This is a genomic window from Streptomyces sp. NPDC015171 (assembly GCF_043079545.1).
Taxonomy (GTDB): Bacteria; Actinomycetota; Actinomycetes; order Streptomycetales; family Streptomycetaceae; genus Streptomyces.
Window position 1 is genome coordinate 619,888 of the sequence record NZ_JBIBUO010000001.1, and the last position, 228,556, is coordinate 848,443.

Genomic DNA, 228,556 nt, shown 5'->3' on the forward strand with positions numbered 1-228,556 from the left:
GCGAGGGCCGCCTGGAGCACCATGAACGGGCTGACGTTCCAGTCGGCGGCACGCCGCCGCAGCCCGGCGGCGACCGGCTCGGGGAAGGCGGCGCGCAGGGTGTGGCCGCGGTGGCTGGTGCGGGCGCCGCGCGGAGCGTCGCGGGGCAGCGGGAGTTCCGCGGGCAGCCCGGCGAGGGCGGTCGTCCAGTACGCCAGCTGCCGGGCGAGTTCGCTGCCGGGCCGGTTCTCGTCGCCGAGCAGCTCGCGCTGCCACAGCGTGAAGTCGGTGTACGTCACCGGCAGCGGCGCCGGCTCGGGCGCCCGGCCCGCGGCGCGCGCCGCGTAGGCGGCGGTCAGGTCCCGGACCAGCGGGGTGAGCGACCAGCGGTCGCCGGCGATGTGGTGCAGGACGAGCAGCAGGACGTGCTCGTCGGGGCCGAGCGCGAACAGCCGGGCGCGCAGCGGGATCTCGGTCTCCAGGTCGAAGCCGCGGGCCGCCTCGGCGGCGAGCGCGGCGGGCAGCCCGGCCTCGTCGACGGTGCCGGCGGGCAGCGGCACGGGAGCGTCGGCCGGCGCGAGCACCCGCTGCTCGGCCGGGCCGACGCCCACCGCTTCACCGGTGCCGGGTACGGGGGGCGCCCCGGCACCGGGGTCGGCGGCGGCACCGGGACCGGTGCGCGCCGGGAAGACGGTCCGCAGCGCCTCGTGGCGGGCGACCAGGTCGCGCAGCGCCGCGTGGAGCGCGGGGACGTCCAGCGGGCCGGTGAGCCGGACCGCGAGGGGGATGGCGTAGAGCCCGCCGGGTGCGCCGAGCCGTTCGATGAACCACAGCCGCTGCTGGGCGTACGACAGGGGGACCGTCTCGGGGCGCGGCCGGGCGGTCAGCGCGGGCCGGGCGGGGGCGGCGGCGCGCAGCCGGTCCGCGAGCGCGGCCGGGCTCGGCGCCTCGAACAGGTCGCGGACCTCCAGCTCCGCGTCCAGTTCGGCGCGGACCCGGTTGACGATGCGGGCGGCGAGCAGCGAGTGGCCGCCGAGGGCGAAGAAGTCGTCGTCCGCACCGACGCGTTCGAGCCCGAGGACCGCGGCGAAGGCCGCGCACAGGGCGGTCTCCTCGGGGGTGCGCGGGGCACGGCCCGCAGCGGTGTACTCGGGTGCGGGCAGGGCCCGCCGGTCCAGTTTGCCGTTGGGGGTGAGGGGCAGCGCGGGCAGCGGCACCACGGCCGCGGGCACCATGTGGTCGGGCAGCCGACCGGCGGCGAACGACCGCAGTTCGGAGGCGAGCGCACGGTCGTCGAGCCGTTCGCCGCCCGCGCGCGGCACGACGTAGGCGACCAGGCGCTGGTCGCCCGGCCGGTCCTCGCGGGCCACGACGGCCGCCTCGGCGAGCCGGGGGTGGCCGCCGAGCACGGTGGCGATCTCGCCGGGTTCGACGCGGAAGCCGCGCAGCTGGACCTGTTCGTCGGCGCGGCCCAGGTAGACGAGGGTGCCGTCGCTGCGCCAGCGGCCGAGGTCGCCGGTGCGGTACATGCGCTCGCCCGGCTCCCCGTACGGGCAGGCCACGAACCGTCCTGCGGTCAGCGCGGGCCGGCCCAGATAGCCGCGGGCCAGGCCGGGCCCCGCCACGTACAGCTCGCCCGGCACCCCGGCCGGCACCGGCCGCAGCGCGCTGTCCAGGACGTACACCCGCAGGTCCGGGATGCCCCGCCCGATGACGCTGCCGCGTCCGGCCGCCGCGAGGTCCCGGTCCAGCTCCTGGTACGACACGTGCACGGTGGTCTCGGTGATGCCGTACATGTTGACCAGGCGCGGGGCGTCCGGGCGCCGGGTGTACCAGTCGGCGAGCCGGCCGAGGTCGAGCGCCTCGCCGCCGAACACCACGTACCGCAGGGCGAGTTCGCGCGGCCGGTCGGCGTCGGCGCGCATCAGCTGGTAGAAGGCGGACGGCGTCTGGTTGAGGACGGTGACCCGCTCGGCCGCGAGCAGGTCGAGGAAGGCGTCGGGCGAGCGGGAGACGTCGTACGGGACGACGACCAGGCGTCCGCCGTACAGCAGCGCGCCCCACAGTTCCCAGACGGTGAAGTCGAAGGCGATGGAGTGGAAGAGGGTCCACACGTCGTCCGGTCCGAAGCCGAACCAGCGGTCGGTGGAGGCCAGCAGCCGCACCACGTTCCGGTGCGGGACCACCACGCCCTTGGGCCGGCCGGTGGAGCCGGAGGTGTAGATGACGTAGGCGGGGTCGCCGGGGGTGAGGGCGGTCTCGGGCGCGGTGTCCTGGCAGGCGGCCAGTTCGGCGGCGGCGCCGTCCGTGTCGAGGTCGACGCGGAGCGGCCCCGGGACGTCCGCGGCGCGGGGCAGCCGGGTGTCCGTGGTGGTCAGCAGCAGCAGGGGGCGGGCGTCCCGCAGGGTGCGGGCGATGCGTTCGGCCGGGTGGGAGGGTTCGAGCGGCAGATAGGCGGCGCCCGCCTTCAGCACGGCGAGGACCGCGACGATCAGCTCGGCGCCGCGCGGCAGCGCGACGGCCACCAGGTCCTCCGGACCGGCCCCGCGCGCGACGATCAGCCGCGCCAGCCGGTTGGACCGCTCGTCCAGCTCCCGGTACGTGAGCCGGTCACCACCCGGCACGAGGACGGCCACCGCGTCGGGCGTACGGGCGGCCTGGCCGGCGAAGAGGGCGGGGACGGTCGTGGCGCTGGGCCCGGGGGCGTGGGGCTCGGCGGAGCCGCCGGGGGCGGGCGTGACGGGTGCGGTCGGGGCGGATGCGGTCGGGGCGGGTTCGGTCGGGGTGGTGCTCCACTCGGTGAGGATGTGGTGCTCCTCCGCCGGGTCGAGGGCGCCGAGGCGGGCGAGCGGCGCGTTCGGGGCGTCGGCCACCTCGCCGAGGACGCGGACCAGCCGGTCCAGCAGCCGCCGTGCCGCGCCGGCGCCCTCCCCCAGCGCCGACGCCCGGTACGACAGCCGCAGGCCGAGGCGCTCGCCGGGCTGCACGGTCAGGTGGAGCGGGTAGTGCGTGGCCGAGTGGACGCGGGCGGCAAAGACGGTGCCGCCGGAGTGCCGGTGCAGCTCCGCCTCGTCGAGCGGGTAGTTCTGGAAGGCGAGGACGGCGTCGAACAGCTCCCCCTGGATGCCGCAGGCCGCCTGCGCCTCGGCCAGCGGCAGATGCTCGTACGGCATCATCGCGACCTGCTGCCGTGCCAGGTCCCGGAACAGCTCGCAGGCAGGCCGCTCGGGCCGTACGTCCGCCCGTACCGGCAGGGTGTTGGCGAACAGCCCGATCATCGACTCCACGTCCGGGACCTCGGCGGGCCGCCCGGAGGTGACGGCGCCGAAGACGACGTCCTCGCGCCCGGTGAGCCGGCCGAGCAGCAGCGCCCAGCAGCCCTGCACCACGGAGTTGAGGGTGAGCCCCTGCGCCCGGGTCCACGCCCGCAGCGCGGCGGTGTGCTCGCGCGACAGCGCGGCCTCGGCCTCGACGGGCTGTTCCCCGGTGCCGACGGCGTCCGGGGCGACCCGTACGGGTCCGTCGAGTCCGCGCAGCAGCTCGGCCCAGGCGGCCCGCGCGGCGGGCTTGTCGCGGGTGCCGAGCCAGGCCAGGTAGGAGCCGAAGGGGGCGGGCGCCGGCAGTGGGTCGCGGCCCGGTGCGTCCGGGCCCGCGAGCACGGTGAGTTCGCGCACCGCCAGCGGCAGTGACCAGCCGTCGACCAGGATGTGGTGCACGGACCACACCAGTCGGTGGCTGCGCTCGCCGAGCCGGATGAGGCTGAACCGCATGAGCGGCGGGCGGGCCGGGTCGATCCGGCGCCGCAGGTCCTGCCGGGCCAGCCGGTCCGCCGCCGCCGTGCGTTCCCCGGCCGGCCGCCGGGTGAGGTCGTGCACGGTCCACTCGGGCGTCACGTCGTCCTCGCGGAGGACGATCTGCACCGGCTCGCCGTTCTTGCGGTGCCGGAAGCAGGCCCGCAGGTTCGGGTGCCGGCGCAGCAGCGCGGCCGAGGCGGAGCGCAGCCTGCGTTCCAGGTCCGTGCCGTCGCCCTCGATGTCCGCGGTGAACTGGAGGAGGTAGTGGTCCGGCGCCGCCCGGTCGTACGAGGACAGGAAGAGCAGCCCCTGCTGCAGCGGCGAGAGCGGAAGGACGGCGCTGATCTTCGAACCGGTGCTGGTCTCGGTCACGACAGGTCCTCACTGAACTCTAGTTCCAGGTCGGCGAGTTCTTCGGCGGACAGGGCGATGAGCGCGTCGGCGGGCTCCGGCGTGGCGGCGGCGTCCCCGGCGGGTGCCTCGGTCGCGGTCCGGGCGAGGTCCGTGACCGTGCGCTGTTCGAAGACGTCGCGGGTGGTCAGGGCGAGTCCGGCGGCGCGGGCCCGGCTGACCAGCTGGATGGAGCGGATGCTGTCGCCGCCGAGCGCGAAGAAGTCCTCGTCCACGCCGACCTCGGCGACCCCGAGGACCTCGGCGAAGATCCCGCACAGGACCCGTTCGCGGTCGTCGCCCGGCCCGCGCTTGGCCTCCTCGCCGGCCGGCTCCGGCTGCGGGAGCGCCTTGCGGTCCAGCTTGCCGTTGGGCGTCAGCGGCAGCGCCTCGAGCACCAGCCAGGACGCCGGGATCATGTACGACGGGAGCAGCCGGACGAGTTCGGAACGGACCTGGTCGGCGGCGACACCGGGGCCGGTGAGGTAGCCGACCAGACGGGGATTGCCGGAAGCGTCCGGGAGCACGGCGACCGCCGCGTCCGTCACCCCCTCCAGCCCCCGGACGACCGCCTCGATCTCCCCCGTCTCGACCCGGCGCCCACGGATCTTGACCTGGTGATCACGCCGCTCGATGAACTCCAGCTCACCGTCCGCCCGCTGCACCACCCGGTCACCCGTGCGATACATCCGCGTCCCAGCCGGACCGAACGGATCCGCCACGAACGTCCCCGACGTACGCACGGAGTCATGCAGATAACCCCGCCCGACACCCGCCCCGCCGACATACAACTCGCCCGGCACACCCGCCGGGACCGGCTGCAACTCGTCCGACAGGACATACAGACACGTGTTACGGACGGCGGAACCGATCGGCACCCGGGCGCCCAGCACATCACCCTCACGGATCACCGCGTGCGTGACATCGTCCGAACACTCCGTCGGACCGTACGCGTTCATCAACGGAACATGCGCATAGCGCTCGTGCCAGCGCCGGCACAGATCCGCCGGCAACGCCTCACCCGTCACCATCAGCCACCGCAGATCCGGCAGCTGCGGCGCGGACCCCTCGACGTCCCACGCGTCCAACGCCGCCCGCAACAACGACGGCACCACTTCCAGCACGGCCACCCGCTCGGCGGCCACCATCGCGAACAACCCCGACGCATCCGCCGCCAACTCCACACCAGCGACCCGGACCGTGCCGCCCACCAGCAGCGGAGCCAGCATCTGCCACACCGACACGTCGAACGTCAGCGGCGCGTTCTGCACCACCGACTCACCCGCCACCAGCTCCAGGTCACCGACCTTCGCCCACAGATGGTTCACCATCCCCGACCGCTGGACCATCGCCCCCTTCGGACGACCCGTCGACCCCGACGTGAACATCACGTACGCCAGGTCCAGACCCCCGCCGACGGCGGTCGGCAGGGCGTGGTCGGTGAGGGTGTCCTCCAGGACCAGCACGGTGCTGTCACCGGCGATCTCGCGGGCCTGTGCCGCCTGCGCGCGCCCGGCCAGCACATGGCGGGCGCCGCTGTCGGCGAGCAGGGACGCGTTGCGGGCGGCCGGAGCCGCCGGGTCCAGCGGGAGATAGGCGGCGCCCGCGCCCAGCACGCCCAGGACGCCCGTCACGAACGGCACCCCGGGGTCGGCGAGCATCGCCACCACCGAGCCGGTGTCCGCTCCGGCGGCGGTGAGGAGGGCCGAGAGGCCCCCGGCACGCGCCACGAGTTCGCCGTAGCCCACGCTCTCGGTGCCGTCGGCGACGGCGACGGCGTCGGGGACGCGGTCGGCGACGGCCCGCACCCGCTCCACCACGCCGAGGCTCTCCTCGGACAGGCCGGGGTCCCAGGCGCCGAGCAGGCCGCCGAGTTCGCCGGGCCGCCCGGGGCCGCCGAGGGTGGCCGGGGCGGTGACGTCGATCCGGGCGAGCGCCGGATCGCCGCCGTCGGCGACGGTCCGCAGGAGGTGCCTGACCATGACCGCGATCCGCTCGACGTCGGCGCCGGTGAACAGGTCGGGTGCGTAGTCGAAGCGCAGGGTCAGGGTGTCGCCGGGGAACACCGCCATGCTGAGCGGGTGGTGGCGGGCGTCCAGGGCCTCGGTGCGCAGCACGCGGGGGCCGTCGGTGCCGGCGGCCGGGTCGGCGGCGTCGAGCGGGAAGTTCTCGAAGAGGACGACGGTGTCGAAGACCTCGCCGGACAGGCCCGCCGCCTTGTGGATCTCGGCGAGGCCCAGGTGCTCGTGCGGCAGCAGCGCCGTCTGCTGGTGCTGGACCGTGCGCAGCAGTTCGGCGAGGCGGGTGCCGGGGTGCAGCCGGGCCCGCACGGGCACGGTGGTGAGGAACATGCCGATCATCGACTCGACGTCGGGGACCTCGGCGGGCCGGCCGGAGGTGACGGCGCCGAAGACGACGTCCTGGCGGCCGGTGAGCCGGCCGAGCAGCAGCGCCCAGCAGCTCTGGAGCACGGTGTTCAGGGTCAGCCCGCGGGCGCGGGCCCAGCCGGTGAGGGCCTGGGTGAGGTCGCGGGGCAGGTCGAGCCGCAGGGATTCGGGGAGCACCGGGGCCCGGTCGGGTCCCGCGTCCACGAGGAGGGTCGGCCCGTCCAGGCCGTCGAGCGCCGCGCGCCAGGCGGCCCGGGCGGACGCGCGGTCCTGCCGGGTCAGCCAGGCGAGGTAGGAGCGGTAGGGGACGGGGGCGGGCAGGGCGCCGGTGTCGCCGCCGGCCCTGCCGAGCGTGAACAGCTCGCGGACCAGCAGCGGCATCGACCAGCCGTCGACCAGGATGTGGTGGCTGGTCCAGATGAAGCGGTGCCGGCCCTCGCCGTGGGTGACGAGCGTGAACCGCAGCAGCGGCGGGCGCTCCAGGTCGAAGCGGTGGGCGCGTTCGGCCGCGGTGATCCGCTCCAGTTCGCCGGTCCGCTCCGGCTCCGGCAGGTCGCGCAGATCGATCTCCTGCCAGGGCAGTCCGGCCCGGGCCGGGATCAGCTGCACGGGGGCGCCGGCGGGCCGGGCCCGGAAGGAGGCGCGCAGATTGGGGTGCCGGTCCAGGAGCGCCTGGCCCGCGGCGCGCAGGGCGGCCGGGTCGAGGTCGCCCTCCACCTCGGCGACGATCTGCAGGGTGTAGACGTCGGTGCCGTCCTCGGCCGCCGTGTCGTAATCGGCGTGGAAGAGCATGCCCTGCTGCAGCGGGGTGACGGGCAGGACGTCGGCCAGGGTGGTGCCGGTTGCGGCGAGCTCCGCCTCGTACGCCTCGATCTCGTCCTGGGCCAGGTCGACCAGCGGCAGGTCGGAGGGGGTGAGGCCGCCGGCGGTCCGCGCGTGGCCGCCGAGCAGCTCCAGCGCCCGGAACCAGGTGCCGGCCAGGTCCTGTACGTCCTCCTCGGCCACCGCGTTCCCGGCCCACGCCCAGTTGGCGATGAGGTGCGGTCCGTCCTGGCGGTCCTCGGTCGCCGGGGTGACGTCGATCAGGTGCGGCAGCGGCATGCCCGGGTGGGCGCCGGTGCCGACGACGCCGTCACCGCCGACGGGCTCCCACGGCCGGTCCGCGCGGGCGTCGAAGCGGCCCATGTAGTTGAAGCCGATCTGGGGCCGCGGGTGGCGGGCGAGGACGCGGGCGGCGTGCGGGTTGAGATAGCGCAGCAGCCCGAAGCCGACGCCCCGGTCGGGCAGGGCGTGCAGCTGCTCCTTGATCCGCTTCAGGGCGGCGCCCAGCGCGGGGCCGCCCGCCCACAACTCGGTCCAGTCGACGGCGCCGATGTCGAGGCGGACCGGGAAGGCGCTGGTGAACCAGCCGACGGTACGGGACAGGTCCAGTTCGTCGCCGAGCTGCTCCCGGCCGTGTCCCTCCAGCTCGATCAGGGTCTGCGCGTGGTGGGTGTGGCCGTGCCTGCGGCGCCAGTCCGCCACGGCGAGGGCGAGCCCGGTGAGCAGGACGTCGTTGATCTCGGCGTGGAAGGCGGCGGGCACCTCGGTCAGCAGGGGCGCGGTGGCCTCGGGACCCAGTTCGAGACGGAGGGTGCGCAGGGTGCCGTACACGTCCCGGGCGGGGTCCGGGCGCCGGGTACCCACCAGCGGGTCGGGTCCCTCCAATTGCCGCTGCCATACGGCGAGTTCGGCGCCGCGCACCTGGGTGCGGGCCTGCTCGGCGAGGAGCGCGGACCAGCCGCGGTACGACGTGCCGACCGGGTCCAGCGCCGGGGTGCGGCCCTCGGCGAGGGCGCGGTAGGCGGCTTCGAGGTCGGGCAGCAGTACGCGCCAGGACACGCCGTCCACGACGAGGTGGTGGGCGCAGAGCACGAGGCGGGCGGTGTCCGCTCCGGGCGGGGCGGGCAGCAGCACCGCCTGGATCATGACGGCGCGGGCCGGGTCGAGCCGGGCGCGGGCGGCGGCGGCCTGCCGTTCGGCGCGGGCCGGGTCGTCCTTGTCGTCGGCTTCGGCGGTGCCGAGCAGCGGCACCGAGGCCAGCGCGCCGGGGGCGAGGACCTCCAGGTGCCACAGGCCGGGGGCCGGTTCGGTGGCCCGGGTGCGCAGGGCGTCGTGGTGGTCGGCCACGGCGTGCAGGGCGGCGTCGAGGATCCCGGGGTCGAGGCCGGCGGGTACGGCGGCGACGAGGTGCTGGCTGTACTTGACCACCGGCCCGGTCAGCGTGCCGGTCTCCTCGTGCAGCTGGGCCATGATCGGGGTGAGTTCGTACGGTCCGACCCCGTCGTCCCCGGGGGTCGCGGTGTGCGTGTCGAGGCGGCCGGCCGCCCGCGCGAGGGCGGTGACCGACTTGTGCTCGAAGACGTCGCGGGTGGTCAGGGCGAGTCCGGCGGCGCGGGCCCGGCTGACCAGCTGGATGGAGCGGATGCTGTCGCCGCCGAGCGCGAAGAAGTCCTCGTCCACGCCGACCTCGGCGACCCCGAGGACCTCGGCGAAGATCTCGCTCAGGACGCGCTCGCGGTCGCTGCCGGGTGCCCGTTTGGCCTCCTGCCCGGAGAGGGCGGGCCGGGGCAGCGCCTTGCGGTCCAGCTTGCCGTTGGGCGTCAGCGGCAGCGCCTCCAGCACCAGCCAGGACGCCGGGATCATGTAGGCGGGCAGCAACTGGGCCAGCTCGGCGCGTACCCGGACCGCGTCCACGCCGGGGCCGGTGAGGTAGCCGACCAGACGGGGGTTGCCGGAGGCGTCGGGGAGCACGGCGACCGCCGCGTCCGTCACCCCCTCCAGCCCCCGGACGACCGCCTCGATCTCCCCCGTCTCGACGCGGCGGCCCCGGATCTTGACCTGGTGATCACGCCGCTCGATGAACTCCAGCTCACCGTCCGCCCGCTGCACCACCCGGTCACCCGTGCGATACATCCGCGTCCCAGCCGGACCGAACGGGTCGGCCACGAACGTCCCCGACGTGCGTACGGAGTCGTGCAGGTAGCCGCGGCCGACACCGGCGCCGCCGACATACAGCTCGCCCGGCACACCCGCCGGGACCGGCTGCAACTCGTCCGACAGGACGTACAGACGCGTGTTACGCACCGCCGAACCGATCGGCACCCGGGCGCCCAGCACATCACCCTCACGGATCACCGCGTGCGTGACATCGTCCGAACACTCCGTCGGACCGTACGCGTTCATCAACGGAACATGCGCATAGCGCTCGTGCCAGCGCCGGCACAGATCCGCCGGCAACGCCTCACCCGTCACCATCAGCCACCGCAGATCCGGCAGCTGCGGCGCGGACCCCTCGACGTCCCACGCGTCCAACGCCGCCCGCAACAACGACGGCACGACCTCCAGCACGGCCACCCGCTCGGCGGCCACCATCGCGAACAACCCCGACGCATCCGCCGCCAACTCCACACCGGCGACCCGGACCGTGCCGCCCACCAGCAGCGGAGCCAGCATCTGCCACACCGACACGTCGAACGTCAGCGGCGCGTTCTGCACCACCGACTCACCGGCGGCAAGCTCCAGGTCACCGACCTTCGCCCACAGATGGTTCACCATCCCCGACCGCTGGACCATCGCCCCCTTCGGACGACCCGTCGACCCCGACGTGAACATCACGTACGCCAGGTCCAGACCCCCGCCGACGCAGGGGAGTTCGGCGGTGGGGGCGGTGTCGGCCGGGGCGGTGAGCGGCAGGGCGGTCAGGTCCTCGCCGGCCGGGGGCTCGTATCCGCGTCCGACGAGTACGTGGCGGGCCGCGCTGTCGGCGAGCAGGGACGCGTTGCGGGCGGCCGGGGCCGCCGGGTCCAGCGGGAGGTACGCCCCGCCGGCGGCGAGTGCGGCGAGCACGCCGGTCACGAACGGCACCCCGGGGTCGGCGAGCATCGCCGCCACCGAGCCGGGCCGGAAGCCGGCGGCGGTCAGGCGGGCGGCGACACCGGCGGCCCGGGCCAGCAGCTCCCGGTAGGTGACGCGGTCGGTGCCGTCGGCCACGGCGACGGCGTCGGGGGTGCGGGCGGCCACCGCGCGCACCCGCTCCACCAGGCCCTCGTAGCCGGCGCGCTCGGCCTGCGGGTCCCAGGCGCCCAGCAGGCCGACCGGCTCGCCGGGTGCGCGCAGGCCGATACGGGCCAGGGGCGCGTCGGCGGGCAGCGCGGCGAGGTCGGCGAGGAACGCCTCGAACCGGGCGAGGTGAGAGGCGAGTTCGGCGTCGGAGTACAGCTCGGGGTTGCCGTCGAGGTGGATCTCCATCGTGCCGTCGGGGGTGTTGAGGACGGTCATGATGAGGTCGTTGACGATGCCGGTGGAGATGTTGACCACCGTGCCCCGGCAGTCGGCGAAGGCCAGCGCCGGGTCCTGGTCGAGGACGTTGATGAAGGGGCCGAACACACGGCGGTCGTCGGTGCGCAGGCCGATGTCGCGGCGGATGCGGTCGCCGCGGTACCGCTGGTGCTTGAGGGCGCCGGAGACCTCGATCCAGGCCTGCCGCAGCAGCTGCGGGGCGGTCAGCTCGGGGCGGACGCGCACGGCGAGCGGCAGGTAGTTGGCGAGCATGGCGGGGACCGCGCGGGCGAGCGCGCCGGTGCGGCCGGTCACCGGGAGGGTGAGCAGCGGCTGGGCGACACCGGTGGCGCGCTGGGTGTAGGCGGCCATGGCGCCGACCATGAGGACCGGCAGGGTGACCTTGCCGGCCCGCGCCAGGTCGCGCAGGGCCTCGGTGGCCTGCCCGGTGAGCCGGGTGGTGTGGCGCAGGGCGCTGCGGCCGGGGGCCGGGTCGCGGTCGGAGAGCGAGACGAGTTCGGGTGCCGGGCCGTCGCCGGTGAGCCGGCCGGTCCAGTACGCGCGGTCGCGTTCGACGTGCTTCGACTCCAGGTAGCGGTGCTCGCCGTCCAGCAGCCTGTGGAAGGCCGGGATGGCGTCGGCGTCCAGGTCGGTGTCGTCCTGGCCGGCGGCCAGCCGGGTGTAGAGGGTGGCGAGCTTGGGGTAGAGCAGGGCGCGGCTGTAGCCGTCGGCCAGGATGTGGTGCATGCACAGGTAGAGCAGGTGGTGCTCGGGGCCCAGGGTGAGCAGCGCCCCGCGGAACAGCGGGAAGTCGGTGATCTCCAGGGGCTCGGCGTGGTCGGCGCGCATCCACCGCTCGGCGGCGGCGAGCGGGTCGGACTCCGCGGCGAAGTCGAGCCTGCGGAGCGGGAGCTGGGCGAGTGGCCGGATGATCTGGCCCGGGGTGCCCGCCTCCTCCACGAACTGCACGCGCAGCCCCTCGGCCTCGTGCCCCAGGCGGTGCAGCGCCCGCTCCAGCAGCCCGGTGTCGAGCGGGCCGCGCAGGTCGATGTAGTCCGCCATGTTGTAGCCGAGCGGGCCGGTGGCGAACTGCTCGTCGAACCAGATCTCGGCCTGCGCCGCGGTGAGCGGGAGGACGGCGCCTCGGTTTGTCGTCATCGCTTTGCTCTCCGTCATTGTCGAATTCCGCCCGCCCTGCCCGTTCAGTCCGCCACGGCGGTCGCGGCGGCCGGCGCGGTGGCGCCCGCGCTCCCCTGACCGGCCAGGTCCGCCACGTCAGCCAGGTCCGCCACGTCAGCCGGCTCCGCGAGGCCCGCACGACCGGTCGCCGGCTCCGCCAGCGCGCCGGGGCCGAAGGCGTCGCGCACCCACTCGTCGTGGTAGACGGTCTCCATGTACCGGTCGCCCAGGTCCGGGGAGACGGTCACCGCGGTGATCTGTTCGCGGACCCCGCCGGCGCCGTCGCCGTAGTGCTCCTCCAGCCAGCGCAGGGCGCCGGTCACCGCGGTGCCGGTGGAGCCGCCGACCGGGAAGCCGTGCCGCATCAGCGCCCGGCAGGTCCGCACGGTGGCCGCCTCGGGTACGTGCACCACGGCGTCGACCAGGCCCTCGTCGAGCAGCGCGGGACGCACACTGGTGCCGAGCCCGGGGATGTGCCGGGTGCCGGCCGGGCCGCCGAAGGTGACGGAGCCGACGCTGTCGACGGCCACCACCCGCACCGAGGGCCGCCGCTCCCGGAACCAGCGGGCGCAGCCCATCAGGGTGCCGGTGGTGCCGGCGCCGACGAACAGCACGTTCAGGTCGGGGAACTGGCGCGCGATGGCGGGGGCGGTGGTGCGGTAGTGGGCCATCCAGTTGCCGGGGCTGAGGTACTGGTTCAGCCACACCCGGCTGTCGTCGGCGGCGAGCAGCGCCTCGACGTGCCGGATCCGCGCGCCGAGGAAGCCCTCGGTCTCGTGCGGTTCGGTGACCACGTGCACCTCGGCGCCGAGCGACTCCATGGTGCGCCGGGTCACCGCGTTGCAGCGGGTGTCGGTCACGCACACGAACCGGTAGCCGCGGCCCGCCGCGAGCAGGGCCAGCGCCACACCCATGTTGCCGGACGAGGACTCCACCAGGGTCGAACCCGGGCGGAGCAGGCCGGCGGCCTCCGCCTGGGCGACCATCTCGCGGGCGGCCTTGAGTTTGATCGATCCGGCGAAGTTGAATCCCTCGACCTTCAGGAACAGCCGGCGCCCGAACAGCGGCTGAAGATTCACGAAGAGGTCGCTGACATCGAATTCATGCGACGCGGTGATAACCGGCACTGGCACTCCTGGCCTACGGCGGCGAATGGGCCTCGCCGGCAAGCCTGTCGACGTGCGCTGACCGTGGACTGACGGTTTGCTGACGGCTCCCGGCCGGATCGGCGGGGCCGTCAGGCGTCAGCTGACGGTCAGTTGTTCGTCAGCGTGCTCATGAAATCGTCGTCCGGTTGGAATCGTGCGGGCCGGAAATGCTGCCGCGCCCCTCCCCCGCTCTTCCGTGAGGAGCATGGCTTGAACCGGCAATCCGCCATCAGTGAAGTCCTCCCGCTGTCACCGCTGCAACAGGGTCTGCTGTTCCTCGCCGCCTACGACCGGGAGGCCACGGACGTCTACGCGCTGCAACTGGTGCTCGACCTCGCGGACGTGACCGACGCGGATGCGCGGGCGCTGCGGGACGCGGCGGGCGCGCTGCTCGACCGGTACCCGAACCTGGCCGCCTGCTTCCGGCACCGCAAGAGCGGCGAGGCCGTACAGGTGCTGCCCCGCTCGGTCGAGCTGCCCTGGCGGGAACGGCGGCTGCCGGCCGGCGAGTTCGACCGGGTGACCGGCGAGGAGCGGCTGGCCCGCTTCGACCTGGCCCGGCCGCCGCTGCACCGCTTCACCCTGCTGCGGGCAGCGGACGGGCGGGCCCGGCTGCTGTGGACGGTGCACCACATCCTGGTGGACGGCTGGTCGATGGCCACGCTCACCCGTGAACTGGCCGAGACCTTCGTGGCATCGCGCGGCGGCGGCGCGCTGCCCGGACGGCCGGCGGTGCCGCCGTACCAGGCGTATCTCGCCTGGCTGGGCGCGCAGGACGCGGAGGCGGCGCGGGAGGCGTGGCGGCGGGCCCTTGACGGGGTGGCGGAGCCGACCCGGCTGGTGCCGGGCGGCGGGGACACGGAAGGCGAGCGGGGCGGCGCGGCCGGGGGTGCGGCGCTGCCGCACCGGGTCGCGATCGAGGTGCCGGCCGGTGTCGCCGGTGCGCTGGCCGGCTTCGCCCGCTCCCGGGGGCTGACCGCGGGCGCGGTGGTGCAGGGCTGCTGGGCGCTGCTGCTGGCCCGGCTCACGGGGCAGGAGACGGTGGTGTTCGGGACCGTCGCCTCCGGCCGGCCGGCCCAGCTGCCGGAGGTCGAGCGGATGGTGGGCCTGTTCGCGAACACACTGCCGGTACGCGTCGACGTGAGCGCGGGGCTGACCCCGGCGGAGCTGTTCGCGCAGGTGCGGCGGGCCCGCACGGAGCTGCTGGCGCACGAGCACCTGCCGCTGGCGGAGATCCAGCAGCGGACCGCGGTGCGCGGTGAGCTGTTCGACACGGTGCTGCTGTTCCAGAACTATCCGATGGGCGGCCCCGACGCGGCACCGGCCGCGGCGGGTCCCCGGGTGACCGGCGTGGACATCCGGTCCGCCACGCACTACCCGCTGACCGTGACGGTCTTCCCCGGGGAGCCGTTCGAACTGGCCGTCGACCATGTGCCGGGGCTCGTCCCGGAGGCCGAGGCGCGGCGCGTCGGACGGTGGCTCGTACGGCTGCTGGAGGAGACCGTCCGGCGGCCGGACGAACCGTGCGGCCGGCTCGATCTGCTGGACGCCGAGGAGCGCGCCCGGATCCTGACCGGCCGCAACCACACCGAGGCCCCGGTACCGGGTGGGTGGCTGGCGCCGCTGCTGGAGCAGTGGGCCGTGCGCACGCCCGACGCCCCGGCGCTCGGCTGCGGCACCGAACGGCTGACGTACCGGGAGCTGCACGAGCGGGCGGACCGGCTGGCGGCGGAGCTGCGGGCCGCGGGCGCCGGCCCGGAGCGGCTGGTCGGGCTCGCCCTCGACCGGTCGGTCGACCTGGTGGTCGCGGCGCTCGCCGTCCTGAAGTCGGGCGCGGCCTATCTGCCGCTCGACCCCGACCATCCGGCGGAGCGGCTGCGGCACATGCTGGAGGACGCGCCCTGCGTGGTCACCCTCACCCACCGCCGTATCCGCCCCCTGCTCGACACGATGGGCACGGCGCTCACGGGCACCCTGCGGCTCCTGGACGACCCCGCCCGGCCGGACGCCGTACCGGCACCGCCGGCCGCGCCGACGTCCCGGGCCCCCGCGGCACCGGCCGGCCCGCCGGAGGCCGCCCACCCCGCCTACGTCCTCCACACCTCCGGCTCGACCGGGCGGCCGAAGGGCGTCGTCGTGCCGCACGGGGCGCTGGTGAACCTGGTCGCGGACATGGTGCGGCGCTGCGCGGTGACGCCGGCCGACCGGTTCCTCGCGGTGACCACGTTCGGCTTCGACATCGCCAACCTGGAGCTGTTCGTGCCGCTCGCGGCGGGCGCCGAGCTGGTCGTCGCCGACCGGGAGACGGTCCGCGACCCCGCCGCCCTCGCCGCGCTGATCACGGCGTGCGGTGCGACGCTGCTCCAGGCCACGCCCAGCCTGTGGCAGTCCCTGGCCGGCGGCCACGCCGAGGCCCTCGCCGGGCTGCGCGCCCTGGTGGGCGGCGAGGCGCTGCCCGGGCAGCTGGCCCGGGCACTGGCCGCGCACTGCGCCTCGGTCACCAACGTCTACGGCCCGACGGAGACGACCATCTGGTCGACGGCGGCGCCGCTGCCCCCGGAGCCGGCCGGCCCGGTGCCCATCGGCCGCCCCATCGCCAACACCCGGGTCTACGTCCTGGACCCGGCGCTGCGCCCGGTGCCCGACGGCCGCTTCGGCGAGCTGTACCTCGCCGGCACCGGACTCGCCCGCGGCTACCTGGGCCGGCCGGGCCTGACCGCCGAGCGGTTCGTGGCCGACCCGCTGGGGCCGCCCGGCACCCGGATGTACCGCACCGGCGACGTGGTGCGCTGGGCACCGGACGGCACGGCCCTGGAGTACGGGGGCCGCACCGACCACCAGGTGAAGATCCGCGGGCACCGGATCGAGCTGGGGGAGATCGAATCCGTGCTGGGCGCACAGCCCGGCGTCGAGCGGGCGGTGGTCACCGCCCGTACCGACCCGAGCGGGGACACCCGCCTGGTCGCCCATGTCGTACCGGCAGGGACCGACCGCGACCGGCTGCGGGAGCGCGCGTCCGCGGTGTTGCCCACGCACATGGTCCCTGCCGTGTACGTCTTCCTCGACGAACTGCCGCTGACGCCCAACGGCAAGGTCGACCGGAAGGCGCTGCCCGAGCCCGCCGAGCGGCGGGCGGGCACCGGCCGGCCGCCGTCCGGGCCGCGCGAGGAACTGCTGTGCGCGGTGTTCGCCGAGATCCTCGGTCTCGACCGGGTCGGGGCCGACGACGACTTCTTCGCGCTCGGCGGCCACTCGCTGTCCGCGATCCGGGTCGTCAACCGGCTGCGGGCCGAGCTGGGCGCGGAAGTGCCGCTGCGCACGCTGTTCGACGCCCGCTCGGCCCAGGCGCTGGCGCGCGCCCTGCCCGGCTCCGGCGACGAGCCGGCGCCGGGAGGCGAGCGGGGCCGGGCCCGGCCCGCGCTGCGTGCGGCGGCGCACCCGGAGGCGCCCGTGGTGCTGTCGTACGCGCAGGAGCGGCTGTGGTTCCTCGACCGCGTGGGCGCGGCGGCCAGCTACCACATCCCGCTGGCGGTACGGCTGTCCGGCCCGCTGGACACCGGGGCGCTGGGCGCGGCGGTGGCGGATGTGGTCGCCCGGCACGACACGCTGCGGACGGTGTTCGTGGCGGCCGAGGCCGGGGCGGTGCCGCTGGTGCTCGCCCCGCAGGAGGCGGACGCCGCTCTCGCGGTGGTGCCGGTCGCGGACGAGGACGAGCTGGCCGCCGCGCTGGCCGCCGAGGCCGCCGAGCCGTTCGACCTGGCCGCCCGGATCCCGGTGCGGGCGCGGCTGTTCGCACTCGCGGACGACCTGCACGTGCTGCTGCTGACGGTGCATCACATAGCGGCCGACGGCTGGTCCTTCGGCCCGCTCGCCGCCGACCTCACCGCCGCCTACGCGGCTCGCCGGGCGGGCCGCGCGCCCGACTGGCCGCCGCTGCCCGTGCGGTACGCCGACTACGCGCGCTGGCAGCGCGAGCTGCTCGGCGCCAAGGACGACCCGGACAGCCTGCTGGCGGCCGAACTCGCCCACTGGGCCAAGGCGCTGGCCGGCATGGAGCAGGAGCTGGAGCTGCCCGCCGACTTCCCCCGCCCCGCCCGGTCCTCGCAGCGCGGCGCCACGGTCACCCGGGTGCTGCCCGCCGCCGCCCACGCCCGGCTCGCGGAGCTGGCCCGGGGCGCCGGTGCCAGCCTGTTCATGGCGCTCCAGGCCGGTCTCGCGGCCGTACTGACCCGGCTCGGCGCGGGCACCGACATCCCGCTGGGCAGCCCGGTCGCCGGGCGGGCCGACGAGGCGGTGCGCGATCTGGTCGGCTGCTTCGTCAACACGCTGGTGCTGCGCACCGACACCTCGGGCGACCCGTCGTTCGCCGAGCTGCTCGACCGGGTGCGGGAGACGGACCTGACCGCGTACGCGCACGCCGAGCTGCCGTTCGAGCATCTCGTCGACGAGCTGCGGCCGGAGCGGTCCCTCGCCCGGCATCCGCTGGTGCAGGTGGTGCTCTCGGTGACCCCGGGCGGCGACCCGCTGCCCGCGCTGCCGGAGCTGACGGCCGCCGTGGAGCCGGTGCCGTCCCGCACGGCCAAGTTCGACCTGGCCTTCGAGGTGACCGAACGCCTCGGTGCCGGGGGCCGGCCGGAGGGGCTCGACATCCGCCTCGAGTACAGCGCGGACCTGTTCACCGAGGCGACCGCCGGCCGGCTCGCCGGTGCCCTGGCCGTGCTGCTCGACGACGCGGCCCGCACCCCCGGCGCCCGGCTCAGCGCGCTCGCCCTGCTCCCCGCGGACGAGCGCCGCGCCCTGCTGGGCGGGCGGCACGGACCGGTGCGGCCCCGCCCGGCCCGTACCCTGCCGGCGCTGTTCGAGGCGCACGCCGCCGCGGCACCCGACCGTGCGGCACTGGTCGTGCCCGGAGCCGCGGAGGTGTCGTACGGGCGGCTGAACGCGGACGCCAACCGGCTCGCCCGGCTGCTGCTCGGCCACGGGGCCGGCCCCGGCACCGTGGTCGCCCTCGTGCTGCCCCGCTCGGCGCACACGGTCACGGCGCTGCTCGCGGTGCTGAAGACGGGCGCGGCCTATCTGCCCGTGGACCCGGACTACCCGGCCGAGCGCATCGCCTACATGCTCGGCGACGCGGCCCCCGCCGCCGTCCTCGCCGTCCGGGAGAGCGCCGGCCGGGTGCCGCACGGCACCTCCCCGCTGGTGCTGGACGACCCGGCCACCGCCGATCTCGCCGCCCCGCTGTCCGGCGCCGACCTCACCGACGCCGAGCGGGCCCGTCCGCTGTCGGCGCGGGACACCGCGTACGTCATCTACACGTCCGGCTCGACCGGGCGGCCCAAGGGGGTCGCCGTGCCGCACGCGGGCGCGGCCCACCTGGTCGCCCACCACCAGGAGGAACTGGGGACCGGGCCGGGCACCCGGGCGCTGCAGTTCGCCTCGTTCAGCTTCGACGCGACCGTGTGGGAGCTGGCCGCGTCGCTGTTCTCCGGCGGCACCCTGGTCATGGCGAGCGCCGAGAGCCGGCTGTCCGCCCCGCTGCTCGCCGCGTTCCTCGCCGAGCAGCGCATCGACCACGCGATCCTGCCGCCGACCGTCGTCGGCCGCTTCCCGGACCCGGCCGCCCTGCCGCGCGGCCTGTGCCTGATGGTCGGCGGGGAGGCCTGCCCGCCCGCCGTGGTCGAGCGCGTCGCGGGCCGGGTGACACTGCGCAACGCCTACGGCCCCACCGAGATCTCGGTGGCCGCGACGCTCAGCGCCCCGCTCGCCCCGGACAGCGGAAGGCCGCCGATCGGCCGCCCCCTGGCCAATGTCCGGGTGTACGCGCTGGACGCGGCCCTCGCGCCGGTGCCGGACGGGGTCACCGGGGAGCTGTACGTCGCCGGCGCCGGCCTGGCCCAGGGCTACCGGGGCCGGCCGGCCACCACGGCGGAGCGGTTCGTCGCCGACCCCTACGGGCCGCCCGGCACCCGGATGTACCGCACCGGTGACCTGGTGCGCTGGCGGGCGGACGGCGAGCTGGACTACGTCGGCCGCGCCGACCAGCAGATCAAGCTGCGCGGCTTCCGCATCGAGCCGGGCGAGATCGAGTCGGCGCTCACCCGCCATCCGGTGATCGCGCAGGCCGCCGTGGTGCTGACCCCGGCGGACGGCGGCGGCCGGCTGACCGGGTACGTGGTGCCCGTACCGGGTGTGGCCGCCGTCGACGTACCGGTGCTGACCGCGTATCTGGCCGAGTCGCTGCCCGCCCACATGGTCCCGGCCGCGCTGGTGTCGCTGCCCGCGCTGCCGCTGACCGCGAACGGCAAGCTCGACGTACGGGCCCTGCCCGCGCCCGGCGCCGCGGCGCCCGCGGCGGCCGGCCGGGCCCCGCGCACCCCGTCGGAGCAGGCGCTGGCCGGGGTCTTCTGCGAGGTCCTCGGTCTCGACGGGGTCGACGCGGACGGGGACTTCTTCGCGCTGGGCGGGGACAGCCTGCGTTCGGTGGACGTGGTGAGCCGGGCCGCCAAGGCCGGGCTGACGCTGGCCCTGTCCGACGTCTTCGCGCACCGGACGGTGGCGGCGCTCGCCGCCGCGGCGGCCCCGGCCACGGCGCGGGAGGCGGCGGCCGTGCCGCTGCTGGAGATCCGGCCGCACGGCGGCGCCGCCCCGCTGTTCTGCGTGCACGGCGGCGTCGGGTTCGGGCTGCCGTTCGCCGAGCTGGCCGCGCATCTGGACCCGGACCGGCCGGTGTACGCGCTCCAGTCCGACGGTGTCGCGGCCGGACCCGGGGCCTGGGACCGGCCGGCGGACGTGGGCTCGCTGGCCGCCGCGTACGTGGAGCGGGTGCGGCGGGTGCGCCCGCACGGCCCCTACCACCTGCTGGGCTGGTCGTTCGGCGGGCTGGTCGCGCACGAGATGGCCGTACGGCTGCAGGCGGCCGGCGAGCGGGTGGCGTTCCTCGGGGCCCTGGACGCCTTCCCGGTGGCGCCCGGCGACCGCAACCCCGGTGACGAGGAGATCCGGTCGGCGTTCCTCGCCCACCACGCCCGCGGGACGGCGATCGGGGAGCGGGACCTGGACCGGCTGATGACGGTGATGCGCCATCACACGGACATCGCGCGGGAGTTCACCCCCGGGCGGTTCGCCGGACCGCTGACCCTGTTCGTCGCGACGCGCGGGCAGGCGGCCCCCACCGGTGAACTCGCCGGGCGCTGGCTGCCGTACGTGGACGGGGCGCCGGCCGTGCACGAGATCGCCTGCGATCACGAGGAGATGCTCGGCGGGGACGCGGTACGGCGGATCGGGGCGCTCGTCGAGGGCGCCCTGCGCGCGGTCTGAGCGTACGCACGGCGAAGCGCCGGCGGCAGTGGGACGCCGTCGGCGCTTCGCCGTACTCTGTCGCTGGTCCCGGCCGTCGAGCGGGTCACGACCGGTCAGCGGTCAGGGCTGTTCAGCTGTGCAGCCGTCACGGCTGTTCAGCGGGTCAGCTGGTCAGCTGGTCACAGCAGCGAGGGGTCCTGCATCAGGATCGCCTGGTAGAGCGTGTGCAGCCGCTGGCTCGGCTTGAGACCCAGTTCCTCGTCGAGCCACTTGCGGGTGCGGTGGAAGATGTCGACCGCCTCGGACTGGCGGCCGCACCGGTAGAGCGCGATCATCAACTGCTCACTGAACCGTTCGCGCTCGGGATACTGAGCCAGCAGCTGCTTCAGCTCGGCAACGACGACCCCCGCCTCGCCGGCCTGCAGTTGCGCCTGGATCAGATCCTCTCGCGCGCTCTTGCGCTGTTCATCGAGACGCAGGGCGACGGCACGGCAGCGCGGTCCGTCGCTCACGTCCAGCAGGGCGGGCCCGCGCCACATGGCGAGGGACTCGCGCAGCAGCCGGATGGCCTCGAGCGGTTCCCGGCCGACCAGACCCGCGCCCTGTTCGGCCAGGCGAAGGAAGCGGTAGGCGTCGAGGGAGCCCTCCGACACGTCGAGCATGTAGCCGTTGTCGACGGTGCGGATCACCCCCTCCTCCCCGTCCGCGAAGCCCAGTTCGGCCAGGGACTTCCGCATGCGCCGCACATTCGCCTGCAAGGCGTTCCGGGTGTTCTTCAGCGGCGCCTCGCCCCAGAGTTCGTCGATCAGTTCGTCGAAGGCGACCACTTGACCAGGATTCAACGCCAGCATGGTCAACATCACGCGAATCTTCTTCGCCCGTATGCCGATGGTCTTTTGACCGTCCCCGATCAGCAACGGACCCAATATGGAAATGTGCACCAAATTCCCGTCCCTACTCATAAAAACCGGTCACAAGCCCCCACCTCGCGACCTACGGGGCAGTCACGGAACCGTGGGTTTCGCTTTGCGGCACTCGACAGAGTGAAAACGCCAGAGAGTCAGAACTGATCAAGTATCAGTCAAGTCTGGCCGGTTTGACACTGTACCTTCGTACATGAGCAGGTGAGCCTGGGCGACGAGGCCCACCTGAAGACGGGATTCCACTTTCAGCTTCGCCAGGATATTCGCGACATGCGCCTTCACCGTACGTTCCGTCACCCGCAACCTCGATGCGATGGCGCGATTCGATAACCCTGCTCCCAGCAGCGAGAAGACCTGCCTCTCGCGCTCCGACAGCGACTCGACCTGGGCGAGCTGATACTGCCACCGAGTCGACGGCAGGCCGTCGTCACCGTGCATAGGGCCTCTCCCCCGTGATCGCCCCACTTCCCCCGTCAACGTACGCCGGAAACCTATGTCGGCTTGTTTCCGTCGAACGCGGGACCGAGTGTAGCGCTCTCCCATCCGCCACCGCAGACAAAGAAGTTCTCCGGAGAAATTCACAGCGCGGCAGGGCACGCCATGTGAAACGGCCGGGGAGACGGGATCACCCGTCTCCCCGGCCGTCGCGGACCGGAGCATTCAATTCCGCACGGCGTTCCTCAGGACACCGTGGCCCGCCCCGCCACCGCGGACGGCACGCGCACCGTCCGTGTCTCGTCCTGGTGGGCCAGGCGCGAGGGCCACCAGGTCTTCCAGCCCAGCAGCATCACCACCGAGGGCAGGACGACGATCCGGATGAGCGTGGCGTCCAGCAGCACCGCGCAGGCCATGCCCACCCCCAGCTGCTTCATCTCGATGAAGTTGAGCGAGGCCAGCAGGCCGAAGACGCAGACCATCACCACCGCCGCGCTCGTCACCACGCCGGCGGTGCGGGTGATGCCCTGCTCCACCGCCTCCCGGATGCCGAGCCCGCCGCGCGCCGCCTCCCGGATCCGGCTGATCACGAACACGTGGTAGTCCATCGAAAGGCCCAGCAGGATCACGAACAGCAGCAGCGGCAGCCAGGCCACCACCCGCCCGGTCGACTCGAAGCCCAGCAGGCCCTCCGCCCAGGTCCGCTGGAAGATCAGCGCGAGCACCCCGAAGGAGGCCACGGCGGACAGCACGTTCAGCACCACCGTGATCGCCGCCAGCACCAGCGACCGGAACGCCGCCGCCATCACCAGGAAGGTGAACACCAGGGCCACCAGCAGCACCCAGGGCATCTTCTGCACGACGTTCGCCCGGTAGTCCACGTCGTAGGCGACGTCGCTGCCGCCCACCGCCCACCGCGCGCCCTCGATCCGGCCGACGGTGGCCGGGGCTATGTCCTGGCGCAGCCGGGACAGGGACTCCTGGGCCTGCCGCGAGCTGCTGTTGAAGCGCGTGCCGACCGCGATCGTCGCCACCCGGCCGTCCCGCGAGGTCCGCACCTCCGGCGCCGGGGTGTGCACGAAGAGCCCGTCGTGCCGCACGCGGGTGACGAGCGCCCCGACGCCCTTCGCCAGCTCCGCGTCATGGCCCGCCGGCACCCGGACGGCGACCGTGTGGGTGTCCGCCTGGCTCGGGAAGGAGCGCGTCAGCCGCTCGTTGGACTGCATCGCGGGGATCGACCGGGGCAGGTCGTCGATGCCGGTGGCCTTCAGCCGCAGGTCGAGTGCGGGCACGGCGAGGGCCAGCAGCGCGCCCACGGACAGGATCAGCGCCAGCGCCGGGTGCCGCAGGGCCGGCTTCAGCATCGCCGACCACAGCCGCGGCTTGACGCCGCCCTTCTGCGTCAGCCGCCACACCAGCGGCACCCGCGGCTTGTCCAGGTAGCGGCCGAACTTGGAGAGCATGGCGGGCAGCACGGTCAGCGAGGCGAGCATCGCGATCGCGACCACCAGCACCGCACCCGTGGCCATCGACTCGAAGGCGATGTGCCCGGCGAGGTAGAGCGCGCCCATGGACGCCATCACGACCAGGCCCGAGATCATCACGGAGTGCCCGGAGGTGGCGGCGGCGATCTCGATGGCGTCGATGTTGTCGGCGCCCAGCGCCCGTTCCTCGCGCTGCCGTTTGAGATAGAAGAGCGAGTAGTCGACGCCGATGGCCATGCCCATCAGGACGATGATGTGGGTCACCGGACCGGGGTCGGGCACCAGCTGCGAGGCCACCCCCCACAGGCCGAGCCCGGCGAGCACCGAGGAGATGCCGAGCAGCACCGGGACGCTCGCGGCGACGATCGCCCCGAACACGAAGACCATCACGACCAGCGTCACCGGCAGGCTCAGCACGGTGGCCTTGCCCAGGTCCCGGTCGAGCAGGTCGTTCAGGCCCGCCTTGATGGAGCCGGCGCCGACGAGTTCGACACGTACGTCGCTGTGCGCGTCCCGGACCTTCGCCACCTTCTCCAGCAGCGGCCCGACCCGGTCGGCAGCGGTCTCGGGGTCCCCGGCGAGCGTCACGGGCACGAGCAGCGCCGAACCGTCCGGGGCGGAGACGGTCCTGCCGACGGAGGCGACCCCCTCGGCACCCTTCAGCGCGCCGACGGTCTCGCCCAGCGCCCGCTCGGCGGCGGCCCGGTCCAGGGTGCCCCGGTAGGGAGTGACCAGGATGTTCTCCACCGCGCGGTTCTCCAGGCCGCCGCTGCGCGCCAGGGCCGCCTCCCGCCCGGACTGCCCGATGGCCAGGTCCGAGTCGGTGGCGGACCTGGTGCCCGTCATGCCGCCGACCGCCAGGGCGCCCATCACGAACACCACCCAGAGCGTCATCGCCCACCACGGATGAACGGCGCTCCACCGGGCGGTCCTGGTGATCAGGTTCCTGCCTGCCACGTCTGCTCTCCCCTCCTCGAAAGAAATACCCGGATCACGGGAAACGGACCGGAGTTTCGGCATCCGGCCGGTACATTGGCGCGCTCCTCGCGACCATAAAACTAGTGAAGGGCCGAAGCGCGATCACGGGTACAAGTACTCCGATGTGGGGGGAGTTTTCTCTACTTGACACCCAATGCGTGCCACACGGAGTCAGGTTGTTCTGGCGGGATGTGATACCACACACGGCACGACACGGAAAAGGGGCCGTCGCCGAGCAGGGCGACGGCCCCCGCGTACGCACCGGGAAGCGGTACGTCCTGCACGCGCCAGGGCCCGGGCAGCGAGCCCGTGGGATCCCGGACGACGGCCTGTCCCGAGCACCGGCCCACGGGCAGCGCCATTCCCTGCGCGAGCCGGCCGCCGGCCGCTTTGACACACGCCTCTTTCCTGGTCCACAGCCGGCCGAAGGCCAGATGGCCGTCGCGGGCCACCCAGGAACTCTCCTCGGCCGGGAAGAACCGCTCGGCCAGGCGCACCGGGTCCAGTCCCGCACGCGGCTTCTCCACGTCGACGCCGACCGGGCGCGGGGCGAGCGCGAGCAGGGCCAGTTCACCGGAGTGCGACAGGCTGAAATGCGGTCCGTCCTCGTGCGCGAGCCGGGGCTTTCCCCAGCGGCCCCGGGTGAGACGCACCGATTCCGGGGCGCGGCCGAGCCGTGCCCCGAGGATGATCCGCACGGCGGCGTGCGCGACGACGAAACGCCGCCGCATTCCGCTTTCCGTACCCAGGCGTGCCCGTTCCTTCTCCTGTTCGTCCAGGATGTCTTCGAGTTCTCGCGGATATCCTTCCGGATCCGTCCCGGACTCCAGCGGAATCCGCCAGATCTCCACTTCGTCGACATCGGTCGGGCATATCGCGGGGCGGGGTGTCGGGTGCGGCGGCATCGTCAGTTCCGGCCCACTTTTCCGGTGTGGAGGCCCTGGAACAGGTTGAGTCTCTGGATGTTCCGGGCGCCTTCCATGAACTCCACGCCGCGGGCGTCCCTGGCCCACTTGTCGAGCAGCGGATGGTCGAGCCGGGCACCGGGGCCGAAGAAGCCGAGGGCGCGCAGCGTCACCTCCTCGGCGACCTCGCAGGCCCTGGCCTTCGCCGCCGACGCCAGATGGCCGGCGGAGGGCCTGCGGTCCACCGCGAGGGCCGCACGGTAGGTCAGCGAGCGGGCCGCGTCGATGCGCCGGCCCAGCTCCTCGTACGCCTCCCGCTCCGGGCCGCGCAGGAGCCGCCGGTGCTCGCCGACGTAGTCGTGGGCGGCCCGGGCGATGCCCAGGGCGATGGCGGCGACACTGGGCCTGAGCTGGTTGAAGACGCTGACGATGCTCCACATGCCGCGGCGGGTCGGCGGCAGGTGCGCGCCCAGCACCCGCTCGGCCGGCACCCGCACCCCGTCGAGCCGGATCCGGGTGAGCTGGGCGCCGCGCAGCCCGAGCGTGGGCAGCGGCTCGGCGTGGAAACCGGGGTCGGCGGTGTCGACGAGCACCGCGAGCACCCCGAGCCGGTCGGTGCCCGCGACCCGGGCGAAGACGGCACCCAGATCGGCGCGCGCGGCGTTGCCGACGTAGCGCTTCTCGCCGTCCAGCACGTAGGAGCCGTCGCCCACCGGGGTGAGGGTGCTCGTCATCTCGCCGATGGCCGAGCCGCGGTCGGGCTCGGTCAGGGCGAAGCAGGTCCAGCGGGGCCGCTCGGCGAGCCGGCCGTGGAACCACGCGCGCTGCCCGGGATCGCCGAGGACGCCGAGCAGCACCCCGCACATCGACGGGCCGGGCGAGGCCAGCATCATCCCGGCGTCGCCGCGCGCCAGTTCCTCGCTGACCAGCACCCGTTCCAGGGTGGCGAGGCCGTGCGCGGGTCCGCTGCCGGGTGCCGGGCCCGCCCGCTCCCAGTCGGGCGGCACCTGATGGCCGGCGAGGAACCGCACGGCGGGCAGGTCCAGATAGCGGTGGACGGCGTCCGGGTCCCGGTCCAGCTCCAGGGCGCACTGCCGGAGGTCGTCGGCCCAGCGGCGCACCTCACGGTGTGCCGTGGCCAGCGAGGCGGGCAGGCTGATCACGCGTCCTCCCGTCCGGTGCCGGGGCCGGCCGCGCCGTAGGCGTCGGCGAGCAGTTCGGAGGCGTGGGCGCCGGCGCCCGGTCCCTCCGCGGTGAAGCCGTACGCGCCCAGCAGCCGCAGCAGCGCCCGGTCGGTCCGGGTGATCTGCTCCTGCAGACCGGCCAGGTGCCGGTCGTCCGCCGCGGGCCGCAGCGGGCCGAGGGGGCCGGTCCGGCCGGTGCCGAGGTCGTCGAGGACGCCCTCGATCTCCAGGTGCTCCAGCAGGACGTCGGCCAGCGTGCCCTTGACCATCTGCTGCATCAGCAGGGAGGTGCCCTCGCTCTGCCGGGCGGCCAGATGGGCCAGACAGGCGTCCCGGAGCCGCTCGGACATCCCGAGCCGCAGCCAGGCCAGCGCCCATCCCCACGCGGGCGGCGCGGCGTCGGCCGCGCCCCGGGCGCCACCGTCCTCCGGCCGCAGTACGGCGAGCCCGGCCAGCGGACCGCCGTCATCGGCCGCGGCGGCGGGACGGGACGCCTCCGGAGCGCTCGGCGCCGACGGCGTCCCCGTCGTCGGCGTCGCCGGTATCTCCGTCACCGGCACGTGCTCCGAGGCCGCCTCCCTCGCCGCCGCCTCCGCCGCTTCCTTCGCCTCCTCCGCCGCGAACTCCTCCAGGAGTTCCCTCGGCAGGACCGCGTGGCCGCGCGGGCCGCGCGGCGGTGCCTCGGGAGACAGGGCGCGCACCAGCAGGGTCAGCGCGGGGACCAGGCCGTCCGTGCGCGCGCTCGCGCGGGCCCGCAGGCAGTGCTCCCGTATCTCGGGCGGTACCGTCATCGTCCGCTCACTCCCCCGTCTTCCCCGTCGTCGTCCGGCACGCGAGATCCAGCGTGCAGTGGGCCAGCACCTCGCGTTCCGGGTCGTGGTCGGCGACGACGACCCGGGCCGGGCCGCCGCCCGCGAGGTCGGCGAGGGCCGACCACACCGCCGTGGCCGGCTGCCCGGTCCCGGCCCAGGCGGCCCAGGGCCACACCCCGGGCACGGCGGAGCGCACCCCGGCGCCCGCCACCAGCGGCAGCTCCGGGTCCCACGGCACCGCGGGCCCCGGCACCCGCCAGGGCTGCTGTGCCATGCCGTGCACCGGGGTCCCCGCGCCGCGCCACTCGAACAGCAGCGCCACGGCCACGTCGGCCGTCACGGCGCCCGGATGGCCCTCCGGTACGGCGAAGGGCTGACTGCTCTGGTCGACGGCCAGCACCAGCAGCCGGCGGTAGGCGCAGCGCCGGGCGTACTCCAGCGCCACCCGCAGCGCGCTGAACGGTGCCAGCACGCCCTGGTCGGACAGGCCGAACGCCAGCGGCTCGCCCGGCAGCAGGCCCCGCACACAGGACGCGACCAGCTCGGCGTGCTCGAAGTCCGGGGCGGCACAGGCCACCACGACCACCTCGGGCCCCTCCTCGGCGGACAGCGGACCCAGCCCGGCGAGCGCGCCCCGGGCCAGCTCCACGGAGGTCCGCCGGGGCGCCGCCGCGAACCCGGCCCGGTCGAAGGGCACCCCGTGCGGGGCACCGAGCTGCCGGAAGAACTCCTCCCGGTCCGCGGCCGGCACATACGGCGTGCCGGGCCCGTCCGGCGCGTACCGGCCGGCCCGCACCAGCCGCGGCACACCCGTCCCGCCCGGCCCGCCGTCCACGGCGCCGGCCGGGGACGCGGGCCGTACGGCCGCAGTCGCGCGGAACATGCTCAGGCGCCCGCTTCCGCCGCCACGAAGTCGGCGAGCGAACCGACCGTCTCGAAGTGCGTCATCTCCAGCTCGTCGGCGTCGAACTGCACGTCGACGATCTCCTCGATGGTGATGAGCAGCTCCAGCGCGCTGCTGGAGTCGAGGCCCAGCTCGTCGAAGAGCCGGACGCCCTCCTCGGCGCCGGAGACGTCCTTGTCCAGCACCTCGGTCAGGCCCTGGCGGACGGCGTCCACGTAGCGGGCGCGGTCGGTGAGGGTGGCTGCGGTGTTCTCGGTCATGTCGTTCTCCTTGTCGGGGTCGGGAGTTCAGTGCGCGCCGGGACCGGCGTCGTACAGCCGCTGGCGGCCGAGCATCGACTCGGTGTCGTCGCGCTCCCGGATCAGATGGGCCTCGCCGTCCAGGACGAGGACCTCGGCCGGGTAGCCGTGGCTGAGGAAGTGCACCGGCGACGCGGTCGGCCCGTAGGCGCCGGAGCGCTGCACGCCGACGAGGTCGCCGGCGCGCAGCGGCGGCATGGGCACCTTCTTGCCGATGACGTCGTTCGGGGTGCACAGCGGCCCGGTGATGTTCCAGGGCTCGGTGGGCGGTTCGCCGAGGCGCTCCAGCGCGGCCATCGGGAAGTTGCGCTTGACGTACGAGCCGATGCCGACCGCCGCCATGTGGTGGTTGGTGCCGCCGTCGGTGACCGCGAAGTTCTCGCCCATGGAGGTCTTCGTGTAGCGCACCCGGGTGACGTAGGTGCCGGACGCGGCCACCAGGAACCGGCCCAGCTCCATGATCATGCGGGTGTCGGGGTGCCGGGTGCGGAAGGCCTCGACGACCGGGTTGAGCCGGGTCGTCAGCTCGGCGAGGTCCAGGTCCTTCTCGTTGTCGAAGTAGGCGATGCCGAGACCGCCGCCGATGTCGACCGTCTCCAGCGGGAAGCCGATCCGCTCCGCGACCCGCTCGGCCAGGTCCAGGATGCGCCGGGTGTTGTCCACGACGGTGTCCTCGCCGAGGATCCGGGTGCCGAGGTACACCTGGACGCCCATGAGGCGTACGCCCTCGTACCGGTCGGCGAGTCCGGGACCCTCGGCGAGCAGCTGCTCCTCGTCCATGCCGAACTGGCGGGGCTTGCCGCCCATGGTCAGGCCCGAGCCCTTCACCGAGAAGGCCGGGTTGACCCGCAGCGCCACCCGCGCGGTGACGCCCCGCTCCCGGGCGGCCCGGTCGATGAGGGCGAGTTCGTCGAGGTTCTCGCAGACGATGGCGTGGATGTCCGCGTCCAGGCAGGCGGCCAGCTCGGCGGCGCTCTTGCCGGGGCCGAGGAAGATGATGTCGTGCGGGGGGACCCCGGCACGCAGGGCCGTGACCAGCTCGGTGAGCGAGGACACCTCGGCGCGGGCGCCGCTGCGGTGCAGCAGGGCGCACACGGAGATGTTGGGGTTGGCCTTGAGGGAGTAGAAGACCTCAAGGGCCGGGTGCAGACGTTCGCGCAGGTCACGGAAGCGGCTGGTGAGTTCCGCGCCGTCGTACACGTACAGCGGGGTGCCGAACTCCTCGGCGAGCCGGCCGATGCCGAGGCCCTGCACCTCGAAGGCGTCGCTCATCTTCAGCTCCGTTCCGTCAGGGCCGCCAGGCGGCCGGTGATGTCCGTGTCCAGGGCCTCGATCCCGGCGTCGTCGGCCGCGAGGAGCACCCCGTACAGCCGGCCCTCGAAGCCGTTCTCGCCGGCGTCGGCGGCGGCGGCGTTGACCGTGGCGTAGTTGTTGACGAACAGGCCGTGCGGGCGGGCGCCGGGCTGGGTGAGCAGCAGCGGGCCGAGCAGTTCGCGCAGTTCGGCGAAGGGCAGCGGGCGGTGCGGGCGGACGGTGAAGTGGCGGGCGACGGCGACGTCGTCCGGGCCGGCCAGCACCTCGTGCACCACGGCCTGGTAGGTGGACATGTTGTTGCGGGCGTTGATCTCCACCACGGGGTAGAGGCCCTCGTCCGGGTCGACCATCGCGTCGACGCCGACGACGCCGAAGTAGCCGTCCGCCGCCAGCCGTCCGCCGAGCCGGTGCGCGGTGTCGCGGACCTCGGCCACCTGGCGCTCGGTGAGCCGCGCGGGCATGCGGTGGCCCTTGTGGACCCCGTTCTCGGTGAGCAGCTCCTTGACGAAGTCGAAGTGCACGTCGCCGTCGCGGCCGACGGTGAACTGGTAGTTGAGGTCGGCCCGTTTGGCGACCCACTCCTCGATGACCAGCGCGGTGCGGACGGCGGTGCCCGCGGCCTCGGCGGCGCGTGCGGCCTGGGCGGCGGCCATGCGGTGCAGCCGGGCGAGCGTGCGCTCGTTGTCGACGACGACGATGCCCTTGCCGGACACCCCGAAGGCGTCCTTGACGACGACCTTCCTGCCCGCGGCGAGCAGCTCGCCGGCCGCGCTGACCGCCGCCGCCAGCTCCTCCAGCGTCTCGCAGGCCCAGCCGCGCGCCTGCCGGATGCCCAGCTCGTCGGCGAGCCGGCGGCTGTAGACCTTGCTGTTGACGTGCTTGCACCGGTCGGCCGGCGGGGCGGCGAGCCGCAGCCCGGTCCGCCCGGCCAGCTCCTCCTCGACGGTGGAGATGCCGTGCGCGGTCAGCCGGGCGCCGTCGGCGGCCAGCGCGGACAGCGTGCGCAGCAGCCCGTCGTCGGCGAGGGCGTCCTCGCTGACGGTGCGCCGGGGTTCCTGCCCCGCGACCACGTGCACGGTGGGCAGGGCGAGGCCGAGCCCCTCCAGATAGGCGCGGTAGCCCTCGTCCAGGGCGGTCTTCAGGACGACGTGGTCGTCCTTTCCGCCGAGCAGCAGCGCGAACTCGTCCATCCGGTTGACGACGGCGCTGCCCGCGTGCGCGGCGACCCGGGGCAGGGCGGGCTCGCCGAGGGCCCACTGGTTCTCCACCTCGAAGTTGCCGAGGAACACCAGCGGCGTGCCCGCGTCACCGGTGACGGCGCGCTTGAGGCGGCCGGTGAAGCCGGGGGGCGGTGATTGCATATCGACCTCGTGATCTCTCGGGTGCGCGGGCTCAGTGCTCGAAGACCATGGCGGCGAAGGTCGCGCCCAGGCCGACGCTGGTCATCAGATAGCGGTCGCCGGGGCGCAGCCGGCCCAGTTCGCCCGCCCGCTGCAGGTTGATGAAGGGATCGGCGCAGAAGCAGTGCCCGGTGTGCGGCACCAGGTCGAGGAAGACCCGCTCCAGGGGCAGGCCGAGGGTGCGGCACACACCGATCCAGGACAGCCGGTTGACGTTGTGCGGCAGGACGAGGGCCACCTCGTCGAGGGTGCAGCCGGCCTCGTCGAGGGCAGCGGTGATCACCTCGCACAGGCCGGGCCCGTACCGGTCCTGGAAGTCGGCGGCGGCCTCGGCGCCCATGATGAACTCGGCGCCGAACCGGCTGTGGGTGCGGGCGGCGTAGCCGAGCATCCGGTTGCGGCCGGTGCGGTCGGCGCTGACGAGCAGCGCGGCGGTGCCCTCGCCCATGACGGTGACGTCCGGGATGGACTGGTTGTGCCCGGTGCCGGCCTTCTCGCCGGTCAGGACGAGGGCGAGGGCGTCGGGATCGGGGTCGGCGGCGAGCAGGGTGCCGGCCATGTCGACGGCGAGCAGGCCCGAGGCGCAGGCGTGCTGGGAGACGACGAATCCGGTGGCGTGGCGCAGCCCCAGCTCGTCCTGGAGCGGGCCGAGCGAGGTCATCGGGTACGGCAGCGGTGCGGGCATGGTGCGTGCCTGGAGCACGTACTTGACCCGCTCCTCCTGCCCGTACAGCTCCGCGAGTTTGGCCACGGCGCGCAGCAGCAGCCGCGTCTCGTCGGCCTCCGGGTCGCGGCACACGTCCGACAGCCCGTAGAAGCGCTGGTAGCGCCGCAACTGGACGTCCGTGAGCCCGAGTTCACGGTGGAACCGGGCGATCGGGATGGTGTCGGGAAGGCAGCTGGAGACTGCCACGATCGACGTCATGCCCACAACCCTCGCGTCCACCGCTGACGATGGACTGAAACATTGCTGACCGTTGCGCCGGGGGGCCGTTCCGGACGGACGCGGTCCGGACAGCCGTATGCCCGGACAGCCGCGGCGGACGTCCGGGCATACGGGGGTCCCGCCCGTCGGAGGACGGGCGGGACCGTAGGCGCGGCTCGGTCCGGTCCGCTCGCGCCGGCCGGCGGGAGCGGACCGGGACGGCTCAGTGGAAGAAGTGGCGCGTTCCCGTGAAGTACATGGTCACGCCCGCCTTCTGGGCGGCCTCCACGACCTGCTCGTCACGGATCGAGCCGCCCGGCTGGACGATCGCGCGGACACCGGCGGCGATGAGGATCTCCGGGCCGTCGGGGAAGGGGAAGAAGGCGTCGGAGGCCGCGTAGGCGCCGCGGGCCCGCTCCTCGCCGGCCCGTTCGACGGCCAGCTTGCAGGAGTCGACGCGGTTGACCTGGCCCATGCCGACGCCGACCGAGGCGCCGTCCTTGGCGAGCAGGATCGCGTTGGACTTCACCGCGCGGCACGCCTTCCAGGCGAAGGCCAGCTCCCGCAGCTCCTCGGCGGAGAGCGCCTCGCCGCTGGCGAGCGTCCAGTGCGCCGGGTCGTCGCCCTCGGCCTGGAGCCGGTCGGCGGCCTGGAGCAGCGCGCCGCCGTCGATCGGCTTGACCTCGACCAGCTGGGCCGGGGCGTCGGGGCAGCGCAGCACGCGGATGTTCTTCTTCTTAGTGAGGGCCTCCAGCGCGCCCTCCTCGTAGCCGGGCGCCACGATGACCTCGGTGAAGATGTCCGCGACCTGCTCGGCCATCTCCTTGGTGACCGGACGGTTCACGGCGATGACACCGCCGTACGCCGAGACCGGGTCGCAGGCGTGCGCCTTGCGGTGCGCCTCGGCGACGTCCGCGCCGGTCGCGATGCCGCACGGGTTGGCGTGCTTGATGATCGCGACGCAGGGCTCGGCGTGGTCGTACGCGGCACGGCGGGCGGCGTCCGTGTCCGTGTAGTTGTTGTACGACATCTCCTTGCCGTGCAGCTGCTCGGCCGCCGCGAGCCCGCCCTCACCGGAGGTGTAGAGGGCGGCGGGCTGGTGCGGGTTCTCGCCGTAGCGCAGGGTGTGCGCGCGCTCCAGGGTGGTGCCGAAGAACTCGGGGAAGGCCGAGTCGTCCACGGGCGCGTAGGCGGAGGCGAACCAGCCGGCCACCGCGATGTCGTACTCCGCGGTGTGCCGGAATGCCTCGGCGGCCAGCCGCTTGCGGGCGGCGAGGTCGAAGCCGCCGCCCTTGACCGCGGCGAGCACGTCGGCGTACCGCTCCGGGCTGGTCACCACGGCCACGGACGGGTGGTTCTTGGCGGCGGCGCGCACCATCGAGGGGCCGCCGATGTCGATCTGCTCCACGCACTCGTCGGGCGAGGCACCGGAGGCGACCGTCTCCCGGAACGGGTAGAGGTTGACGACGACCAGGTCGAACGGCTCCACGCCCAGCTCGGCGAGCTGCTCGCGGTGGCTGTCGAGGCGCAGGTCGGCGAGGATGCCGGCGTGCACCTTCGGGTGCAGGGTCTTCACCCGGCCGTCCAGGCACTCGGGGAAGCCGGTCAGCTCCTCGACCTTGGTGACGGGAACGCCGGCGGCGGCGATCCGGCCTGTCGTGGACCCGGTGGAGACCAGCTCGACACCGGCCGCGTGCAGCCCGCGCGCGAGGTCTTCAAGGCCGGTCTTGTCGTAGACGCTGACGAGCGCCCGGCGAATGGGCCGCTTGGTGCTCTCGGCGGTGGCGGTCACTGGATAACTACCTTTCGTCCCTCAATGCGATAGCCGTTGCGGGCGAGCCGCCCCACGACCTCGACGAGCAGCCTTCGCTCGACTTCCTTGATGCGCTCGTGCAGCGCGCTCTCGTCGTCCTCGTCCCGGACCTCGACCACGCCCTGGGCGATGATCGGGCCGGTGTCGACGCCGTCGTCGACGAAGTGGACGGTGCAGCCGGTGACCTTGACGCCGTACGCGAGCGCGTCCCGCGCGCCGTGGGCCCCCGGAAAACTGGGCAGCAGGGCCGGGTGGGTGTTGACGAACCGCCCGCCGAACCGCGCGAGGAACTCCTTCCCCACGATCTTCATGAAACCGGCGGAGACCACGAGGTCGGGCTCGTGGGCGGCCACGGCGGCGGCGAGGGCGGCGTCCCACTCGTCCCGGCCGTCGTGGTCCTTGACCCGGCACACGAACGTCGGCAGCCCGGCCCGCTCGGCGCGGGCGAGCCCCTCGATGCCGGTGCGGTCGGCCCCGACGGCGACGATCCGCGCGCCGTACGACTCGGCTCCGGTGCGCTCGATCTCGTCCAGAAGCGCCTGCAGGTTGGTGCCGGATCCGGAGACCAGCACGACGAGGCGCTTGACCGCTGGGCCGGAGGGGGTGGCGGCCACGGTGGGGCCCTTTCTCGGGTGGCGATCCATGCAAGGTCGGTTTGTACAGTCGTACGAATGCTTCGCGCCCCGGTATACGGGGAAGTCTACGAAGCGGCCGACCGCCAGCAACGATACCGGCACTCCGGAAGGGCCCCTCGGGACGGGTGCCCGCCCGGAAGGTAGCGTTCGCAAGGAATCACGAAAGAGCAGCCTCGGGAACGTGGTCGCCGTGCGGCACGTTGACGGGGTGGAAGCTCATGTCGGACTGCCGTAGTCACCTAGGGGAAGACGCTCTTTTGATGCCCGATCGCAGCCTGCGACTCCTCACGTTCCCGCCGCGCCCGGCCCAGGGGGGCGAGCGTGGCGCGGCACTGCTGCGGGAACGGCCGACCCCGCCGCCGGCACGGACCCCGCACGGCGGCGGCCCCGTCGGCTCGGCAGGTCCGGGCGGCGGCTCCGGGCAGGACGGTTCGGGGCATGGCGGCGGTGCCGGGCACGACGGTTCCGGGCACGGTGGACCGGGGCACGGTGACGGCTCCGGGCAGGGCGGGCCGGGGCGCGGTGACGGCTCCGGGCAGGGTGGGCAGCGGCAGGACGACAATCCGTTCGCGCCGCCGCCGGAGGGGACTCCGGACCGGCCGTGGCAGCCGCGGCATCCCGGGGGACCGGCCGGACCCGGGTACGGCGCGGGTCCCGGCTACGGGCCGGGCCAGGGGCACGGCCAGGGGCACGGCCAGGGCCACGGATACGGCCCGGGTCAGGGTCCCGGCACGGGGCAGGGGCAGGGGCAGGGGCACGGTCCCGGGGGCGGCTCGCCCTGGGGCAACCAGTGGAGCGACCGGCAGCCCGGCCGCTCCCCCGACGGTTTCGGCGAGCGGCCCGGCGGCGGCCCGCAGGGCCCCGGCGGCCCGCAGGGCCCGGGCATGCGCTGGGACCCGACGGACCCGGCCCAGCGCCGCGCACGGTACGCCCTGCTCTGCGGCATGTGGGCGGTCTTCTTCGCCCTCTTCAGCTGGCCGTACGTGTCCCTGCTGCTGGGCGCCCTCGCCCTGTACTGGGGCAGCAGCGCGCTGCGCGCCAAGCCGCGCCGCCCGTCCCCGGACGCCCCGGCGGCCCCCGCGGTCCCGGCCGGCCGGCCGGCGACGACGGCTGCCGTCGGCGGCCTGATCACGGCCTCCCTCGCCCTGGTCCTGGTGGCGTCGACGTTCACCGTCCAGCTGGTCTACCGCGACTACTACACGTGCGTGACCGACGCCCTCACCCACGAGGCCAAGCAGTCCTGCGACACCCTGCTGCCGAAGGAGCTGCGGGGCGTACTGGGCGCGGACGACAGCTGAGGCCGCTCACCCCCGCTCACCCGGCGGAGCCGTCCGAGCGGGAGTCCCGGGGCGGCTCCGGACGAGGTCCGGGACGGCCACCGGCGCCGGGGTCCTGGCGGGGCTCCGGCCGCGGCTCGGCCCCGGGGGTGTCCGGGGACGTCGCCGCATCCTTCAGCGCCGCCCAGCGCGAGGCGCGGGCCATGTCGTCGTGCCAGTTCTCGGGGAACTCGGTGAACGGGGTGGGGAAGGGGTCCTCGGCGGGGACGAAGTCGTACAGGTCCGCCTCGGCGGCCTCGGCCGCCCCGGCCGCCGCCTCCGGCTGAGCGGACGCTCTCCCCTTGCCGGCGCCCTTGGGCCGGCCCCTGCCCCACCCCTTGTTCCGGGCCGCCCCGCCCTCCGTGTCCCCGCCGGCGGTGTCCGCACCGGCTCCGCCCCCGCCTGCCGTGCCCCCACCGGCGCTCTTCCCTCCGGCCGTGCTCCCGTCAGCCTTGCCGCCGCCGGTCTTGCCGCCGCCGCCCTCCCCGCTGTCCGGGCCGCCGCCGTCCGTATCGCTCCCGCCGGTGCCGTCACGCTCGGCCCTGTTCCCGTCGGCCCTGTTCCCGCCGGTGCCGTCCTGGTCGGCCCTGTTCCCGTCCGTCCCGTTCGCGTCGGCTCTGTTCTCGTCGGCGGACGCGGTCACGGCCGGTACGCCGTCGGTGCGCACCGAGTCGCCGGCCGTGACCGCGTCCGCCATCGGCGCCGCCGCCTTCCCCGTCTCGCCCCGCGCTCCCGCCACCCCCGCCCTCGCCTTCGCCGCAGCCGCCTGCGGGGCCGTGCCCCCCGCCTCCGCGCCCTGCGCCGGAATCGTGCCCTGGCGCGTGCGGGCGCCGCGCAGCCGCCAGGCCCGCGCGCCCAGCGCCACCGGCAGAGCGAAGACCAGCGTCCAGACCCCGGCCGCTCCCCCGGTCTGCCACCACAGCGGGCCGAGGCGGGACAGCGCGGCCACGCCCAGGGGGCCGCCCGCCAGCGCGGCGAGCAGGGCGAGGAACACCGCGCAGACCGCCGCCGTCAGCAGCACCGCCCCGGCGGTCCGGCCGGCCGACCAGCGGGCCCGCGCCGGTTCGCCGGACTCCGCCCGCCGCACGGCCGCCCGCGCCACGAACCACCCCGCCGTCATCCCGGCCACCGCGGGCACCAGCCCCGCCGCCCAGTTCTGCGGCGTGCCGATACCCGGCTCCGGCACCGCGGCCAGCAGCGGGAACGGCGGCAGCAGGGGCGCCGGGTCGGACGCGAACGGATGGACCGCGTGTCCGGCGCCGAGGGCGAAGCCGGGGCCGAGCGCGTAGGACGCCGCCCAGACCGCCGCGTTGGGGATCAGCGCGACACCGAGCAGCAGCACGGCGCACCGCCCCGTCCAGCCCGCCGTCAGCTGCAGGAAGGACGCCCGCGCGGACTCGCCGTGCCACACCAGGGAGACCCCGACCAGCAGGGCGCCGCCGCCGAGGAGCACCGTCGTCGCCGCACCGGCGGCCCGTACGGCCGCGCCCAGCCGGGCCCGTTCGTCGGTGCCGAACACCAGCCTCCGCACCGCTGCCGGCACCACCGCCAGCGCGCTCAGCAGCGGCTCGCGCGGGCGGCCGGACGCCGCCCACACCCCGGCGCCCGCCGCGCCCGCCGCGACGAGCGGCAGACACACCGTCACCCACGGCCACTCCGGCCGCAGTTCCCCACTGGAGCAGTACAGCGCGGCGGCGCCGCCGACACCCAGATAGCCGAGGACCACGCCCGTCCACGCGGTCCGCGCCGGCACCGGCGGCGGCCCGTCCGGCTCGGCGGACGCGTCGACGGCGTCCCGCGCCGCCCGGTACACCAGCCACACCGGCACGGCGAGCAGCAGCAGCGGGGCGATCCCGAGCGGCATGGGTGTGCCGGTGAGCGTGCCGGTGCGGGTCAGTTCCACGCCGTGCGCCAGCAGCCAGAGCGCGGCGGCGACGTGCAGCGCCCCGCCCGGTCCGCTGTCCGGGTACGGCGAGCTGACCCACAGCACCATCACGAGCACCGCGAACGAGCCGAGGCCCAGGCCGGCCGCGACGGCTCCGCCCAGCAGGCTCGCGGCGAGTCCGGGGGAACGATCGCGCAGCCGGGAGAGCAGAGGCGACAACGAGGAGCGGCGGGCGGTCATCTGCATCACGCACGCCATGCTCCCAACGACACGCGCTTTCCCGGCGTAACAGGCGAACCCCCGATGTGTCGCTCAATATATGTTTATGTTCTTTTTCGTACGAAAGGGTGCATGGTGACGACACAGAACCCCGCCGGCTCGCCGCCACCGCGGAGCGAACGCCGACAGCCGGGCCGCTCCTCCTCGCTGACGTCGCCTCAGAACGCGTCCGGGCGACCGGGCTCGGACACCGCGTCCGACGGCCCCCTCCCGCTGACGCCCGCTCAGGCCTTCGACGCGCTCTACGCCTTCTGCGCACCCGCCCTCGTGCGCCAGACCTATCTGCTCAGCGGGCGCCGGGAGCTGGCCCGCGAGTCGGTGGAGCGCGCCTTCCAGCTCGCCTGGCAGCGCTGGCCGGAGGTGGCCCGGGACCGGGATCCGGCGGGCTGGGTGCGGGCGGTGGCGTACGACTGCGCGCTCTCCCCCTGGCACCGCTTCCGCCCCCGCTACCGCTCGGCGGAACCCCCGCCCGCCGACCCCGCCGACCGGGAGCTGCTGCGCGCGCTGCTCAAGCTGCCGCCGTCGTACCGGCGCACGCTCGTCCTCTACGACGGTGTGGGTCTCGACCTGCCGGAGACGGCGGCGGAGACGGAGGCGAGCACACCGGCCGCGGCGAGCCGGCTGACCCACGCGCGCGAGGCGGTGGCCGCGCGGCTGCCGGAGCTGGCCGATCCCGCCCGGCTCCATCGCCGGCTGCTCGAACTGGCCTCCGCCGAGCGGCTGAGTTCCGCCCGGCCGACGACCGTACGGACCGGCAGCGAACGCCAGAACGTCTTCTGGACCCGGGCGGCCATCGCCTTCACGGTGACGATCATCGGCGCGACGACGCTCACGCTGCGGACGGCACCGACGCGGTACGAGGCACCGGTGGCGCCCGCGCAGGCGGTGCAGGGCGTTCCGCCGGCCGGGGTCATGGGCCCGCTGTCCCCGGCGGAACAGGAGCTGCGGGCCAAGCTCCACCACGCGGAGGCGCGCGGACCGGAAAGGCTGGCACCGGAGCCACGGTGAACGCGCGGCGAGCGAGAACGCGGCAGGCCCGCCCCGGACAACGGGGCGGGCCTGCCGACGCTCAGCCGCGAGAAGCTCAGGCGCTGAGGATCTCGCGGGCGAGCTTGGCCGTCTCGGTCGGGGTCTTGCCGACCTTGACGCCCGCGGCCTCCAGGGCCTCCTTCTTGGCCTGCGCCGTACCGGAGGAGCCGGAGACGATGGCGCCGGCGTGGCCCATGGTCTTGCCCTCGGGCGCGGTGAAGCCCGCGACGTAGCCGACGACCGGCTTCGTCACGTTCTCCTTGATGAAGGCCGCGGCCCGCTCCTCGGCGTCGCCGCCGATCTCGCCGATCATCACGATCAGGTCGGTGTCGGGGTCGTCCTGGAACGCGGCGAGCGCGTCGATGTGCGTGGTGCCGATGATCGGGTCACCGCCGATGCCGACAGCGGTGGAGAAGCCGATGTCCCGCAGCTCGTACATCATCTGGTACGTCAGCGTGCCGGACTTCGACACCAGGCCGATGCGGCCCGGCTTGGTGATGTCGCCCGGGATGATGCCGACGTTCGACTGGCCCGGGGTGATGATGCCGGGGCAGTTCGGGCCGATGATCCGAGTCTTGTTGCCCTTCTTGCCGGCGTACGCCCAGAAGGACGCCGTGTCGTGCACGGCGATGCCCTCGGTGATCACGACGGCCAGCGGGATCTCGGCGTCGATGGCCTCGACGACCGCGTCCTTGGTGAACTTCTCCGGCACGAAGATGACGGAGACGTCGGCGCCGGTGGCCTCGATGGCCTCCTTGACGGTGCCGAAGACGGGTACCTCGGTGCCGTCGAAGTCCACGGTCTGACCCGCCTTGCGCGGGTTCACGCCGCCCACGACGTTGGTGCCGTCACCGAGCATGAGCTTCGTGTGCTTCATGCCGGTGGCGCCGGTCATGCCCTGGACGATGACCTTGCTGTCCTTGTTGAGCCAGATAGCCATGGTGTGTTCTGTCCTCGTCCTGAGTGCTTACTTGGCGGCGTGGGCCAGCTCGGCGGCCTTCGCGGCCGCGCCGTCCATGGTGTCGACGCGCTGCACCAGCGGGTGGTTGGCGTCCGTGAGGATCTTCCGGCCCAGCTCGGCGTTGTTGCCGTCGAGGCGGACGACGAGCGGCTTCTCGACCTTCTCGCCGCGGTCCTCCAGGAGCTTCAGGGCCTGCACGATGCCGTTGGCGACCTCGTCGCAGGCGGTGATGCCACCGAAGACGTTGACGAAGACGGACTTGACGTCCGGGTCGCCGAGGATGATCTCCAGGCCGTTCGCCATCACCTGGGCGGAGGCACCGCCACCGATGTCCAGGAAGTTGGCGGGCTTGACGCCACCGTGGTCCTCACCGGCGTACGCGACGACGTCCAGGGTGCTCATGACGAGACCGGCGCCGTTGCCGATGATGCCGACCTCGCCGTCGAGCTTGACGTAGTTGAGGCCCTTCTCCTTGGCAGCCGCCTCGAGCGGGTTGGCGGCGGCCTTGTCGTGCAGCTCGTCCCAGTCGTGACGGAACTCGGCGTTGTCGTCCAGCGACACCTTGCCGTCGAGCGCGATGACCTCACCGGAGGCGACCTTCGCGAGCGGGTTGACCTCGACCAGGAGGGCGTCCGACTTGATGAAGGTGTCCCACAGCGTGACCAGGACGTTCGCCACCTGGTCCGCGACCTCGGCCGGGAACTTGGCGGCCGCGACGATCTCGCGGGCCTTCTCGGGGGTCACACCGTCGATCGGGTTGATCGGCGTCTGGGCGACGGCGTCCGGACGGGTGGCCGCCACCTCCTCGATCTCCATGCCGCCCTCGACCGAGGCGATGGAGAGGAAGGTGCGGTTGGCACGGTCGAGGAGGAAGGAGACGTAGTACTCCTCGACGATCTCCGGCGCGGTCTCGGCGATCATGACCTTGTGGACCGTGTGGCCCTTGATGTCCATGCCGAGGATGTCCGTCGCGCGGGCGACGGCCTCGTCCGCGGAGGCGGCCAGCTTGACGCCACCGGCCTTGCCACGACCACCGACCTTCACCTGGGCCTTGACGACGGACTTGCCGCCCAGCCGCTCGGTGATCTCGCGCGCCGCCTCAGGCGTGTCGATGACTTCACCGGCCAGCACCGGTACATCGTGCTTGGCGAAGAGGTCCCTCGCCTGGTACTCGAACAGGTCCACGCGCTTCCGTCCCTATCAGTGATCTCGCGGTTCGTTGGATGCGTGGGCGTGCCGCGAAGGGCAACGTGACGTCCGCTGTCACTAGGGAGGCGCACACGGTGTCCGAGCGCGCGGCATGTCCGTCTCGCAGGTTATCGCTGCTTGCAGGGGGCCTCTAAATCGCGGGTCACACCTGAGCGGTGATACCTGTCACATGATGCCGAATTCCCTGGCACGGCGTGCCGCCCTATGAGTGTGTCGCGTGCCCCACAGGCGTTTGTACGAGGCCTCACCGGGCTGGGGTTGACCCGGTGAGACCCCCTCGACGGCCCCGGGCCTCCCCGGGACCGGGGCGCTTGATCCCCACCCCAATGGGGACCACCCGCCCCATCCGCGCGGCACCGCCCGAACGCGCCGACGGTGTTCGGCGACCCGGGTACGGCCACCGCACGGAGCTGTCCGCACCACTCACTCCCGCTACCGGGTGCCCCGCACGCCCCCCTCTCACGCGCCCCGGCACCAGGGATACGGAGACAGCCCCGACTCCCCACCCGGGCCCGAACCCGCCCCGAGCGGGCGGCCCCCCGGCTGGCCACACGCCCGGGCCGGGCTCGGGACCGGGCCCCGGGCCCGGCGTGGGGCCGGGCTCGGCGTGGGGCCGGGCTCGGCGTGGGGCCGGGCTCGGCGTGGGGCCGGGCTCGGACCGGGGCGTCGGGCCAGGCGTGGAGCCGGGCTCGGGGCCGGGCGCGGGCTCGGGGCCAGGCGCGGGCGCAGGGCCGGGCACGGGCCCGGGGTGGGGCGCGGGCTCGGGGCCAGGCGCGGGCGCAGGGCCGGGCACGGGCCCGGGGTGGGGCCGGGCTCGGGGCCGGGCCGATCGTCGGGCAGGGCTGGTCCCCCGTTCAGGCCGGACCGGTCAGGGCTCAGGCTGGGGCCGACCTCCGATCCGGTCCGATGCGGCCCTGGGCTCGGCCGGGGCTCGGGCCCGGGCCTGGCCGGGCCGTGCGGGGCTGGCTGGCCACACGCCCGGGCCGGGCTCAGGGCCGAGCCGGGCCGGGCCGGCCTCAGGGCCGGGCTGGTCCCCGGTCAGGCCGGACCGGTCAGGACTCAGGCTGGGTCCGACCTCCGATCCGGTCCGATGCGGCCCTGGGCTCGGCCGGGGCACGGGCCCGGGCCTGGCCGGGCCGGGCCATGCGGGACCGAGCCGGGCGGGCCATGCGGGGCCGTGCCGTGCGGGGCCATGCCGGGCCTAAGGGCCTGGCCGCACCGGACCGGCCGGGGCTCGGGCTCGGTCGGGGCTCAGGCTCGGTCGGGTATCGGCAGCGGTCGTTTCTCCAGCGCCGCGGCCATCACCTCGGGGAACAGGTCGGGGGTGCAGGCGAAGGCCGGTGCGCCGAGCGCGGCGAGCGCCGCCGCGTGGTCGCTGTCGTACGCCGGCGCCCCCTCGTCCGACAGCGCGAGCAGGGTCACGAACTGCACCCCGGACGCCTTCATCGCCGCGACCCGCTTGAGCATCTCGTCACGGATGCCGCCCTCGTAGAGGTCGCTGATCAGCACGACGACGGTCTCGGCCGGCCGGGTGATCTGCGCCTGGCAGTAGGCGAGCGCCCGGTTGATGTCCGTGCCGCCGCCGAGCTGAGTGCCGAAGAGCACGTCGACGGGGTCGTCCAGCTGGTCGGTGAGGTCGACGACCGCCGTGTCGAAGACGACCAGCCGGGTGCTGATCGACCGCATGGAGGCGAGGACCGCGCCGAACACCGACGCGTACACCACGGACGCCGCCATCGAGCCGGACTGGTCGATGCAGAGCACGACCTCCTTCTTCACCGACCGCGCGGCCCGCCCGTAACCGACGAGCCGTTCCGGTACGACCGTGCGGTACTCCGGCAGGTAGTGCTTGAGGTTGGCCGCGATGGTGCGGTTCCAGTCGATGTCCTGGTGGCGCGGGCGGTGGATCCGCGCGCTGCGGTCCAGGGCGCCGGTGAGGGTGGCCCGGGTGCGGGTGGCGAGCCGCTTCTCCAGGTCCTCGACCACCTTGCGCACCACCGCGCGGGCCGTCTCCCGGGTCGTCTCCGGCATCGCCTTGTGCAGTGAGAGCAGCGTGCCGACCAGGTGCACGTCGGCCTCCACCGCCTCCAGCATCTCCGGCTCCAGCAGCAGGGAGGCGAGGCCGAGCCGGTCGATGGCGTCGCGCTGCATGACCTGGACGACGGAGGACGGGAAGTAGGCGCGGACGTCCCCGAGCCAGCGCGCCATGGACGGCGCCGAGGCCCCGAGCCCCGCCGAACGGTCCCCCCGGCCCGTCTGCGGCCGGTCGCTCCTGCCGTAGAGGGCGGCCAGCGTGCCGTCCATCGCCGCGTCCCGGCCGGACAGCGCGTGCCCGGTGCCGTCGGCCTGGCCCCCGCCGAGCACCAGCCGCCAGCGCCGCAGCCGCTCCCGCGCCGGGTCGGCCGTCTCAGCAATTCCGGCCGGCCTCGACCCGGCGGCCGGCCCCGACCCGGCCGTCGTAGCCGCTGGGTGTGCCCCGTGTGCCCCGGTTGCTGTGTGTGCCGTGTGTGCCGTGTGCGTCATGTGCCCACCCCCGCGAGGCTGTCGCGCGCCGCCGTGCCGTGCGTCGTGCCGTCCGTCCTGACGTACGCCGTGTCGTACGCCGTGCTGTCGTCGTCCACGTCCGGGCCGAGCAGCAGCCGCAGCACCGGCAGCACGGCGTCGGCCCGCCCGGTGTCCGGCTCGGCGGCGAAGCCGGGCAGCGCGGTCCCCTGGGCGGCGGCACGGCCCGCCCGGTCACCGGGGCCGCGCCTGACCAGCTCACCGAGGGTTCTGCGCACCCCGGGCTCGTACGCCGCGAAAGTGCGCCGCAGCAGCGGCAGCACATCGGTGAAGGCATCCGCCGGTACCCCGGTCAGCCAGGCGTCGAGCAGGCCGAGCAACCGCTCGTCGTGCACCAGGAGCAGCCCGCCCCCGCCGCCCGCGAAGCCCTCGACCCAGGCGGCGGCAGCGGCGGGCGGCGTACCCGGCGACAGCGCGAGCCCCATCAGCCGCGCCGCCTCCTCGGGCCGCAGCGCGCCGTCGTCCAGCAACAGCCGCACGGCCCGCCCCCGGACGACCCCGTGCGCGGTGTCCCGCAGAGACAGCACCCGCAGCACGTCCCGCCACCGCGCCCGCAACCCGCCGCCCGGCCTCCCGCGGCCGGGGTGCCCCACATGGTCGCGCTGCCCTTCGTCACCGGCACGACCTGCGTCCGCTTCCCCGTCGCCGCCCGCCGCCGTACCGGCCAGGCTCTCCGTCAGCAGGCCCACCGCCGTGTGCACGGCGTCCACATGGCCGCGCATCTCCCCCGCCGCGTCCGCGTCGAGGGCGGAGCAGGCCGGGGGGAGGCCGACGAAGACGCGTTCGGCGAGGCCCGCCGCGACCTCGGCCAGCGCGCCGGTGTCGGTGCCGCGCACATCGCCGTAGCGCAGCGAGCGGACCAGGGCGGGCAGCGCCTGGGCCAGGTGGCCGACATCGGCGTCGAGGGCCGCCCGGTCGGCGAGCACCCGCATGACCAGCGGCAGCGCGTCCGACAGCCCGGCCAGCAGGCACCGCTCGGCGACCGCGGTGACCTCGCCGAGCGCGGTCGCCGCCGTCGCGTCCGCCTCGGCCTTGGCCCGCGCCGCCGCCCCTACGGTCGTCCCCCACACCCCCGCCTCGGCGACCCGCACCGACAGCTCGGGCTCCCAGCGCAGCCGCCAGGTCTCCCGGAAGGTCCCCGTGCTCCCCCGGGACCGGGCCGGCTCGCCCCAGTCGACGCCGAGCAGCCGCAGCCGGTGCAGCAGCCTGCTGCGGCCGGCGTCGGTGTCCCCGCGCAGGTCCAGCTCCAGCTCGCGCTCCAGTGCCTCGGGCTTGAGCCGCAGCGAACGCTGCTGCCGGGCCAGGTCGCGCTGGAGCGGCACGGCGGGCGCGGACTCGGGGACCTCGCCCAGGACGTCCCCGACCACCAGCCGGTCGTGCACCAGCGCCAGGGGCACGTCCGAGCCCTCGCACAGCACCGCGCGCACCGCGTCGGTGGTCTCGCCCAGCCCGGGCAGCGGGCGGCCACGCAGCACGGCCAGGGTCTCCGCGAGCCGCACGGCCTCGATGACGTGCGCCGAGGAGACGATCAGGTCCTCCTCGCGCAGCAGCCGGGCGACCTCGGTCAGCCAGCGCTCGACCGGCCGGTCGGGGGCGTGGAACAGGTGCCGGTACCAGCCGGGCGAGTCGATGCCCGCCCCGTATCCCCCGGCCCTGGCCAGCCTGCGGTGCGTCCACGGCACCCAGGTCAGGTCGGACCTGGTCCTGGGCAGGCCCCTGAGCAGCGCGCGGTCTGCGGTGACGGTGGTCCTCGCGCGCAGAGCGGGCACGTGCCAGGCCCCGCACACCACGGCCACGGCGTCCCCGAACTCCTTGCGCGCCTCCCGCAGCCGGAGCCGCATGTGCGCCTCGCGGACCAGGTCCCGCGGGCGCCCGCCGGCGCCGTACCGCTCGCGCAGCGCGCCCATGGCCTCCGCGACCGCCGCGAACGGCGCGAAGGGGTCGCGGGCGCCCGGCCCCCGGTGCTCGACGACGTCCTCCCACCAGCGCTCGGGATCGTCGTATCCGGCCGCCTCGGCGAGCACGGCGAGGGGGTCGACACGGGCCTGGTCACCCTCGGAGGCGGGCCGGGCCGCACGACCGCCGCCCTCGTCGTCCGGAGCGGCCCCGGGAACACCGGCCCCCTTCTCCCCGCCCCCGTCCCCGCCTTCCTCCCCGTCCCCGTCCCCGTCCTCGTCCTCGGCAGCGGGCCCGCCCGTCTCCTCCTCCCACGCGAGCGTGTGCGCGGCCGGCAGGTCGATGAAGCGTGCCGGAACGTCCTGTTCCACGGCCCACCGGATGGCCACCCACTCGGGACTGAACTCGGCGAACGGCCAGAACACCGAGCGGCCGGGTTCGTCCACGGCGTGGGCGAGCAGTGCGACCGGCGGTCGCAGGCCCGGGTCGGCGGCCAGCGGGATCAACGCGTCGGCCTCGGGCGGGCCCTCGATCAGCACGGCGGCCGGGCGGGCGGCGTCCAGGGCGGCCCGCACCGCGCGCGCGGAGCCGGGCCCGTGGTGCCGTACGCCGAGCAGCAGCGGCCCGGAGCCGTACGCCGCGCCCCGGTCGGCGCCGGTCATGCGCTCACCTCCCGGCACGCGCGGTAGAAGTCGGTCCAGCCCTCGCGCTCGCGGACGACCGTCTCCAGGTACTCCTGCCAGACGACCCGGTCGGCCGCCGGGTCGCGGACGACGGCGCCGAGGATGCCGGCGGCGACGTCGCCGGGGCGCAGCACGCCGTCGCCGAAGTGGGCGGCGAGCGCGAGGCCGTTGGTGACGACGGAGATCGCCTCCGCCGTGGACAGCGTGCCGCTGGGCGACTTCACCTTCGTACGGCCGTCGGCGGTGACGCCGTCGCGCAGCTCGCGGAAGACGGTGACCACCCGGCGGATCTCCTCGATGCCGTCGGGCGCGGCGGGCAGGTCGAGGGAGCGGCCGAGCTGGTCGACGCGGCGGGTGACGATGTCGACCTCGGCGTCGGCGCTCTCCGGCAGCGGCAGCACCACCGTGTTGAAGCGGCGGCGCAGGGCGCTGGAGAGGTCGTTGACCCCGCGGTCGCGGTCGTTGGCCGTGGCGATGAGGTTGAACCCGCGGACCGCCTGGACCTCCTCGCCCAGCTCGGGGACGGGGAGGGTCTTCTCGGACAGGATCGTGATCAGCGTGTCCTGCACATCGGCCGGGATACGGGTCAGCTCCTCCACCCGGGCCGTCATGCCCTCGGCCATGGCTCGCATGACGGGACTGGGCACGAGGGCGTCGCGGCTCGGGCCGTGGGCGAGGAGCTGCGCGTAGTTCCAGCCGTACCGGATCGCCTCCTCCGGGGTGCCGGCCGTGCCCTGCACGAGCAGGGTCGAGTCTCCGCTGACGGCCGCGGCCAGATGTTCCGACACCCAGGTCTTGGCGGTCCCCGGCACTCCGAGCAGGAGCAGGGCGCGGTCGGTGGCGAGCGTGGTGACGGCGACCTCGACGATACGGCGCGGCCCCACGTATTTGGGTGTGATCACCGTGCCGTCCGGCAGGGTGCCGCCGAGCAGGTACGTCGCCACCGCCCACGGCGACATCTTCCATCGGGCCGGGCGCGGGCGGTCGTCCTGCGCGGCGAGCGCCGCGAGTTCGGCCGCGAAGGCGTGCTCGGCATGCGGTCGCAACACCTCCGCGTTCGCCTCGCGGTCGGATTCGGCGGTCGTCGGTCGCACGGACACAGTCATGGCTGAGGCCCCCTCCAGCTCGGCCGGTTCGGATCTGGCACCCACCGTGCACCACGCCACTGACAATCGCTCTGACCTGCACGAACACGCTCGCCAGGCCGATTGTCAGTGGCGGGACCTACCGTCGTTGGCATGACTGAGCAGGGGGTGCGCCGGACCGTGGAGCAGGTGCTGGCGCTGGCGCCTGACGCCGCGTCACGCAAGGCGGGGAGCAGGCTCGGCGCCGCCGGGCCGTGGTCCGGGACGGGGAGCGGAGAGGGGACGGTGTGGGGACTGTGCAAGGGCAGCGGCAGCAGGCCGTACCAGACGGTGGTGGACCTGGCCGGGGCGGCGGGTCCGGCGTACAAGTGCAGTTGTCCGAGCCGTAAGTTCCCGTGCAAGCACGCGCTCGGGCTGCTTCTGCTCTGGGCGGGCGACGACGGTTCGGTGCCGGCCGCCGTTCAGCCGCCGGACTGGGCCGGGCAGTGGCTCGCGGACCGGCGCGGACGCGCCGAGACCAAGAGAGCCCGGGCCGAGGAGCGTTCGGCCGCCGGGCCCGCCGACCCGGAGGCGGCCCGGCAGCGGGCCGAGCGCCGGGCCGAGCGGGTCACGGCGGGCGCGACCGAGCTGGAGCAGCGCCTGGCCGACCTGCTGCGCGGCGGCCTGGCCTCGGCCGAACAGGCGGGGTACGGCCTGTGGGACGAGACGGCGGCCCGCATGGTCGACGCCCAGGCACCCGGCCTCGCCGCGCGCGTGCGGGAGCTGGGCGCCGTCCCGGCCTCCGGTGCGGGCTGGCCGGCGCGGCTGCTGGAGGAGTGCGCACTGCTGCATCTGCTCGACCAGGGCTGGCTGCGCCGCGACCGGCTGCCGGACGCCCTCGCGGCCACGGTCCGCTCCCGGCTCGGCCTGCCCGCGACGCCGGACGGCCCGCCGGTGCGCGACCACTGGCTGGTCCTGGCCCAGTACGACGCGGTGGACCCGAAACTGACGACACGCCGGATATGGCTGCACGGCGCCGGCTCCGGCCTGACCCGGCTGCTGCTCTCCTACGGCGCGGCGGGCCGGGCGCCGGAGCTGTCCCTGCCGGTCGGCCTGGCCGTGGAGGCGGAGCTGACGGCGTATCCGGGCGCGGGTCAGTCCCGGGCCGCCCTGGGCGAGCGGTTCGCCCCGCCCGCCCCGGCCGCGTTCCGGCCGCCGGGCGTGACCACCGCCGAGGCCGCGGCCCGGTACGGCGAGGCCCTGCGCGAGGACCCTTGGCTGGAGTCGGTACCGGTCGCCCTGGACCGGGTGATACCGGTCCCGGACGGCGACGGGTGGCAGCTGGCCGACGCCGACACGGACACAGCGCTGCCGGTGACCCGGGCCGCCCGCTCCCGGTCCGGCCTGTGGCGGCTGGTCGCCCTGTCGGGCGGGGCCCCCGTCACGGTGTTCGGCGAGTGCGGACACCGCGGTGTCACCCCGCTCACGGCCTGGCCGGAGGGGGCGGGCGAGGCGGTGCCCCTGTGCTGACCGGCGGGCGGGACACACACGCGCGTGCACGTGAAGGGAAGGGAACGTGATGAACGGGGTACCGACCGCCGGGACCGGCACGACACCGGAAGGCTCCTGGGAAGAGCTGGTCACCACCGCGCTCCTCGGCACCGACCGACGCGCCCCGGCGCACTCCGCGCCCGGCCGCCCGGCACCGGTGGCGCTGCTCGACGCGGCCGCCGTGGCGACCGTACGGCGACGGGCCGGGCTGCGCCCCGCGCGGGCGGCACCGCGGCCCGGGCGGGCACCGGCCGATCCGCGCCCGGCTCTGCCCGCACCGGCGGCGCGCAGACTCACCGCGCTGCTGGCCGACCGCTCGGGCGGCACCTCAGGCGGCCGGCGGGGCAGCTCCCCCGACCTCATGGAGCTGCTCCCGCAGTGGCTCGCGGCGGCCAACGCGGAAGGGTACGCGGCGCCCCCGCAGGCGCTGCCCGCACTGCTGGACGCGGCCCGGGGCCGTACGGACCTGCGGCCGGCGGCGCTGGCGTTCGCGGGCCCGCGCGCGCTGTGGCTGGCCAAGCTGAACCCGGACTGGCGGTTCGCCCTGCGCGCGGCCCCCGGCGGCGGCGCGGCGCTGCCCGACCCGGAGGACGCCGAGGCGGTGCACCGGCTCTGGCAGGAGGGGCTGTTCGCCGAGCGGGCGGCGCTGCTCGGCGGACTGCGCGCCCGTACGCCCGCGCTGGGCCGCGAGCTGCTGGCGTCGACGTGGGCGGCGGAGCGGGCCGAGGACCGGCTGATGTTCCTCGACTCGCTGCGCACGGGCCTGTCGGACGCGGACGAGCCCTTCCTCGAACAGGCGTTGGGCGACCGCAGCCGCAATGTCCGGGCGACGGCGGCCGAACTGCTGTCGGCGCTGCCGGACTCGGCGCTCGCCGCACGGATGGCGGTACGGGCCACGGCGTGCGTGGCCCTGGACCGGACGGGAGACCCCGAGGCGATCGTGGTGGAGGCGCCGCTCGAATGCGACCCCGGCATGGAGCGGGACGGTGTCGTGGCCGCACCGCCCGCGGGCCGGGGCGAACGGTCCTGGTGGCTGGCGCAGTTGGTGGAGGCCGCCCCGCTCGGCGCCTGGTCGGTGCGGATCGGCGGGCGGACGCCCGAGGAGATCGTGGCACTGCCGGTGGCGGACGGCTGGCAGGGCGAACTGCACGCGGCCTGGTGCCGGGCGGCGGTGCGGCAGCGGGACGCCGCGTGGTCGCGGGCCCTGCTCGGGCCGCCCTCGGCGCCGGAGGCGGGCGGCCCCGGCGCGGTGTCGCTGGCGGAGCGGGCGAAGCTGCTGGCCGCGCTCGAACCGGCCGAACGGGCGGCGTGGGTGGCCGGCTTCATCGCCGTGCACGGCCTGTCGGAGGCGTTCCAGCTGCTCGGGGTGTGCGCGGTGCCCTGGTCGGCACCGTTGGGCCAGGCGGTCGTGGACGCCCTCAACATCGCCCGGGACGCGGGCAGTTACCCCTGGAGCTTCAGCGGGGTGATGGGGCTGGCGGAACGCTGCCTGGACCCGGCGGAGGCCGTACGCCTCGAGGCGCTGCTGGCGATACCCGACGAGCGGGAGGACGCGGCGCCGGGCGCCGGCGGGTACTGGGCGGAGGCGTTCCAGCGGCTGGTCACCACGCTGCGGCTGCGGGCGGCGATGACGCGGGAACTGGCGCCGCCCGCGCAGCCCGCGGCGGCGGGGGCTCAGCCCCCGGACGCGGCCGGCTGACGCACGTTCGCCCGGACCCACTCCACGATCGACGTGGTCGTCGCCCCCGGGGTGAAGATCTCCGCGACACCCTTCTCCTTCAGCGGCGGGATGTCCTCCTCCGGGACGATCCCGCCGCCGAAGACGACGATGTCCGCGGCGTCGCGCTCCTTGAGCAGGTCGATCACCGCGGCGAACAGCGTGTTGTGCGCGCCGGACAGGATGGACAGGCCGATCGCGTCGGCGTCCTCCTGGATGGCGGTGTCGACGATCTGTTCCGGTGTCTGGTGAAGGCCGGTGTAGATGACCTCCATACCGGCGTCGCGCAGAGCGCGCGCGATGACCTTGGCCCCGCGATCGTGGCCGTCGAGCCCTGGCTTGGCGACCACCACGCGGATCGGACCGGCTGCCACACCCATCACTGCCTCCATCAAGCGACCACGGAAGCGATCGCTTCCGTCCGTACCGACAAGTACCGCACCTTCGGCGCGTTCCGCCACCGCCGTGAAGTGAACGAACGTTATCTCCAGCATCCCGCAACCGGCAGTTTTACGGTGCGCGGCGAGGGGGAAATCACATGGTGGGACATGAGGGCACACGGGGGATCGAGCCGTCCCCCGGGTGCCGACGGGAGGTCGGCCAATGAAGGTCACCTGGGTATCGCCACTCTTTCTCCCGCTCTGCCGCCGTTTCTGGCCGGGCAGACTCGCCGGACTGTCCATGACGCTGCTCAGGGCGACCGCCCTGGAGGCCGCGATCCTGGCGGGGCATGTACTGCTGTATCCGACCGGCCTGATCCAGGAGCGCCGCTCCGCCGCCCTGCCGGACACGGACGGCGCCTCCCGGCTGCCGGTCCACCCCGGTCCGCCGGTCGTGCTGCTGCACGGCTTCATCGACAACCGTTCGGTGTTCGTGCTGCTCCGCCGCGCCCTCGCCCAGCACGGCCGCCAGCGCGTCGAGTCACTCAATTACTCTCCGCTGACCTGTGACATACGCACCGCCGCCGAACTGCTCGGCCGGCACATCGAGGAGATCTGCGAGCGCACGGGGAGCGCGCAGGTCGACATCGTGGGGCACAGCCTCGGCGGCCTGATAGCGCGCTACTACGCCCAGTGCCTCGGCGGTGACCTGCGGGTACGCACACTGGTCACGCTCGGCACCCCGCACTCCGGGACCCGGGTGGCGCCGCTCGCGGACGCGCATCCGATCGTCCGGCAGATGCGGCCCGGCTCGGCGGTGATCGAGGAGCTCGCCGGGCCCGCGCCCGGCTGCCGGACCCGCTTCGTGACTTTCTGGAGCGATCTGGACTCGCTGATGGACCCGCTGGAGACGGCCTGCCTGGAACACGCCGACCTCGACACGCAGAACGTCCGGGTGACCGGCATCGGCCATCTCGCGCTGCCCGTGCACCCCGCCGTGGCGGCCGGGATACGCGACGCCCTCGACGCCCCGCGCCCCGGGGACCGCGCCACCGGCGGTCTGACGGTGGCCTGACCGCGGGCCTGACCGCGGGCCTGTCGGTGGCCTGACCGCGCGAAGGGGGCGCACAGGCCGGGCACAGCCCGCACATCGCCACTCGACATCGAACATCCTTCGAACGCAAGGCCAAAGGCGCGTCCAGGCTCCCCCGAAACACGGCCGAATGCCCGTTTCCGGCCCACGCGAAACCAGCTGAAGATTGTCGCGCCCAGGTACCGCCGGGTACAGTCGCCGCACTGCTCTGGCAGCCCCTGTTGTCGAGGCGAAAGAGAAGTTGGTGAACGACCGTCACCCGTCGGGGATCATGACCACCCCGGCCCCGGCTTCCGACGCCTCCACCGCGCCCTACGCGCCGTACGGGACACAGGAAGTCCCCTACGACGACCTCACCACGTACGGCACTTACGACGCCACCGGTTTCACCGGTGCCGCCGAAGGCACCGCGGCCTTCCACACCGACCCGCTCTTCGGCAGCCTCCCGGGCGACGAGCAGTCCACCGGTGCGTACGACACCACGCAGTGGCAGACCGGCACCGGCCAGATCCCGGCCTACGACCCGTACGCGGCCCAGCACCACGCCGCCTACGACTCCGGCGTCTACGACAGCACCGCCTGGACCGTCCCCGCGCAGGCCGCCGGCAGCGACACCAGCGGCCAGTGGGACACGGGTGCCTGGCTGCAGCCCGAGCAGGCGGCCGGCGCCGACGCCACCCAGCAGTGGGATTGGGGCACCCAGACCTTCGACACCGGCGCGTACGACGCCACGCAGTGGAACTCCGCCGGGCAGGCCGTGCCGGGGCAGCGCGAGCAGGCTGGCGAACCGTTCGATCAGCAGCCCACCGCGACGTTCGAGGCGGTCGGCGCCCCGGAGACCACGTTCGAGCAGGCGGGCGACCCGCAGGCGACCGCGGCCTTCGAGCAGGTGTCGTACGAGGAGGGCGCCTTCGACGAGCAGCCCCTCGGCGAGGGCGAGCCGGACGCCACCGGTGAACTGCCCGCCGTGACCGGCCTGCTGGACGACCAGGAAGAGATCACCCCGGCGCCGGCGACCCGCGCGGGCTCGCGGGGGGCGGCCCGCTCCCGGCGCCGTCCGCCCGCCAAGCGCTCCGCACTGCTGACCGTCGCCGTGCCGTCGGCCTGCGTGATGGGGGTCGCGGGTATCGCCGCCGCCTCGGTCGGCGCCCTCGGCGACGACTCCACGGACACCACCGCCACCGCCTCGGACGTACCGGTGTCGGTCAAGCCGTCGATCGCCAACAGCAAGCTGGACACACAGCTCAAGACCCTCTCCGCCGATGCGCATGACTTCGCCGACCGGGCGAGCCGCACCCAGGAGCGGATCGACCTCAAGGCACAGCAGGCGCTGGAGAAGAAGAAGGCTGCTGCCGCCGCCGCGCTCAAGGAGCGACTGCGCCCGAAGTTCGCGCTGCCGGTCGCACAGCACGGCCTCAGCGCCTACTTCGGCCAGGCGGGCATCAACTGGATGTCGGTGCACACCGGCATCGACTTCCCCGTCTCCTACGGCACCTCGGTCATGGCCGCCACCGACGGCACCGTCACCACCAAGTGGAACAGCGCCTACGGCAACATGCTGATCCTGACGGCGAAGGACGGCACGGAGACCTGGTACTGCCATCTGTCCAGCTACCGCGTCGCCTCCGGTACGACCGTCAAGGCCGGCGACGCGATCGCCTTCTCGGGCAACTCCGGCAACTCCACCGGCCCGCACCTGCATTTCGAGGTACGGCCGGCCGGCGGGGCGGCGATAGACCCGCTGCCGTGGCTGCGCAGCCACGGACTGGATCCGACCTAGCCCCCCGGGCCCCGCTCTTCAGCGGGGCCCTTCCCGTGGCGGGACTACAGCTTCTCCACCGGCGCGTACCGCAGCAGCAGCCGCTTCGGCTTGGCCTCACCGAAGTCGATCGTCGCCTCCGCGTTGGCGCCCGTGCCCTTCACTCCGACGACCGTGCCGAGCCCGAACTGGTCGTGGGTGACCCGGTCCCCGACGGCCAGCGCGACCACCGGCTTCTCCGCCGTACGCCGCGTCGCGAACCCGGAGGCGCCCGACGCCGAGGAGCGGGAGCGGGTCGAGGACAGCGAGGCGGCGATCCCGGACGCCGGTCCGGAGGACACCGGCGACGTGGCTCCCGTCCGCTTCCACTCCACGTGGGTGGCCGGGATCTCCTCCAGGAAGCGGGAGGGCGGGTTGTACGAGGGCTGGCCCCAGGCGCTGCGCATCGCCGACCGCGTGAGGTACAGCCGCTCCCGCGCGCGCGTGATGCCCACGTACGCCAGGCGCCGCTCCTCCTCCAGCTCCTTGGTCTGGCCGAGGGCGCGCATGTGCGGGAAGACGCCGTCCTCCATGCCGGTCAGGAACACGACCGGGAACTCCAGGCCCTTGGCGGTGTGCAGGGTCATCAGCGTGATGACGCCGTCGCCGTCCTCCTCGTCCGGGATCTGGTCGGAGTCGGCGACCAGGGCGACCTGCTCCAGGAAGTCGGCGAGCGTGCCCTGCTCGCCTTCCCCGCGTTCCTGCTCGAACTCCAGCGCCACGGCCGCGAGTTCCTGGAGGTTCTCGATCCGGGTCTCGTCCTGCGGGTCGGTGGAGGCCTGCAGCTCGGCCAGGTAGCCGGTGCGTTCGAGGACCGCCTCCAGGACGGTGGCCGGCCCGGCGCCGGACTCGACGATCGTGCGCAGCTCTTCCATCAGCGTGTTGAACCGCTTGACCGCGTTGGTGGAGCGCGCGGCCATGCCGTACGCCTCGTCCACGCGCTTCAGGGCCTGCGGGAAGCTGATCTTCTCGCGCTGGGAGAGGGCGTCGATCATCGCTTCCGCGCGCTCGCCGATGCCCCGCTTGGGCACGTTGAGGATGCGGCGCAGCGGCACCGAGTCCTCGGGGTTGGCGAGGACCCGCAGGTAGGCCAGGACGTCCCGGACCTCTTTGCGCTCGTAGAAGCGGACTCCGCCGACGACCTTGTAGGGCAGGCCGACGCGGATGAAGATCTCTTCGAAGACTCGGGACTGGGCGTTGGTGCGGTAGAAAACGGCCACATCGCCCGCCTTGGCGTCGCCGGCGTCCGTGAGACGGTCTATCTCGTCGGCGACGAACTGGGCCTCGTCGTGCTCGGTGTCGGCGACGTAGCCGGTGATCCGCGCACCCTGGCCGGCGTTGGTCCAGAGGTTCTTCGGGCGCCGGGACTCATTGCGCTCGATGACCGCGTTGGCGGCGGACAGGATGGTCTGCGTGGAGCGGTAGTTCTGCTCCAGCAGGATCGTCGTCGCGTTCGGGTAGTCCTCCTCGAACTGGAGGATGTTGCGGATCGTCGCGCCCCGGAAGGCGTAGATCGACTGGTCCGCGTCACCGACCACGCACAGCTCGGCGGGCGGGAGGTCCTGCTCGCCGGGCGGTACGCCGAGGTCCTCGGCGGCCCGTCCGCCAGTGCCGACCAGCTCGCGCACCAGCGCGTACTGGGCGTGGTTGGTGTCCTGGTACTCGTCGACCATGACGTGCCGGAAGCGGCGGCGGTAGTGCTCGGCGACGTCCGGGAAGGCGCGCAGCAGGTTGACCGTCGTCATGATCAGGTCGTCGAAGTCCAGCGCGTTCGCCTCGCGCAGCCGCGACTGGTACAGGGCGTAGGCCTGGGCGAGGGTCTTCTCGAAGCCGTCGGTGGCCTGGGCGGCGAAGTCCTCCTCGTCGATCAGCTCGTTCTTCAGGTTGCTGATCTTGGCGCTGAAGGACTTGGGCGGGAAGCGCTTGGGGTCGAGGTCCAGATCGCGGCAGACCAGGGCCATCAGGCGCTTGCTGTCGGCGGCGTCGTAGATCGAGAACGACGAGGTGAAGCCGAGCTTCTTCGACTCGCGACGCAGGATCCGCACGCACGCGCTGTGGAAGGTCATCACCCACATCGCGTTCGCGCGCGGGCCGACGAGCTGCTCGACACGTTCCTTCATCTCGCCGGCGGCCTTGTTGGTGAAGGTGATCGCGAGGATCTGGCCCGGGTGCACATGCCGCTCGGCGAGCAGGTGGGCGATGCGGTGGGTGAGCACGCGGGTCTTGCCGGAGCCGGCACCGGCGACGATGAGCAGCGGGGAGCCGGCGTGCACGACGGCGGCGCGCTGGTTCTCGTTCAGCCCCTCCAGGAGCGCCGCCGGGTCGAGCGCGGGGCGCGGGGCGCCATCGCGGTAGTAGCCGTCCCGGTCCGGCGGCACGTCGAACTTCCCGCCGAACAGATCGTCCGGAAGCGGCTCCGGAGCGTGATCGTCCTCGGGCGGCGGCGGAAGCTCCTCCTCGCGCCCGCGAGGGGCCTGGAGGTCCGCCAGGAAGCTGTCGTCAAAGAGGCTGCTCATCGCTCTCCGAGTCTAGGGTGCCCCACCGACAACCGGTCGCCGTCCCCGGAACATGGCCCGATTCCCGGACAGTCGGCCGTCGCCCCGACAGCGCCCGCGGGCCGCTCACCCAGTGGAAGCACCTGGTCACGCGCGCGTGAAACCTGCCTCAGGTCACAGAAATGTATCGGACATACCTCGCACCAACCTTCACAGAAGACACACGAGTTGGCTAGGTTTCCGTCAGGCCGCACGACCCCACTCCGGCGAACCTCGCCGGGCCGCGCGGCCTCCGCCGAGTCCGGCGCACCCCGCACGGTGCGCGGAGCCGGGGACCCACCGATCCTGGGGTGAATCGGCCGACTCCCGCCCGGGACGACGCCGTAGGGCAACCCTTCCAAGCACCCGCCCGAACCCGACAGCTAACCCGGTAGGCGGAGCACGGAAGGAGTCGCCACCCTTGGCGTCGCACCGCAAGCCGCGCCCCGGCGGAACCCACGGGGCGGGCATCCGCACCCCCGCCCTCGCCACCGCCGCCCTCACCTCCGTGGCCGTGTTCTCCCAGACCGCCGAGGCCGCGCCCGCGGCCACGGGCGGTCAGGGCAGGCCGAGCCGGGAGGAGATCGAGCGGAAGATCGACGACCTGTACCGCCGGGCGGAGTCGGCGGCCGAGACGTCCGCCACCGACAGGGAGCGGGCCGAGCGGGGCGAGCGGAACGCGCGCACCGAGCGGGCAGCCCGTACCGACCGCACCGACCGCGCCGACCGCACCGACGAGGCCGAGGCCCCGCGGCGACGCGCGGACAGCCTCCAGCGCCTGCGCGACGAGGTCGCCCGACGCGCCCGGCACCGCGCCCTGCCCACCCAGCGCGGCGCGGTCCCGGCCCAGCGGGGCACCCTGTCCGCCCCGGACACCGCCGCCGGGTCGCCCCTGCGGGACACGGGCGGGATACCGCTCGTAGGGGACACGGGCGGAATACCGCTCGCACGGGAGACAGGCGGCATCCCGTCGGTCCGGGACACGGCCGGTGTCCCGACGCTCCAGGACGCGGCGCTCGCTCCGTCGTTCCAGGGCGCCGCCGGCATCCCCTCGGCCCGGCACGCCGCCGGCATCCCGTCGGTCCAGGACGCGGCCGTCGCGCCGCCGGTCCACGGCCGGGGCGGCATCTCTACGTCCCCCCGGGGCACCGCCGTGGCCCCGCCCGCCGTGGACGCCGCCCCCGCCACCGCCGCCGGAGCGCCCGCGGACAGCCTGCCGGGGGACGCCGCGAGCGGCCCGAAGACGGCCAAGGCCAGCGTGCAGAAAAAGCTCGCCCACGCGCGCGTGCTGCTGTCGCGGCAGACCTCCCAGGCCCCCGGCACGCCTTCCGGCGCGTACGCGACCAAGGCCAGGAAGGCCATCGCCTTCGCCCGCGCCCAGCTCGGCAAGCCGTGCGTGTGGGGCGCCGCCGGTCCCGGCTCCTACGACTGCTCGGGCCTCACCCAGGCCGCCTGGAAGTCCGCCGGCGTCACCCTCCCGCGCACCGCACGCGAGCAGGCCGCCGCCGGCACCCCGGTCCCGGCCGCGCAGGCCCGCCCCGGCGACCTCGTCTTCTTCCACGACGACGTCAGCCACGTCGGGCTGTGCACGGGCGACGGCATGATGATCCACGCACCCAGACCGGGCGCGTACGTGCGGGAGGAGCCGGTCACCGCCGCCGGTGAGGCGGCCGTCCACAGCGTGGTGCGGCCGGACTGACCCCGGGGCGCGTCGAAGGACGGGGCCGGATCAGGTCCAGAGGACGGCGATGAAGATGTTGGCCGTGGTCAGCAGGCCGACCAGCCCGAAGAGGCCCTTGTCGACCCGCTCCTCGTCGCGCTTCACGTAGACCAGGCCGAGGATCACGATCAGCAGAGCCAGCTTCACGCCGATCTTGATGTTGTTGACGTGGTGGTCGTCGGCCTGGTTGAGGCCGACCAGGGCCACGCCGGTCACCAGCATGGTCAGCGCTCCGTGCAGCATCCCGGGCACGAACCGGGCCGTGCCCCGGCCCATCGCCTTCATCTGGGTGAGGAAACCGCCGAGCAGCGCGGCGATACCGATGATGTGCAGGCCGACGAAGAGATGGATGAGTACGTCCATGGGGCCGGAGCCTATTCGTGGGCAGCGGCCCCAGGGACGGCAGGGTGCCGTTCCGGGGTGTTCGAGCGATGCGGGCCGTCCCGCCCTGCCGGAGCCGGGCTCGCGAGGGCTGCGGTCGGACCGTGCGGGCGGATCCGGGCCCCGTCGCGGGCGCGCGACCCCTCCCACAGGCAGTCGGGAAAGCACTTCCACCCGGCAGGGGTGACGGGTGGTGGTGACAGGCGGTGACGGCGCCTTCGCGACGACTCCGGAGAACGTGCATATATCCGCCCCATAGCAGCCCACGGCCCTCGCCTGTCCCCCTTTCCGCGCTTCGGTCACCACGCTGCGTGAACATGTCGACTCCAGTCCGGCGACGCGATCACATCCGGTCACTTCCCGGTCCGTCGGAACCAGTTCCGTACACCGCGTTACCTTCTCGTCACCGTCCGGCCTAGCGTCCTCCCCCAGGTGACCGGCTCCCCCAGCCGCCCGGACCGGGGGCGGCAGTCGGCCGCCAGCGCCGAGAAAGCCCGGCGGCGGCCCACTCCCCCTGTGCGGGCCGCCGCGGGGCCCACTGACCGCCCGGTCGCACGGCCATCCGGCCGTGCCGACCTCCTGGTCATACGGACACTCGGTCGTACTGACACTCGGTCGTACGAGTCGCACGGAAGGACGTGACGGTCCAGGTGGCAGCGCACCGCAAGCCCTCGCAACGCCCGCTCAGCGGTCATACGGCCCGGACGGCGGCCACGCTCGCCCTGGCGGGCGCGGCCACCGCGACCGGCTTCGACGGGACGGCACACGCCGAGCCGCAGCTGACGCCGGGGCAGGTGAAGGCCAAGGTGGACACGTTGTACCGGGAGGCCGAGGCCGCCACCGAGAAGTACAACGGGGCGAAGGAGAAGGCGGACACGGCGCAGCGGCGGGTGAGCACGCTCCAGGGCGAGGCCGCCCGCAGGCAGCAGAGGCTCAACTCGGCCCGGGACGCGCTGGGTTCGTTCGCCGCGGCGCAGTACCGGGACGGCGCCATCGCCCCGGCCTGGCAGCTGGCCCTCTCCAGCGACCCCGACCGCTATCTGGACGGCGCCGCGTTCGCGGAGCGTGCCGGCGACCGGCAGGCCGCCGCCGTCTCCCGGGTGCGCCAACAGCTGCGGGAGATCGAGCGGCTGCGCGGTGCCGCGCGCGTCGAGCTGCGGTCGCTGCGGTCACGACAGGCCGAGCTGAGACGACGGAAGACGACCGTCACGGGCAAGCTGGACGAGGCCCGGCGGCTGCTGGCGCAGCTGCCCCCGCGGCAGCGCACCGAGGTCACCGGCGCCGAGGGCACGGCCGGACGCGGTTCCCGGTCGGCCGCCGGCCCGCGGGAGCCGCTGGACCCGGCCGGCTCCGTCCCGGCCCCCACCGGGCGTGCCGCGGCGGCCGTCGCCTACGCCTACGGCAAGCTCGGCAGCCCCTATGTATGGGGCGCCACAGGCCCGAACGCCTTCGACTGCTCGGGCCTGGCCCAGGCCGCCTACCGCTCCGCCGGCATCTCCCTGCCCCGCACCACCTACGCCCAGATCAACGCGGGCCGGCGGGTCTCCCGCTCCGAACTCCAGCCCGGGGACCTGGTGTTCTTCTACTCCGGAATCAGCCACGTCGGCATCTACGTGGGCAACGGCCAGATGATCCACGCCCCGAACCCCTCGGCGCCGGTCCGCCTGGCCCCGGTCGACGAGATGCCGTTCGCGGGGGCGACCCGGGTGGCCTGAGAGCCGGGGTACCGGGGGTCGGGGTGCCTGAGGGCCGGGGTGCCCGGTGTGTCAGGGTGCCCGGTGGGGCTCGGTGGCGGGTCAGACCAGTCGGCGGGCCGTCGCCCAGCGGGTCAGCTCGTGCCGGTTGGACAGCTGGAGCTTGCGCAGGACGGCGGAGACATGGGACTCGACCGTCTTCACCGAGATGAACAGCTGCTTGGCGATCTCCTTGTAGGCGTAGCCACGGGCGATCAGACGCAGCACCTCGCGCTCCCGCTGGGTCAGGCGGTCCAGGTCCTCGTCCACCGGCGGGGCGTCGGTGGAGGCGAAGGCGTCAAGGACGAACCCGGCCAGCCGCGGGGAGAAGACGGCGTCGCCCTCCTGGACCCGGAAGATCGAGTCGACCAGGTCGGTGCCGGTGATGGTCTTGGTGACATAGCCGCGGGCGCCGCCCCGGATCACCCCGATCACGTCCTCCGCCGCGTCCGACACGGACAGCGCGAGGAACCGGACGGGCCGCGCGGCGTCCGCCGTCAACGCCGCGCACCGGCGCAGCACTTCGACACCGCCGCCGCCCGGCAGGTGGACGTCGAGGAGGACCACCTCGGGCCGGGTGGTGGTGATGACCGTGACCGCCTGGTCTACGTCGGCCGCCTCGCCGACCACCTCGACCCCGGTCTCGGCGGTCTGGCCGATCTCGGCCTGGACGCCGGTGCGGAACATCCGGTGGTCGTCCACGAGCACCACGCGTACGTGCCGCCCGCCCGCACCGCCGTCGGACCGGCCGGGCCCGGCCGCTCCCGCCGTGCCGTTCGCCTCGGTCGCCTCGCTCATGACGTCTTCTCCGCCCTCTCCATCTCCAACTCGACCTCGGTGCCGCCGTCCGGCACCGACCGCAGCCGGGCCGTACCGCCGTTGCGCTCCATACGGCCGATGATCGATTCTCTGACGCCCATGCGGTCGGCGGGTATCGCGTCCAGGTCGAACCCGGGACCGCGGTCCCGCACGGACACGAAGACAGTCTTCCCCTCGACCTCGGCGTAGACCTGCACGGCACCGCCCTCGCCACCGTACTTGGCGGCGTTCACCATCGCCTCACGCGCGGCCTGCATCTGCGCCGCCGTCCTCTCGTCCAGCGGGCAGTCGCCGACGATCACGACCTCGATGGGCACGCCGTGCTTGTCCTCCACCTCGGCGGCGTTGCGCCGGACCGCCTCGGCGACCGTGTCCGGCTCGTCGGCCTCGTCCTTGCCGGTGCCCTCCGGCTTGTACAGCCAGGTGCGCAGGTCGCGCTCCTGGGCGCGGGCGAGGCGGCGCACCTCGCCCGCGTTGTCGGCGTTGCGCTGGATCAGGGTGAGGGTGTGCAGCACGGAGTCGTGGACATGGGCGGCGACCTCGGCGCGCTCCTGGGCGCGGATGCGCATCAGGCGCTCCTCGGACAGGTCCTGGGTCATGCGGACCAGGTAGGGGCCGGCGAGCAGGGTGATGCCGACGAGGACAACGAGCGCGGCCTGGAGGACCGCCCCGAGGTGGGCCGCCGAACCCTGGAGGACGAAGATCGCGGAGACACCGGCCGTGACGAGCAGGACTCCGCCGGCCGTGCGCAGCAGGGTGAGGGTGCGGCGCCGGCGGCCCGCCTCCACCCAGCGGGCCCGGCGGGCGTTGTCCGCCTGGCGCCAGACGAGGGCGACACCGGCCGCGACGAGCACGATGGGCACCAGATACGCCTTGGCCGCGCTGCCCAGGTTGACGCTGCCCACGAAGACCATGGACACGATGACCATGAGGAGCAGCGCGACGATCTGGCCGCGGTCCGGTCTGCGGGCGATCAGCCGGCGGCGGCCGTCCGGTGAGGTCTCCGTGCCCACCAGCGACGGCTTCTGGTCGCCGACGCCGCCGATGCCGAGCGGGACGAAGAACCAGAACGCGGCGTACAGCAGCGCTCCGAGTCCGTCCGCCATGAACAGGCCGACGAAGACGAGCCGCACCCAGATGACGGGCAGCCCGAGATGCCCGGCGAGGCCCCGCGCTACTCCGCCGAGCCAGCGTCCGTCGCTGCTGCGGTAGAGCTTGCGCGGCGGCCGCGGGTCGTCGAGGGGCAGGCTTGCGGCTTCCGGCATGCCAACGATGGTCACACGGCAGGCGGGGCAGAGCATCAGGGTCGGTCCCCGAGACGCCCCTGATCTTCCCTCGGGGGCGGTCCGGGCGGGCGGCCCGGCCGCCGATCCGGGCCGCCCGCACGCTCCCCCGCCCCGTCTCAGGGCCGATTTCAGGGTTGGCCCAGGGTCGTCCCGACTGCCGCCGTGACAGCCGGGCCGTCACCATGGACGCATGACGGATCACGAGCACGCCGCGACGGGTCCGGGACCCGGCCCCGGCCCGAGCCCGGCCCCGGGCACCGGACCGACGGATGCCGCGCCCGCCGCGACGGGAGAGACGGGAGCGGCCGGCACCGGCACTCCCGCCGACACCCGCCTCCCCGCCGACGCCGGCACCGGCAGCCCCGCCGGCACCGGTGCCGGCGCGGAAAACAGCGTCGGCGGCACCGGCCCCGGCGCCGGCGCCGGAGAAGCCGACGCCCCCGCCGGCCCGCGTCCCCGTTCCCGGACCGGCGGCCGCTTCCCCGCGGACGAGCCGGAGCCGCAGGATGCCTCCGGGCTCGCCGAGGTACCCGACCGGCTCCGGCGAGACCGCCGGCACAAGATGATCGGGGGCGTGTGCGCGGGGCTCGGGCGCCGTACCGACATGGATCCGGTGATCTTCCGGATCACGCTGGCCGTGCTCTCCGCGACGGGCGGTCTTGGCCTCATCTTCTACGGCTTCGTCTGGCTCCTGGTGCCGTACGAGGACGAGGAGGAGAACGAGCTGCGCAAGCTCTTCACCGGCCGGGTCGACGGCCAGGCGCTGGCCGCCGTGCTGTTCGCGCTGGTCGGCTGCGGGATCTTCCTGACGATGCTGAGAAACGGCGGGGTGCTGGCGTTCGCCACGGTGCTCTCGCTGCTGCTCGCGGGCGCGGGGTACTGGTCGCAGCGCCGTGGTGCCCCCGACCCCGACCCGCTGGCCGCGCAGGCCGCCGCCGACGCCCCGCCGGAAGCCCAGGCGCCGCCGGTGGTCATCACCTACCCCTCCTGGTGGCGGGACCCGATCGTCAAGGACGGCACCCATGTCGGCGGCACCGGCTATCTGTGGGGGCCCGGCGACGCCCGCGAGCGGGACCTCACCTCGGTCCTGGACGTCGGCGTCCCCACCCCCTGGGCGCACCCCGGGGCGGTACAGCCGCCGCGGGCCGCGCCCCCGGTACCGCGCGGCCCGCGCTGGATCGGCGGCTGGGTGTTCCTGCTCGCCCTGCTGGCGGGCGGACTGGGCACCGGGGCCAGCTGGGACACGCACCCGCTGGGCACCAGCCTGCAGACCGGTCTGGCGTGCGCGCTCGCGGTGTTCGGGCTGGGCATCGCGGTCAGCGCGTTCCTGGGCCGGACCGGCGCGGGGACGGTGTTCCTGGCGCTGGTCACGGCGGCCCTGCTCGCCGGGGCGGCGGCCCTGCCCGGGGACATCACCACCCACTGGCGGGAGGCGTCCTGGAAGCCGGGGGCGGCCACCCAGGTCCGGTCCGGGTACGACCTCGGCACCGGCCGGGGCACCCTGGATCTGACCCGGGTGCACCCGGGGCAGGGGCAGACGGTGGCCACGGACGCCCGGGTGGGGGCGGGACAGCTGAAGGTGCTCGTGCCGGCGGACGCGACCGTGCGGATGAGCATCGATGTGGGCGTGGGCGACATCCGGTTGCCCGGGGACAGCGGAAAGGACGTGGATGTGCAGCCCGGCAGGCATCAGGAGGTGACGTTGAGACCGGCCAGGGGTGCCGGGAAGTCCGGCACGCTGAAGCTGACACTCGGCGTCGGAGTGGGACAGGTGGAGGTCAGCCGTGCTGCGTCATGAGTTCCAGCCGGGGAGGCTGGTCGCCGGGCTCTTCCTCGGTGCCACCGGGGTGGTCTTCGCGGGGGACGCGGGGGGTCTGTGGGACACACCGTGGTTCGCGGTCGTCCCGCTGGTCGTCGGCGGGCTCTTCCTGGCCGGCCTGACCGCGGCGCTGACCCGGGGGATACGCAGACGGGGCGGCGCGGAGGGCGGTCAGCGGTAGCCGCCGGCCCGTCGCCGCCGGGCCCGCCAGGCCGCGTCGAGCGAGAGGTAGGGCGTGCCGGCCAGGATCAGCGGGAGCCAGGCCATCAGGTAGGCGAGGTCGTTGCCGTAGTAGTAGGGGGTGGTCGGCCAGCTCACCGTCAGCCAGAGGCTGAGCGAGATCAGCGCCCCGCCGAGCGCGGCCAGCCGGCCGAGCAGACCGAGCAGGATCCCGACACCGACGGCCAGCTCGCCGATGGCGATGGCGCAGCCGAAGCCGACCGGGCCCTTCAGGGCCAGGTCGATCAGGGCCGGGATCGCGGCGGAGTCGTGGGCCGCGCGCATGGTGTCGCCGATCGAGCCGGCGCCGCCGGACCGCAGGAAGGTGCTGTCGGTGAGTTTGTCCAGGCCGGCGTAGATGAAGGTGACGCCCAGGAAGACGCGCAGCGGCAGCAGGGCGTAGCGGGTGGCGGTGTCCCGCAGGGACCGGGGACCGTCCAGCGAGGTGGTGTGCGTATCCGTCCGCATGCTGTGAGTCATCGCTGCCTGCCGCCCTTCGCCCGCCGTCCCGCCCCTCACTCGACGATACGTATGAAGAAGGGAGTCAGTTCAATCCTGTCCCAGATGATTTTCCGGATTTCGGGCGTGCGGGCGCACCCGCCCGGCACTCACTCCGTCACCTGGAGCGGGTACCGGTTGGTCGCCACACCGGCCGCGGTCACCACCTGGACGTCCAGTGCGCCGGGCTCCACGTCCGCGGGGACGGGCACGGTCAGGGTGTTGTCCGTGGGGTTGCGGAAGCCGCCCGCGACGGGGACGAGAGGGACGTGGACGTCGACCGCGCCGATGCGGACGACCATCCGGGAGAGCCGCTCGGCGCTCTGGGCGCCGGGCGGGACGAAGCCGGAGCCGCGGATCTCGATGTCGTCGCCGGTGCGGACGGGGCCGTCCAGATCGCCGGGTTCGCGGGCGCGGACCACGGAGAGGATCACCGGCCTGCCGCCGTCGGCGTACTTGCCGGCGAGATAGGTCGCGGCCGAGATCAGCACGACCACGCCCAGGCCCCAGGGCAGGTCGGGCAGCTGGTCGGGACGGCGGGCCAGGCGTACGGCGGCGAACAGCAGGGCCACGGCGCTGATGGCGACGTACTGGATGTCGGCGAAGGCGCCCCGGCCGGAGTCGTCGGTGAGCAGGTCGGCGGCGCGCGGGCGGTGGGCCGGCACCTTCTGCAGCCGCTGGGCGAGGATGCGCAGGCCCACCACCCGGCGGACCACGACGGCGATGCCGCACACCACGGCGAGGACGGTCACCACGCCCGCGCCGCGCGCCAGATCGAGGCCGGAGATCAGCGCGTCGCGTTCGGCGTGGTCGGAGGCGGCGGCCAGGCGGGCGGCCAGCAGCAGGACGGCATAGCCGACGAACAGCACCCAGCAGGCGGCAACGGAACGGGAGGTGGAGATGCGGTTGTCCTCACCGATCACGGGCGCGAGCGCTCCGCCGCGCGCCCGGTGGAAGAAGCAGGCCGCGGTCAGTGCGGCGGCGACGGCGAACGCGGCGAGCAGGGCCGCGGTGCGGGCGCCGGTCCAGCCCGCGCCGATCGCGGTGAGCGCCTCGGCGAGCAGCAGCGCGAGAACCGCGCCCCACACCGCGCACACCGTGCGCAGCCACAGCCGGGAGAGGCGGACCGCGCCCTCGGCCCTGCCCTGTTCGGCGACGGCCTCGGCCCGCTGGGTCAGCTCCTCGGAGACCCATTGGCGGGACGCCGACGCCGAGTGCGCCACGGCCGCCGGCAGCCCCCGTCCGGCCGCGAACTCGTCGCGCCTGCGCAGGAACGCGGCGACGGCCCGCCGATGTCCCTCCCGGGCCCCGTGCGGGCAGTCCCCGCAGGTGCAGCCACCCGCGTGGACACCCTCGGCACCCGTGTCCCCTCTCGCCTCCTGCACCGCCACGCCCGACGCCCGCCTTCCCCACGACCCGCCGCTCCGGCCCCCGGCGCCCGCGATGCGTCCGAGGGCGGAACAACTCCCCTGTGATGACAGCGAATTGTGCCCTATACAGGGCGCTCCGGGGTGGCCGGGCCGGGTCATCGCGGGTGAAGCCGGGGCCGCCGTGTTGACCCGGCTGCGAGAATCTCCGTATGGCCGAGATCATCCAGCGGGACGGGGCCTGGGCCTTCGACGGCAGCGCGATCCGGATCACCCCCGGACTGCACCGCTCCGTGCCGCTGTTCCGGCAGACGTACGGGGAGATCACCGTACCGCTGGAGGCCGTCTCGGGGGTCGTCTACGAGCCGGAGCGCAGGCGCGGCCGGCTGCGGATGCGGTTGCGCGAGGGCGCCGACCCGCTGCTGCAGGCCACCGGCGGCCGGTTGCCGGACGCGGCCGATCCCTACCGGCTGACGGTGGACGCGGACCGTTCGGGAGTCGCGGAGTACGTCGCCGAGGAGATCCGGCACGCGCTGCTCCTGGACCAGGTCCCCCAGGAGCCGATGGCCGGCTATCTGCTGCCGGGCCCGCCGGTGCCGGTGTCGGTGCGGTGCTCGGACGGCACGGTGTCCTTCGACGGCGGCCAGGTGCGCATCGACTGGGCCGACACCTCCGACCGGGTCAAGCGCGCGACCGGCCCGCGGATCATCGCGCTCGGGGATCTGGTGCAGGTGGAGTGGCTGCCCAACTCGGGGTACGCGGGCGGTCTGCTGCGGTTCGTGACCCGGGAGACGGTGTTCTCCAAGCTGCCGCCCGAGCGGGACCCCTACGCCCTGGACCTGTGGGGCAGTGTCCGGCGGGATCTGCTGACCGCGCTGGTCGCGGCGGCGGTCACCGCCCGGCTGCCGCACCCCTCCACCCGCGCCGGCCGGCCCCGGGCGGACAAGGCACTCGACGACCAGGCCACGGGCGACCAAGCACCGGGCGACCGGGTGCCCGCCGACCAGGTGCCCGCCGACCGCGTACCCGCCGACCGGACGTCCTCGCCGGCGGGGGTGCCGGTGCGGGACGGTCACCATGATGTGCTGCTGCGCCGGCTGCGGGAGCTGGGCGAGCTGTACCGGGAGGGTGTGCTCACGGACGAGGAGTTCGCGATGACCAAGGCGGTCATACTCGAAGGCTTCAGCTGAGCAGGTCCGGTTCGGCGCGGCTGATGTCCTGCCACAGCGGCTGGTAGTTGATCCAGGCCACCAGGTCGCCGCCGAGCTGTTCGCGGGTGGCGACGGCCGGCTTGTGGTCGATGATCACCGGCCGGCCCGCCGCCTTCGCCAGCAGCTGCACCTGGCAGGACCGGTCGAGGGACAGGAACCACCAGGCGGCGGCGTCCACCGAGTCGCCGACGGTGAGCAGGCCGTGGTTGCGCAGGACGAGCGCCTTGCGGGAGCCCAGCGCCGCGGCGATCCGGCGGCCCTCCTCGGCGTCGACGGTGACGCCGGTGTAGGCGTCGTACAGGGCCAGGTCCTCGTAGAAGGCGCAGCTCTCCTGGGTGATGGGGTCGATGAGGTCGCCGAGGGCGGCGAGGGCGCGGCCGTGCACGGAGTGGCAGTGGGCGACGGCGACGACATCGGGGCGGGCGGCGTGCACCTGGGCGTGCACGGTGAACGCGGCCTGGTTGACGTGGTAGCGGCCCTCGACGACCTGGCCGTCCTGGTTGGCGAGGACGAGATCGCTGACGGTGACGTGCTTGAAGGGCATCCCGAAGGGGTTGACCCAGAAGCAGTCGGTGAACTCCGGGTCCCGGGCGGTGATGTGCCCGGACACCCCGTCCTCGAACCCGGCCCGCCCGAAGATCCGCAGGGCGCCGGCGAGCCGTTCCTTGCGGTGCCGGCGTTCGTCCTCGGCCGACTCGTGCATGGGCGGCATGGCGAACTGCAGCCGGCCGGTGGGCAGCGGCAGGGGCGGGGTGGGCCCGTGCATAGGTCCTCCAGCGTGGGGTGTGCGGTACGGCCCGGAAGTTACCTCCGGTCGGCGCAAAAGGGCAGTGCTGGTTTGTAAAGATGACGTACGCAGCACAAACACGACAGGAGTTGTCTGGATTAGCCGGAAGAGTGGCGGTCATGAACTGGGCAGCCTTCACCACCGCCGCACCCGAGCTGGCAGCTCTCGCCGAGGAGCGCTTCGGCGCCCACCGCCACCATGAGCGCCGTCCCTGCGCAGGGACGGCGCTCCGCGTACCTCCGGCCTGGAGGTGCGTTTCCTGGGCGGGGAGCTGTGGCTCGGCATGATGCCGGGCTCGCTCAAGGCGCTCGACCTGCGCCGCGACCCGCGCTTCGCGCTGCAGGCCAACCCGGGTGCCGACATGGGCGGCGGGGACGTCCGGGTCAGCGGGCGGGCGCACGAGGTCGGGGAGGGCGCGGCCAGGGCCGCGTATGTGGAAGAGGTGGAACCGCCGCAGCCGTTCCACCTCTTCCGCACCGAGCTGACGGAGGTCGTGCGGACCTACGTCGAGGACGACACGTACCTCGTCGTCCAGGTCTGGAAGCCCGGAGAGCCGGTGCGGACTCTCCGGCGGACCTGAGCCCCGGAAGGGGTCACTCCCACTCGATGGTGCCCGGCGGCTTCGAGGTGACGTCGAGGACGACCCGGTTGACGTCCCGGACCTCGTTGGTGATCCGGGTCGAGATGCGGGCGAGGACGTCGTACGGGAGCCGGGACCAGTCGGCGGTCATGGCGTCCTCGGAGGAGACCGGGCGCAGCACGATCGGGTGACCGTAGGTGCGGCCGTCGCCCTGGACGCCGACGGAGCGGACGTCCGCGAGCAGGACCACCGGGCACTGCCAGATGTCGCGGTCGAGACCGGCCGCGGTCAGCTCCTCGCGGGCGATGGCGTCGGCGTCCCGGAGCAGGTCGAGGCGCTCCTTGGTGACCTCGCCGACGATGCGGATGCCGAGGCCGGGGCCCGGGAAGGGCTGGCGCTGGACGATCTCGTCCGGCAGGCCCAGCTCCTGGCCGACCATCCGGACCTCGTCCTTGAACAGCTTGCGCAGCGGCTCGATCAGCTGGAACTCGAGGTCCTCGGGGAGGCCGCCGACGTTGTGGTGCGACTTGATGTTGGCGGTGCCGGTGCCGCCGCCGGACTCGACCACGTCCGGGTAGAGGGTGCCCTGGACCAGGAACTCCACGGCCGGGCCCGCGTCGGCGATGATCTCGGCCTGCGCCTGCTCGAAGACGCGGATGAACTCGCGGCCGATGATCTTCCGCTTCTCCTCGGGCTCGCTGACGCCCTTGAGCGCGCTCAGGAAGCGCTCCTCGGCGTCCACGACGACCAGCTTGACGCCGGTCGCGGCCACGAAGTCCTTCTCCACCTGCTCGGTCTCGCCCTTGCGCATGAGGCCGTGGTCGACGTACACGCAGGTCAGCTGGTCGCCGATGGCGCGGGCGACGAGAGCGGCGGCGACGGCGGAGTCCACGCCGCCGGACAGACCGCAGATCGCGCGCTTGTCGCCGACCTGCTCGCGGATCGCGGCGACCTGCTCCTCGATCACATTGCCCGTGGTCCAGGACGGGGTCAGTCCCGCGCCGCGGTACAGGAAGTGCTCCAGCACCTGCTGGCCGTGCGTGGAGTGCATGACCTCGGGGTGGTACTGGACGCCGTAGAGCTTCTTCTCGTCGTTCTCGAAGGCGGCGACCGGGACGACGTCCGTGGACGCGGTGACCGTGAAGCCCTCGGGAGCGGCGGAGCAGGCGTCGCCGTGCGACATCCACACGTGCTGCTCGGCCGGGGTGCCCTCGAAGAGGGTGGAGGACACCTTGGAGACGTGCAGGTCGGTGCGGCCGTACTCACGGGCGCCGGTGTTGTCGACCGTCCCGCCGAGGATCTCCGCCATCAGCTGGAAGCCGTAGCACATGCCGAAGACGGGGACGCCGGCCTCGAACAGTTCGCGGCCGAGGCGGGGGGCACCCTCCTCGTACACGGACGAGGGGCCGCCGGAGAGGATGATCGCCGCGGGGTTCTTGGCGAGCATCTCGGCGACCGGCGTGGTGCTGGGCACGATCTCGCTGTAGACCCGCGCCTCGCGGACGCGACGGGCGATGAGCTGGGCGTACTGCGCACCGAAATCGACGACCAGGACGGTGTCGGGGGTGGCGGCAGTGGGAGTCGCTGATGACACGGGGTGCCTTCTGGTGGTCGGGCGGGGGTTGTGCTACCGAGTCTAACGGGGCGGGCGGCCGGGCCACCCGGTACGGCCCGTGGCATACTGACCGTATGCGCAAGCACTCGACCTTCGTCTTTACCTATGGCATCCGGCCCGCCGGCTGCCATGGTCGTGCTGCTTGAGCCAACGCCAAGCGACTTCCCAGGCGCCCCGGGCCGACAAGGCCCGGGGCGCCTGTCGTTTTCCGGGTTCTGTCGTTCCGTGGCCTCGACCCCCACCCGCACAAGGAGCCCCCAGCATGACCGCCGTGACCACGACCAGCGCGGAAGCGACCATCGCCGACGCCCGTGAACGCATCGACACGCTCGACGACCGGATCATCGGCCTCGTCCAGGAGCGGATGGCCGTCTCCGCCGTCGTCCAGCAGACCCGTATCGCCTCCGGCGGGCGACGGGTGCACCTGTCCCGCGAGATGGAGATCCTCGGCCGCTACCGGGACGCCCTCGGCAAGCCCGGCACCGCCCTCGCCATGACCCTGCTGGAGCTGTGCCGGGGTCGCATCTGAGTTCGGGCCCGCTCTCACCCGTACGGCGCGTGACCGGTCCGCGCACCGCTTCGTTGAGGGGGTGTCCGTGCCAGCCAGGGGCGGGCCCGACAGAACCACGCGTGGCTCGCTGGGGCGATGAGACGTACGGGTCGTGCCGTACGTCGTGGGACCTCGCTCCAGACAGTGACCGGACGGCAGGGGACAGCAGCCCGGTCATCCAAGAGAACGGCCGGCTCCGGGGACGCTCGGAGCCGGCCGGCGGAAAACTGCAGACAGGGCACATGAACACGCGGCGCACCCCCCGGCGCCGTCCCCAGGCACCGGCGCTGCCCTGACGCCGGTGCTGACCGAACGAAGGGCCCCGCGGCCTCTCCGTCCCGCGGGGCCCTTCGTCATGCCCGGGGGCCCGTCCTTCGTCATGCCCGGGGCCCCCGGAAGGCCCGCGCGGCCCCGGTACGAACGCGAGGCCCCGAGAACGTGGTCCACATCACATGAAATTTCTGGGCCCGCCGTGCAACCCTTCCGGCTTTTCGCTGATCAAACCTGCCGGATCAAGGAACGGCGCGAGGGACCTGCCTTCGGAGGGGGATGCAGGTCCCTGGTGCCGCTCCGGGCACTTTCTTAGGTCCCGGTCACTTCTTAGGTTCCGGTCCCTTCTTCGGCGGTACCGCCGGCATCCCCAGGAACGGCAGCCGCAGCGCGCCGAACGCGTCCGCGGGCACCGCGGGGGCCTGCGGCTCCACCGGCTTCAGCCGCTCGTACGCCGTTCCCGGCGCCGGCCGCGGATCCTCCTCGCCCTTGTTCGGCCAGAACGACATGGCCCGCTCGGCCTGCGCGGTGATGGTCAGCGAGGGGTTCACGCCCAGGTTCGCCGAGACGGCGGCGCCGTCCACGACCGAGATGCCCGGGTGGCCGTAGAGCCGGTGGTACGGGTCGATCACGCCGGTCTCCGCCGAGTCGCCGATGGGGCAGCCGCCGAGGAAGTGCGCGGTGAGCGGCGTGCCCATCAGCTCGCCGACGTTGCTGCCGGCGAAGCCGTTGATCTCGGCGGCGAGCGCGGAGGCGGCGTCGGTGGCGGCCCTGATCTGCTTGGGGTTGGGCGAGCCGTGCCCCTGCCGGGCGGTGAGCAGGCCCTTGCCGACCCCGCCGGGCTTCAGATACGTGGTCAGCGAGTTGTCCAGGGACTGCATGACCAGGCCGATGATGGTCCGCTCCGACCAGCGCCTGTTGGACAGGGAGCGGGCGACCAGCAGCGGGTGCCGGGCCGCGTTCGCCAGCCAGGCGAGCGCGCGCGAGGAGCCCTCGGCGTACGGCACCTGGAGGATCGACAGACCGCCCATCGCGTTGGAGCCCTTGCCGTAGCGGACCGGCTCGATGTGGGTGTCCTCGTCGGGGTGGATCGAGGACGTGATGGCCACGCCCCGGGTGAAGTCGGCCTTCGCCGTGCCGGTCGCCCTGCGGTAGCGGCGGTTGTCGGTCTGCGCGCCGACCAGGGCCTCGGAGTTGGTGCGGGTCAGGATGCCGAGCCGGGCGGAGAGGTACGGCAGCTGGCCGCCCGCCTTCATGCGGTGCAGCAGGGTCTGGGTGCCGTAGGTACCGGCCGCGAGGACCACCTTGCGGGCGGTGAGGACGCGGCCCGCGCCCTTCTTCTTCTGGTCGGTCGGCAGGGTGGCGACCGCGTAGCCGCCCCGCGAGTCGTCCGTGACGGACACGACCGTCGTCATGGGGTGGACGACCGCGCCCGCCTTCTCGGCGAGGTACAGATAGTTCTCGTTGAGGGTGTTCTTCGCGCCGTGCCGGCATCCGGTCATGCACTCGCCGCACTCGGTGCAGGCCTTCCGGTCGGGTCCGGCCCCGCCGAAGTACGGGTCGCTCACCTGCTCGCCGGGGGTGGCCCGCACCTTCCCGTCCGCGTCCTGGCCGTCGCCGAAGAACACGCCCACCGGAGCGAGATGGAAGGTGTCGCCGACGCCCATCCGCTGGGCCGCCGCCTTCAGGTGCACGTCCGAGGGGGTCATGGTGGGGTTGAGCCGTACGCCGAGCATGCGCCGGGCCTGGTCGTAGTACGGCTTCAACTCCTCCTGCCAGTCGGTGATGTGCCGCCACTGGGGGTCGTCGAAGAAGGGCTTCGGCGGTACGTAGAGGGTGTTGGCGTAGTTGAGGGAGCCGCCGCCCACGCCCGCGCCCGCCAGCACCATGACATTGCCCAGCAGATGGATGCGCTGGATGCCGTACATGCCGAGTTTTGGGGCCCAGAGGTAGTTCTTCAGGTCCCAGGAGTTCTTCGGGAGGGCGGTGCGGGCGAAGCGGCGGCCGGCCTCCAGGACGCCCACCTTGTAGCCCTTCTCGGTGAGGCGGAGGGCGGACACCGAGCCGCCGAAGCCTGAGCCGACGACGAGGACGTCGTAGTCGTAAGCGTCCTGAGGCACGGAGTTCTCCTCGTTGAGTTTCGCGTGCGGGTGGTGTGAGGGTGCTCGCGCCCGTGGGGCGGAGCCGCGTACCGGTGCGGCCCCGCGCCCGCGGGAGGGGGCGTCACCTGAAGCGGAATGCCTTCATCAGGCGGAGACTCGTGCTCATGAAGCGGGCGTAGCCCTCGTCCGTCATGCCCAGGGACGGTGCCATCGGCAGCAGCCGCTGCTGGGCCACCGTCTGGGCCTCCGTGTACTTGAGGATGCCCTCGGAGCCGTGGCGGCGGCCGAGACCGGAATCCTTCATGCCGCCCATCGGGGACTGGGCGCTGCCGTAGGCGGGCGCGTAGCCCTCGTTGACGTTGACCGTGCCGGTGCGCAGGCGGGCGGCGAGGTCCAGGCCGCGGCGGGCGTTCGTCGTCCACACGGAGGCGTTCAGGCCGTACGGCGTGGCGTTGGCGCGCTCGACGGCTTCCTCGTCGGTCTTGAAGCGGTAGACCGAGACGACCGGGCCGAAGGTCTCCTCCTCGCAGACGGCCATGGAGCTCTCGACGCCGTCCAGGATGGTGGGCTCGAAGAAGTACGGGCCGATGTCGGGGCGGGCCGCCCCGCCCGCGATCACCTTCGCGCCCTTGGCGACGGCCTCCCGCACATGCCGTTCGACGGTCTCCAGCTGGCGTTCGCCGACCAGCGAGCCCATGTCGGCGCCGTAGGCCAGGGAGTTGCCGAGCCGCATGGCCCCGGTGCGGGCGGCGAACCGCTCCAGGAAGGCGTCGGCGACGGACTCGTGGACGTACAGCCGCTCGATGGAGATGCACAGCTGGCCGGCCGAGGAGAAGCAGGCGCGGACGGCGCCGGCGGCGGCCTTCTCGATGTCGGCGTCCTCCAGGACCAGCATGGCGTTCTTGCCGCCGAGTTCGAGGGAGACGCCGACCAGGCGGGCCGCGGCGCCGACGGCGACCTCGCGGCCGGTGCGGGTGGAGCCGGTGAAGGAGACGTAGTCGGCGTGCTTGACCAGCTCGGGGCCGACGACCGGGCCCTCGCCGATGACGACCTGGAAGACACCGGCGGGCAGGCCCGCCTCGATGAGCAGGTCGCGTGCCCACAGCGCGGTGAGGCAGGTCTCCGTGTCCGGCTTCATCACGACGGCGTTGCCCGCGACGAAGGCGGGCAGGGCGTCGCCGACGGACAGCTCCAGCGGGTAGTTCCAGGGGGCGATCTGGCCCACGACCCCGCGCGGGTGGCGCAGTTCGACGGTCTTGGTGAGGGCCGGCACGGCACCGGCGTGCCGCTTGGGCCGCAGATAGGCGCCGGCCCGGCGGCCGTAGTGCCGGGCGGCGACGACGACGGCCTGCACCTCCTCGTGCGCGTGCAGACGGGCCTTGCCGGTCTCCAGCTGGATCAGGTCGAGGACCTCGGCCTGCCGCTCCAGCACCAGGTCGTGGAAGCGGAGCAGGACGGCGGCCCGCTGCCTGACCGGGGTCCGCGCCCACACGGCCTGGGCGGTACGGGCCGCCTCGAAGGCCCTGCTGACGTCCTCGGGCGTGGACTCGGGCAGCTCGGCCAGCTTCTCGCCGGTGAACGGGGTGTGGTTGGCGGTGCGGCCGGAGCCGACGACGCCCTTGGTCAGCTGGGCCACCCATTCCGGGGTGACCACGTCGGCGGCGGTGCGGGCGCCTTCGGGGGCGGGCGCGAGCGGGTTGGTACCGGCGATGTCCGGGGCCTGCGTGTCCGTCATGACGCGCAGAGTATGCCGGAGCGCAAGCTTTGTGTACCCGTCGGTAACGCGGATTCACCGACCGCTCACATACTGCCAGTGATCACTGGCAGAGAATGTGCTGATCAGGGCGTTGACGCGGTGATGCTCAGTCGATCCCGGGCTTTCTCGCGAGCAGCAGACCCAGGGCGCCCAGGGGGGTGCGGCGCCGGGGGGCGGGGGCGGGAGCCGGGGCGGAGGAGGATGCGGGGGCGGGGGCGGGGGCGGCCGGTGCCTGGGGCTCCGGCTCGGCCGGCTCCGCCGTGTCGGTCGGCTCCGTCGTAGCGGCTGACTCCGTCGTAGCGGCCGGCGCGGCCGGCTCCGCCGGCTCCGCCGACTCGGCCGGCAGGTCGGGTGCGGCGGTGGGGCCGAGGTAGTCGCGGAGGACGGCCGCGACCTCCGCCGCGCCGGGCCGCGCCGCCGGCTCGACCGCGTGCAGCCGGTCGAGGACGGGGCCCAGCGGGCCGGGGTCCGTGTCGCCCAGGGCGGCCCGGAGCAGCGCGCCGAGGGACCACAGGTCGGAGGCCGGCCCGGCCCCGGGCCCGGCAGCCCGCTCGGGGGCGACGAAACCGGGGGGCGCCTCCTCCGCGTGGCCGTCGCCGATGCCGAAGTCGGTGAGGACGACCCGCCCGGTGCCGGACTCCAGCAGCACATTGGCCGGTTTGAGATCCCGGTGCACGATGCCGACGGCGTGCGCGGCACGCAGCGCGCCGAGCACCGCGAGCCCGACGCGCGCGGCCTCGGGGGGCGCGAGCGGCCCGCGCCGCAGCACCTCGCGCAGCGACTCGCCCGCCACCAGCTCCATGACGATCCAGGGGACGCCGGCCTCGGTGACGACGTCGTACACCGCGACGGCCGAGGGGTGCCGCACCTGGACGGCGGCCCTGGCCTCGTGCTGGAGCCGGTGCGCGACGCGCCGGCTCTCCTCGTCGGCGGCCGGATCGCCGGGCAGCAACGGTTCCTTGACGGCGACCTGCCGGCCTTGCTGTTCGTCCCGGGCACGCCACACGGTGCCGGTCGGCCCGGACCCGAGGCGTCCGGCCAGCCGGTAACGGCCGCCGATCAGACGTGCGTCGGGCGGGCGTTCGCCGTCTTCAGTCATGTCACATGAGTACCGTGCGCACCGAGCCGTTGTCGAAGCGGGCGGTCAGGCGGCCCACCGGCACAGCCGGAAACCGGCGGACGCCGCACGCACCCGCACCGCCCCGGCCGGGCCGAAGCGAGCCGGCACCACCAACGCCCGCTGCCTCGCGGCCCGTTCCCGCACGGCCAGTTCCAGTACGCGCTGACGGGTCCTGGCCGTCTGTGGCGCCTGTGATGCCCGTGCCGTCTGCGGCGCCTGTGCCGTCGGTGCCGAGGCCAGGCGGCCTGTCCGTAACGCCCAATCCCGCACGCCTTCGGCCGCCGGTTCGGCATCACCGCGGGCCGGTACCGCGGTCTCAGGGCTTCGTGATCTCCAGGCCGGCGACGGCCGCCCGGGCCACCTCCCGGCCGCGGGCGGTGAAATCGCCCTTCGCCGGGTAGCCGACGGCGAGTTCGTACATGTCACCCGACGTGCTGCGGTAGTAGAAGATCCGCAGTTCGCGGGGGCGGCTTGGCGAGTCGTCCGACGGATAGGCGACCGTGTTCCCGGCGGCCTGGCGGCCGTGGAAGGTGGCGTCCGTGTCCGGCACCGTCCTGGTGGCCTCGCCCATCCCGGGGTCGTAGTCGCCCTGGCTCTTGAACTTCTCGTTGTCGTCGTACATCTGGGCCCGTGCGCTGGACTTGATCCGCCCCAGCGAGTCCTGCGACCTGCGGTCAAGACGCAGCCGGAGCCAGATGCCGCCGCTCTGGTCCGCGTACGCCACCCAGTTCTTGTCGGTGTCGTCCTTCTCCGGCCGGAGCGCCTGGTAGCCCTCGGGGACGGCGAGGGTGGCGCCGAGCCTGCTCTCCGGCCGCTTCGCCCAGCCGTCGGAGGACCGGCCGGCGAACGGGCCGGCGAGGACGAGGTACGCGGTGACGGCCGCCGCGACCGCGGCGGCACCGGCGCCTCGGCGGTTGCAGAACAAAACTCGTCGTGTCGTCGGCCCCGTGGCCGCTTCCCCCGTCAGCGCTCATGCGTCATCTCCACCGCGCCCCCGCGCCCGCAGCCACAGGCAGGGCGAACCGGTCACACACCCGTGACCGAGAACGTGTCGACCGCCACGTCGAAGTACTCCCGCGCCTCCCGGACCTGCCCCACCGGCGCCGACACCCACACGTCGTACAGCCGCCCGCCCTGCTCCCAGCACAGGTCGTAGGTGTGCCGGGGCCCCTCCGCCGCGCTGAAACCGTTCCAGGTGAACTCCCAGAGCGCGGCGGGGTGTCCGTCGTGCGTGGTCCGGGTGACGCGGCCGTCGTGGTAACCGGGGTTGGTCTCGGAGCCCTTGGCGGCCGACCGCTCCAGCACGCCGAGCGGGCCGCCCGGTTGCGTCCGGATGACCCTGACGCCCAGGCGGAAGGTCTGCCACGGCGAGAGGTAGAAGACGCGCCCGCCCTCCGGGCTGCGGGTGAAGTCCTCCGGTACGGCGAGCGAGAAGCCTGCCGGGTCCCGGGCCGTGCGGTAGCCGGAGGGCGCGGTGTACGAGTCGGCGGCGCTCGGGCGGGGCGCGCTGGATGTCGGTGCGGGTGCCGACCGCGTACCGGTCGGGGTCCGGGACGGTGTCAGGGACGGGGTCCGGGTCGGCGTCGGGGTCGTACTCGCCGTACCGCCCGGGGTGCCGCCGCCGCCCCGGTCACCGTGCAGCAGCAGCGCGGCGGCCGACACGCCCGCCCCGGCCAGCGCGGCGACGAGCAGCGCCGCCACCAGTACGCCGCGCGGGGACGACCGGCCCGGGAACGGGTCCGCCGTCGGACGGCCCTCGGCGGAGGTCGGCGGTCCGCCGTACGGCGGGTCCCACTGGGTCGGCGGGAAGGACACCGGGGTCTTCGGTGCACGTCCCCCGCCGATCCGGTGGATGCGGCCACCGCCGTGCGCGCCGGCCGTTCCCTGGCCGCCCGGCGCGGCCGGCGTGCGGCCGGTCTCCAGGAACGTGTGCAGCATCCACTCGGCCTCCGCCGCGCCCAGCCGCCGGTCGGGGTCGCGCTCCAGCAGGCCCCGTACGACCGGCATCAGCGGCTCGGCCTGGGCCGGCGGGCGGATCTCGTCGGCGACCACGGCGTGCAGGATGCCGCCGATCGAGTCGCGCCGGAACGGCGACTCGCCGCTGAGCACCGTGCACAACAGCGCGCCCAGCGACCACAGATCGGACTCGGGGCCGGTACGCAGCCCGGACATCCGCTCCGGCGCCGTGTACTCGGGCGAGCCGACGAAGGCGCCGCTCTCGGTGAGCGTGGTGGCCCCGTCGACCTGCGCGATGCCGAAGTCGGTGAGGACGACCCGCTCGGTGCCGGACTCGATCAGCACGTTCGCCGGCTTGATGTCCCGGTGCAGCACCCCCGCCTCGTGCGCGGTGTGCACCGCGCTCAGCAGGGCGATGCCGATCCGCGCGGCCTCGGCGGCGTCCACCGGGCCGTGCCGGGCGATCCGGTCGGCCAGCGTGCCGCCGTCGATCAGCTCCATCACCAGGTACGGCCGTTCGTCCTGCTCCACCACGTCGTGCACGACGATGATGTGCGGGTGGCGCAGCTGGCAGACCGCGCGGGCCTCACGGAACGTACGGTCACGGCGGAGCCGGGTGTCGTCGTCCGGGAGCGAGTCGTCCGACAGGAGTTCTTTGACCGCCACCTGACGGCCCAGCACCTGGTCGCTCGCCCGCCACACGACGCCCATGCCGCCGCGCCCGATGCGTTCCTCCAGGCGGTAACGTCCCGCGATCAGCCGGAAGCCGGCTCCCTCGGTCCCCATGCGCCCCATCATGCCGCACAGGTGGGCCGCCCTCCGGGGTGCCGCTCGGCCAAGACACGCCGCGCAACCTGCGATTTTCGGCCGACCGGGCCGCCGTTCGGGCCGGACGGGCCCGCGCTCGCGGCCGGAACCGCCCGCATGGCCGCCCGGTTCAGCCCGCTTGCCCGGCCGGATCAGTCCCCGTGTCCGGCCGGTTCAGCCCCCGGGTCCGGCCGGTTCAGTCCCCGTGTCCGCCGGGAACGGTCCGCGTGTCCGGCGGGAACAGGCCGTATCTCCGGCCGGAACAGCCCGCCCGCCGGGCCGGAACGGGCCGTGTCCCCGGCCGGATCAGCCCGCGTCCGGCTGCTGCCAGCTCCGCAGCACCCACTGGAACTGCTTGCTGGTCGTCGCCCAGTCCTGGGCCGGTGAGGAGATGTAGATCGCGTACTCCGTGCCTTCGCGCGAGAAGTACGTCTCCTCCGTCGCGCGGCGCGGTCCCGCGCCGTTCGGCGAGTCCTTCGCCAGCGCGGTCCAGGTGTACTCCCACAGCGCGGCCTTGCGGTCGCGGTAGATGTTCTCCTTCATGGTCACGCGCCGGTAGTCGACCAGCCGCTGGAGCTGCTGCTCCAGGTCCTTCTGGTGGGCCAGCGGGTCGGCGAAGTCCGGTGAGCCGTCGATCGCGATGCGGACGAAGTGCCTGCCGTTGTCGGGCGTGTAGTCGATCTGCTTGAGGTCGCCCTGGATGCTGAACACCTGGCGCGTCCAGCCCTTGGGCAGGGAGAGGCTGAAGCCCAGCGGGTCCTTGTAGGTCTTCCAGTCGTCGGGGACCGCACCCGCCGAACTCCCCGCGCCGGTCCCGCCGGACGCCGGCGCCGGGCTCGCGCCGCCGCCGGACGCGGCACCCCGGTCCGTGCCGCCCCAGTGCTGGACCGCCACCGCCCCCGCGCCACCGAGCACCGCCGCGACGGCGACGACCACCGCGAGGGTGCGCAGCCGGCGCCGGGGCCGGCCCGGCTTCTGCCCGCCGGCCGAGGGTCCCAGCATCGTCGGCCCCGCCAGGGAGTGGCCCGCGCCGGCCGCGCCCGCGTCCGCCCCGTCGCCGTAGGCGTGACCGGCCACCGGGGTGGCGTACCCGGAGGCGCGCGCGCCATGGCCGGCGCCCCGCGTCCCGGTGCCGTGGCCCGCTGTGCCGCTGGCGTGGCCGGGTGTGCCGGCGCCCCCGAGGCCGCCCGTGTGCACGCCGGAGCCCTGCGTCGGGACGAACGCCTGTGCCTCGCGCGGGCGGCGGCCCTCCGCCGCCTCGGCGAGCATCTGCTCCGCCTCCGCCGCGCCCGGCCGCTGGGCCGGGTCCTTGCGCAGCAGCGCGGCGATGACGGGGGCCAGCGGCCCGGCGTGGCGCGGCTCGTCCGCGTGCTCCTCGACGATCGCCTGCATGGTGCTCAGCGGCGAGGTGCGCCGGTACGGCGAGCGCCCCTCGACCGCCGTGTACAGCGTGGCGCCGAGCGCCCACAGGTCGGACGCCGGGCCGGGGTCGTGGCCGCGCACCCGCTCGGGGGCCAGGTAGTCGACGGAGCCGACGACCTCCCCGGTGCGGGTGATGGTGGTGTCGCCCTCGATCTGGGCGATGCCGAAGTCGGTGAGCAGCACCCGGCGGTCCGTGCCGAGCAGCACGTTGCCCGGCTTGACGTCCCGGTGCAGCACGCCGGCCGAGTGCGCGGCGCGCAGCGCCCGCAGCACCCACAGCCCGATCCGGGCGGCCTCCGCCGGCTCGACCCGGCCGCGCTCCTTGACGGCGTCGGCCAGCGACTCGCCTTCGACCAGTTCCATGACGATCCACGGGCGGCCGTCGTGCTCCAGCACGTCGTGCACGGTGACGACGGCGGAGTGGTTGATACGGGCGGCGGCCCGCGCCTCGGCCCGGGTACGGGCGAGCAGCACCGCCTGGTCGCTGTCGGAGACGTAGAGCGCCGCGGTCAACTCCTTGATGGCGACCTTCCGGTGCAGCACCTCATCGTGGGCACGCCACACCCGGCCCATGCCGCCGCTGCCGATGGAGTCGGCGAGCCGGTAGCGGCCCGCTATGAGCAGGCCCTGCATCTGATTCACGTTGCCCCGCAATGCTCTTGACAGGGTCAGACTAAGGACCGGTCCGTGAACAGGGAACCAGCGGGGTCCCAAGGAAACCGCACTGTGACGATGGTCATTTCCGCGCGAGACCGGGAACCGGACGGGGCTGTGCCTGCCCCGGGTGCACACTGCTCAACCGGTGTAGCGATACGTCGCGGCAGCCTGCTCGTACAGCCGTGTCACCTCGTCCCGTTCGGCGTCCGGGCCGCGCATCTGCACGATGTGGTACCGACCGTCCAGGAGCAGGGCCATGTTCCGCACGAACAGGTCCCTTCCCTGCCCGTCGGTCCAGGTGAACTGCCCCTCCGCCATGATCCGTCCGCCCACCTCCGTGGTCCGCAGACCGGTGGCCGTGGCCCAGCTGGAGTCGCGGTACGGCTGGAGTTCGCGCTCCTTGTCCCGCTGGTAGACCATCGGATCACTGCCGTACGCCGATGTGCCGTCCCGGCCCGGTACGACGATCAGCTCGAAGTTCCCGTGCGCGTAGACCACCTGGCCGCTGCCGTTCTTCGGGGTGCGGTCCCAGCCCTTGGCGACGGCGACCTGGAACCCGTCGTCCTTGCGCAGGGTGAACCCGTCGGGCACGGAGGGGTCGCCGCCGGTCTGGGTCTCGGTGGCGGGCGCGGAGGCGGACGTCTTGCCGTCGCCGTCCGGTGCGCTCTGCTCGGCGGAGGGCCCCCGGGTGTGCGAGGGCGCGGGACTCCCCTGCCCGGCGCTGCCGGTGCGGTCCCCGCCCGCCGCGCCGTCGCCGTGCTGCTTGGGCAGGAACAGCATGGCGTAGGCGACCGCCCCGGCCAGCAGGAGCAGGATCAGCAGAAGCAGGGTCCGGCCCAGGCTGCGCGGCGAACGGGCGCCCTCCCGGGCCCGCTTGTGCCGGCCGTGCGGATGGACGGCGGGCACCCTGGCACGCCGCCTGCGCACCAGCTCGCCACGGCGGCGGACGATCGGCAGCCGCCTGGGGTCGGCGGGCGGCACTGGGACGACGTGGACGCCCGCGTCCGGCTCCGGCGCTGACCGCACCAGCGAACGCAGCCAGCCGCTCAGCTCCTCTACGTCCGGCCGCTCGATGGGGTCCTGGCGCAGCAGGGACTCCACGACCGGCCGCAGCGGGCCGCACTCCTCGGCGAAGGCCGGCGGCTCGGCGCAGACCAGCTGCACCAGCTCGGCCGTCGACTCCTCCGGGTACGGCGCATGCCCCTGCACGGCCCGGAACAGCAGCGCGCCCAGCGCCCACAGGTCGGTGGCCGGGCCGATCGGCGCCGCCAGCTGCCAGTTCTCGTGCACGGGACCCGCCTGCTCCGGTGCCCAGCGCTCGGTCACCGGCCCCACGACGGTCATCCGCACCTGCCGCGCCCGCTCGGCGGCGAGCGCGGTCCCGGGTCCCCGGCGCACGGCGGCAGGCTCGTCCCACCGGCCGCCCGGATGCGCGGGGACGGGCGCGGGGACGGGCGCGGGGACGGGCGCGAGGCCGGAGTGCGGCTGAGCGGCGCCCTGGTGACCGGGTCCCGCAAGGGGCTCCCCCGCGGGCAGGGCCGGCCCACGCGCAGCGCCGCCCAGGGCGGGAGGCGTGCGGTCGGCTCCGGTGCGTGGTGCGGCACCGTGCCACGGGGCGCCGCGCATCCCGTAGGGGTCGGCTATCCGGCCGGGCGGTGCCGTGGCACCCGCGTCCGAGGGACCCGAGGGGTCTGAGGGGCCTGAGGGGCCCGACGGGTACGGGGACTGCGGTGGGCCGTCGGCCGGGCCGGCCCCGGTGTCGTCCTCGGCGGGCGGCCGGGCGCCGGGCAGGGCGGGGCGGCCGTTCTGCTGGGTCTGCTGGATCTGCTGGGCCTCGTGCACCCGGGCGGCGGCACGGGTGCCCGCGCGGTACGCGGCGATGGCCCCGGCCCGGGCGGCCCGGATGTCGGCGCCGGTCTCCAGGGCCCGCTGCGCCGCCGGATCCGGTGTCCCCGGCCCGCCGTTCGTGCCCGGTGCCGGCAGCCCGCCGGCCGCCCGCGCCTGGATCGCGGCCCGCCGCGCCGCCTCGGGATCGGCGTCCCCGTCACCACCCGGACCTGCCGGACCGCCCGGACCTCCGGGACCTCCCGGCCCTGCCGGACCTCCGGAACCTCCCGGACCTCCCGGACCTCCCGGACCTCCCGGACCGAGCTGACGTCCGCCGGGAGCACCGCGGACCGCCGTGCCGGTGCCCCGCCCCAGGGTGCCGCCACCGCCTTCGCCCGGGCCGGCGGCGGGGCCCGGCGCGGCACCGGGCGACTCTCCGGCGCCCCCGCCCGGATCCTCGGGAGCCGGCACCGGGTCGTACCCGCACAGCGCCTCCTCCGCCGCGCCGGCCGCGAGGCCGGTCAGCATGACCCGGCCGTCTTCGCAGACCAGGACCGTGCGCACGGTGATGTTGCGGTGCACCCAGCCGTGCGCGTGCAGCACCCGGAGCGCCATGAGCACGTCGGAGGCCACTTCGGCCGCCCGGTACGGCGTCAACTGCTGCTCGGCGAGGAGGGCTGCCAGCGGGCGCGCGGCCACCAGTTCGCTGACCACCCAGAGGGACCCGCCCTCGGCGAACACGTCGAAGACCTGGTCCAGGCGCGGATGGTCGGGGATACGGGCCGCCGCCTGCGCGGCCTCGACAGCCCGCCGCACCGCCGGATCGGCGGGGCGCCGGGTGGCGGTCCTGGTCTCCGGCGCCCGGCGGGCGGCGCGCTCCCGCGCGGTGAACCCCTCGGGCAGACCCTCCGCGTCGAGCACCTCGGCCTCGACGACCTCCGGCAACGGCACCTGCCGGACCAGGACCTCCTGACCGCTGTAGGTGTCGAAGGCGCGGGTCTCGGTGAATTCGTACTCTTCGGACGGCGGCAGCGGCAGGCGGTAGCGGTCGGCGAGCACCCGGCCCGCGTAGTCGTCCACTTTGCCTCCCCCGGCCGCCGGTTGGTCACATCCGTTCATCCCACGGCCCGTTTCGCACACGCATGCGGCTGCGTACGGTCCGCGATCCTTCACGATACGTGCCGGAGGCAACCCGCATTGAGAGGATGACGGATTCTCACGCGTCAAACCGGTGCGGGTCGCCTACGACTTGGGTTCGAAGGACTTGGTCAACGTCTTCCAGGTGTCCTTGCGCAGCGCGCCGTCCCAGTCGGCGCTCTTCGCGGTGTACATCAGCGCGTACCCGAGGTGGCCGTTCACCACGAAACCGCGGTCGATCGTGCGGTACCCGGTGCCGCCCTCGCTGTAGGTGAACTCCCAGTCGGCGGTGTTCCAGTTGCGGTAGTCCACTGCTTCTATACGGATCTTCCGGTACTGGGAGCGGACCATGTAGCGCGACTGGTTCTTCCAGTCCGCCACCGGGTCGCCCTTGGGGGTGTCGGTCCAGGCGACGAGCAGCTTCTGTCCGTCCGGCCCGGTGTAGCGGTCGCCCGCGCTCCCGTTGGACTGGTACTTCCAGCCCTTGGGCAGCCCGATCGAGTAGCCCTGGCCGCCCTTGCGGGTGGTCGCCACCGGCGCGCTCCCGCCGCCCTTGGCACCGTCGGAGCCGTCCGCGCCGTCGGAGTCGTCCGAGCTGTCCGAGTCCGGCTTGCCGGACTCGGCGGCGGACCGGCTCGCGTCGTCGTCCGCCGACGAACCGGCCCCGGCGGACGCCGGGCTCGCGCCGTCGGTCCGCTTCCCGCTGTCCTTGCCGGCTGCCGCGCCCTTGTCCTGCTTGGCGGAGGCGTCGGCGCTGGCCGCGGCCTTGGCCCCGCTGTTCTTGCCGTCCTCGCCGCCGCCGCTCAGGGCGAAGGCCAGCACGGTGCCGATCACCGCGAGGACGACCACCACGGCGATGACGATCAGCGTGCGCTTGGGCACCACATCGGTGAGCGGCGCCCTCGGCACCGGCCGCGGCGGCAGGTCCAGGTCCGGCGGCGGCACCACGGGCCAGCCGGAACTCGTCTTTTTCGCGCTGGAGTTCGGCACAGCGGCGGAACCGGACGCCTGGCTCCCCGGCCGCGCGGCGGAACCCGCGCCGGACGCGCCCGCGGAACCGGGCCGTGCCCCGCCGGAGGCCGCGCCCCCGGCCGCCGGCTTGCCGCCCGCACCCGGCGCGGCCGGCTCGCCGCCGCTCTTCGGCCGCGCCGCCGCGGCCGACGCCGCCCCGGCCGCCTTGCGCACCGACCGCAGCGCCCCGCGCAGCTTCTCCCCGGGCTCCTCGCCCCGCTTGCCCTCCGGTCCGCCGGGCTGCACCGGCAGCGGAACGACCCGCGTGGCGTCCATCGGCTCCGGCTCGGGCGCGTGGATCACGGCGTTGAGCATGGCCCGCGCCCCGGCGTCGTCGAGCCGCTTGGCCGGGTCCTTGGACAGCAGGCCGTAGATGACGTCCCTCAGCGGTCCCGCGTGCTTGGGCTCCTCCAGGGGCTCGGTCATCACGGCGGTGAGCGTGGCGATCGCGGACCCCTTGTCGTACGGCGGGGAGCCCTCGACCGCCGCGTAGAGCAGGCCGCCGAGCGACCAGAGGTCTGCCGCGGGTCCCGGCTTGTGGCCGCGGGCCCGCTCCGGGGAGATGTAGGAGGGGGCGCCTACGAGCATGCCGGTGGAGGTGATGGAGGGGTCGCCCTCGACCTGCGCGATGCCGAAGTCGGTGAGCACGACCCGGCCGTCCTCGGCGATGAGCACGTTGGACGGCTTCACGTCCCGGTGCAGGATGCCCTGACGGTGCGCGGAGCGCAGCACGTCGAGGACGGCGAGCCCGACCTCGGCGGCGCGCTTCGGCTCCAGCAGGCCGTCCTCGCGGATGACCTCGGCGAGGGACTTGCCCTCGACCAACTCCATGACGATCCAGGGCCGGTCGTCCTCGTCGACCACGTCGAAGACCGTCACCGCGCTGTTGTTGCGGATCCGGGCGATCGCCTTGGCCTCACGCAGGGTGCGCGTGATCAGGCGCCGCTTCTCCTCCTCGTCGATGTTCGACGGGAACCGCAGCTCCTTGACGGCCACCGTCCGGCCCAGGGTCTCGTCCTCGGCACGCCAGACCGTGCCCATACCGCCTCGGCCCAGCACGTCTCCCAGCCGGTACCGCCCGGCGAGGAGACGCCGCCCGCCATTGCCCTGACGAGTCTCTTGACGAGATGTACCCGCCCGCTCCGCCTCCGACATGCGTCCCCTCATACAACCCGCCCTGACAGAGCCTCCATTGTCTCTCACCCGACAAGTGGCTGGCGCCCAGGGTGCCACTGGCCCGAACCCGCTCCCCTCTTCCTCGACGCCCCCTTGAAGCGTGCGTTCCGCTTACCGGGATGATGGCCGTAAGAGGGGAGGAACCGGGATGCCGACCCTTCGGACAGTCCTGTCCATACCGGCATCACCGGCGCTGCTCCTCGCCCCGACCGCTTACCGGAACACCGCCGGTGACGCCGCCCAGGACACCTCCCTCGCCGTGGCCCGGACGCGGTCACAGCCACCGCCACGGACTCGGCCACGGACGCGGACTCGGCCCCGCTCACCCACACCAGCGGTCTGGCCGGCTTCACCGAAGCCGCCCGGGCCACCGTGCCGCTGACCCCGATTCAGACAATACGCGTCGCTCTCGCCCTCCCTCCCGCCCGCGCGGGCCGCTATGCCTGCTCCAGCACCGACTACGTGCCGCTCGGTCCGGTCGTCCGCCGGTTCGAGTGATGCCTGGGGAGGCGGCAGTTCGCTTGCCCCCGGCCGGTTCGGCAGACGAGCGGGACGGCCGGGTGCCGGGTGCCCGGATGCCCGGGTGGCCGGATGCCCGGATGCCCGGGTGGCCGGGTGGCCGGATGCCCGGATGCCCGGGTGGCCGGCAGCTCCTATCGAGGCACGATGTCCGGTGCCCCCAGTCGCGCCGCGTCCGCCGTCTGGTCGTCAGGCTGGAGCTGGGACTCGCGTTCGGCCTCCACCCGCTTCTCGTAGTGCTCGACCTCGCGCTCGATCTGGCCCTTGTCCCAGCCGAGGACCGACGCCATCAGTTCGGCCACCTCGCGGGCACTGCGGGTGCCCCGGTCGAAGGTCTCGATGGAGATGCGGGTGCGGCGCGTGAGGACGTCGTCCAGGTGCCGGGCGCCCTCGTGCGAGGCGGCGTACACCACCTCGGCGCGCAGATAGTCGTCGGCGGCGTGCAGCGGCTCGCCGAGCGCGGGATCGGCGGCGATGAGGTCGAGGATCTCCTCGGCCATGGAGCCGTACCGATTCAGCAGGTGTTCCACGCGGACCACGTGGAGTCCGGTGCGGGCGGCGATCCGCGCTCGGGCGTTCCACAGCGCCTGGTAGCCCTCCGCGCCGAGCAGCGGGGTCTCCTCCGTCACGCAGTCGGCGACGCGCATGTCGAGCCCGTGCACCGCCTCGTCGACGGCGTCCTTGGCCATCACCCGGTAGGTGGTGTACTTGCCGCCCGCCACGACCACCAGCCCCGGCACCGGGTGGGCGACCGTGTGCTCGCGGGAGAGCTTGCTGGTGGCGTCGGACTCGCCGGCCAGCAGCGGACGCAGCCCCGCGTACACCCCCTGGACGTCGTCGCGGGTGAGCGGCACGGCCAGTACCGAGTTGACGTGTTCCAGCAGATAGTCGATGTCGGCGCTGGACGCGGCCGGGTGCGCCTTGTCGAGGTCCCATTCGGTGTCGGTGGTGCCGATGATCCAGTGCCGGCCCCAGGGGATCACGAACAGGACGGACTTCTCGGTGCGCAGGATCAGGCCGGTGGTGGAGTGGATGCGGTCCTTGGGCACGACCAGGTGGATGCCCTTGGAGGCGCGGACGTGGAACTGTCCGCGCTCGCCCACCATGGCCTGCGTGTCATCGGTCCACACGCCGGTGGCGTTGACGACCTGCTTGGCGCGGATCTCGTACTCCCCGCCGGCCTCGACGTCCTGGACCCGGGCACCGACGACCCGCTCGCCCTCGCGCAGGAACCCGATCACCCGCGCGCGGTTGGCGACCTTGGCGCCGTAGGACGCCGCCGTGCGCACCAGGGTGGTCACGAAGCGGGCGTCGTCCATCTGGGCGTCGTAGTACTGCAGGGCGCCGACCAGGGCGTCCTTCTTCAGGCAGGGAGCGACGCGCAGGGCCTGGTGGCGGGTCAGGTGGCGGTGCAGGCGCAGGCCGCGGCCATGGCCGCGGGCCATGGACATCGCGTCGTAGAGCGCGACACCCGAGCCCGCGTACAGCCGCTCCCAGCCCTTGTGCTTGAGCGGATAGAGGAAGGGCACCGGCTTGACCAGGTGCGGGGCGAGGCGCTCCAGCAGCAGGCCGCGCTCCTTGAGGGCCTCGCGGACCAGCGCGAAGTCGAGCATCTCCAGATAGCGCAGACCGCCGTGGATCAGTTTGCTGGAGCGGCTGGAGGTGCCGGACGCCCAGTCACGGGCCTCCACGAGACCGGTGGACAGGCCTCGGGTGACGGCGTCCAGCGCGGTGCCGGCCCCGACCACCCCGGCGCCGACCACCAGCACGTCCAGTTCACGCTCCGCCATCGCCGCCAGTGCCTCGGCGCGCTGCGCCGGCCCCAGAGTCGCTGTTCTCACCGCTGCCTCCCGCTGTCGCAGACTCGCTCGCGTCGGCCGCACCCGGTGGGCGAAGCCCGGTTCATCCCCTTCTCATGCCCAAATTCTGACGGCGTTGCCCGACTTCAGCCACCACGCGCTCCCACCCTGTGGACAACTCGCTCACAACCCTCGGAAGACACACAAACACAATCACACATAACGGTCATATGTGTACCTAGTCTGGCAGTGCACTCGCGCATCCTGCCCACAGCGGTTGCGTGACTGTCCCGCTTCGGCTATTGGGAAGGACGGCCCACGCCATGCCCGCAGACCTCGCTGTCATCGGACTCGGCCCCTACGGACTGCCACTCGCCCAGGCCGCGGTCGCCGCCGGCATCCCCACCGTCGGTTATGCCACAGGCCCCGAGGCGGGCTCGCTCAGCCCCGCCGAGTTGCGCCGGATGCACGCCGCCGGCTTCCGTCCCGCCACCGATCCGGCCCAGCTCGGCCGGGTGCGCACCGCGGTGATCTGCGCGCCCACCCCGCGCACCGCCGACGGCGGGCTCGACCTCGGCCAGGTCGAGGCGGCCGCCCGCACCCTGGGCGAGCGGCTCCGTCCGCACACCACGGTCATCCTGGAGTCGCCGGTGCTGCCCGGAACGACGGAGGAGTTCCTGCGCCCGCTGCTGGAGAAGGGCTCGGGGCTGCGCGCCGGACGCGACTTCCACCTCGCCTACTCCCCCAGCCGGGTGGACCCCGGCAGCCGCGACCACACGCCCGCCAGCACCCCGAAGGTCATCGGCGGCCTCACCCCGGCCTGCACCGAGTCGGCCGCCGCGTTCTACGGCCGGCTGACCGACAAGGTGGTCCGCGCGCGCGGACTGCGCGAGGCGGAGACCGTGCAGCTGCTGGAGACCAACTTCCGGCACGTGAACATCGCGCTCGTCAACGAGATGGCCGTCCTCTGCCACGAGCTGGGTGTGGACCTGTGGGACGTCATCCGGTGCGCCGAGACCAAGCCCTTCGGATTCCACGCGTTCCGGCCGGGGCCGGGCGTCGGCGGGCACGGAGCCGCGCAGGACCTGACCGGGCACGCGACCCGCACCCTGCGCATGGCCGAACTGGCCCAGCAGGTCAACAGCCGGATGCCCCGGTACGTCGTCCAGCGCGCCGCCACCCTCCTCAACGAACACGGCAAGTCCGCGCGCGGGGCCCGCATCCTGCTCCTCGGCGTCACCTACAAGCCCGATCTCGCCGACCTGCAGGGCACGCCCGCCCAGGAGATCACCGTCCGGCTGATGGAGATGGGCGCCTCGGTCAGCTACCACGACCCGTACGTGCCGTCCTGGAACGTCCTGGACCGCCCGGTCCCGCGCGCCGACTCGCTGTACGAGGCCGCGGCCGACGCCGACCTGACGATCCTGCTCCAGCAGCACCGGACGTACGACCTGCAAGGACTGTCGGTGAAGGCACAGCTGCTGCTGGACACGCGGGGGGCCACGCCCACGGGGGCGGCGCACCGGTTGTGAGCAAGGGGCGCACGAGCGGGCCGAGCGCCGGGGCTGGTGGCATACGGTCTGCCGCGCGGGCAGGGGCCCGGAACCACATCCTCGGAAGGGCGCCTCGGAAGACCGGGGCGCCGACCCGGGCGCTGTCGCCCGCGGCCCTGCTCACCAGCCCGGATGCGCCCCGAAGGCAACCGTGCGCCCCCGCACCACTCCTCGCGCCCCAGCTCCGCCGGGCATGCGCAGGGGGCCGGTCACCTCACCAGGTGACCGGCCCCCTTCGCGTCGTACGGACTACCGCTTGTGCTGCGAGTCCGCCACCGTGACCTCGACCCGCTGGAACTCCTTCAGCTCGCTGTAGCCGGTGGTGGCCATGGCGCGGCGCAGGGCGCCGAAGAAGTTCATCGAGCCGTCCGGGGTGTGGGACGGGCCGGTGAGGATCTCCTCGATCGTGCCGACCGTGCCCAGGTCGACCTTCTTGCCGCGGGGCAGCTCCTCGTTGACCGCCTCCATGCCCCAGTGGTGGCCCTTGCCGGGCGCGTCCGTGGCACGGGCGAGCGGGGAGCCCATCATCACCGCGTCGGCACCGCAGGCGATCGCCTTGGGCAGGTCGCCGGACCAGCCGACGCCGCCGTCCGCGATCACGTGCACGTACCGGCCGCCGGACTCGTCCATGTAGTCACGGCGGGCCGCCGCCACGTCGGCGACCGCCGTGGCCATCGGGACCTGGATGCCGAGCACATTGCGCGTGGTGTGCGCGGCGCCGCCGCCGAAGCCGACCAGGACGCCGGCCGCACCGGTGCGCATCAGGTGCAGGGCGGCGGTGTACGTGGCGCAGCCGCCGACGATCACCGGGACGTCCAGCTCGTAGATGAACTGCTTCAGGTTCAGCGGCTCGTGCGAGGACGAGACGTGCTCGGCGGAGACCGTCGTACCGCGGATGACGAAGATGTCCACGCCCGCGTCGACGACCGCCTTGGAGAACTGGGCGGTGCGCTGCGGGGAGAGCGCGGCGGCGGTGACCACCCCGGCGTCGCGCACCTCCTTGATGCGGGCACCGATCAGCTCCTCCTTGACGGGAGCCGCGTAGATCTCCTGGAGGCGGCGGGTCGCCCGCTCGTCGGGCAGCTCGGCGATCTCGTCCAGCAGCGGCTGCGGGTCCTCGTGCCGCGTCCACAGGCCTTCGAGGTTCAGGACGCCGAGGCCGCCCAGCTCGCCGATGCGGATCGCGGTGGCCGGGGAGACCACCGAGTCCATGGGGGCGGCAAGGAACGGCAGCTCGAAGCGGTAGGCGTCGATCTGCCAGGCGATCGAGACCTCCTTCGGGTCCCGCGTACGGCGGCTGGGGACGACGGCGATGTCGTCGAAGGCGTACGCCCTGCGCCCGCGCTTGCCGCGCCCGATCTCGATCTCAGTCACGTCTTGGCCTTTCCCTGATGCGTTTCAGCGTCTTCCAGTATCGCCGACGGGTACGACAGCGGCCCCCGGCGGGGACGGCGAGGGCGGTCCCGGATGATTCCGGGACCGCCCTCGGACACGTCACGCGCGCGCGTGCGTCACGGCTTGCTGCCGTAGTTCGGCGCCTCGACCGTCATCTGGATGTCGTGCGGGTGGCTCTCCTTGAGGCCCGCCGAGGTGATCCGCACGAAGCGGCCCTTGGACTCCATCTCCTCGATGGTGGCGGCGCCCACGTAGCCCATGGTCTGGCGCAGGCCGCCGACCAGCTGGTGCAGCACGTTGGAGAGCGGGCCGCGGTAGGGCACCTGGCCCTCGACGCCCTCGGGGACGAGCTTGTCGTCGGAGGCCACCTCGGCCTGGAAGTAGCGGTCCTTCGAGTAGGACCTGCCCTGGCCGCGGGACTGCATGGCACCCAGCGAGCCCATGCCGCGGTACGACTTGAACTGCTTGCCGTTGATGAAGAGCAGCTCGCCCGGGGACTCCTCGCAGCCCGCGAGCAGGCTGCCCAGCATGACCGTGTCGGCACCGGCGGCGAGCGCCTTGCCGATGTCACCGGAGTACTGCAGGCCGCCGTCGCCGATCAGCGGGATGCCCGCGGGGCGGGCGGCGAGGGACGCCTCGTAGATCGCGGTGACCTGCGGGACACCGATACCGGCGACCACGCGGGTGGTGCAGATGGAACCCGGGCCGACGCCGACCTTGATGCCGTCGACACCGGCGTCGATGAGCGCCTGGGCGCCGTCGCGGGTGGCGACGTTGCCGCCGATCACGTCGACGTCCACGCTGGACTTGATCTTCGACATCCAGGCGAGGGCGTTGCTGTTGTGGCCGTGCGAGGTGTCGACGACCAGGAAGTCCACGCCGGCCTCGGCGAGCGCCTGGGCGCGCTCCAGCGCCTCGGGGCTGGCTCCGACGGCGGCACCGACGAGCAGGCGGCCCTCGGCGTCCTTGGCGGCATTGGGGTACTTCTCGGCCTTGACGAAGTCCTTGACGGTGATCAGGCCCTTGAGGACGCCCGCGTCGTCGACCAGCGGAAGCTTCTCGATCTTGTGCTTGCGCAGCAGCTCCATCGCCTCGACGCCGGAGATGCCCACCTTGCCGGTGACCAGCGGCATCGGCGTCATGACCTCGCGGACCTGGCGCGTGCGGTCGCTCTCGAAGGCCATGTCGCGGTTGGTGACGATGCCCAGCAGCTTGCCGGCCGGGTCCGTGACCGGGACACCGCTGATGCGGAACTTGGCGCAGAGCGCGTCCGCCTCGGCGAGCGTGGCCTCGGGGTGCACCGTGATCGGGTCCGTGACCATGCCGGACTCGGACCGCTTCACCAGGTCGACCTGGTTGACCTGGTCCTCGACGGAGAGGTTGCGGTGCAGCACGCCGACGCCGCCCAGCCGGGCCATCGCGATCGCCATGCGGGACTCGGTCACCTTGTCCATCGCCGCCGAGAGCAGCGGGATGTTGACCCGGACATTGCGGGAGATACGGGACGAGGTGTCGACCGCGTTGGGAAGCACCTCGGATGCACCCGGCAGCAGCAGCACGTCGTCGTAGGTCAGCCCGAGTGTCGCGAATTTTCCGGGCACTCCGTCGACGTTGGCAGTCATGACACCTTCCCCAAATGGCCTTGATCGGTGCGGATGTCCATGCTAACGGGAAGCACGGCTAGCAAATTCCACGGTGGGGTGGGACTTCAGGCTTCGTATATTCGTACGGAAGCGAATGCACGCCTGTTCAGCGGGCGGGGTACGGAGGCTCCGTTCAGGGGCGTTACTGCTCGGCGAGTGCGCGCAGCCGGCTCAGCGCCCGGTGCTGGGCCACCCGCACGGCGCCGGGTGACATTCCCAACATCTGCCCCGTCTCCTCCGCAGTCAAGCCCACGGCGATACGCAGCAGGAGCAGCTCGCGCTGGTTCTCGGGGAGGTTGGCCAGCAGCTTCTTGGCCCATTCGGCGTCGCTGCTGAGCAGGGCGCGCTCCTCGGGGCCGAGGGAGTCGTCGGGCCGCTCGGGCATCTCGTCGGAGGGCACGGCGGTCGACCCGGGGTGGCGCATCGCGGCGCGCTGGAGGTCGGCGACCTTGTGGGAGGCGATGGCGAAGACGAACGCCTCGAAGGGGCGGCCGGTGTCCCGGTAGCGGGGCAGGGCGAGCAGGACCGCCACGCAGACCTCCTGGGCGAGGTCCTCCACGAAGTGACGCGCGTCGCCGGGCAGCCGGGACAGCCGGGTGCGGCAGTAGCGCAGCGCGAGCGGGTGGACGTGCGCGAGCAGATCGTGCGTGGCCTGCTCGTCCCCGTCGACGGCCCGATGCACGAGTGCGCCGATCGCCCCGTGGGCCGTGCCCGCCTCGTCGTCGCGCATCGGTCCATGGTGCACTGCGGCCGTCCGGTCCGTCGCATTGTGCTCATCGTTGTGCACCGAAGCGTTATGAGCAGGTGCGCCGGCACTCATTCCCTGCGCCCTCCCCTTCCGCTCGACCGACTCGTCCCCGAGAGACTCCACACCTCAAGGATGCGGCATCCGCGCCGAAACGAGCAGCGCGCGTCCGGCGGGCCGCCTTGCACATGCTCCGCCGGGGCGGTCCGCGAGGTGGTACGCGCCTCATGCGCCGCGCCGGGCGGTGTGGTGCGCCGGGGTCGCCCGGCCGCCGGCCCGCACCACCGGGGCGCGCACGCGCCCTCCGGTGCGCACGGCGGATCCGTACCCCTGCGCCAGGCGGCTCCGGGGCGCGCGGCGAGGCCGTACGACCGGGGCGTTCGCCGGGGGGCGCACGGCATGCGCGCACCGCCTCGGCGGAGCACCGGACGGGTGTGCGGCATGCGCGCACCGCCGGGACAGGCGCCCCCGCGGGTGTGCGGCACGCGTCCTTTGCTCCGGCGGATCCCCGGGGAGATGTGCGGCATGGGCGGACCATCGGAACAGCCGCCCGGGCATGCGTGCGGCGGGCGCTCGCCACCCCGGCAGACACCCGTCGGCCGGTACCTCGGCCGGTACGGCAGTGCCGTACACCCCGTACGTCCCGCGCATCCCGTACACCCCGTGCGTCCGCGGCGATCACAGGCCCGCACGGGAACCGGAGGACCGCCTCGCCGACCGCAGCGCGTCGCGGCCGGCGCGGCACCCCGCGCCCGTATCAAGACACAGTCCGGTCGAGGCATGGCCCCGGTGTCACCGGGAAACCCGGCACGTCACCGCGCGCCCGGTCTCCCGCGCCCCTCGCGGCACCCGCTCCAGGTGCCGTCGACAAGCGCACGCGACCGGCGTCCGCACGGCACCCCGCGCACACCCCGGGCACCACCGATGACCACACGCGACCGAGGCCCGCACGGCATCCCGCACGCACCCCGGGCGCCCCCGGCGGCCGTGCCGTGCCGCCTTCCGGCAGGCCGCCGCCCGGTGGCGGCGCACCGGGCGGTCGCCGGTGCGCGAGCCTCGGGCGGGAGCGGAGCCGGGTCGCGCCGCCCGGTGCCGGGCGGCCCGCAGGGCCCGGCATCCGCTACCGGACCAGTCCCCAGCGGAAGCCGAGGGCCACCGCGTGCGCCCGGTCCGAGGCGCCGAGCTTCTTGAACAGGCGCCGCGCGTGCGTCTTCACGGTGTCCTCGGAGAGGAACAGCTCACGGCCGATCTCGGCGTTCGAGCGGCCGTGGCTCATGCCCTCCAGCACCTGGATCTCGCGCGCGGTGAGTGTGGGCGCCGCGCCCATCTCCGCCGAGCGCAGCCGCCGCGGGGCGAGCCGCCAGGTCGGGTCGGCGAGCGCCTGCGTCACCGTGGCGCGCAGCTCCGCGCGCGAGGCGTCCTTGTGCAGATAGCCGCGCGCGCCGGCGGCGACCGCGAGGGCCACGCCGTCGAGATCCTCGGCGACGGTGAGCATGATGATCCGCGCACCCGGGTCGGCGGACAGCAGCCGGCGCACGGTCTCGACGCCGCCCAGACCGGGCATGCGCACGTCCATCAGGATGAGGTCGGAGCGGTCGGCGCCCCAGCGGCGGAGTACTTCCTCGCCGTTGGCCGCCGTCGTCACGCGCTCGACGCCGGGCACGGTCGCCACCGCGCGGCGGAGCGCTTCTCGGGCAAGCGGGGAGTCGTCGCAGACGAGGACGGATGTCATGACCGCCCTCCGCAGCTGATGCGCGTCACCTTGAGCCTCCAGGCTGGTACGGAATCGTCACCTGTGCGGTCGACCGTCTCGGACGCCTGCCCGAGCGCTTGTGTTTTCAACCGCCTCCGCACTCTCAACGACGGTCACTCGAAAGAGTTACGGGGCCGCGTGCCGTCTTCGGCACTCTACGTGAGGGGGCCGACACGGTGCAGACATGCCCAACGGACCCTCAACTTTTCATCACAACCTATGCCCCATTTAGCCGCTTTTCTTCCCGTTTCGTAGTGTCCGGGGCTAGATTCGCAATGAGTCATATTTTCATCTCCTTAGACCGGAGATGTACGGTCGTTGGCACCGTATCCGCCCAGAACGGCGACAAGGGGTCACGTAATGGCAGATTTCTCCCGCCTTCCCGGACCGAACGCGGACCTGTGGGACTGGCAGCTGCTCGCTGCCTGCCGCGGGGTGGACAGCTCGCTCTTCTTCCACCCGGAGGGCGAGCGCGGGGCGGCTCGGAGCGCTCGCGAGAACTCGGCCAAGGAGGTCTGCATGAGGTGCCCGGTCCGCGCGGAGTGCGCGGCGCACGCGCTGGCGGTACGCGAGCCGTACGGCGTCTGGGGCGGCCTGACCGAGGACGAGCGCGAGGAGTTGATGGGACGGGCACGCAACCGTCTGGTGGCGGCCTCGACCACCGGCGGGCACACCGCCCCGAACCACTGAAGGAACGTTTCTGCAATCAGGGCTCACCGGTCCGCGCCCACGGCTGACCGGATGCGCCGTCGCACCCTCCTTGGGCACGCGCACGCGTGCCCAAGTCTCTGCCGCCGTGTCCGCGGCCGTCCCCCTAGGGGCGACCGGCCGCCCGGGCCAGTTGCTCCAGCGTCGCCGCGACGGCGGGCACCGGTGCCAGGTCGGGCAGGGTGAGGGCGACGATCTCCCGCCGCACCGCCGGTTCCAGGCGCACCGTGCGCGCGCCCCGCGGCCGTACCGATTCCACGGCCAGCTGAGGCAGTACGGCGACACCGAGGCCCGCGCCGACCAGGCCGACCACCGCCGGATAGTCGTCCGTGGCGAAGTCGATGCGCGGGGTGAAGCCGGCCCCTTCGCAGACCTCGACCAGTTGGCCGCGGCAGCGCGGGCAGCCCGCGATCCAGGGTTCCTGGGCCAGCTCGCCGATGGCGACGCTCTCCGCGCGCGCGAGGCGGTGCCGCTCCGGCACCAGGGCGACCAGACGGTCCGTCAGCAGGGGGCGCACGACGAGGTCTCCCCAGTCCTCGGCGACCGCCGCTCCCTCGTAGCGGAAGGCCAGGGCCAGGTCGCAGTCGCCCTCGCGCAGCAGCTCGACCGACCTCGGGGGCTCGGCCTCCTCCAGGGAGACGCGGGTGCCGGGGTGGGCGGCGCGCAGGGCGGCCAGGGCCGTCGGGACCAGGGTGGAGCTGCCGCTGGGGAAGGAGACGAGGCGGACCCGGCCCGCGCGCAGGCCGGCGATGGCGGCGACCTCCTCCTCGGCGGCGGTGAGCCCGGCGAGGATCCCGGAGGCGTGCCGGACGAGGGCCTCGCCGGCCTGGGTCAGGCGCATCTCGCGGCCGTTGCGGACCAGCAGCGGGGTGCCGACCGAGCCCTCCAGGGCCTTCATCTGCTGGCTGACGGCGGGCTGCGTGCAGCCCAGCTCGCGCCCCGCCGCCGAGAAGGAACCGGTGGTGGCGACGGCGCGCAGGACGCGGAGATGACGGGCCTCGATCACTCTCTGAGTATAAGTGCCGCTTGGGTATGCCGCGCGATATTCGCTCGCCGCTTTGAGGCGCGGCACGTACCGTGGGGCCATGAAGGTTCTCTCGGTCAATCTGGGCCGTCCGCAGGCCGTGCCGTACTCGGACCAGGCACAGGGCGTGACGGGCATCGACAAGCGGCCGGCCGCCGGGCCGGTGCGGGTGGCCGCCCCCGGCGCCAAGGGGGTGGCCGGCAGCGGTCTCGCCGGTGACGCCGTGTGCGACCTGCGCCATCACGGCGGGGACGACCAGGCGGTGTACGCGTACGCGCGGGAGGACCTGGACGGCTGGGAGCGCGAGCTGGGCCGCTCACTGGCCAACGGCTCCTTCGGGGAGAACCTCACGACGGACGGCCTCGAGGTGTCCGGCGCGCTGATCGGCGAGCGCTGGCGGATCGGTTCCGAGGTCGTTCTGGAGGTGACCTCGGGGCGGATTCCCTGCCGGACGTTCCAGGGCCATCTGGGCGAGCGCGGCTGGGTCAAGAGGTTCACACAGAAGGGCGCAACGGGTGCCTACCTCCGGGTGATCCGGCCGGGCGAGATCCTGGCGGGCGATCCGGTGGAGATCGTGCACCGGCCGGACCACGGGGTGACGGCGGCGATGCAGTTCCGCGCGGTCACCACCGAGCGGGAGCTGCTGCCCCGGCTGCTCGCGGCGGGCGCGGCGCTGCACCCGGAGGCACTGGCGCAGGCCCGGAAGTACACGGCGGCGCACGGGGGCTGAGCGGCCGTCAGGAGGCGGCCGGGACCAGGGGGCGCGGACAGCGGAAGCTGCCGGTCCGGGTCACTACCCTTGGGCCATGACAACGGCTCTGATTACGGGATCGACCGCGGGGATCGGCGCCGCGTTCGCGCGGCGGCTGGCGGCGGACGGGCATGACCTCGTCCTGGTCGCCCGGGACACCGAACGGCTGCACGAACAGGCGACCGAACTGCACGACCGGCACGGCATCGAGGTGGAGGTGCTGAGCGCCGACCTGGCCGAGGACAAGGGCATCGAGTCGGTGGCCGACCGGCTCGGCGACCGGAAGAACCCGGTCGATCTGCTGGTCAACAACGCCGGCTTCGGCAACAAGGGCCGCTACCTCGACGTCTCCATGGCCGACGAGCTGCGGATGCTCAAGGTGCACTGCGAGGCGGTGCTCCGGCTGACGTCAGCGGCGGCCGAGGCGATGCGCGAGCGCGGCCGGGGCGGGGTGGTGAACGTCGCCTCGGTGGCCGCCTTCGTGCCGCGCGGCACGTACGGCGCGTCCAAGGCGTGGGTCGTGCAGTTCACCCAGGGCGCGGCGCGGGACCTGGCCGGCACCGGGGTCCGGCTGATGGCGCTCTGCCCGGGCTTCGTGCGCACCGAGTTCCACCAGCGGGCCGGGATGGGCACGGACAACATCCCCGGCTGGATGTGGCTGGACGCCGACAAGCTGGTCGCGGCGGCCCTGGCCGACCTCGCGCGCGGCAGGTCGCTGTCCGTCCCGGACCCCCGGTACAAGGCGCTGATGGGTCTGGTGAAGGTGACACCGCGCGCGCTGCTGGGCGGGGTCACCTCCCGTACGGGGCGCAAGTACGGGCCGCAGTAGCGGACGGGGCGCGCTGCCGTCCCGGTGGGAAAATGGGCGGGACGGTACCGGACCAGGGGGCCGGAGGCGGCGCCATGACCTTCGTACAGCTCATCGAGTGCAGGACGAGCCGGCCGGACGAGATGAACCGGCTCATGGACGACTGGGCCGCGCGGTCCGGGAGGAAGCGGTCGGCGACGCACGCACTGGTCGGCACGGACCGCTCGGACGCGTCGCACGTCGTCGAGGTGGTGGAGTTCCCCTCGTACGAGGAGGCGATGCGGGACTCGAACCTCCCGGAGACCGACCGGATCTACCGGGGGCTGGTCGCGCTGTGCGACGAGCTGCCGGCGTTCACCGATCTGGACGTCGTACGGGACGAGCGGCCGGCCGAGGACTCTGTGCGGCGGTTCTTCGCCGCGCTGGCGGCACCGGGTGAACTGGCGCCGCTGAACGACCTGCTGGACGAGGACGTCCACAGCCGTGATCCGATGAACCCGCAGGACACCATCGGGCTGGACGGCGTCCGCGCCGAGTTCCGGATGTGGCGCCGCGCCTTCGAGGCGGCGTTCACGGTCGAGGACGTGTGCGCGCAGGGCGAGCGGGCCTGCGCGCGGTGGACCTGGAACGCCACGCACCGGGGCGACTTCCTGGGGATCGCGGCCACCGGCAGGCGGGTCGCCATGACCGGGATGACGATGTTCCGGTTCGGTCCGGGCGGCAAGATCGCCGAGCTGTGGTGGCAGCACGACCAGCTCGGTCTGATGCAGCAGCTGGGGGCGCTGGACGAGTGGGAGCGATAGCGCCACGGCGGCGGACAGGGCGAAGGCCCGGCTCCCCCCGTGGGGCGCCGGGCCTTCGCTGCGAGCGTCAGGCTCAGTGGGCGTGGCCGTGGCCGTGGCCCGCGGCGGCCGGCTCTTCCTCTTCCTTCTTCTCGACGACCAGGGTCTCGGTCGTGAGCAGCAGGGAGGCGATGGAGGCGGCGTTCTCCAGGGCGGAGCGGGTGACCTTCACCGGGTCGATGACGCCGGCCTTGACCAGGTCGCCGTACTCGCCGGTGGCGGCGTTGAAGCCCTGGCCCTTGTCGAGCTCGGCGACCTTGGAGGTGATGACGTAACCCTCAAGGCCGGCGTTCTCGGCGATCCAGCGCAGCGGCTCGACGACCGCGCGGCGGACGACGGCCACACCGGTGGCCTCGTCGCCGGTCTTGCCGAGGTTGCCCTCCAGGACCTTGGCGGCGTGCACCAGGGCGGAACCGCCACCGGAGACGATGCCCTCCTCGACCGCGGCGCGGGTCGCGGAGATGGCGTCCTCCAGACGGTGCTTCTTCTCCTTCAGCTCCACCTCGGTGGCGGCGCCGACCTTGATCACGCACACGCCGCCGGCCAGCTTCGCGAGGCGCTCCTGGAGCTTCTCGCGGTCCCAGTCGGAGTCCGTGTTCTCGATCTCGGCCTTGATCTGGTTGATGCGGCCGTGGACGTCCTCGGACTGGCCGGCGCCGTCGACGATGGTCGTGTCGTCCTTGGTGACCGTCACGCGGCGGGCGGAGCCGAGCACCTCGAGACCGGCCTGGTCGAGCTTGAGGCCGACCTCCTCGGAGATGACGGTGGCGCCGGTGAGGACGGCCATGTCCTGCAGCATCGCCTTGCGGCGGTCGCCGAAGCCGGGGGCCTTGACCGCGACCGCGTTGAAGGTGCCGCGGATCTTGTTCACGACGAGGGTGGAGAGGGCCTCGCCCTCGACGTCCTCGGCGATGATCAGCAGCGGCTTGGAGCCACCCGTCTGGATGACCTTCTCCAGCAGCGGCAGGAGGTCCTGGATGGAGGAGATCTTGCCCTGGTTGATGAGGATGTAGGGGTCCTCCAGGACGGCCTCCATGCGCTCCTGGTCCGTCACGAAGTACGGCGACAGGTAGCCCTTGTCGAAGGCCATGCCCTCGGTGAAGTCCAGTTCGAGACCGAAGGTGTTGGACTCCTCGACGGTGATGACACCGTCCTTGCCGACCTTGTCCATGGCCTCGGCGATCAGCTCGCCGACCTGCTGGTCCTGGGCGGACAGCGCGGCGACGGCGGCGATGTCGGACTTCTCGTCGATCGGGCGGGCCGTCGCGAGCAGGTCGTCGGAGACGGCCTTGACGGCGGCGTCGATGCCCTTCTTCAGGGCGGCCGGGGAGGCACCCGCGGCGACGTTCCGCAGGCCCTCGCGGACCAGCGCCTGGGCGAGCACGGTGGCGGTGGTGGTGCCATCACCAGCGATGTCGTTGGTCTTGGTGGCCACCTCCTTCACCAGCTGCGCGCCGAGGTTCTCGTACGGGTCGTCGATCTCGACCTCGCGGGCGATCGTGACACCGTCGTTGGTGATGGTGGGGGCGCCGAACTTCTTGTCGATGACGACGTTGCGGCCGCGGGGGCCGATCGTCACCTTGACCGTGTCGGCAAGCTTGTTGACGCCGCGCTCAAGGGCGCGACGGGCGTCCTCGTCGAACTTCAGGATCTTCGCCATGGCAGCGGGAGCCCTCTCGGAAATCTGTGGGTGAAAAGACGCTGCGCCCCGGGCGCCCGGCTTCTTATCGGTGGCGGGGGCCAGGGGCGCAGCTTCAAGCAGAGAGTTGCTTGAGGTGATTACTTCTCGATGATCGCGAGGACGTCGCGAGCCGAGAGGACGAGGTACTCGTCACCGTTGTACTTCACCTCGGTGCCGCCGTACTTGCTGTACAGGACGACGTCGCCGACCTTGACGTCGAGCGGCAGGCGCTCGCCGTTCTCGAAGCGGCCCGGGCCCACGGCGAGGACGGCGCCCTCCTGGGGCTTCTCCTTCGCGGTGTCCGGGATGACCAGGCCAGAGGCGGTGGTCTGCTCGGCGTCGAGCGGCTGGACCACAATGCGGTCCTCGAGCGGCTTGATGGCAACCTTGGAGCTGGTGGTCGTCACGATCCGACCTCCCCCTTCGGAGATCTCACGGGGTTATCTGTCTGAGGTGGCGACCAGGTCGATCCGTCGTCGCGGGTGCCGGATCTGCCCGTCGCGTTTTTGGCACTCTCACTCGGGGAGTGCCAGAGCCGAGACTATGACCGCGATTAGCACTCGGTCAAGCGGAGTGCCAATGCCGTGCGGCGCGTCGGGCGAAATCGGTGTGCGCGGGACCCCCTCAGCCGGGCGCCGCCGCCTCCGCGGCCCCTGTCAGCGCCGGTGGCCACGCGCTTTTTGGCGGCGGAGGGATGTGCGGATCACAGGTAGTCCTCCAGGCGTCCCGCCGTCAGCCCCTGCTCCTGCGCGCCGCGCAGCACCCGTGCCGTGCGTTCGCGCAGGGGCGGTCCGGCCGGCTCGTCGGGGCCCACCAGGACGATGTCGCCGGGGCGCAGCCGGTGCGGGCCGTGGGTGTAGGCGAAGCCGGCCGGGGTCAGGGCGGCACGCCACAGGACGAGCGCGGAGATACCGCAGTCGGCCGCGGCGCGCAGGGTGGTGGCGTCGTAGGAGCCGTAGGGCGGGCGGAAGAGGCGGGGGCGGACGCCGACGCCGGCCCGGAGGCGGTCCTGCTGGCCGCAGATCTCGGCGCGCTGGCCGGCGTACGGCAGTCCGGCGGGCGCCCGGTGGTCGACGGTGTGGTTCTCGATGCCGGCGCCCAGCGCGCGCAGCCGGGCGAAGTGGCGGTAGCCGGGGGCGGCGACGCTGTCGGTGAGGAACAGGGTGACCGGGAGCCGCAGGTCGCGGACCATGTCGACGAACCGGGGGTCCCGTTCGGCGCCGTCGTCGTAGGTGAGGAAGACGACCGGGTCGCGGGTGGGGACACGGTCGACCACCCGGGGCCGGGCGCCGGCCGCCGGCCGCTCGGCGAGCGGCCGGGCCGGACGCACCGGGGAGCGGGCGAGGGGCCGGGCCAGGCCCCAGTACCGGTAGCCGCGGCCGGCGGCGGAGGTGTGCGGGCGCACCCCTTCGGCGGCCTTCTTGCCGAGGCGCTCGATGGGGTCGACGGACTGGGCGCAGCCCGTCAGGAGCAGGGCCGCGGCCACGACCGCGGCCGGGCCCCGCAGGGGCCTCACAGGTAGTCCTCCAGGCGGGCCACGGCGTAGCCCTCACGCGTGACCTTGTTCAGGAAGCGGCGCATGTCGTCCACCATCGTGCCGTCCCAGTCGTCGCGGCCGCGGAAGTGGGTGAGGACGATGTCGCCGGGGTGCAGGCTGCGGTCCCAGTCGCGGTACTCCCAGTGGTCGACGAAGACCTCCTCGTCCCAGATGGGCGCGTACCTGATGCCGCACTCCTTCGCGGCGCGCAGGGTGTCGCCGTTGTAGTTGCCGTACGGCGGCCGGAACACGGTGGGCGCCCTGCCGAACTGCTCCTTCATGACGGCCTGCATGCCGCAGATCTCGTCCTTCTGCTCCTCGTAGGACAGGCCGGGCAGATAGGGGTGGGTGAGGGTGTGGTTGTTGAGGGTGACGCCCTGCGCCTGCATCCGGCGGAAGTAGGCGTAGTCGTCCTTGACGAGGTAGTTGCTGAGGAAGGCCGTGTACGGGATCTTCAGCTCGCTCATCATGCGCAGGAACGCCGGGTCCTTCTCGGCGCCGTCGTCGATGGTGAGGAAGACGACCTTCTGCTTGGTGGGGACGGTGGTGAAGACCGGCGGCAGGCCCTCCTCCTCCTGGCCGTCCACCTCGAAGCCGTCCCGGGGGGTGATCCGGGGCTTGTGGGCGGGCGGGGCGGGGGGCGTGAGCGGGACCCGGTCCAGGTTCCAGCGCCGGGCGGCGGCGGCCAGCCGGGCGTGTTCGGCGGCCTGGCGGGCCTGCGGGTCCTGGGGGCGGGCGGGGCCGCCCTGGCCCTTGGCCGGGCCGGCGTCGTCGGCGCAGCCGGACAGGAGGGCGCCCGCGGCGAGTGCGAGGGCCGCGGAGCCCGCTGCCACTTTCGCCATCCGCGCCCGATTTTTTTCATTTTGTACTACTGCTCGCATGGTGCCGGATCCTCCCAGGCCCCGGCCCCCGACCCGGGCAGACAACGCCGCCGGAGGCGCACCATCCACCGACTGGCCGACAATGACCCGGTGAACGACCTCGCTCTGCTCCTCACCCCCGAAGGCCGCGCCCTCCTCGACGAGGTGCGCGACACCGAACCCGCGCGGGAGCTGGCCGTGGCCACCCGGCTGCGCCGCGACCACCCCGCCGAGCTGGTCTCGGCCGCGCTCGGCCAGGCCAGGCTGCGGCAGCGGGCGGCGGCGAAGTTCGGCGCCGAGGACGCCGGGCGGATGTTCTTCACGCCGAACGGGGTCGAGCAGTCGACGCGGACCAGCGTGGCGGCGTACCGGGCGGCGCGGTTCGCGGAGCTGGGCGTGACCTCCGTCGCCGATCTGTGCTGCGGCATCGGCGGGGACGCGATCGCGCTGGCGCGGGCCGGGATCCGGGTGCTGGCCGTGGACCGGGACCCGCTGACGGCGGCGACGGCCCGGGCGAACGCGGCGGCGCTGGGCCTCGACGGCCTGATCGAGGTGCGGGAGGCGGACGTCACGGAGGCGGACACCGCCGGGTACGACGCCGTGTTCGTGGATCCGGCACGGCGGGGCGGACGCGGGCGGGTGTTCGATCCGGAGGCGTACTCGCCGCCGCTGTCCTGGGCGGTCGAGGCCGCCCGCGCGGCACCCCGCGCCGCGCTGAAGATCGCCCCCGGTGTCCCGCACGAGGTCGTCCCGGCCGAGGCCGAGGCGGAGTGGATCTCCGACGGCGGCGATGTGAAGGAGGCGGTGCTGTGGTTCGGGACCGGGGCGCCGGGCGCCGTGCGGGCCACACTGCTGCCGGGCCCGCGCACCCTGCGGGGGCGCGGGCTGCCCGACCCCGCGGTGCGGCCGGTGGGCCGGTACCTGTACGAGCCGGACGGCGCCGTGATCCGCGCCCACCTGGTCGCCGAGGTCGCCGAGGAGGTCGGCGGCGGGCTCCTGGACCCGACCATCGCGTACATCACCGCCGACGAGCTGCGGCCCACGCCGTACGCCGCCGCCTACGAGATCACCGACCGGCTCCCGTTCGGCGTCAAGAAGCTGAAGGCGCTGCTGCGCGAGCGCGGGGTCGGCACGCTGACCGTGAAGAAGCGCGGCTCGGCCGTCGAGCCGGAGGAGCTGCGCCGCAAGGTGAAGCCGCAGGGGCCCAACGCGGCCACCGTGTTCCTCACCCGGGTGGCGGGGGCGCCGACGATGCTGATCGGGGCCCCGGCCCGGGCTGCGGCTCCCGGGCCCGGCTGAGCAGCAGCTCCCGTTCCTTCTCGTTGCGGGCGAGGCGGGCCGCCCGGAGGAACTCCTCGCGGGCCTCGGCGGTGCGTCCGAGCCGGGCCAGCAGGTCGCCGCGGACGCTGGGCAGCAGGTGGTAGTCCCCGAGGGCGGGCTCGGCGGCCAGGGCGTCCACCAGCTTCAGCCCCTCGGCCGGACCGTCGGCCATCGACACGGCGACGGCCCGGTTCAGCTCCACGACCGGCGACGGGGCGCGGGCCGCGAGCAGACCGTACAGGGTGGCGATGGCACGCCAGTCGGTCTCCTCGTACGTGTACGCGCGCGCGTGGCAGGCGGCGATGGCCGCCTGGAGGGCGTACGGGCCCGGGGGGCCGGCCGCGGCGGCGCCGGCCCGCTCGAGGGCGCGGACCCCGCGCGCGATGAGCAGGCGGTTCCAGCGGCGCCGGTTCTGGTCCCTGAGCAGCACCGGTGTGCCGTCGGGTCCGGTGCGGGCGGCGGCGCGGGACGCCTGGAACTCCAGCAGCGCGGTCAGGGCGTGCACCTCGGGCTCCCCGGGCATCAGCGCGGACAGCACGCGGGCCAGCCGCAGCGCGTCCTCGCACAGGCCGGGGCGCAGCCAGTCGTCGCCCGCCGTGGCCGCGTAGCCCTCGTTGAAGATCAGGTAGATGACGTCGAGGACGGAGCCGAGGCGGGCCTCGCGATCGGGTCCGTACGGCACCTCGAAGGCGATGTTCCGAGTCGCCAGGGTGCGTTTGGCGCGGACGACGCGCTGGGCGATCGTCGGTTCCGGTACGAGGCAGGCGCGGGCGATCTCGGCCGTGCTGAGGCCGCCGAGCAGGCGCAGGGTGAGCGCGGTGCGGGCGTCCGGCGACAGCACCGGGTGGCAGGTGGTGAAGACCAGCCGGAGCAGGTCGTCGTCGATGTCGTCCGGGTCGGCGGGCTCCTGCGGCGGTGCCGTCGTCTCCAGGTCCCGGCCGATCTCGGCGAGTTTGCGGGCGTAGGTCTCGCGGCGCCGGACCAGGTCGACGGCGCGGTGCCGGGCGGTGGCCATGAGCCAGGCGCCGGGGTTGTCGGGCACGCCGTCCCCGGGCCACTTCTCCAGGGCCGCGACCAGGGCGTCCTGGGCCAGTTCCTCGGCGATGCCGACGTCCCGGACGATCCGGGCGACGCCGGCGACGACGCGCGGGGACTCCAGGCGGAAGACGGTCTCGATGGTGTGTGCCGCGGTGGGCTGTGGTTCCACAGCCCACCATGCAACACCCCCGGGCGGCCCCGGGCCAGCGGACCAGGGCCGGGGACGGTCTCAGCCCTCGGCGATCTCCCGGACCTCGCAGGTGACGGTCCAGAACTCCTCGTGGACCTGGAGGAACCGCTTGGTCCACTCCAGGGCCTCGGCCTTGTCCTTGCACTGCATCAGCGCGTAGCCGCCGACGACCTCCTTGGTCTCGGTGAAGGGCCCGTCGGTGACGGAGATCTTCCCGCCCTCCCAGTGCACACGGGTGCCCTGGGCGGACGGCAGCAGGCCCGCGGTGTCGAGCATGACGCCGGCCTTGGTGATCTCCTCGATCAGCTCGCCCATGCGCTGCATCAGGGCCTCGCTGGGGCCCTCGGCGGGGGCGGCGGACTCGTCGATGCGCACGAGCGACAGGAAGCGGGGCACGGTGACTCCTTCGGTCGGGCGGCGGGGCCTTTTCCCCGCCGCTCACCCATGCGTCGAACGGGAGACACCGGATTCGACACGCTCGCGGAAATTCCTCGAAGAATTTTCTCCGGCCCTGGCCGGGCCGCCGTTCCGGCCCTACTTCAGCGCGAAGCCGAAGGCGGCCTTCGTGTACGGCGCCCCGACCGCCTTCCCGCCGAAGACGAGGGCGGCGTCCGTCACCGGGCCCGCCGTACGGCCGCGCAGCACCCAGACCGCGCCGTTGCCGGCGTCCTCCCCCGCTGCCCCGGCGGCCAGCTCGGCATGTCGGTCGCGGTCGAGGTCGGACAGCGCGAGCGCGCAGCCGAAGACGTCGTTCGTCTCGGCGGTACCGGGCACGCCCGCGGTGTCCTGGGTGAAGGCCCTCGCCCCCGTGCCGGTCAGGCCGGAGCGGCTGCCGCGCAGCACGTCGACCACGCCCTCGGCGTGGTCCTCGCCCGGGGCGCCGACCGCCACGTCGTCGACGCCGTCTCCGGTGATGTCACCGACGGCGACCGAGGTGCCGAACCTGTCGTCGCTCTCCGCGGCACCGGGCACGCCGGGGGTGTCCTGGGTGAACCTCTTCCAGGTGCCGCGCGCGCCCAGGCCGCCGGCCGAGCCGTACGCCACCCAGATCTCGTTCTCGTCGGCGTGCCCGGTGACGAGGTCGGGGCGGCGGTCGCCGTTGACGTCCCCGACGGCCACCGCGCCGTCCCCGGGGACGGACGGGCCGGGGGCGAAGCCCGAAGGGGTGCTCAGCAGCACCTTGACGCAGTCGACTCCGTCGCCGCAGTACGCGGACAGGGCGAAGTCGTCCCGGCCGTCTCCGTTGAGGTCGCCGGTGGTGCCGCCGCGGACGTCGACGTACTGGAGCGAGGCCGCGCCGAGGGGCCGGGTGGCCGCCGGGACGCCGGTGCGCTTGACCGGGCCCCGCCACAGGGTGGCCTCGGTGCCGTACGGGTCGTCGCCGCCGCCGGGCCCCGAGCCGGTCCTGAACAGCGCCAGGTCCAGCCGTCCGTCCCCGTCGAAGTCGCCGGTCTGGGTGCTCACGGCGGGGACGGAGGTCCCGCCGGACAGCCCGTGCGGGCCGCCCCAGAGCACGACCGAGCCACCCTGCGCCGGGCTGCCGTAGGCCACCAGGTCGGCGTATCCGTCGCCGTCCAGGTCGCCCTCGGAGAACTGCTGGCCGAATGCCTCGTTCTTCGCCGGGCCGCCGGGGACACCGGCGCCGGCCCGGCTGACGACCGTGCGGTGGCCGGTGGACAGGCCGTGCGGGCCGCCGTACATCACGGTCAGGTAGCCGGCACCGGCCTTGCCGCCGACCGTGCCGTGCGGGGCGCCGACGACGAGGTCGGCATAGCCGTCGCCGTTGAAGTCGTCACGGGCGGGTACGGCGGCCTTCGCCGCGGACGCCTGCGGTACGGCGGCCCCGAGGGCGGTCAGCCCCAGGGTCAGCACAAGCGCCCAACGGGCGTGCGAACGCGGCGAGAACAACGGAAACCCCCTGGCGTACGGCGACTCGGTCACCGCGAAAGACCAGCCGGCCGTTCACATGGTTGTACGAGGCGGGGGCCGCCGGTGGGCGCTGTCAGCGCAGCGAGTCCCACAGGTCGCCCGCCGCCGGTTCCTTCGCCACCACCCGGTTGGGGTCCTGGGGTGCGACGACGACCGGCATCATCACCGTCCTCACCCGGCCCGAGGTCAGTCCCTTCAGGCTCCGGCCGAGCTTCGTCAGCTCGCCCAGGGAGTCGAGGCCGGTGTCCGTGGTGAGTCCGGCGGTGGCCGCGTCGGCGACCCGGTAGAGCTCGGCGGGGTCGGTGAGCAGGTCGATGGCCGCCATCCGCTCCAGCAGGGCTGTGACGAGCTTCTGCTGCAGCCCTATGCGGCCCAGGTCGCTGCCGTCGCCTATGCCGTGCCGGGTGCGGGCCAGCGCCAGGGCCCGGGTGCCGTCGAGATGGTGGGTGCCGGCGTCGAGGCGGAGATGGCTCCGGTCGTCGTCGATGTCCTGGCCGGTGGTCACCGTGACCCCGCCGAGCGCGTCCACCAGCTTGGCGAAGCCGGAGAAGTCGATCTCGACGTAGTGGTCCATGCGCACGTGCGTCATCGACTCGACGGTCTTCACCGCGCACACCGGACCGCCCACCTCGTAGGCGGTGTTGAACATCGCGCCGTGCGCCACGGCCGTCGATCCCCCGGAGGGCAGCGGGCAGGACGGGCGGGTGACCAGGGTGTCCCGCGGGATGCTGACGACGGTCGCCTTCGTCCGGCCGGCGTCGATGTGCACGACCATCGCCGTGTCCGAGCGGGCGCCGGAGCTGTCACCTCCGCCCAGGGTCCGGTTGGCCTTGCCGCTGCGCGAGTCGGAGCCGAGGACCAGGATGTTCAGGGCGCCGGTCGGCAGCGGCGCGGCGGCGGTCCGGACGGACGTGCCCGCGCTGGTCGTCGCCCTGGCCGGGCGGTTGTCGCCGAGCGCGCTGTCGATGTCGACGCTCTTGATGTTGTTGTTGAGATGCCAGTACGCATAGCCGGCGGCGGCCGTGCCCAGCACCAGGACTCCCGCCAGGGCGAGGCCGGCGGCCTTCAGCGCTCTCGACCGCCGGCCCACCCCTTGGCCGGTGTCGCCTTGCTCCTCATGTCGCGTCACGGACAGGAACGTAAGTCCGAATTATTAGCGCCCTGTTAGCGGAAGTCGTGAGAAGCGGTTTTCTCGGGAAATTCTCATGCCGGGGTCGCCGGGGGCGGGACGGCGGCACAACGCGAACACCCGCCCCCATGACCGGGGGCGGGTGTTCAGTGGAGCGCCGGGCAGGCCTTGCACCTGCATCTCCCCGCAGGAAGCGGGACGTCTTTCCTTGGACCACCAACGCACTGCGTCCGGGCCGGTGTTCCGGCCGTTCGCTGTGTGATGATCATAGCGCACCTCGGGCCGTTCTCCCAACCCGGCGCTATCCGGTCCCCACTTGCTCGAACCGCCACCGGTGCACCGCGCGGGTCACCAGCTCCGGATCCGGCTCGGGCAGTTCGGGGAGGTCGGCGTCGTACGGGGCGTCCCACCAGGTGACGACCAGGACCCGGTCCTGCGGGGCCCGGAAGGTCTCCCGGCGGAGCGGGGTGCCGGCGAGCTGCTGCCGCGCGGCCCAGTCCAGCAGGTCCCCGCCCCGGCCGTCGGCGGCCCGGGCCTCCCACATCAGGGCGACGGTCACGGGTAGAGGTTCTCCTTGCTGACCTCGTGCACGTGGTCGTGGCCGTGTCCGTGGCCGGGGACGTGCGGCTCGGTCACCGGCAGGGACGAGTCGGCCGACAGGTCCCAGCTGGACGCGGCCCGATTGCGGGCGACCATCTCGGCGCCGAGCGCGGCCACCATCGCGCCGTTGTCCGTGCACAGCTTGGGGCGCGGCACCCGCAGCCGGATGCCGGCCGCCTCGCAGCGCTCCTGGGCGAGCACGCGCAGCCGGGAGTTGGCCGCGACACCGCCGCCGATCATCAGGTGGTCGACGCCCTCGTCCTTGCAGGCGCGGACGGCCTTGCGGGTGAGCACGTCCACGACCGCCTCCTGGAAGGACGCGGCCACATCGCGCACCGGGACCTCCTCGCCCGCCGCCCGCTTGGCCTCGATCCAGCGGGCCACGGCGGTCTTCAGACCGGAGAAGGAGAAGTCGTACGCCGGATCGCGCGGGCCGGTGAGGCCGCGCGGGAAGGCGATCGCCCGGGGGTCGCCCTCCTTGGCGTACCGGTCGATGACGGGGCCGCCGGGGAAGCCCAGGTTCAGCACGCGGGCGATCTTGTCGAAGGCCTCGCCCGCCGCGTCGTCGATGGTCGAGCCCATCGGGCGGACGTCGGAGGTGATGTCCTCGGAGAGCAGCAGGGAGGAGTGGCCGCCGGAGACCAGCAGGGCCATCGTCGGCTCGGGCAGCGGGCCGTGCTCCAGCTGGTCCACGCAGATGTGGGAGGCCAGGTGGTTGACGCCGTACAGCGGCTTGCCGAGGGCGTAGGCGTACGCCTTGGCCGCCGAGACGCCGACCAGCAGGGCGCCCGCGAGGCCGGGGCCCGCGGTGACCGCGATGCCGTCCAGGTCCCTGGCGGAGACACCCGCCTCCTTCAGGGCGCGCTCGATGGTCGGGACCATCGCCTCCAGGTGGGCCCGGGAGGCCACCTCCGGTACGACCCCGCCGAAGCGGGCGTGCTCGTCGACGCTGGAGGCGACGGCGTCCGCCAGCAGGGTGGTGCCGCGGACGACGCCGACGCCGGTCTCGTCGCAGGAGGTCTCGATGCCGAGGACGAGGGGTTCGTCAGCCATTGATCTCGGTTCCTTGTTCTGAGGATGAGCCCCCGGCCGTGCCGCTGTCGGGCGCCGTGGTCAGGCGCATCACCAGGGCGTCCACGTTCCCGGGCTGGTAGTAGCCGCGCCGGAAGCCGATGGGCTCGAAGCCGAAGCGTTCGTAGAGCTTCTGGGCGCGGACGTTGTCGACCCGGCACTCGAGCATCACCTCGTGGCACTCGAACGCGGTCGCCGCGCGCAGCAGCTCGGTCAGCAGGCGGGCACCGAGGCCGGTGCCCTGGTGGTCGTGGGCGACCGCGATGGTCTGGACGTCGGCCAGCTCACCGGCGGAGGCCAGGCCCGCGTAGCCGACGATCCGGGCCTCGGGGGACTCCGCGACGAGATAGCGCCGCGTCGCCTCGGAGCCCCGGGCGTGGGCCAGCTCGGACCAGAACATGCCCCGGGACCAGGCGTCCTCGGGGAAGAGGCCCTTCTCCAGTTCGAGGACCTGGTCGATGTCCCACCAGCGCATCTCGCGCAGTCGTGGGGGTGCCGGCTGTGTCACTTGGGGGTGACCACCTTGTAGTTCTTGGGGACTTGGGCGTCCGGGCGGCGCAGGTAGAGCGGCCGGGGCACGGGCAGCTCCTCGCCCGCCGCCAGCTTCTGTGCCGCGAGCGCGGCGAGGGCGGCGGCGGACACGTGCTCGGGCTCATGGGCGACCGGGAACGTGTCCGGGTAGAGCAGCGCACCCGCGCCGACCGCCGGGAGGCCCGCGACCTGCTCGGCGATGTCGGCCGGGCGGTCGACGGCCGGACCGGTCAGCCGGGTCCGGGAGTCGGCGTACGTGGCCCAGTAGACCTCCTTGCGCCGGGCGTCGGTCGCCACGACGAAGGGGCCTTTCTCGATGTCGGCGGCGTAGGCGAGGCCGTCCAGCGTGCACAGGCCGTGCACCGGGACGCCGAGCGCCAGGCCGAAGGTGTCGGCGGTCATCAGACCGACCCGCAGTCCGGTGTAGGGGCCGGGACCGGTGCCGACGACGACGCCGGTGACGGCCTCCAGCTTCAGTCCGGCCTCGGCGAGGACCCGGTCGACGGCCGGCAGCAGCAGCTCTCCGTGCCGGCGCGCGTCCACCTGGCTCGACGAGGCGATGACGTCGGTGCCGTCGTGCAGGGCGACGGTGACGGCGGGTGTTGCGGTATCCAGAGCGAGCAAGAGCACGCGAACAGCCTACGGCGCCCGCGGCTCGGGCACGGCCGTCCGGGACGGACGGTCACCGGCTGCTACGGTCTGTACGAAATACGACATATGGCGCGAAGCAGAGGTGAGCGCAGGTGGCAGGGACCAGCTCGGGGATCGTGGCCGGCCTCACCGCGGCGGCTCTGGGGACGGTCGGCTTCCTCGCCTACCAGGCCCAGGCGACCGTCCCGGCGAGCCTGGCGGGCGGGCCGACGGCGAGCGCCTCCGCCGCGTCGGCCCAGGCGAAGGCGCCCCGCGACCGGGAGCATCCGAGCGCCCTGCCGAGCGGCTCCGGATCGGGTGAACGGGTCGTGTACTCGGTGGACGACGACCGGATCTGGCTGGTCGCCCCCGGGAACCGGGTGCAGCGCACCTTCCGGGTGCAGCCGGGCAGCGTGGACCCGCCGCCGGGCATCTACTGGGTGACGTCCCGCTCGAACGCGGCCACCGGCACCGACGGCATCCCGATCGAGCACGTGGTGCGCTTCACCAGCGTGAACGACGTGGCGATCGGGTTCAGCGCGCCCGTGGACAGCGGTTCGAGCGCGATGGCGGACCCGAGCCTGAAGACGGGTGGCATCCGGGAGAGCCGGGCGGACGGGAACGCGATGTGGCAGTTCGCGACGATCGGCGTACGGGTGATCGTGATCCGCTAGGGCCGGCCGGCAGGCCCTCAGATGCAGCGCCGCAGGACCGGCCAGGCCGCTCAGGCGCTGTGCCGCGAGGCCGGACACGCCGCTCAGGCGCCGTGCCACAGGACCGGACAGGCCACCCTCAGGCGCCGTGCCACAGGACCGGACAGGCCACTCAGGCGCTGTGCCGCGGGGCCGGACAGGCCACTCAGGCGCTGTGCCGCGGGACCGGACACGCCGCTCAGACGCCGTGCCACAGGACCGGACAGGCCACTCAGGCGCTGTGCCGCGGGGCCGAACAGGCCCGCTCAGGCGTTGTGCCGCGGGGCCGGACAGGCCGCTCAGGCGCTGTGCCGCAACGGCCGGGCCAGCCCGTCGTCCGCCCGGGACGGCGACGCGGCCGCCCGCACGGCTCTCCGCGCCCCTTCGGGGCGCTCGGCGGGCCTGGGCGGCCTGGAGACCGCGTCCGCCGCCGCGCAGGACGCCAGCAGGTCACGCATGGACACCGCGGCGGGCGCGGCGGGGCGGGGCCGCTCCGGGGGTCGTACGGCGGTCATGGACGCCTCCTGAGGTGCGGGGGCGGGTGTAGTTAGGCACACCTAACCACGGGCTGGCTACCATGTGACCACGCCCGGGACGTCCTGCGCAATATCTTGCCGACGGCTTGTCGGAACCCTGTCGGGCCTCAGCCGGACAGCGCCTCAAGGCGGGCCCCGGCCCACCGCTGCCCCAGGCCGGCCAGCGTCACGTGCCGTACCTCGTCCGTGGTGTCGCCGACGGCCCGGTGGATGACGACCTGGAGCCGGTCGTCGGTCAGCTCCTCGACCTTGCCCTCGCCCCACTCCACGACGATCACCGACTCGGGCAGCGAGACGTCGAGGTCCAGGTCCTCCATCTCGTCGAGACCGCCGGCGAGCCGGTAGGCGTCGACGTGCACCAGGGGCGGCCCGCCGCCGAGGGACGGGTGCACCCGGGCGATCACGAAGGTCGGCGAGGTGACGGCGCCGCGCACGCCCAGGCCCTCGCCGAGCCCGCGGGTCAGCGTGGTCTTGCCGGCGCCCAGCTCCCCGCTGAGCATCACCAGATCGCCCGCGCGCAGCAGCGCGGCAAGCCGGCGGCCCAGCTCCCGCATCTGCTCGGGCGAGGTGATCGTCAGCCGGATCTCAGCGGCCTGGTGCGGAGCGGCTGGTGCTGCTGGTCGTTCCATAGCCACTTACGGTAGCCCCTGCGGGTACCGCGCCCGCCCGGGTGAGCAGGTCGGCGAGGCGGTCGGTGACCGCTTCCGGGTGTTCCAGCATCACCAGGTGCCCGGCGTCCGGCACCAGCACCAGCTCGGCGTCGGGCAGCAGATCGGCGATGACCTCGCTGTGCTCGCTGGGTGTGACCAGGTCCCGGACACCGGCCAGCACCAGCACCGGCATGTCCTGGAAGCAGGCGAGCGCCTCGGTCTTGTCGTGGTCGGTGAAGGCCGGGTAGAACTCGGCGACCACGTCGATCGGCGTGGACTCGATCATCCGCTCGGCGAACCGCTCCACCGCCGGGTCGACGTCCCGTCCCGCGAACGAGTACCGCTTGATGATCCCGGCGAACAGCTCGGCGGTGGCCCGGCGCCCCTTCTCCACCAGCTCCGCCTGCTGTCCGAGCGCCTTCAGCACCCCGGGCAGGATCCGGCGCACCGCGTTGACGCCGGCCAGCGGAAGCCCGAAGTTCACCTCGCCCAGCCGCCCGGACGACGTGCCGACCAGGGCGGTGGCCACGACCCGGTCGCCGATCAGCTCCGGGAACTGGGCGGCCAGGGCCATCACGGTCATCCCGCCCATCGAGTGACCGACCAGCACCAGCGGCCCGTCCGGTGCGGCGGCGTCGAGCACGGCCTTCAGATCGCGGCCCAGCTGATCGATGGTGACCGGCACCCGGTCCCGGTCCCGGTTCTGGGCCACGCCCCGCCCGGACCGCCCGTGGCTGCGCTGGTCCCAGTGCACGGTCCGCACGACCCCGCGCAGGGCCGCCCGCTGGAAGTGCCAGGAGTCCTGGTTGAGGCAGTAGCCGTGGCAGAAGACGACGGTGACCGGGGCCGGCGCCTTGCGGCCGAAGAGCCGGCGCCTGCGGGGCGAGACGTTCGGCCCGGTGTCGGGCTCGACCTCGTCGACCTCGTAGTACAGCTCGGTGCCGTCGTCGGCGTACGCCTTGCCCGGGGTGCCGCGCAGGGTGCCGTACGGTCCCGCCGAGTCCAGCGCCAGCCGGGCCCTGCGGCGCATCCCGCGCCCCACCGTCATCCGCTCTATGGCGACGCCGGCCGCCGCCCCGGCGGCGAGCACGCCTATCGCGGCACCGGCGATGCCGGTCGCCTTGCGCCAGCTCCCGGCCGCCGCCCCCGCGGAGGAGGCGGCGGCCGCCGCGGCGACGACGTCCGCCACGGCCTCCGCGCTGCTCTCGCTCACGTGCCGCTCTCCTCTTCGCCGTACTGCGGTTCGCCTGGACGGGTGAAACGGATGGTGCCGCCGCGCTGCCGGTGCCGGGGGTGATCGGGGCTGCCGCTCTCCAACGGGCTACCCGGATTCCCGCCCGTTCACATAGACGCGAGGAACACGCGTTCCGATGCGCGTGACGATTTCGTACGCGATCGTGCCACAGGCCTGCGCCCAGTCCTCGGCGGTGGGCTCGCCCCGGTCGCCCGGCCCGAACAGCACCGCCTCGGTGCCCACCGGGGGCTCGTCGCCGCCCAGGTCCACCACGAACTGGTCCATGGCGACCCGTCCGGCGACCGTCCGCCACTTGCCGTCGACCAGCACCGGGCCGGTGCCCGAGGCGTGCCGCGGGATGCCGTCCGCGTAGCCGACCGGCACCAGGCCGAGGGTGGTCGCGCCCGGGGTGACGTAGTGATGGCCGTAGCTGACGCCGTGTCCGGCGGGGACGTGCTTGACGTGGGCCAGCGCCGCGCTGAGCGTCATCACCGGGCGCAGTCCGAAGTCCGCCGGGGTGCCGACCTCCGGGCTCGGCGAGATGCCGTACACGGCGACGCCGGTGCGGACCAGGTCGAAGTGGGTCTCGGGCAGCGTGAGCGTGGCCGGGGAGTTGGCGATGTGCCGCACCTCGGGCCGCACGCCCTGCCCCTCGGCGTACGCCACCATCTCCCGGAACCGGTCGAGCTGGGCGGCGATGGACGGATGCCCCGGCTCGTCGGCGCAGGCGAAGTGCGACCACAGTCCGGTGACCCGGACCAGCCCCTCGGCCTCGGCGCGCAGGGCCGCGCCGACCAGTTCGGCCCAGTCCGCGCCGGGCTGGCAGCCGTTGCGGCCGAGTCCGGTGTCGGCCTTGAGCTGCACGCGCGCGGTCCGTCCGGCCTCCCGGGCGGCGGCGGTGACCTCGCGCAGGGCCCACATGGCGCTCAGCGACACGTCGATGTCGGCCTCGATCGCCTGCCGCCAGGGGCCGCCGGGCACCCACAGCCAGCACAGGACCGGTCCCGGCAGCCCGGCCGCGCGCAGCGCGAGGGCCTCCTCGGCCGTGGCCGTGCCGAGCCAGGACGCGCCCGCCTCCAGGGCGGCCCGGGCGCACGGCACCGCCCCGTGGCCGTACGCGTCGGACTTGACGACGGCCATCACGGCGGCGCCCCGCGCCCGGGCGCGCAGGGCTCGCACATTGGCGCGCAGGGCGCCCAGATCGATCTCGGCACGGGCGCGCAGGGCGGCGGTCGGCACAGCTGCAGTCTCAGTCATCGCGCCCCCAGTCTCTCAGAGGCCGCCGACAGCCCCCCGGCGCCGCCCCCGCGCGCCCCGGCCCCCGCCCCCGGCCCCCGCACCGGGGCCGCGTCCGGATCGGGGCCGGCCGGCGCGTGACCTCTGGGGCGCCGCGTCGTTGTAAGGACGCGTTCCCTTCGCGTCACGGGCCCCAGGAGCCATGACAGCTCCTGGGGCCCGTGACGTGTCCGGGGCGAGGAGCTCGCGCCGCGGCACCGCACGCCGGCGGGTGCGGACACACCAGGTCGCCGGCCGCACGAGGGTGCGACCGGCGACCCGAGAGGGCACCGTGCGGTGGCCGGGACGGTCAGAGGGCCTGGTTGTTGCAGCCCATGTCCGAACCGAGGTGGCTCTGCTGGGCGCCCGGGTTGCCCTCGCCGTTCAGCAGGTTGCCCGCCAGGCCGGTGAGGGCGCCGACGCTGCCGAGCACCTCGATGTTCATGTCGTGCGAACGGCACTCGGTGGCCTGCGTGATGTCGAGGTCGCTGCCCGACTCGTCGTAGGCGAAGGCGGTGGTCCCGCTGAGGGAGCCGACACTGCCGAGCAGGGCGCCCACGAGGACTACCTTCTGGAACGTGCGCATGGGGGTTCTCCGTTGGTCGAGCGGATGGGATCCGCGGCAGATCGAGTGGGGGTTGCGGAGGAGTACGGGACGGCGTCAGCCGAGTCGGGGAAGTCCCAGCTGGCCGAGGGGCGGTGCCGCGATCTGCCCGAGGCCGACCGGGGCCAGCTCGGGAACGCCCGGCGCCCCGAGCATCGGGTTGATGAGCGGGTTCACCTGGGGGTTCACCTGCGGGTTGACCTGCGGCGTGACCCGCATCGGCGGCTCAGGGCCGAAGGCCTGGGGGACGGCCACCTGCGGGGCGACCTGCGGCATGACCTGAGGCATGACCTGCGGCACGACCTGGGGCTGCTGCTGCGGCGGCGGGGCGTACTGCGGCTGCGGAGCGTACTGGGGCTGCGGGGCGTACTGCGGCTGCGGCTGCGCGTACTGCGGCTGGTACTGGGGCTGCGGGGGGTACTGCGGCTGCGGCTGGCCGTACTGGGGCTGCGGCTGCGCGTACTGCGGCTGCGGGGCGTACTGCGGCCCGCTGTCGGCCTGTGCCGTCCCGTGCGACGTGGCCGCGGCCGAAGCCGAGGAGTATCCCGGCTGCTGCGGCGCGGGCGCGGCGTACTGGGGCGGGTAATCGGGAGCCGACGCCGGAGGGGCGCTGCCTTGTGCGACGGGATAAACGGCGGCATGGCTGGCGCCGGCGGTGATGCCGGTCAGACCGCCGGCCGCTGCCACAACGAGCGCGGCCTTGTGAAGCTTGCGCATGAAACCCTCGGCCCTTCGATACCTGATCATGGAAATCCACTGCAATCGGCGCGGGTCACGCATGCAGCCGGTGCGACATTCGCACCGCACCGTCAACAGCGGTCGTCTTGAGTAGCACGCGGACTTCGCAGCGGAGCCAGCAGCGAATTCCCTCGCCCCTCTTCAGGTCCACGGTCGCTGCCCTCTCTCCGTGGAACGAGGATTCCTCGGGGTGGTCACGGCGGCCGGAGTTCCGTCACCCATTTGCCACTGACCAAACAGATATGCGCGGACCCCCGCCGCCCTTGCGGCAAATGGGTGACCACGGCCCGGCACCCGTATCTGGGTCAGCGTCGATCTCGTTCCCCACGGGGCAAGAACGATGGTCCGCCGCAAGCCGCGCAAGGCAGCGAGAACGGTCTCAACTCCCGCTGCGCCATCAGCATTTCACCAGGTTCCGTGCACAGGTCAATGAAGGGCCGAGGATTCCATGCGCAAGCTTCAGCAAGTCGCGCTCGTCGTCGCAGCAGCCGGCGGTCTGACCGCCGTCGGCGCCGGCCCGAGTTCCGCGGCCACCCCGGCCTATGGCTACGCGCCGCCGCCCGTCTCGCAGCCCGACGCCGAGGCCGCGGCGGCCACTTCCAGCCAGGCGAGCGTGCAGACCTACGGCTCACCCGCCCCGCAGGCGGCTCCGCAGCGGGGCACCGAGGTCGCCCCGCAGCTCAACCCCCAGCTGAACCCGCAGATCAACCCGCAGATCTCGCCCCAGGCCCCGCAGCCGGCCCCGGGCGGCCCGGTGACCCAGTCCAACCTCTTCCGCCCGTCCCAGGAGTGCAGCCCGCAGAACCTGCTCGCCGCGAACGTCCCGGTCGCCCTGCTCGCCGCGTCCGAGACCAGGGGCGTCGACTGCGGCCAGGCCAACAGCCAGTCGAACTCCCTCGCGCAAGCACGCGCTCACTGACGAAGCGTCAAACTCGGTCTACCGACGGGCCTTTCGATATCGACATCGAAAGGCCCGTCGGCCGCGATACGGCTTTCGGGTGCTTCTGTGAAGCGATCAAGAGATCGGCGCGTCGCTGCCCGTTTTGGGGTATTTCCTATTAATCTCCCGTAACTGTAAAAGGTCGATCTGCCACGGATCGCCCGACTTACTCCACCGGAGATGACATGCACAAGCTTCGCAACGTAGCCGTCCTGGTCGCCGCGCTCGGCACCATCGGACTCGTGGGCGGCACGGCCCACGCCGACCAGGGCCGGGGCGGCGGCCACGGCGACAAGTTCGACATCAAGCAGAGCTCCAACTGCAAGTCGCACGACCTGAACCTGGACGTCCTCGGCGAGGTCGGCCTGCTCAACGGCCTGCTGGGCAACGCGCTCAACGGCGAGGGCAACCCGGGCGCCCAGGCGACCGACATCGGCTCGACCATGGGCTGCAACAACTCCGCCTTCTAAGGCGCTGGTCGGCGCTGAGCCGCCGGACGACACATGGTCCCGGCACCGGGCCCCAGGCAAGGTGCCGGGACCATTCGTATGCACCAGCAGGCCTCCGCGGCGGAATGAACCGCTCGCGTCCGATGTGCCGCTGGATTTCGTACCGCTATCGCGTACCAGGCTTTCTCGACGCACATCTGCCGGTCTTTCACAGATCGCAGCCACCTCACCCCACCGGAGAAGACATGCAGAAGATCCGCACCGCCGCCGTCATCCTCGCCGCATTCGGGAGCGTGGGACTCCTGGGCGCCGGCACCGCTCACGCCAGCTACGGCATGGGCGGCGGCAAGGGCAAGGGCGACGAATTCGCCATCACGCAGAGCTCCACCTGCAAGTCCCACGACCTGAACCTCGACGTCCTCGGCGAGGTCGGCATCCTCAACGGCCTGGGCGGCAACCTGCTGAACGGCGAGGGCAACGCGGGAGCGCAGCAGACGTCCCTCGGCTCGTCCATGGGCTGCAGCAACAGCTTCGGCGGCTGACCCGACGGAACATCTGCCCGGTGCCCCGGCCCACGGCCGGGGCACCGGGCTTTTCCGTCACCGGAAAAGCGAAATGCCGGGCCGGGAAGAGATCCCGGCCCGGCATTCGCCGATGGCACTCAGAATTCGAAGTGCGGCTTCTTGAAGCCCTTGGGCAGCTTGGCCGAGTTGGAGCAGTCCACGACCGGCCCGACCCGGGACGCGCCCCCTTCGCCCAGCAGCTGGTTCTCCCCCGGCAGCACCCCGCGCGGCCGGTCGACCGTCGAGCAGTCCTGCTCCTGCCTGAGGACATGCTTGCCGTCCTTGTCCGTGCGGGTCTCGGTCTTGCGGATGCAGACGGTGTCTCCCTGCGCGGTGACGGTGCAGTCGCCCGGGCGTCCGGCCGCGCTCGCGTCCTGGGCGCCGACACAGATCGCGGCGAGACTTCCGACGAGCCCCGTCACGGTGGCGATCTTCCGGTAAGTGAGCATGTGCTGCGTTCCTTTACAACGGAGGCCCGGGTGCACCTGTCATGTGACGGGTGCGCGCCCGGGCCCGAGAAGGTGAAACAGGTCGTTCTGCGCCGGAGGCGGCGTGGGCCGCGCCCGGCAGCGGGAGTGCCGCAGCCCGGACGCGCACCCTGATGAACTGCCGCGCGTCCGGGCTGCCTTCGCCAAGAGGCTCACTCGGCAGACCTCCGAGAAAGGCCGATGAGCTCGTGGCGACACCGAGAGGATGATCCCTCGGTACGTCCTTACTCGCCCTCGCCGTACTGGTGCTCGCCGTAACCCTGCTCGGGCTCGCCGTTCCTCTGCTCCTCCGGCTGGCCCTGCGGCTGGCCCTCCGGCGGAGCGTAGTAAGCGCCGCCGACAGCCACGGCGTTGGCCGACGAGTTGGCCTCGGCGACGACCGCGGGCGGAGCGTCGTTCTCGCCGGCGAAACCGATCCCGGCACCGAAGGCGGAGATGCCCGCCACCGCCGCCGCCACCACTGCAACACGCTGGAACATACGCATGGTTCGACCCTTTCGTATCCGGACAGAAAGTCCGGCTTGACTACGCAATGTGAGCATATACACACAATGCGTAGCGATTTAGGATCTACACTCCCCATGTCGCGTCATCCCTGCCGCCGTGCCGGCGCGGTGAGGCGGCCGCCGGGGGTGCGAGCCGGGGGCTACGGCTGCCCGCCGGTCGCCTCCGGCACGACAGCGCTCTCCGGGGCCACGCCCACGGTCTCCGGGTTGCAGGTGATCTCGGGCCCGAACCGGGTCTGTCCGCCGCCCAGGGCGGCGGGGAGCGTCAGGCGCTCCACCGGCTTGCAGGTCTCCTGGTGGACGAGGGCGGCGTCGTCGGGGAACTCGCCCTTGATCCGCTGGGTGCAGCTGATGCCGCCCAGGAGGTCGCGCGCACAGCTCCCCGGGCCTGCCGCGGCCTGCGCCTGGGTGATGCCGGTGCAGATCACGGCGAGGCCGCCGACGAGCGCCGAGACGACCGCGATCTTCTTGCTGCTGAACATGTGATGCGCCTTCCTTGGGAGGAGCGCCCGGGCGTCCCGGGCTCCGGCTTGGACAGTCGGACAACCGGCCGAACAGCGAAGACCCTCCGGGTGCTGGCTCCGAAGGGTCCCGCGCCGGGCGTCGCGCACGAGGGGGCCGCCGGACTCAGCCGCCGGTGAAGGCGTTGTTGTACTGGCCGCAGGTGGTGTCCAGGGTGCCGGCGATACCGAGCACGCCGACCGGGATGTCGCTCTCGGCCACCGTCTGCGGACTGCACTCCTGGACGGGGCGGTAGAGGTCGGACACGTGCGGCCCGCCGTCGGCGGTGGCGGTGCCGGCGCCGACGGCGGCCAGGCCACTGGCCGCCACTGCTGCGAGCACGACCTGCTGAAGCTTGCGCATGGAACCCTCGGATCTGTGCTTGTACATCGAGACTGATTGCCTACCGTGACGGAGCAGACACTATCAGTAGCGGAGAGGCGCTTTCCACAACGGCGCCGGGCGGACGCCGATTGACGGGACGGGTGCGCCAACGCCGTTGAAAAGATGCTGAGTTGTGTCAGGTGTACGCCAATTCCGCGACGCGCAGGCGGTCACCGCCGGCGGGCACGGAGAGGATCAGGTCGCGCAGCCCCTCGGCGTACTGCCGCACGGCCTTGTAGGCGACGTCGGTGTCCGGGTAGCGGCAGGCGAACCACAGCCCCTCGTGCAGCCTGCTGACCCAGGCGCACACCTGGTCGCCGTACGAGACCCGGAGCAGGCCGTACGTCTTGCTCTCGGTCCAGCGGGCCGAGCCGGGAGTCGGGCGGGCGTCGACGTACGAGATGATCGAGTACATGTCGGGCGAGGTGGGGCGGAAGTCCGCGCCGAGCAGGCGCAGTACGCGCGCGAGCGGGATCCGCGCCAGCGCCCGGTTGGCCCGCAGCTCGGCACGGACCGTGTCGAGCGCGCCCTCGAAGTCCCGTGCCGCGGGTACCTCGATCGGTGCGCCGCCGACGTACCAGCCGACGGAGTCCGACCAGGCGGACTTCAGCCGGGTGTGGAACGGCACGACCGTGCGGTAGACCGGCTCCCCGCCCATCTCGTGGACGATCAGGCTGGTCGCGGCCAGGATGCCCACCAGGCTGCCGCCGTAGGGCCGGCAGTACGCCTCGAACGCGGCGGCCGCCTCCGCGTCGACGAGCGGCTCGCACACCAGCTTCTGGGCGGGCAGCACACCGCCGGGCCGCAGGCCGAGGTCGACCGGGAACTCCGGCAGCCGCCCGTCGCACCGGCCGATGAACTCCCGCCAGCGCGCGACGATCGTGTGGGTGTCGTCGATCCCGTCCGCGTTCGCCCGCTCCAGCTCGCAGAAGTCGACGTAACTCCCCACGGGCGCACCGGCGGCGGGCCGTCCGGTGCCGCCTCCGGTGTACAGCTCCTGGATCTCGTCCGGGATGCGCTGGAGGGAGTAGGCGTCGACGTTGGTGTGGTCGAAGGCCATGTACACGCTGGTGGAGTCGTCGCGGACGACCGCCGTGTAGATGAGGTTCGGCCAGCCCAGCGCGTCCGCGGCGACGTCGAACCGGTCCTGCAGATACCGGACCAGGGCGTCCGCGTCGGTGAAGTCGCCGATCACCTCGCGGTGCAGCGACACATCGCTCTCGTCGAGCGTGAACCGGTGCATGTCCTCGCCCGACCACCTGAAGCCGCTGCGCAGCGTCTCGTGCCGCAGCGTCCAGTCGCGCAACGCCCGTTCCAGGGCGTCGAGATCGGCCGGGCCCGGCAGGTCGAACGCGGCGCCGATCCAGGTCGGCACGAACAGTCCGTCCTCGCGCACCGACCGCGCCGTCCTGATGTGCGACTCCTGGATGTACGCCGGCGGGCGCGGATCCGGCGGCCGCACCGCCGCGGCCGCGATGGTCGCCTCGCTGTACCGCCACTCGACGAGCCGTCCGGGCCGGGCCTCACAGCGCTGAATGTCGGAAATTCGCACAGTGGCGCCTCCTTCGCAGAAGACACCAGCTTGTTGGAGGGGAGGCCGTGTGCGTGCGATGGCCCCTGTGTCGTCGGCTTTTCAGTGGGACGTGTGACACCTCGAACGGCGAAGCGATTCTCCAACGGCGCTCGACCGAACGGCCGTTCACCAGGAGGCGCCCCCGCCCTCATACATACCGATAGATACCGCTCAAATCCTCCAGTGCGGCCGGTGTGACGTCCCACGGCGGCAGCCTCTCGTGCCGGGCAACGATCCGGCCGTGCTGGGCGTCGCCCCTGCCGGGGGGCTCGGCGGGCAGGTAGCGGTGGCCGGGGTGCCGCAGCTGCCAGCGGGTCCACTGCAGGTCGACGAAGGCGTGCACGAGCCAGAAGGCGGGGTCGTTGACGGAGGCGCCGCCGACCATCACCCCGCCGACCCACTGGTGCACCCGGTTGTGGTTGCGCCAGGCGGAGCGGCCGGGCCCGGTCCCCCACCCCTCCAGCTTGTTGCGGAATCCCCGGGTGACCGTCGAGTCCCAGGGCGGCGAGTCGTAGACCGGGTCGGCCAGCGCCGACTCCAGGTCGCGTGCGGTCGACAGGCGGACGGGGTGGCGGGCGCGGCCGAGGTCACGGGTGAGGTAGGGCACCTCGGTGACCCCGTCGGTGATCTTCCAGCGGCCCTCCCGGTAGGCGAACGGTCCGTTCATCACCTGCCGGTCCGAGCGCCGTCCGTTGCCGCCGAGGAGGTCGTCGGTCCACGGCAGGGCGTCGATCGCGCGGTCCCGGGTCCAGTCCCAGTACGGCACCGTCACCGAGCCGTCCACCCGGCGCAGCGCCCGTTCCAGCTCCAGCAGGAACTTGCGGTGCCAGGGCAGGAAGGAGGGTGCCATATGGGCGGAGCGCAGCTGGTGTTCGCCGTCGGGGGCGTAGTGCGCGATGTGCGTGCGCACGAACTCGTCGTACTCGCCGCGGCGTTTGACCTCCAGCAGGGCGTCGACGAACCGCCGCCGCTCGCCGCGCTTGAGGGCGCGGACGTTCTTACGCGTGTACGCCATGCTCACCCCCCGCGTTCCCCGGCCCCCCGGCCGGGACTCTGCCGAAGCTTGGACGCATCGCTCACTCCTCGTCCGGTGGGACTGGCCGAAGCGGTAACCGCCCCGGGATCCTCCGGGTCACCGCGGTGCGGCCGGACCGGTGACGCGGCCCGCCTCCGGGACCGCTCACCCCCGCCCGGACACCGCCGCGCTCACCCCCGTACGTCCCGCCACGCCTCCGGGATCCGGGACGCGATGTCGTGGGCGCCCGCCGGCGCCCCCTCGGCCGCGAACCGGCCCGCGAGGCCGTGCAGATAGGCGGCCGCGCTCCCCGCGTCCACCGCCGCGAGCCCCGCCGCCAGCAGGGACCCGGCGAGCCCGGACAGCACGTCGCCGCTCCCCGCGGTGGCCAGCCACGGCGTGCCCGTGGAGTTCACCCGTACGGCCCCGCCGCCGGCATCGGCGATCAGCGTCGTCGAGCCCTTCAGCAGCACCGTCGCCCGGTACACCGCCGCCAGCTCCCGCACCGCGGCGAGCCGGGCCCCCTCGACCTCCTCGCGGTCCACGCCCAGCAGCGCGGCGGCCTCTCCCGCGTGCGGGGTCAGCAGCGTGGGCGCCGTGCGCCGCCGCACCGCGTCCCGGCCGGCCAGCCGCAGCCCGTCCGCGTCGAGCAGCACGGGCACCTCCCGCTCCAGCACCTCGGCGACGGTCGCCGCGTCGTCCCCGGCCCCCGGTCCGACCACCCAGGACTGCACCCGGCCGGCCTTCGCGGGCCCGGCGTCGGAGACGAGCGTCTCGGGGAAGCGCGCGATGACCGCGTCCCCGGCCGGACCGACGTACCGGACGGCCCCGGCCCCGCCGCGCAGCGCCCCGGACACCGCCAGCACGGCCGCACCCGGGTACCGCGCCGACCCCGCGGCGATCCCGACGACGCCCCGGCGGTACTTGTCGCTCTCCGCCGCCGGCACCGGCAGCAGGCGGGCCACGTCGGCGTGTTGCAGGGACTCCAGCTCGGCGTCCGCGGCCGGCGGCGCCAGCCCGATGTCGACGAGCCGTACGACCCCGGCGTACTCCCGCGCGGGATCCACCAGCAGCCCGGGCTTGTAGGTGCCGAAGGTGACGGTCAGGTCGGCGGCGAGCGCGGCGCCCCGCACCTCCCCGGTGTCCGCGTCGACGCCGCTGGGCAGGTCCACGGCCACGACGGCGGCCCGGGACCGCGCCACCACCGCGGCGAGCCGCTCGGCGTCCGGCCGCAGCCCGCCCTTGCCGCCGATCCCGACGATGCCGTCCATGACCAGATCGGCCCGCGCGATCAGCTCCTCGGCGTGACCGGCCAAGACGATCGCGCCGCCCGCCCGCCGGAGCGCGGCAAGGCCCTGGGCGTGGGCCCGTTCGGGGTTCAGCAGGACGGCCGACACCCCGGCGCCGCGCCGGGCCAGCCGGGCCCCCGCGTACAGGGCGTCACCGCCGTTGTCCCCGCTGCCGACGAGCAGGACCACCCGGCTGCCGTACACCCGCCCGAGCAGGTCGGCGCAGGCGGCGGCCAGCCCGGCGACGGCCCGCTGCATCAGCGCGCCCTCCGGCAGTTCCGCCATCAGCGCCCGCTCGGCCGCCCTTACCGTCTCCACGCTGTACGCAGTACGCATGCCACCGAGTCTGCCCCGGAACGCGCACCGGGCACACCCGGACCGCCGCGCCCGTCAGCCCTCGGCGACCACCACGGCCGAGGCCACGCCCGCGTCATGGCTCAGCGACACGTGCCAGGCCCGCACGCCCAGCTCGGCGGCGCGCGCGGCCACCGTCCCCTTCACCCGCAGCCGCGGCTGCCCGCTGTCCTCCACGTACACCTCGGCATCGGTCCACGACAGCCCGGGCGGTGCCCCCAGCGCCTTCGCCAGTGCCTCCTTGGCGGCGAACCGGGCCGCGAGCGAGGCGATTCCGCGCCGCTCCCCGCTGGCCAGCAGCAGCTCCCGCTCCACGAACAACCGGTCGGCGAGTCCCGGCGTCCGCTCAAGGGACGCCCGGAACCGGTCGATCTCGGCGACGTCGATGCCCACCCCGATGATGCTCATGCCCAGCACCCTACGACCCGGGCGAGCGGCGACCCGCCATTGAGCCGGGCGGTCCGCCCTCTACGCTTCCGGCATGACCTCGTCACACGGCTATCTCTCCGACCTCTTCTCGCTGGACGATCGCGTCGCCCTGGTGACCGGAGGAAGCTCCGGTATCGGGCGGGCCGTCGCGGGAGCGCTGGCCCGGGCCGGCGCGCGCGTGGTGATCACGGCCCGCAGGCCGGCGGAACTGGCCGACACCGTGGCGGAACTGACGGCCGACGGCTGCCGCGCGGCCTGGGTCGCCGGCGACCTGGGGACGCGCGAGGGCGTGCGCGCCGCGGCCGAGGAGGCCGCCGCGGTGTTCGGGGAGCCGGACATCCTCGTGAACTGCGCCGGGGTCAACCTCCGGCCGCCGATGGACGAGCTGGGCGAGGACGTCTGGGACGCCACCATGGCGCTGAACCTGGAGGCGCCCTTCCTGCTGGGGCAGCGGTTCGGGCCCGGCATGGCGGAGCGGGGCTTCGGCCGGATCATCCACATCACGTCCCAGCAGGCGCACCGGGCGTTCGTGCAGAGCGGCGCGTACGGCGTCTCCAAGGGCGCGCTGGAGTCGCTGGCCCGCTCGCAGGCCGAGGCCTGGTCGCCGTACGGCGTCACCTGCAACACCCTCGTGCCGGGCTTCGTGATGACCCCGCTCAACGCGCGGCTGTCGTCCGACCCGGAGAAGGTGGCGGCGCTGGCCGCGCGCACGTTGACGGGCCGCAACGGTCTCGCCGAGGACTTCGCGGGCGCGGCCGTCTTCCTGGCCGGCCGCGCCTCCGCCTATGTCACCGGCCAGTCGCTCTTCGTCGACGGCGGCTTCTCCGTGCACTGAGCGGGCCCGCGCCGCCCTACTCCACCGTGACCGACTTCGCCAGGTTCCGCGGCTGGTCCACCTCGTTGCCGCGGGCGGTGGCCAGCTCGCAGGCGAAGACCTGGAGCGGGACGGTGGCCACCAGCGGCTGGAGCAGGACGGGGGTGGCCGGGATACGGACGAGGTGGTCGGCGTAGGGGACGACCTCCTCGTCGCCCTCCTCGGCGATCACGATCGTGCGCGCGCCCCGCGCCCGGATCTCCTGGATGTTGGAGACGATCTTGTCGTGCAGGACGGACCGGCCGCGCGGCGACGGCACGACCACCACCACGGGCAGGTCGTCCTCGATCAGCGCGATCGGGCCGTGCTTCAGCTCGCCCGCGGCGAAGCCCTCGGCGTGCATGTACGCCAGTTCCTTCAGCTTCAGCGCGCCTTCGAGGGCCACCGGGTAGCCCACGTGCCGGCCGAGGAACAGCACCGTCTTCTTCGCCGCCAGCGTCCGCGCCAGCGCCCGCACCGGCTCCATGGTCTCCAGGACCCGCTCGACCGCCTCCGAGATCCGGGACAGGTCCTTGATCACCGCCTGGATCTCGTCGCCCCACTTGGTGCCGCGCACCTGGCCCAGGTACAGGGCGACCAGGTAGCAGGCGACCAGCTGTGTGAGGAACGCCTTGGTGGAGGCGACGGCGACCTCGGGGCCCGCGTGCGTGTACAGCACCGCGTCCGACTCCCGGGGGATCGTCGAGCCGTTGGTGTTGCAGATCGCCAGCACCTTGGAGCCCTGCTCACGGGCGTGCCTGAGCGCCATCAGGGTGTCCATGGTCTCGCCGGACTGGGAGATGGCGATCACCAGCGAGCGGCCGTCCAGGATCGGGTCCCGGTAGCGGAACTCGCTCGCCAGCTCCACCTCGCACGGGATCCGGGTCCAGTGCTCGATGGCGTACTTGGCGATCAGGCCCGCGTGGAAGGCCGTACCGCAGGCGACGATGACGACCTTGTCGATCTCGCGCAGCTCGGAGGGGCTGATCCGCACCTCGTCCAGGGTGAGCGAGCCGGACGGGTCGATGCGCCCGAGCAGCGTGTCGGCGACCGCCTTGGGCTGCTCGGCGATCTCCTTGAGCATGAAGTAGTCGTAGCCGCCCTTCTCGGCCGCCGAGGCGTCCCAGTCCACGTGGAACGAACGGACCTCGGCCGGGCGGCCGTCGAAGCCGGTCACCGTGACGCCGTCCCGGCGCAGCTCGACCACCTGGTCCTGGCCCAGCTCGATCGCCGAGCGCGTGTGGGCGATGAAAGCGGCGACGTCGGAGGCCAGGAACGCCTCGCCCTCCCCGACGCCGACCACCAGCGGCGAGTTCCGGCGGGCGCCGACCACCATGTCCGGCTCGTCGGCGTGCACGGCGACCAGCGTGAACGCGCCCTCGAGGCGGCGGCACACCAGCCGCATGGACTCGGCCAGGTCCGCGCAGGAGGAGTACGCCTCGGCCAGCAGGTGGGCGACCACCTCCGTGTCCGTCTCGGAGCCCAGTTCATGTCCCCGCTCGGCCAGTTCCGCGCGCAGCACGGCGAAGTTCTCGATGATGCCGTTGTGGACGACGGCGACCCGGCCCGCGTTGTCCAGGTGCGGATGGGCGTTGGCGTCCGTGGGGCCGCCGTGCGTGGCCCAGCGGGTGTGCCCGATGCCGGTCGAGCCCGCCGGCAGCGGCCGTTCGAGCAGCGCCTTCTCCAGGTTGACCAGCTTCCCGGCCTTCTTCGCCGCCGCCAGCCCGCCGTCCGCGAGCACGGCGACGCCCGCCGAGTCGTACCCCCGGTACTCCAGTCGCTTCAGTCCGGCCATCACGACATCGAGCGCCGACTGCGACCCCACGTATCCCACGATTCCGCACATGTGGCGCAGCCTACGGGCCGGGAGCCGCCGGAAACGGGCGCCGCGTGCCCGGAATCGGAAATCACCCCCGGCTCACCGGGCCCCGGGAGCCGCCGCTTCGCCCGTCCGTATCGGCAGAGCCCTCAGACTACTTCCCCCGCATGCCGGCCGTCCGGAGGCGCCGGCACAGCCCGGCGCCGGGACGGAAGTCGGCGACAGGCGGGGTGAGTACGCCCGCGACCGCGGTCCGCGCCGCCACGTGACGCACCCCACCCCGCCGTCCCGTTCAAACTCCGTTAACAATGGACTGTGATCTCACCGGTCTCCTCGATGCCCCGGAGCGCCCACCGGCACAGGCCGGAGGCGACTCCCTACGTCGACCTCACCCGCGCCGAGTGGAGCGCGCTGCGCGACAAGACTCCGCTGCCGCTCACCGCCGAGGAGGTGGAGAAGCTCCGCGGCCTCGGCGATGTCATCGACCTCGACGAGGTGCGGGACATCTACCTCCCGCTCTCCCGGCTCCTCAACCTCTACGTCGGCGCCACGGACGGACTCAGAGGGGCGCTGAACACGTTCCTCGGGGAGAAGGGCTCCCAGTCCGGCACCCCGTTCGTGATAGGCGTCGCCGGCTCCGTGGCCGTGGGCAAGTCCACCGTGGCCCGCCTGCTGCAGGCCCTGCTCTCGCGCTGGCCCGAGCACCCGCGCGTGGAACTGGTCACCACCGACGGCTTCCTGCTGCCCACCCGGGAGCTGGAGGCCCGCGGCCTGATGTCGCGCAAGGGATTCCCCGAGTCCTACGACCGCCGGGCCCTGACCCGTTTCGTCGCCGACATCAAGGCCGGCAAGGGCGAGGTGACGGCCCCCGTCTACTCCCACCTCATCTACGACATCGTCCCCGACCAGCGGCTCACCGTCCGCCGCCCCGACATCCTGATCGTCGAGGGCCTGAACGTCCTCCAGCCCGCCCTGCCCGGCAAGGACGGCCGCACCCGGGTCGGTCTCGCCGACTACTTCGACTTCAGCGTGTACGTCGACGCGAGCGGCGAGGACATCGAGCGCTGGTACCTCAACCGCTTCAAGAAGCTGCGCCAGACCGCCTTCCAGAAGACCGACTCGTACTTCCGCAAGTACACCCAGGTCTCCGAGGAGGAGGCGCTCGACTACGCCCGCACCCTCTGGCGGACCATCAACAAGCCCAATCTGGTGGAGAACATCGCCCCCACCCGGGGCCGCGCCACCCTCATCCTGCGCAAGGGCCCGGACCACAAGGTCCAGCGGCTGAGGCTGCGCAAGCTGTGACGTGTGCGGGGGCGCCTGTTAAAAAGGCGTCATGCTCCATCTGCGCCTGATCACTCCCGCCGAGAAGACGGACGAGGCGGTGCGGCTGATCGAGAGAACGGTCGGCACCGCCCATCTCGTCGTCCTGCCGACGGCCGCCCGCAACCCCGTGGGGGACGTCGTCATGTGCGACGTGGCGCGCGAGGCGGGGGACGAACTCATCGCCGGACTGCGCCGGTTGGGGCTCGACGAGACCGGCTCGATCGCCGTGGAGGACATCGACCTCTCACTGTCCCGGCGGGCCGACAAGGCCGAGGCGGAGGCGCCCGGCGAGGGCGCGGACGCGGTGCTCTGGGAGGGCCTGACCGAGGCGACCCACGAGGAGTCGACCCTCTCGATCACCTACGTCGCCTTCATCACGCTGGCCACGATGATCGCGGCCTGCGGTGTGGTCCTCGACAACGCGGTCCTGATCGTCGGCGCGATGGCGGTGGGCCCGGAGTTCGGCCCGCTGGCCGGGTTCAGCACGGCCCTGGTGCGGCGCCGCCCCCGGCTCGCGCTGCGCTCCATGATCGCGCTGATCGTGGGCTTCGCGGTGGCGATGGCGGTGACGGTCGGCTTCACCGTGTTCATGGACGCCATCGATCTCTTCCACCGGGCGGATCTGGAGGGCAAGCGTCCCAACACGGCGTTCGTCTACGCCCCCGACGCGTTCTCGTTCATCGTGGCGGTCCTGGCCGGCATCGCCGGCACCCTGTCCCTGACCTCCGCCAAGTCGGGCGCCCTGGTGGGCGTGGCCATCTCCGTCACCACGGTCCCGGCCGCCGCCAACGCGGCCGTGGCCCTGGCCTACGGCGACACGGGACAGACGGCCGGCTCGACGTACCAGCTCCTGCTGAACCTGCTGGGCATCGTGCTGGCGGGCACCTGCACCCTGCTGGCCCAGAAGTGGCTCTGGGCCAGGCAGCGGGAACGCCGGGACGCGCGCTAGCCCAGCGCCGACTTCACCGCGTCGGCCAGCAGCCCGGCCACCGACCGCGCCTGCTCGATGTCGGCCGCCTCGACCATCACCCGCACCAGCGGCTCGGTACCGGAGGGCCGCAGCAGCACCCGGCCCGTCTCACCGAGCTCCCGCTCGGCCTCGGCGACCGCGGCGGCGAGATCCGCCGACGTCTTCACCCGCGACCTGTCCACGTCCGGGACATTGATGAGGACCTGCGGCAGCCGCTCCATGACCGAGGCCAGGTCCCGCAGGCTGCGGCCGGTCTCCGCGACCCGCGCCGCCAGCAGCAGGCCGGTCAGCGTGCCGTCGCCGGTGGTGGCGTGGTCGAGGATGATGACATGCCCGGACTGCTCGCCGCCGAGGGCGTAGCCGTGCTGCTTCATCTCCTCCAGGACGTACCGGTCTCCGACGCCGGTCTGCACCAGCCGGATGCCCGCGCGCTCCATCGCGAGCTTGAAGCCCAGGTTGGACATCACGGTGGCGACGACCGTGTCGGACCGCAGCTCGGAGCGCTCCCGCATCGCCAGCGCGAGCACGGAGAGGATCTGGTCGCCGTCGACCTCGTCGCCGGTGTGGTCCACGGCGAGGCAGCGGTCGGCGTCACCGTCGTGCGCGATGCCGAAGTCCGCGCCGTGCGCGAGGACGGCGGCCTTGAGCTGATCCAAGTGGGTCGAGCCGCAGCCGTCGTTGATGTTGAGGCCGTCCGGCTCGGCGCCGATCGTGACGATCTGGGCGCCCGCCCGGCTGAACACCTCCGGCGAGACCCCCGAGGCCGCGCCGTGTGCTTCGTCCAGGACGATCTTCAGACCGTCGAGCCGGTTGGGGAGCACCGACAGCAGGTGGGCGACGTACTGCTCGAAGCCCTCGTCGTACGACCGCACCCGGCCGACCCCGGCGCCCGTCGGGCGCACCCAGGGCTCGCCGTGCCGGTGGGACTCGTAGACCGACTCGATCCGGTCCTCCAGCTCGTCGGCGAGCTTGTGGCCGCCGCGGGCGAAGAACTTGATGCCGTTGTCCGGCATGGCGTTGTGGCTGGCGGAGAGCATCACACCGAGATCGGCGCCGAGCGCGCCGGTCAGATGCGCCACGGCGGGCGTCGGCAGCACGCCGACACGCAGGACGTCCACACCCGCGCTGGCCAGCCCGGCCACGACCGCGGCCTCCAGGAACTCCCCGGACGCACGCGGGTCCCGGCCGACCACCGCCGTCGGCCTGTGGCCCTCGAAGGTGCCCGCCTCGGCCAGCACGTGCGCCGCGGCCACGGAGAGGGCGAGCGCCATCTCGGCCGTCAGATCCGCGTTGGCTACACCGCGCACGCCGTCCGTACCGAAGAGTCGTCCCACTTGTCCTCCTGAGGAAGCGTCCTTGCTGCCTTGCATGGTGGCAGACGCCTGGTCATCCGATCACACCAGCCTTTGAGCGTCTTGTGTCGTTATACGCCCTTGGCCGGGATAAACGAACGCCCCGGTGGCACATGTGGCGTGCCGCCGGGGCGTTCGGAGTACGAGCAGGCAGCTGCTGTTTAGCGCTTGCTGTACTGCGGGGCCTTACGGGCCTTCTTCAGACCGGCCTTCTTGCGCTCGACCGCACGGTCGTCGCGCTTGAGGAAGCCGGCCTTCTTCAGCGGGCCGCGGTTGTTGTCGACGTCGGCCTCGTTCAGCGCGCGGGCGACACCGAGACGGAGCGCACCGGCCTGGCCGGAGACACCGCCACCGGCGATGCGGGCGATGACGTCGTAACGGCCCTCGAGCTCCAGGACCTTGAACGGCTCGTTGACTTCCTGCTGGTGCACCTTGTTCGGGAAGTAGTCCTCGAGGGTGCGACCGTTGATCTTCCACTTGCCGGTGCCCGGGACGATCCGGACACGGGCGATGGCGTTCTTGCGGCGGCCCAGGCCGGCGGCCGGCTGGGGCTCGCCGAAGCGGGAAGCCATCGACTCCGAGGTGTACTCGCCCTCGACGGGGACCTCGGACTCGGTGGTGTAGCTCTCGATGTCGATCTCTTCGATCGGCTGCTCGGCAGTGGTCTCGGCCACGGTTCTCCTCAGATTCTCTTCAGTCTTAGGGGGTGGCCGGACTTACTGCGCGACCTGGGTGATCTCGAAAGGCACCGGCTGCTGGGCAGCGTGCGGGTGCTGGTCACCCTTGTAGACCTTCAGCTTCGAGAGCATCTGACGGCCCAGGGAGTTCTTGGGGAGCATGCCCTTGACGGCCTTCTCGACGGCCTTCTCGGGGTTCTTGTCGAGCAGCTCGTCGTAACGGACCGAGCGCAGACCACCCGGGTAGCCGGAGTGGCGGTACGCCATCTTCTGGGTCCGCTTGTTGCCGGACAGGTGCACCTTGTCGGCGTTGATGATGATGACGAAGTCACCAGCGTCGACGTGCGGCGCGTAGATCGGCTTGTGCTTGCCGCGGAGAAGGGTCGCTGCGGTGGTGGCGAGACGGCCCAGGACAACGTCCTGGGCGTCGATGACGTGCCACTGGCGCGTCACATCGCCGGGCTTGGGGCTGTACGTACGCACGGTTCGTAGCCTTCGCTTCGAGTGAATGGTCCTGAACAGGTCACCGAAACGATCACGACAGCCTAGACCGCACCGCGGTGACGCAAACCGCGTGCTGATCGCTGGTCATCGGCCCGGTGGACCGGTGTAAGGGCCCGTCCCGTGAGAATGAGCAAGCCAATACACAACGAAGAAGCAGATTACCTGGCAGCCCCGGGACGGGTCAAAACGAGGCAGGCCGACATGCGGACCCCGCACCCCCGGCCCCCCGTCTAAGATGCGCCCCATGAGTTACGGGCAGGGGGGACCCCAGTCTCAGTGGGATCCCTGGAAACCGCATTCCCAGCAGCCGTGGAACGACGGACCCGACGACGGGACCCCGGACTGGGCCGCGCTCGCCGAGGCCTCGGAGACGCGCAACAAACGCCGCAAGCTGCTGTTCATAGCGGGCGGCGTCCTGGCCACGGCCGCGATAGGCACCGCGGTCGCCATGGCCGTCGTCTCCGCGAACGGCGGCGACCCCCAGGCCGGGCCGAGCAGTCTGCCCGCGAGCGGCTCCCTGGGCTCCGGCAGCGCGACGCCGTCCTTCGCGCCGACCAGCGCCCCGCCGCCGCTGGACCCCAAGGACTTCATCTCCAGCGCCAAGAAGGACACCGCCCCGCTCAGCGCCGACACCCTCTTCCCGGGCAAGCAGCTGACCATGGGCGACGCCGTGTACAAGAAGGGCGACACGGCCGACACCTCGAAGTGCGCCTCCGCGACCGGCGGCACCCTGCCGTCGATCCTCACCGCCAACGGCTGCACCCGGCTGATCCGGGTGAGCTACGCCGACGCCAAGGGCGACATCGCGGTCACCGTCGGTGTGGCGGTCTTCGACGACGCGGCACAGGCCGCGAAGGTCAAGGCCCAGGCGGTCGGCAAGAAGAACCTCGTGCGGGCGCTGTCCGGCAAGGGCATCAAGCCGTTCTGCGACGCCGCGGTCTGCCGCACCACCACGAACGCCTACGGCCGCTACGCCTACTTCACCACCGGCGGCTTCACCGACGGCAAGGACGTCACCGACAAGAGCACGGACGCGTTCGCCGTAGGCAACGACCTGGCCCAGTTCACCGTGAACCAGATCCACCGCCGCGGACAGGCCCAGGCCTCGGCCGCCGCCAACCGGTAGCGCCGGCGGCCGGATGCCGCGGCTAGCGGCGCTTCAGCCGCAGCCGCAGCGGCACCACGGCCGACTCCAGCTGGGTGCGCAGCGTCATCTTGGAGACACCCTCGGTGCGCTCGGCGAAGCGGATCGGGACCTCCACGGCCGTATGCCCGGCCCGTACGGCCTTGTACTTCAGCTCCACCTGGAAGCTGTAGCCGGCGCTGTCCAGGGAGGCCAGGTCCACGTCCCGCAGGGTCGGGGCGGACCACAGGTTGAAGCCCGCCGTGATGTCCTGGATGTCGGTGCCGAGGACGGCGCGGGCGTACCGGTTGGCGAACCGGGACAGCAGCACGCGGTGCGCGGCCCACTCGTCGGCCAGGGAGCCGCCCTCGACGTACCGGCTGCCGACCACGAGGCCGGCGCCCGAGTCCAGGGCCGCCCGCAGCATCCGGGGCACGGCCTCCACCGGGTGGCTGCCGTCGGCGTCCATCTGGACGACGTACCCGGCGCCCTCCGCCAGCGCGGCGGACATCCCGGCCGTGTACGCCCGGCCCAGCCCGTCCTTCTCGGTGCGGTGCAGCACGCTCATCCGGGACCGGCCGTCGCCGTTGTACTTCTCGGCCAGTTCCTCGGCGAGCCGCCCGGTGCCGTCCGGGCTGGAGTCATCGACGATCTTCAGATGCAGCCCGTCGAGCGGCAGCCCGAGCACGGCCTCCGCCATGCCCGGCAGGTTCGCCGCCTCGTTGTACGTCGGCATCACCACGGTGATCCGCGGCTCGCTGTGCGCCATCACTTCCCCTCCCCCGCGGGCGCCGGCCGGCCCGGCGCCCGCAATCGCCAGCCCGCCGCGGCCCAGCGGTCCGCGTCGAGCACTCCCCGTCCGTCCACGATCCGCGGCCGGGCCACCAGCGCTCCGGCCCGCTCCGGGTCGATCTCCCGGAACTGCGGCCACTCGGTCAGATGCAGCACCAGATCGGCCCCGCGCAGCGCGTCCTCGGCCGTCAGGGCGTACCCGAGCAGCGGGAACGCCTTGCGGGCGTTGTCCATGGCCTCGGGGTCGTAGACGGTGACGTCGGCGCCCTCCAGGCGCAGCCGGGCCGCCACGCCCAGCGCGGGGGAGTCGCGGATGTCGTCGGAGCCGGGCTTGAAGGCGGCGCCGAGGACGGCGACCCGGGCGCCGAGCACGGAGCCGCCGCAGCTCTCGCGGGCCAGCTCCACCACCCGGTCCCGGCGCCGCATGTTGATCGCGTCCACCTCGCGCAGGAAGGCCAGGGAGACGCCCAGCTCGCCGGCGCGGTGCGCGAAGGCGCGGATGTCCTTGGGCAGGCAGCCGCCGCCGAAGCCGATCCCGGCGCGCAGGAACTTCGGTCCGATCCGGTCGTCGTGGCCGAGTGCCTCGGCGAGGGTGCCCACATCGCCGCCCGCCGCCTCGCAGACCTCGGCCATCGCGTTGATGAAGGAGATCTTGGTGGCGAGGAAGGCGTTGGCGGCCGTCTTGACCAGTTCGGCGGTCGGGAAGTCGGCGGTGACGAGCGGCGTGCCGGCGGCGAGGACCGGGGCGTACACGGCGCGCAGGATCGATTCGGCCCGGTCCGTCGCCACGCCGAACACCAGCCGGTCCGGCCGCAGCGTGTCCTCGACCGCGAAGCCCTCGCGCAGGAACTCCGGGTTCCAGGCGATCTCGGCGCGGTGCGTCGCCGCCAGCCGCTGCGCCGTGCCGACCGGCACGGTCGACTTGCCCACGAGCAGCGCGTCCGGCGCCGTGTGCGCGGCCAGGGCGGCGAAGGCCGCGTCGACGTGGGTCAGGTCGGCGGCGCCGGAGTCCCCGCGCTGCGGGGTGCCGACGCACACGAAGTGGACCTCGCCGAACGCGCCGGCCTCCGCGTAGGACGTGGTGAAGCGCAGCCGGCCGCTCGCGGTGTGCCGTGCGATCAGTTCGGCCAGGCCCGGCTCGTGGAAGGGCACCCGGCCGGCGCCGAGCGCGGCGACCTTGTCCGGGTCGACGTCGACGCCGAGCACCTCGTGGCCCAGCTCCGCCATGCAGGCGGCATGGGTGGCACCGAGATAGCCGGTGCCGATGACGGTGAGCCGCAAGAGAACGGCCTTTCTTGCTTCAGGTCCTGCCCGGCTGATGCGTCAGGAGGTCTTGATCCAGATGCGGTAGTGCCCGGTCCCGCTGGAGTTGCGGAAGGGAAGGTCCGCGAGCATCCGGTAGTGCGGGTTGCCCTTGACGGCGTCCGCGACGACGGCGTCCACCCGGGGGTTGGTGAGCCCGTCCAGGACGATCAGGTCGAACTCGCCGTCGCGCAGCGCGGCCCGGTAGGCCGTGTCACCGGAGTGGTACGCGCCCTTCTTGTCCGTGTACTCCAGGGCGAAGACGCCCTGCCACTGCCGGTGGCTGGTCTTCTGGCGCAGGTAGTACACGGGTACCTCGGGCGTCGAGGCCAGATAGCGGCCCTCGCGGTCCACATGGGAGTCGATGACCTGGATCATCTTCGAGGAGTCGGGCCAGACGCCGTAGCGCCAGTCCGCCTGCGAGATGCCGAGGCACAGGGTCGCCGTCCACACCATGATGCCGAGCTGGGGGTAGCGGAAGTGGGCGCCGATCAGCCGGGTCACGCCCACACCGGCCATCGGCGCGGCGAAGAGCAGGCCGAAGCCGACGTGCTTGAAGAGCGAGACCACGGTCCCCAGGTGCACCTGGTACGCGGGCGCGAGCAGGGCGGTGCCGCACAGTACGAGGCCGAGCAGCGCCCGCCAGCGCCAGCCGGGGTTGCCGAGCCGCTGGGCGGCCGGCGACTCGTTCATCCGGCTGCGCCGGACATAGGAGACGGCACCGCCGACGGCGGTGAGGAACATCAGCCCGCCCCACTCGGCCGACCGCTGGAGCAGGAAGGCGGTGCTGTCGGAGCCGTGGGCGCGGTCGGTGGTGGTCTGCCGCACACCGGCGAGCAGGTCGGTGGTGTACATGCCGGCCCCCAGGAGGGCGCCGATGCCGAGCGCGAGCAGCAGCATCCGTACGAACGCCCTGCTGCCCTTGTGCGGCCAGCCGGTGAGCAGCGCGAGCACCACGATGGTCGGCAGATAGAGGGCGGCGGCGTACTTCACACCGACGGCGAGGACGGCGACGGGCGCGGCCAGCAGCACGGCGGCCACCGGTGCCCGGTCGGTGCGGACCACGATCCAGGTGGCCAGGGCCAGCAGGAACACCGCGGCGGCGTCGTAGGTGGCGAAGTACCCCATGACGACGGTGGACTGCACGACGGCGAAGAGCGCCGCGCCGGCCAGCGCGGCCCGCTCGTTGAACAGCCGCCGGGTGAAGGAGTACAGCAGCGTGGTGGTGCCCAGCATGAAGGCCAGGCTCAGCAGCCGGGCGCCGGTGAGCCCGAAGCGGTCGTCCACGGCCGCCGCGAGCACCGGGTACAGCTGCGGCGAGCCGGAGAAGTACGCCGCGTAGTTGATCGGCAGCGGTGTGCCGTGCAGCAGATGCGCCAGCTCGGCGTGGCCGGCCGCCAGGTACAGGGCCTCGTCCTGGAACGCCGTGTTGGACAGGCGCAGCGAGAGCACCGCCTGGACGGCCAGGACGAACAGCAGCACGGCCCGGCTGACCCAGGCCCGCCGGCGGCTCGCGGCCATGTCCCAGCCGACCTCGGGGGTCTGCGGCACGTGGTACCCGGGCTCGGCCGGCGCGGCCGGCTCCGCCACCGTCCGCAGGGCGTACGTCGGCTGGTCGTCGGCCTGCTGGTACGGGTCGGCCTGCTGGTACGGGTAGGTCCGGGGGTCGTAGTCGTACCCCTGGGGGACGTCCCCCTGGGGTACGCCGTGGCCTTGGGGTACGCCGTGGCCCTGGGGCGTGTCGTACCCCTGAGGCGTGTCGTACCCCTGAGGGACGTCGTAGCCCTGGATCAGGTCGTAGCCCTGCGGCTGGCGCGGGACGTAGCCGTCGGAGTTGAACCAGCCGCCCCGCGGCTCCTCCTCGGCGTACGGGTCGTACGGCTGGGGTGTGTAGTGCTCGGGTCGGGAGGTCATGACGGCTTCCGTACGTCGAAGCCGAACCGGGGGTCGGCGGCCAGGCGCTTGAACTCCTTCAGCGCCAGCGGGCTCGCCTCCAGCCGCCAGTCGGCGCGCTTCTTGTGGTTGAACCAGACGAACCCGAGCATGTCGTCGTCCGCCGTGACGCCCGCGTACAGCCGGCGGACGTCGGCACGGCGCCGCTCGCCGGGCATGGCGGCGGTCTCCAGCAGCAGCATCGGCTTCTTGGTGAAGGTGCGGATCTGGTCGCGGGTGGGCCCGAAGACGCTGTCGAAGGCGTTGTCCTCACCGGTGGTGAAGTAGCCGATCAGGCCCACCCAGTCGACATAGGCGTCGCCCGGGTAGTACGGCGCGAGCCGCACGTCCCGGACCGGGTTGACGATGTTGGGCGACCAGGCCCAGATGACGTTGGTGGCGCCGGTGTCGACGAAGGTCTGGTGGATGTGCCGCCAGGCGGCCACGTACTGGGCCGGGGTCACGTCGTTCGTGCCCCACTTCTCCCAGTGCCCGTTGAACTCGTCCGCGAAGTCGATCACCACGGGCAGGTTCAGTCCGCGGACCGCCGCCGCGTACTCCTTGATGTACGGGTCGGACTTGCCCGCGGCGATGTCGGCGACCGGCGTGTCGAAGGGCTCCCAGGACATCAGCGTCAGGGCGCCCTCGGCCCAGGCGTTGCGCACCCCGGTGGCGTCGAAGCCGTCGCCCCAGCCGGCGTAGTACTCGACGAGGTTCGGCTGCTTGCCCACCCTCTTCGTGTACGCGTCCACGTTCTTCATCGAGGTCGGGGCGCCCGGCACGGCCACCCCGAAGTACTTCTTCGCCGGCTTCAGCAGGGGCGTGACGTCGTAGGGGATGTCCTTGCCGGTGCCCTTGGCCGGGTGCGAGGCCGCGGCGTGGCCGCCGGACCCGGGGGAACCGCCGTCGTCGTCGCCCAGCAGCGAGCAGCCGCCGAGCGCGAGGGCGCCGGCCAGGCAGCAGGCCAGAGCCAGAACGACCATGCGGAATCGTTCCTTCAGAGGCATCAGACGACCTCCGCCCCCGCGCGCGGCTGCACCAGCACCCGGCCCACGACCAGCGCGTAGAACAGCCCGGAGGACAGGATCAGGGCGAAGTCCGGGGCGTTCATGGTGAACGTCCGGTACACCGCGGCGGTGACCCAGATCAGCGCCGTGCCGCCGCTCCACGCCCACATCCCGATCCAGAAGCGCCGGGTCTTGTTCTTCTTGGCGCCGGAGGAGCCGGTCGGCTGCCAGCCCATGCGGTTCTTGCGCAGGATGTCCCAGATGGCGAAGACATGCGCCCAGCCGTACATCATGCGGGCCGCCCAGGCCTCCAGGCGGTACGGCGAGCGGTGCCACATCGGGAAGATGATCGTGGTGTAGAGGATGCTGGGCAGCACCAGGAGCAGATGCTCGACCTTGAGCTTCTCCGGCATCATCAGCAGCAGCACGATCGGGATGACCGGGGCCGCGAAGGTGAACAGCGCGGTGTGGATGTAGTAGAAGAACCCGGACATGTAGCACAGGCGGCTGGAGAACCTGATCTCGCGCTGCCAGAACTTCCGGCTGCCGAGCAGGCTCATCGAGCCCGAGCACCAGCGGTACTGCTGGTTGAAGAAGGCGCCCGCGCTGTCCGGGCACACCCCGGTGGACACCGCGACCGGCACATACCGCAGGTCCCAGCCGAGCCCGCGCAGATCGAACCCGGTGTGCACGTCCTCGGAGTGCTCGATCAGCGTGGTGCCGCCGTTGGTCTCCAGCGCCGCCCGCCGGTAGATCGCGCAGGAACCCACGCAGATGGCGCCGTCGCTGCCCTGCCGGGACACCTGCACGGAGCGGTAGAACAGCTCCTGCACCGCGCCCGCCCCGCGCTCGATCCAGTTCTGCGAGTCGAGCACCCGGAAGTACTGCGGGGACTGGACGATGCCGATCCGCGGATCGTCGTCCATGTACGGCAGCAGTTCCTCCAGCAGATCGGCGCGCGGAGTGAAGTCCGCGTCCAGGATGAGGATGAACTGGCCGTCGGACCGGCCGAAGCCGAAGTGCAGATTGCCGGCCTTCTTGAACCAGCCCCGGTTCTCCCGGGTGCCGTAGCGGAACCCGAAGTCCCGGGCCATCGCCGCCAGCTCCGGGCTCGCGCCGTCGTCGAGCACGAACGGCACGCAGACCCCGGGGTAGCGGTCGGCCATCGCCCGCACATGCCGCCAGGTGTTGTGCAGCACCTCGATGGGCTCCCCGCACACCGGCAGGAAGACGTCGACGGTCGGGTAGACCTCGGGCCGCCAGCTCTGCACCAGTTGCCGGTGCCGGGCGATGTCGAAGTCCCGGGTGAAGCCGTTCACCCGCAACGACACCAGGTAGTAGACGACCGTGAACACCAGCAGCGGCGTGTAGATCCACAGCACCGGCGTGGACTGCGCCAGCTTGAACTGGCTCAGCACCAGACAGCAGAAGCTGACCAGCGAGCTGATCGTCAGGATCCACAGGTGCCGGTGCGCGTAGGAGTACTTCTCCCGGTCCGACGGCGGGAGCGGCAGCAGGCCCAGCGCGGCCGTACCGCCACGTCCGGCCCGTCGCCGCCCACCGCTCTGGCGTGCCGCGCGACGCCCCCCGGCGCGCACGGGACCCACTGAAGTCATTCTGTTTGTCCAACCCCGGGCCGAACCGACCCGTCGACCCCCCAGCCAACCCCGGCCACCCCTGTCGAACTTTTGGCCGAGGGGCGCAACTGTATCCGGGATATATGAAACGTGTAAGATTCAATAAAGGGGGTTACGCCCGGTAAGTGGGCACATGGGGCCTAAGATGCGCGAAGTGGAACGTAACTAACAGGTTTCGCAGCCCGGCGATCCGGGAAGTGACCGCTTGCGCCGGGCCTCCAGGTTCCGGGCCGCGAGCAGCTCGTCGGCGGGGTAGCCGACCTCCTCCAGCGTCAGCCCGTGCGGCCGTACGACATGCACGGCGGAGTCCCGCACCCCCGCGGCCAGCACCTTCCCGGGCCACTCCGGCCCCCGGTGCCCGTCCCCGACGAACAGCAGCGCGCCGATCAGCGAGCGCACCATGTTGTGGCAGAACGCGTCCGCCCGGACGGTGGCGGTGATGACCCCGTCGGCGCCGCGGACCAGGCTCAGCTCCTGGAGCGTGCGGATCGTGGTCGCCCCCTCCCGCTTCTTGCAGTAGGCGGCGAAGTCGTGCTCCCCGAGGAGCGCCCGGGCGGCCTCGTTCATGGCGGCCACGTCCAGGGGCCAGTCGTGCCAGAGCACATGGCCGCGCAGCAGCGGGTCCACCCCGCCCGGGTTGTCGGTGACCCGGTAGGCGTAGCGCCGCCAGACCGCCGAGAACCGCGCGTTGAACCCGGCCGGCGCCTCGGTGAGCCGCCACACCCGCACGTCCTTCGACAGCCGTCCGGCCAGCCGCTTCAGCAGCTTCTCCCGGTGCTCCGCCCACAGCTCGGCCGGCAGATCGACATGCGCCACCTGGCCCCGGGCGTGCACACCGGCGTCGGTCCGCCCGGCCACGGTCAGCTCGTACGTCTCCTTCGACCGCGTCACCGTGCGCAGGGCGTCCTCGATCTCCCCCTGCACGGTCCGCTTGCCGCCGGCCTGCTTGGCCCAGCCGTGGAAGCCGGTGCCGTCGTAGGACAGGTCGAGGCGGATCCGGACGGAACCGGGCTGTACTTCGTCACTCACACAGAAATCCTCTCAGGGCGGTACCCGCCGGAAAGACGGGAAAGCGGGCCCGCCCCGAAGGGCGAACCCGCTTCCAGCGTCAGGCAGAGCCTCAGGCGTCCTTGGACTCCTCGGCCGGAGCCTCGGTCTCCTCGACCTTGGTCTCCTCGACCTTGGCCTGGTCGGCTTCCTTGACCGCACGCTTGGTGGCGGCCTCGGCCTCGCCGGTGGCCTGCTGCGCGACCGTCAGCGCCTCGACCAGCTCGATGACAGCCATGGGCGCGTTGTCGCCACGGCGGTTACCGATCTTGGTGATGCGGGTGTAGCCACCGGGACGGTTCTCGTAGCGCGGGCCGATCTCGGTGAAGAGCGTGTGGACGATGCTCTTGTCCGTGATCACCTGGAGCACCTGGCGGCGGTTGTGAAGGTCGCCCTTCTTCGCCTTGGTGACCAGACGCTCGGCGTACGGGCGCAGGCGACGGGCCTTCGCCTCGGTGGTGGTGATGCGGCCGTGCTCGAAGAGGCTCTTCGCGAGGTTCGCGAGGAGGAGCTTCTCGTGCGCGGCGCTGCCGCCCAGACGGGCACCCTTGGTGGGCTTCGGCATGGTGTTTCTCCTAGGTGTCTGCCCCGGCCGTATCAGGTACCGGAGTCAGTATCCGAGCGGGCGGTCGCCCGTCGGAGATCCAGGCCCCCGAAGGGGCCTGGAAGGGGCGCGGGGACCTGCGCGACCGGCCGCAGCCGGTCGGCGCAAGCAGTACGGCCTCCCCGCGGAGCACTCAGTACTGCTCGGTCTCCACGAAACCGGCGTCCGCGTCGTCGTCGGCGCCGAAGGCGTCGGCGGCGGCGGTCGGGTCGAATCCGGGCGGGCTGTCCTTGAGGGCCAGGCCCATGCCGGCCAGCTTCGCCTTGACCTCGTCGATGGACTTCGCACCGAAGTTGCGGATGTCCAGCAGGTCGGCCTCGGAGCGGGCGACGAGCTCACCCACGGAGTGGATGCCCTCGCGCTTGAGGCAGTTGTACGACCGAACGGTGAGCTCCAGCTCCTCGATCGGCAGCGCGAGATCGGCGGCCAGGGCGGCGTCCGTCGGGGACGGGCCCATGTCGATGCCCTCGGCGTCGATGTTCAGCTCGCGGGCGAGACCGAACAGCTCGACCAGGGTCTTGCCGGCCGACGCCATGGCGTCACGCGGACGCATGGCCTGCTTGGTCTCGACGTCGACGATCAGCTTGTCGAAGTCGGTGCGCTGCTCGACACGCGTGGCCTCGACCTTGTACGTGACCTTGAGAACCGGCGAGTAGATGGAGTCGACCGGGATACGGCCGATCTCCTGGCCCACCTGCTTGTTCTGCACGGCGGAGACATAGCCGCGACCGCGCTCGACGGTCAGCTCCATCTCCAGCTTGCCCTTGCCGTTGAGCGTGGCGAGGACCAGGTCGGGGTTGTGCACCTCGACGCCGGCCGGGGGCGCGATGTCGGCGGCGGTGACCAGACCCGGGCCCTGCTTGCGCAGGTACATCACGACCGGCTCGTCGTGCTCCGAGGAGACGACCAGCTGCTTGATGTTGAGGATCAGGTCGGTGACGTCCTCCTTGACGCCCGGCACGGTGGTGAACTCGTGCAGCACGCCGTCGATCCGGATGCTGGTGACAGCAGCGCCGGGGATCGAGGAGAGGAGGGTACGGCGGAGGGAGTTGCCGAGGGTGTAACCGAAGCCCGGCTCCAGCGGCTCGATCACGAACCGGGAGCGGAACTCGTCGACGACCTCTTCGGTCAACGAGGGACGCTGAGCGATCAGCATGTGTGGATCAGATCCTTCTTTCGTGGACGCCCGCTATTTGACGCCCGACGGAAACCGCGCCTGTGAGAAACGCGGGTATTGCAAGGGTACGGGCGGCACGACCCCAGAGAGCCGTACCGCCCGCGACCTACGACCTGCGCAGTGCGTCAGACGCGACGGCGCTTCGGCGGACGGCAGCCGTTGTGCGGGGTCGGGGTGACGTCCTGGATGGAGCCGACCTCGAGGCCCGTGGCCTGCAGGGAACGGATCGCGGTCTCACGACCGGCACCCGGGCCCTTCACGAACACGTCGACCCGGCGCATGCCGTGCTCCTGCGCGCGACGGGCAGCCGACTCGGCGGCCATCTGCGCGGCGAACGGCGTGGACTTCCGGGAACCCTTGAAGCCGACGTGGCCGGCGGAGGCCCAGGAGATCACGTTGCCGGTCGGGTCCGTGATGGAAACGATCGTGTTGTTGAACGTGCTCTTGATGTACGCGTGGCCGTGAGCGACGTTCTTCTTTTCCTTGCGGCGCACCTTCTTGACTGCGCCCTGACGTCCCTTGGGGGGCATCTACATACTCCTACGGAGGTGGTCGGTCCTACAGCGAAGACCGTGGACAGATGTCCGCTGCGGACTACTTCTTGCCCGGCTTCTTCTTGCCGGCGATGGCGCGACGCGGGCCCTTGCGGGTGCGGGCGTTGGTGCTGGTGCGCTGACCGCGGACGGGCAGACCGCGACGGTGACGGAGACCCTGGTAGCAGCCGATCTCGACCTTGCGGCGGATGTCGGCCTGGATCTCGCGACGGAGGTCACCCTCGGTCTTGATGTTGCTGTCGACGTACTCGCGGATCGCGACCAGCTGCTCTTCGCTCAGGTCACGGACGCGGGTGTTGGGGTCGACGCCGGTCGCAGCCAGCGTCTCCTTCGAGAGCGTCCGGCCGATGCCGAACACGTAGGTGAGGGCGACCTCCACGCGCTTTTCGCGCGGGATGTCAACACCGGAAACGCGTGCCATTCAATGGCTCCTGGTGAATCTTCGGAGGTCTTCCGCAGAGCCGGCTCCCGGCCGCCGTACTAGGTACGAACCGGGTCCCCGGCCTCCGAACCGGGGGTGTCGAGCTGGTCGGCTCGGGCTCTGCGTATGAACATATTCAGCTCGCGTCGCGCGAAACTCTGCGAAAGTGCAGAGGGTGATGGTCGTGCGTCAGCCCTGGCGCTGCTTGTGGCGCGGGTTCTCGCAGATGACCATGACCCGGCCGTGACGGCGGATCACCCTGCACTTGTCGCAGATCTTCTTGACGCTCGGCTTGACCTTCATGGGGTGAGGTTCTCCGGGTCAGTGCCATCGCACCGGGCGGGCCCGGGGCTAGGGCAAGATCTACTTGTACCGGTAGACGATCCGGCCACGCGTCAGGTCGTACGGAGAAAGCTCCACCACGACCCGGTCGTCAGGGAGGATACGGATGTAGTGCATACGCATCTTGCCGCTGATGTGTGCCAGGACCTGGTGGCCGTTCTGGAGCTCGACCTTGAACATGGCGTTCGGCAGAGACTCGACGACAGTGCCCTCGATCTCGATGGCACCTTGCTTCTTGGCCACGCTTCGCCCTTCGAATCGACTACCTTGATCGACTCTCAGGCTTACCCTGGGATTCCCTTGCGGGAGCATGCGGACATGCGGGTGCACGAGAGCCGACGAGTCAGTCTACGTCGGTGCACCCGGAAAGGCGAATCGGGGAAGTCTGCCCCGTACCGGCGATGCTCATGCCAGGGGATCGGGGGCGGCCTGCACGCCGTACTCGGCCAGCTTGGCCTTGCCGCCGTCGGGGGCCGTCAGGACCAGGGGGCCCTGGTCGGTCAGGGCGACCGAGTGCTCCCAGTGGGAGGACCAGGTGCCGTCGGTGGTGATGACCGTCCAGTCGTCTTCCAGGACCTCGGTGCGCGGGGTGCCGAGGGAGACCATCGGCTCGATCGCGAGGCAGAAGCCGGACACCAGCTTGGGGCCCTTGCCGCGGCGGCGTTCGACGTAGTTCAGCAGGTGCGGGTCCATGTGCATCTCGGTGCCGATGCCGTGGCCGCCGTAGTCCTCGATGATCCCGTACCGGCCGCCGCCCGGCTTCGGCTGGCGGCGGATGTACGTCTCGATGGCCCGGGAGATGTCGACCAGGCGGTTGCCCTGCTTCATGGCCGCGATGCCGGCCCACATCGATTCTTCCGTCACCCGGGACAGCTCGACCAGCTCCGGGGCGTGACCGGAGCCCACGAAGGCCGTGTAGGCGGCGTCGCCGTGCCAGCCGTCGATGATCGCGCCGCAGTCGATCGAGATGATGTCCCCGTCCTTGAGGACGACCTCGTCGGAGGGGATGCCGTGGACGACCACGTCGTTCACAGAGGTGCAGATGGTGGCCGGGAAGCCGCCGTAGCCCAGGAAGTTCGACTTCGCTCCGTGCTCGGCGAGGACCTTGCGGGCCACCTCGTCCAGGTCCCTGGTGGTCGCGCCCGGGACGGCGGCCTCCCGGGTGGCCGCGTGGATGGCGGCTACGACCAGGCCCGCCGCCCGCATCTTCGCGATCTGCTCGGGGGTCTTGATCTGCACCATGGGGGCCTGCGCTCTCCGTCACTCACGACTCGGGATACCTGTACAACACAGTACGGCCGCGGCACCCGGGAGGGCACCGCGGCCGGAAGGGCCGGAACCTACTGCTCGGCCTTCTCGCGCTTGAGGGCGTCCATGGCCCGCTGCGTGATCTCGGCCACCGGGCCCAGGGCGGAGATCGTCACGACCAGGCCCTGCGCCTTGTAGTAGTCGATGATCGGCTCGGTCTGCGTGTGGTAGACCTCGAGCCGCGTACGGACGGTCTCCTCGCGGTCGTCGTCCCGCTGGTACAGCTCGCCGCCGCAGACGTCGCAGACGCCCTCCTTCTGCGGCGGGTTGTACGTCACGTGGAAGACGTGCGACGAGTCGCGGCGGCAGATGCGCCGGCCCGCGATCCGCTTGACGACCTCGTCCTCCGGGACCTCCAGGTCCAGGACGGCGTCCAGCTTGATGCCCTCGGTCGTGAGCAGCTCGTCCAGCGCCTCGGCCTGCGAGACGTTCCGCGGGAAGCCGTCCAGCAGGAAGCCGTTCTCCGCGTCGGGCTGCTCCATGCGGTCCTTGGCCATCGCGATGGTCACCTCGTCGGGGACGAGGTTGCCGGCGTCCATGTAGGACTTCGCGAGCTTGCCCAGCTCGGTCTGCTGGCTGATGTTGGCCCGGAACAGGTCACCCGTGGAGATGTGCGGCACGCCCAGCTTCTCTGCGAGACGGACGGCCTGCGTTCCCTTACCGGCACCCGGCGGCCCGACGAGGACGATACGCATCAGCGGAGGAACCCTTCGTAATTGCGCTGCTGGAGCTGGCTCTCGATCTGCTTCACCGTCTCGAGGCCGACACCCACGATGATGAGGATGCTGGTCCCGCCGAACGGGAAGTTCTGGCTTGCTCCAAAGCCCACCAACGCCATTGTCGGCACGAGAGCGATCAGACCCAGATACAGCGAACCCGGCCAGGTGATCCGGTTGAGCACGTAGCTCAGGTACTCAGCGGTCGGTCGGCCAGCCCGGATGCCCGGGATGAAGCCACCATACTTCTTCATGTTGTCGGCTACTTCCTCGGGGTTGAAGGAGATAGCGACGTAGAAGAACGCGAAGAAAACGATGAGCAAGAAGTACGTAACGATGTAAATCGGGTGGTCGCCCTTGGTCAGGTTCTGCTCGACCCAGGTCTTCCAGCCCGACTTGCCTCCCGCGAACTGCGCCACGAGTGCCGGAATGTAGAGCAGCGACGAGGCGAAGATGACGGGAATCACACCCGCCTGGTTCACCTTGAGCGGGATGTACGTGGACGTACCGCCGTAGGAACGGCGCCCGATCATGCGCTTCGCGTACTGCACCGGGATGCGGCGCTGGGCCTGCTCGACGAAGACCACGAGCGCGACCATGATCAGCCCGACGGCGATGACGGTGCCGAACTCGATCCAGCCGCCGGCCAGGGTGCCCGACTTCTTGATGGCCCACAGGGCGGACGGGAAGGTCGCGGCGATCGAGATGAACATCAGGATCGACATGCCGTTGCCGATGCCGCGGTCGGTGATCAGCTCACCGAGCCACATCACGACGGCCGTACCGGCGGTCATGCAGATGACCATCGTGATGGTCGTGAAGATCGCCTGGTCCGGAACGATGCTCGTGGCGACCGAGCAGCCGTTGAAGAGCGCGCCGCTGCGGGCGGTGGCGACCAGACCGGTGCCCTGGAGGATGGCGAGCGCCACGGTGAGATAACGCGTGTACTGCGTGATCTTCGCCGTGCCGGCCTGGCCCTCCTTCTTCAGGGCTTCCAGGCGCGGGATGACCACGGTCAGCAGCTGAAGGATGATGCTGGCCGTGATGTACGGCATGATGCCGAGCGCGAAGACCGTGATCTGCAGCAGCGCGCCGCCACTGAACATGTTCACGAGGCCGAACAGGCCCTGGTTGCCCGACGCCTCGGTGACACACTTCTGGACGGCCTGGTAGTTGACGCCGGGGATCGGAATGTGGGTACCGACTCGGTAGACCACGATGATGCCCAGCGTGAAGAGCAGCTTCTTGCGCAGGTCGGGCGTCCTGAACGCCCGGGCGAACGCGGTGAGCACGGTGCCTCCTGCGACCCCCGCGCAACTGCGTCAAGGGTGACGGTCTGAGGTTCGACGAATACGAATAAGTACAGTGCAGGCCACCTTACCGGCGACACTGCCCCCCTTGGAACGACCAACCGGGGATACCTCATTGTGAGGTATCCCCGGTCGGGACCGTTTACGTCATCGAGGCGTCGTCCGAAGGACTCAGACGAGCTCGGTGACCGTACCGCCGGCGGCGGTGATCTTCTCCTTGGCGGAGCCGGAGACGGCGTCGACCGTCACCTGCAGCGCCACGGAGATCTCGCCCTGGCCGAGGACCTTGACGAGGCTGTTCTTGCGAACGGCACCCTTGGCCACCAGACCCTCGACGGTGACCTCGCCACCCTCGGGGTAGAGCGAGGCCAGCTTGTCGAGGTTCACGACCTGGAACTCGGTCTTGAACGGGTTCTTGAAGCCCTTCAGCTTCGGAAGACGCATGTGGAGGGGCATCTGGCCACCCTCGAAGCGCTCCGGAACCTGGTAACGAGCCTTCGTACCCTTGGTACCACGACCGGCCGTCTTACCCTTCGACGCCTCACCACGACCCACACGGGTCTTGGCGGTCTTGGCGCCCGGGGCGGGACGGAGGTTGTGGATCTTGAGCGGGTTCTGCTCCGCCATGATCAGTCGACCTCCTCGACCGTCACGAGGTGGCGGACGGTGTGCACCATTCCGCGGAACTCGGGGCGGTCCTCCTTGACGACCTGCGTGTTGATGCCCTTGAGACCAAGGGAACGCAGGGTGTCACGGTGGTTCTGCTTGCTGCCGATGTAGGACTTGACCTGCGTGATCTTGAGCTGAGCCATCACGCACCCGCCCCGGCACGCGCACGCAGCAGAGCGGCGGGAGCGACGTCCTCGAGAGGCAGACCACGGCGGGCCGCGACCTCCTCCGGACGCTGCAGGCCCTTCAGGGCCGCCACGGTGGCGTGCACGATGTTGATCGCGTTGTCGGAGCCGAGCGACTTCGACAGGATGTCGTGGATACCGGCGCACTCGAGCACGGCGCGCACCGGACCACCGGCGATAACACCGGTACCCGGGGACGCGGGCTTGAGCAGCACGACGCCGGCAGCCTTCTCACCCTGGATCGGGTGCGGGATGGTGCCCTGGATACGGGGGACCTTGAAGAAGTGCTTCTTGGCCTCCTCAACACCCTTGGCGATGGCGGCCGGCACCTCCTTGGCCTTGCCGTAACCGACACCCACGGTGCCGTCACCGTCGCCCACCACGACCAGCGCGGTGAAGCTGAAGCGACGACCACCCTTCACAACCTTGGCGACGCGGTTGATCGCGACAACGCGCTCAACGTACGCGGTCTTCTCGGCGGCAGCAGCGCCGCCGTCACGGCCCTTCCGGTCCCGCCGCTCGCCGCCACCGGCACCGCCACCGCGGCGCTGGGGTCCAGCCATTGGAATTACCTCTCTCTTTTTCCGCTAGCTACGGCAGGCTCAGAACTTGAGCCCGGCTTCGCGGGCGGCGTCCGCCAGGGCGGCGATGCGCCCGGCGTACTGGTTGCCACCTCGGTCGAACACGACAGCCTCGACGCCGGCGGCCTTGGCACGCTCGGCGACCAGGGCGCCGACCTGCTTGGCCTGCGCGGACTTGTCGCCCTCGCCACCGCGCACGGACGCGTCCAGAGTGGACGCGGACGCCAGGGTGTGGCCCTTGAGGTCGTCGATCACCTGCGCCACGATGTGGCGGTTGGAGCGGGTCACGACCAGACGGGGGCGCTCCGCCGTACCGGAAAGGTTCTTGCGGATCCGGATGTGACGGCGCTTGATCGCGGCGCGCTTGTAGGCGTCGCCCTTGAGGATCTTCTGCCCGTATGCCATGGCTTACTTACCCGCCTTTCCGACCTTGCGGCGGATGACTTCGCCCTCGTACTTGACGCCCTTGGCCTTGTACGGGTCAGGCTTGCGCAGCTTGCGGATGTTGGCCGCAACCTCGCCGACCTTCTGCTTGTCGATGCCCTCGACCGAGAACCGGGTGGGGGCCTCCACCTTGAAGGTGATGCCCTCGGGGGCCTCGACGATGATCGGGTGGCTGTAACCGAGAGCGAACTCGAGGTTCGAACCCTTGGCGGTCACGCGGTAACCGACACCACTGATCTCGAGCTTCTTCACGTAACCCTGGGTCACGCCGGTGATCATGTTCGCCACCAGCGTGCGGGACAGGCCGTGCAGGGCCTTGTTCTGACGCTCGTCGTTCGGGCGCGTCACCTGAAGGGTGCCGTCCTCGCCCTTAGCGATGTCGATCGGCGCGACGACGGTGTGGGTCAGCGAGCCCTTGGGGCCCTTGACCGAGACCGTACGGCCGTCGATGGTGACGTCCACGCCGGCGGGAACCGTGATGGGGAGCTTGCCAATACGCGACATAGCTGTTTCCTCCGTTCCCTTCCGCTACCAGACGTAGGCGAGGACTTCCCCACCCACGCCCTTCTTGCCGGCCTGCTTGTCGGTGAGGAGCCCGTGCGACGTGGAGATGATCGCCACGCCCAGGCCGCCGAGCACCTTCGGCAGGTTGGTGGACTTCGCGTACACCCGGAGACCGGGCTTGGAGATCCGCTTGATGCCCGCGATGGAGCGCTCACGGTTCGGGCCGAACTTCAGCTCGAGAACGAGGTTCTTACCGACCTCGGCGTCCTCGACCTTCCAGCCCGTGATGAAGCCCTCCTGCTGGAGGATCTCCGCGATGTGAGACTTGATCTTCGATGCCGGCATCGTCACGGAGTCGTGGTATGCCGAGTTCGCGTTCCGCAGACGCGTAAGCATGTCTGCGATCGGATCAGTCATGGTCATGAATTGGCCTTCGGCCTCTCTCGCCGGGGTTTCCTGGTGCGCCATCCCTCTCCCCGATCCGAGACGGGACGGGTGCGGCGCGGTGGACCTACGGCGTAGTAAGTCGTACGGGCGCGGCAGACGCCCAACCCCGCAAGCCTACGGCATGCGGAGAAGGGCCTCTGCCGACCCAGATGCTTACCGAGAGCTTCCGGAATCCCCTGTTACAGGGATTACCAGGAGCTCTTGGTCACGCCCGGCAGCTCGCCACGGTGAGCCATCTCACGAAGGCACACGCGGCAGAGGCCGAACTTGCGGTACACGGAGTGCGGACGGCCGCAGCGCTGGCAGCGGGTGTAGCCACGCACACCGAACTTGGGCTTGCGAGCAGCCTTAGCGATCAGAGCCTTCTTCGCCATCTCGCTCACGCCTCCTTGAACGGGAAGCCGAGGTGACGAAGGAGCGCGCGGCCCTCAGCGTCGTTGGTCGCCGTGGTGACCACGGTGATGTCCATACCCCGGACACGGTCGATCTTGTCCTGGTCGATCTCGTGGAACATGACCTGCTCCGTGAGACCGAAGGTGTAGTTGCCACGGCCGTCGAACTGCTTGGGGGACAGGCCGCGGAAGTCGCGGATGCGCGGCAGCGCGAGCGACAGGGTGCGGTCCAGGAACTCCCACATGCGGTCGCCACGGAGCGTGACGTGGGCACCGATCGGCTGGCCCTCACGCAGCTTGAACTGCGCGATGGACTTACGGGCCTTGGTGACCTGCGGCTTCTGGCCGGTGATCGTGGTGAGGTCGCGGATGGCGCCCTCGATCAGCTTGGAGTCGCGGGCGGCGTCGCCCACACCCATGTTGACCACGATCTTGACGAGGCCGGGGATCTGCATGACGTTCTCGTACTTGAACTCGTCACGCAGCTTGCCCGCGATCTCCTCGCGGTACTTCGTCTTCAGACGCGGAGTGGTGGTGGTAGCCATCAGATGTCCTCACCCGTCCGCTTGGCAACGCGGATCTTGTTGCCTTCGTCGTCGAAGCGGTAACCGACGCGGGTCACGACCTTGTTGCCGTCCTTCTCAACGACCAGCTGGACGTTGGAGACGTGGATCGGCGCCTCGGTGGTGACGATGCCGCCCGCCTGCGAACCGCTGGCGGTCGGGCCGGCCTTGGTGTGCTTCTTGACCCGGTTGACACCCTCGACCAGGACGCGGTCCTCGCGGGGGTAGGCCGCGATGACCTTGCCCTGCTTGCCCTTGTCCTTACCGGTGATGACCTGGACCAGGTCGCCCTTCTTGATCTTCATGCTTACAGCACCTCCGGCGCGAGCGAGATGATCTTCATGAACTTCTTCTCGCGCAGCTCACGGCCGACCGGGCCGAAGATACGGGTGCCGCGAGGGTCGCCGTCGTTCTTCAGAATGACGGCGGCGTTCTCGTCGAAGCGGATGTACGAGCCGTCCGGACGGCGGCGCTCCTTGACGGTGCGAACGATGACCGCCTTGACGACGTCACCCTTCTTCACGTTGCCACCGGGGATCGCGTCCTTGACGGTGGCGACGATGACGTCACCGATGCCCGCGTAGCGGCGACCGGAGCCACCGAGCACACGGATGCAAAGGATTTCCTTCGCACCAGTGTTGTCGGCGACGCGCAGTCGCGACTCCTGCTGGATCACGTCTATCTCCTGTTTGTCTGCCGGTTCCCCGGGAGCCGCTCAGCGGAGCGGCTCCCGGAGCCTGGCGGAACTGTCCTGCGAGGGGCGCCTCGCAGGAGATTTACTTGGCCTTCTCGAGGATCTCGACGACGCGCCAGCGCTTCGTCGCGGACAGCGGCCGGGTCTCCATGAGGAGGACACGGTCGCCGACGCCCGCAGCGTTCTGCTCGTCGTGCGCCTTGAGCTTGTTCGTACGGCGGATGACCTTGCCGTACAGCGCGTGCTTGACGCGGTCCTCGACAGCGACGACGACGGTCTTGTCCATCTTGTCGCTGACGACGAGACCCTCGCGGGTCTTGCGGAAGCCGCGGGCCTCTGCGTTCTCAGTCACGTTCTTCTCGCTCATCAGGCGTTCTCCACCGTTTCGATGCCCAGCTCACGCTCGCGCATCAGGGTGTAGATCCGCGCGATGTCCTTGCGGACCGCCTTCAGACGGCCGTGGTTCTCGAGCTGTCCCGTGGCCGCCTGGAAGCGGAGGTTGAACAGCTCTTCCTTGGCCTCGCGAAGCTTCGCAAGAAGCTCCTCGTTGCCCAGCTCGCGCAGCTCGGACGCCTTGGTACCGGCCGACATCACGCTTCACCTGCCTCGCGCTTGACGATCCGGCACTTCATCGGCAGCTTGTGGGCCGCACGAGTGAGGGCCTCACGCGCAATCTTCTCGTTGGGGTACGACAGCTCGAACATGACGCGTCCGGGCTTGACGTTGGCGATCCACCACTCCGGCGAACCCTTACCGGAACCCATGCGGGTCTCGGCAGGCTTCTTGGTGAGGGGACGGTCGGGGTAGATGTTGATCCAGACCTTGCCGCCACGCTTGATGTGGCGGGTCATCGCGATACGAGCCGCCTCGATCTGGCGGTTCGTCACGTAGGCCGGGGTCAGCGCCTGGATGCCGTACTCGCCGAACGCAACCTGCGTGCCGCCCTTGGCAGCGCCGCTGCGCTTCGGGTGGTGCTGCTTGCGGTGCTTGACCCTACGGGGGATCAGCATGTCGGTCAGGCCTCCGTTCCGGTGCTCTCAGCCGGAGCGGCGGCGGGGGCCTCGGCCTTGGGGGCCTCGGCGCCGGCAGCCTGCTGCGGCTTGCGACCGCGCCGCTCGCCACCGCGGCCACCACGGGCCGGGCGGTCGGCACCACCGCGGGCCGGGCGGTTACCCGCACGGGCCGCAGCGTTCTCGGCGCGGACCTCGGCGATGTTCTTGACGTCGCCCTTGTAGATCCAGACCTTCACACCGATGCGGCCGAAGGTCGTCTTGGCCTCGAAGAAGCCGTAGTCCACGTTCGCGCGGAGGGTGTGCAGGGGCACACGGCCCTCGCGGTAGAACTCCGAGCGGGACATCTCGGCGCCGCCGAGGCGGCCACCGCACTGGATCTTGATGCCCTTGGCGCCGGCCTTCATCGCCGACTGCATGCTCTTACGCATGGCGCGGCGGAAGGAGACGCGGGAGGAGAGCTGCTCCGCAACGGCCTGGGCAACCAGCTGAGCGTCGGTCTCGGGGTTCTTGACCTCGAGGATGTTCAGCTGGACCTGCTTGCCCGTGAGCTTCTCGAGGTCGCCGCGGATGCGGTCGGCCTCGGCGCCACGGCGGCCGATGACGATGCCCGGACGAGCGGTGTGGATGTCCACCCGCACGCGGTCACGGGTGCGCTCGATCTCAACCTTCGAGATACCGGCGCGCTCCATGCCGGACGTCATCATCCGACGGATGGCGACGTCTTCCTTGACGTAGTCCTTGTACAGCTTGTCGGCGTACCAACGCGACTTGAAGTCGGTCGTGACACCGAGCCGGAACCCATGCGGGTTAACCTTCTGGCCCATTACCGGGTTCCTTCCTTGCTGCTGACGACCACGGTGATGTGGCTGGTCCGCTTGCGGATCCGGTAGGCACGGCCCTGGGCGCGCGGACGGAACCGCTTCAGGGTCGGGCCCTCGTCGACGTAGGCCTCGGAGATGTAGAGGCTGTCGGCGTCGGTGTGGTCGTAGTTGTGCGCGGCGTTGGCGATGGCGCTGTCGAGCACCTTGCCGACCGGCACGGAGGCTGCCTGCGGAGCGAATCGCAGAACAGCCTGGGCCTCCGTGGCGTCCATGCCACGGATGAGGTCCACCACGCGGCGGGCCTTCATGGGCGTGACGCGGATGTACCGCGCCTGGGCCCTGGCTTCCATGGTTGTCCCTTCAGTTTCTTACGTGTCTGAATGCGATCCGCTACTAGCGGCGCTTCGACTTCCGGTCATCCTTGACGTGGCCCCGGAAGGTGCGCGTCGGCGAGAACTCGCCGAGCTTGTGGCCGACCATCGACTCGGTGACGAACACCGGGATGTGGGTCTTGCCGTTGTGCACCGCGAGCGTGTGGCCCAGCATGGCCGGGACGATCATCGAGCGGCGGGACCAGGTCTTGATGACGTTCTTGGTGCCGGCTTCGTTCTGGGCGTCCACCTTCTTGATCAGGTGGTCGTCGACGAAGGGCCCCTTCTTCAGGCTACGAGGCATCTCAACCCGTCCTTAGCGCTTCTTGTTCGTCTTGCGGCGGCGGACGATGTACTTGTTCGACGCCTTCTTGGGCGAACGAGTACGGCCTTCCTTCTTGCCCCACGGGGACACGGGGTGACGACCACCGGAGGTCCGGCCCTCACCACCACCGTGCGGGTGGTCAACCGGGTTCATGACGACACCACGGACGGTCGGGCGAACGCCCAGCCACCGCTTACGGCCGGCCTTACCCCAGTTGATGTTGGACTGCTCGGCGTTGCCGACCTCGCCGATGGTGGCGCGGCAGCGGACGTCGACCAGCCGGATCTCACCGGACGGCATGCGGAGGTGGGCCATCGAGCCCTCCTTCGCGAGCAGCTGCACGGAGGCACCGGCGGAGCGGGCGAACTTGGCACCGCCACCGGGACGGAGCTCGATCGCGTGGATCGTGGTACCGACCGGGATGTTGCGGAGGGCCAGGTTGTTGCCCGGCTTGATGTCGGCCCCGGGACCGTTCTCGACGCGGTCACCCTGCTGCAGGTTGCGCGGGGCGAGGATGTAGCGCTTCTCGCCGTCGGCGTAGTGCAGCAGCGCGATGCGCGCGGTGCGGTTGGGGTCGTACTCGATGTGCGCGACCTTCGCCGGCACGCCGTCCTTGTCGTGACGACGGAAGTCGATCACGCGGTAGGCGCGCTTGTGTCCGCCACCCTGGTGGCGAACGGTCACACGACCGGCGTTGTTACGGCCGCCCTTGCTGTGCAGGGGGCGGACCAGCGACTTCTCCGGCGTGGACCGCGTGACCTCGACGAAGTCGGCGACGCTGGCGCCACGACGGCCCGGCGTAGTCGGCTTGTACTTGCGGATTCCCATTTCTCAGTCCTCGTCCGATATCGGACGATCCGGACCGCCCTCAGGCGGTCGGACCGCCGAAGATGTCGATACGGTCGCCCTCGGCGAGGGTCACGATCGCGCGCTTGGTGGCGGCACGCTGACCGAAGCCGGTCTTCGTGCGCTTGCGCTTGCCCTGGCGGTTGATCGTGTTGACCCCGGTGACCTTGACGTCGAAGACCGCCTGGACGGCCTGCTTGATCTGGGTCTTGTTGGCGCCCGGGGCGACGACGAACGTGTACTTGTTCTCGTCGAGAAGCGCGTAGCTCTTCTCCGAGACGACCGGCTTGACCAGCACGTCACGGGGGTCCGTGAAGGACTTGCTCAGCGGGGTCTCGACGGTGTTCTTGCCCTCGGCGGCGTGGCGACGCGCCTTGGCGACGCGCGCGGCCTTGGCGGCCTTGGCGGCCTTCGAGGCGATAGCGGGGTGACGGATGGCCATCAGACCTCGCTCCCTTCGGTGTCGTTGGCCTTCGGGCCGGACACGAAGGACTCGAACGCGGACTGGGTGAAGACCACATCGTCCGAGACGAGAACGTCGTACGTGTTCAGCTGGCCCGGCTCCAGGATGTGGACCTGGGGCAGGTTGCGGGCGGACAGCCACGCGGCCTCGTCGGCGCGCTCGACGACCAGGAGCAGGTTCTTGCGCTCCGAGATCTTGCCGAACAGCGACTTGGCGGCCTTGGTGCTGGGGTTCGCGCCCTCGACCACGCCGGAGACGACGTGGATGCGGTTGTGACGCGCCCGGTCGGTGAGGGCGTGGCGCAGGGCCGCGGCCTTCATCTTCTTCGGGGTGCGCTGCGAGTAGTCACGCGGCACGGGACCGTGCACGACGCCACCACCGGCGAACTGCGGCGCGCGGGTCGAGCCCTGACGGGCACGGCCGGTGCCCTTCTGGCGGTACGGCTTCTTGCCGCCACCACGGACTTCGCCACGGGTCTTGGTCTTGTGCGTGCCCTGACGGGCAGCGGCCAGCTGCGCGACGACGACCTGGTGGATCAGCGGAATGCTGATCTTCTCCACGTCGAAGATCTCCGCGGGGAGCTCGACGGAACCGGCCTTGTCGCCCGCCGGCGAAAGGATGTCAACAGTGCTCATCGGTTACCTCAGGCCCCCTTGGCCGCGGTGCGGACCAGGACGAGGCCGCCGTTCGGACCGGGAACCGCGCCCTTGATGAGCAGCAGACCCTTCTCCGCGTCAACGGCGTGGACGGTCAGGTTCTGGGTGGTGACCCGCTCGTTGCCCATGCGACCCGCCATGCGGAGGCCCTTGAACACGCGGCCCGGGGTGGCGCAGCCACCGATGGAACCGGGCGAGCGGTGCTTGCGCTGGGTGCCGTGTCCGGCGCCGAGGCCCTTGAAGTTGTGACGCTTCATGACACCGGCGAAGCCCTTGCCCTTGCTCTTGCCGGTCACGTCGACCTTCACGCCGGCCTCGAACACCTCAGCGGTGATCTCCTGGCCCAGCGTGTACTCGGAGGCGTCCGCGGTGCGGATCTCGACGAGGTGGCGTCGGGGGGTGACGTCGGCCTTGGCGAAGTGGCCCTTGAGGGGCTTGTTCACCTTGCGCGGGTCGATCTCGCCGAAGGCGATCTGGACCGACTCGTAGCCGTCGGTGTCGTTCGTACGAACCTGGGTGACGACGTTGGGGCCGGCCTTGACGACGGTGACCGGAACAACACGGTTGTTCTCGTCCCACACCTGCGTCATGCCGAGCTTCTCGCCCAGGATGCCCTTGATCTGCTTAGCCATTCTCAGACCACCGCCCCTCAGAGCTTGATCTCGATGTCGACACCGGCCGGAAGGTCGAGTCGCATCAGAGAGTCAACGGTCTTGGGCGTCGGGTCGAGAATGTCGATCAGGCGCTTGTGCGTGCGCATCTCGAAGTGCTCGCGCGAGTCCTTGTACTTGTGCGGCGACTTGATGACGCAGTACACGTTCTTCTCAGTGGGCAGCGGCACCGGGCCCGCGACCGACGCACCAGTGCGGGTCACCGTCTCGACGATCTTCTTCGCCGAGGAGTCGATGACCTCGTGGTCGTAGGCCTTGAGCCGGATGCGGATCTTCTGTCCCGCCATGGCTACTCAGTAGTCCTGTCTCTTCTTACGCTCTGGAACCCGATGTTCCGTGTCTCCGTCTCCGACCCACGCGGTCGGGTGTGTCGCGCCCCCGCTGACACGGATGTCCCTTGTTCGAACATCCCTGCGGGGAATGCACACGGCCCTACCGGAACCGCAAGCCGGGGGCGGAAGGCCCACCGGGCGCCTGGTCGGTGCCGCACCACACTTCCCGGAAGATTCCCGTACGTCCGCCCCAGTGCTGCCCGCAGGCAGTTAGGGCGACGAGTACTGTGGGACTCGCTTCCGGTCCTCCCGGCGGGAGGCGCGCAGCATCAACACTCGACCGAGCAACTCGGACAGTCTGCCATATGGGGCGGGGGGCTGGCCAATCGAGCCGGAGAGAATACCCCGAGAGTGACGTAGGTCAAACGCAGGGCAGCCCTTCGCGCGCCGGCCCGCTCCGTCGCACCGCGTGTCACGCCACCCGGACGCCCGGATCGGCCACCGGGGTCGCGACCGCCACCCGCAGCACCCCGTCACTGGCCGGAGCCAGCCGTACCACGGTCCCGTCGGTGGCGTTCCGGGCCGCGAGCCCGGGAACGCCGGTCGTCCCGGGCAGCTGCCGCACCCTCCAGCCCAGGCCCTCGAAGTGGGCCCGCGCCCCCGCGACGGCCCGGACCATCGCCTGCTCGGTCAGCGGCTCGGTGGACCAGGCGTGGTGCGCGTACGCGCCCGTGTCGTCCCGGTAGGTGGCGAGCCCCTCGCCCTCCCGCGGGGCCGCGTGCCGCACCCGGAGCGCGTCGTACAGCCGGCTGGAGTGGTCGCGGGCGCGGCGCTCGGCCGGCTCGTCGGGGGCGGTCCCCCGGAAGGCGGAGGGCTCGGCCGTGGCGGAGCCGCCGGAGCCGCCGGAGCCGTCCGCGGCGAAGCACGGGGAGGTCACGCTGATGGCGGCCAGCCCCTCGCCCTTCGCCTTGTCGACGACACCGGTGAGCGCGGTCATCCAGAAGTCGTCGGGCACGGTGCGCATGCTCACCGAGGGGAAGGGGTCGGACCAGTCCCCGTCCGAGCCCTGGAACTCGTAGCCGCGCTTCACCCAGGCGTCCCTGGCCTGACGCACCAGCTTCTTCGCCTCGCTGCCCGGCACCCCGGTCAGCTGGTACGAGAGAGCGACTTGCTGCCGTTCGCCGGCACTGTGATCGTCGGCGACACAGGCTCCGACAGGCGCCAGCCCGGTTCGCTTGAGCGTCGGCTTGGGAGACATGCCGTCGACGGCCTGGCGGATGATTTCCTCGGCCCGCTCGGTTGCCTGCTGCTGATCCATGGTGACCTGCTTCGATGCTGTACTGCCGCCGCTGCTTCCCGTCTGCCCCGATCCGCACGCCGCCACCGCGAAGGACGCGGTCAGTACGGCAGCTGTCGCAGCCGCCCGGGGCAACCTCATGGGGTTCCTCCTGTCACGATCTTCGCCATGTTGTTCAGGGAGTCGCCCTCCCAGTACTGCGAGTGCGCAGGCATCAAACCATCCGTGCCCGGCAGCTTTCCGTCGGCGACATGGAAGGTCTGTCCGCCGAATTCATCGGATGTGGGGTCATTCCCGTACATGACCGAGTGATCATTGAAGAGGCGCCAGTAGGCCATCGGGTTCAGCGGGGCCAGCGTGCCGGCCGGGGGCGGGGCGAGGTTCACCAAATCGTTCTTGGCGGTGGCCGCCCACACGTGGTCGGCGCCGATGTGCAGATCCTTGGCGTGATTCGCGCCCACACCGGGACTGCCGACCAGGATCGCGTTGTCCACCGGCAGGTCAGGGTGGTCGCGCATGGTCTCGCCGGCCACGAGGGTGCCGTAGCTGTGGCCCAGGACCGTTGAATTCACCGCTCCGTGGTGGGCGGTGTCGATCCCGGTCAGGAAGTTGCTCAGCGGCCCGCGGGCGGCATCGGCGTACTTGGCGTCGGTCGCGTCGCCGAGGAGGTCCTGCGGAGCGTCGTAGCCGAGCCACATGATCGACGCCGTTGTGTGCGCGGGGTCGGTGAAGCTCGCCCGGTCCTGGAGCAGTTCGGCGCGGCGGATGTCACCGTCGATGCCGCTCAGCGTGGTGCCGGTGCCAGGAACGTAGGTCACCACGTTGTCGGCGGTGTCGGGGTTGCCGACGGAGACGATGGCTCTGCCGTTGTTCTTGTCGTCGAAGCCGAGCAGGTACGGGCGCCTGCTCTCGTCGGTGTAGGTGTCGAAGCGCTTCTGGATCGCCTCCATGCCGTCGAGTGACCCGTGCGCCTTCTTCCGCGCCTCCTCCCAGTCCTTCCACTCCTGGCTCTCGACCGTCGCGTACTTGACCTCGCGCCCGGTGATCGGACTGATGTAGGGCTCGTATCGCTTGGGCTCGGGGTGCTTGCTCAGCCAGGTGTCGTAGGCGGTCTGGGACGTGCCGCGGGTCTCGTCGAGGACCGTGCGGTTGGCCCCGTCCCGCACGGTGGCCGGAAGCCCGTCCATGGCTCCGACGGAGGCGGGACGCAGGGAGAGGTAGGCGGCCTTCTGCTCGTCGGTGAGCTTGCTCCACCAGGCGGCGTTGTCCTTCGGGGAGCCGCCCTCGGGCGGCTGGGGCAGCGAGTCGAGGTACTTCTTGCCGGCGTCGCTCACCCCGTCCTGGTCCGACTTCACGTCCGCCCAGTCCCTGTCCGTCACCTTCAGGTCGTCGTCCGCCTTCAGCGCGCGCAGCTTCGGCGCCCACTTCGCGTCCGCCTCCGCGGCCTCCCGCAACGCGTCGCCGATCCGGTTCGCGAACCCGATCGCCTTGCCGAAGTTCGGGTTCGGGTGCATGTTCACGGCCTGGCGCTCGATCGCCGACGCCGTGGGGTCCGTCTTGCTGGTGCCGGCCGACACCGTGCCGCCCTCGGGCACCTTGCCGTCGGTCTCCTTGCCGCCCGCCGGGAACGACACCGAGCCGTCAGCGCCCACCGTGCAGCCCGCCGCCCTCGCGTCCTCCAGCGCCGCCTCCAGCGTGCGCTTGACCGCGGCCATCTCGAAGGCGAAACCGTTCAGCGCGGTACTGGCCAGCGCACACTCGGTCTGGATGTAGTGAAAGTTCTCGCCCAGCTCCTTCAGCTCCCGCAGGGCGGCCTCCACCGCCTTGCCCCTGAGCTGGTTGCGCATCCCCGCGGAGATCTGGTTCGCCACCGTGTCCTTGGCCGCGGCCGCCGTCTCGCTCGTGGCCCGGTACCCGTCGGCGGCCTCCTCGTACTCGGAGGTCTTGAGCGCCTTCAGCGTGGCTATGTCCATGGAACCGGTCACCGGCCCTTCGCCTGGCCGCCGACCGGATCGGTGTCCTGGTACTTGGTCCGGAGCTTTTCGAGGGCGGCCCACACGTCGTCGTCGGACTTCGCCAGGTCCCGCCCGGAACTCTCCAGCAGACCGCCCAGCTCGACGCACCGGCCCTGCACGTCACCCACGTACTTCTTCCAGGAGCCGTACAGCTCCTGCTGGGCCGCAGCGGACTGGCAGCCCGCCGTGTCGCCCAGCCCCGTCTGACCGTCCTCCAGCTTCCCCAGCGCCTTGCCGATGCCCTCGCGCAGACCCTTCGTGTCCTCGCCGGCCTTCGTCCACGCCTTCTTGTCCGACTTCAGATCGCCGGCCGCGGCACCGCCGCCCGCCTCCTGCGGCACATGGTCCAACCGCGTCCCGGCGGACCCGCGCGCCGCGGCGTCCGCCTTCAACTGCTCCCACTCGTCCCAGGGCATGCCTGTGAGCCTCCCCCGTAACCCCGTATCCCCGGTGTTGTCATGCAGACCGGGGAAATCAAACAAAGGCGCGCAAGATCATCATATCGGCTCCGCTCGCCACCGCCTGAGTACGCGTACTCAGACCCCCCTCGAACGCCGGGGCGTTTCGGCCCGCTATCGGGCGATACCTCCACCGGACAAACACCCTGCCGCCCGCCCCGCCCGGGAAGTCAGCCGGCAGACGGAACGCGGATGCCGCTATCGGGCACAGCTGAGGGTTTTGACGGTGGCGGGGAAGTAGACCCGCATGAATTTTTCGATGTCCTTGCGGTGGGATTGGTCTGTGAGGTCGATCTGGGGGAGCTGGAGGGTGAGGGTGAAGTAGTTGCCGTGTTTGGTCTTGCAAGGAGCCTGCGAGATTCCGCCGTCATTTCCGATGACCGTCTTATAAGGAAAGGAGGCGGGGCGGGGATCAGTTACACGCGATACCGTGCCCGTGTCCGTCGCCAGGTACATGAGGTCTGTCGCGTCCTCGTCCCACGAGAAGCGAAGGCCGAGCACAGCATCACTTCCCGACTGGAGCATGCAAGGAGCGGATACTCCACTGGAACGGTCGACCCGGCTGAACTCGCGCAGATCCTTCGTGGATGTCATGAGCGGGCGGGTGAGCTCGGGAGCCACGTCTGTGCCGCAGATCTTCGGCGGCACCGCCTTGTCATCTGACCGGACGCAGGAAGTCAAGAGGCACTGCGCCAGCACCGCCACGCCGACCAGAACCGTACGGAATTTCTGCGTCACGTGGGCTGCACTCCTGACACGCCTCGCGCGTGATCGATGCCGGCTCCGGCAGATCCACTGACCGATTCTTTAGGGCTGAAGTACGCAGAGGATCCCTCAGGATGAGCCTTCTTCCACTCCTCGGCGAGGGCCATCAGCTGACCGTTCCTTCTGGAATAGGCCTGGAAATTCTCATCCGCCTGCTTCTCGTCCAACCGCTTCTGCTCGTCCGCCAACCACTGATCCGTAACGTAATCGAATCCCTCCTGGACGTCTTCGCTCGCCACAGGGATATAGCTGATCGCCTTGTCGAAAAGTGGCTTCGCTTCGAATTCGGCCGTCTTCGGGTCGCCCTTGGCCTGGACCCGGGCCTCCTCCAGGAAGCCGACCGTGCGGCCCGCGCGGAGCAGGGACTCGTGGGCGTGGTCGTGGTGGATCCCGGAGACCATGGCCTGGTTCAGGCCGCCGTTCAGCGTGCCGTAGGCGTCCTTGTCCTTGGAGATCTGCTTCGCCACCTCGAAGAGCTGCTCCTGTCTCAGCGGCGAGCGGGCGATGTCGATCTCGCTCATGGCGGCGTGGACCGTCTCACCGTGGTTCACGAGGATGCCGGCCATGGGCTTGCGCAGCGCCGGCGGGAAGTCGTCGCCGCTGTCCGACAGGTACGCGAGGGCCGACCGGAAGACGGCCTCGTTCTGCCTCCCGTGCGGCACGTAGTGCGCGTGCCGCGTCCCCGGGTCGATCCCCGTCGCCGCCGCCTGGAGCGCCGCCCCGAACCCGGCCCGGTCGTCCGCGTCGAGGCCCTCCGCGTACACCGTGGCCGTCGCCGTCTGGCGTACGTGCAGCGTGACGTCCCAGTCCCGCTCCTTCATCAGGTACTTCATGTGCGCGTCCGAGGAGAGGTAGTGGGCCGCCGCCCGCGGATCCCGGCTCATGAGGCCCAGCGCGCCGTCCACCGGATCGTTGGCGAACCAGCCCCCGTGCCGGCCCGCGTAGCCGCCCTTCAGCTGCCAGACACCCGGATGCCGGCGCTCCGCCGCGATCATGTCGTCGGTCAGGTCCGCCAGCATCGCCGGCGCGTACCCGTGTCCCGCCCGCATGAGCGTGACCAGCGACTGGTAGCCCACCGCCTGGTCCAGGCGCGCGCCCTGCGCGTCCGTGGCGTAGCGCTCGGTGCCCGTGTGCCGCATCTCCTCCCGCCAGTGGCGGTACCACGGCGAGTCCGTGTCCCGGGTCGCCGTCGCCAGCGCGTCCGCGAGGCCCGACTCGATCGCCTCGCAGGAGCGCAGGGCCGCAGCGGACCGGCCGCCCCGGACATGCAGCAGGTCGTTCAGCTCGTTGGTCAGGCGGAGCGTGCCCTGCGTGCCGAGGTCCTCCAGCAGGGTGCGGGCGAACACCTCGTCGTCGGCGTTGTCGCGGAACACCCGTTCCAGCTCCGCCAGTTCCCTCGGCGACAGGCGTCCGCCCCGGGCCAGTTCGCTGAGGGCCTCCTCCGCGGCCAGCGCCTCGTACTTCTCGATGTCCCCCGACGCCCGGCCGTTGAAGCCCCGGCCCCCGGCCGTCGGGTCGGCGTCCACGACGACCGCCGCGAGGGCGGTCCGCACACCCCCGTCCGCGTCCGTGACGTCCCGTACGGCCTTGTCGATCCGGTCCTGCCAGGCGCGGACCTCGTCCGGCCCGGCCTTTGCCCCGGTGGTCTCCGGGTCCGCCGCGACCACTCCCGCGGCCGACACCCGCACTCCCGCCGCGCGTGCCTCCCGGCGCACCGCCTTCAGCCGGCCCCGCAGCTCGGTGAACTGGGCGTGGGCGTCGCGCAGCAGCGCGGCGATCGCCTTCGCCTCCGTCTGCGCGGAGGCGAACTCCCGCAGTGTGACGCCGAAGCGCCCGTGCGTCGCCTCCGCGCTCATGCCCGCCCAGGCCACGGGGCCGGCCGAGACGTCGTACACGTCGCGGCGGTACGCCTTCTCCCGCTCGGCGAACTTCCCCGCCATGTCCTCCCAGCGCTCCGCCGCGGTGGTGAGCGTGCCGAGGTCGGCGGTCATGATCTCGTGGTATGTCGGCATCCCGGACCGTGCCCCTCAGTACCGGTCCAGCGCGGACAGCTGCCGCAGGGCGGCGCCGGTGCCGAGGTCCGTGCCGGTCAGTACCGTGTTCGCGGACCGTAACGCGTCCTTCTCGGCGCCCAGCCGGTCGAGCAGGTTCCTGACCTGGCCGGCCCAGGTCTCATGGGCCGCGCTCAGCGCCCCGGAGGCCAGCCAGCCGTGCCCGTCCCGGGCGCCGAAGGCCCCGACCGCCGCCGCGGTCTCCTCGTCCGCCCACGCGCCGGCGGTACGGGTGTCCGGCTCCAGGTGGTCCTCCAGCGCCCTGGCCGCCGCCCGTTTCGCGGCCGGCGAGGACACCAGGTCCTTCGCCCCCTGCCCACCGGACAGACCACCCATCGCCGACCCCTCTCGCCACCGCCGGATCCACCGTCCGGAACTTCAACCGGCGCCCGCCGATCTTCGTCACGGTGTGTTCTGTCGCCGTGCCGTTGACGCGCGGGACGGTTCCGGGGGCCGCTGGAGCCGGTGCCGGGCGGCGTCAGTAGCCTCCGGCCATGACCCGTACCACGCCCGCCCGGCCCCTGGACATCACCGCTCACTTCCCCGAGCTGGCCCCGCTCGCCCGGACCGCCGTGCGGCTGCATCCGCGGGCCGGTGCGCCGGCCGTGACGGACAGCTCGCTCGGCGGCCCGCTGCTGTGGCCCGCCGGCGAGCCGTGGCCGACCTGTCCGGAGCACGCCGGGCCCTGGCACCGGGGCACCGCCCCCGAGGACGTACGGCTCGGCAGGCGGGTGCTGCGCGCGGCCTGGGCCCGGCACCGGGAGGGCGATGCCGAGCTGCTGACCGAGGAGGAACGGGCCGTCGTCGACCGGGGCCGGGCGCGGGTGCGGATATCCGTGGACGGGCCGCTTCCGCTGATCCCGGCGCTGCAGCTGCGCGCCGCGGACGTGCCGGAGCTGCCCCGCCCCGCCGGCACCGATCTGCTCCAGGTGCTGTGGTGCCCGTTCGCCCACGACCCCGACCACCTGCCCCGCGTCGAGTTGCGCTGGCGCGACTCGGCCGGCATCGGCACCCCGCTCGCCGCTCCCCCGCGGCCCGCGGTGATCGGCGACGACGGCTATCTGCCCGAGCCCTGTGTGCTGCACCCGGAGACCGTCACCGAGTACCCGGCGCCGCACGAGCTGCCCGAGGAGCTGGCGGACCGGATCGAGGCATGGGAGGAGGAGCGGGAGGAGGAAGAGGGAGAGGAAGGGGTGGACGGGGTGGACGGGGTGGAGGTCTGCTATCAGTTCGATCTTGCCGTTGCTCCGGGCAGCAAGCTCGGCGGGCACGCGCCCTGGAGCTTCTCCGATCCGTTCCCGATGGCCTGCGCCGAGTGCGGTGCGGGGGTGCGGCCCCTGCTCACCTTCGACGGCGCCGAGTGGGACGGCGGCAGCGGAAGCTGGCGACCGCTCCAGGACGCCGCGTACACCGGCCTCCACTTCCTCGGGCCGGCCCTGGAGTCCGCGCTGAACTTCGGCCGCGGGTACGCGATGCAGCTCTACGCGTGCGAGGACTCCTGCGACCACCCGTTTGTGCAGAACATGCAGTGAGCCCCGGGAAAAGCAGAGGAGGCCCGTACGACCGGAGTCGTACGGGCCTCCCCTTAGGTCAGGTGATGACCCTCAAGCAAGCGGAACTTACTTGTTGATCTTGGTGACCTGGCCGGCGCCCACCGTGCGACCACCCTCACGGATGGCGAACTTCAGGCCCTCTTCCATGGCGATGGGCTGGATGAGCTCCACCTTCATCTCGGTGTTGTCACCCGGCATGACCATCTCGGTGCCCTCGGGGAGGGTCACCACGCCGGTCACGTCCGTCGTACGGAAGTAGAACTGCGGACGGTAGTTGTTGAAGAACGGCGTGTGACGGCCACCCTCGTCCTTGGACAGGATGTACGCCTGCGCCTCGAACTCGGTGTGCGGGGTGACCGAGCCCGGCTTGATGATGACCTGGCCGCGCTCGACGTCCTCGCGCTTGATGCCGCGGAGCAGCAGACCGACGTTCTCACCGGCCTGGCCCTCGTCGAGCAGCTTGCGGAACATCTCGATACCGGTGACCGTGGTGGTGGTCTTCTCGGTCTTGATGCCGATGATGTCGACGGTCTCGTTGACCTTCAGGACACCACGCTCGATACGGCCGGTGACGACCGTACCGCGACCGGTGATCGTGAAGACGTCCTCGATCGGCATGAGGAACGGCTTGTCGACGTCGCGCTCCGGCTGCGGGATCGACTCGTCGACGGCCTTCATCAGGTCGAGGACGGACTTGGCCCACTCCGGGTCGCCCTCAAGCGCCTTGAGCGCGGAGACCTTGACGACCGGAACGTCGTCGCCCGGGAACTCGTACTCGGAGAGGAGCTCACGGACCTCGAGCTCGACGAGCTCCAGGATCTCCTCGTCGTCCACCATGTCGGCCTTGTTCAGGGCGACGACGATGTACGGCACGCCGACCTGGCGGGCCAGGAGCACGTGCTCCTTGGTCTGCGGCATCGGGCCGTCGGTGGCGGCCACGACCAGGATCGCGCCGTCCATCTGGGCGGCACCCGTGATCATGTTCTTGATGTAGTCCGCGTGACCCGGGCAGTCGACGTGGGCGTAGTGACGCGCGTCGGTCTGGTACTCGACGTGCGCGATGGAGATGGTGATACCGCGCTGGCGCTCCTCGGGCGCCTTGTCGATGTTGTCGAACGCGGTGGCCTCGTTCAGGTCCGGGTACGCGTCGTGCAGCACCTTGGTAATGGCGGCCGTGAGGGTCGTCTTACCGTGGTCGATGTGACCGATGGTGCCGATGTTGACGTGCGGCTTAGTCCGCTCGAACTTCGCCTTCGCCACTGGGGTCCTCCTGTGGAGTGGTTCTGTACGCCTTACTTCATCGGCGCCAGGTGATCTTTGCTGGAAAGCCCGGAACCCGGGGCAAACATCCGTGTTTGCGGTTGTTTGCCCCGCGAGGCTCCGGAGTCAAGCCTAAAGCGTGGGAACGCGGTGCGTTACTCGCCCTTGGCCTTCGCGATGATCTCCTCGGCGACGTTCCGCGGAACCTCGGCGTAGGAGTCGAACTGCATCGAGTAGCTTGCGCGACCCGACGTCTTGCTGCGGAGGTCGCCGACGTAGCCGAACATCTCCGACAGGGGCACGAGGCCCTTCACGACGCGGGCACCAGCCCGCTCCTCCATGGCCTGGATCTGGCCACGGCGGGAGTTGATGTCACCGATGACGTCACCCATGTAGTCCTCGGGCGTGGTGACCTCGACGGCCATCATCGGCTCAAGGAGCACGGGCGAAGCCTTGCGCGCGGCCTCCTTGAAGGCCTGCGAACCGGCGATCTTGAAGGCGAGCTCGGAGGAGTCGACCTCGTGGTAGGCGCCGTCGTGCAGGATCACACGGACACCGGTCATCTCGTAACCGGCGAGGATGCCGAACTGCATGGCCTCCTGCGCACCGGCGTCGACCGAAGGGATGTACTCCTTCGGGATACGGCCACCGGTCACCTTGTTCACGAACTCGTACGAGGTGTCGCCACCCTCGAGCGGCTCGATGCCGATCTGCACCTTCGCGAACTGACCGGTACCACCGGTCTGCTTCTTGTGGGTGTAGTCGACGCGCTCGACGGCCTTGCGGATCGTCTCACGGTACGCGACCTGCGGCTTGCCGACGTTGGCCTCGACCTTGAACTCACGGCGCATACGGTCGACCAGCACCTCGAGGTGCAGCTCGCCCATACCACCGATGATGGTCTGGCCCGTCTCCTCGTTGGTGTGCACCTGGAAGGAGGGGTCCTCCTCCGCGAGACGCTGGATGGCGACACCCAGCTTCTCCTGGTCACCCTTGGACTTGGGCTCGATCGCGACCTGGATGACCGGCGCCGGGAAGTCCATGGACTCCAGGATGACCGGCTTCTTGTCGTCGGACAGCGTCTCACCGGTGGTGGTCTGCTTCAGGCCCATGACGGCGACGATGTCGCCGGCGCCCACCGACTCGATCTCCTCACGCTTGTTCGCGTGCATGCGGTAGATCTTGCCGATGCGCTCCTTCTTGCCCTTGACGGAGTTCAGCACCGAGGTGCCGGACTCCAGGCGGCCCGAGTAGACCCGGACGAAGGTGAGCTTGCCGAGGTGCGGGTCGCTCATGATCTTGAACGCCAGCGCCGAGAGGGGCTCCTCGTCGGACGGCTTGCGCTTGACGATGACCTCGGGGTCCTTGACGTCGTGGCCCTCGATGGCCTCGATGTCGACCGGCGACGGCAGGTAGCGCACGACCGCGTCGAGCAGGGGCTGGACGCCCTTGTTCTTGAACGCGGTACCGCAGAACACGGGGGTGACGGTCTTGCCGTCGCCCTTGCCGGACGCGATGGTGATGCGACGGATCGCGGCGTACAGCTGCTCCTCGGACGGCTCCTCGCCCTCCAGGTACAGCTCCATCATCGCTTCGTCGTTCTCCGCGACGGCCTCGAGCAGCTTGCCGCGCCACTCCTCGGCCGCCTCGGTGTGCGTGTCCGGGATGTCGACGATGTCGTACATCTCGCCCTTGGTCGCCTCGGCGGACCACACGAGCGCCTTCATGCGGACCAGGTCCACGACGCCCTTGAAGTCGGCCTCGGCACCGATCGGGAGCTGCATGACGATCGGCTGCGCGCCCAGGCGGTCGACGATCATGTCGACACAGCGGTGGAACTCGGCACCGGTGCGGTCGAGCTTGTTGACGAAGCAGATGCGCGGCACGCCGTAGCGGTCCGCCTGACGCCACACCGTCTCGGACTGGGGCTCCACGCCGGCGACGCCGTCGAACACCGTCACGGCACCGTCGAGCACGCGCAGGGAGCGCTCCACCTCGACGGTGAAGTCGACGTGACCCGGGGTGTCGATGATGTTGATGGTGTGGTCGACGTCTTCCAGCGGCCAGTGACAGGTGGTGGCAGCAGAGGTGATCGTGATGCCACGCTCCTGCTCCTGCTCCATCCAGTCCATGGTGGCAGCGCCGTCGTGGACCTCACCGATCTTGTACGACACACCGGTGTAGAACAGGATCCGCTCGGTGGTGGTCGTCTTGCCCGCGTCGATGTGGGCCATGATCCCGATGTTGCGGACCTTGGCCAGGTCAAGTGAAGTGGTAGCCATAAGGCTTCAGTCTTCTCTCGGTCTCGATGTGGGTAGCGACTACCAGCGGTAGTGCGCGAAGGCCTTGTTGGACTCGGCCATCTTGTGCGTGTCCTCGCGCTTCTTCACAGCGGCACCCAGGCCGTTGGAGGCGTCGAGGAGCTCGTTGAGCAGACGCTCGGTCATGGTCTTCTCGCGACGGGCGCGGGAGTAACCGACCAGCCAGCGCAGCGCCAGGGTGTTGGCACGGCCGGGCTTGACCTCGACCGGGACCTGGTAGGTGGCGCCACCGACACGGCGGGACTTGACCTCGATGGTCGGCTTGATGTTCTCGAGAGCGCGCTTCAGCGTGATGACCGGGTCATTGCTGGTCTTCTCGCGCAGGCCCTCCATGGCGCCGTACACGATGCGCTCGGCGGTGGAGCGCTTGCCGTTCAGCAGCACCTTGTTGATCAGCGACGTGACAAGAGGAGAACCGTAGACCGGGTCGATGATGACCGGGCGCTTCGGGGCGGGGCCCTTACGAGGCATTCTTACTTCTCCTTCTTGGCGCCGTAGCGGCTGCGAGCCTGCTTGCGGTTCTTGACACCCTGGGTGTCGAGAGAACCACGGATGATCTTGTAGCGAACACCCGGCAGGTCCTTCACACGGCCGCCGCGCACGAGCACGATGGAGTGCTCCTGCAGGTTGTGTCCCTCACCCGGAATGTAAGCGGTGACCTCGATCCCGCTGGTCAGACGCACACGCGCGACCTTACGCAGGGCCGAGTTCGGCTTCTTCGGGGTGGTCGTGAACACACGCGTGCAGACGCCACGACGCTGAGGGGAACCCTCGAGTGCGGGCGTCTTGTTCTTCTCGACCTTGTCCTGCCGGCCCTTCCGGACCAGCTGCTGGATCGTAGGCACTACTTCTCCGGTTTCTGTGTGCCGAGTAAAGCTAACCTGGAACAGTCGCCGACCCACGCGGTCGGGTGTGTCGAATCCCGCAGACCTTCGCCGCGAGGCGGAAAGGGCGCAGATTACGGTGGCCGGTAGTGGCTCGCCATGCGGTTCACAGGCACGCACAGGAGCCAGGGCACACCCCAGGCACAAGGTCTGAGCGTACCTACCTCATGGACTTCGGTCAAAACAAATGCAGGCGGCCCCGACACGCCGGACATCCCACCCCGCCCCCCGCGGCGGGTTTCCCCCGCCCCGGGCCCCCGGACCTCGGCCCATGGCGTGTCTCCGCGTCACCGGGCGGCTCCGCGCCGTTCCCGCCCCTGACGCGGATCGTTTCCCCGCGATGGCCGGATCGCGCTCTTTCCGGATCGCGCGGTGCGTGCGTTCAGTACGTTGATCCGTCCGTCGCGAGGCACGTGCGGATTGCGGATGAATCCGGGGGGACGAGCATGACGAGGGTGGCGGTGCAATCTCCGGACGACGGGGGCCTGGAGGACCGGGTGCCCTTTCTGGCCCGGCTGGAGGGGGAGGACCGCTCGGCGCTGCTGGCGTTCGGCCACGAGCTGGCCTTCGCGCCGCGCATGGTGCTCATCCACCAGCACGAGCCCTCCTCCCACGTCCTGTTCCTGGTGCACGGCTGGACCAAGGTCACGGCCTCCGCTGCCAACGGCTACGAGGCCCTGCTCGCCCTGCGCGGCCCCGGCGACATCGTCGGCGAGTCGGCGGCGCTCACCGGGCGCCCGCGGTCGGCGACGGTGACCGCGCTGGAGCCGGTGCGCGCGGTGGCCGTGGAGCACGAGCGGTTCCGCGCCTTCCTGAGCGGCTCCCCCGCCGTGTCCTTCGCCCTGCTCGGCCTCACCGCCGACCGCACCCGCGCGGCCGACCGGCGCCGGCTCGAGTTCGCGTCGATGAACGTGCGGGAGCGGTTCGCCGTGCTCCTGCTCGACCTGGCCCGCACCCACGGGCGCCGCACGGCACAGGGCGTCGAACTGGCCGTGCCGCTGAGCAAGCAGGAGCTCGCCGGCTCGGTGGGCGCGTCCCGGGAGATGGTGCAGCGGCTGCTCAAGGAGTTGCGGGACAAGGAAGCCGTCACCACCGGGCGCCGCACGCTGCTGATCCGGCGCCCGGACATCCTGCGCCGGATCGCCGGGGCGGGCCCGGCCAGGGGGATCCCGGCGCCGCCGGGGCCGGACGGGACCTGAGCCGGGCCCCGTCCCGCGCATCCCCCGCCCCAGCCGCCCTTCTGTGCACACGGTCACACTCCGAGTGCGTCATCCGCCCTCACCGCTCCCGGCGCTCCGGCGCCACGCTCTTGCCCGGCACCGCACACCGGCGAGAGGCGACCATGACCCACCCCGTGAGCCGCACGATCCTGCTGCTGGACATCGAGAGGTTCAGCGACCGGGACGACGTGGAGCAGGCGTATCTGCGGCGCATGCTCTACGACATCGCCGACCGCACGCTGGAGAGCGCCGGCATCGACGAGACGCTGCGGCTGCGGGCGGACCGCGGGGACTCGGTGATGGAGCTGGTCGACGCGAGCGCGCCGGTGACACAGCTGCTGCGGGCCCTGCTCACGGAGGTGCCGGCACAGCTGCGCGCGGTCAACCGGATGGCGTCCAGCTCCGCGCAGATCCGGCTGCGCGGGGTGCTCGCCGCGGGCTGGGTCGCCGTCGACGAGCGGGGCGGCTGGGTCGGCTCCGATCTGAACCACGCCTGCCGGCTGCTGGACGCGCAGGTCCTGCGGGACGCGCTGCGGGAACGCGCCGACGACTTCGCGCTGTGCGTCTCGGACGCTCTGTACGCCGGGGTCGTACGGCACGACCACACCGGCGTCCCCCGGGCGGAGTTCCACGCGGTGACGGCGGACAGCAAGAACGGCCCGCTGACGGCCTGGCTGCACGGCCCGGTGCCGGCCGGCGCGGCCTACGGGGAACCCACGGACCACGGTGACACGGGGGCGGGGGAGGCGTCGGGCGGTTCGGGGGACCGCCCGACGCCGGGGGCCGCCGGGGGCGGCGGTCCGGCGCCGGAGCGGGGAATCCCGAGCGGTCCTGCGCCCGAGCGGGGTACCCCGAGCGGTCCTGCGCCCGAGCGGGGAGCCCCGGCGCCGGGCCCGGTCTTCGGCGGCGCCGTCACCATCGGCGGCGGCACGGTGGGCGGCGACCAGAACAACGTCACCGGCAACCGGATCACCGGCGACGTGAACATCGGCTCGGGCGGCGCCCGGCGGCGGGGCGAGGACTCGTGAGCGCGCCCGAGCAGCAGGCGCCCGCGGGCGGCGGCCCGGCGCCGGACCAGCCGCCGGGCGAGGCCGCCCCGGTGGACGAGGCCCGCAGAGAGGGCGCGGACGAGGAGTCCGCGGACCGCGACCAGCCGCAGGACGCCTGGTCGGCCCGGCGTGACCTGGTCGACCACAGCCCGCGGAGCATGAGCGTCGGCGCCCAGGCGCGCTTCGGCGGCGGCACGGTGAGCGGCGACCAGAACAACGTCACCGGGAACCAGGTCACCGGCGACGTGATCATGGGCACCAAGACGGTGTACCACTTCTCGATACCGGGCCTTTCGACATCGGCGTCCGCGTCCGGCGAGGTCCCCGCCGCCACGCTGGAGCGGCTGGCCGAGCACTTCGTCGCCGACGAGGACGTCGTCGCCGGCCTCCTCGGCCGGCTGCGCCGCGACCATGTGCTGGTCCTGTCCGGCGCCCGCTTCACCGGCCGCCGCACGGCCGCGCTGACGCTGCTGCACCGCCTGGGCCTGTCCTCGGTGCGCGTCCTGGACCGCGACACCAGCCCGGGCGCCCTCGCCGAGCAGGTCACCGCCGACGACGAGGACCGGCCCCGCGGCTACGTCCTGTGCGACCTGGCGACCCGCCGCGACCGCCCGCTGCGCGAACCCCATCTGCTCGCCGCCCGCGACCGGCTCGGCGCGCACGGCTACCTGATCGTCACCGTCGACCCCGCCGCCGTATGGGAGGACGTGCCGTTCGCCGCGGCCTGGCGGCCGCCCGCCGCCGCCGATGTCCTCGCCGCCCATCTGCGCACCCGCACCGACGCCGAGACCACGGCCAAGCTGCTCGGACTGCCGGACGTCAGCGCGTTCCTCGGCCGCGGCCACCAGCTGCGCGAGGTCGCCGCCTTCGCCCGGCTCCTCGCCCGGCACGCGGCCGGTACGGCGGGCGCGGACGACGTCGCCCAGTTCTCGCTCCTCTCGCTGGAGAGCCAGGTCCAGCAGTGGTTCGAGGAGGACGAGAGCGCGATCCATCTGCGGGACAAGGCGTTCCTGGTGGCGCTCGCCGCCTTCGACGGCGGACCGTACGCCCTCACCGCCGAGGTCAGCGACCTGCTGTACCGCTTCCTCCAGGAGACCTGGAACCGCTCCCTCGTCCCCGAGGTCCCCGTCTTCGGCACCCACATCGGCAAGCGTCTCCAGCTGGCCCGCGCGGAGCGGTACGAGGAGGACGAGCACACCGAGTGGGGGCCGGTGCCCCAGCAGAAGGCCCGGTTCGTCGACGAGCGGGTCTCCTACGTGCTGCTGCGCGAGGTGTGGACCGGGCATCCGTCGGCCAGGCCCGCGCTGATCGCCTGGCTGCGCCGGCTCGCCGACGACGGCCGCCCCCTGGTCCGCACCCGCGCCGCTTCCACCGTCGCGGTCCTCGCCCGCACCGATCTGCCCTCGGCGATGGCGCTGGTCATCGAACCCTGGGGCATCTCGAAGCGGTTCAGGCACCGGCTGGTCGCCGTCAACGCGCTCACCCTCGCCCACCTCGTCGGCACGCCCCACATTCCGCGCATCCTCGACAGCTGGTGCGAGGGCGACGACCCGCGGCTGCGCTGGGTGGCCGTACGGGCGTACGGGCTGATCGGACCGGAACGGCCCCGGCAGGCGCTCGCCGCGCTGCGCGGGGCCGCCCACCGGCTGGTCAAGGACGACCCGGAGGGCTTCGACGGGGAGCTGGGGCGGGAACTCGCCGAGGCCGTGGACCTGCTGCTGCTCTCCCCCGCCGGCGATGCCGCCCTCGGCGAGCTGCGCGCCCGCCTCGACGACAGCCGGCCCGTGCGCGAGCTCGCGCTGCACGGCTTCCTGAGCGCCTGCACGCACACCCGGGAGGACGAGCGGTACGGCGACCCGCTGGTCCTCGCCTGGTACTCCCGGGCGGTGGAGCGGGGCGCGAGCGGCGCGGCGGACATCCCCTTCCTGTGGCGGGCCGCGCTCGCCGACCCGCGGACCACCACGCGCGCGCTGGCCGTCCTGCAGGACTGGGTGCTCATCGCCGACCGGGCCACGGCCGCCGAGTGGGCGCTGGCCGCCCTGCTGCCCCGGCTCGTCACCACGCCCGCCGAGTACGACCGGCTGAGCCATCTGCTGCGGACCATGCCCGGCGAGGACGGCGCTCCCCCGCCCGTGGTGGCCGCCCGTCTGCACGCGGTCCTCCCGGCCCGCTGACCTTCCGCATCCCCGAGGAGAAACGCACCATGCCCGCTTTCCACCGCCCGCCCGAGTGGCAGCAGCAGGCGGACCGGCACACCGATCTGGTCGACCCGGTCCTCACCGTGCGCCAGCTCGGCCGCTTCGACCTGGGCCTGAAGTCGCTCGTCCGCATCGACCACGCCCTGGTCTTCGCCACCCCCAAGGGCGGCTACGACGCGTACCCGCCGCCGCGGCGCCCCACCCGCAGCGAGATCGCGGCGCGGCGGTACACCGCCGTGTACGAGGTGGACATGGGCGTGCACCCGTTCTCGGCGGACCTCACGCTGCCCAGTGACAACGACGCCTTCGAGTTCACGGCCGCGGTCGACCTCTCCTGGCAGGTCCTCGATCCGGCCCGGTTCGTGGCGAGCGGACACCGGGACGTGCCGAAGGCGGTGCTGGGCGAACTGCAGCAGGCGGCCCGGCCGGTGAGCCGGCGGTTCGCCATCGCCGACAGCGCCGCCGCCGAGCGGGAGCTGCTGCGGGCGGTGACCGTCCTCGGCCCGCTCGGCGCGACGGCCGGACTGCAGGTCACCTGGACGCTGCGGGTGCGGCGCGACCAGGGGAACATCGACCACCAGCGCCGCCTCCAGGCCCTCGACCACTCCGCCGCCGAGCAGATCCGCGCGGCCGAGCGGGGCATGGAGGTCGACGCCGAGGTGGACCGCCGCCACCGGCAGCAGGACGCGCTGCAGATCGAACGGGCCATGGCGTACGGGCACCAGCAGCAGGAACTGGCCCTCCAGCAGCAGCGGTGGCAGCACGAGCAGGCCCTGCAGCAGGGAGCGCAGATGCTGGAGCTCCAGCGCATCGAGGCCCAGAAGATCGAGTTCTACGAGTGGCATATGCGGCAGGGCGGGGTGCGGGCGTGGGCGCTCCATCTCGCCCAGCACCCGGAGGACTCGCGCCTGGTCATGACGAGCATGCGGGACGACCAGCTGCGCATGATCCAGGCCCAGATGGAGCTGGTGCAGCAGCTCCTGAGCGGTGACACCGCCGAGAGCTACGAACTGGAGGGCCCCAAGCAGCTCGCCCTGCGCACGGTCAGCGACATCCTCAACCAGCGCCTCCCGGGCGTCCCGCAGTCCCCGCCGCTGCCGCCGCCCCCGTACGGGGAGGGCACGGGGTACGGAGGGGTGCCGGGGGAGAGCGGCCGACCGCCGGCGGACCCGGGCCGGAGCCCGGCCGGGTACGGCACCGAGTCCCTCCAGCCCCCGGCACCGGCCGGGTACGGCACCGAATCCGCCCAGCCCCCGGCACCGGCCGGGTACGGCACCGAATCCGCCCAGCCCCCGGCACCGGCCGCCCCCGTGCCCGGCCCGCCCGCCTGGCAGCCGCCCGCCGCCCACGCTCCCGCGGCCCCGCTCACCGACGCCCCTCCCGGCACCCCGGCCCCCGCTCCCACAGGGCCGCCGCCGCCCTGGCAGCCGCCCACCCCCTACACCCCGCCGGCCCCGCTCGCCGGCACCCTCGCCGGCGCTCCCGCCGCTCCGGCCCCGCTCGCCAGCGCCCCTCCCGGCACCCCGACCGGTCCGGCCCCGGGCCCCGCTCCCGCAAGCCCGCCCTGGCAGCCGCCCACCCCCTACACCCCGCCGGCCCCGCTCACCGGCACTCCCTCCGCTCCGGCGCCGGCCCCCGCTCCCCCGGCCCCGTCCTGGCAGCCGCCGCCCGGGTACGGCCAGACACCGGCCGTGCCCGCACAGCCTCCGGCGACCGCGCCGACGCTCCCGCCGCACGCCTCGCCACCCGCCTCGCCCCCGCCGGCGCACGACGACGCCGCGCAGGGCGGGCAGGGCACCTCCCCGGAGGCGAGCGGCCCTTGACCGTCACCGACCCGGCACCCGACCCGGACACCACCCCGACCCGGCCCCCCGCCTCCGCGGAGCGCACCCGGCTGTGCGAGCGGCTCCTCGCCGAGCTGCGCACCGAGATCGCACGGGCGGACAGCAAGGCGGCCGTGCTGGTGGCCGCCCTCGGCATGACGGCCGGCGTGTTCAGCGGTCTGCTGGCCGGACGCGGCTGGACCCCGGCCGCGCTCTCCGCGGCGGGCACGCTGCTGTGGTGGTCCGGGACCGCGTCCCTGACCGCCTCGCTCTTCGCCCTGCTCCTGGCCGTCCTCCCCCGCTACCGCTCGGGCACCTGGACGCCGGGACAGCCGCTGTCCTACTTCGGCGACATCCACGACGCCGTCCGCCTCGGCCACTTGGAGACCGCGCTCGCCGACACCGAACGCGACCCCCTGGCCGGACTCACCACGGCGCTCACCGAGACGAGCCGGATCGCCGCCCGCAAGCACGCGTGGATCCGGGCCGGCCTGATCGCCTTCTGCACCGGCACGGTCCTGCTGCCCGCCTCGCTGCTGGCCGGCTGACCGTCCCGGCCGCCGACGTCCCCGTCGAACGACCCACCAGGAATCCAGATGACCCAGCCTCCGCCGTACCCGCAGCCGGGCCTGCCGCCCGAGTACCCGTACGCACCGGCCCACCCGAACACGGCGCCCGCTCCCCAGCCCGCACCACCGCCGTACCCGCAGACCCCGCCCGCCGCCGCCCAGCCACCGCACTACCCGTACGCCGTCGCGCCGACCCCGCCGCCACCGCCGGCCCCGTCGGTCCCGCCCCCGTACGTCCCGCCGCCGTACCCGCAGGCCGCCGACGAGACCCACCCGCACCACATCAGCACCGGCCACGGCCGGGTGCACATCCGCAAGGACCAGCGCCGCACGGACGCCACCGCTGTCGGCAGCCTGCTCCTGCACCTGCCGAACTTCCTGTGCAGCCTCTTCGTCGTCGGCCTGGTCTCCCTGTTCTTCGGCGGCTTCGGCATCCTGGTGGTCCTGGCCTGGCTCGCCAGCGGCGCACTCGCCTTCTACCGGCCAGCGGAGAGCGCCTTCGCGCGCCATCTGCTCCGGCTGCGCCGCCCCACACCGCAAGAACGAGCCAAACTCGAACCGGTCTGGCGCGAGGTCACGGCCCGCGCGGGCGTCGAGGGCCGCACCTACGAGCTCTGGGTCGAGGACAGCGACAACCTGAACGCGGTCGCCGCCGCCGGCCACATCGTCGGCGTCACCCGCTTCGCCATGAACCAGCTGCCCAACGGCGAGCTGGCCGCCGTCCTGGCCCATGAACTCGGCCACCATGTCGGCGGGCACGCCTGGTCGGGGCTGCTCGGCTACTGGTACGCGCTGCCCGGCCGGATCGCCTGGCGCCTCCTGAAGGCCGTCTCCGGCCTCGCGTACAAGGTGTCACGCGTCTTCGGCTGCTTCGGCATCGCCTTCGTCGTCCTGTTCCTCGGCGTGATCGCGCTGGCGACGATCAGCACCCTCTACGGTCTCCCCCTGCTCGTCCTGGGCGTGCCGTACGCGCTCGCCGCCGTCGGCCGCCGCTCCGAGCTGCGCGCCGACGAGCACGCGGCCGCGCTGGGCTTCGCCCCGATGCTGGCCGCCGTCCTCGGCAAGCTGCACCAGCAGGAGCAGTACGCGCAGGCCGCGCTCGCCGCCCGCAACGGCGGTGTGCCCGTCGAGGAGAGTGCCCTGAGCAAGCTGCTCTCCTCCCACCCGGACCACCACACCCGGCTGCACCACCTCCAGCCGTACCTCCAGCAGCCGTACGTCCCGCAGCCGCCGTCCCGCTGAGCCCCGAGCCCCGGACACGCCGAAGGGCGGCCACCCCCCAGTGGGAGTGGCCGCCCTTCAGTTCAAGCAGATCAAGCTGCCCGCTTACTGGTTGTACGGACCGTAGTCGTAGTCCTCCAGCGGAACGGCCTGGCCGGAGCCCGTGCCGAACGGCGAGTAGTCGATGTCGTCGTAGCCGACGGCCGAGTACATCGCGGCCTTGGCCTCCTCGGTCGGCTCGACCCGGATGTTGCGGTAGCGGGACAGACCCGTACCGGCCGGGATGAGCTTACCGATGATGACGTTCTCCTTGAGGCCGATGAGGCTGTCGGACTTGGCGTTGATCGCCGCGTCCGTCAGCACTCGGGTCGTCTCCTGGAAGGAGGCGGCCGACAGCCAGGACTCCGTCGCCAGCGAGGCCTTGGTGATACCCATCAGCTGCGGACGACCGGAGGCCGGGTGACCGCCCTCCTGGACCACACGACGGTTCTCGGTCTCGAACTTCGAGCGCTCGACCAGCTCGCCGGGCAGCAGCTCGGCGTCGCCCGACTCGATGATCGTCACGCGGCGGAGCATCTGCCGGATGATGATCTCGATGTGCTTGTCGTGGATCGACACACCCTGCGAGTTGTAGACCTTCTGGACCTCGCCGACCAGGTGGACCTGGACGGCACGCTGACCCAGGATGCGCAGCACGTCGTGCGGGTTGGTGGCACCCACGGTGAGCTGCTGGCCCACCTCGACGTGGTCGCCCTCGCGGACCAGGACCTTGGCACGCTTCGAGATCGGGAACGCCGTCTCGTCGCTGCCGTCGTCCGGGGTGACGACGAGCTTCTTGGTCTTCTCGGTCTCCTCGATCCGCACGCGGCCGGAGGCCTCGGAGATCGGGGCGACACCCTTCGGGGTACGGGCCTCGAAGAGCTCGACGACACGGGGCAGACCCTGGGTGATGTCGTCACCGGCCACACCACCGGTGTGGAAGGTACGCATCGTCAGCTGGGTACCGGGCTCACCGATGGACTGGGCGGCGATGATGCCGACCGCCTCACCGATGTCGACCAGCTTGCCGGTGGCCAGCGAACGGCCGTAGCACATCGCGCAGGTACCGACGGCGGACTCGCAGGTCAGGACCGAGCGGGTCTTGACCTCCTCGACGCCGCGGCCGACGAGCTCCTCGATGAGGACGTCGCCCAGGTCGGTGCCGGCCGGGGCCAGCACCTGGCCGTCGACCACGATGTCCTCGGCGAGGCAGCGCGCGTACACGGACGTCTCGACGTTGTCCGTCTTGCGCAGCACGCCGTCCGCGCCGCGGTCCGCGATGAGGAGCTTGAGGCCACGCTCGGTGCCGCAGTCCTCCTCGCGGATGATGACGTCCTGCGAGACGTCCACCAGACGACGGGTCAGGTAACCCGAGTCGGCGGTACGCAGGGCGGTGTCCGCGAGACCCTTACGGGCACCGTGGGTGGAGATGAAGTACTCCAGCACGGACAGGCCCTCACGGAACGAGGCCTTGATCGGACGCGGGATGGTCTCGTTCTTCGCGTTCGACACCAGACCACGCATACCGGCGATCTGCCGCATCTGCATCATGTTTCCTCGGGCACCCGAGTCAACCATCATGAAGATGGGGTTCGTCTTGGGGAAGTTCGCGTTCATCGCCTCGGCGACCTCGTTGGTCGCCTTGGTCCAGATCGCGATGAGCTCCTGCGTGCGCTCTTCCTTGGTGATCAGACCGCGCTCGTACTGCTTCTGGACCTTCTCGTCCTGCGCCTCGTAGCCCTTGACGATCTCCTTCTTCGCCTCGGGAACGACGACGTCGGAGATGGCCACGGTGACACCGGAACGGGTCGCCCAGAAGAAGCCGGCCGCCTTCAGGTTGTCGAGCGTCGCCGCCACGATGACCTTGGGGTAGCGCTCGGCCAGGTCGTTGACGATCTCGGAGAGCTGCTTCTTGCCCACCGAGTAGTCGACGAACGGGTAGTCCTCGGGCAGCAGCTCGTTGAAGAGCGCGCGGCCCAGGGTGGTGCGCAGGCGGAACGAGTCACCCTGCTGCCACTCGGGCTCGCCCTCCTCGCGCGCCGGCGGCATCCAGCCGCGCGGCGGGATGGTGCCCACCGGGAAGCGGATGTCGATCTGCGACTGCAGCGCCAGCTCGCCGGCGTCGAACGCCATGATCGCCTCGGCCGTGGAGCCGAACGCGCGGCCCTCGCCCTTGGTGTCACGCAGCTCGCCGTCGGTGGTGAGGAAGAACAGACCGAGGACCATGTCCTGGGTCGGCATCGTCACCGGACGGCCGTCGGCGGGCTTGAGGATGTTGTTCGAGGACAGCATCAGGATGCGGGCCTCGGCCTGCGCCTCCGCGGACAGCGGCAGGTGCACGGCCATCTGGTCACCGTCGAAGTCCGCGTTGAACGCGGTGCAGACGAGCGGGTGGATCTGGATGGCCTTGCCCTCGACCAGCTGCGGCTCGAAGGCCTGGATGCCGAGGCGGTGCAGGGTGGGCGCACGGTTCAGCAGCACCGGGTGCTCGGCGATGACCTCTTCGAGGACGTCGTACACGACGGTGCGGCCGCGCTCCACCATGCGCTTGGCGGACTTGATGTTCTGCGCGTGGTTCAGGTCGACCAGGCGCTTCATCACGAACGGCTTGAAGAGCTCCAGCGCCATCGCCTTCGGCAGACCGCACTGGTGCAGCTTCAGCTGCGGACCGACGACGATCACGGAACGCGCGGAGTAGTCCACACGCTTGCCGAGCAGGTTCTGACGGAATCGACCCTGCTTGCCCTTGAGCATGTCGCTGAGGGACTTCAGCGGGCGGTTGCCGGGACCGGTGACCGGGCGACCACGACGACCGTTGTCGAAGAGGGCGTCCACGGCCTCCTGGAGCATGCGCTTCTCGTTGTTCACGATGATCTCGGGCGCACCGAGGTCGAGAAGGCGCTTCAGGCGGTTGTTGCGGTTGATCACACGGCGGTACAGGTCGTTCAGGTCGGAGGTCGCGAAGCGGCCACCGTCCAGCTGCACCATCGGACGCAGGTCCGGCGGGATGACCGGGACGCAGTCCAGGACCATGCCCTTGGGGCTGTTGGACGTCTGCAGGAACGCGGAGACGACCTTCAGCCGCTTCAGGGCGCGGGTCTTCTTCTGGCCCTTGCCGGTGCGGATGATCTCGCGGAGGCGCTCGGCCTCCTCGTCGAGGTCGAAGGACTCCAGGCGCTTCTGCAGCGCCGCGGCACCCATCGAGCCGTCGAAGTACGTGCCGAAGCGGTCACGCAGCTCGCGGTAGAGCAGCTCGTCGCCCTCCAGGTCCTGGACCTTGAGGTTCTTGAACCGGTTCCACACCTCGTCGAGGCGGTCGATCTCGCGCTGCGCACGGTCGCGCAGCTGCTTCATCTCGCGCTCCGCGCCCTCGCGCACCTTGCGGCGCACATCGGCCTTGGCGCCCTCGGCCTCCAGCTCGGCCAGGTCGGTCTCGAGCTTCTTGGCCCGGCCTTCCAGGTCGGCGTCGCGGCGGTTCTCGATCTGCTGGCGCTCGACGGAGACGTGCGCCTCCAGGGAGGGCAGGTCGCGGGTACGGCGCTCCTCGTCGACGTACGTGATCATGTACGCCGCGAAGTAGATGACCTTCTCGAGGTCCTTGGGAGCCAGGTCGAGCAGGTAGCCCAGACGGCTCGGGACACCCTTGAAGTACCAGATGTGCGTGACGGGGGCGGCCAGCTCGATGTGGCCCATCCGCTCACGGCGCACCTTGGCGCGCGTGACCTCGACGCCGCAGCGCTCGCAGATGATGCCCTTGAAGCGGACGCGCTTGTACTTGCCGCAGTAGCACTCCCAGTCCCGGGTCGGACCGAAGATCTTCTCGCAGAAGAGTCCGTCCTTCTCGGGCTTGAGGGTGCGGTAGTTGATGGTCTCGGGCTTCTTGACCTCGCCGTGGCTCCACTGACGGATGTCGTCAGCGGTGGCCAGGCCGATCCGGAGCTCGTCGAAGAAGTTGACGTCGAGCACTATGCGTCAATCCCTCTCAGGGTCGAAAGTCTGTGGTCTGAAACGGGGGCCTGGGGGTCGGCGGGGCCCTGTGGGTGAGGGCCCCGCCGGACTCCCGTCAGACCTCTTCGACGCTGCTCGGCTCGCGCCGGGACAGGTCGATGCCGAGCTCCTCCGCAGCGCGGAAGACGTCCTCGTCGGTGTCGCGCATCTCGATGGACATGCCGTCGCTGGACAGCACCTCCACGTTCAGGCAGAGCGACTGCATCTCCTTGATGAGCACCTTGAAGGACTCGGGGATGCCGGGCTCGGGGATGTTCTCGCCCTTGACGATGGCCTCGTAGACCTTCACGCGGCCGGTGACGTCGTCGGACTTGATGGTCAGCAGCTCCTGGAGGGCGTACGCGGCGCCGTAGGCCTCGAGGGCCCACACCTCCATCTCACCGAAGCGCTGGCCACCGAACTGCGCCTTACCACCCAGCGGCTGCTGGGTGATCATCGAGTACGGGCCGGTCGAACGGGCGTGCAGCTTGTCGTCGACCAGGTGGTGCAGCTTGAGGATGTACATGTAGCCGACCGAGATCGGGTCCGGGAACGGCTCACCGCTGCGGCCGTCGAACAGCCGCGCCTTGCCGGACGGGAGCACCATGCGCTCGCCGTCGCGGTTCGGGATGGTGTGCTGCAGCAGACCGGCCAGCTCGTCCTCACGGGCACCGTCGAAGACCGGGGTGGCGACGTTGGTGCGCGGGGCGACCTGGTCGGCACCGATGACCTGCAGACGCTGGGCCCACTCGTCGGCGAGGCCGGAGACGTCCCAGCCGCGGCTGGCGAGCCAGCCGAGGTGGATCTCCAGGACCTGTCCCGGGTTCATTCGGGACGGGACACCGAGCGGGTTGAGGATGATGTCGACCGGAGTTCCGTCCTCGAGGAACGGCATGTCCTCGATGGGAAGGATCTTCGAGATGACACCCTTGTTGCCGTGGCGGCCGGCGAGCTTGTCACCGTCGGTGATCTTGCGCTTCTGCGCGACGTAGACGCGGACCAGCTGGTTCACGCCCGGCGGCAGCTCGTCGCCTTCCTCGCGGTCGAAGACGCGGACGCCGATGACCTTGCCGATCTCGCCGTGCGGGACCTTCAGCGAGGTGTCACGGACCTCACGGGCCTTCTCACCGAAGATCGCGCGCAGCAGGCGCTCCTCCGGCGTCAGCTCGGTCTCGCCCTTGGGCGTGACCTTGCCGACGAGGATGTCACCGGCGACGACCTCGGCACCGATCCGGATGATGCCGCGCTCGTCGAGGTCGGCGAGGACCTCCTCGGAGACGTTCGGGATGTCCCGGGTGATCTCCTCGGGGCCGAGCTTGGTGTCACGGGCGTCGACCTCGTGCTCCTCGATGTGGATCGAGGAGAGGACGTCGTCCTGCACGAGGCGCTGCGACAGGATGATCGCGTCCTCGTAGTTGTGACCCTCCCACGGCATGAACGCCACGAGCAGGTTCTTGCCGAGGGCCATCTCACCGTTCTCGGTGGCCGGACCGTCGGCGAGGACCTGGCCCTCGATGATCCGGTCGCCCTCGTTGACGACGACCTTCTGGTTGACCGAGGTGCCCTGGTTGGACCGGGCGAACTTGTGCAGGCGGTACGTGATGTACGTGCCGTCGTCGTTGGCCGTGGTGATGTAGTCCGCGGAGACCTCCTGGACCACACCCGCCTTCTCGGCCTTGACCACGTCGCCGGCGTCGACGGCGGAGCGGTACTCCATGCCGGTGCCGACGAGCGGGGCCTCCGACTTAATCAGCGGAACGGCCTGACGCATCATGTTCGCGCCCATGAGGGCACGGTTGGCGTCGTCGTGCTCCAGGAAGGGGATCATGGCCGTCGCGACCGACACCATCTGGCGCGGCGAGACGTCCATGTAGTCGACGTCCTGGGGGCTGACGTAGTCGACCTCGCCGCCACGGCGGCGGACCAGGACACGCGCCTCGGCGAACCGCAGTTCGTCGTTGAGCGTGGCGTTGGCCTGCGCGATGACGAAGCGGTCCTCCTCGTCGGCGGTCAGGTAGTCGACCTCGTCGGTGACCTGGCCGTCGTTCACCTTGCGGTACGGGGTCTCGACGAAGCCGAACGCGTTCACCCGGCCGTAGGAGGCGAGCGAGCCGATCAGACCGATGTTCGGGCCTTCGGGCGTCTCGATCGGGCACATGCGGCCGTAGTGCGAGGGGTGCACGTCACGGACCTCGAAGCCGGCCCGCTCACGGGAGAGACCACCCGGGCCGAGAGCCGACAGGCGGCGCTTGTGGGTGAGACCCGACAGCGGGTTGTTCTGGTCCATGAACTGCGACAGCTGGCTGGTGCCGAAGAACTCCTTGATGGAGGCGACGACCGGCCGGATGTTGATCAGGGTCTGCGGCGTGATCGCCTCGACGTCCTGGGTGGTCATGCGCTCGCGCACGACGCGCTCCATACGGGCGAGACCCGTACGGACCTGGTTCTGGATCAGCTCGCCGACGCTGCGCAGACGACGGTTGCCGAAGTGGTCGATGTCGTCGGTCTCGACGACGATCGAGTCACCGTTGTCACCCGTGGTCTCGGTCTCGCCGGCGTGCAGCTGCACCAGGTACTTGATCGTCGAGATGATGTCCTCGACGGTCAGGATGCCCGCGTCGAGCGGGGCGTCCGCGCCCAGCTTCTTGTTGACCTTGTAGCGGCCGACCTTGGCGAGGTCGTAGCGCTTCGGGTTGAAGTACAGGTTCTCGAGCAGCGTCTGCGCGGCCTCGCGCGTGGGGGGCTCGCCCGGACGCAGCTTGCGGTAGATGTCGAGCAGCGCGTCGTCCTGGCCCTGGGTGTGGTCCTTCTCCAGGGTGGCGCGCATCGACTCGTAGTCGCCGAACTCCTCGAGGATCTGCTCGGTCGTCCAGCCGAGCGCCTTCAGCAGCACGGTGACCGACTGCTTGCGCTTGCGGTCGATGCGGACACCGACCATGTCGCGCTTGTCGATCTCCATCTCCAGCCAGGCACCCCGGGACGGGATGATCTTGGCGGAGAAGATGTCCTTGTCGGACGTCTTGTCGATGGAGGAGTCGAAGTAGACACCGGGGGAACGGACCAGCTGCGACACCACGACACGCTCGGTGCCGTTGATGACGAAGGTGCCCTTGTTCGTCATGAGCGGGAAATCACCCATGAAGACAGTCTGGGACTTGATCTCGCCGGTCTCGTTGTTGGTGAACTCAGCGGTGACGAAGAGCGGGGCGGCGTACGTGAAGTCGCGCTCCTTGCACTCGTCGATGGAGTTCTTCGGCGGCTCGAAGCGGTGGTCCCGGAACGTCAGGGACATCGACCCGGAGAAGTCCTCGATCGGGGAGATCTCCTCGAAGATCTCCTCCAGACCGGACTTGGTGGGGACGTCCTGACCGTTCTCCAGAGCCTCCTCGACCCGACTCTGCCAGGCGGTGTTGCCGAGCAGCCAGTCGAAGCTCTCGGTCTGCAGCGCGAGCAGGTTCGGAACCTCGAGGGGCTCCTTGATCTTTGCAAAGGAGATGCGCAGCGGGGCGGTGCTGGCGCCGTTGTTCGTATTCGCGGTCGAGGCAGTGCGCGAGGCGGCCAAGAGGGGGTCCTTCCGAGGGCTCGGACTCACTACGCGCGTACCGGTCCCTCTCCCGTGCACAGAGACGGAAACCCCAGGTCAGCGGGGTTCGGTCGACTGTGCTCAAGTGAGGGCAGACCCCTGGTGACGGGCAGGGGACAGCTAACAGGCAGCGCAAAGGGTCAGTGTAGCCACTTGGCACACTGATGTCCAGTGCGGGTTTTCGAAGACCCTCGTTGTGCTCAACACCCTTGTCGTCAGCGCCCTCGGCATACCTGCCCTCAACGCACGTTGATACTGCCCTCTTCGCCGTCGATCCATGCCTCGGATTCGGATCCTTGTGACGACGCGTCCTGAGAATTGCGCGCTGCGTGCGGTTCGTCAAGGCCCCCCAGCCCGAAGCAGGCCGTCCGGAGACACAACGAAGATCACCATACCCCTCGCCGTCGCGTGTGCAAGGCAACCGTGGTCGGTCCCCCGGATACGCCGAAGAGCGACCACCCGGATGGATGATCGCTCTTCGGTGCGTTCGCGTTACAGCCCGAGGACGCTGGATTCAGCGGCCCCCGCGAGGCTGTGTACGGCCCGCGTTCGAGTCCTGGGGACCCGGAAGGTCTTACTTGACCTCGACGGACGCGCCAGCGGCCTTGAGGGACTCGGCGGCCTTCTCAGCGGCCTCCTTGTTGACCTTCTCGAGGACCGGCTTCGGGGTGCCGTCGACGAGGTCCTTGGCCTCCTTCAGACCCAGCGAGGTCAGCTCACGCACGACCTTGATGACCTGGATCTTCTTCTCGCCGGCACCGGTGAGGATGACGTCGAACTCGTCCTTCTCCTCAGCGGCCTCGACCGGGGCGCCCGGGGCGGCGGGGCCCGCGACGGCGACAGCGGCGGCGGCGGTGACGTCGAACTTCTCCTCGAACGCCTTCACGAACTCGGAGAGCTGGATGAGGGTCATGCCCTCGAACTCGGCGAGCAGTTCGTCCTGGGTGAGAGCCACGATGGCTTTCCTTCCACTAATTCGGCTGGTGCCGGATGTACATGTCTGGCGGGCGTACGTTCGGCCCGCTAACGACCTCTGCCTAGGGCGGGAAGCCTCAGGCGGCGGTCATTTCGGGAGCCGAATTACTCGGCACCGCCCTGCTCGTCCTGCTTGGCACGGAGCGCGTCCACGGTGCGGACGAGCTTCGAGGGAAGCGCCTGGAAGAGCTGAGCAGTCTGCGTCTGCTTGCCCTTCATGGCGCCCGCCAGCTTGGCGAGCAGAACCTCGCGGGACTCGAGGTCCGCAAGCTTCTTGATCTCGTCGGCGGACAGCGCCTTGCCGTCAAGGACACCGCCCTTGATGACGAGGTTCGGGTTGTCCTTGGCGAAGTCACGAAGACCCTTCGCCGACGTCACCGGGTCACCGGAGATGAAGGCGACCGCCGTCGGACCGTTGAACAGGTCGTCAAGCGTGGAGATCCCGGCCTCGTTGGCCGCAATCTTGGTCAGCGTGTTCTTCACCACGGCGTACTGGGCGTCTTCACCGAGCGAACGACGCAGCGTCTTGAGCTGCGCCACGGTGAGACCCCGGTACTCGGTCAGCACAGCAGCGTTCGAGCTACGGAACTGGTCCGCGAGCTCGGCTACCGCGGCAGCCTTGTCGGGCCTTGCCATAGAGCGTCGGCCTCCTTCCGGGTGATGAGGACCGCTCAGAAGGGGCTGGGAAAACGAAACGCCCCGGCGCAGGCGCTCGGGGCGGACTCGACCGGCCGCACACGCGCTCGGCGCGCGCACTCCGGGAGTACTTCCACAATCACCTGCGCGGGTCGTCCACTCTTCAGCGGATCCTTCGGCCACCGTGCCCTCGTACAAGCGCGCGGCAACGACCAGCGGTCTTTGGCTTCTGCAAGAGAGTACGGGACCGGACGGCCGCCGAGCAAATCGGCCTCTTTGCGACCGGTACGACGGCCCCGCCGCTGCCCCGCCGGCCGCTCAACCCGCGCTTTTCTCCGCCGGTTTGCGGATGTCCACCGTGTCCCGGGGTGCGGGGGCGCTGACGCTCACCGGCCTGCCGAAGTCGCCGAAGGTGACGGTGAGGTCCAGCTCGCCGTGCCGGCCGAAGCCGCGCACGCGCTGCCGCCTCACACGGTCCCGGCCGTCGATCCACACGTCCAGGCGCAGCTCGTCCACGCCCAGCTTGGCGTACGCGTCCAGGCTCCGCCGCAGGCCCGTGCGGCCGGGGCCGTCCGGTTCCGCCGGGCGGTCGCGCAGGGCGTCTACGCCGGCCGTGCCGGTGTAGTGCGTGGTGCGGGTCCCGCCGACCGTCCCGGTGCCGGCCCGCCGGAGGTTCCCGGCGCCGGCGAGGAAGGCGGCCTCGCGGGCCGGGTTGCGGCCGGCCTCGTCGCGCATGGCCGTCATGTCCATCCGCAGCCCACCGCCCGAGCGGAACTTCGCGGTGGGCCCGAAGTCGAGCCAGTGCCTGCCGTGGGACTCACGCACGCCGTCCGCGGGCAGGCTCGCATACAGATGCCCGCCGACCATGCGCAGCTCCAGGGTGCCCGGGTGCGCGCCGCCGAGGGTGGTGATCCGCACCCGGCCCGCCGAGGGCTGGGTGCCGACCCACCCCTCGGTGCTGATCCGGCCCTGCTCGGGCATCCGCCCGGTGACGCGGTAGCGCAGCGAGCCGGCGTCCTCGGTCGTGCGCGCCGCTCGGGTGACGGCCGCCGCGGCGGACCCTTGCGGGGCCTTCTCGCCGTCGGCGGTCGTCGCGCTCGTGCACCCGGCGGTGCCGGCGAGGACGAGCAGAGCGGCGAGCGGCAGGCGCAGACGCGGCCTCATGGAATCCCCCCAAGGAACGCTCGGGCCGCGCACGGCCGGCCCGCGGCAAGATCGGGAGCGTACCTCAGGGGTTTGCGGAGTGCCGCTGTTTTCAGGAGACGGTGCCGGTGCCGCCCGCCGCCGTGCCACCGGACTTCATCATGTCCGCGAAGTCCTTGGTGTCACCGGCCGGGGGCGCCTCGGCGGCGACCTTCACGCCGTAGTCGGTGTAGAAGGTCGTGTTGGTCATCCGGCCGTTGGCCGTGTCGGCCTTCTCGGTCTTCTTGACCAGCAGGTCCTGGTCGTTGATCCAGATGTCCACGGTGTCGGTGGTCACGCCGGCCTGGCTGAGCTGCTTCTTCAGGGCCGACAGCTGGTCGGCGCTGAGGCCGCTGGTCTTGCCGGCGAGATCGGCGACGTCGACCGTGCCCGAGTAGTGCGTGGTGCCGACGCCCTCGATCGTCTCCTCGCCGACCTTCTTGACGTCGCCGGAGGCCAGCAGCATCTTCACGGACTGGTTCGGCGTGGCGTTCTGGATCTGGTCCTTCATGTACGACCCGGAGGCGCCGCCGAGCTTGGCGAGGTCGTCGTAGGAGTACTTGAGCCAGTGCTTGCCGCCGGTCTGCTGCGCGAAGGCGTCGCTCATGTGCGCGTAGTAGGCGTCCGGCAGATAGCGCGCCTCCATCGAGGAGGTGCCGGCCTTCTTCATCATCTCCGCCAGCTGACCGCCGGTGTAGGTGATGGTGAGGTTGCCCTTGAGGCCGTCGCTCCAGGTCAGGGCGCCGTTGGCGGTCATCGCCATGACCTTGCCGACGGACGTGGTGGACCGCACCTTGGCCGAATCGGCCTTGTCGGTGGACTTCTCGGCGGAGCGCAACGCGGCGATCGGGCTGACATGGGTCACCTTGCCGCCGGCCTTGTCACCGTCCTTGGAGGTACCGCAGGCGGCCACTCCGGTCACCGCGGCCACCACCGCAATGGAAAGCCCTGCCCGGCGCACGATCGTGCTGTTCATCTACTCCCACCCCACATGCCTGTCCTGTTGTTCCAACGTAACCCAGGCCACTGACAGCCATACTCAAGGTCGTACAAAGAAAGGACGGACCCCGCACCTGGTTGGTTGCGGGATCCGTCCTCTACTTACGCGTACCTGACGCGGCAGCCGGGGAGCGGAAGGCTCAGACGGCGGCCGGGTCCTCCTCGACGAGGAGGTTGCGGGTGCGGTTCGGGTCGACCGGAATGCCGGGGCCCATCGTGGTGGTGATGGCGGCCTTCTTGATGTAGCGACCCTTGGCGGCCGACGGCTTCAGACGGAGGATCTCCTCCAGCGCGGCGCCGTAGTTCTCCACCAGCTTCTCGTCGTCGAACGACGACTTGCCGATGATGAAGTGCAGGTTCGAGTGCTTGTCGACGCGGAACTCGATCTTGCCGCCCTTGATCTCGGTCACAGCCTTGGCGGTGTCCGGGGTCACGGTGCCGGTCTTCGGGTTCGGCATCAGACCACGCGGGCCGAGGACGCGGCCGAGGCGGCCGACCTTGCCCATGAGGTCCGGGGTGGCGACGACGGCGTCGAAGTCCAGACGGCCCTTCGCCACCTCGTCGATCAGCTCGTCGGCGCCGACGATGTCGGCGCCCGCGGCACGCGCGGCCTCGGCACGGTCACCGGTCGCGAAGACCAGGACCCGGGCGGTCTTACCGGTGCCGTGCGGAAGGTTCACGGTGCCACGGACCATCTGGTCGGCCTTGCGCGGGTCGACACCCAGACGGAAGGCGACCTCGACGGTGCCGTCGAACTTGGACGTGGAGGTCTCCTTGGCGAGACGGACGGCCTCGAGCGGGGCGTACAGCTTCTCCCGGTCGATCTTGGCGTCCGCAGCGCGGAGAGCCTTGCTGCGCTTGCTCACAACTTGCTCCTGTGTGTTCTGAAAGGAGTCGTGGTCCCTGGGCCGAGCAGGCCCTGCCACGTGCGACCGGCTACGGCCGCATGACTGCTTAGTGGGGTCAGCCCTCGACCGTGACGCCCATGGAACGCGCGGTACCGGCGATGATCTTCGCCGCGGCGTCCAGGTCGTTCGCGTTCAGGTCGGGCATCTTCGTCTGGGCGATCTCGCGGACCTGCGCCTCGGTGATCTTGGCGACCTTGGTCTTGTGCGGCTCGCCGGAGCCCTTCTCGACACCAGCGGCCTTGAGGATCATCTTCGCGGCCGGCGGAGTCTTGGTGACGAAGGTGAAGGAACGGTCCTCGTAGACCGTGATCTCCACCGGGATGACCCAACCGCGCTGCGACTCGGTCGCGGCGTTGTAGGCCTTGCAGAACTCCATGATGTTGACGCCGTGCTGGCCCAGCGCGGGGCCGACCGGCGGAGCCGGGTTGGCGGCGCCGGCCTGGATCTGGAGCTTGATGAGCCCCGTGACCTTCTTCTTCTTGGGAGGCATGCTCTCTCCGGGTCCTTACTGAGAGGTTGATTACCGTCCGCGTCATCCGGACCATGTGATCCGGATCCATGCCGATGCATGATCCCGCAGATGGCATACCGCACAACGATAGCCGCTGTCCCCTCAGGACATGAAATCGTCCTGGTCAGGCGGGATGCGCGGGGCCCTCGGACCGCCGGTCGCGCAGCACGTGCACGGCGCCGGCGAGCAGCGCCAGCAGGGTCGCGCCGCCCGGCACCGCGAGCAGCGCGGCCACGCTCCCCCGCCCGGTGTCGTCGGCGAGCGCGGCCCGCCCTGGCTCCCCGGGGGCGTGCAGCACGTCCACGGTGTCGCCCTCGGCATGCCCACGCGCGCGCGTGCCGAGCGGGAGGCCGACGGTCAGCTCCTCGCCCGCCTCGGAGAAGGTCACGCTGCAGCGGCCGAGGAGGCACGCCCCGTCGTGGAAGGTGGCCGCGACCGGCTCCTGTCCCCGGACCTCGGTCCGCAGCCAGGCCGCCGGGAAGCACACGGCGTACGTCAGCACGAGCGGCGCCAGCACGGCCGCGGCGCCCGCGACGGCGGGCCGGACACGGCGAGAGCGCCCCTGCCCGGTGTTCACCGGTGGGGCGCTCTCGGGGTGCTGCGTGCTCAGTTCTTCTGGATCTGGTCGAAGGACAGCTCGACCGGGGTCTCGCGGCCGAAGATCTCGACCAGGCCCTTGACCTTCTTCGAGTCCGGGTTGATCTCGTTGATGGTGGCCTGGAGCGTGGCGAACGGGCCGTCGGTGACGGTGACCGAGTCGCCGACCTCGAAGTCCAGGACCTGGACCTCGACCTTGCGCTGCGGGGCGGGCTTGCCCTCGGCCTCGGCGGCCTCACGGGCGGCCTTCTCCTCGGCCTCCGGGGCGAGCATCTTGACGATCTCGTCCAGGGTCAGCGGGTACGGGTCGTAGGCGTTGCCGACGAAGCCGGTGACGCCCGGGGTGTTGCGGACGACGCCCCAGGACTCGTTGGTCAGGTCCATGCGGACCAGGACGTAACCCGGCAGCTTGTTCTGCTTGATCGTCTTGCGGTCGCCGTTCTTGATCTGGACGACCTCTTCCTGCGGCACCTCGGCCTGGAAGATGTAGTCCTCGACGTTCAGCGAGACGGCGCGCTGCTCCAGGTTGGTCTTCACGCGGTTCTCGTAACCGGCGTAGGTGTGGATGACGTACCACTCGCCGGGCAGGGTGCGCAGTTCCTCGCGCAGGGCCGCGATCGGGTCGACCGGAGCGGCCGGCTCCTCGGCGACGGCGTCTTCCTCGTCAGCCTCGGCGTCCTCGTCGGCCTCGGCGTCTTCGTCCGCCTCGGCCTCGACCTCGTCGACCTCTGCGTCCTCGTCCTCGACGTGCAGCGCGGCCTCCTCGGCCGGCTCACCCGCCTCGGCGTCGGCAGCCTCGAACTCGTCCTGCTCGTCCGCGCCCTCGACGATGTCGAGCTCGTCCTCCACCGTCTCGGCAGCAGCCGCGCGAGGCTCGGTGGCGTCGTCGTTCAGGTTCGGGTCAGACACGATGGCTGCTTCTTCCTGGATACATAGGGGTGGAACATGCGAAAACGGGCGCCGATGCCACGGCGCCCTTCGCTCTTGGCTCAGCCGAAGACGTACTTGGCCGCGTGGTTGAGCCCATAGTCAATCACGGTCACCAGCGCGATCATGATGGCGACGAAGAAGATCACCACAGTGGTGTACGAAGTCAGCTGGTTACGCGACGGCCAGACGACCTTGCGGAGTTCCGCGACGATCTGCCGGTAGAAGGTGGCGAGACGCTTCAGCGGGCCCTTCTTGGCGCGCTTGCCGCCCTTGCGAGCCTTCTTCTTGGACTCGGGCACCTCGTCCTGGGCATCAGGCGTGTCGATGGAGCCCACGGCGTCCGTCATTGTCCTCACCTGGTCCCGGGTCGTGGCCGTGCCGCGCCCGGTTTCTGAGCCGCACGGCGGTGCAATGCTGTACGTACATGCGCACACATCCTGGCGGTGTGTGTAGCAGGGCCGGAGGGACTTGAACCCCCAACCGCCGGTTTTGGAGACCGGTGCTCTACCAATTGAGCTACGACCCTTTGTGTGTCCCCCAACGTACCGCATCCGACCGAGTGCTCGGTGTGCACCGGTTCGACGGCAGCCGCTGGAAGCCAACGAGGTGAGAGTGTACGTGGTCCGGGGCCCGGCGTCGAACAGAAAGCGCCCGTCCGGAGCCGTGGAGCCGAAGATCGTCCTGGCCGGAGGCCGGATTCGGATGCGTGTTCACGACTCGACCCCATGCTGTTCAGTCTGTGAAACCCGTGTGCCCGGGGTATTTCCGGTCTGGAACGATGGGCCGCATGAGCGCTGCAATCCCTCCCACCGAGCGCCGGGTCTCCGCCCGAGTCGGCGCGATCTCCGAGTCCGCCACCCTCGCCGTGGACGCCAAGGCCAAGGCCCTGAAGGCCGCCGGGCGTCCGGTGATCGGCTTCGGCGCCGGTGAGCCCGACTTCCCGACCCCGGACTACATCGTCGAGGCGGCCGTCGAGGCCTGCAAGAACCCGAAGTACCACCGCTACACGCCGGCCGGCGGCCTGCCCGAGCTGAAGGCCGCGATCGCCGCGAAGACGCTGCGCGACTCCGGCTACGAGGTCGACGCCTCCCAGGTCCTCGTCACCAACGGCGGCAAGCAGGCCATCTACGAGGCCTTCGCCGCGATCCTCGACCCGGGCGACGAGGTCATCGTCCCGGCGCCGTACTGGACGACGTACCCGGAGTCCATCCGCCTGGCCGGCGGTGTCCCGGTGGAGGTCGTCGCCGACGAGACCACCGGCTACCGGGTGAGCGTCGAGCAGCTGGAGGCGGCGCGCACGGAGCGGACGAAGGTCGTGCTCTTCGTCTCCCCGTCCAACCCGACCGGCGCCGTCTACAGCGAGGCCGATGCCGAGGCGATCGGCCGCTGGGCCGTCGAGCACGGCCTGTGGGTGCTGACCGACGAGATCTACGAGCACCTCGTCTACGGCGACGCGAAGTTCACCTCGCTCCCGGCGATCCTGCCCGAGCTGCGCGACAAGTGCATCGTCGTCAACGGCGTGGCGAAGACGTACGCCATGACCGGCTGGCGGGTGGGCTGGGTCATCGGTCCGAAGGACGTGATCAAGGCCGCGACGAACCTGCAGTCGCACGCCACCTCGAACGTCTCCAACGTGGCCCAGGTGGCCGCCCTGGCCGCCGTCTCCGGCGACCTGGAGGCCGTCGCGAAGATGCGCGAGGCCTTCGACCGGCGCCGCCGCACCATCGTGCGGATGCTCAACGAGATCGACGGCGTGCTCTGCCCGGAGCCCGAGGGCGCGTTCTACGCCTACCCGTCGGTCAAGGCGCTGCTCGGCAAGGAGATCCGCGGCAGGCGTCCGCAGGACACGGTCGAGCTGGCCGCGCTGATCCTGGAGGAGGCCGAGGTCGCGGTCGTCCCGGGCGAGGCCTTCGGCACGCCGGGCTATCTGCGGCTGTCGTACGCGCTCGGCGACGAGGACCTCGTCGAGGGCGTGAGCCGGCTGCAGAAGCTGCTGGCGGAGGCGCGGGACTAGTTCCCGGCCGCCACGCGCGCGTGCGGGCCGTCTCCCCCCGGGGAGGCGGCCCGTTTCTGTGTGCGAGCAAGACCACGAACGGGGAAACGGCTACCGGGAGGACGGCTCCGTACGGCAGGATCCTGGGATGGAGCGTGTACGTGATCTCTCTGAGCTGCCGAAAGCCCATCTGCACCTGCACTTCACCGGCTCGATGCGGCCCGGGACCGTCCTGGAGCTGGCCGACAAGCACGGCGTGCGGCTGCCCGACGCCCTGACGGAGGCGCTGACCAGCGGCGAACCACCGAAGCTGCGCGCCACGGACGAGCGCGGCTGGTTCCGTTTCCAGCGGCTGTACGACGCGGCGCGCTCCTGTCTGCGCGAGCCCGAGGACATCCAGCGGCTGGTCCGGGAGGCCGCCGAGGAGGATCTGAAGGACGGCTCGGGCTGGCTGGAGATCCAGGTGGACCCGACGTCGTACGCGCCCCGGCTCGGCGGTCTCATCCCGGCGCTGGAGATCATCCTGGACGCGGTGGACACGGCGTCCCGGGAGACCGGCCTCGGCATGCGCGTCGTGGTCGCCGCGAACCGGATGAAGCACCCGCTGGACGCGCGCACGCTGGCCCGGCTCGCGGTGCGCTACGCGGACCGGGGCGTGGTCGGCTTCGGGCTCTCCAACGACGAGCGGCGGGGCATGGCACGGGACTTCGACCGGGCCTTCCACATCGCCCGCGAGGGCGGTCTGCTGTCGGCTCCGCACGGCGGCGAGCTGACCGGACCGGCGTCGGTGCGGGACTGCCTGGACGATCTGCACGCCACGCGGATCGGGCACGGGGTGCGGGCGGCCGAGAACCCGCGGCTGCTGAAGCGGCTTGCCGACCGGGGCGTGACGTGCGAGGTGTGCCCGGCCTCCAATGTGGCGCTCGGCGTGTACGAGAAGCCGGCGGACGTGCCGCTGCGCACCCTCTTCGAGGCGGGCGTGCCGATGGCCCTCGGCGCCGACGACCCGCTGCTGTTCGGCTCCCGGCTGGCCGCCCAGTACGAACTCGCCCGGCATGTGCACGGCTTCACGGACCCCGAGCTGGCGGAGCTCGCCCGGCAGTCGGTGCGGGGCTCCGCCGCCCCGGAGGAGGTCAAGGCGCGGCTGCTGGCCGGAGTGGACGGCTGGCTGGCACGCCCGGCCGCCTGAAGTGGGCGTAGGGCGGATAGGCCTGGAAGCAGATCAGCACCTCCGGGCCCGGCGGCGGTCCTGGCGCGTCCTTGAGGGCCGGGACGCAGCCCATGAGGGCGAAGCCGCCCTTCACGACCCCGCTCTGCCGCGGGCCCCAGCCCGCCGCCTGGGCGCAGGACATGGCCGTGGCGGCGAAGGCGTCACGGCTGCCGGCGAGGAAGAACGTACGCGCGTGCGTGGTGGGGTGGAACTCGTCCCGGAAGTCCGCCCGGTGCCGGCGCCGCTCCCAGGCCGCCGCGTCGCGCGCCGTGCGGGCCTCGTCCGTCCGGACCGTGAGCGCTCTGCCCTGGGTCAGCCTGCGGCGCAGCTCGGGCCACCGGCTGGGCCGCAGCCCGTAGGAGTGGTGGACCAGCACCAGGTCGACCAGGCCCGCGACGCCTCCGTGATGGCCGGTGACGGTGGAGCGCAACGGGACATGGACGACCGTGTTCCGTGAGCAGGCGGCGAAGGAGAACAGGCCGGCCAGCCGGTTCAGCCCGTCGTGATCGCCGGTCAGGACGCCGTAGGGCGCCGGGTCGCGCAGCGAGGTGTGGCGCAGCGGCTCCCAGGGCTGGACGACCCGGTGCTCGCGCGGTCCGGTCCTGAACCGGAACTCTCGCAGTCTCAGCCGCATGCCGGGGCCGGGGCGGGGGTGTTCGTCATGCGCCCAGCCTGCTGATCACGAGGAGGGCTCCGCAACGGAGATTCCGCCCAGCAGGGTCTTGGCGAGCCGGGCGGCGAACCCGTCCACCGCCGGGGGCTCGCCGCTGTCGGTGGCGTCGTAGGCGAACGCGCGCTGGGCGCAGGCGCCCAGGAGGAGCGAGGCGGCGGCGTAGGTGTCGGCGTCGGCGCGGACGCGGCCGGCGGCCTGTTCGGCGCGGAGATAGGTGTCCAGGCCCTCGATGGGCACGTGCGGGCCGGAGCCGAGGGTGCGCAGGGCGTCGTCGTGGCGCCGCTTGAGCTGGGTCTCGGCCCACAGGGAGGCGGCGATCGGGAAGGTCTCCTCGTAGAAGAGGGCGGCCCGGCGGGCGATCTCGGTGAGGTTCCCCTCCAGCGTGCCCTGGCCCGGTTCGGCGGCGAGGCTGTCCAGCAGCGGGGCGAGCGGGGGCAGGCGCTCGGTGAGGACCTGCACGAACAGCTCTTCCTTGCTGTCGAAGTGCTTGTAGAGGGCCGCTTCGGAACAGCCGGCCGCGCGGGCGATCTCCTTGGTGGTGGCGCGGGCGAGGCCGACGGTGAGCATCAGCTCGTGGGCCGCGTCGAGGATGCGGACGCGCGTCGGCTTGCTCTCCATGGGGCTCCGATCGGCCTTGACGAGTGAGTGAATGCTTACCCACTCTAGAGGGCAACAGGGTGAGTGAACGCTCACCCACCTCTTCGACGTGGGGGAGTCACATGAAGCTCACCGTTTTCGGTGCCACCGGGGGGATCGGCCGGGAACTGGTCCGCCAGGCCCTGGACGCCGGTCATGACGTCACGGCGGTCGTACGGAACCCGAGCGGGTTCGGCGTCACCGGCGCCCGTCTGGAGGTCGTCCGCAGCGACCTGACCGGCTCCGAGGAGCTGCGCGCCGCCGTCCGGGGCCGGGACGCCGTCCTGTCCGGCCTGGGCGCGCGCAGCCGCAAGGACGCCGGGGTGGCCGCCCGGCTCACCCGTGCGGTTCTCGGCGCCATGGAGGCGGAGGACGTACGCCGGCTGGTGGTGGTCAGCGCCGGACCGGTCGGCCCCGCTCCGGCGGACGACGGCCTTCTGGACCGCGGGATGCGGGGCGTGGTGTCGGCGGTCCTCAAGGACGTCTACGCCGATCTGCGCGAGATGGAGGCGGCGCTGGCCCGCAGCGGCACGGACTGGACGTCCGTTCGGCCGCCGCGTCTGCAGGACAAGCCGCTGACCGGCCGCTACCGGAGGGTCGTCGGCGGCTTCCCGGCCCGGGGCCGGTTCATCGCGCGCGCGGACGTCGCGCACGCGATGCTGTCGGCGATCGACGCCGGGGAGACCCTCAGGCAGGGGGTGGGGGTGGCCTACTGAGCCGGCCCGGCTACAGGCTCACGCCCACCGTCACCGGCTCGTTGACCAGGGTCACGCCGAAGGCATCGCGGACGCCGGCGACCACCTCGCGGGCCAGGGCCAGCAGGTCCTCGGTGGTGGCGGCGCCCCGGTTGGTCAGGGCGAGGGTGTGCTTGGTGGAGATGCGGGCCGGGCCGGTGCCGTAGCCCTTGGTGAAGCCGGCCTTGTCGATCAGCCAGGCGGCGGACGTCTTCGTACGACCCTCCCCCGCGGGGTAGGCGGGCGGCTCGGCGCCGTCGCCCAGGCGCTCGCGCACGCGCGCGTGGAACGCGGCGAACTGCTCGTCGGTGAGGATCGGGTTGGTGAAGAAGGACCCGGCCGACCAGGTGTCGTGGTCCTCGGCGTCCAGCACCATGCCCTTGCCGGAGCGCAGCTTCAGCACGGTCTCGCGGGCGTCCGCCAGCGGCACCCGGTCGCCGGTCCCCACCCCGAGCGCGCGGGCCGTCTCGGCGTACTTCACCGGCGCGGACAGCCCGTCCGCGTCCTCCAGCTCGAAGCGGACCCGGAGCACGACATAGCGCTCGGGGTCGGCCTTGAAGCGGCTGTGGCGGTACGAGAAGGCGCACTCCTCGTTCGTCAGCGCGACGGTCTCGCCGGCCCGCCGGTCGTACGCGATCACCTCCGTGATCGTCGAGGAGACCTCCTGGCCGTAGGCGCCGACGTTCTGGATCGGGGTGGCGCCGGCTGAGCCGGGGATGCCGGCCAGGCACTCGATCCCGGCGAGGCCGGCCTCCACGGTGCGGGCGACGGCGTCGGTCCACACCTCGCCGGCCGCCAGCTCCACGGTCGTGCCGCTGAGTCCGACCCCGCGCGTGGCGATGCGCAGGGCGGTGCCGTCGAAGCCCTTGTCGCCGATGACCAGGTTCGATCCGCCGCCGATGAGCAGCAGCGGGGTGCCGCTGTCGTCGGCCTCGCGGACGGCGGCGATCACCTCGGCGTCGGTCGCCGCGGTCACCAGCCGCGTCGCGGGACCGCCCAGCCGGAAGGTGGTCAGCGGGGCAAGGGGGGCGTCGTGGAGTACCTGCACGGGCCCAAGACTACGAGACACCGCCGACAGCCCCGCACGCGCGCAACGGGGACTGCGGGCCCGCCGCGGCACGCACGCGTGGCCCGCAAGGGCCGTGCACGCGCGCGTGCGCGGTCGTGGGCACGGGGCCGCGGGCACGCGCGCGTGGACCTTCGTCAGCGTGCAGGCCCACGCGCGCGTGGGCCTGCCGCCGGCCGACGGCGGGTCTACGCGCGCGTGCGCGGTGCTGCCGCCGGCCGGCGAACGCGGCGGGGTGGATCGGGGGGGCCGTGGCGCGGGAGGCCGGCCGACGGGCGCCGGAGCGGGAGGACCGCTTCAGCGCGTCTGCCGGCTCCCGGGCGGACGCGGTCCAGAAGGTGCGCCGCAGGGGCCGCGCCCGGAGGGCGGTCCCGTGCGGGCGCCGGGCGCGCGACCGTCCTGCCGCCGCACGGCCGGGCGGGCGGGCGAGGAAGCGGCGGGCGCCCCGGGTCCGAAGCTCGAAGCGGAGGCGGAGACGTGCACCTCGGCTCCGGACGGCGGGTGGCGGGTTTCGCACGCACCATTCGCACGCACCAGGGGGCGCGGGCATCACGGGCGCCTTGTGCGGCGCGCGGGTCAGCCGGCGGTGGTCTCGAGGACGGGTGCGGGTGCCTGCCCGTCCGCCGTGGCGGTCCGGCCCGCGCTCCGGCGGGCGGGGATGGCCAGGGCCGCGACCGCGGCGAGGGCGACCACGGCGGAGCCGGTGACCAGGGCCGGCCGCAGCCCGTCCACGAAGCTCTGCGCGGACTCGTAACCGCCCCGTGAGGAGAAGATCGACGACATGACGGCGATGCCGAGCGCTCCGCCCACCTCGCGCAGCGCGTTGTTCGCGCCGGAGGCGACGCCCTGTTCCTGCGGGCGGACGCTGGACATGACCAGGTTGGCGGCGGGGGCGAAGTAGAGGGCCATGCCGATGCCGCTGAGGATCAGGCCGGGCAGCTGGGCGCCGTAGGAGGTGTCCGTGGCGACCACCCAGGCCATGTATCCGAGGCCGGCGGCCTGGAAGAACAGGCCCGCCGCGACGACCGGCCGGCCACCGACGCGGTCGGAGAGGATCCCGGCGACAGGCGCGACGATCATGGGCATGCCGGTCCACGGCAGCATCCTGAGCCCCGCCTCGGTCGGCGAGTAGCCGAGGACGCCCTGCATGTACTGGCTGAGCAGGAAGATCGAGCCGAACATCCCGACGAACATCAGCAGGCTGGCCGCGTTGATGCCGGAGAAGGCGCGGGAGCGGAACAGCCGCATCGGCAGCATCGGGGCGGCGGCGCGGGAACCGTAGACCACGAACCCGGCCAGCAGCGCCCCGCCCGCGCACAGGGCGGTCAGCACCACGGAGTCGGCCCAGCCGTCGGAGGGGCCGCGGACCAGGCCGTACACGATGCCGAAGAGGCCGCCGCTGGCGAGCAGCGTGCCGGGGAGGTCGAGCCGGGCGCCGGCGCCGTAGGACTCGGCGAGGCGCAGCCGGGCCAGGGGCAGGACGGCCAGGCCGAGCGGAACGTTCAGCCAGAAGATCCAGTGCCAGGAGACGTGTTCGGTGAGGCTGCCGCCGATCAGCGGACCGGAGGCGACGGCGAGCCCGTTGACGGCGCCCCAGATGCCGTACGCGGTCCCGCGCCTGGCCGCGGGCACGGCCTCGGTCAGCAGGGTCAGTGTGAGCGGCATCATCACGGCGGCGCCGACGCCCTGGACCGCGCGGGCGGCGATCAGGGAGCCGATGCCGGGTGCCAGGGCCGCGGCGGCGGAGGCGACCGTGAAGACGGCGAGTCCGGCGATGAAGAGCCGGCGGCGCCCGAAGCGGTCGCCGAGCGCGGCGCCGAACATCAGCAGGACGGCGAAGGTGAGCGTGTAGGCGCTCACGGTCCATTCCAGGTCGTCCAGCGCCCCGCCGAGGTCCTCGCGGATGGAGGGCAGGGCGGTGGTGACGACGAGGTTGTCCAGGGCCGCCATGAACCCGGCGACGCTGGTGATGACGAGGGCCCACACCGTGCCCGCGCGCGATGTGGTGGTGCCGGGTGTTGCTGCCGGTTGTGACATTGCTCCCCCACTGATTACAGTTAGTTATTGATTACTAACTTCCGCGGGCGGGGAAGGGCCCCATGCCCCTCCCGCCCGCAGGAGGGCGACGGAACGCCCTCCCCCGCTGCCCTACACCTCCAGGCGCCCCGTGAGCCGCGCCGACGGGTAGAGCCCCTCCCACACCCGGTGCGACGGCGGGAACCCCATGGCCACCAGGCAGTTGATGAGCATCCCGCACGACAGGAAGGCGGTGGTCTCGTCGACGTCCGCGCCGAGCGCGAGCCGCACGGCGTCCCACAGCCGCGTCCAGCCGGCCCGGACGCTCTCGCCGAACTCGTGGTCGCCCTCCTGCTCCGCGGACGCCACGGCGACGTACATCTGCATCTGCATCATCAGCCGCTCGGGCCGCTCCGCGATGACCCGGGTGTAGGCGTTCGCCATGGCCTGCCGGGCCTCGTCGCCCCGCAGCCCCTCGGCCGCCTCCTCGAAGGTCCGGATGGTGTCCTCCACGCAGCGTTCGGCCGCCGCCAGGAAGATCGCCTTCTTGCCCGGGAAGAGCCGGAAGAGGTACGGCTGCGAGACGCCGACCCGCTTGGCGATCGCCTCCGTGGAGGTGCCGTGGTATCCGCCGCGCGCGAACTCGGCGGTCGCGGCGAGGACGACACTCTCACGCCGTTCCTCTGCGCTCATCCTGGGCATGCCAGTAAGTTAGTACTCAATCACTAACTTCGCAAGGAGCGCGTGCCCCGCGCGCGTGGGGCTCACGCGCGCGGAGCCCGGGCGCCACGCCCCGCACCCCGGGCATCCGCGGCGGACGCTGTCCGCCGGGCATGCGTAAGGGGCGCACCTCCAGGGAGGGCGCCCCTTACCTGTACCGCCTGCGGGACGGGCCTGGCCTGGCCGGGTCGGGTCGCCGGGGGCCCGCCGTACGACCAGCCCTCAGGCCAGTCGCACGACCGCGCGGGACATGCCCAGCACCTTCTGCCCGGCGCTCATGGCCGTCAGGTCCACGCGCACGGTGTTGTCGTCGAGCTTGGCCGCGACCTTGCCGCTGACCTCGATCACGGCGCCCTGGTCGTCGTTCGGGACGATGACGGGCTTGGTGAAGCGGACGCCGTATTCCACGACCGCGCCCGGGTCCCCGGTCCAGTCGGTGACCACACGGATCGCCTCGGCCATGGTGAACATGCCGTGCGCGATGACGTCCGGCAGGCCCACCTCCTTGGCGAACTTCTCGTTCCAGTGGATCGGGTTGAAGTCCCCGGAGGCGCCCGCGTAGCGCACGAGCGTGGCGCGGGTCACGGGGAAGGTCTGGGCCGGCAGCTCGGTGCCGATCTCGACGTCGTCGTACGCGATCTTCGCCGTCATCGGGTCCTCACGCCTCCTCGGCCGCGCGGGCCACGAGCTTGGTCCAAGCGGTCACGACACGCTCGCCGGCCTCGTCGTGCACCTCACCCCGGATGTCCAGGATGTCGTTGCCCGCGAGGGACTTGATCGCCTCGATCGTGGAGGTGACGGTGAGCCGGTCGCCGGCCCGCACCGGGCGGGCGTAGGCGAACTTCTGGTCGCCGTGCACCACGCGGCTGTAGTCCAGCCCGAGCTGCGGGTCCTCCACGACCTGCCCGGCGGCCCGGAAGGTGATGGAGAACACGAAGGTCGGCGGGGCGATCACATCGGGGTGGCCGAACGCCTTGGCGGCCTCGGAGTCCGTGTACACCGGGTTGGTCTCGCCCACCGCCTCGGCGAACTCGCGGATCTTCTCCCGGCCCACCTCATAGGGCGTGGTGGGCGGGTAGGTCCGTCCCACGAAGGACTGGTCGAGCGCCATGGCCCGGCACCTCCTGATGTCAGCTGCGAAGCCCCCAAACTAGCCGGATTCCCACCGTGGATCACGCACGGGGCCAGTGGGGCGGAGCGGGCGCCGAGCCGGTGGGAAAACGCCGTGAGGCCGCCCCCTCGGAAGGGGACGGCCTCACGGACGAGCCTGATTATCGCGTTTCGCGATGCGCGGTGTGCGCATTGCAACGCGGGCAGTGCTTCTTCATCTCCATGCGATCCGGGTTGTTACGCCGGTTCTTCTTGGTGATGTAGTTCCGCTCCTTGCACTCCACGCAGGCCAGCGTGATCTTCGGGCGGACGTCGGTGGCAGCCACGTGAGTGCTCCTATGACGAACGGATGGGCTTATTTAACGCAAGCAAGAGTAGCCGATTGAAGGACCGACCTCGCAATCGGCTACTGTCAGTAGCGGTGACCGGACTTGAACCGGTGACACAGCGATTATGAGCCGCTTGCTCTACCGACTGAGCTACACCGCTTTGATGAGATCGGAACCCGTCTTGCGACGGGAACCTCTCACACCAGAGCCCCAAAACGGAATCGAACCGTTGACCTTCTCCTTACCATGGAGACGCTCTGCCGACTGAGCTATTGGGGCGAGCGATGAAGACATTACACGGTCCGCCGCCGTTCACCCAAATCCGTATCCCGCCGCCCCTCACCGCCCTCCGCACGGCCCTCGCGGCAGCCCCTCGGGCCCCACGCGGCACGGCTCTCCGCCACCGGTCATCACGCGCGTACGTACCGGCGTTGGGGGTGTGACGGGGTGGGTCCGGGCGGCTGCCCGGTGCCCGCCGGCGGTCCGCACGCAGGAACGCGACGGCCGGCTGACGGCCGGCTCCGGCCGCACTTCGGGCCGCGCCTCGGACCGCGCTCCGGCCGTACCTTGGGCCGCCCTCGGACCGCGCCTGGGGCCACGCTTCGGGCCGGGCGGAAGGCAGCGGCGCACGCGCGTGGGCGCGGGCGGCCACGCCGGCACAGGCGGCGGCCACGCCGGCACAGACGGCTGAACGGTCCCGCCGGGCGAACGGCACGCGCACGCGGGCGTCGTCCGCCGCGTGACCGGCCGCGCGTGGGCCCCACGCGTGCCGCCCGAGGCGGACCACGCCGGTACGACTATTGCGCCCCTACGCGCTCCGCGCGGCTCGCCACCCTAGGCTCGACTCACTCTGCGTAATCACGGAGCGACGCACGCCCCCGATCCCTCCGACCCCTCCCACCGGCCCGCCCGAGCCCCGGCCCCGACCCTGGAGCGCGATGCCCGACAGCCAGCCGCAGCCGCAACCGCCGTCGAACTCGCCGAACTCGTCGGGGTCGTCGGGATCGTCCGACCCCGCCGCCCTCCTGCTCTGCGGGGCGCGGCTCACCGACGGCCGGACGGTGGACGTACGGCTGTGCGGGGGGCGCATCGAGGCGGTGGGTACGACCGGAAGTCTCGCACCGGGCCCGGCCCGCGCGGGCTCCACGCGCGTGGACCTGAGCGGCTATCTGCTCCTGCCGGCGCCTGCCGAACCGCACGCCCACGGCGACACCGCCCTGTCCGCCGAACACCCCGGCCCGGTCTCGTACGCCCCCGACGACGTCCAGCGCCGGGCGACGGAGGCGGCCCTGCTGCAGCTCGGGCACGGGGCGACGGCGGTGCGCGCGCACGTGCGCGTGGGCGACGTCCAGGGGCTCGGCGCGCTCGGCGCCGTGCTCCAGGCGCGGCGGTCGCTGCGGGGGCTCGCGGAGCTGACGACGGTGGCGATGCCGCGGCTGCTGACCGGGGCGGCCGGGGCCGACGGGATCGCCATGCTGCGGGACGCGGTGAAGATGGGCGCCTCCGTGGTGGGCGGCTGCCCGGACCTGGACCCGGACCCCACGGGTTACGTGGAGGCGGTGCTGGAGGTGGCCTCCGAACACGGCTGCCCGGTGGACCTGCACACCGACGCCGCCGACCCGGCCCGGCTGTCCCGGCTCGCGGCGATGGCGGGGGGTCTGCGCCCCGGCGTGACGATCGGACCGTGCGCCGGTCTCACGCGCCTGCCCACCGAGGCCGCCTCCCGCGCGGCCGACCAATTGGCGGCGGCGGGCGTGGCGGTGGTGTGCCTGCCCCAGGGCTGCTGCGGCGGCGCCGACCGGCGGGGTGCGGCACCGGTGCGGCTGCTGCGCGCGGCCGGGGTACGGGTGGCGGCCGGCAGCGGGGCCCTGCGCGACATCTCGAACCCCGTCGGCCGCGGTGACCCCTTGGAAGCCGCGTACCTCCTCGCCTCCGCCCACGGGCTGCGCCCGGAGGACGCCTACGACGCCGTGTGCGCCTCGGCCCGCACGGTGCTGGGTCTGCCGGAGGTCCGCGTGGAGGCGGGCTTCCCCGCCGAACTCCTGGCCGTGCGCGGCGGCCACCTGGCCGGCGCGCTCTCCCTGGCCTACAGCCGGATCGTGGTGCACCGGGGCCGGGTGGTGGCCCGTACGAGCGCGGTACGCGAGTACTGCAATTCGGCGGCGGCAGCGGAACTCGGGCTGCCGCGACAGGGGCGCGGGGAACTGTCCTGAGCGCGCTTGAGCGTGAGTCGGCGAGGGCCGGGCGGGGAGCCGACTATCGGCGCCCGGGCCGGGGCGCGGAGACGGGTACCGGGGTGCGGGCGGGGGCGCGGAGACGGGTACCGGGGTGCGGGCGGGGGCGCGGAGACGGGTACCGGGGTGCGGGCGGGGGCTCGGAGACGGGTGTCGGTGTGCGGGCCGGGGCGCGGGGTCCGGTCGGGTCTCGGGGGCTTGGAGCGCGTGCCGGCGCGGTGGCCGGTCATGGGCGCGTGAAGCGTTGTGCCCGCCGTCGCCGGCGCGTGTGAAGCGTCGTGGCCGCCCGACGTGTGAAGGAGAGTGCGTGACCGGCGGGTGGCACTGCATGCACGCGGGGCGCTCGGGACGGAGTGTGCGCCCGGCACGCTTCTGCCGCGCCGGTTAACTCGTGCGGCGGATGCGATCCTTCGGGCGTACGGTCGGATTCATGCGCATTGTCATCGCTGGTGGTCATGGTCAGATCGCGCTGCGGCTGGAGCGTCTGCTCTCCGCGCGCGGGGAAGAGGTCGCGGGCATCATCCGCAAGGCCGAGCAGGGCGACGATCTGCGGGCGGCCGGCGCCGAACCGGTCCTGCTCGACCTGGAGTCCGCCTCGGTGGAGGAGGTCGCGGCGCATCTGCAGGGCGCCGACGCGGCGGTCTTCGCGGCCGGCGCGGGCCCGGGCAGCGGCACGGCCCGCAAGGACACGGTCGACAGGGGCGCGGCGGTGCTCTTCGCGGACGCGGCCGTACGCGCGCGCGTACGGCGCTTCTTGGTGGTGTCCTCGATGGGAGCGGATCCCGCGCACCAGGGGGACGAGGTCTTCGACGCGTACCTGCGCGCCAAGGGCGAGGCCGACGCGTACATCAGCCGGCAGGAGGCGCTGGACTGGACGATCCTGCGCCCCGGCGCGCTGACGAACGACGCCGGCACCGGCCTGGTCCGTATGGAGGCGCACACAGGGCGCGGCTCGGTCCCGCGGGACGACGTGGCGGCCGTCCTCGCGGAGCTGGTGGACACTCCGGCGACGGCCCATCTCACGCTGGAGCTGATCAGTGGTTCGACACCGGTGTCGGTCGCGGTGAAGTCGGTGGCCGGGAACTGACACCGGCCGCCCCTCGTTGACGGGTCGAACCCGCCGCGCGCTTTGGCGTACGCCCCGCTTCGTACGCCCTGCCTCGTAGGCCCTGCTGACGAGCCGTCGGAGCACGTCGGCCGCGCCCCCGCGTGCCGGGTGCTGCCGGCCCGTCAGGCTCAGAACAGGGGCAGCTGTCCGGGAAAGTCCGGCACGACGTAGCCGTCCAGGGTCGGCTGCGCGGCCCCGAGTTGCGCCTGCCGCCGCGAACCGGCGCAGGAGACGAGTTCCGCGCCCTCCCGCGATCCGGGCGGGTCGTGCCGCGCGAAGCGGCCTGCGACGACGGCGATTTCGCGGCGGCACACGGGGCAGGTTCTGCGTCGGGAGGACATGCCGTCAGTGTGCCCGCCCCGGACCGCCCGTGCGCCCGCGCCCCGGTCACGGCGACGGCGAGGTCAGGTCCGGGTCTCCGCCTCCCACCGCTCGGGGCCGACCCCGCGCCAGTCGATCAGCGGCGAGTCGGCCACGTCTTCCGGTTCGATCTCCAGCCCCGCCCGGCGCAGGAATTCCACCAGGTCCCGCACGTTGTGCGCGAGGCCGAGGATCTCGCCGTCGGCCCGGACCCGGCGACCGCCGGTCGGGGACGGCAGGTGCACGATGATGGGTCGTTTCCCGGCCATGGCTCCAGCATCATCCGGACCGTCCGGGCCCGCACCCGGTCCGGTCATTCCGGAACCCCCGGCGTGGCGTCCGGGTGGCACGGCGGGCACGGCCGGCTCCCGGGGACGCCTTCCTCGGCGCGAGCCCGTACCGCCTGCTCTTGGCCGATGCCCTGCACATAGACCTCGTTCATACGTTCGATTCTAGTGACGTCACCGAGAGCTGTGACCACCGGGAGTCGGTGAGGAGTTGGTGTGGGTCGTGGATCCGCCACGATCGGGCGAACTCGGAAGGGGAGGCGGGAGCGGAGAGAAAACGACGAAGCCCCGTGATCTGCTTTCACAGATCACGGGGCTTCGTTCCCGTGTGGCGGCGCCAGGATTCGAACCTGGGAAGGCTGAGCCGGCAGATTTACAGTCTGCTCCCTTTGGCCGCTCGGGCACACCGCCGGGTAGTGCTGCCATTCGAACCCGCTTTCGGCGGTGCTCTCCGGCAACGACGTAAACAATACCCGATGCGGAGGGGTGCTTCGCCACCCGATTGATCTCCACCCCTCGGCTCGCGGGGTGGCTAGGCTTGGGCGGATGCGGCCCGGTGCGCCACCGGGCCCGGCGGTCGCCGCCGCGCACCCGATACGCCCCCTGATACAAGGAGCCACAGGACATGGCCGACTCCAGTTTCGACATCGTCTCGAAGGTCGAGCGGCAGGAGGTCGACAACGCCCTCAACCAGGCCGCCAAGGAGATCTCGCAGCGCTACGACTTCAAGGGCGTGGGGGCCTCGATCTCCTGGTCCGGCGAGAAGATCCTCATGGAGGCCAACTCCGAGGACCGGGTCAACGCCATCCTCGACGTCTTCCAGTCCAAGCTCGTCAAGCGCGGCATCTCGCTGAAGGCGCTGGACGCGGGCGAGCCGCAGCTCTCCGGCAAGGAGTACAAGATCTTCGCGACGATCGAGGAGGGCATCTCCCAGGACAACGCGAAGAAGGTGGCGAAGATCATCCGCGATGAGGGTCCGAAGGGCATCAAGGCTCAGGTCCAGGGTGACGAACTGCGCGTGAGCTCCAAGAGCCGTGACGACCTGCAGACCGTGATCGCCCTCCTGAAGGGCAAGGACTTCGACTTCGCGCTGCAGTTCGTGAACTACCGGTAGCCGACCGGACGAAGAGACGGAGCAAGAAGGGTGGGCACCCGGCGGTGCCCACCCTTGCGTGCCGCTCCGCCGCCGCGCCGCGCTCAGTCGCGCGAGTTGCCGAAGAGGATGCGGTAGGCGATCAGCAGCACCAGGGAGCCGCCGATGGCGGCGGCCCAGGTGGGGCCGTCGTAGAAGTTCTTGCTGATCGGGTGGTCCAGCCAGCGGGCCGAGATCCAGCCGCCTATGAAGGCGCCCGCGATGCCTATGAGGGTCGTACCGATGAAGCCGCCGGGGTCGCGGCCCGGCAGAAGGACCTTCGCGATGGCTCCGGCCAGCAGTCCCAGGATGATCCAACCGATGATGCTCATGCCGTGAACCTGCCCTTCCGCGCCGCGTCCGCACTGACCGGTCCCTGATTTTCCGGTAAGGGCCCGCTGTCCGTCGCGCGCGTGTTCGTGCCGTGTCGGTGATGAGGACGTCGGGGGCCGCCCGGCGGTTGCCAGGATCACCAGGGTGCGGCGTACGACACGTGCCGATGCCCGTCCGCGGCGCACCCTGGGAGTGCGGGACGCCGTGGTCGTCGGCGTCGGCGTCGGCTCGATGGCCGGGGCAGGCGTCTTCGCGGCTCTGGGGCCCGCCGCCGCGTGCCGCGGGGTCCGGGCTGCTGCTCGGGCCGGCCTGCGCGGCTGTGGTGGCAGTGGGGGCCGTCGTGGCCGTGGCGGCCGTGGGGGTGGGCGCGGGCGGGCTCGCGGCGGGGGCGGGGGCTACGGCGTACGGCGGTGGCGGGCGGGCCTGCGCGAGGCCTGAGGCGCCGTCAGGGAGCTGCCCGCGCGGCGTACGGCGCCGGCTCGCTCAGCGGGCCGCGAACGGCTGGTCGGTGGGGACGATCTCGCGGCCCAGGGGCAGCAGCGAGACCGGGATCAGCTTGAAGTTGGCGATGCCGAACGGGATGCCGATGATCGTGATGCACAGCGCGATGCCCGTGGCGATGTGGGCGAGCGCCAGCCACCAGCCGGCCAGGACCAGCCACAGGACGTTGCCGACGCAGGAGGGAGCGCCCGCGTCGCGCCGCTCGACCGTGGTGTACCCGAACGGCCAGAGGGCGTAGAGGCCGATGCGGAAGGCGGCGACGCCGAAGGGGATGCCGATGATCGTGATGCAGAGCAGCACACCGGCGGCGAGGTAGGCCAGGAACAGCCAGAAGCCGCTCAGGACGAGCCAAATGACGTTCAGAATGGTCTTCACGGGCGACCTGCCATCTTTTCCAGCCGGGCGATGCGCTCCGCCATCGGCGGGTGCGTGGAGAACATTCTGGACAGTCCCTGGCCCGGGCGGAAGGGGTTGGCGATCATCATGTGGCTCGCCGTCTCGATCCGGGGCTCAGGGGGCAGCGGAAGCTGTTTGGTGCCCGTCTCCAGCTTGCCCAGGGCGCTGGCGAGGGCGAGCGGGTCGCCGGTGAGCTGGGCGCCGGAGGCGTCCGCCTCGTACTCCCTGGAGCGGCTGATGGCCAGCTGGATCAGGGTGGCGGCGAGCGGGCCCAGGATCATGATCAGCAGAGTGCCGAACAGGCCGGGGCCGTCGTCGTCGTCCGAGCGGCCGACCGGGATCAGCCAGGCGAAGTTCACCAGAAACATGATCACGGAGGCGAGTGCGCCGGCGACCGAGGAGATGAGGATGTCCCGGTTGTAGACATGGCTGAGCTCGTGGCCGATGACGCCCCGCAGCTCGCGCTCGTCCAGCAGGCGCAGGATGCCTTCGGTGCAGCACACGGCCGCGTTGCGCGGGTTGCGGCCGGTGGCGAAGGCGTTGGGTGCCTCCGTCGGCGAGATGTACAGGCGGGGCATGGGCTGGCGGGCCTGCGTGGACAGCTCACGCACCATCCGGTACAGCGCGGGGGCCTCGAACTCGCTGACCGGGCGGGCCCGCATCGCGCGCAGCGCCAGCTTGTCGCTGTTCCAGTACGCGTACGCGTTCGTGCCCAGGGCGACCAGGACGGCCACGATCAGTCCCGTACGGCCGAAGAGGCTGCCGATGACGATGATGAGTGCGGACAGTCCCCCGAGGAGTACGGCGGTCTTGAGCCCGTTGTGCCGGCGGTGCACGGTGCGCCCTCCAAGTCGTGCAGCTGGGGAACACTTTGGTCCAGTGGACCCTCCCTGTGATGACAACGCCAGGCGGCGGTCACGAGTTCCCCGGCGTGCCCGGCGGCGCGCGTCGGCCGTCCGGGTGACGTGCGCGTTCGTCGCACGCGCGCGCGGTGGCACGGGTGCCGCACGCGCGCGTGGCGGCTCCTAGAACAGGCCGGTGGCCGCGAAGCGGAGGACCAGCTGGGGTGCCCCGGAGAGGGCGACGCCGACGACTCCGGTGAGGGCGATGGCGGCCGTGAGGGGGGCGGGGACGCGGTGCCGGGCGGGCTCGCCCTCGGGGGCCCGGAACAGCAGGGCCGTCCACTGGAGGTAGTAGAAGAGGGCGATCGCGACGTTGACGGCCATCACGACGGCGAGCCAGCCGAGGCCCGCGTCGACGGCCGCCGAGAACACGGTGACCTTGGCGAACAGGCCGATGACGCCGGGCGGCAGGCCGGCCAGGCACAGCAGGAAGAACGCCAGCAGCAGCGCGGTGACCGGGTTGGTGGCGTACAGGCCCCGGTAGTCGCTGATCCGGTTCAGCGCCCGGCCGCGGCCGACGACGGCGGCCACGGCGAAGGCGCCGAGGTTCACGGCGGCGTACATCAGGGCGTAGGCGACCGTCGAGCCGATCGCCTTCTCGGCGTCCTTGGTGTAGCCGGCCGCGGCGATCGGCACCAGCAGATAGCCGGCCTGGCCGACGGAGGACCAGGCGAGCAGCCGTACGGCGCTGTACGCGCGCGTGGCCTGCTGGCGCAGGGCGGCGACGTTGCCGACGGTCATGGTGAGGGCGGCCAGGGCGGCGAGAGCGGGCCCCCACACGTCGGCGTACGACGGGAACGCGACGACGGTGACGAGGATCAGGCCGGAGAAGCCGACGGCCTTGCCGACGACCGAGAGGTAGGCGGCGACGGGCAGCGGAGCGCCCACGTAGGTGTCGGGCACCCAGAAGTGGAAGGGCACGGCGGCCGTCTTGAAGGCGAAGCCGACGAGGGTGAGGACGACACCGGCCTGGGCCAGGGTGTGCAGCTGTCCGTCGACGTGCGGCAGGCGCTGGGCGACCTGGGTGAGGTAGAGGGTGCCGGTGGAGGCGTAGACGAAGCTGATGCCCATCAGGCTGACCGCGGTCGCGGTGACCGAGGACAGGAAGAACTTCAGGGCGGCCTCGGAGGACCGCTTGTCGCCGTGCCGGATGCCGACGAGGGCGAAGGCCGGCAGGGAGGCGACCTCCAGGGCGACGATCAGGGTGGCCAGGTCACGGGAGGCGGGCAGCAGGGCGGCGCCGGCCGCGGAGGACAGCAGCAGGAACCAGAACTCGCCCGCCGGGACGCGCCGCCGGTCGTCGTCCAGGTTCGTGACCGACAGCAGGGCCGCGAGGAGGGCGCCGCCGAGCACCAGGAACTGGATGACGAGGGTGAACCGGTCGGCTGTGTAGCTGCACGCGCGCGCGGGGCCGGTGAGGCAGAACGTGCTGCGGTCGCCGTCCAGGAGGGGCAGGAGCATCAGGGCCGCGGCGGCCAGTCCCGCGACGGAGACCCAGCCGAGCACGGCCTTGCGGGGTTCGGGCACGAACAGGTCGGCGACGAGGACGGCGAGCGCCACCACGGCCGCGATGACGGGCGGGGCGATCGCGAGCCAGTCGACGGACTGGACCAGCGACTCGGCAGCCGGCTGGGCGCTCATCGGGTGCCTCCTGCGAGGAGCTGCTGCACGGCCGGGTCGGTCAGGCCGAGCAGGGTCTTCGGCCACAGTCCGGCGAGGACGGTGAGGGTGACGAGCGGGGTCCAGGCGGCGAACTCGTACCCGTGGACGTCGGCGAGCTCCGGGACCTCTTGCCGCACGCCGCCCATGCAGACGCGGCGGACCACGAGCAGCATGTACGCGGCCGTCAGCAGGGTGCCGAACGCGCCGATCGCCATGAAGGTGAGGAAGGCCGGCCGGCTGAGGCCGGCGGCGGGCCGGAACGCGCCGAACAGCGCGAGCATCTCGCCCCAGAACCCGGCGAGTCCGGGCAGACCGAGGGAGGCGACGGCACCGAACGCGAGGAGGCCGCCCAGGCGCGGGGCCCTGCCGTACAGGGCGGCGCCCGTCTCCTCGGCAAGAGTGTCGAGGTCGCTGCTGCCGGTGCGGTCCTTCACCGCGCCGACCAGGAAGAACAGCAGGCCGGTGATGAGGCCGTGGGCGATGTTGGCGAACAGGGCGCCGTTCACGCCGGTCGGGGTCATGGTGGCGATGCCGAGCAGGACGAAGCCCATGTGGCCGACGGACGAGTAGGCGATCAGCCGTTTGAGGTCGCCCTTCGCGCCCTGCTTGACGAGGGCCAGGCAGGCCAGGGATCCGTAGATGATCCCGACGACGGCGAAGGCGGCGAGGTACGGCGCGTAGGTGTGGAAGCCGTGCGGCGCGATCGGCAGCAGGATCCGGACGAACCCGTACGTACCCATCTTCAGCAGGACACCGGCGAGCAGGACGGAGCCGACCGTCGGCGCGGCGGTGTGGGCGTCCGGCAGCCAGCTGTGCAGCGGCCACATCGGCGTCTTCACCGCGAGCCCGATCCCGATCGCCAGAACGGCGATGACCTGCACGGATGCGGTGAGTGACCGGCCGTTGTCAGTGGCGAGTGCCACCATGTCGAACGTGCCCGCCTTGATTCCGATCAAGAGCAGGCCGAGCAGCATGACCACGGAGCCGAGCAGCGTGAACAGGATGAACTTCCACGCGGCCCGGGTCCGGCCCTCGCCGCCCCAGCGGGCGATGAGGAAGTACATCGGGATGAGCACCGTCTCGAACGCGAGGAAGAACAGCAGCAGGTCGAGGACGGCGAAGGTCGCGAGGGTGCCGGACTCGAGGAGCAGCATCAGTGCGACGAACGCCTTCGGGGACGGGCCCGCGGGCGGCTTGAAGTACGAGTAGAGCGCGCAGAGGAAGGTCAGCAGCGCGGTCAGGACCAGAAGGGGGAGGGAGATGCCGTCGATGCCGAGGTGGATCCGCACGTCGAGTGCGGGGATCCAGCTGATGTCGGTCGTGGCCTGCATCTTCGACGGATGGCCGTGGTCGAAGCCGAGCGCGAGGGCGATCGCGGCGAGGAGGATCACGCCGGTGACGGTCACACCGTGCCGCAGCACGGCCTGCTCGGGCGACTTCCCCTTCAGTCCGGGCGGGGCCGGGAGAAGGGCCGCGGCGGCGCCGAGGAGCGGGCCGGCGACGACGAATGCCAGAAGGAACTGCATCACGGACTCGTTGATATCGATCACGCCTGCTCACGCTCCCGTGGCGACGAGGAGGACGGCGACCGCCAGGAGGACGGTGCCGGCGAGCAGCGCGCTCACATAGGTCTGCACATTGCCGGTCTGGGCCCGCCGTACGGCGGCCCCGAGCAGCCGGGGCAGGGCGGCGGCGCCCTGTACGTAGGTGTCGACGACCTCGCGGTCGAGGAACCGGACGAGACTCGCCCCGGCCTGCACCGGGCGGACGAACAGGGCCGTGTAGACGGCGTCCAGGTGGAACCCGGCGGCAGCGGGCCGGTGGAGCGGGCCGAGCAGCAGGCGCCCGGGGTCCGCCGGGTCGGGGGCGTAGGCGAGGTCGCCGTAAGCCGGTGCGTGGGTGGCGATGGCCTCGGCCTCGACGAGGCCGGCGTCGCCCTCGGGGTGGGCGGCGACGGCGCCCATCGGGGTGCGGGCGGCGAGCGCGGCGGTGCGCTGCCAGGCGCCGTAGGTGGCCAGGCCGCCGGCCAGGGCGAGCCCGGTGCCGAGGATCGAGGTGAGGAGGGTCGGGGTCAGATCGCCGCCGTCGAACCATCCGGGCAGCGCGCGGTAGGCGAGCCCCCCGAAGGCGAGGGAGGGGATCGCCAGGACCCACAGGACCACGGTCATGGTGAGCGGCTGGCGGCCGTGCCGGGGGGCCTCGGTGCCCCGGCCGCGGAAGGCCAGCAGCCACAGCCGGGTGGCGTACGCGGCGGTCAGCAGGGCGGTGAACAGGCCGGCGACGAGGACGATCCAGCCCGCGGCGCCCGGGGCGTGCTCGGTGTGGCCGGCGGTCACGTGCTCGGCGGCGCCGAGGACGGACTCCTTGGAGAAGAAACCGCTGAAGGGCGGGATCGCGGCGAGCGCGAGCAGGGCCACGGTCATCGTCCAGTAGGCGTCCGGGACGCGGTCGCGCAGCCCGTGCATGCGGGACATGGCGGCCAGCGAGTTGGTGCCGGCGGCGTGGATGATCACACCGGCCGCGAGGAAGAGCAGCGCCTTGAAGGCGCCGTGCGAGAGGAGGTGGAAGACGGCCGCACCGCGGTCGCCGACGGCGAGGGCGCCGGTCATGTAGCCGAGCTGGCCGATCGTCGAGTAGGCGAGGACACGTTTGATGTCGTCCTGGGCGAGCGCGGCGAGTCCGGAGCCGGCCATGGTGACGGCGGCCATGACGGCGAGGACCACCATCGCGGCCTGGGAGGCCTCGAAGACCGGGAGGAGGCGGGCGACGAAGTAGACACCGGCGGCGACCATCGTCGCGGCGTGGATCAGCGCCGAGACGGGCGTCGGGCCGGCCATCGCGTCCGGGAGCCAGGTGTGCAGCGGGAACTGTGCCGATTTGCCCGCGACACCGGCGAGCAGCAGCAGCGCGATCAGCGTCGGGTGGTCGATGCCGCCGCTCGCGACGGCGCCGAGGACGCGGGTGATGCGGAACGACCCGGCGTCGGCGGCCAGGGCGAACAGCCCGATGAGGAACGGCACGTCGCCGAGCTTGGTGACCAGGAAGGCCTTCAGGGAGGCGGCGCGGGCCTCGGGGGTCTCCCAGTAGTGGCCGACCAGGAAGTAGGAGCAGATGCCCATGACTTCCCAGCCGACCAGCAGCACGATCAGGTCGCCGGAGTAGACGACCAGGAGCATCGCGGAGGTGAACAGGGAGACGAGGGCGGCGTACGAGGGGTAGCGCGGGTCGTCGCGCAGGTAGCCGGTGGAGTAGATCTGCACGCAGGTCGCGACGAACGCGACCAGGAGGGCGACGAGCGCGGCGAAGCCGTCGATGTGCAGGGCCAGCTCGATCGGGACGGAGCCGGTCGGCGTCAGTTGGGTGTGGGCGTCGACGGCCTGGCCGCCGCCCTGCCGTACGGCGACCAGCGCGGCCAGCACGAGCGAGGCCAGCGGCGGCAGTACGGCGAGCGGGCGGACGAATCCGGGGGCGGTGCGGCCGAGCAGCAGGCCGGCCGCGGCGCCCAGGAACGGCAGGAGGGGGACGAGGGCGGCGAGGGTGGTCGTGGTCACGCGGAGGCCTCAGCCTTCTCGGCAGCCAAGGTGCCGGGGACCTCGGGCTCGTGGCCCTCGGCGGTGTCGCGGAGCTTGTCGATGTCGGAGGTGCCGCGGTTGCGATGGACGGCGAGCACGATCGCGAGGCCGATGCCGATCTCGGCGGCGGCGATGGCGATGGTGAACAGGGTCAGCGCCTGGCCGGAGTGCAGGGTCTCCGCGGCGGTCCGGCTGAGCCAGACGTCGAAGGCGACCAGGTTGAGGTTGACGGCGTTGAGCATCAGCTCGACCGACATCAGGACCAGGATCGCGTTACGGCGGGCGAGGACGCCGTACAGGCCGGTGCAGAAGAGGAGGGCGGAGAGTACGGCGGGGTAGGCGAGGTGCATCAGCGGGCGCCTTCCTTCTCGCCGGGGACGTCGACGGCGGCGGGGCCGCCGGGGGCCGCGTCCGCCTTGGCCTTGCGGGACAGGACGATCGCGCCGACCAGCGCCGCCAGGAGCAGCACGGACAGGGCCTCGAACGGCAGCACCCAGTGCCGGAACAGGCTGGTGCCGGTGACCTCGGTGGTGCCGGCGGCAGGGCCGCTCAGGTCGATCCAGGTGGCGCGGAAGGCGTCCACGACCACCCACACCAGGGCGACGGCGGCGCTGACCGCGACGGCCAGGGCGGCCCAGCGGTTGCCGGAGTCGGCGTCCGGGGAGCGGCCGATGGGGGCCCTGGTGAGCATCAGACCGAACAGGAGGAGGACGACGACGGAACCGACGTAGATCAGGACCTGCACCCAGGCGATGAACTCGGCCGTGAGCAGCAGGTACTCCACGGCGAGGCCGCCGAGCGTGACCACCAGCCACAGGGCGGCGTGCACCAGCTGCCGGGTGGTGACGGTGACCAGTGCGGCGCCGAAGGTGACCAGGCCGACGAGCAGGAAGGCGATCTCGACACCGGTCGGGGACAGGAAGCCGTGCTGGGCCGCGGCGAGGTGCGCGGGTGCGGCCAGGTGCACGGGTGCGGAGAGGGTCACGAGCTGCCCTCCCGCGGCTCCTGGAGTTCCTGGGGTTCGGCCTGGGCGGCGGTCAGTTTCTCGGCGGTCTTGCGGGCGGCGGCGATCTCCTTGGGCTCCTCGGCGGCGGGGTCGAGGGCGGGCGGGGCCGGCACGGTCCACATCCACTCGCGGAGCTTGTCCCGCTCGTGGGTGAGGTCGTGGATGTCGGTCTCGGCGTACTCGAACTCGGGGGACCAGAAGAGCGCGTCGAAAGGACAGACCTCGATGCAGATACCGCAGTACATGCACAGGGAGAAGTCGATCGCGAACCGGTCGAGGACGTTGCGGCTGCGCTCGCGGCCGCCGGGTGCGGCGGGCGGGACGGTCTCCTTGTGGGAGTCGATGTAGATGCACCAGTCGGGGCACTCGCGGGCGCACAGCATGCAGACCGTGCAGTTCTCCTCGAAGAGACCGATCACGCCGCGGGTGCGGGGCGGCAGCTCGGGCAGGGTGTCCGGGTACTGCTCGGTGACTGTCTTCTTCGTCATCGTGCGCAGGGTGACGGCCAGGCCCTTGGCGAGGCCGGAGCCGGGGATGGGGGCCATGGTTAGCGGATCACCACCTTGACGATGCCGGTGAGGGCGATCTGGGCGAGGGAGAGGGGGACGAGGAGGGTCCAGGAGAGTTTCTGGAGCTGGTCCTCGCGCAGCCGGGGGTAGGTCACGCGGAGCCAGATGACCAGGAAGGCGAGGACCGCGGCCTTCAGCAGGGTCCAGACCCAGCCGAGGCCGTCGGCGCCCCACGGGCCGTGCCAGCCGCCCAGGAAGAGGACGGTGGTGAGGCCGCACAGGACGACGATGCCCGCGTACTCGGCGAGCAGGAACAGGGCGAAGCGCAGGCCGGTGTACTCGGTGTAGGCGCCGAAGATGATCTCCGAGTCGGCGACGGGCATGTCGAACGGCGGGCGTTGCAGTTCGGCGAGTCCGGCGACGAAGAAGACGAGGGCGCCGACGATCTGCCACGGCACCCACCACCAGTGGAAGGCGTGCAGGATGCCGGGCAGGGAGACCGTGCCCGCCGCCATCGCGACCGAGGCCGCGGCCAGCAGCATCGGGAGTTCGTAGGCGAGCAGCTGGGCGGCCGTGCGCAGGCCGCCGAGCAGGGAGAACTTGTTGGCGCTCGCCCAGCCGGCCATCAGCGAGCCGAGCACGCCGACGCCCATCACCGCGAGCACGAAGAACACGCCGGCGTCCAGGACCTGGCCGACGGCGCCCTCGCCCGGGCCGATCGGGATGGCGAGCAGGACGAGGAGGTACGGCAGCAGGGCCACGGCCGGGGCGAGCTGGAAGACGCGGCGGTCGGCGCCGGCCGGGACCACGTCCTCTTTCTGCGCGAACTTCACGCCGTCGGCGATGAGCTGGGCCCAGCCGTGGAAACCGCCCGCGTACATCGGGCCGAGGCGGCCCTGCATATGGGCCATCACCTTGTGCTCGGTCTGGCCGACGATCAGCGGGAAGGTGAGGAAGACGACGAACACGACGAGGAGTCGCAGGGCGACGTCCAGCGCGTCGTTCACTGCGGGCCTCCTGTGGGGTCGTCGGGGGCTGTGGGGTCGTCGGGGGTGCTCGGGTCTTCGGGCCGCTCGGAAGGCTCGGGCCGCTCGGGACGGCCGGGCCGCTCGGGACGGCCGGGCCGCTCGGGACGGTCGGGCCGCTCGGGACGGCCGGGCCGGTCGGGCCGGTCGGGACGCGGCTGGGGCTCGGGGGCCTGCTCCGGGGCGGGCGCCGGTTCGGGCTCGGGCGCCGGCTCGGGCTCGCGCGCCAGCTCCGGGTCGGGCGCCCGCTGTGACGTGGGCTCCGTGCCAGCAGGCTTCTGCGGCTCCGGACCGGCTGGCTTCTGCGGCTCCGGTTCGGCCGACTTCCGCGGCTCCGGTTCGGCCGACTTCCGCGGCTCCGGTTCGGCCGACTTCCGCGGCTCCGGTTCGGCGGGCTTCCCCGGTCGCGCCTCAGGTGTGGTCTCCGGCTCGTCGAAGGCCGGGCGGGCGTGGTGCCAGGGGGCGTCCGAGCTGCGGGAAGCCGTGTTCTCGCGGGCCGCGGAGGGCTCCGTCGGCTCGGACGGGGCCGGTTCCGGGGCCTGGGGTCGCTGGGAGGCCGAGCCCTGCGAAGCGCTGCGCGCGCGGCGGGGGCCGCTGGGCGCGGGGGCCTGAGCGGGCTGGTGTGCCGCGGGTGCCTCGGCCTCCTGCGCCTCCGTCCGCGCTGCCGACTCCGTCCGCTCTTCCGACTCCGTCCGCTCTTCCGACTCAGCCCGCCGTTCCGGCTCAGTCCGCCCGGCCGACGGCTCGCCCTCGGCCGGCGTCTGCTGGCTCACCGAGCCCTCGCTCGCGCTGCGCGTCCGGCGTGGCCGGGCGGGAGCGCCGGCACCGGCGCCCGGCTGCGCCGCCGGCGCACCGGCCGCGCCCGTGACGGCCGCCTCTCCGGGCTGCGCGGCCTCGCCGCCCTGCGCGGCCTGGCTGGCCGAGCCCTCCGCGACCGAGCGGCTGCGGCGTACCGGGCGGTCCCCGGCGGCGCGTGCCGGGCGCTCCCCCGCCGGGCGTCCCGCCGCTCGGGCCGGACGCGCCGGGGCAGGGGGCAGCTGGCCCTTGAGGGGGCCCCACTCGTTCGGGTCGGGGACGCCCGGCGGCAGCATCTGGCGGCGCCGGGGGCCGCCGTGCTCGGACTCGCCGGGTTCCTTGGCGCCCGGCCAGGCCTTGGCGACCCGGGCGGCGAGGACGAAGTCCTTGCGGAGCGGGTGGCCCTCGAAGTTCTCGGGCAGCAGCAGGTGTTCAAGACCCGGGTGGCCCTCGAAGACGATGCCGAACATCTCGTGGGTCTCGCGCTCGTGCCAGGCGGCGCCCGCGTAGACGCCGACGGCGGAGGGCAGGGTTGGGGCCTCGTGCGGGACCGTCGTACGGACGAGGAGGCGGCGGACCGGGTTCAGGGCGACGACGTGCGCGGAGACGCGGAAGCCCGTGCCCGGTTCGTCGACCGCGCTCAGCCAGTCGAAGTAGGTGCAGGACAGGGTCGTACGGGCCGTCTCCAGGGCGGTGAGCCAGGCGGACGGCGGTACGTCCACGGTCAGCAGGCCGTACGACTCCTCGGCCGTGGCGTCCGCGCCGAAGAGTTCCCCGGCGGGGGCGGGCAGCCAGCCGGCCGTGCTCATCGGGCGTCCCCTTCGGACGGGGCGGACGCCGGTACCGGGGGCTCGACCAGCCCGCTCTGCAGGGCGGCGGCGGAGGGGTGTGCGGCGCCGGTGCCGTAGCGCTCCCCCAGCGACTCGCGGGCGATCTTCTCCTGGAGCTTGAGGATGCCCTGGAGCAGCGCCTCGGGGCGCGGCGGGCAGCCGGGGACGTAGACGTCCACCGGGATGATCTGGTCGACGCCCTTGGTGACGGAGTAGGAGTCCCAGTAGGGGCCACCGCAGTTGGAGCAGGCGCCGAAGGAGATGACGTACTTCGGCTCGGGCATCTGCTCGTACAGGCGCTTGACGGCCGGGGCCATCTTGTCCGTCACCGTGCCCGACACCACCATCAGGTCGGCCTGGCGGGGCCCGGGTGCGAACGGGATGACGCCGAGGCGGATGAAGTCGTGACGGGCCATCGACGCGGCGATGAACTCGATCGCGCAGCAGGCGAGGCCGAAGTTGAACACCCAGAGCGAGTAGCGGCGGCCCCAGTTCAGGACCACCTTCATGGGCTCGGGGGCCAGGCGGGCCAGCGTGCCGAGGCGCTGCGGCTCCGGCAGGCGGACGGGTTCCGGGTTCACGTCCATGCCAGGACGCCCTTCTTGTATGCGTACAGCAGGCCCACGGCGAGGAAGCCGAGGAAGACGAACATCTCCACGAGGGTCGTCGCGCCGTAGCCGGGGGCGGCGAAGACCGTCGCCCAGGGGAACAGGAAGATCGAGTCGACCGCGAAGATCACGTACAGGAAGGCGTAGACGTAGTAGCGGACCTGGGTGTGGGCCCAGCCCTCGCCGACGGGGTCGACCCCGCACTCGTAGGTCAGCAGTTTCTCCGGCGTCGGCACCACCGGGCGCAGCAGGCGGCCCGCGCCGAAGGCGACCGCGACGAACAGCACGCCGAGGAGGGCGAGCAGTCCGACCACCGAGTAGGACCGGAAGTAGCCGGCCGCGACGACGTTCGCCGCGGTGACCGACGAGTCCCCCAACGTGTCCCGCACCGTCCGTCCCTCGCTCCCTGACCTCGTGACCTTAGTGAACTCTGTGATGCAACGTGATTCGAGGATCTGTACGCAACGGGAGTCTAGGCCCTGATAAAGAACCGGTAAGCAGCCAGTCACGCCGCGAGACGGCCGGGGGCGGCGGGGGTGGGGTTTTCCCCAGGCGGCGGAGGGCGGCCTACCGCATGGCGTGAAGGGGCCCGCGCACGGCAGGCTGATCAACATGACCGCTCCCAGCCCCGGCGCCGGCCGGACCGACGAACGAGACGGGCCCGACGGCCCCGACCGGCTGCCTCCGCTGCGGCCGGCCTACGACGCGTACACCTGGAAGGAGATCCTGTATCTCCTGCTGAACCTGCCGGTGGCGGTGTTCGGGTTCGCGTACGCGGTCACCGTGCTGGCGGCCGGCGGCGCCCTCACCCTCACCGTGATCGGGCTCCCGCTGCTCGCGGCCTGTCTGCTGGGCTCGCGGCAGCTGGGGAAGCTGGAGCGGGCCCGGGCCCGCAAGCTGCTCGGGGTGCGGGTGGAGGAGCCGTCGCCGCTGCCGCTGGCCAAGGGCGGGGGCCCGACGCAGCGGCTGTGGATGGCGCTGAAGGACCCGGTGGGCTGGCGGACGCTGCTGTACGACCTCATCCGGCTGCCCTGGGGCATCCTCACCTTCTGCACCGTGCTGGTCTCGCTGTTCGTGCTGTGGCCCGTGCTGCCGTACCTCGCGCGGGGCATGGCGAACCTGGACCGGGCGATGGTGCGGGGGCTGCTGTCGCCGTCGGACGAGCTGGAACGCCGGATCGCCGAACTGGAGTCCGACCGCGGGATCGTGGTCGACACGGCGGCGGCGGATCTGCGCCGGATCGAGCGGGACCTGCACGACGGGGCGCAGGCCAGGCTGGTCAATCTGGCCATGGGCCTCGGCCTGGCCAAGGAGAAGCTGCTGGAGGACCCCGACACGGCGGCGTCGATGGTGGAGGAGGCGCACGGCGAGGTGAAGCTCGCCCTTCAGGAGCTGCGCGATCTCGCCCGGGGCATCCACCCGGCCGTGCTCACCGACCGCGGCCTCGACGCGGCCCTGTCGTCGGTCGCCTCGCGCTGCACGGTGCCGGTGACGGTGGCCGTGGACCTGGTGGAGCGGCCCGCGGCGGCCATCGAGGGCATCGCCTACTTCACCGTCTCCGAGCTGCTGCAGAACATCAGCAAACACAGCCGGGCCCGGACCGCGGCGGTCGATGTGTGGCGGACGGAGGAGCGGCTGCTCATCCAGGTGCGGGACGACGGGCAGGGCGGTGCCCGGCTGGACGGCGGCAGCGGCATGCGGGGCCTCGCGGACCGGCTGGGCGCGGTGGACGGCCTGTTCGTGCTCGACTCCCCGGCCGGCGGCCCCACGGTGGTCACCGCGGAACTGCCCTGGCGGGACCGGGAGCGATAGCCGCGCCCCGGAGCACGACACCCGCAGCCCCCGCCCCCCGTGCCCGCACAACGCCCGCAACCCCCGCCCCCCGTGCCCGCACAACACCCGCACGCGCGCGCGTGAGCCCCGAAATGGCGGCCACGCGCGCGTACCGCTGAGAAACGGGGCCGCGCCACCCGCCACGGCGCCAGCGCCCGGAGCCCGAGCCCGAGGGTGGGGGTGGGGAAAACCCCCCGCCCGGGACGCCGACGGACTCCATGGCCCCGAGGCGCCCCGCGGGCGAATCTGGAGATACGGCTGAACCGCCGCTCGAACGAGGAGAACGGACGACATTCGATGGCCATGGAGTACGGACAGGGGTACGCGGCCGACAGCGGCCACCGGCTGCCCGCCGCCCTGCGGGCGCCGTTCGAGGCGCGCAGCTGGCGCGAGTTCGCCTATGTGCTGCTGGGCCTGCCGGTCTCCGTGGTGCTGTTCACCTGGACGGTGGCGATGGTCGCCCTGGGCGCGGGCCTGCTGGTGACCTTCCTCGGCATCCCGGTGCTGGCGGCGGCGCTCGTCGGCTGCCGGGCCTTCGGCACCCTGGAGCGGGTGCGGGCGCGCGTGCTGCTCGGCGTGGACGTGGCCGACCCGGAGCCGCTGCGGATGCGCAAGCCGGGCCCGGCGGCCTGGATGGGCGCGGTGCTCAAGAGCGGCGCCTCCTGGCGGCACGCGCTGTTCGCGCTGGTGCAGTTCCCGTGGGCGGTGTTCGCGTTCTCGGTGGCGGTGAGCTTCTGGACCTGCGGCTGGACGCTGCTGACCTATCCGGTCTGGTTCTGGGTGTTCCCGGCGTACGCCGGCCAGGGCGGTCTCCAGCTGTACGGCGACTCCCATCACAGCGTCTATCTCGACAACCCGTTCGAGGTCACCGTCACCGCGCTGATCGGGCTGGTGTTCACGCTGGTCACGCCGTGGCTCGTGCGGGCCCTCACGACCGTGGACGGGCTGCTCGTACGGGGGCTGCTCGGGCCGTCGAGGCTGTCGGCGCGGGTGGTGGAGCTGGAGTCGGACCGCGGGACCGTGGTCGACACGGCCGCCGCCGATCTGCGGCGCATCGAGCGGGACCTGCACGACGGGGCGCAGGCCCGGCTGGTGAGCCTGGCCATGGACCTGGGGCTCGCGAAGGAGAAGCTGCGGGAGGACCCGCAGGTGGCGGCACGGATGGTGGCGGACGCGCACGGCGAGGTGAAGACGGCCCTCCAGGAGCTGCGCGACCTCGCCCGGGGCATCCACCCGGCCGTGCTCACCGACCGCGGCCTCGACGCGGCCCTGTCGGCCGTCGCCTCCCGGTGCACGGTGCCGGTGGCGGTGGACGTGGAGCTGCCGGCCCGGCCGGCACCGGCCATCGAGGGCATCGCCTACTTCACCGTCTCCGAGCTGCTGCAGAACATCAGCAAGCACAGCCGGGCCCGGAGCGCCTCGGTCGACGTGTGGCGTTCGGAGGACCGGCTGATGCTCCAGGTGATCGACGACGGCGTGGGCGGCGCCGACCTCTCGCAGGGCTCCGGCCTCTCCGGTCTCGCCGCGCGCCTGGGCGCCGTGGACGGCGTCCTCGTGGTGGACTCCCCGGCCGGCGGACCGACCCGGGTGATCGCCGAACTCCCCTGGCGGCCCGTGGGCTGACCCCACCACCTGCCCGCCACCCGGTGTTCCCCCGGTACGGCGGCGGTCCGGCACGATTCCTGGGATGCTGGACCACCGGAGGACGTCACGGACGGACGTCCTCGCAGGTTTCATCCGGTGGGGGGCCGAAAGATCGTGGAGGACAGGGTGCGGGTGGTCATCGCCGAGGATTCAGTGCTGCTCAGAGAGGGCCTGACCCGGCTGCTGACCGACCGCGGGCACGACGTCGTGGCGGGCGTCGGCGACGCGGACGCGCTGGTGAAGACCATCGCCGACCTGGACGGCCGGGGCGAGCTGCCGGACGTGGTCGTGGCGGACGTACGGATGCCGCCGACGCACACCGACGAGGGCGTCCGGGCGGCCGTCCTGCTGCGCCGGCTGCACCCCGGGCTCGGGGTGCTGGTGCTGTCCCAGTACGTGGAGGAGCGGTACGCCACCGAGCTGCTGGCCGGTTCCAGCCGGGGTGTGGGCTACCTGCTCAAGGACCGGGTGGCGGACGTACGGGAGTTCGTCGACGCGGTGGTGCGGGTGGCCGAGGGCGGTACGGCGCTTGACCCCGAGGTGGTCGCGCAGCTGCTCGGCCGCAGCCGCAAGCAGGACGTGCTGACGGGGCTGACCCCGCGGGAGCGCGAGGTGCTCGGGCTGATGGCGGAGGGGCGGACGAACTCGGCGATCGCCCGGCAGCTGGTGGTCAGCGACGGCGCCGTGGAGAAGCACGTGAGCAACATCTTCCTGAAGCTCGGCCTGGCGCCGAGCGACGGGGACCACCGGCGGGTTCTGGCCGTTCTCACCTATCTGAACTCCTAGCCGGACGCCCGGTGTCAGCCCCCTGTCAGCGCCGCGTCAGCCCCTCCGGCTTCCGTGGAGGGCGGGCACCGGACGGGTGGCCGGACGCGGTCCCGGGGAAAGGCTCGGGCCGCGGCCGGAAAAGCGCGTACGCGTGCCTGGAAACGGCCCGTACGCATGCCCCGAAATGGCCTGTACGCGTACCCGGAGATGCCCCGGAGGCACGGCCGGAAAGGATCCGGACGGCAGGACGGAAAGACCCGTAGGGGGCGGGTGGGGATCCCGGTGGGCGCCTGGGGAAGCGAACCTTGGAAACGCGCGGGGAGCGCCTTGAGCGGCGCTTCCGCGATGCGGGACATGATGTGAAGTCAGCGCGACAGGCCGTCTCGAAATGTCATCCGATCCTCGGATGACCTCGGGAAGGCGACCCTAACCGACGTAGGGTTGATCCTGGGATGGTCCGTGGGACGACCGGCCCCGGACAGCCGCCTCGAAGGAGGTCCAGTTCAGTGACCAGCCAGGTCAGCAGCCCAGCGGAGCAGACCGACGGAACCGTCGTGGGAGAGCAGCGCACAACGGGCGGCGCGAAGGACGTGCGGCGCCTGGACCGGGTGATCATCCGGTTCGCGGGGGACTCGGGTGACGGCATGCAGCTCACCGGTGACCGATTCACCTCGGAAACAGCTTCCTTCGGTAACGACCTCTCCACCCTGCCGAACTTCCCCGCCGAGATCCGCGCCCCCGCCGGCACCCTGCCGGGTGTCTCGTCCTTCCAGCTCCACTTCGCCGACCACGACATCCTCACCCCCGGAGACGCGCCCAACGTTCTGGTCGCGATGAATCCGGCCGCCCTGAAGGCCAACATCGGCGACCTTCCCCGCGGCGCGGAGATCATCGTCAACACCGACGAGTTCACCAAGCGCGCCCTGCAGAAGGTCGGCTACGCCAGCGATCCGCTCGGGGACGGCTCGCTCGACGGCTACAGCCTCCACCCGGTACCGCTGACCACGCTCACCGTCGAGGCGCTCAAGGAGTTCGACCTCTCCCGCAAGGAGGCCGAGCGCAGCAAGAACATGTTCGCCCTGGGCCTGCTGAGCTGGATGTACCACCGGCCGACCGAGGGCACCGAGAGGTTCCTGAGGTCGAAGTTCGCGAAGAAGCCGGACATCGCGGAGGCCAACATCGCCGCGTTCCGGGCGGGCTGGAACTTCGGCGAGACCACCGAGGACTTCGCGGTCTCCTACGAGGTCGCCCCGGCCGCCACGGCCTTCCCCACGGGCACCTACCGGAACATCTCCGGCAACCTCGCCCTGGCCTACGGCCTGGTCACGGCGGGCCGGCAGGCGGAGCTGCCGCTGTTCCTCGGGTCGTACCCGATCACCCCGGCCTCGGACATCCTGCACGAGCTGAGCAAGCACAAGAACTTCGACGTCCGCACCTTCCAGGCCGAGGACGAGATCGCGGGCATCGGCGCGGCGCTGGGCGCGGCGTTCGGCGGCTCGCTCGCTGTCACCACGACGAGCGGCCCGGGTGTCGCCCTCAAGAGCGAGACGATCGGTCTCGCGGTGTCGCTGGAGCTGCCGCTGCTGGTGGTGGACATCCAGCGCGGCGGCCCGTCGACGGGTCTGCCGACCAAGACCGAGCAGGCCGACCTGCTCCAGGCGATGTACGGCCGCAACGGCGAGGCGCCGGTGCCGATCGTCGCCCCGAAGACCCCGGCCGACTGCTTCGACGCCGCGCTGGAGGCGGCCCGCATCGCGCTGGCGTACCGCACGCCGGTGATGCTGCTGTCGGACGGCTATCTGGCCAACGGCTCCGAGCCGTGGCGCATCCCCGACCTGGACGAGCTGCCGGACCTGCGGGTGCGGTTCGCCGCCGGCCCGAACCACACGCTGGAGGACGGCACGGAGGTCTTCTGGCCGTACCAGCGGGACCCGCAGACCCTGGCCCGGCCGTGGGCGGTCCCGGGCACCCCCGGCCTCGAACACCGCATCGGCGGCATCGAGAAGCAGGACGGCACGGGCAACATCTCCTACGACCCGGCCAACCACGACTTCATGGTCCGCACCCGGCAGGCCAAGATCGACGGGATCGATGTCCCCGACATCGAGGTCGACGACCCGCACGGCGCGAGAACGCTCGTGCTGGGCTGGGGTTCGACGTACGGCCCGATCACGGCGGCGGTACGGCGGCTGCGCGCGGCCGGCGAGTCCATCGCCCAGGCCCATCTGCGCCACCTCAACCCCTTCCCGCGCAACCTCGGCCCGGTCCTGAAGAGCT

At 72.2% G+C, this 228,556-nt stretch carries 199 protein-coding genes, 4 tRNA genes, 1 pseudogene and 1 riboswitch (2 of these 205 running past the window's edge); of the genes and pseudogenes, 45 read left to right on the forward strand and 159 right to left on the reverse strand.

The genetic code is table 11. The features are described 5' to 3' along the window. The 3 genes in view from ACF073_RS02880 to sbnA are tightly spaced (at most 44 nt apart) and all read right to left on the reverse strand, a layout consistent with a single transcriptional unit that may run on beyond the window. Positions 1-4,145, reverse strand: the 5' portion of a protein-coding gene (locus ACF073_RS02880; RefSeq protein WP_392066273.1) for an amino acid adenylation domain-containing protein. The gene continues 3,250 nt to the left of window position 1, outside the view; 4,145 of the gene's 7,395 nt are visible here — the first part of the coding sequence; the start codon lies at positions 4,143-4,145; the stop codon falls past the left edge of the window. Beyond that, a complete protein-coding gene (locus ACF073_RS02885; RefSeq protein ID WP_392066275.1) occupies positions 4,142-12,028 on the reverse strand; it encodes an amino acid adenylation domain-containing protein in 7,887 nt (2,628 codons plus the stop codon). Before ACF073_RS02885 ends, ACF073_RS02880 begins: the two co-directional genes overlap by 4 nt. Before the next feature lie 44 nt (positions 12,029-12,072). Then, positions 12,073-13,176: a 2,3-diaminopropionate biosynthesis protein SbnA gene (sbnA, locus tag ACF073_RS02890; RefSeq protein WP_392066277.1), complete on the reverse strand. Its 1,104-nt coding sequence runs from the start codon at positions 13,174-13,176 to the stop codon at positions 12,073-12,075. A gap of 231 nt (positions 13,177-13,407) precedes the next feature. Here sbnA and ACF073_RS02895 point away from each other — a divergent pair, with 231 nt between their 5' ends. Continuing rightward, positions 13,408-20,514 (forward strand): amino acid adenylation domain-containing protein, encoded by a 7,107-nt coding sequence (locus ACF073_RS02895; RefSeq protein ID WP_392066279.1) that lies wholly within the window; start codon positions 13,408-13,410, stop codon positions 20,512-20,514. 161 nt (positions 20,515-20,675) lie between these two features. On the opposite strand, the gene ACF073_RS02900 is transcribed toward ACF073_RS02895, so the two are convergent. The 13 genes from ACF073_RS02900 to purN all read right to left on the reverse strand — a co-directional run bounded on the left by ACF073_RS02900 (position 20,676) and on the right by purN (position 34,516). Beyond that, positions 20,676-21,413: a BTAD domain-containing putative transcriptional regulator gene (locus ACF073_RS02900; protein ID WP_392066281.1), complete on the reverse strand. Its 738-nt coding sequence runs from the start codon at positions 21,411-21,413 to the stop codon at positions 20,676-20,678. Positions 21,414-21,566: 153 nt separating this feature from the next. Continuing rightward, on the reverse strand, positions 21,567-21,857 hold the full coding sequence (locus ACF073_RS02905) for a helix-turn-helix transcriptional regulator (protein ID WP_392066283.1): 291 nt from the start codon (positions 21,855-21,857) through the stop codon (positions 21,567-21,569). A gap of 242 nt (positions 21,858-22,099) precedes the next feature. After that, the gene (locus ACF073_RS02910) at positions 22,100-24,295 is read right to left on the reverse strand and encodes an MMPL family transporter (RefSeq protein WP_392066285.1); all 2,196 of its coding nucleotides are present in this window, start codon (positions 24,293-24,295) and stop codon (positions 22,100-22,102) included. A 161-nt stretch (positions 24,296-24,456) separates the two neighbouring features. Further along, complete coding sequence (locus tag ACF073_RS02915; RefSeq protein WP_392066287.1) at positions 24,457-25,167, reverse strand: 4'-phosphopantetheinyl transferase family protein; 711 nt, start codon at positions 25,165-25,167, stop codon at positions 24,457-24,459. Between the two features lie 56 nt (positions 25,168-25,223). Then, positions 25,224-26,384: an acyl-CoA dehydrogenase family protein gene (locus ACF073_RS02920; RefSeq protein WP_392066288.1), complete on the reverse strand. Its 1,161-nt coding sequence runs from the start codon at positions 26,382-26,384 to the stop codon at positions 25,224-25,226. After that, positions 26,381-27,196, reverse strand: coding sequence for a hypothetical protein (locus ACF073_RS02925; protein ID WP_392066290.1), 816 nt, complete (start codon positions 27,194-27,196; stop codon positions 26,381-26,383). Before ACF073_RS02925 ends, ACF073_RS02920 begins: the two co-directional genes overlap by 4 nt. Before the next feature lie 7 nt (positions 27,197-27,203). Next, positions 27,204-28,100: a hypothetical protein gene (locus tag ACF073_RS02930; RefSeq protein WP_392066292.1), complete on the reverse strand. Its 897-nt coding sequence runs from the start codon at positions 28,098-28,100 to the stop codon at positions 27,204-27,206. Between the two features lie 2 nt (positions 28,101-28,102). Then, on the reverse strand, positions 28,103-28,381 hold the full coding sequence (locus ACF073_RS02935) for an acyl carrier protein (protein WP_392066293.1): 279 nt from the start codon (positions 28,379-28,381) through the stop codon (positions 28,103-28,105). A gap of 27 nt (positions 28,382-28,408) precedes the next feature. Further along, on the reverse strand, positions 28,409-29,692 hold the full coding sequence (locus ACF073_RS02940; RefSeq protein WP_392066295.1) for a type III PLP-dependent enzyme: 1,284 nt from the start codon (positions 29,690-29,692) through the stop codon (positions 28,409-28,411). Between the two features lie 2 nt (positions 29,693-29,694). Next, positions 29,695-31,095: an ATP-grasp domain-containing protein gene (locus tag ACF073_RS02945; protein ID WP_392066297.1), complete on the reverse strand. Its 1,401-nt coding sequence runs from the start codon at positions 31,093-31,095 to the stop codon at positions 29,695-29,697. Positions 31,096-31,126: 31 nt separating this feature from the next. After that, positions 31,127-32,059, reverse strand: a complete 933-nt coding sequence (locus tag ACF073_RS02950; RefSeq protein WP_392066299.1) for a 3-oxoacyl-[acyl-carrier-protein] synthase III C-terminal domain-containing protein — start codon at positions 32,057-32,059, stop codon at positions 31,127-31,129. A gap of 223 nt (positions 32,060-32,282) precedes the next feature. Beyond that, the gene (gene purH, locus ACF073_RS02955) at positions 32,283-33,851 is read right to left on the reverse strand and encodes a bifunctional phosphoribosylaminoimidazolecarboxamide formyltransferase/IMP cyclohydrolase (protein ID WP_392066301.1); all 1,569 of its coding nucleotides are present in this window, start codon (positions 33,849-33,851) and stop codon (positions 32,283-32,285) included. Then, a complete protein-coding gene (gene purN, locus ACF073_RS02960) occupies positions 33,848-34,516 on the reverse strand; it encodes a phosphoribosylglycinamide formyltransferase (protein ID WP_392066303.1) in 669 nt (222 codons plus the stop codon). The genes purH and purN overlap by 4 nt, the downstream gene beginning before the upstream one ends. 251 nt (positions 34,517-34,767) lie before the next feature. Here purN and ACF073_RS02965 point away from each other — a divergent pair, with 251 nt between their 5' ends. After that, positions 34,768-35,805 (forward strand): hypothetical protein, encoded by a 1,038-nt coding sequence (locus ACF073_RS02965; protein ID WP_392066305.1) that lies wholly within the window; start codon positions 34,768-34,770, stop codon positions 35,803-35,805. A 16-nt stretch (positions 35,806-35,821) separates the two neighbouring features. Here ACF073_RS02965 and ACF073_RS02970 read toward each other — a convergent pair whose 3' ends face one another. After that, positions 35,822-37,954 (reverse strand): DUF6350 family protein, encoded by a 2,133-nt coding sequence (locus ACF073_RS02970; RefSeq protein ID WP_392066867.1) that lies wholly within the window; start codon positions 37,952-37,954, stop codon positions 35,822-35,824. 108 nt (positions 37,955-38,062) lie between these two features. Between ACF073_RS02970 and ACF073_RS02975 the strand changes: the two genes are divergently transcribed. After that, positions 38,063-38,995, forward strand: coding sequence for an RNA polymerase sigma factor (locus ACF073_RS02975; protein WP_392066868.1), 933 nt, complete (start codon positions 38,063-38,065; stop codon positions 38,993-38,995). Between the two features lie 76 nt (positions 38,996-39,071). Here the strand turns inward: ACF073_RS02975 and sucD are convergent, their stop codons facing one another. From sucD to ACF073_RS03000, 5 genes are all read right to left on the reverse strand, one after another. Beyond that, positions 39,072-39,956 (reverse strand): succinate--CoA ligase subunit alpha, encoded by an 885-nt coding sequence (sucD, locus tag ACF073_RS02980; protein WP_392066307.1) that lies wholly within the window; start codon positions 39,954-39,956, stop codon positions 39,072-39,074. Between the two features lie 27 nt (positions 39,957-39,983). Beyond that, complete coding sequence (gene sucC, locus ACF073_RS02985; RefSeq protein WP_392066309.1) at positions 39,984-41,162, reverse strand: ADP-forming succinate--CoA ligase subunit beta; 1,179 nt, start codon at positions 41,160-41,162, stop codon at positions 39,984-39,986. 1,275 nt (positions 41,163-42,437) lie between these two features. Continuing rightward, on the reverse strand, positions 42,438-43,709 hold the full coding sequence (locus ACF073_RS02990; RefSeq protein ID WP_392066311.1) for a VWA domain-containing protein: 1,272 nt from the start codon (positions 43,707-43,709) through the stop codon (positions 42,438-42,440). Further along, positions 43,706-46,306, reverse strand: a complete 2,601-nt coding sequence (locus ACF073_RS02995) for a DUF5682 family protein (protein ID WP_392066312.1) — start codon at positions 46,304-46,306, stop codon at positions 43,706-43,708. The genes ACF073_RS02990 and ACF073_RS02995 overlap by 4 nt, the downstream gene beginning before the upstream one ends. Then, positions 46,303-47,433 (reverse strand): AAA family ATPase, encoded by a 1,131-nt coding sequence (locus ACF073_RS03000; RefSeq protein ID WP_392066314.1) that lies wholly within the window; start codon positions 47,431-47,433, stop codon positions 46,303-46,305. Before ACF073_RS03000 ends, ACF073_RS02995 begins: the two co-directional genes overlap by 4 nt. Positions 47,434-47,565: 132 nt before the next feature. Between ACF073_RS03000 and ACF073_RS03005 the strand changes: the two genes are divergently transcribed. Continuing rightward, complete coding sequence (locus tag ACF073_RS03005) at positions 47,566-48,921, forward strand: SWIM zinc finger family protein (protein WP_392066316.1); 1,356 nt, start codon at positions 47,566-47,568, stop codon at positions 48,919-48,921. 49 nt (positions 48,922-48,970) lie between these two features. Further along, positions 48,971-50,641, forward strand: a complete 1,671-nt coding sequence (locus ACF073_RS03010; protein ID WP_392066318.1) for a DUF5691 domain-containing protein — start codon at positions 48,971-48,973, stop codon at positions 50,639-50,641. Here ACF073_RS03010 and ACF073_RS03015 read toward each other — a convergent pair. Further along, positions 50,617-51,039: a cobalamin B12-binding domain-containing protein gene (locus ACF073_RS03015; RefSeq protein WP_053657225.1), complete on the reverse strand. Its 423-nt coding sequence runs from the start codon at positions 51,037-51,039 to the stop codon at positions 50,617-50,619. The two genes, ACF073_RS03010 and ACF073_RS03015, sit on opposite strands and share 25 nt — an antisense overlap. A 223-nt stretch (positions 51,040-51,262) precedes the next feature. Between ACF073_RS03015 and ACF073_RS03020 the strand changes: the two genes are divergently transcribed. Together ACF073_RS03020 and ACF073_RS03025 are read left to right on the forward strand one after the other, a co-directional pair. Then, positions 51,263-52,114, forward strand: coding sequence for an esterase/lipase family protein (locus ACF073_RS03020; protein ID WP_392066320.1), 852 nt, complete (start codon positions 51,263-51,265; stop codon positions 52,112-52,114). Positions 52,115-52,376: 262 nt separating this feature from the next. Continuing rightward, entirely contained in the window at positions 52,377-53,912 is a 1,536-nt protein-coding gene (locus ACF073_RS03025; protein WP_392066322.1) for a M23 family metallopeptidase, read from the forward strand. Between the two features lie 44 nt (positions 53,913-53,956). Here ACF073_RS03025 and pcrA read toward each other — a convergent pair whose 3' ends face one another. Next, on the reverse strand, positions 53,957-56,446 hold the full coding sequence (gene pcrA / locus ACF073_RS03030; protein ID WP_392066324.1) for a DNA helicase PcrA: 2,490 nt from the start codon (positions 56,444-56,446) through the stop codon (positions 53,957-53,959). Between the two features lie 262 nt (positions 56,447-56,708). Continuing rightward, a riboswitch (cyclic di-AMP (ydaO/yuaA leader) is annotated at positions 56,709-56,877 on the forward strand. Between the two features lie 8 nt (positions 56,878-56,885). On the opposite strand from pcrA, the gene ACF073_RS03035 reads away from it, so the two are divergent. Beyond that, complete coding sequence (locus ACF073_RS03035) at positions 56,886-58,163, forward strand: NlpC/P60 family protein (RefSeq protein ID WP_392066326.1); 1,278 nt, start codon at positions 56,886-56,888, stop codon at positions 58,161-58,163. A 30-nt stretch (positions 58,164-58,193) separates the two neighbouring features. On the opposite strand, the gene ACF073_RS03040 is transcribed toward ACF073_RS03035, so the two are convergent. Beyond that, entirely contained in the window at positions 58,194-58,547 is a 354-nt protein-coding gene (locus ACF073_RS03040) for a hypothetical protein (RefSeq protein ID WP_392066328.1), read from the reverse strand. Positions 58,548-59,215: 668 nt separating this feature from the next. On the opposite strand from ACF073_RS03040, the gene ACF073_RS03045 reads away from it, so the two are divergent. Beyond that, positions 59,216-60,280 (forward strand): NlpC/P60 family protein, encoded by a 1,065-nt coding sequence (locus ACF073_RS03045; protein WP_392066330.1) that lies wholly within the window; start codon positions 59,216-59,218, stop codon positions 60,278-60,280. Positions 60,281-60,361: 81 nt separating this feature from the next. Here ACF073_RS03045 and ACF073_RS03050 read toward each other — a convergent pair whose 3' ends face one another. Together ACF073_RS03050 and ACF073_RS03055 are read right to left on the reverse strand one after the other, a co-directional pair. Then, on the reverse strand, positions 60,362-61,096 hold the full coding sequence (locus ACF073_RS03050; RefSeq protein WP_392066332.1) for a LuxR C-terminal-related transcriptional regulator: 735 nt from the start codon (positions 61,094-61,096) through the stop codon (positions 60,362-60,364). After that, entirely contained in the window at positions 61,093-62,382 is a 1,290-nt protein-coding gene (locus ACF073_RS03055) for a PspC domain-containing protein (RefSeq protein ID WP_392066334.1), read from the reverse strand. Before ACF073_RS03055 ends, ACF073_RS03050 begins: the two co-directional genes overlap by 4 nt. 211 nt (positions 62,383-62,593) lie before the next feature. On the opposite strand from ACF073_RS03055, the gene ACF073_RS03060 reads away from it, so the two are divergent. Together ACF073_RS03060 and ACF073_RS03065 are read left to right on the forward strand one after the other, a co-directional pair. Beyond that, complete coding sequence (locus ACF073_RS03060) at positions 62,594-64,201, forward strand: PspC domain-containing protein (protein WP_392066336.1); 1,608 nt, start codon at positions 62,594-62,596, stop codon at positions 64,199-64,201. Then, positions 64,188-64,403, forward strand: coding sequence for a hypothetical protein (locus ACF073_RS03065; RefSeq protein ID WP_392066338.1), 216 nt, complete (start codon positions 64,188-64,190; stop codon positions 64,401-64,403). The genes ACF073_RS03060 and ACF073_RS03065 overlap by 14 nt, the downstream gene beginning before the upstream one ends. Here the strand turns inward: ACF073_RS03065 and ACF073_RS03070 are convergent. After that, entirely contained in the window at positions 64,394-64,909 is a 516-nt protein-coding gene (locus ACF073_RS03070) for a DoxX family membrane protein (protein WP_392066340.1), read from the reverse strand. The two genes, ACF073_RS03065 and ACF073_RS03070, sit on opposite strands and share 10 nt — an antisense overlap. Positions 64,910-65,049: 140 nt before the next feature. Then, complete coding sequence (locus ACF073_RS03075) at positions 65,050-66,330, reverse strand: hypothetical protein (protein ID WP_392066342.1); 1,281 nt, start codon at positions 66,328-66,330, stop codon at positions 65,050-65,052. Positions 66,331-66,518: 188 nt separating this feature from the next. On the opposite strand from ACF073_RS03075, the gene ACF073_RS03080 reads away from it, so the two are divergent. Further along, entirely contained in the window at positions 66,519-67,496 is a 978-nt protein-coding gene (locus tag ACF073_RS03080) for a DUF4429 domain-containing protein (protein ID WP_392066344.1), read from the forward strand. On the opposite strand, the gene ACF073_RS03085 is transcribed toward ACF073_RS03080, so the two are convergent. Continuing rightward, positions 67,489-68,283, reverse strand: a complete 795-nt coding sequence (locus tag ACF073_RS03085; RefSeq protein ID WP_392066346.1) for a class II aldolase/adducin family protein — start codon at positions 68,281-68,283, stop codon at positions 67,489-67,491. The genes ACF073_RS03080 and ACF073_RS03085 overlap by 8 nt on opposite strands. Positions 68,284-68,423: 140 nt before the next feature. Here ACF073_RS03085 and ACF073_RS03090 point away from each other — a divergent pair. Continuing rightward, a pseudogene (locus ACF073_RS03090) lies at positions 68,424-68,884 on the forward strand (pyridoxamine 5'-phosphate oxidase family protein). Between the two features lie 13 nt (positions 68,885-68,897). Here ACF073_RS03090 and guaA read toward each other — a convergent pair. Then, complete coding sequence (gene guaA / locus ACF073_RS03095; protein ID WP_392066348.1) at positions 68,898-70,478, reverse strand: glutamine-hydrolyzing GMP synthase; 1,581 nt, start codon at positions 70,476-70,478, stop codon at positions 68,898-68,900. A gap of 283 nt (positions 70,479-70,761) precedes the next feature. Here guaA and ACF073_RS03100 point away from each other — a divergent pair, with 283 nt between their 5' ends. Beyond that, entirely contained in the window at positions 70,762-71,028 is a 267-nt protein-coding gene (locus ACF073_RS03100; RefSeq protein WP_392066350.1) for a chorismate mutase, read from the forward strand. Between the two features lie 614 nt (positions 71,029-71,642). Here ACF073_RS03100 and ACF073_RS03105 read toward each other — a convergent pair. From ACF073_RS03105 to ACF073_RS03145, 9 genes are all read right to left on the reverse strand, one after another. Further along, positions 71,643-73,439, reverse strand: a complete 1,797-nt coding sequence (locus ACF073_RS03105; protein ID WP_392066352.1) for a GMC family oxidoreductase N-terminal domain-containing protein — start codon at positions 73,437-73,439, stop codon at positions 71,643-71,645. Between the two features lie 103 nt (positions 73,440-73,542). Further along, positions 73,543-75,156, reverse strand: coding sequence for a succinic semialdehyde dehydrogenase (locus tag ACF073_RS03110; protein WP_392066354.1), 1,614 nt, complete (start codon positions 75,154-75,156; stop codon positions 73,543-73,545). A 127-nt stretch (positions 75,157-75,283) separates the two neighbouring features. Next, the gene (locus ACF073_RS03115; RefSeq protein WP_392066356.1) at positions 75,284-76,276 is read right to left on the reverse strand and encodes a serine/threonine-protein kinase; all 993 of its coding nucleotides are present in this window, start codon (positions 76,274-76,276) and stop codon (positions 75,284-75,286) included. A gap of 337 nt (positions 76,277-76,613) precedes the next feature. After that, complete coding sequence (locus ACF073_RS03120) at positions 76,614-77,222, reverse strand: hypothetical protein (protein ID WP_392066358.1); 609 nt, start codon at positions 77,220-77,222, stop codon at positions 76,614-76,616. Positions 77,223-77,323: 101 nt separating this feature from the next. Beyond that, positions 77,324-79,039, reverse strand: a complete 1,716-nt coding sequence (locus tag ACF073_RS03125) for a serine/threonine-protein kinase (RefSeq protein WP_392066360.1) — start codon at positions 79,037-79,039, stop codon at positions 77,324-77,326. 327 nt (positions 79,040-79,366) lie between these two features. Next, entirely contained in the window at positions 79,367-81,115 is a 1,749-nt protein-coding gene (locus ACF073_RS03130) for a serine/threonine-protein kinase (protein ID WP_392066869.1), read from the reverse strand. Between the two features lie 162 nt (positions 81,116-81,277). Further along, the gene (locus ACF073_RS03135) at positions 81,278-84,046 is read right to left on the reverse strand and encodes a protein kinase (RefSeq protein ID WP_392066362.1); all 2,769 of its coding nucleotides are present in this window, start codon (positions 84,044-84,046) and stop codon (positions 81,278-81,280) included. Positions 84,047-84,208: 162 nt separating this feature from the next. Further along, positions 84,209-86,269 carry a serine/threonine-protein kinase gene (locus ACF073_RS03140; protein ID WP_392066364.1) on the reverse strand — a complete coding sequence of 687 codons (2,061 nt, stop codon included), beginning with the start codon at positions 86,267-86,269 and terminating at the stop codon, positions 84,209-84,211. Positions 86,270-86,943: 674 nt separating this feature from the next. Beyond that, positions 86,944-88,650, reverse strand: a complete 1,707-nt coding sequence (locus ACF073_RS03145) for a glycerol-3-phosphate dehydrogenase/oxidase (RefSeq protein ID WP_392066366.1) — start codon at positions 88,648-88,650, stop codon at positions 86,944-86,946. A gap of 281 nt (positions 88,651-88,931) precedes the next feature. On the opposite strand from ACF073_RS03145, the gene ACF073_RS03150 reads away from it, so the two are divergent. Further along, positions 88,932-90,140 (forward strand): nucleotide sugar dehydrogenase, encoded by a 1,209-nt coding sequence (locus ACF073_RS03150; RefSeq protein ID WP_392066367.1) that lies wholly within the window; start codon positions 88,932-88,934, stop codon positions 90,138-90,140. A 270-nt stretch (positions 90,141-90,410) separates the two neighbouring features. Here ACF073_RS03150 and ACF073_RS03155 read toward each other — a convergent pair whose 3' ends face one another. The 4 genes from ACF073_RS03155 to ACF073_RS03170 all read right to left on the reverse strand — a co-directional run bounded on the left by ACF073_RS03155 (position 90,411) and on the right by ACF073_RS03170 (position 95,676). Beyond that, positions 90,411-91,535 carry a GuaB3 family IMP dehydrogenase-related protein gene (locus tag ACF073_RS03155; RefSeq protein ID WP_392066369.1) on the reverse strand — a complete coding sequence of 375 codons (1,125 nt, stop codon included), beginning with the start codon at positions 91,533-91,535 and terminating at the stop codon, positions 90,411-90,413. Between the two features lie 137 nt (positions 91,536-91,672). Then, complete coding sequence (gene guaB / locus ACF073_RS03160) at positions 91,673-93,178, reverse strand: IMP dehydrogenase (RefSeq protein ID WP_392066371.1); 1,506 nt, start codon at positions 93,176-93,178, stop codon at positions 91,673-91,675. Positions 93,179-93,341: 163 nt separating this feature from the next. After that, a complete protein-coding gene (locus tag ACF073_RS03165; protein WP_030641278.1) occupies positions 93,342-93,929 on the reverse strand; it encodes a sigma-70 family RNA polymerase sigma factor in 588 nt (195 codons plus the stop codon). A gap of 1,135 nt (positions 93,930-95,064) precedes the next feature. Next, on the reverse strand, positions 95,065-95,676 hold the full coding sequence (locus tag ACF073_RS03170; protein WP_003948568.1) for a response regulator transcription factor: 612 nt from the start codon (positions 95,674-95,676) through the stop codon (positions 95,065-95,067). Positions 95,677-96,057: 381 nt separating this feature from the next. Here ACF073_RS03170 and ACF073_RS03175 point away from each other — a divergent pair, with 381 nt between their 5' ends. Continuing rightward, a complete protein-coding gene (locus tag ACF073_RS03175) occupies positions 96,058-96,387 on the forward strand; it encodes a WhiB family transcriptional regulator (protein ID WP_392066373.1) in 330 nt (109 codons plus the stop codon). Between the two features lie 124 nt (positions 96,388-96,511). On the opposite strand, the gene ACF073_RS03180 is transcribed toward ACF073_RS03175, so the two are convergent. Beyond that, on the reverse strand, positions 96,512-97,411 hold the full coding sequence (locus tag ACF073_RS03180; RefSeq protein ID WP_392066375.1) for a LysR family transcriptional regulator: 900 nt from the start codon (positions 97,409-97,411) through the stop codon (positions 96,512-96,514). A 79-nt stretch (positions 97,412-97,490) separates the two neighbouring features. Between ACF073_RS03180 and ACF073_RS03185 the strand changes: the two genes are divergently transcribed. The 3 genes from ACF073_RS03185 (at position 97,491) to ACF073_RS03195 (ending at position 99,791) form a co-directional block, all read left to right on the forward strand. After that, positions 97,491-98,159, forward strand: coding sequence for an MOSC domain-containing protein (locus ACF073_RS03185; protein WP_392066377.1), 669 nt, complete (start codon positions 97,491-97,493; stop codon positions 98,157-98,159). A 76-nt stretch (positions 98,160-98,235) separates the two neighbouring features. Beyond that, on the forward strand, positions 98,236-99,009 hold the full coding sequence (locus tag ACF073_RS03190) for an SDR family NAD(P)-dependent oxidoreductase (protein WP_392066379.1): 774 nt from the start codon (positions 98,236-98,238) through the stop codon (positions 99,007-99,009). Between the two features lie 74 nt (positions 99,010-99,083). Further along, the gene (locus ACF073_RS03195; RefSeq protein WP_392066381.1) at positions 99,084-99,791 is read left to right on the forward strand and encodes an ester cyclase; all 708 of its coding nucleotides are present in this window, start codon (positions 99,084-99,086) and stop codon (positions 99,789-99,791) included. Positions 99,792-99,864: 73 nt separating this feature from the next. On the opposite strand, the gene groL is transcribed toward ACF073_RS03195, so the two are convergent. The 4 genes from groL to ACF073_RS03215 all read right to left on the reverse strand — a co-directional run bounded on the left by groL (position 99,865) and on the right by ACF073_RS03215 (position 103,929). Then, positions 99,865-101,490 (reverse strand): chaperonin GroEL, encoded by a 1,626-nt coding sequence (gene groL, locus ACF073_RS03200; RefSeq protein ID WP_392066383.1) that lies wholly within the window; start codon positions 101,488-101,490, stop codon positions 99,865-99,867. Between the two features lie 119 nt (positions 101,491-101,609). Further along, complete coding sequence (groES, locus tag ACF073_RS03205; RefSeq protein ID WP_066995800.1) at positions 101,610-101,918, reverse strand: co-chaperone GroES; 309 nt, start codon at positions 101,916-101,918, stop codon at positions 101,610-101,612. A 296-nt stretch (positions 101,919-102,214) separates the two neighbouring features. Next, entirely contained in the window at positions 102,215-103,027 is an 813-nt protein-coding gene (locus tag ACF073_RS03210) for a polysaccharide deacetylase family protein (protein WP_392066385.1), read from the reverse strand. Then, positions 103,024-103,929, reverse strand: a complete 906-nt coding sequence (locus ACF073_RS03215) for a polysaccharide deacetylase family protein (protein ID WP_392066387.1) — start codon at positions 103,927-103,929, stop codon at positions 103,024-103,026. Before ACF073_RS03215 ends, ACF073_RS03210 begins: the two co-directional genes overlap by 4 nt. 90 nt (positions 103,930-104,019) lie before the next feature. Here ACF073_RS03215 and ACF073_RS03220 point away from each other — a divergent pair, with 90 nt between their 5' ends. Beyond that, a complete protein-coding gene (locus ACF073_RS03220; RefSeq protein WP_392066389.1) occupies positions 104,020-105,207 on the forward strand; it encodes a class I SAM-dependent methyltransferase in 1,188 nt (395 codons plus the stop codon). Here the strand turns inward: ACF073_RS03220 and ACF073_RS03225 are convergent. The 8 genes from ACF073_RS03225 to tsaB all read right to left on the reverse strand — a co-directional run bounded on the left by ACF073_RS03225 (position 105,134) and on the right by tsaB (position 112,346). Then, positions 105,134-106,435: an RNA polymerase sigma factor gene (locus ACF073_RS03225; RefSeq protein ID WP_392066391.1), complete on the reverse strand. Its 1,302-nt coding sequence runs from the start codon at positions 106,433-106,435 to the stop codon at positions 105,134-105,136. The genes ACF073_RS03220 and ACF073_RS03225 overlap by 74 nt on opposite strands. A 60-nt stretch (positions 106,436-106,495) precedes the next feature. Continuing rightward, complete coding sequence (locus ACF073_RS03230) at positions 106,496-106,852, reverse strand: YciI family protein (RefSeq protein ID WP_392066393.1); 357 nt, start codon at positions 106,850-106,852, stop codon at positions 106,496-106,498. Between the two features lie 138 nt (positions 106,853-106,990). Next, positions 106,991-108,364, reverse strand: a complete 1,374-nt coding sequence (locus ACF073_RS03235; protein ID WP_392066395.1) for an FG-GAP-like repeat-containing protein — start codon at positions 108,362-108,364, stop codon at positions 106,991-106,993. Between the two features lie 94 nt (positions 108,365-108,458). Continuing rightward, positions 108,459-109,514: an LCP family protein gene (locus ACF073_RS03240; RefSeq protein WP_392066396.1), complete on the reverse strand. Its 1,056-nt coding sequence runs from the start codon at positions 109,512-109,514 to the stop codon at positions 108,459-108,461. A gap of 301 nt (positions 109,515-109,815) precedes the next feature. Further along, positions 109,816-110,073 carry a hypothetical protein gene (locus ACF073_RS03245; RefSeq protein ID WP_392066398.1) on the reverse strand — a complete coding sequence of 86 codons (258 nt, stop codon included), beginning with the start codon at positions 110,071-110,073 and terminating at the stop codon, positions 109,816-109,818. Continuing rightward, positions 110,070-111,167 (reverse strand): tRNA (adenosine(37)-N6)-threonylcarbamoyltransferase complex transferase subunit TsaD, encoded by a 1,098-nt coding sequence (gene tsaD / locus ACF073_RS03250; RefSeq protein WP_392066400.1) that lies wholly within the window; start codon positions 111,165-111,167, stop codon positions 110,070-110,072. Before tsaD ends, ACF073_RS03245 begins: the two co-directional genes overlap by 4 nt. Then, entirely contained in the window at positions 111,160-111,660 is a 501-nt protein-coding gene (rimI, locus tag ACF073_RS03255) for a ribosomal protein S18-alanine N-acetyltransferase (RefSeq protein WP_392066870.1), read from the reverse strand. Before rimI ends, tsaD begins: the two co-directional genes overlap by 8 nt. Positions 111,661-111,689: 29 nt before the next feature. Continuing rightward, complete coding sequence (gene tsaB / locus ACF073_RS03260; protein ID WP_392066401.1) at positions 111,690-112,346, reverse strand: tRNA (adenosine(37)-N6)-threonylcarbamoyltransferase complex dimerization subunit type 1 TsaB; 657 nt, start codon at positions 112,344-112,346, stop codon at positions 111,690-111,692. 113 nt (positions 112,347-112,459) lie between these two features. On the opposite strand from tsaB, the gene ACF073_RS03265 reads away from it, so the two are divergent. After that, on the forward strand, positions 112,460-113,020 hold the full coding sequence (locus tag ACF073_RS03265) for a hypothetical protein (protein ID WP_392066403.1): 561 nt from the start codon (positions 112,460-112,462) through the stop codon (positions 113,018-113,020). Positions 113,021-113,337: 317 nt separating this feature from the next. Here the strand turns inward: ACF073_RS03265 and ACF073_RS03270 are convergent, their stop codons facing one another. The 6 genes from ACF073_RS03270 to ACF073_RS03295 form a co-directional block, all read right to left on the reverse strand. Then, positions 113,338-113,553 carry a hypothetical protein gene (locus ACF073_RS03270; RefSeq protein ID WP_392066405.1) on the reverse strand — a complete coding sequence of 72 codons (216 nt, stop codon included), beginning with the start codon at positions 113,551-113,553 and terminating at the stop codon, positions 113,338-113,340. 128 nt (positions 113,554-113,681) lie between these two features. After that, a complete protein-coding gene (tsaE, locus tag ACF073_RS03275) occupies positions 113,682-114,203 on the reverse strand; it encodes a tRNA (adenosine(37)-N6)-threonylcarbamoyltransferase complex ATPase subunit type 1 TsaE (RefSeq protein WP_392066406.1) in 522 nt (173 codons plus the stop codon). Then, entirely contained in the window at positions 114,160-115,437 is a 1,278-nt protein-coding gene (locus ACF073_RS03280) for an alpha/beta fold hydrolase (protein ID WP_392066408.1), read from the reverse strand. Before ACF073_RS03280 ends, tsaE begins: the two co-directional genes overlap by 44 nt. 108 nt (positions 115,438-115,545) lie before the next feature. Then, entirely contained in the window at positions 115,546-116,715 is a 1,170-nt protein-coding gene (gene alr / locus ACF073_RS03285) for an alanine racemase (RefSeq protein ID WP_392066410.1), read from the reverse strand. A 328-nt stretch (positions 116,716-117,043) separates the two neighbouring features. Next, positions 117,044-117,319 (reverse strand): hypothetical protein, encoded by a 276-nt coding sequence (locus ACF073_RS03290; RefSeq protein WP_392066411.1) that lies wholly within the window; start codon positions 117,317-117,319, stop codon positions 117,044-117,046. A 75-nt stretch (positions 117,320-117,394) separates the two neighbouring features. After that, positions 117,395-118,054 (reverse strand): hypothetical protein, encoded by a 660-nt coding sequence (locus ACF073_RS03295; protein ID WP_392066413.1) that lies wholly within the window; start codon positions 118,052-118,054, stop codon positions 117,395-117,397. Between the two features lie 469 nt (positions 118,055-118,523). Between ACF073_RS03295 and ACF073_RS03300 the strand changes: the two genes are divergently transcribed. From ACF073_RS03300 to ACF073_RS03310, 3 genes are all read left to right on the forward strand, one after another. Continuing rightward, positions 118,524-118,994 (forward strand): hypothetical protein, encoded by a 471-nt coding sequence (locus ACF073_RS03300; protein ID WP_392066415.1) that lies wholly within the window; start codon positions 118,524-118,526, stop codon positions 118,992-118,994. 206 nt (positions 118,995-119,200) lie between these two features. Continuing rightward, positions 119,201-119,485 (forward strand): hypothetical protein, encoded by a 285-nt coding sequence (locus ACF073_RS03305; protein WP_392066417.1) that lies wholly within the window; start codon positions 119,201-119,203, stop codon positions 119,483-119,485. Positions 119,486-119,709: 224 nt separating this feature from the next. Then, positions 119,710-120,006 carry a hypothetical protein gene (locus ACF073_RS03310; protein WP_392066418.1) on the forward strand — a complete coding sequence of 99 codons (297 nt, stop codon included), beginning with the start codon at positions 119,710-119,712 and terminating at the stop codon, positions 120,004-120,006. 119 nt (positions 120,007-120,125) lie between these two features. Here ACF073_RS03310 and ACF073_RS03315 read toward each other — a convergent pair whose 3' ends face one another. From ACF073_RS03315 to ACF073_RS03350, 8 genes are all read right to left on the reverse strand, one after another. Further along, positions 120,126-120,476, reverse strand: coding sequence for a hypothetical protein (locus ACF073_RS03315; RefSeq protein ID WP_392066419.1), 351 nt, complete (start codon positions 120,474-120,476; stop codon positions 120,126-120,128). Between the two features lie 263 nt (positions 120,477-120,739). Beyond that, the gene (locus ACF073_RS03320) at positions 120,740-121,000 is read right to left on the reverse strand and encodes a hypothetical protein (RefSeq protein WP_392066421.1); all 261 of its coding nucleotides are present in this window, start codon (positions 120,998-121,000) and stop codon (positions 120,740-120,742) included. 161 nt (positions 121,001-121,161) lie between these two features. Beyond that, a complete protein-coding gene (locus tag ACF073_RS03325; protein WP_392066423.1) occupies positions 121,162-121,503 on the reverse strand; it encodes a hypothetical protein in 342 nt (113 codons plus the stop codon). Positions 121,504-121,648: 145 nt separating this feature from the next. Next, positions 121,649-121,885 (reverse strand): hypothetical protein, encoded by a 237-nt coding sequence (locus ACF073_RS03330; protein WP_392066425.1) that lies wholly within the window; start codon positions 121,883-121,885, stop codon positions 121,649-121,651. 157 nt (positions 121,886-122,042) lie between these two features. Then, positions 122,043-123,458, reverse strand: a complete 1,416-nt coding sequence (locus ACF073_RS03335; RefSeq protein ID WP_392066427.1) for a condensation domain-containing protein — start codon at positions 123,456-123,458, stop codon at positions 122,043-122,045. Positions 123,459-123,627: 169 nt separating this feature from the next. Continuing rightward, positions 123,628-124,494 carry a tyrosinase family protein gene (locus tag ACF073_RS03340; RefSeq protein ID WP_392066429.1) on the reverse strand — a complete coding sequence of 289 codons (867 nt, stop codon included), beginning with the start codon at positions 124,492-124,494 and terminating at the stop codon, positions 123,628-123,630. A 191-nt stretch (positions 124,495-124,685) separates the two neighbouring features. Next, positions 124,686-126,119, reverse strand: a complete 1,434-nt coding sequence (locus ACF073_RS03345; protein ID WP_392066431.1) for an NAD(P)H-hydrate dehydratase — start codon at positions 126,117-126,119, stop codon at positions 124,686-124,688. Positions 126,120-126,173: 54 nt separating this feature from the next. Beyond that, positions 126,174-126,545 carry a holo-ACP synthase gene (locus tag ACF073_RS03350; protein WP_392066433.1) on the reverse strand — a complete coding sequence of 124 codons (372 nt, stop codon included), beginning with the start codon at positions 126,543-126,545 and terminating at the stop codon, positions 126,174-126,176. 73 nt (positions 126,546-126,618) lie between these two features. On the opposite strand from ACF073_RS03350, the gene ACF073_RS03355 reads away from it, so the two are divergent. Next, positions 126,619-127,401, forward strand: coding sequence for an SDR family NAD(P)-dependent oxidoreductase (locus tag ACF073_RS03355; protein WP_392066435.1), 783 nt, complete (start codon positions 126,619-126,621; stop codon positions 127,399-127,401). A gap of 16 nt (positions 127,402-127,417) precedes the next feature. On the opposite strand, the gene glmS is transcribed toward ACF073_RS03355, so the two are convergent. Further along, positions 127,418-129,265, reverse strand: coding sequence for a glutamine--fructose-6-phosphate transaminase (isomerizing) (gene glmS / locus ACF073_RS03360; protein WP_392066437.1), 1,848 nt, complete (start codon positions 129,263-129,265; stop codon positions 127,418-127,420). Between the two features lie 309 nt (positions 129,266-129,574). Here glmS and coaA point away from each other — a divergent pair, with 309 nt between their 5' ends. Together coaA and ACF073_RS03370 are read left to right on the forward strand one after the other, a co-directional pair. Continuing rightward, on the forward strand, positions 129,575-130,543 hold the full coding sequence (gene coaA / locus ACF073_RS03365; RefSeq protein WP_392066871.1) for a type I pantothenate kinase: 969 nt from the start codon (positions 129,575-129,577) through the stop codon (positions 130,541-130,543). Positions 130,544-130,574: 31 nt separating this feature from the next. After that, the gene (locus tag ACF073_RS03370) at positions 130,575-131,513 is read left to right on the forward strand and encodes a DUF389 domain-containing protein (RefSeq protein WP_392066439.1); all 939 of its coding nucleotides are present in this window, start codon (positions 130,575-130,577) and stop codon (positions 131,511-131,513) included. Here the strand turns inward: ACF073_RS03370 and glmM are convergent. The 3 genes from glmM to rplM all read right to left on the reverse strand — a co-directional run bounded on the left by glmM (position 131,510) and on the right by rplM (position 134,046). Then, entirely contained in the window at positions 131,510-132,868 is a 1,359-nt protein-coding gene (gene glmM / locus ACF073_RS03375; RefSeq protein ID WP_392066441.1) for a phosphoglucosamine mutase, read from the reverse strand. The two genes, ACF073_RS03370 and glmM, sit on opposite strands and share 4 nt — an antisense overlap. Positions 132,869-133,047: 179 nt before the next feature. Beyond that, positions 133,048-133,560, reverse strand: a complete 513-nt coding sequence (gene rpsI / locus ACF073_RS03380; protein WP_161162943.1) for a 30S ribosomal protein S9 — start codon at positions 133,558-133,560, stop codon at positions 133,048-133,050. 42 nt (positions 133,561-133,602) lie between these two features. Then, positions 133,603-134,046, reverse strand: coding sequence for a 50S ribosomal protein L13 (gene rplM / locus ACF073_RS03385; protein WP_067055815.1), 444 nt, complete (start codon positions 134,044-134,046; stop codon positions 133,603-133,605). 265 nt (positions 134,047-134,311) lie between these two features. Here rplM and ACF073_RS03390 point away from each other — a divergent pair, with 265 nt between their 5' ends. After that, the gene (locus tag ACF073_RS03390; RefSeq protein WP_392066443.1) at positions 134,312-135,193 is read left to right on the forward strand and encodes a hypothetical protein; all 882 of its coding nucleotides are present in this window, start codon (positions 134,312-134,314) and stop codon (positions 135,191-135,193) included. A 22-nt stretch (positions 135,194-135,215) separates the two neighbouring features. On the opposite strand, the gene ACF073_RS03395 is transcribed toward ACF073_RS03390, so the two are convergent. The 42 genes from ACF073_RS03395 to ACF073_RS03600 form a co-directional block, all read right to left on the reverse strand. Continuing rightward, positions 135,216-135,959 (reverse strand): polyprenol monophosphomannose synthase, encoded by a 744-nt coding sequence (locus ACF073_RS03395; RefSeq protein ID WP_392066445.1) that lies wholly within the window; start codon positions 135,957-135,959, stop codon positions 135,216-135,218. Beyond that, on the reverse strand, positions 135,959-137,263 hold the full coding sequence (locus tag ACF073_RS03400) for a UDP-glucose dehydrogenase family protein (protein WP_392066447.1): 1,305 nt from the start codon (positions 137,261-137,263) through the stop codon (positions 135,959-135,961). Before ACF073_RS03400 ends, ACF073_RS03395 begins: the two co-directional genes overlap by 1 nt. Positions 137,264-137,305: 42 nt before the next feature. Beyond that, a complete protein-coding gene (locus ACF073_RS03405) occupies positions 137,306-139,198 on the reverse strand; it encodes a glycosyltransferase family 39 protein (protein WP_392066449.1) in 1,893 nt (630 codons plus the stop codon). Beyond that, on the reverse strand, positions 139,195-140,223 hold the full coding sequence (locus ACF073_RS03410) for a glycoside hydrolase family 26 protein (RefSeq protein ID WP_392066451.1): 1,029 nt from the start codon (positions 140,221-140,223) through the stop codon (positions 139,195-139,197). The genes ACF073_RS03405 and ACF073_RS03410 overlap by 4 nt, the downstream gene beginning before the upstream one ends. Next, positions 140,223-141,641, reverse strand: a complete 1,419-nt coding sequence (locus ACF073_RS03415; protein ID WP_392066872.1) for a glycosyltransferase family 2 protein — start codon at positions 141,639-141,641, stop codon at positions 140,223-140,225. The genes ACF073_RS03410 and ACF073_RS03415 overlap by 1 nt, the downstream gene beginning before the upstream one ends. A 384-nt stretch (positions 141,642-142,025) precedes the next feature. After that, positions 142,026-142,889, reverse strand: a complete 864-nt coding sequence (gene truA / locus ACF073_RS03420) for a tRNA pseudouridine(38-40) synthase TruA (RefSeq protein WP_392066453.1) — start codon at positions 142,887-142,889, stop codon at positions 142,026-142,028. Between the two features lie 91 nt (positions 142,890-142,980). Beyond that, on the reverse strand, positions 142,981-143,472 hold the full coding sequence (gene rplQ / locus ACF073_RS03425) for a 50S ribosomal protein L17 (RefSeq protein WP_392066454.1): 492 nt from the start codon (positions 143,470-143,472) through the stop codon (positions 142,981-142,983). 172 nt (positions 143,473-143,644) lie between these two features. Continuing rightward, positions 143,645-144,667 carry a DNA-directed RNA polymerase subunit alpha gene (locus ACF073_RS03430; RefSeq protein WP_003966937.1) on the reverse strand — a complete coding sequence of 341 codons (1,023 nt, stop codon included), beginning with the start codon at positions 144,665-144,667 and terminating at the stop codon, positions 143,645-143,647. A gap of 146 nt (positions 144,668-144,813) precedes the next feature. Next, positions 144,814-145,218: a 30S ribosomal protein S11 gene (gene rpsK / locus ACF073_RS03435; protein WP_392066456.1), complete on the reverse strand. Its 405-nt coding sequence runs from the start codon at positions 145,216-145,218 to the stop codon at positions 144,814-144,816. Positions 145,219-145,282: 64 nt separating this feature from the next. After that, positions 145,283-145,663 carry a 30S ribosomal protein S13 gene (gene rpsM, locus ACF073_RS03440; RefSeq protein WP_037657579.1) on the reverse strand — a complete coding sequence of 127 codons (381 nt, stop codon included), beginning with the start codon at positions 145,661-145,663 and terminating at the stop codon, positions 145,283-145,285. A gap of 189 nt (positions 145,664-145,852) precedes the next feature. Then, positions 145,853-145,966: a 50S ribosomal protein L36 gene (rpmJ, locus tag ACF073_RS03445; protein WP_003998809.1), complete on the reverse strand. Its 114-nt coding sequence runs from the start codon at positions 145,964-145,966 to the stop codon at positions 145,853-145,855. Positions 145,967-146,026: 60 nt separating this feature from the next. After that, a complete protein-coding gene (gene infA, locus ACF073_RS03450; protein ID WP_003948620.1) occupies positions 146,027-146,248 on the reverse strand; it encodes a translation initiation factor IF-1 in 222 nt (73 codons plus the stop codon). Between the two features lie 162 nt (positions 146,249-146,410). Continuing rightward, positions 146,411-147,247 (reverse strand): type I methionyl aminopeptidase, encoded by an 837-nt coding sequence (gene map / locus ACF073_RS03455; protein ID WP_392066459.1) that lies wholly within the window; start codon positions 147,245-147,247, stop codon positions 146,411-146,413. Positions 147,248-147,345: 98 nt separating this feature from the next. Further along, positions 147,346-148,008 (reverse strand): adenylate kinase, encoded by a 663-nt coding sequence (locus ACF073_RS03460; protein ID WP_392066461.1) that lies wholly within the window; start codon positions 148,006-148,008, stop codon positions 147,346-147,348. Further along, the gene (gene secY / locus ACF073_RS03465) at positions 148,008-149,321 is read right to left on the reverse strand and encodes a preprotein translocase subunit SecY (protein WP_392066463.1); all 1,314 of its coding nucleotides are present in this window, start codon (positions 149,319-149,321) and stop codon (positions 148,008-148,010) included. The genes ACF073_RS03460 and secY overlap by 1 nt, the downstream gene beginning before the upstream one ends. Before the next feature lie 189 nt (positions 149,322-149,510). Further along, positions 149,511-149,966, reverse strand: coding sequence for a 50S ribosomal protein L15 (gene rplO, locus ACF073_RS03470; RefSeq protein ID WP_030967302.1), 456 nt, complete (start codon positions 149,964-149,966; stop codon positions 149,511-149,513). Between the two features lie 2 nt (positions 149,967-149,968). Beyond that, positions 149,969-150,151 (reverse strand): 50S ribosomal protein L30, encoded by a 183-nt coding sequence (rpmD, locus tag ACF073_RS03475; protein ID WP_003974250.1) that lies wholly within the window; start codon positions 150,149-150,151, stop codon positions 149,969-149,971. Then, positions 150,151-150,756, reverse strand: coding sequence for a 30S ribosomal protein S5 (gene rpsE / locus ACF073_RS03480; RefSeq protein WP_007494753.1), 606 nt, complete (start codon positions 150,754-150,756; stop codon positions 150,151-150,153). Before rpsE ends, rpmD begins: the two co-directional genes overlap by 1 nt. Positions 150,757-150,795: 39 nt before the next feature. Continuing rightward, entirely contained in the window at positions 150,796-151,179 is a 384-nt protein-coding gene (gene rplR, locus ACF073_RS03485) for a 50S ribosomal protein L18 (protein WP_053661883.1), read from the reverse strand. Between the two features lie 3 nt (positions 151,180-151,182). Further along, a complete protein-coding gene (gene rplF / locus ACF073_RS03490; protein ID WP_392066467.1) occupies positions 151,183-151,722 on the reverse strand; it encodes a 50S ribosomal protein L6 in 540 nt (179 codons plus the stop codon). Positions 151,723-151,746: 24 nt separating this feature from the next. Further along, positions 151,747-152,145 carry a 30S ribosomal protein S8 gene (gene rpsH / locus ACF073_RS03495; protein WP_007384075.1) on the reverse strand — a complete coding sequence of 133 codons (399 nt, stop codon included), beginning with the start codon at positions 152,143-152,145 and terminating at the stop codon, positions 151,747-151,749. Positions 152,146-152,357: 212 nt separating this feature from the next. After that, positions 152,358-152,543, reverse strand: a complete 186-nt coding sequence (locus ACF073_RS03500) for a type Z 30S ribosomal protein S14 (RefSeq protein ID WP_003948630.1) — start codon at positions 152,541-152,543, stop codon at positions 152,358-152,360. A 5-nt stretch (positions 152,544-152,548) separates the two neighbouring features. Then, the gene (gene rplE / locus ACF073_RS03505) at positions 152,549-153,106 is read right to left on the reverse strand and encodes a 50S ribosomal protein L5 (RefSeq protein WP_158923772.1); all 558 of its coding nucleotides are present in this window, start codon (positions 153,104-153,106) and stop codon (positions 152,549-152,551) included. Then, positions 153,106-153,429 (reverse strand): 50S ribosomal protein L24, encoded by a 324-nt coding sequence (rplX, locus tag ACF073_RS03510; RefSeq protein ID WP_310764877.1) that lies wholly within the window; start codon positions 153,427-153,429, stop codon positions 153,106-153,108. The genes rplE and rplX overlap by 1 nt, the downstream gene beginning before the upstream one ends. Positions 153,430-153,431: 2 nt before the next feature. After that, on the reverse strand, positions 153,432-153,800 hold the full coding sequence (gene rplN, locus ACF073_RS03515) for a 50S ribosomal protein L14 (protein WP_003998823.1): 369 nt from the start codon (positions 153,798-153,800) through the stop codon (positions 153,432-153,434). Between the two features lie 100 nt (positions 153,801-153,900). Then, positions 153,901-154,185 (reverse strand): 30S ribosomal protein S17, encoded by a 285-nt coding sequence (gene rpsQ, locus ACF073_RS03520; RefSeq protein WP_018543912.1) that lies wholly within the window; start codon positions 154,183-154,185, stop codon positions 153,901-153,903. Next, a complete protein-coding gene (gene rpmC / locus ACF073_RS03525) occupies positions 154,185-154,409 on the reverse strand; it encodes a 50S ribosomal protein L29 (RefSeq protein WP_007494763.1) in 225 nt (74 codons plus the stop codon). Before rpmC ends, rpsQ begins: the two co-directional genes overlap by 1 nt. Beyond that, entirely contained in the window at positions 154,409-154,828 is a 420-nt protein-coding gene (gene rplP, locus ACF073_RS03530) for a 50S ribosomal protein L16 (protein WP_009327094.1), read from the reverse strand. The genes rpmC and rplP overlap by 1 nt, the downstream gene beginning before the upstream one ends. Before the next feature lie 5 nt (positions 154,829-154,833). Beyond that, a complete protein-coding gene (gene rpsC / locus ACF073_RS03535) occupies positions 154,834-155,655 on the reverse strand; it encodes a 30S ribosomal protein S3 (RefSeq protein ID WP_014674374.1) in 822 nt (273 codons plus the stop codon). Further along, entirely contained in the window at positions 155,655-156,002 is a 348-nt protein-coding gene (gene rplV, locus ACF073_RS03540) for a 50S ribosomal protein L22 (RefSeq protein ID WP_019329637.1), read from the reverse strand. The genes rpsC and rplV overlap by 1 nt, the downstream gene beginning before the upstream one ends. Before the next feature lie 43 nt (positions 156,003-156,045). Beyond that, positions 156,046-156,327 carry a 30S ribosomal protein S19 gene (gene rpsS / locus ACF073_RS03545; RefSeq protein WP_003992359.1) on the reverse strand — a complete coding sequence of 94 codons (282 nt, stop codon included), beginning with the start codon at positions 156,325-156,327 and terminating at the stop codon, positions 156,046-156,048. Between the two features lie 12 nt (positions 156,328-156,339). After that, a complete protein-coding gene (gene rplB / locus ACF073_RS03550) occupies positions 156,340-157,176 on the reverse strand; it encodes a 50S ribosomal protein L2 (RefSeq protein WP_031167077.1) in 837 nt (278 codons plus the stop codon). Positions 157,177-157,216: 40 nt separating this feature from the next. Then, on the reverse strand, positions 157,217-157,636 hold the full coding sequence (gene rplW / locus ACF073_RS03555) for a 50S ribosomal protein L23 (protein WP_053661886.1): 420 nt from the start codon (positions 157,634-157,636) through the stop codon (positions 157,217-157,219). Next, complete coding sequence (gene rplD, locus ACF073_RS03560; RefSeq protein WP_392066473.1) at positions 157,636-158,292, reverse strand: 50S ribosomal protein L4; 657 nt, start codon at positions 158,290-158,292, stop codon at positions 157,636-157,638. The genes rplW and rplD overlap by 1 nt, the downstream gene beginning before the upstream one ends. Positions 158,293-158,300: 8 nt before the next feature. After that, positions 158,301-158,945 (reverse strand): 50S ribosomal protein L3, encoded by a 645-nt coding sequence (rplC, locus tag ACF073_RS03565; RefSeq protein ID WP_356627496.1) that lies wholly within the window; start codon positions 158,943-158,945, stop codon positions 158,301-158,303. Between the two features lie 17 nt (positions 158,946-158,962). After that, complete coding sequence (gene rpsJ / locus ACF073_RS03570; protein WP_003948644.1) at positions 158,963-159,271, reverse strand: 30S ribosomal protein S10; 309 nt, start codon at positions 159,269-159,271, stop codon at positions 158,963-158,965. Between the two features lie 457 nt (positions 159,272-159,728). Beyond that, complete coding sequence (locus ACF073_RS03575) at positions 159,729-160,574, reverse strand: hypothetical protein (protein ID WP_392066475.1); 846 nt, start codon at positions 160,572-160,574, stop codon at positions 159,729-159,731. 116 nt (positions 160,575-160,690) lie between these two features. Beyond that, positions 160,691-162,526, reverse strand: coding sequence for an alpha/beta hydrolase (locus ACF073_RS03580; RefSeq protein ID WP_392066477.1), 1,836 nt, complete (start codon positions 162,524-162,526; stop codon positions 160,691-160,693). Positions 162,527-162,534: 8 nt separating this feature from the next. Further along, positions 162,535-162,984 carry a hypothetical protein gene (locus ACF073_RS03585; protein ID WP_392066479.1) on the reverse strand — a complete coding sequence of 150 codons (450 nt, stop codon included), beginning with the start codon at positions 162,982-162,984 and terminating at the stop codon, positions 162,535-162,537. 240 nt (positions 162,985-163,224) lie between these two features. Continuing rightward, positions 163,225-163,764 (reverse strand): hypothetical protein, encoded by a 540-nt coding sequence (locus tag ACF073_RS03590; RefSeq protein ID WP_392066481.1) that lies wholly within the window; start codon positions 163,762-163,764, stop codon positions 163,225-163,227. Continuing rightward, positions 163,761-165,782, reverse strand: a complete 2,022-nt coding sequence (locus tag ACF073_RS03595) for a hypothetical protein (protein WP_392066483.1) — start codon at positions 165,780-165,782, stop codon at positions 163,761-163,763. Before ACF073_RS03595 ends, ACF073_RS03590 begins: the two co-directional genes overlap by 4 nt. 36 nt (positions 165,783-165,818) lie before the next feature. Next, the gene (locus ACF073_RS03600; protein WP_392066485.1) at positions 165,819-166,178 is read right to left on the reverse strand and encodes a hypothetical protein; all 360 of its coding nucleotides are present in this window, start codon (positions 166,176-166,178) and stop codon (positions 165,819-165,821) included. A gap of 158 nt (positions 166,179-166,336) precedes the next feature. Between ACF073_RS03600 and ACF073_RS03605 the strand changes: the two genes are divergently transcribed. Further along, complete coding sequence (locus tag ACF073_RS03605) at positions 166,337-167,374, forward strand: hypothetical protein (protein ID WP_392066487.1); 1,038 nt, start codon at positions 166,337-166,339, stop codon at positions 167,372-167,374. Positions 167,375-167,461: 87 nt separating this feature from the next. On the opposite strand, the gene tuf is transcribed toward ACF073_RS03605, so the two are convergent. The 4 genes from tuf to rpsL all read right to left on the reverse strand — a co-directional run bounded on the left by tuf (position 167,462) and on the right by rpsL (position 171,821). Further along, positions 167,462-168,655 carry an elongation factor Tu gene (gene tuf, locus ACF073_RS03610; protein WP_392066488.1) on the reverse strand — a complete coding sequence of 398 codons (1,194 nt, stop codon included), beginning with the start codon at positions 168,653-168,655 and terminating at the stop codon, positions 167,462-167,464. A gap of 155 nt (positions 168,656-168,810) precedes the next feature. Next, positions 168,811-170,937, reverse strand: coding sequence for an elongation factor G (gene fusA, locus ACF073_RS03615; protein ID WP_392066490.1), 2,127 nt, complete (start codon positions 170,935-170,937; stop codon positions 168,811-168,813). A 39-nt stretch (positions 170,938-170,976) separates the two neighbouring features. Continuing rightward, complete coding sequence (gene rpsG / locus ACF073_RS03620; protein WP_121787381.1) at positions 170,977-171,447, reverse strand: 30S ribosomal protein S7; 471 nt, start codon at positions 171,445-171,447, stop codon at positions 170,977-170,979. 2 nt (positions 171,448-171,449) lie between these two features. Beyond that, positions 171,450-171,821 carry a 30S ribosomal protein S12 gene (gene rpsL, locus ACF073_RS03625; protein WP_003948652.1) on the reverse strand — a complete coding sequence of 124 codons (372 nt, stop codon included), beginning with the start codon at positions 171,819-171,821 and terminating at the stop codon, positions 171,450-171,452. A gap of 485 nt (positions 171,822-172,306) precedes the next feature. Between rpsL and ACF073_RS03630 the strand changes: the two genes are divergently transcribed. The 6 genes from ACF073_RS03630 to ACF073_RS03655 all read left to right on the forward strand — a co-directional run bounded on the left by ACF073_RS03630 (position 172,307) and on the right by ACF073_RS03655 (position 179,961). Further along, positions 172,307-173,059 carry a Crp/Fnr family transcriptional regulator gene (locus tag ACF073_RS03630; protein WP_392066492.1) on the forward strand — a complete coding sequence of 251 codons (753 nt, stop codon included), beginning with the start codon at positions 172,307-172,309 and terminating at the stop codon, positions 173,057-173,059. Between the two features lie 143 nt (positions 173,060-173,202). Continuing rightward, positions 173,203-174,108, forward strand: coding sequence for a hypothetical protein (locus tag ACF073_RS03635; RefSeq protein ID WP_392066494.1), 906 nt, complete (start codon positions 173,203-173,205; stop codon positions 174,106-174,108). Next, complete coding sequence (locus ACF073_RS03640) at positions 174,105-176,303, forward strand: hypothetical protein (RefSeq protein ID WP_392066496.1); 2,199 nt, start codon at positions 174,105-174,107, stop codon at positions 176,301-176,303. The genes ACF073_RS03635 and ACF073_RS03640 overlap by 4 nt, the downstream gene beginning before the upstream one ends. Before the next feature lie 29 nt (positions 176,304-176,332). Continuing rightward, positions 176,333-178,150 carry a hypothetical protein gene (locus tag ACF073_RS03645; RefSeq protein WP_392066498.1) on the forward strand — a complete coding sequence of 606 codons (1,818 nt, stop codon included), beginning with the start codon at positions 176,333-176,335 and terminating at the stop codon, positions 178,148-178,150. Next, a complete protein-coding gene (locus tag ACF073_RS03650) occupies positions 178,147-178,698 on the forward strand; it encodes a Pycsar system effector family protein (protein ID WP_392066500.1) in 552 nt (183 codons plus the stop codon). Before ACF073_RS03645 ends, ACF073_RS03650 begins: the two co-directional genes overlap by 4 nt. 48 nt (positions 178,699-178,746) lie before the next feature. Further along, on the forward strand, positions 178,747-179,961 hold the full coding sequence (locus ACF073_RS03655) for a M48 family metalloprotease (protein WP_392066501.1): 1,215 nt from the start codon (positions 178,747-178,749) through the stop codon (positions 179,959-179,961). Between the two features lie 84 nt (positions 179,962-180,045). On the opposite strand, the gene ACF073_RS03660 is transcribed toward ACF073_RS03655, so the two are convergent. The 12 genes from ACF073_RS03660 to ACF073_RS03715 all read right to left on the reverse strand — a co-directional run bounded on the left by ACF073_RS03660 (position 180,046) and on the right by ACF073_RS03715 (position 194,813). Beyond that, the gene (locus tag ACF073_RS03660) at positions 180,046-183,945 is read right to left on the reverse strand and encodes a DNA-directed RNA polymerase subunit beta' (protein WP_392066503.1); all 3,900 of its coding nucleotides are present in this window, start codon (positions 183,943-183,945) and stop codon (positions 180,046-180,048) included. 97 nt (positions 183,946-184,042) lie between these two features. Next, positions 184,043-187,528 carry a DNA-directed RNA polymerase subunit beta gene (rpoB, locus tag ACF073_RS03665; RefSeq protein WP_392066505.1) on the reverse strand — a complete coding sequence of 1,162 codons (3,486 nt, stop codon included), beginning with the start codon at positions 187,526-187,528 and terminating at the stop codon, positions 184,043-184,045. 595 nt (positions 187,529-188,123) lie between these two features. Next, positions 188,124-188,507 carry a 50S ribosomal protein L7/L12 gene (rplL, locus tag ACF073_RS03670; RefSeq protein WP_392066873.1) on the reverse strand — a complete coding sequence of 128 codons (384 nt, stop codon included), beginning with the start codon at positions 188,505-188,507 and terminating at the stop codon, positions 188,124-188,126. A 122-nt stretch (positions 188,508-188,629) separates the two neighbouring features. Beyond that, positions 188,630-189,160 carry a 50S ribosomal protein L10 gene (rplJ, locus tag ACF073_RS03675; protein ID WP_392066507.1) on the reverse strand — a complete coding sequence of 177 codons (531 nt, stop codon included), beginning with the start codon at positions 189,158-189,160 and terminating at the stop codon, positions 188,630-188,632. A gap of 318 nt (positions 189,161-189,478) precedes the next feature. Further along, a complete protein-coding gene (locus tag ACF073_RS03680; RefSeq protein ID WP_392066509.1) occupies positions 189,479-190,324 on the reverse strand; it encodes a hypothetical protein in 846 nt (281 codons plus the stop codon). Positions 190,325-190,415: 91 nt separating this feature from the next. Continuing rightward, the gene (locus tag ACF073_RS03685; RefSeq protein ID WP_392066510.1) at positions 190,416-191,318 is read right to left on the reverse strand and encodes a hypothetical protein; all 903 of its coding nucleotides are present in this window, start codon (positions 191,316-191,318) and stop codon (positions 190,416-190,418) included. Positions 191,319-191,481: 163 nt separating this feature from the next. Continuing rightward, the gene (gene rplA / locus ACF073_RS03690; RefSeq protein WP_392066512.1) at positions 191,482-192,207 is read right to left on the reverse strand and encodes a 50S ribosomal protein L1; all 726 of its coding nucleotides are present in this window, start codon (positions 192,205-192,207) and stop codon (positions 191,482-191,484) included. Positions 192,208-192,304: 97 nt separating this feature from the next. Beyond that, positions 192,305-192,739, reverse strand: coding sequence for a 50S ribosomal protein L11 (rplK, locus tag ACF073_RS03695; protein ID WP_030747472.1), 435 nt, complete (start codon positions 192,737-192,739; stop codon positions 192,305-192,307). Positions 192,740-192,884: 145 nt separating this feature from the next. Beyond that, the gene (locus ACF073_RS03700; protein WP_392066514.1) at positions 192,885-193,337 is read right to left on the reverse strand and encodes a hypothetical protein; all 453 of its coding nucleotides are present in this window, start codon (positions 193,335-193,337) and stop codon (positions 192,885-192,887) included. Between the two features lie 29 nt (positions 193,338-193,366). Next, positions 193,367-194,266: a transcription termination/antitermination protein NusG gene (gene nusG, locus ACF073_RS03705; RefSeq protein WP_392066516.1), complete on the reverse strand. Its 900-nt coding sequence runs from the start codon at positions 194,264-194,266 to the stop codon at positions 193,367-193,369. 80 nt (positions 194,267-194,346) lie between these two features. Continuing rightward, entirely contained in the window at positions 194,347-194,634 is a 288-nt protein-coding gene (secE, locus tag ACF073_RS03710; RefSeq protein WP_201832349.1) for a preprotein translocase subunit SecE, read from the reverse strand. A gap of 106 nt (positions 194,635-194,740) precedes the next feature. Continuing rightward, a tRNA-Trp gene (locus ACF073_RS03715) sits at positions 194,741-194,813 on the reverse strand. Between the two features lie 261 nt (positions 194,814-195,074). On the opposite strand from ACF073_RS03715, the gene ACF073_RS03720 reads away from it, so the two are divergent. Then, positions 195,075-196,301: a pyridoxal phosphate-dependent aminotransferase gene (locus ACF073_RS03720; RefSeq protein WP_392066518.1), complete on the forward strand. Its 1,227-nt coding sequence runs from the start codon at positions 195,075-195,077 to the stop codon at positions 196,299-196,301. Between the two features lie 127 nt (positions 196,302-196,428). After that, positions 196,429-197,469: an adenosine deaminase gene (locus ACF073_RS03725; RefSeq protein ID WP_392066520.1), complete on the forward strand. Its 1,041-nt coding sequence runs from the start codon at positions 196,429-196,431 to the stop codon at positions 197,467-197,469. Here the strand turns inward: ACF073_RS03725 and ACF073_RS03730 are convergent. Continuing rightward, positions 197,414-198,124 (reverse strand): hypothetical protein, encoded by a 711-nt coding sequence (locus ACF073_RS03730; RefSeq protein ID WP_392066522.1) that lies wholly within the window; start codon positions 198,122-198,124, stop codon positions 197,414-197,416. The two genes, ACF073_RS03725 and ACF073_RS03730, sit on opposite strands and share 56 nt — an antisense overlap. A 45-nt stretch (positions 198,125-198,169) precedes the next feature. Then, positions 198,170-198,781, reverse strand: a complete 612-nt coding sequence (locus ACF073_RS03735) for a TetR/AcrR family transcriptional regulator (RefSeq protein ID WP_392066524.1) — start codon at positions 198,779-198,781, stop codon at positions 198,170-198,172. Between the two features lie 101 nt (positions 198,782-198,882). Between ACF073_RS03735 and ACF073_RS03740 the strand changes: the two genes are divergently transcribed. After that, entirely contained in the window at positions 198,883-199,515 is a 633-nt protein-coding gene (locus tag ACF073_RS03740; RefSeq protein WP_392066526.1) for an NAD(P)-dependent oxidoreductase, read from the forward strand. Positions 199,516-199,525: 10 nt separating this feature from the next. Here ACF073_RS03740 and ACF073_RS03745 read toward each other — a convergent pair whose 3' ends face one another. The 8 genes from ACF073_RS03745 to ACF073_RS03780 form a co-directional block, all read right to left on the reverse strand. Next, positions 199,526-200,581: a UDP-N-acetylmuramate dehydrogenase gene (locus tag ACF073_RS03745; RefSeq protein ID WP_392066528.1), complete on the reverse strand. Its 1,056-nt coding sequence runs from the start codon at positions 200,579-200,581 to the stop codon at positions 199,526-199,528. A 594-nt stretch (positions 200,582-201,175) separates the two neighbouring features. Continuing rightward, positions 201,176-202,636 (reverse strand): DHA2 family efflux MFS transporter permease subunit, encoded by a 1,461-nt coding sequence (locus ACF073_RS03750; RefSeq protein ID WP_392066530.1) that lies wholly within the window; start codon positions 202,634-202,636, stop codon positions 201,176-201,178. A gap of 111 nt (positions 202,637-202,747) precedes the next feature. After that, complete coding sequence (locus tag ACF073_RS03755; protein WP_392066532.1) at positions 202,748-203,317, reverse strand: TetR/AcrR family transcriptional regulator; 570 nt, start codon at positions 203,315-203,317, stop codon at positions 202,748-202,750. Positions 203,318-203,557: 240 nt separating this feature from the next. Next, the gene (locus ACF073_RS03760; RefSeq protein ID WP_392066533.1) at positions 203,558-203,986 is read right to left on the reverse strand and encodes a MaoC family dehydratase; all 429 of its coding nucleotides are present in this window, start codon (positions 203,984-203,986) and stop codon (positions 203,558-203,560) included. A gap of 7 nt (positions 203,987-203,993) precedes the next feature. Then, entirely contained in the window at positions 203,994-204,446 is a 453-nt protein-coding gene (locus ACF073_RS03765; protein WP_392066535.1) for a MaoC family dehydratase N-terminal domain-containing protein, read from the reverse strand. 160 nt (positions 204,447-204,606) lie between these two features. Continuing rightward, a complete protein-coding gene (rpmG, locus tag ACF073_RS03770) occupies positions 204,607-204,771 on the reverse strand; it encodes a 50S ribosomal protein L33 (protein WP_018834916.1) in 165 nt (54 codons plus the stop codon). A 90-nt stretch (positions 204,772-204,861) separates the two neighbouring features. After that, positions 204,862-204,934 (reverse strand) — tRNA-Met (locus ACF073_RS03775). Between the two features lie 46 nt (positions 204,935-204,980). Then, positions 204,981-205,053: transfer RNA gene (locus tag ACF073_RS03780), tRNA-Thr, on the reverse strand. A gap of 659 nt (positions 205,054-205,712) precedes the next feature. On the opposite strand from ACF073_RS03780, the gene ACF073_RS03785 reads away from it, so the two are divergent. Together ACF073_RS03785 and ACF073_RS03790 are read left to right on the forward strand one after the other, a co-directional pair. Beyond that, complete coding sequence (locus tag ACF073_RS03785) at positions 205,713-206,987, forward strand: amidohydrolase family protein (RefSeq protein WP_392066537.1); 1,275 nt, start codon at positions 205,713-205,715, stop codon at positions 206,985-206,987. Between the two features lie 451 nt (positions 206,988-207,438). Then, positions 207,439-208,095: an SDR family oxidoreductase gene (locus ACF073_RS03790; RefSeq protein ID WP_392066539.1), complete on the forward strand. Its 657-nt coding sequence runs from the start codon at positions 207,439-207,441 to the stop codon at positions 208,093-208,095. A 149-nt stretch (positions 208,096-208,244) separates the two neighbouring features. Here ACF073_RS03790 and ACF073_RS03795 read toward each other — a convergent pair whose 3' ends face one another. The 3 genes from ACF073_RS03795 to ACF073_RS03805 form a co-directional block, all read right to left on the reverse strand. Next, positions 208,245-208,457: a hypothetical protein gene (locus tag ACF073_RS03795; RefSeq protein ID WP_392066541.1), complete on the reverse strand. Its 213-nt coding sequence runs from the start codon at positions 208,455-208,457 to the stop codon at positions 208,245-208,247. Positions 208,458-208,520: 63 nt separating this feature from the next. Beyond that, on the reverse strand, positions 208,521-208,745 hold the full coding sequence (locus ACF073_RS03800; RefSeq protein WP_392066542.1) for a hypothetical protein: 225 nt from the start codon (positions 208,743-208,745) through the stop codon (positions 208,521-208,523). A gap of 347 nt (positions 208,746-209,092) precedes the next feature. Continuing rightward, positions 209,093-209,174 (reverse strand) — tRNA-Tyr (locus ACF073_RS03805). 214 nt (positions 209,175-209,388) lie between these two features. Here ACF073_RS03805 and ACF073_RS03810 point away from each other — a divergent pair. After that, the gene (locus ACF073_RS03810; RefSeq protein WP_392066544.1) at positions 209,389-209,877 is read left to right on the forward strand and encodes a YajQ family cyclic di-GMP-binding protein; all 489 of its coding nucleotides are present in this window, start codon (positions 209,389-209,391) and stop codon (positions 209,875-209,877) included. Between the two features lie 83 nt (positions 209,878-209,960). Here ACF073_RS03810 and ACF073_RS03815 read toward each other — a convergent pair whose 3' ends face one another. From ACF073_RS03815 to ACF073_RS03875, 13 genes are all read right to left on the reverse strand, one after another. Then, positions 209,961-210,227, reverse strand: a complete 267-nt coding sequence (locus ACF073_RS03815; RefSeq protein WP_392066546.1) for a GlsB/YeaQ/YmgE family stress response membrane protein — start codon at positions 210,225-210,227, stop codon at positions 209,961-209,963. Positions 210,228-210,711: 484 nt separating this feature from the next. Beyond that, complete coding sequence (locus tag ACF073_RS03820; RefSeq protein WP_392066547.1) at positions 210,712-211,104, reverse strand: YccF domain-containing protein; 393 nt, start codon at positions 211,102-211,104, stop codon at positions 210,712-210,714. Beyond that, the gene (htpX, locus tag ACF073_RS03825) at positions 211,101-211,961 is read right to left on the reverse strand and encodes a zinc metalloprotease HtpX (protein WP_392066549.1); all 861 of its coding nucleotides are present in this window, start codon (positions 211,959-211,961) and stop codon (positions 211,101-211,103) included. Before htpX ends, ACF073_RS03820 begins: the two co-directional genes overlap by 4 nt. Before the next feature lie 189 nt (positions 211,962-212,150). Further along, positions 212,151-213,668 (reverse strand): NADH-quinone oxidoreductase subunit N, encoded by a 1,518-nt coding sequence (locus ACF073_RS03830; protein ID WP_392066551.1) that lies wholly within the window; start codon positions 213,666-213,668, stop codon positions 212,151-212,153. Then, positions 213,665-215,239, reverse strand: a complete 1,575-nt coding sequence (locus ACF073_RS03835; RefSeq protein WP_392066553.1) for a NuoM family protein — start codon at positions 215,237-215,239, stop codon at positions 213,665-213,667. Before ACF073_RS03835 ends, ACF073_RS03830 begins: the two co-directional genes overlap by 4 nt. A gap of 6 nt (positions 215,240-215,245) precedes the next feature. After that, positions 215,246-217,240 (reverse strand): NADH-quinone oxidoreductase subunit L, encoded by a 1,995-nt coding sequence (locus ACF073_RS03840; RefSeq protein ID WP_392066555.1) that lies wholly within the window; start codon positions 217,238-217,240, stop codon positions 215,246-215,248. Beyond that, on the reverse strand, positions 217,237-217,611 hold the full coding sequence (gene nuoK, locus ACF073_RS03845; RefSeq protein WP_392066557.1) for an NADH-quinone oxidoreductase subunit NuoK: 375 nt from the start codon (positions 217,609-217,611) through the stop codon (positions 217,237-217,239). Before nuoK ends, ACF073_RS03840 begins: the two co-directional genes overlap by 4 nt. Next, positions 217,611-218,246, reverse strand: a complete 636-nt coding sequence (locus tag ACF073_RS03850; RefSeq protein ID WP_392066559.1) for an NADH-quinone oxidoreductase subunit J — start codon at positions 218,244-218,246, stop codon at positions 217,611-217,613. Before ACF073_RS03850 ends, nuoK begins: the two co-directional genes overlap by 1 nt. Beyond that, positions 218,243-218,812 carry a NuoI/complex I 23 kDa subunit family protein gene (locus tag ACF073_RS03855; RefSeq protein WP_392066560.1) on the reverse strand — a complete coding sequence of 190 codons (570 nt, stop codon included), beginning with the start codon at positions 218,810-218,812 and terminating at the stop codon, positions 218,243-218,245. Before ACF073_RS03855 ends, ACF073_RS03850 begins: the two co-directional genes overlap by 4 nt. A 2-nt stretch (positions 218,813-218,814) precedes the next feature. After that, positions 218,815-219,783, reverse strand: coding sequence for an NADH-quinone oxidoreductase subunit H (locus ACF073_RS03860; protein ID WP_392066562.1), 969 nt, complete (start codon positions 219,781-219,783; stop codon positions 218,815-218,817). Beyond that, a complete protein-coding gene (locus tag ACF073_RS03865) occupies positions 219,780-221,405 on the reverse strand; it encodes an NADH-quinone oxidoreductase subunit C (RefSeq protein ID WP_392066564.1) in 1,626 nt (541 codons plus the stop codon). The genes ACF073_RS03860 and ACF073_RS03865 overlap by 4 nt, the downstream gene beginning before the upstream one ends. Then, positions 221,402-222,013, reverse strand: a complete 612-nt coding sequence (locus ACF073_RS03870; protein ID WP_392066566.1) for an NADH-quinone oxidoreductase subunit B — start codon at positions 222,011-222,013, stop codon at positions 221,402-221,404. Before ACF073_RS03870 ends, ACF073_RS03865 begins: the two co-directional genes overlap by 4 nt. Continuing rightward, complete coding sequence (locus ACF073_RS03875; protein ID WP_392066567.1) at positions 222,004-222,423, reverse strand: NADH-quinone oxidoreductase subunit A; 420 nt, start codon at positions 222,421-222,423, stop codon at positions 222,004-222,006. The genes ACF073_RS03870 and ACF073_RS03875 overlap by 10 nt, the downstream gene beginning before the upstream one ends. A 223-nt stretch (positions 222,424-222,646) precedes the next feature. Between ACF073_RS03875 and ACF073_RS03880 the strand changes: the two genes are divergently transcribed. The 4 genes from ACF073_RS03880 to ACF073_RS03895 form a co-directional block, all read left to right on the forward strand. Beyond that, the gene (locus tag ACF073_RS03880; protein ID WP_392066569.1) at positions 222,647-223,846 is read left to right on the forward strand and encodes a sensor histidine kinase; all 1,200 of its coding nucleotides are present in this window, start codon (positions 222,647-222,649) and stop codon (positions 223,844-223,846) included. 318 nt (positions 223,847-224,164) lie between these two features. Continuing rightward, positions 224,165-225,490 (forward strand): sensor histidine kinase, encoded by a 1,326-nt coding sequence (locus ACF073_RS03885; RefSeq protein WP_392066571.1) that lies wholly within the window; start codon positions 224,165-224,167, stop codon positions 225,488-225,490. A gap of 147 nt (positions 225,491-225,637) precedes the next feature. Beyond that, the gene (locus ACF073_RS03890; protein WP_392066874.1) at positions 225,638-226,297 is read left to right on the forward strand and encodes a LuxR C-terminal-related transcriptional regulator; all 660 of its coding nucleotides are present in this window, start codon (positions 225,638-225,640) and stop codon (positions 226,295-226,297) included. A 488-nt stretch (positions 226,298-226,785) separates the two neighbouring features. Next, positions 226,786-228,556 carry the 5' portion of a 2-oxoacid:acceptor oxidoreductase subunit alpha gene (locus ACF073_RS03895; protein WP_392066573.1) on the forward strand. It continues 158 nt past the right edge of the window, so only the first 1,771 of its 1,929 coding nucleotides appear in the window; the start codon lies at positions 226,786-226,788; its stop codon lies beyond the right edge, outside the window.

Excerpts from the sequence above, each read along its gene's own strand:
- ACF073_RS03765 (WP_392066535.1), bottom strand. The coding sequence starts at position 204,446 with ATGGCGCTCGACCAGTCCTTCGTGGGACGGACCTACCCGCCCACCACG.
- ACF073_RS03130 (WP_392066869.1), bottom strand. The coding sequence starts at position 81,115 with ATGCAGGGCCTGCTCATAGCGGGCCGCTACCGGCTCGCCGACTCCATC.
- rpsJ (WP_003948644.1), bottom strand. The coding sequence starts at position 159,271 with ATGGCGGGACAGAAGATCCGCATCCGGCTCAAGGCCTACGACCACGAG.
- rpsS (WP_003992359.1), bottom strand. The coding sequence starts at position 156,327 with ATGCCTCGTAGCCTGAAGAAGGGGCCCTTCGTCGACGACCACCTGATC.
- ACF073_RS03870 (WP_392066566.1), bottom strand. The coding sequence starts at position 222,013 with ATGGACGTGAACCCGGAACCCGTCCGCCTGCCGGAGCCGCAGCGCCTC.
- ACF073_RS03345 (WP_392066431.1), bottom strand. The coding sequence starts at position 126,119 with ATGCGTACTGCGTACAGCGTGGAGACGGTAAGGGCGGCCGAGCGGGCG.
- ACF073_RS02950 (WP_392066299.1), bottom strand. The coding sequence starts at position 32,059 with ATGACGTCGATCGTGGCAGTCTCCAGCTGCCTTCCCGACACCATCCCG.
- ACF073_RS02995 (WP_392066312.1), bottom strand. The coding sequence starts at position 46,306 with ATGACCGGCGCCGACCGGGGCGCGGCGTACGGCTCCGGGCCGCTGCTG.
- ACF073_RS03140 (WP_392066364.1), bottom strand. The coding sequence starts at position 86,269 with ATGTCGGAGGCGGAGCGGGCGGGTACATCTCGTCAAGAGACTCGTCAG.
- ACF073_RS03595 (WP_392066483.1), bottom strand. The coding sequence starts at position 165,782 with ATGACCGCCGACCTCGGCACGCTCACCACCGCGGCGGAGCGCTGGGAG.
- ACF073_RS03175 (WP_392066373.1), top strand. The coding sequence starts at position 96,058 with ATGGCAGATTTCTCCCGCCTTCCCGGACCGAACGCGGACCTGTGGGAC.
- ACF073_RS03315 (WP_392066419.1), bottom strand. The coding sequence starts at position 120,476 with ATGCTCACTTACCGGAAGATCGCCACCGTGACGGGGCTCGTCGGAAGT.
- ACF073_RS03750 (WP_392066530.1), bottom strand. The coding sequence starts at position 202,636 with ATGTCACAACCGGCAGCAACACCCGGCACCACCACATCGCGCGCGGGC.
- ACF073_RS03110 (WP_392066354.1), bottom strand. The coding sequence starts at position 75,156 with ATGACGGACACGCAGGCCCCGGACATCGCCGGTACCAACCCGCTCGCG.
- ACF073_RS03085 (WP_392066346.1), bottom strand. The coding sequence starts at position 68,283 with ATGCACGGGCCCACCCCGCCCCTGCCGCTGCCCACCGGCCGGCTGCAG.
- ACF073_RS03605 (WP_392066487.1), top strand. The coding sequence starts at position 166,337 with ATGACCCGTACCACGCCCGCCCGGCCCCTGGACATCACCGCTCACTTC.
- secE (WP_201832349.1), bottom strand. The coding sequence starts at position 194,634 with ATGACGGACGCCGTGGGCTCCATCGACACGCCTGATGCCCAGGACGAG.
- ACF073_RS03880 (WP_392066569.1), top strand. The coding sequence starts at position 222,647 with ATGACCGCTCCCAGCCCCGGCGCCGGCCGGACCGACGAACGAGACGGG.
- ACF073_RS03720 (WP_392066518.1), top strand. The coding sequence starts at position 195,075 with ATGAGCGCTGCAATCCCTCCCACCGAGCGCCGGGTCTCCGCCCGAGTC.
- ACF073_RS02905 (WP_392066283.1), bottom strand. The coding sequence starts at position 21,857 with ATGCACGGTGACGACGGCCTGCCGTCGACTCGGTGGCAGTATCAGCTC.
- ACF073_RS03215 (WP_392066387.1), bottom strand. The coding sequence starts at position 103,929 with ATGCGAGCAGTAGTACAAAATGAAAAAAATCGGGCGCGGATGGCGAAA.
- rplR (WP_053661883.1), bottom strand. The coding sequence starts at position 151,179 with ATGGCATACGGGCAGAAGATCCTCAAGGGCGACGCCTACAAGCGCGCC.
- ACF073_RS03735 (WP_392066524.1), bottom strand. The coding sequence starts at position 198,781 with ATGGAGAGCAAGCCGACGCGCGTCCGCATCCTCGACGCGGCCCACGAG.
- tsaD (WP_392066400.1), bottom strand. The coding sequence starts at position 111,167 with ATGGCTGACGAACCCCTCGTCCTCGGCATCGAGACCTCCTGCGACGAG.
- ACF073_RS03680 (WP_392066509.1), bottom strand. The coding sequence starts at position 190,324 with ATGAGGCCGCGTCTGCGCCTGCCGCTCGCCGCTCTGCTCGTCCTCGCC.
- ACF073_RS03795 (WP_392066541.1), bottom strand. The coding sequence starts at position 208,457 with ATGTCCTCCCGACGCAGAACCTGCCCCGTGTGCCGCCGCGAAATCGCC.
- ACF073_RS02885 (WP_392066275.1), bottom strand. The coding sequence starts at position 12,028 with ATGACGACAAACCGAGGCGCCGTCCTCCCGCTCACCGCGGCGCAGGCC.
- ACF073_RS03270 (WP_392066405.1), bottom strand. The coding sequence starts at position 113,553 with ATGACCGCCGTACGACCCCCGGAGCGGCCCCGCCCCGCCGCGCCCGCC.
- ACF073_RS03320 (WP_392066421.1), bottom strand. The coding sequence starts at position 121,000 with ATGCGTATGTTCCAGCGTGTTGCAGTGGTGGCGGCGGCGGTGGCGGGC.
- alr (WP_392066410.1), bottom strand. The coding sequence starts at position 116,715 with ATGACTGAGACTGCAGCTGTGCCGACCGCCGCCCTGCGCGCCCGTGCC.
- ACF073_RS03395 (WP_392066445.1), bottom strand. The coding sequence starts at position 135,959 with ATGGCGCACAGCGAGCCGCGGATCACCGTGGTGATGCCGACGTACAAC.
- ACF073_RS03170 (WP_003948568.1), bottom strand. The coding sequence starts at position 95,676 with ATGACATCCGTCCTCGTCTGCGACGACTCCCCGCTTGCCCGAGAAGCG.
- ACF073_RS03500 (WP_003948630.1), bottom strand. The coding sequence starts at position 152,543 with ATGGCGAAGAAGGCTCTGATCGCTAAGGCTGCTCGCAAGCCCAAGTTC.
- ACF073_RS03655 (WP_392066501.1), top strand. The coding sequence starts at position 178,747 with ATGACCCAGCCTCCGCCGTACCCGCAGCCGGGCCTGCCGCCCGAGTAC.
- ACF073_RS03460 (WP_392066461.1), bottom strand. The coding sequence starts at position 148,008 with ATGCGTATCGTCCTCGTCGGGCCGCCGGGTGCCGGTAAGGGAACGCAG.
- rpsE (WP_007494753.1), bottom strand. The coding sequence starts at position 150,756 with ATGGCTGGACCCCAGCGCCGCGGTGGCGGTGCCGGTGGCGGCGAGCGG.
- rplK (WP_030747472.1), bottom strand. The coding sequence starts at position 192,739 with ATGCCTCCCAAGAAGAAGAAGGTCACGGGGCTCATCAAGCTCCAGATC.
- rimI (WP_392066870.1), bottom strand. The coding sequence starts at position 111,660 with ATGCGCTGGTGGGACATCGACCAGGTCCTCGAACTGGAGAAGGGCCTC.
- rplO (WP_030967302.1), bottom strand. The coding sequence starts at position 149,966 with ATGGCGGAGCAGAACCCGCTCAAGATCCACAACCTCCGTCCCGCCCCG.
- ACF073_RS03790 (WP_392066539.1), top strand. The coding sequence starts at position 207,439 with ATGCGCATTGTCATCGCTGGTGGTCATGGTCAGATCGCGCTGCGGCTG.
- rpsK (WP_392066456.1), bottom strand. The coding sequence starts at position 145,218 with ATGCCCCCCAAGGGACGTCAGGGCGCAGTCAAGAAGGTGCGCCGCAAG.
- ACF073_RS03125 (WP_392066360.1), bottom strand. The coding sequence starts at position 79,039 with ATGGGGACCGAGGGAGCCGGCTTCCGGCTGATCGCGGGACGTTACCGC.
- ACF073_RS03600 (WP_392066485.1), bottom strand. The coding sequence starts at position 166,178 with ATGGGTGGTCTGTCCGGTGGGCAGGGGGCGAAGGACCTGGTGTCCTCG.
- ACF073_RS03080 (WP_392066344.1), top strand. The coding sequence starts at position 66,519 with ATGGCCGAGATCATCCAGCGGGACGGGGCCTGGGCCTTCGACGGCAGC.
- ACF073_RS03575 (WP_392066475.1), bottom strand. The coding sequence starts at position 160,574 with ATGGATCAGCAGCAGGCAACCGAGCGGGCCGAGGAAATCATCCGCCAG.
- ACF073_RS03755 (WP_392066532.1), bottom strand. The coding sequence starts at position 203,317 with ATGCCCAGGATGAGCGCAGAGGAACGGCGTGAGAGTGTCGTCCTCGCC.
- ACF073_RS03410 (WP_392066451.1), bottom strand. The coding sequence starts at position 140,223 with ATGCCTCTGAAGGAACGATTCCGCATGGTCGTTCTGGCTCTGGCCTGC.
- ACF073_RS03725 (WP_392066520.1), top strand. The coding sequence starts at position 196,429 with ATGGAGCGTGTACGTGATCTCTCTGAGCTGCCGAAAGCCCATCTGCAC.
- groL (WP_392066383.1), bottom strand. The coding sequence starts at position 101,490 with ATGGCGAAGATCCTGAAGTTCGACGAGGACGCCCGTCGCGCCCTTGAG.
- ACF073_RS03815 (WP_392066546.1), bottom strand. The coding sequence starts at position 210,227 with ATGAGCATCATCGGTTGGATCATCCTGGGACTGCTGGCCGGAGCCATC.
- ACF073_RS02970 (WP_392066867.1), bottom strand. The coding sequence starts at position 37,954 with ATGCAGATGACCGCCCGCCGCTCCTCGTTGTCGCCTCTGCTCTCCCGG.
- rpmC (WP_007494763.1), bottom strand. The coding sequence starts at position 154,409 with ATGTCGGCCGGTACCAAGGCGTCCGAGCTGCGCGAGCTGGGCAACGAG.
- ACF073_RS02945 (WP_392066297.1), bottom strand. The coding sequence starts at position 31,095 with ATGCAATCACCGCCCCCCGGCTTCACCGGCCGCCTCAAGCGCGCCGTC.
- pcrA (WP_392066324.1), bottom strand. The coding sequence starts at position 56,446 with ATGAGCAGCCTCTTTGACGACAGCTTCCTGGCGGACCTCCAGGCCCCT.
- coaA (WP_392066871.1), top strand. The coding sequence starts at position 129,575 with ATGCCCCGGAGCGCCCACCGGCACAGGCCGGAGGCGACTCCCTACGTC.
- ACF073_RS03290 (WP_392066411.1), bottom strand. The coding sequence starts at position 117,319 with ATGCGCACGTTCCAGAAGGTAGTCCTCGTGGGCGCCCTGCTCGGCAGT.
- rplX (WP_310764877.1), bottom strand. The coding sequence starts at position 153,429 with ATGAAGATCAAGAAGGGCGACCTGGTCCAGGTCATCACCGGTAAGGAC.
- ACF073_RS02940 (WP_392066295.1), bottom strand. The coding sequence starts at position 29,692 with ATGAGCGACGCCTTCGAGGTGCAGGGCCTCGGCATCGGCCGGCTCGCC.
- rplB (WP_031167077.1), bottom strand. The coding sequence starts at position 157,176 with ATGGGAATCCGCAAGTACAAGCCGACTACGCCGGGCCGTCGTGGCGCC.
- ACF073_RS03340 (WP_392066429.1), bottom strand. The coding sequence starts at position 124,494 with ATGGCGTACACGCGTAAGAACGTCCGCGCCCTCAAGCGCGGCGAGCGG.
- ACF073_RS03055 (WP_392066334.1), bottom strand. The coding sequence starts at position 62,382 with ATGCCGGAAGCCGCAAGCCTGCCCCTCGACGACCCGCGGCCGCCGCGC.
- tsaE (WP_392066406.1), bottom strand. The coding sequence starts at position 114,203 with ATGGAACGACCAGCAGCACCAGCCGCTCCGCACCAGGCCGCTGAGATC.
- ACF073_RS03585 (WP_392066479.1), bottom strand. The coding sequence starts at position 162,984 with ATGCCCTGGGACGAGTGGGAGCAGTTGAAGGCGGACGCCGCGGCGCGC.
- ACF073_RS03730 (WP_392066522.1), bottom strand. The coding sequence starts at position 198,124 with ATGCGGCTGAGACTGCGAGAGTTCCGGTTCAGGACCGGACCGCGCGAG.
- rpmJ (WP_003998809.1), bottom strand. The coding sequence starts at position 145,966 with ATGAAGGTCAAGCCGAGCGTCAAGAAGATCTGCGACAAGTGCAGGGTG.
- ACF073_RS03310 (WP_392066418.1), top strand. The coding sequence starts at position 119,710 with ATGCAGAAGATCCGCACCGCCGCCGTCATCCTCGCCGCATTCGGGAGC.
- ACF073_RS03855 (WP_392066560.1), bottom strand. The coding sequence starts at position 218,812 with ATGGCCCCCATCCCCGGCTCCGGCCTCGCCAAGGGCCTGGCCGTCACC.
- rplQ (WP_392066454.1), bottom strand. The coding sequence starts at position 143,472 with ATGCCGAAGCCCACCAAGGGTGCCCGTCTGGGCGGCAGCGCCGCGCAC.
- ACF073_RS03005 (WP_392066316.1), top strand. The coding sequence starts at position 47,566 with ATGACTGAGCAGGGGGTGCGCCGGACCGTGGAGCAGGTGCTGGCGCTG.
- ACF073_RS03370 (WP_392066439.1), top strand. The coding sequence starts at position 130,575 with ATGCTCCATCTGCGCCTGATCACTCCCGCCGAGAAGACGGACGAGGCG.
- ACF073_RS03760 (WP_392066533.1), bottom strand. The coding sequence starts at position 203,986 with ATGACGGCGAAGATCGCGTACGACGACGTCGAGATCGGCACCGAGCTG.
- rpsM (WP_037657579.1), bottom strand. The coding sequence starts at position 145,663 with ATGGCACGCGTTTCCGGTGTTGACATCCCGCGCGAAAAGCGCGTGGAG.
- ACF073_RS02925 (WP_392066290.1), bottom strand. The coding sequence starts at position 27,196 with ATGACGGTACCGCCCGAGATACGGGAGCACTGCCTGCGGGCCCGCGCG.
- ACF073_RS03060 (WP_392066336.1), top strand. The coding sequence starts at position 62,594 with ATGACGGATCACGAGCACGCCGCGACGGGTCCGGGACCCGGCCCCGGC.
- ACF073_RS03020 (WP_392066320.1), top strand. The coding sequence starts at position 51,263 with ATGAAGGTCACCTGGGTATCGCCACTCTTTCTCCCGCTCTGCCGCCGT.
- ACF073_RS03100 (WP_392066350.1), top strand. The coding sequence starts at position 70,762 with ATGACCGCCGTGACCACGACCAGCGCGGAAGCGACCATCGCCGACGCC.
- ACF073_RS03300 (WP_392066415.1), top strand. The coding sequence starts at position 118,524 with ATGCGCAAGCTTCAGCAAGTCGCGCTCGTCGTCGCAGCAGCCGGCGGT.
- ACF073_RS03190 (WP_392066379.1), top strand. The coding sequence starts at position 98,236 with ATGACAACGGCTCTGATTACGGGATCGACCGCGGGGATCGGCGCCGCG.
- rpmD (WP_003974250.1), bottom strand. The coding sequence starts at position 150,151 with ATGGCTCAGCTCAAGATCACGCAGGTCAAGTCCTACATCGGCAGCAAG.
- ACF073_RS03645 (WP_392066498.1), top strand. The coding sequence starts at position 176,333 with ATGCCCGCTTTCCACCGCCCGCCCGAGTGGCAGCAGCAGGCGGACCGG.
- ACF073_RS02990 (WP_392066311.1), bottom strand. The coding sequence starts at position 43,709 with ATGACGCACACGGCACACACGGCACACACAGCAACCGGGGCACACGGG.
- ACF073_RS03000 (WP_392066314.1), bottom strand. The coding sequence starts at position 47,433 with ATGACTGTGTCCGTGCGACCGACGACCGCCGAATCCGACCGCGAGGCG.
- ACF073_RS02965 (WP_392066305.1), top strand. The coding sequence starts at position 34,768 with ATGCCCGATCGCAGCCTGCGACTCCTCACGTTCCCGCCGCGCCCGGCC.
- ACF073_RS03810 (WP_392066544.1), top strand. The coding sequence starts at position 209,389 with ATGGCCGACTCCAGTTTCGACATCGTCTCGAAGGTCGAGCGGCAGGAG.
- ACF073_RS03580 (WP_392066477.1), bottom strand. The coding sequence starts at position 162,526 with ATGGACATAGCCACGCTGAAGGCGCTCAAGACCTCCGAGTACGAGGAG.
- rpsC (WP_014674374.1), bottom strand. The coding sequence starts at position 155,655 with ATGGGCCAGAAGGTTAACCCGCATGGGTTCCGGCTCGGTGTCACGACC.
- map (WP_392066459.1), bottom strand. The coding sequence starts at position 147,247 with ATGGTGCAGATCAAGACCCCCGAGCAGATCGCGAAGATGCGGGCGGCG.
- ACF073_RS03070 (WP_392066340.1), bottom strand. The coding sequence starts at position 64,909 with ATGCGGACGGATACGCACACCACCTCGCTGGACGGTCCCCGGTCCCTG.
- ACF073_RS03330 (WP_392066425.1), bottom strand. The coding sequence starts at position 121,885 with ATGCGCAAGCTTCAGCAGGTCGTGCTCGCAGCAGTGGCGGCCAGTGGC.
- rplF (WP_392066467.1), bottom strand. The coding sequence starts at position 151,722 with ATGTCGCGTATTGGCAAGCTCCCCATCACGGTTCCCGCCGGCGTGGAC.
- ACF073_RS03830 (WP_392066551.1), bottom strand. The coding sequence starts at position 213,668 with ATGAGCGCCCAGCCGGCTGCCGAGTCGCTGGTCCAGTCCGTCGACTGG.
- rplP (WP_009327094.1), bottom strand. The coding sequence starts at position 154,828 with ATGCTGATCCCCCGTAGGGTCAAGCACCGCAAGCAGCACCACCCGAAG.
- ACF073_RS03355 (WP_392066435.1), top strand. The coding sequence starts at position 126,619 with ATGACCTCGTCACACGGCTATCTCTCCGACCTCTTCTCGCTGGACGAT.
- ACF073_RS03010 (WP_392066318.1), top strand. The coding sequence starts at position 48,971 with ATGAACGGGGTACCGACCGCCGGGACCGGCACGACACCGGAAGGCTCC.
- ACF073_RS02930 (WP_392066292.1), bottom strand. The coding sequence starts at position 28,100 with ATGTTCCGCGCGACTGCGGCCGTACGGCCCGCGTCCCCGGCCGGCGCC.
- ACF073_RS03040 (WP_392066328.1), bottom strand. The coding sequence starts at position 58,547 with ATGGACGTACTCATCCATCTCTTCGTCGGCCTGCACATCATCGGTATC.
- ACF073_RS03390 (WP_392066443.1), top strand. The coding sequence starts at position 134,312 with ATGAGTTACGGGCAGGGGGGACCCCAGTCTCAGTGGGATCCCTGGAAA.
- ACF073_RS02935 (WP_392066293.1), bottom strand. The coding sequence starts at position 28,381 with ATGACCGAGAACACCGCAGCCACCCTCACCGACCGCGCCCGCTACGTG.
- ACF073_RS03305 (WP_392066417.1), top strand. The coding sequence starts at position 119,201 with ATGCACAAGCTTCGCAACGTAGCCGTCCTGGTCGCCGCGCTCGGCACC.
- ACF073_RS03430 (WP_003966937.1), bottom strand. The coding sequence starts at position 144,667 with ATGCTGATCGCTCAGCGTCCCTCGTTGACCGAAGAGGTCGTCGACGAG.
- purN (WP_392066303.1), bottom strand. The coding sequence starts at position 34,516 with ATGGATCGCCACCCGAGAAAGGGCCCCACCGTGGCCGCCACCCCCTCC.
- rplE (WP_158923772.1), bottom strand. The coding sequence starts at position 153,106 with ATGGCTACCACCACCACTCCGCGTCTGAAGACGAAGTACCGCGAGGAG.
- fusA (WP_392066490.1), bottom strand. The coding sequence starts at position 170,937 with ATGGCTACCACTTCACTTGACCTGGCCAAGGTCCGCAACATCGGGATC.
- ACF073_RS03150 (WP_392066367.1), top strand. The coding sequence starts at position 88,932 with ATGCCCGCAGACCTCGCTGTCATCGGACTCGGCCCCTACGGACTGCCA.
- ACF073_RS03685 (WP_392066510.1), bottom strand. The coding sequence starts at position 191,318 with ATGAACAGCACGATCGTGCGCCGGGCAGGGCTTTCCATTGCGGTGGTG.
- sucD (WP_392066307.1), bottom strand. The coding sequence starts at position 39,956 with ATGGCTATCTGGCTCAACAAGGACAGCAAGGTCATCGTCCAGGGCATG.
- ACF073_RS03635 (WP_392066494.1), top strand. The coding sequence starts at position 173,203 with ATGACCCACCCCGTGAGCCGCACGATCCTGCTGCTGGACATCGAGAGG.
- nuoK (WP_392066557.1), bottom strand. The coding sequence starts at position 217,611 with ATGCACCTCGCCTACCCCGCCGTACTCTCCGCCCTCCTCTTCTGCACC.
- ACF073_RS03350 (WP_392066433.1), bottom strand. The coding sequence starts at position 126,545 with ATGAGCATCATCGGGGTGGGCATCGACGTCGCCGAGATCGACCGGTTC.
- guaB (WP_392066371.1), bottom strand. The coding sequence starts at position 93,178 with ATGACTGCCAACGTCGACGGAGTGCCCGGAAAATTCGCGACACTCGGG.
- ACF073_RS03865 (WP_392066564.1), bottom strand. The coding sequence starts at position 221,405 with ATGAGCACGGCCGGCTGGCTGCCCGCCCCCGCCGGGGAACTCTTCGGC.
- rplD (WP_392066473.1), bottom strand. The coding sequence starts at position 158,292 with ATGAGCACTGTTGACATCCTTTCGCCGGCGGGCGACAAGGCCGGTTCC.
- ACF073_RS03785 (WP_392066537.1), top strand. The coding sequence starts at position 205,713 with ATGCCCGACAGCCAGCCGCAGCCGCAACCGCCGTCGAACTCGCCGAAC.
- ACF073_RS03800 (WP_392066542.1), bottom strand. The coding sequence starts at position 208,745 with ATGGCCGGGAAACGACCCATCATCGTGCACCTGCCGTCCCCGACCGGC.
- rplV (WP_019329637.1), bottom strand. The coding sequence starts at position 156,002 with ATGGAAGCCAGGGCCCAGGCGCGGTACATCCGCGTCACGCCCATGAAG.
- rplJ (WP_392066507.1), bottom strand. The coding sequence starts at position 189,160 with ATGGCAAGGCCCGACAAGGCTGCCGCGGTAGCCGAGCTCGCGGACCAG.
- ACF073_RS03325 (WP_392066423.1), bottom strand. The coding sequence starts at position 121,503 with ATGTTCAGCAGCAAGAAGATCGCGGTCGTCTCGGCGCTCGTCGGCGGC.
- ACF073_RS03050 (WP_392066332.1), bottom strand. The coding sequence starts at position 61,096 with ATGAGCGAGGCGACCGAGGCGAACGGCACGGCGGGAGCGGCCGGGCCC.
- rpsG (WP_121787381.1), bottom strand. The coding sequence starts at position 171,447 with ATGCCTCGTAAGGGCCCCGCCCCGAAGCGCCCGGTCATCATCGACCCG.
- glmS (WP_392066437.1), bottom strand. The coding sequence starts at position 129,265 with ATGTGCGGAATCGTGGGATACGTGGGGTCGCAGTCGGCGCTCGATGTC.
- ACF073_RS03195 (WP_392066381.1), top strand. The coding sequence starts at position 99,084 with ATGACCTTCGTACAGCTCATCGAGTGCAGGACGAGCCGGCCGGACGAG.
- ACF073_RS03405 (WP_392066449.1), bottom strand. The coding sequence starts at position 139,198 with ATGACCTCCCGACCCGAGCACTACACACCCCAGCCGTACGACCCGTAC.
- rplW (WP_053661886.1), bottom strand. The coding sequence starts at position 157,636 with ATGGCCATCCGTCACCCCGCTATCGCCTCGAAGGCCGCCAAGGCCGCC.
- ACF073_RS03015 (WP_053657225.1), bottom strand. The coding sequence starts at position 51,039 with ATGGGTGTGGCAGCCGGTCCGATCCGCGTGGTGGTCGCCAAGCCAGGG.
- ACF073_RS03885 (WP_392066571.1), top strand. The coding sequence starts at position 224,165 with ATGGCCATGGAGTACGGACAGGGGTACGCGGCCGACAGCGGCCACCGG.
- ACF073_RS03115 (WP_392066356.1), bottom strand. The coding sequence starts at position 76,276 with ATGACTGAAGACGGCGAACGCCCGCCCGACGCACGTCTGATCGGCGGC.
- ACF073_RS03295 (WP_392066413.1), bottom strand. The coding sequence starts at position 118,054 with ATGCGCAAGCTTCACAAGGCCGCGCTCGTTGTGGCAGCGGCCGGCGGT.
- ACF073_RS03185 (WP_392066377.1), top strand. The coding sequence starts at position 97,491 with ATGAAGGTTCTCTCGGTCAATCTGGGCCGTCCGCAGGCCGTGCCGTAC.
- ACF073_RS03165 (WP_030641278.1), bottom strand. The coding sequence starts at position 93,929 with ATGCGCGACGACGAGGCGGGCACGGCCCACGGGGCGATCGGCGCACTC.
- rpsQ (WP_018543912.1), bottom strand. The coding sequence starts at position 154,185 with ATGAGCGAGAAGAACGTGACTGAGAACGCAGAGGCCCGCGGCTTCCGC.
- rplC (WP_356627496.1), bottom strand. The coding sequence starts at position 158,945 with ATGGCTAAGCAGATCAAGGGCATCCTGGGCGAGAAGCTCGGCATGACG.
- ACF073_RS03740 (WP_392066526.1), top strand. The coding sequence starts at position 198,883 with ATGAAGCTCACCGTTTTCGGTGCCACCGGGGGGATCGGCCGGGAACTG.
- ACF073_RS03630 (WP_392066492.1), top strand. The coding sequence starts at position 172,307 with ATGACGAGGGTGGCGGTGCAATCTCCGGACGACGGGGGCCTGGAGGAC.
- rpsH (WP_007384075.1), bottom strand. The coding sequence starts at position 152,145 with ATGACCATGACTGATCCGATCGCAGACATGCTTACGCGTCTGCGGAAC.